Origin of the sequence: Pseudomonas sp., from assembly GCF_048265905.1 — a bacterium.
GTDB lineage: Bacteria > Pseudomonadota > Gammaproteobacteria > Pseudomonadales > Pseudomonadaceae > Aquipseudomonas.
Genome location: NZ_JBLXAP010000007.1, coordinates 57,672 through 233,770 on the forward strand (window position 1 = coordinate 57,672; position 176,099 = coordinate 233,770).

142 protein-coding genes, 4 tRNA genes, 1 other RNA gene and 7 pseudogenes (1 of these 154 only partly in view) are annotated in these 176,099 nt (G+C 52.9%); 70 read left to right on the forward strand and 84 right to left on the reverse strand.

Annotated elements, in window-relative coordinates:
- The 8 genes in view from nuoG to nuoN are tightly spaced (at most 15 nt apart) and all read left to right on the forward strand, a layout consistent with a single transcriptional unit that may run on beyond the window.
- Positions 1–594, forward strand: the end of a protein-coding gene (gene nuoG, locus ACN0UH_RS11500; protein ID WP_417662169.1) for an NADH-quinone oxidoreductase subunit NuoG. Its footprint begins 2,136 nt before the window's first position; the window shows 594 of its 2,730 coding nt (coding positions 2,137–2,730); the start codon falls outside the window, past its left edge; its stop codon occupies positions 592–594.
- Positions 591–1,583 (forward strand): NADH-quinone oxidoreductase subunit NuoH, encoded by a 993-nt coding sequence (nuoH, locus tag ACN0UH_RS11505; protein ID WP_417662170.1) that lies wholly within the window; start codon positions 591–593, stop codon positions 1,581–1,583. Before nuoG ends, nuoH begins: the two co-directional genes overlap by 4 nt.
- A 10-nt stretch (positions 1,584–1,593) precedes the next feature.
- The gene (gene nuoI / locus ACN0UH_RS11510) at positions 1,594–2,142 is read left to right on the forward strand and encodes an NADH-quinone oxidoreductase subunit NuoI (RefSeq protein WP_087516784.1); all 549 of its coding nucleotides are present in this window, start codon (positions 1,594–1,596) and stop codon (positions 2,140–2,142) included.
- An 8-nt stretch (positions 2,143–2,150) separates the two neighbouring features.
- On the forward strand, positions 2,151–2,660 hold the full coding sequence (nuoJ, locus tag ACN0UH_RS11515; protein WP_417662171.1) for an NADH-quinone oxidoreductase subunit J: 510 nt from the start codon (positions 2,151–2,153) through the stop codon (positions 2,658–2,660).
- Positions 2,657–2,965, forward strand: coding sequence for an NADH-quinone oxidoreductase subunit NuoK (gene nuoK, locus ACN0UH_RS11520; RefSeq protein ID WP_087516782.1), 309 nt, complete (start codon positions 2,657–2,659; stop codon positions 2,963–2,965). The genes nuoJ and nuoK overlap by 4 nt, the downstream gene beginning before the upstream one ends.
- Positions 2,962–4,809, forward strand: a complete 1,848-nt coding sequence (gene nuoL, locus ACN0UH_RS11525) for an NADH-quinone oxidoreductase subunit L (RefSeq protein WP_417662172.1) — start codon at positions 2,962–2,964, stop codon at positions 4,807–4,809. The genes nuoK and nuoL overlap by 4 nt, the downstream gene beginning before the upstream one ends.
- Before the next feature lie 15 nt (positions 4,810–4,824).
- On the forward strand, positions 4,825–6,354 hold the full coding sequence (gene nuoM / locus ACN0UH_RS11530) for an NADH-quinone oxidoreductase subunit M (protein WP_417662173.1): 1,530 nt from the start codon (positions 4,825–4,827) through the stop codon (positions 6,352–6,354).
- Positions 6,355–6,362: 8 nt separating this feature from the next.
- Positions 6,363–7,826 (forward strand): NADH-quinone oxidoreductase subunit NuoN, encoded by a 1,464-nt coding sequence (gene nuoN, locus ACN0UH_RS11535; protein ID WP_417662174.1) that lies wholly within the window; start codon positions 6,363–6,365, stop codon positions 7,824–7,826.
- Between the two features lie 355 nt (positions 7,827–8,181).
- On the opposite strand, the gene ACN0UH_RS11540 is transcribed toward nuoN, so the two are convergent.
- On the reverse strand, positions 8,182–9,507 hold the full coding sequence (locus ACN0UH_RS11540) for a Na+/H+ antiporter family protein (RefSeq protein ID WP_417662175.1): 1,326 nt from the start codon (positions 9,505–9,507) through the stop codon (positions 8,182–8,184).
- A gap of 258 nt (positions 9,508–9,765) precedes the next feature.
- Between ACN0UH_RS11540 and ACN0UH_RS11545 the strand changes: the two genes are divergently transcribed.
- From ACN0UH_RS11545 to ACN0UH_RS11555, 3 genes and pseudogenes are all read left to right on the forward strand, one after another.
- Entirely contained in the window at positions 9,766–10,356 is a 591-nt protein-coding gene (locus ACN0UH_RS11545) for an NADPH-dependent FMN reductase (protein ID WP_417662176.1), read from the forward strand.
- A 433-nt stretch (positions 10,357–10,789) separates the two neighbouring features.
- A pseudogene (locus tag ACN0UH_RS11550) lies at positions 10,790–11,809 on the forward strand (chemotaxis protein); the annotation flags it as partial.
- Positions 11,810–12,199: 390 nt separating this feature from the next.
- Positions 12,200–12,715 (forward strand): annotated as a pseudogene (locus tag ACN0UH_RS11555) (methyl-accepting chemotaxis protein); the annotation flags it as partial.
- 154 nt (positions 12,716–12,869) lie between these two features.
- Here ACN0UH_RS11555 and ACN0UH_RS11560 read toward each other — a convergent pair.
- From ACN0UH_RS11560 to ACN0UH_RS11575, 4 genes are read right to left on the reverse strand one after another with little or no spacing between them, the layout of a single operon-like run.
- Positions 12,870–14,231 (reverse strand): sensor histidine kinase, encoded by a 1,362-nt coding sequence (locus tag ACN0UH_RS11560; RefSeq protein ID WP_417662177.1) that lies wholly within the window; start codon positions 14,229–14,231, stop codon positions 12,870–12,872.
- Positions 14,228–14,896 (reverse strand): response regulator transcription factor, encoded by a 669-nt coding sequence (locus tag ACN0UH_RS11565; RefSeq protein ID WP_417662178.1) that lies wholly within the window; start codon positions 14,894–14,896, stop codon positions 14,228–14,230. The genes ACN0UH_RS11560 and ACN0UH_RS11565 overlap by 4 nt, the downstream gene beginning before the upstream one ends.
- Positions 14,897–15,211, reverse strand: coding sequence for a PepSY domain-containing protein (locus ACN0UH_RS11570; RefSeq protein WP_417662179.1), 315 nt, complete (start codon positions 15,209–15,211; stop codon positions 14,897–14,899).
- The gene (locus ACN0UH_RS11575; protein WP_417662180.1) at positions 15,211–15,519 is read right to left on the reverse strand and encodes a PepSY domain-containing protein; all 309 of its coding nucleotides are present in this window, start codon (positions 15,517–15,519) and stop codon (positions 15,211–15,213) included. Before ACN0UH_RS11575 ends, ACN0UH_RS11570 begins: the two co-directional genes overlap by 1 nt.
- 210 nt (positions 15,520–15,729) lie before the next feature.
- Between ACN0UH_RS11575 and ACN0UH_RS11580 the strand changes: the two genes are divergently transcribed.
- The 5 genes and pseudogenes from ACN0UH_RS11580 (at position 15,730) to ACN0UH_RS11600 (ending at position 20,066) form a co-directional block, all read left to right on the forward strand.
- A complete protein-coding gene (locus ACN0UH_RS11580) occupies positions 15,730–16,809 on the forward strand; it encodes a patatin-like phospholipase family protein (protein ID WP_417662181.1) in 1,080 nt (359 codons plus the stop codon).
- Between the two features lie 264 nt (positions 16,810–17,073).
- The gene (locus tag ACN0UH_RS11585; RefSeq protein WP_417662182.1) at positions 17,074–17,343 is read left to right on the forward strand and encodes a hypothetical protein; all 270 of its coding nucleotides are present in this window, start codon (positions 17,074–17,076) and stop codon (positions 17,341–17,343) included.
- Between the two features lie 208 nt (positions 17,344–17,551).
- Positions 17,552–18,547 carry a GlxA family transcriptional regulator gene (locus ACN0UH_RS11590; RefSeq protein ID WP_417662183.1) on the forward strand — a complete coding sequence of 332 codons (996 nt, stop codon included), beginning with the start codon at positions 17,552–17,554 and terminating at the stop codon, positions 18,545–18,547.
- Between the two features lie 85 nt (positions 18,548–18,632).
- Positions 18,633–18,887: a DUF1272 domain-containing protein gene (locus tag ACN0UH_RS11595; protein ID WP_417662184.1), complete on the forward strand. Its 255-nt coding sequence runs from the start codon at positions 18,633–18,635 to the stop codon at positions 18,885–18,887.
- Position 18,888: 1 nt separating this feature from the next.
- Positions 18,889–20,066, forward strand: a pseudogene (locus ACN0UH_RS11600) (MFS transporter).
- 60 nt (positions 20,067–20,126) lie between these two features.
- Here the strand turns inward: ACN0UH_RS11600 and nfuA are convergent.
- Positions 20,127–20,711, reverse strand: coding sequence for a Fe-S biogenesis protein NfuA (nfuA, locus tag ACN0UH_RS11605; RefSeq protein WP_087516767.1), 585 nt, complete (start codon positions 20,709–20,711; stop codon positions 20,127–20,129).
- Between the two features lie 153 nt (positions 20,712–20,864).
- Here nfuA and ACN0UH_RS11610 point away from each other — a divergent pair, with 153 nt between their 5' ends.
- Positions 20,865–21,602: a DUF1223 domain-containing protein gene (locus tag ACN0UH_RS11610; protein WP_417662185.1), complete on the forward strand. Its 738-nt coding sequence runs from the start codon at positions 20,865–20,867 to the stop codon at positions 21,600–21,602.
- A 53-nt stretch (positions 21,603–21,655) separates the two neighbouring features.
- Here the strand turns inward: ACN0UH_RS11610 and ACN0UH_RS11615 are convergent, their stop codons facing one another.
- Entirely contained in the window at positions 21,656–23,941 is a 2,286-nt protein-coding gene (locus tag ACN0UH_RS11615; RefSeq protein ID WP_417662186.1) for a fatty acid cis/trans isomerase, read from the reverse strand.
- Between the two features lie 162 nt (positions 23,942–24,103).
- On the opposite strand from ACN0UH_RS11615, the gene metH reads away from it, so the two are divergent.
- Positions 24,104–27,808 carry a methionine synthase gene (metH, locus tag ACN0UH_RS11620; protein WP_417662295.1) on the forward strand — a complete coding sequence of 1,235 codons (3,705 nt, stop codon included), beginning with the start codon at positions 24,104–24,106 and terminating at the stop codon, positions 27,806–27,808.
- Between the two features lie 57 nt (positions 27,809–27,865).
- Here the strand turns inward: metH and ACN0UH_RS11625 are convergent, their stop codons facing one another.
- Positions 27,866–28,168 carry a DUF1883 domain-containing protein gene (locus tag ACN0UH_RS11625; protein WP_087516764.1) on the reverse strand — a complete coding sequence of 101 codons (303 nt, stop codon included), beginning with the start codon at positions 28,166–28,168 and terminating at the stop codon, positions 27,866–27,868.
- A gap of 181 nt (positions 28,169–28,349) precedes the next feature.
- On the opposite strand from ACN0UH_RS11625, the gene ACN0UH_RS11630 reads away from it, so the two are divergent.
- Positions 28,350–28,586: a hypothetical protein gene (locus ACN0UH_RS11630; RefSeq protein ID WP_417662187.1), complete on the forward strand. Its 237-nt coding sequence runs from the start codon at positions 28,350–28,352 to the stop codon at positions 28,584–28,586.
- A gap of 108 nt (positions 28,587–28,694) precedes the next feature.
- Positions 28,695–29,207: a GNAT family N-acetyltransferase gene (locus tag ACN0UH_RS11635; RefSeq protein ID WP_417662188.1), complete on the forward strand. Its 513-nt coding sequence runs from the start codon at positions 28,695–28,697 to the stop codon at positions 29,205–29,207.
- Between the two features lie 19 nt (positions 29,208–29,226).
- On the opposite strand, the gene ACN0UH_RS11640 is transcribed toward ACN0UH_RS11635, so the two are convergent.
- Together ACN0UH_RS11640 and ACN0UH_RS11645 are read right to left on the reverse strand one after the other, a co-directional pair.
- Positions 29,227–30,156, reverse strand: coding sequence for a ZIP family metal transporter (locus ACN0UH_RS11640; RefSeq protein WP_417662189.1), 930 nt, complete (start codon positions 30,154–30,156; stop codon positions 29,227–29,229).
- A 129-nt stretch (positions 30,157–30,285) separates the two neighbouring features.
- Positions 30,286–33,444: a DUF1631 family protein gene (locus tag ACN0UH_RS11645; RefSeq protein ID WP_417662190.1), complete on the reverse strand. Its 3,159-nt coding sequence runs from the start codon at positions 33,442–33,444 to the stop codon at positions 30,286–30,288.
- Between the two features lie 160 nt (positions 33,445–33,604).
- On the opposite strand from ACN0UH_RS11645, the gene ACN0UH_RS11650 reads away from it, so the two are divergent.
- The 4 genes from ACN0UH_RS11650 to ACN0UH_RS11665 all read left to right on the forward strand — a co-directional run bounded on the left by ACN0UH_RS11650 (position 33,605) and on the right by ACN0UH_RS11665 (position 37,110).
- Positions 33,605–34,078 (forward strand): OsmC family protein, encoded by a 474-nt coding sequence (locus ACN0UH_RS11650; protein WP_417662191.1) that lies wholly within the window; start codon positions 33,605–33,607, stop codon positions 34,076–34,078.
- 109 nt (positions 34,079–34,187) lie between these two features.
- A complete protein-coding gene (locus ACN0UH_RS11655; RefSeq protein WP_417662192.1) occupies positions 34,188–34,406 on the forward strand; it encodes a DUF2970 domain-containing protein in 219 nt (72 codons plus the stop codon).
- A gap of 564 nt (positions 34,407–34,970) precedes the next feature.
- Entirely contained in the window at positions 34,971–36,629 is a 1,659-nt protein-coding gene (locus ACN0UH_RS11660) for a nitrite/sulfite reductase (protein WP_417662193.1), read from the forward strand.
- Entirely contained in the window at positions 36,613–37,110 is a 498-nt protein-coding gene (locus tag ACN0UH_RS11665) for a DUF934 domain-containing protein (protein WP_087516756.1), read from the forward strand. Before ACN0UH_RS11660 ends, ACN0UH_RS11665 begins: the two co-directional genes overlap by 17 nt.
- Before the next feature lie 81 nt (positions 37,111–37,191).
- Here the strand turns inward: ACN0UH_RS11665 and ACN0UH_RS11670 are convergent, their stop codons facing one another.
- On the reverse strand, positions 37,192–37,674 hold the full coding sequence (locus ACN0UH_RS11670) for a DUF1289 domain-containing protein (protein ID WP_417662194.1): 483 nt from the start codon (positions 37,672–37,674) through the stop codon (positions 37,192–37,194).
- Positions 37,675–38,224: 550 nt separating this feature from the next.
- Here ACN0UH_RS11670 and acnB point away from each other — a divergent pair.
- The 5 genes from acnB to alaC all read left to right on the forward strand — a co-directional run bounded on the left by acnB (position 38,225) and on the right by alaC (position 45,765).
- A complete protein-coding gene (gene acnB, locus ACN0UH_RS11675) occupies positions 38,225–40,825 on the forward strand; it encodes a bifunctional aconitate hydratase 2/2-methylisocitrate dehydratase (RefSeq protein ID WP_417662296.1) in 2,601 nt (866 codons plus the stop codon).
- 226 nt (positions 40,826–41,051) lie between these two features.
- On the forward strand, positions 41,052–42,260 hold the full coding sequence (locus tag ACN0UH_RS11680; protein ID WP_417662195.1) for a CmpA/NrtA family ABC transporter substrate-binding protein: 1,209 nt from the start codon (positions 41,052–41,054) through the stop codon (positions 42,258–42,260).
- Positions 42,261–42,278: 18 nt separating this feature from the next.
- The gene (locus ACN0UH_RS11685; RefSeq protein ID WP_417662196.1) at positions 42,279–42,857 is read left to right on the forward strand and encodes an ANTAR domain-containing response regulator; all 579 of its coding nucleotides are present in this window, start codon (positions 42,279–42,281) and stop codon (positions 42,855–42,857) included.
- A 188-nt stretch (positions 42,858–43,045) separates the two neighbouring features.
- Complete coding sequence (locus tag ACN0UH_RS11690) at positions 43,046–44,410, forward strand: pyridoxal phosphate-dependent decarboxylase family protein (protein WP_417662197.1); 1,365 nt, start codon at positions 43,046–43,048, stop codon at positions 44,408–44,410.
- Between the two features lie 122 nt (positions 44,411–44,532).
- Positions 44,533–45,765, forward strand: a complete 1,233-nt coding sequence (gene alaC, locus ACN0UH_RS11695; protein ID WP_417662198.1) for an alanine transaminase — start codon at positions 44,533–44,535, stop codon at positions 45,763–45,765.
- Between the two features lie 61 nt (positions 45,766–45,826).
- Here the strand turns inward: alaC and ACN0UH_RS11700 are convergent, their stop codons facing one another.
- Complete coding sequence (locus tag ACN0UH_RS11700; RefSeq protein WP_417662199.1) at positions 45,827–46,219, reverse strand: hypothetical protein; 393 nt, start codon at positions 46,217–46,219, stop codon at positions 45,827–45,829.
- Between the two features lie 198 nt (positions 46,220–46,417).
- On the opposite strand from ACN0UH_RS11700, the gene ACN0UH_RS11705 reads away from it, so the two are divergent.
- The 9 genes and pseudogenes from ACN0UH_RS11705 to cobA all read left to right on the forward strand — a co-directional run bounded on the left by ACN0UH_RS11705 (position 46,418) and on the right by cobA (position 57,471).
- Positions 46,418–46,732: a transcriptional regulator gene (locus ACN0UH_RS11705; RefSeq protein WP_417662200.1), complete on the forward strand. Its 315-nt coding sequence runs from the start codon at positions 46,418–46,420 to the stop codon at positions 46,730–46,732.
- A 425-nt stretch (positions 46,733–47,157) separates the two neighbouring features.
- Positions 47,158–48,546: a CmpA/NrtA family ABC transporter substrate-binding protein gene (locus ACN0UH_RS11710; protein ID WP_417662201.1), complete on the forward strand. Its 1,389-nt coding sequence runs from the start codon at positions 47,158–47,160 to the stop codon at positions 48,544–48,546.
- Between the two features lie 99 nt (positions 48,547–48,645).
- The gene (locus ACN0UH_RS11715) at positions 48,646–49,635 is read left to right on the forward strand and encodes an ABC transporter permease (RefSeq protein WP_417662202.1); all 990 of its coding nucleotides are present in this window, start codon (positions 48,646–48,648) and stop codon (positions 49,633–49,635) included.
- 16 nt (positions 49,636–49,651) lie between these two features.
- Positions 49,652–50,446: an ABC transporter ATP-binding protein gene (locus tag ACN0UH_RS11720; protein WP_417662203.1), complete on the forward strand. Its 795-nt coding sequence runs from the start codon at positions 49,652–49,654 to the stop codon at positions 50,444–50,446.
- A gap of 164 nt (positions 50,447–50,610) precedes the next feature.
- Complete coding sequence (locus ACN0UH_RS11725; protein ID WP_417662204.1) at positions 50,611–51,300, forward strand: polysaccharide lyase family 7 protein; 690 nt, start codon at positions 50,611–50,613, stop codon at positions 51,298–51,300.
- Between the two features lie 106 nt (positions 51,301–51,406).
- A complete protein-coding gene (locus ACN0UH_RS11730; RefSeq protein ID WP_417662205.1) occupies positions 51,407–51,847 on the forward strand; it encodes a thioesterase family protein in 441 nt (146 codons plus the stop codon).
- 686 nt (positions 51,848–52,533) lie between these two features.
- Positions 52,534–53,790 (forward strand): annotated as a pseudogene (locus ACN0UH_RS11735) (NAD(P)/FAD-dependent oxidoreductase); the annotation flags it as partial.
- 195 nt (positions 53,791–53,985) lie between these two features.
- A complete protein-coding gene (locus ACN0UH_RS11740) occupies positions 53,986–56,706 on the forward strand; it encodes a molybdopterin-dependent oxidoreductase (protein WP_417662206.1) in 2,721 nt (906 codons plus the stop codon).
- Positions 56,707–56,733: 27 nt separating this feature from the next.
- Positions 56,734–57,471 (forward strand): uroporphyrinogen-III C-methyltransferase, encoded by a 738-nt coding sequence (cobA, locus tag ACN0UH_RS11745; RefSeq protein ID WP_417662207.1) that lies wholly within the window; start codon positions 56,734–56,736, stop codon positions 57,469–57,471.
- 92 nt (positions 57,472–57,563) lie between these two features.
- Here the strand turns inward: cobA and ACN0UH_RS11750 are convergent, their stop codons facing one another.
- The 8 genes from ACN0UH_RS11750 to ppsA all read right to left on the reverse strand — a co-directional run bounded on the left by ACN0UH_RS11750 (position 57,564) and on the right by ppsA (position 65,646).
- Positions 57,564–58,529 (reverse strand): OmpA family protein, encoded by a 966-nt coding sequence (locus ACN0UH_RS11750; protein WP_417662208.1) that lies wholly within the window; start codon positions 58,527–58,529, stop codon positions 57,564–57,566.
- 109 nt (positions 58,530–58,638) lie between these two features.
- Positions 58,639–59,229: an RNA polymerase sigma factor SigX gene (gene sigX, locus ACN0UH_RS11755; protein ID WP_417662209.1), complete on the reverse strand. Its 591-nt coding sequence runs from the start codon at positions 59,227–59,229 to the stop codon at positions 58,639–58,641.
- An 81-nt stretch (positions 59,230–59,310) separates the two neighbouring features.
- Complete coding sequence (locus ACN0UH_RS11760; protein WP_417662210.1) at positions 59,311–60,141, reverse strand: mechanosensitive ion channel family protein; 831 nt, start codon at positions 60,139–60,141, stop codon at positions 59,311–59,313.
- Positions 60,142–60,390 carry a CrfX protein gene (locus ACN0UH_RS11765; RefSeq protein WP_417662211.1) on the reverse strand — a complete coding sequence of 83 codons (249 nt, stop codon included), beginning with the start codon at positions 60,388–60,390 and terminating at the stop codon, positions 60,142–60,144.
- Between the two features lie 56 nt (positions 60,391–60,446).
- Complete coding sequence (locus ACN0UH_RS11770) at positions 60,447–61,442, reverse strand: zinc transporter ZntB (protein WP_417662212.1); 996 nt, start codon at positions 61,440–61,442, stop codon at positions 60,447–60,449.
- A 65-nt stretch (positions 61,443–61,507) separates the two neighbouring features.
- Positions 61,508–61,993 carry a ribonuclease E activity regulator RraA gene (rraA, locus tag ACN0UH_RS11775; RefSeq protein ID WP_417662213.1) on the reverse strand — a complete coding sequence of 162 codons (486 nt, stop codon included), beginning with the start codon at positions 61,991–61,993 and terminating at the stop codon, positions 61,508–61,510.
- A gap of 203 nt (positions 61,994–62,196) precedes the next feature.
- The gene (locus ACN0UH_RS11780; RefSeq protein ID WP_417662214.1) at positions 62,197–63,207 is read right to left on the reverse strand and encodes an alpha/beta fold hydrolase; all 1,011 of its coding nucleotides are present in this window, start codon (positions 63,205–63,207) and stop codon (positions 62,197–62,199) included.
- A 66-nt stretch (positions 63,208–63,273) separates the two neighbouring features.
- The gene (gene ppsA, locus ACN0UH_RS11785) at positions 63,274–65,646 is read right to left on the reverse strand and encodes a phosphoenolpyruvate synthase (RefSeq protein ID WP_417662215.1); all 2,373 of its coding nucleotides are present in this window, start codon (positions 65,644–65,646) and stop codon (positions 63,274–63,276) included.
- A 177-nt stretch (positions 65,647–65,823) separates the two neighbouring features.
- Here ppsA and ACN0UH_RS11790 point away from each other — a divergent pair, with 177 nt between their 5' ends.
- Positions 65,824–66,642, forward strand: a complete 819-nt coding sequence (locus ACN0UH_RS11790; RefSeq protein ID WP_087516732.1) for a pyruvate, water dikinase regulatory protein — start codon at positions 65,824–65,826, stop codon at positions 66,640–66,642.
- A gap of 66 nt (positions 66,643–66,708) precedes the next feature.
- Here ACN0UH_RS11790 and prpF read toward each other — a convergent pair whose 3' ends face one another.
- From prpF to ACN0UH_RS11815, 5 genes are all read right to left on the reverse strand, one after another.
- Positions 66,709–67,890: a 2-methylaconitate cis-trans isomerase PrpF gene (prpF, locus tag ACN0UH_RS11795; RefSeq protein ID WP_417662216.1), complete on the reverse strand. Its 1,182-nt coding sequence runs from the start codon at positions 67,888–67,890 to the stop codon at positions 66,709–66,711.
- Positions 67,891–67,967: 77 nt separating this feature from the next.
- Complete coding sequence (gene acnD, locus ACN0UH_RS11800) at positions 67,968–70,562, reverse strand: Fe/S-dependent 2-methylisocitrate dehydratase AcnD (protein WP_417662217.1); 2,595 nt, start codon at positions 70,560–70,562, stop codon at positions 67,968–67,970.
- Positions 70,563–70,633: 71 nt separating this feature from the next.
- Positions 70,634–71,761, reverse strand: a complete 1,128-nt coding sequence (gene prpC, locus ACN0UH_RS11805; RefSeq protein ID WP_417662218.1) for a bifunctional 2-methylcitrate synthase/citrate synthase — start codon at positions 71,759–71,761, stop codon at positions 70,634–70,636.
- 80 nt (positions 71,762–71,841) lie between these two features.
- Positions 71,842–72,729 (reverse strand): methylisocitrate lyase, encoded by an 888-nt coding sequence (prpB, locus tag ACN0UH_RS11810; RefSeq protein WP_417662219.1) that lies wholly within the window; start codon positions 72,727–72,729, stop codon positions 71,842–71,844.
- On the reverse strand, positions 72,726–73,463 hold the full coding sequence (locus ACN0UH_RS11815; protein ID WP_417662220.1) for a GntR family transcriptional regulator: 738 nt from the start codon (positions 73,461–73,463) through the stop codon (positions 72,726–72,728). The genes prpB and ACN0UH_RS11815 overlap by 4 nt, the downstream gene beginning before the upstream one ends.
- Positions 73,464–73,754: 291 nt before the next feature.
- Here ACN0UH_RS11815 and ACN0UH_RS11820 point away from each other — a divergent pair, with 291 nt between their 5' ends.
- From ACN0UH_RS11820 to ACN0UH_RS11835, 4 genes and pseudogenes are all read left to right on the forward strand, one after another.
- Entirely contained in the window at positions 73,755–74,291 is a 537-nt protein-coding gene (locus tag ACN0UH_RS11820; protein WP_417662221.1) for an ATP-dependent zinc protease, read from the forward strand.
- A 5-nt stretch (positions 74,292–74,296) separates the two neighbouring features.
- On the forward strand, positions 74,297–75,823 hold the full coding sequence (locus ACN0UH_RS11825; RefSeq protein WP_417662222.1) for an inactive transglutaminase family protein: 1,527 nt from the start codon (positions 74,297–74,299) through the stop codon (positions 75,821–75,823).
- Positions 75,824–75,826: 3 nt separating this feature from the next.
- Entirely contained in the window at positions 75,827–76,813 is a 987-nt protein-coding gene (locus ACN0UH_RS11830) for an alpha-L-glutamate ligase-like protein (RefSeq protein ID WP_417662223.1), read from the forward strand.
- A gap of 105 nt (positions 76,814–76,918) precedes the next feature.
- Positions 76,919–78,131: pseudogene (locus ACN0UH_RS11835) on the forward strand (IS3 family transposase).
- A gap of 43 nt (positions 78,132–78,174) precedes the next feature.
- Here ACN0UH_RS11835 and ACN0UH_RS11840 read toward each other — a convergent pair.
- The 7 genes from ACN0UH_RS11840 to ACN0UH_RS11870 all read right to left on the reverse strand — a co-directional run bounded on the left by ACN0UH_RS11840 (position 78,175) and on the right by ACN0UH_RS11870 (position 88,973).
- The gene (locus tag ACN0UH_RS11840) at positions 78,175–79,326 is read right to left on the reverse strand and encodes a MalM family protein (protein WP_417662224.1); all 1,152 of its coding nucleotides are present in this window, start codon (positions 79,324–79,326) and stop codon (positions 78,175–78,177) included.
- 13 nt (positions 79,327–79,339) lie between these two features.
- Positions 79,340–80,932, reverse strand: coding sequence for an outer membrane protein transport protein (locus tag ACN0UH_RS11845; protein ID WP_417662225.1), 1,593 nt, complete (start codon positions 80,930–80,932; stop codon positions 79,340–79,342).
- A 17-nt stretch (positions 80,933–80,949) separates the two neighbouring features.
- A complete protein-coding gene (locus tag ACN0UH_RS11850; protein WP_417662226.1) occupies positions 80,950–81,954 on the reverse strand; it encodes a transporter in 1,005 nt (334 codons plus the stop codon).
- Between the two features lie 48 nt (positions 81,955–82,002).
- Entirely contained in the window at positions 82,003–82,764 is a 762-nt protein-coding gene (locus tag ACN0UH_RS11855; protein WP_417662227.1) for a C39 family peptidase, read from the reverse strand.
- 79 nt (positions 82,765–82,843) lie between these two features.
- Entirely contained in the window at positions 82,844–83,287 is a 444-nt protein-coding gene (locus ACN0UH_RS11860; protein WP_417662228.1) for a DUF6160 family protein, read from the reverse strand.
- 242 nt (positions 83,288–83,529) lie between these two features.
- Positions 83,530–86,253: a LuxR C-terminal-related transcriptional regulator gene (locus ACN0UH_RS11865; protein ID WP_417662229.1), complete on the reverse strand. Its 2,724-nt coding sequence runs from the start codon at positions 86,251–86,253 to the stop codon at positions 83,530–83,532.
- The gene (locus ACN0UH_RS11870) at positions 86,250–88,973 is read right to left on the reverse strand and encodes a LuxR C-terminal-related transcriptional regulator (protein ID WP_417662297.1); all 2,724 of its coding nucleotides are present in this window, start codon (positions 88,971–88,973) and stop codon (positions 86,250–86,252) included. The genes ACN0UH_RS11865 and ACN0UH_RS11870 overlap by 4 nt, the downstream gene beginning before the upstream one ends.
- A gap of 170 nt (positions 88,974–89,143) precedes the next feature.
- Between ACN0UH_RS11870 and pabB the strand changes: the two genes are divergently transcribed.
- Positions 89,144–90,490 carry an aminodeoxychorismate synthase component I gene (gene pabB / locus ACN0UH_RS11875; protein ID WP_417662230.1) on the forward strand — a complete coding sequence of 449 codons (1,347 nt, stop codon included), beginning with the start codon at positions 89,144–89,146 and terminating at the stop codon, positions 90,488–90,490.
- A gap of 54 nt (positions 90,491–90,544) precedes the next feature.
- On the opposite strand, the gene thrH is transcribed toward pabB, so the two are convergent.
- Positions 90,545–91,162 carry a bifunctional phosphoserine phosphatase/homoserine phosphotransferase ThrH gene (gene thrH, locus ACN0UH_RS11880; protein WP_417662231.1) on the reverse strand — a complete coding sequence of 206 codons (618 nt, stop codon included), beginning with the start codon at positions 91,160–91,162 and terminating at the stop codon, positions 90,545–90,547.
- Between the two features lie 189 nt (positions 91,163–91,351).
- Between thrH and ACN0UH_RS11885 the strand changes: the two genes are divergently transcribed.
- Positions 91,352–92,086, forward strand: coding sequence for a phosphoadenylyl-sulfate reductase (locus ACN0UH_RS11885; RefSeq protein WP_417662232.1), 735 nt, complete (start codon positions 91,352–91,354; stop codon positions 92,084–92,086).
- 68 nt (positions 92,087–92,154) lie between these two features.
- Here ACN0UH_RS11885 and cysB read toward each other — a convergent pair whose 3' ends face one another.
- From cysB to ACN0UH_RS11905, 4 genes are all read right to left on the reverse strand, one after another.
- Positions 92,155–93,129: an HTH-type transcriptional regulator CysB gene (cysB, locus tag ACN0UH_RS11890; RefSeq protein WP_417662233.1), complete on the reverse strand. Its 975-nt coding sequence runs from the start codon at positions 93,127–93,129 to the stop codon at positions 92,155–92,157.
- Positions 93,130–93,294: 165 nt separating this feature from the next.
- Positions 93,295–93,807: a universal stress protein gene (locus ACN0UH_RS11895; protein WP_417662234.1), complete on the reverse strand. Its 513-nt coding sequence runs from the start codon at positions 93,805–93,807 to the stop codon at positions 93,295–93,297.
- Between the two features lie 168 nt (positions 93,808–93,975).
- Complete coding sequence (locus ACN0UH_RS11900; protein ID WP_417662235.1) at positions 93,976–94,881, reverse strand: 5'-nucleotidase; 906 nt, start codon at positions 94,879–94,881, stop codon at positions 93,976–93,978.
- 7 nt (positions 94,882–94,888) lie between these two features.
- Entirely contained in the window at positions 94,889–95,845 is a 957-nt protein-coding gene (locus ACN0UH_RS11905; RefSeq protein WP_417662236.1) for a putative 2-dehydropantoate 2-reductase, read from the reverse strand.
- A gap of 439 nt (positions 95,846–96,284) precedes the next feature.
- Between ACN0UH_RS11905 and ACN0UH_RS11910 the strand changes: the two genes are divergently transcribed.
- The gene (locus ACN0UH_RS11910) at positions 96,285–97,361 is read left to right on the forward strand and encodes a 3-deoxy-7-phosphoheptulonate synthase (RefSeq protein ID WP_417662298.1); all 1,077 of its coding nucleotides are present in this window, start codon (positions 96,285–96,287) and stop codon (positions 97,359–97,361) included.
- Between the two features lie 106 nt (positions 97,362–97,467).
- Here the strand turns inward: ACN0UH_RS11910 and ACN0UH_RS11915 are convergent, their stop codons facing one another.
- Together ACN0UH_RS11915 and ACN0UH_RS11920 are read right to left on the reverse strand one after the other, a co-directional pair.
- A complete protein-coding gene (locus tag ACN0UH_RS11915) occupies positions 97,468–97,950 on the reverse strand; it encodes a GAF domain-containing protein (protein WP_417662237.1) in 483 nt (160 codons plus the stop codon).
- On the reverse strand, positions 97,943–98,836 hold the full coding sequence (locus ACN0UH_RS11920; RefSeq protein WP_417662238.1) for an ATP-binding protein: 894 nt from the start codon (positions 98,834–98,836) through the stop codon (positions 97,943–97,945). The genes ACN0UH_RS11915 and ACN0UH_RS11920 overlap by 8 nt, the downstream gene beginning before the upstream one ends.
- A gap of 318 nt (positions 98,837–99,154) precedes the next feature.
- Here ACN0UH_RS11920 and ACN0UH_RS11925 point away from each other — a divergent pair, with 318 nt between their 5' ends.
- On the forward strand, positions 99,155–101,470 hold the full coding sequence (locus ACN0UH_RS11925; RefSeq protein ID WP_417662239.1) for a response regulator: 2,316 nt from the start codon (positions 99,155–99,157) through the stop codon (positions 101,468–101,470).
- Here ACN0UH_RS11925 and ACN0UH_RS11930 read toward each other — a convergent pair.
- Both ACN0UH_RS11930 and ACN0UH_RS11935 read right to left on the reverse strand, forming a co-directional pair.
- Positions 101,454–101,915: a MarR family winged helix-turn-helix transcriptional regulator gene (locus tag ACN0UH_RS11930; protein ID WP_417662240.1), complete on the reverse strand. Its 462-nt coding sequence runs from the start codon at positions 101,913–101,915 to the stop codon at positions 101,454–101,456. The two genes, ACN0UH_RS11925 and ACN0UH_RS11930, sit on opposite strands and share 17 nt — an antisense overlap.
- The gene (locus ACN0UH_RS11935; protein WP_417662241.1) at positions 101,912–102,397 is read right to left on the reverse strand and encodes a glutathione peroxidase; all 486 of its coding nucleotides are present in this window, start codon (positions 102,395–102,397) and stop codon (positions 101,912–101,914) included. Before ACN0UH_RS11935 ends, ACN0UH_RS11930 begins: the two co-directional genes overlap by 4 nt.
- A 305-nt stretch (positions 102,398–102,702) precedes the next feature.
- Here ACN0UH_RS11935 and ACN0UH_RS11940 point away from each other — a divergent pair, with 305 nt between their 5' ends.
- The 4 genes from ACN0UH_RS11940 (at position 102,703) to ACN0UH_RS11955 (ending at position 105,964) form a co-directional block, all read left to right on the forward strand.
- Positions 102,703–103,914, forward strand: coding sequence for a pyridoxal phosphate-dependent aminotransferase (locus tag ACN0UH_RS11940; protein WP_417662242.1), 1,212 nt, complete (start codon positions 102,703–102,705; stop codon positions 103,912–103,914).
- Between the two features lie 72 nt (positions 103,915–103,986).
- Positions 103,987–104,439: a hypothetical protein gene (locus ACN0UH_RS11945; RefSeq protein ID WP_417662243.1), complete on the forward strand. Its 453-nt coding sequence runs from the start codon at positions 103,987–103,989 to the stop codon at positions 104,437–104,439.
- An 88-nt stretch (positions 104,440–104,527) separates the two neighbouring features.
- Positions 104,528–105,400, forward strand: a complete 873-nt coding sequence (htpX, locus tag ACN0UH_RS11950) for a protease HtpX (protein WP_417662244.1) — start codon at positions 104,528–104,530, stop codon at positions 105,398–105,400.
- 177 nt (positions 105,401–105,577) lie between these two features.
- Positions 105,578–105,964, forward strand: coding sequence for a transcriptional regulator (locus tag ACN0UH_RS11955; RefSeq protein WP_417662245.1), 387 nt, complete (start codon positions 105,578–105,580; stop codon positions 105,962–105,964).
- 24 nt (positions 105,965–105,988) lie between these two features.
- Here the strand turns inward: ACN0UH_RS11955 and ACN0UH_RS11960 are convergent, their stop codons facing one another.
- Positions 105,989–106,639, reverse strand: a complete 651-nt coding sequence (locus tag ACN0UH_RS11960) for a thiopurine S-methyltransferase (RefSeq protein WP_417662246.1) — start codon at positions 106,637–106,639, stop codon at positions 105,989–105,991.
- Positions 106,640–106,858: 219 nt separating this feature from the next.
- Between ACN0UH_RS11960 and ACN0UH_RS11965 the strand changes: the two genes are divergently transcribed.
- Positions 106,859–107,626 carry a DODA-type extradiol aromatic ring-opening family dioxygenase gene (locus ACN0UH_RS11965; protein WP_417662247.1) on the forward strand — a complete coding sequence of 256 codons (768 nt, stop codon included), beginning with the start codon at positions 106,859–106,861 and terminating at the stop codon, positions 107,624–107,626.
- A gap of 99 nt (positions 107,627–107,725) precedes the next feature.
- Here the strand turns inward: ACN0UH_RS11965 and ACN0UH_RS11970 are convergent, their stop codons facing one another.
- From ACN0UH_RS11970 to ACN0UH_RS12015, 10 genes and pseudogenes are all read right to left on the reverse strand, one after another.
- Positions 107,726–109,588: a SurA N-terminal domain-containing protein gene (locus tag ACN0UH_RS11970; protein WP_417662248.1), complete on the reverse strand. Its 1,863-nt coding sequence runs from the start codon at positions 109,586–109,588 to the stop codon at positions 107,726–107,728.
- A gap of 97 nt (positions 109,589–109,685) precedes the next feature.
- A tRNA-Asp gene (locus ACN0UH_RS11975) sits at positions 109,686–109,762 on the reverse strand.
- A gap of 51 nt (positions 109,763–109,813) precedes the next feature.
- A pseudogene (locus ACN0UH_RS11980) lies at positions 109,814–110,110 on the reverse strand (HU family DNA-binding protein); the annotation flags it as partial.
- A 114-nt stretch (positions 110,111–110,224) separates the two neighbouring features.
- Positions 110,225–112,621 (reverse strand): endopeptidase La, encoded by a 2,397-nt coding sequence (lon, locus tag ACN0UH_RS11985; protein ID WP_417662249.1) that lies wholly within the window; start codon positions 112,619–112,621, stop codon positions 110,225–110,227.
- Between the two features lie 150 nt (positions 112,622–112,771).
- Entirely contained in the window at positions 112,772–114,055 is a 1,284-nt protein-coding gene (clpX, locus tag ACN0UH_RS11990) for an ATP-dependent Clp protease ATP-binding subunit ClpX (RefSeq protein ID WP_417662250.1), read from the reverse strand.
- Between the two features lie 105 nt (positions 114,056–114,160).
- On the reverse strand, positions 114,161–114,802 hold the full coding sequence (gene clpP / locus ACN0UH_RS11995; protein ID WP_417662251.1) for an ATP-dependent Clp endopeptidase proteolytic subunit ClpP: 642 nt from the start codon (positions 114,800–114,802) through the stop codon (positions 114,161–114,163).
- Between the two features lie 95 nt (positions 114,803–114,897).
- Positions 114,898–116,208, reverse strand: coding sequence for a trigger factor (tig, locus tag ACN0UH_RS12000; protein WP_417662252.1), 1,311 nt, complete (start codon positions 116,206–116,208; stop codon positions 114,898–114,900).
- Between the two features lie 550 nt (positions 116,209–116,758).
- Positions 116,759–116,843: transfer RNA gene (locus tag ACN0UH_RS12005), tRNA-Leu, on the reverse strand.
- Between the two features lie 58 nt (positions 116,844–116,901).
- A tRNA-His gene (locus ACN0UH_RS12010) sits at positions 116,902–116,977 on the reverse strand.
- Positions 116,978–117,008: 31 nt separating this feature from the next.
- Positions 117,009–117,085 (reverse strand) — tRNA-Arg (locus ACN0UH_RS12015).
- A gap of 278 nt (positions 117,086–117,363) precedes the next feature.
- Between ACN0UH_RS12015 and folD the strand changes: the two genes are divergently transcribed.
- On the forward strand, positions 117,364–118,218 hold the full coding sequence (gene folD, locus ACN0UH_RS12020; RefSeq protein ID WP_417662253.1) for a bifunctional methylenetetrahydrofolate dehydrogenase/methenyltetrahydrofolate cyclohydrolase FolD: 855 nt from the start codon (positions 117,364–117,366) through the stop codon (positions 118,216–118,218).
- A gap of 102 nt (positions 118,219–118,320) precedes the next feature.
- Here the strand turns inward: folD and ACN0UH_RS12025 are convergent, their stop codons facing one another.
- From ACN0UH_RS12025 to ACN0UH_RS12050, 6 genes are all read right to left on the reverse strand, one after another.
- Positions 118,321–120,063, reverse strand: coding sequence for an ABC transporter substrate-binding protein (locus ACN0UH_RS12025; protein WP_087516650.1), 1,743 nt, complete (start codon positions 120,061–120,063; stop codon positions 118,321–118,323).
- A 61-nt stretch (positions 120,064–120,124) separates the two neighbouring features.
- Positions 120,125–120,397, reverse strand: a complete 273-nt coding sequence (locus ACN0UH_RS12030; protein ID WP_339516728.1) for a DUF2160 domain-containing protein — start codon at positions 120,395–120,397, stop codon at positions 120,125–120,127.
- A gap of 10 nt (positions 120,398–120,407) precedes the next feature.
- On the reverse strand, positions 120,408–121,205 hold the full coding sequence (locus tag ACN0UH_RS12035; protein WP_417662254.1) for a carbohydrate ABC transporter permease: 798 nt from the start codon (positions 121,203–121,205) through the stop codon (positions 120,408–120,410).
- Between the two features lie 11 nt (positions 121,206–121,216).
- Entirely contained in the window at positions 121,217–122,080 is an 864-nt protein-coding gene (locus ACN0UH_RS12040) for a carbohydrate ABC transporter permease (RefSeq protein ID WP_417662255.1), read from the reverse strand.
- The gene (locus tag ACN0UH_RS12045) at positions 122,067–123,230 is read right to left on the reverse strand and encodes an ABC transporter ATP-binding protein (RefSeq protein WP_417662256.1); all 1,164 of its coding nucleotides are present in this window, start codon (positions 123,228–123,230) and stop codon (positions 122,067–122,069) included. Before ACN0UH_RS12045 ends, ACN0UH_RS12040 begins: the two co-directional genes overlap by 14 nt.
- Positions 123,230–124,324, reverse strand: coding sequence for an ABC transporter ATP-binding protein (locus ACN0UH_RS12050; protein WP_417662257.1), 1,095 nt, complete (start codon positions 124,322–124,324; stop codon positions 123,230–123,232). The genes ACN0UH_RS12045 and ACN0UH_RS12050 overlap by 1 nt, the downstream gene beginning before the upstream one ends.
- A gap of 269 nt (positions 124,325–124,593) precedes the next feature.
- On the opposite strand from ACN0UH_RS12050, the gene ACN0UH_RS12055 reads away from it, so the two are divergent.
- Positions 124,594–126,501 (forward strand): sigma-54-dependent Fis family transcriptional regulator, encoded by a 1,908-nt coding sequence (locus ACN0UH_RS12055; RefSeq protein ID WP_417662258.1) that lies wholly within the window; start codon positions 124,594–124,596, stop codon positions 126,499–126,501.
- Between the two features lie 84 nt (positions 126,502–126,585).
- Here ACN0UH_RS12055 and ACN0UH_RS12060 read toward each other — a convergent pair whose 3' ends face one another.
- From ACN0UH_RS12060 to ACN0UH_RS12070, 3 genes are all read right to left on the reverse strand, one after another.
- On the reverse strand, positions 126,586–128,139 hold the full coding sequence (locus tag ACN0UH_RS12060; RefSeq protein ID WP_417662259.1) for an arylsulfatase: 1,554 nt from the start codon (positions 128,137–128,139) through the stop codon (positions 126,586–126,588).
- A 374-nt stretch (positions 128,140–128,513) separates the two neighbouring features.
- Positions 128,514–129,896, reverse strand: coding sequence for a cysteine--tRNA ligase (gene cysS / locus ACN0UH_RS12065; RefSeq protein ID WP_417662260.1), 1,383 nt, complete (start codon positions 129,894–129,896; stop codon positions 128,514–128,516).
- Positions 129,897–130,012: 116 nt separating this feature from the next.
- Complete coding sequence (locus ACN0UH_RS12070) at positions 130,013–131,677, reverse strand: glutamine--tRNA ligase/YqeY domain fusion protein (RefSeq protein ID WP_417662261.1); 1,665 nt, start codon at positions 131,675–131,677, stop codon at positions 130,013–130,015.
- 460 nt (positions 131,678–132,137) lie between these two features.
- Between ACN0UH_RS12070 and ACN0UH_RS12075 the strand changes: the two genes are divergently transcribed.
- Positions 132,138–132,632, forward strand: a complete 495-nt coding sequence (locus ACN0UH_RS12075) for a peptidylprolyl isomerase (protein WP_417662262.1) — start codon at positions 132,138–132,140, stop codon at positions 132,630–132,632.
- Positions 132,629–133,354: a UDP-2,3-diacylglucosamine diphosphatase gene (gene lpxH, locus ACN0UH_RS12080; RefSeq protein ID WP_417662263.1), complete on the forward strand. Its 726-nt coding sequence runs from the start codon at positions 132,629–132,631 to the stop codon at positions 133,352–133,354. The genes ACN0UH_RS12075 and lpxH overlap by 4 nt, the downstream gene beginning before the upstream one ends.
- Before the next feature lie 49 nt (positions 133,355–133,403).
- Here the strand turns inward: lpxH and ACN0UH_RS12085 are convergent, their stop codons facing one another.
- From ACN0UH_RS12085 to ACN0UH_RS12105, 5 genes are all read right to left on the reverse strand, one after another.
- Positions 133,404–134,933: a DHA2 family efflux MFS transporter permease subunit gene (locus ACN0UH_RS12085; RefSeq protein WP_417662264.1), complete on the reverse strand. Its 1,530-nt coding sequence runs from the start codon at positions 134,931–134,933 to the stop codon at positions 133,404–133,406.
- 75 nt (positions 134,934–135,008) lie between these two features.
- On the reverse strand, positions 135,009–136,217 hold the full coding sequence (locus ACN0UH_RS12090) for an efflux RND transporter periplasmic adaptor subunit (protein WP_417662265.1): 1,209 nt from the start codon (positions 136,215–136,217) through the stop codon (positions 135,009–135,011).
- A 16-nt stretch (positions 136,218–136,233) separates the two neighbouring features.
- On the reverse strand, positions 136,234–137,715 hold the full coding sequence (locus ACN0UH_RS12095) for an efflux transporter outer membrane subunit (RefSeq protein ID WP_417662266.1): 1,482 nt from the start codon (positions 137,713–137,715) through the stop codon (positions 136,234–136,236).
- Positions 137,712–138,188 (reverse strand): MarR family winged helix-turn-helix transcriptional regulator, encoded by a 477-nt coding sequence (locus ACN0UH_RS12100; RefSeq protein WP_417662267.1) that lies wholly within the window; start codon positions 138,186–138,188, stop codon positions 137,712–137,714. The genes ACN0UH_RS12095 and ACN0UH_RS12100 overlap by 4 nt, the downstream gene beginning before the upstream one ends.
- Before the next feature lie 158 nt (positions 138,189–138,346).
- Positions 138,347–138,952: a tRNA-(ms[2]io[6]A)-hydroxylase gene (locus ACN0UH_RS12105; RefSeq protein WP_417662268.1), complete on the reverse strand. Its 606-nt coding sequence runs from the start codon at positions 138,950–138,952 to the stop codon at positions 138,347–138,349.
- Positions 138,953–139,220: 268 nt separating this feature from the next.
- Between ACN0UH_RS12105 and ACN0UH_RS12110 the strand changes: the two genes are divergently transcribed.
- Entirely contained in the window at positions 139,221–140,084 is an 864-nt protein-coding gene (locus ACN0UH_RS12110) for a universal stress protein (RefSeq protein WP_417662299.1), read from the forward strand.
- A gap of 12 nt (positions 140,085–140,096) precedes the next feature.
- Here the strand turns inward: ACN0UH_RS12110 and ACN0UH_RS12115 are convergent, their stop codons facing one another.
- On the reverse strand, positions 140,097–140,396 hold the full coding sequence (locus ACN0UH_RS12115) for a hypothetical protein (protein WP_417662269.1): 300 nt from the start codon (positions 140,394–140,396) through the stop codon (positions 140,097–140,099).
- Positions 140,397–140,897: 501 nt separating this feature from the next.
- Between ACN0UH_RS12115 and ACN0UH_RS12120 the strand changes: the two genes are divergently transcribed.
- Complete coding sequence (locus ACN0UH_RS12120) at positions 140,898–141,815, forward strand: AraC family transcriptional regulator N-terminal domain-containing protein (protein ID WP_417662270.1); 918 nt, start codon at positions 140,898–140,900, stop codon at positions 141,813–141,815.
- A 213-nt stretch (positions 141,816–142,028) separates the two neighbouring features.
- Here the strand turns inward: ACN0UH_RS12120 and ACN0UH_RS12125 are convergent, their stop codons facing one another.
- The 7 genes from ACN0UH_RS12125 to dnaX all read right to left on the reverse strand — a co-directional run bounded on the left by ACN0UH_RS12125 (position 142,029) and on the right by dnaX (position 150,854).
- The gene (locus tag ACN0UH_RS12125; RefSeq protein ID WP_417662271.1) at positions 142,029–143,177 is read right to left on the reverse strand and encodes an acyl-CoA dehydrogenase family protein; all 1,149 of its coding nucleotides are present in this window, start codon (positions 143,175–143,177) and stop codon (positions 142,029–142,031) included.
- A 198-nt stretch (positions 143,178–143,375) separates the two neighbouring features.
- Positions 143,376–145,820, reverse strand: coding sequence for a TonB-dependent siderophore receptor (locus ACN0UH_RS12130; protein ID WP_417662272.1), 2,445 nt, complete (start codon positions 145,818–145,820; stop codon positions 143,376–143,378).
- A gap of 112 nt (positions 145,821–145,932) precedes the next feature.
- Positions 145,933–146,892, reverse strand: a complete 960-nt coding sequence (locus tag ACN0UH_RS12135; RefSeq protein ID WP_417662273.1) for a FecR domain-containing protein — start codon at positions 146,890–146,892, stop codon at positions 145,933–145,935.
- Between the two features lies 1 nt (position 146,893).
- The gene (locus tag ACN0UH_RS12140; protein WP_417662274.1) at positions 146,894–147,406 is read right to left on the reverse strand and encodes a sigma-70 family RNA polymerase sigma factor; all 513 of its coding nucleotides are present in this window, start codon (positions 147,404–147,406) and stop codon (positions 146,894–146,896) included.
- A 167-nt stretch (positions 147,407–147,573) separates the two neighbouring features.
- A complete protein-coding gene (recR, locus tag ACN0UH_RS12145; protein ID WP_417662275.1) occupies positions 147,574–148,176 on the reverse strand; it encodes a recombination mediator RecR in 603 nt (200 codons plus the stop codon).
- Positions 148,177–148,335: 159 nt separating this feature from the next.
- Positions 148,336–148,662: a YbaB/EbfC family nucleoid-associated protein gene (locus ACN0UH_RS12150; protein ID WP_010490263.1), complete on the reverse strand. Its 327-nt coding sequence runs from the start codon at positions 148,660–148,662 to the stop codon at positions 148,336–148,338.
- 20 nt (positions 148,663–148,682) lie between these two features.
- Positions 148,683–150,854 (reverse strand): DNA polymerase III subunit gamma/tau, encoded by a 2,172-nt coding sequence (dnaX, locus tag ACN0UH_RS12155; RefSeq protein ID WP_417662276.1) that lies wholly within the window; start codon positions 150,852–150,854, stop codon positions 148,683–148,685.
- Positions 150,855–151,354: 500 nt separating this feature from the next.
- Here dnaX and ACN0UH_RS12160 point away from each other — a divergent pair, with 500 nt between their 5' ends.
- Together ACN0UH_RS12160 and ACN0UH_RS12165 are read left to right on the forward strand one after the other, a co-directional pair.
- Positions 151,355–151,576 (forward strand): hypothetical protein, encoded by a 222-nt coding sequence (locus tag ACN0UH_RS12160; RefSeq protein ID WP_087516626.1) that lies wholly within the window; start codon positions 151,355–151,357, stop codon positions 151,574–151,576.
- A gap of 233 nt (positions 151,577–151,809) precedes the next feature.
- Positions 151,810–152,097, forward strand: coding sequence for a DUF3509 domain-containing protein (locus tag ACN0UH_RS12165; RefSeq protein ID WP_087516625.1), 288 nt, complete (start codon positions 151,810–151,812; stop codon positions 152,095–152,097).
- Between the two features lie 204 nt (positions 152,098–152,301).
- On the opposite strand, the gene ffs is transcribed toward ACN0UH_RS12165, so the two are convergent.
- Positions 152,302–152,398, reverse strand: an RNA gene (gene ffs, locus ACN0UH_RS12170) — signal recognition particle sRNA small type.
- Between the two features lie 536 nt (positions 152,399–152,934).
- Between ffs and ACN0UH_RS12175 the strand changes: the two genes are divergently transcribed.
- A complete protein-coding gene (locus ACN0UH_RS12175; RefSeq protein ID WP_010490267.1) occupies positions 152,935–153,213 on the forward strand; it encodes an HU family DNA-binding protein in 279 nt (92 codons plus the stop codon).
- Between the two features lie 95 nt (positions 153,214–153,308).
- Here the strand turns inward: ACN0UH_RS12175 and ligA are convergent, their stop codons facing one another.
- From ligA to ACN0UH_RS12195, 4 genes are all read right to left on the reverse strand, one after another.
- Complete coding sequence (gene ligA, locus ACN0UH_RS12180; RefSeq protein WP_417662277.1) at positions 153,309–155,705, reverse strand: NAD-dependent DNA ligase LigA; 2,397 nt, start codon at positions 155,703–155,705, stop codon at positions 153,309–153,311.
- A 69-nt stretch (positions 155,706–155,774) separates the two neighbouring features.
- A complete protein-coding gene (gene zipA, locus ACN0UH_RS12185) occupies positions 155,775–156,599 on the reverse strand; it encodes a cell division protein ZipA (protein WP_417662278.1) in 825 nt (274 codons plus the stop codon).
- A gap of 310 nt (positions 156,600–156,909) precedes the next feature.
- Positions 156,910–160,407: a chromosome segregation protein SMC gene (gene smc / locus ACN0UH_RS12190; RefSeq protein ID WP_417662279.1), complete on the reverse strand. Its 3,498-nt coding sequence runs from the start codon at positions 160,405–160,407 to the stop codon at positions 156,910–156,912.
- Positions 160,408–160,419: 12 nt separating this feature from the next.
- Positions 160,420–161,079 carry a GntR family transcriptional regulator gene (locus ACN0UH_RS12195; RefSeq protein ID WP_417662280.1) on the reverse strand — a complete coding sequence of 220 codons (660 nt, stop codon included), beginning with the start codon at positions 161,077–161,079 and terminating at the stop codon, positions 160,420–160,422.
- A 575-nt stretch (positions 161,080–161,654) separates the two neighbouring features.
- Here ACN0UH_RS12195 and xdhA point away from each other — a divergent pair.
- The 4 genes from xdhA to guaD all read left to right on the forward strand — a co-directional run bounded on the left by xdhA (position 161,655) and on the right by guaD (position 167,952).
- Positions 161,655–163,106: a xanthine dehydrogenase small subunit gene (gene xdhA / locus ACN0UH_RS12200; RefSeq protein ID WP_417662281.1), complete on the forward strand. Its 1,452-nt coding sequence runs from the start codon at positions 161,655–161,657 to the stop codon at positions 163,104–163,106.
- Positions 163,099–165,495: a xanthine dehydrogenase molybdopterin binding subunit gene (gene xdhB, locus ACN0UH_RS12205; protein WP_417662282.1), complete on the forward strand. Its 2,397-nt coding sequence runs from the start codon at positions 163,099–163,101 to the stop codon at positions 165,493–165,495. Before xdhA ends, xdhB begins: the two co-directional genes overlap by 8 nt.
- 237 nt (positions 165,496–165,732) lie before the next feature.
- A complete protein-coding gene (gene xdhC / locus ACN0UH_RS12210; protein ID WP_417662283.1) occupies positions 165,733–166,572 on the forward strand; it encodes a xanthine dehydrogenase accessory protein XdhC in 840 nt (279 codons plus the stop codon).
- A gap of 75 nt (positions 166,573–166,647) precedes the next feature.
- The gene (gene guaD, locus ACN0UH_RS12215; RefSeq protein WP_417662284.1) at positions 166,648–167,952 is read left to right on the forward strand and encodes a guanine deaminase; all 1,305 of its coding nucleotides are present in this window, start codon (positions 166,648–166,650) and stop codon (positions 167,950–167,952) included.
- Positions 167,953–167,990: 38 nt separating this feature from the next.
- On the opposite strand, the gene ACN0UH_RS12220 is transcribed toward guaD, so the two are convergent.
- Positions 167,991–168,320: a luciferase family protein gene (locus ACN0UH_RS12220; protein ID WP_417662285.1), complete on the reverse strand. Its 330-nt coding sequence runs from the start codon at positions 168,318–168,320 to the stop codon at positions 167,991–167,993.
- Positions 168,321–168,383: 63 nt separating this feature from the next.
- Entirely contained in the window at positions 168,384–168,890 is a 507-nt protein-coding gene (locus tag ACN0UH_RS12225) for a DUF1993 domain-containing protein (RefSeq protein WP_417662286.1), read from the reverse strand.
- Positions 168,891–169,104: 214 nt separating this feature from the next.
- Between ACN0UH_RS12225 and ACN0UH_RS12230 the strand changes: the two genes are divergently transcribed.
- Together ACN0UH_RS12230 and ACN0UH_RS12235 are read left to right on the forward strand one after the other, a co-directional pair.
- Positions 169,105–170,292: an MFS transporter gene (locus tag ACN0UH_RS12230; RefSeq protein ID WP_417662287.1), complete on the forward strand. Its 1,188-nt coding sequence runs from the start codon at positions 169,105–169,107 to the stop codon at positions 170,290–170,292.
- Positions 170,293–170,463: 171 nt separating this feature from the next.
- Positions 170,464–170,841, forward strand: a complete 378-nt coding sequence (locus ACN0UH_RS12235) for an MmcQ/YjbR family DNA-binding protein (RefSeq protein WP_417662288.1) — start codon at positions 170,464–170,466, stop codon at positions 170,839–170,841.
- Here the strand turns inward: ACN0UH_RS12235 and ACN0UH_RS12240 are convergent.
- The 3 genes from ACN0UH_RS12240 to ACN0UH_RS12250 form a co-directional block, all read right to left on the reverse strand.
- A complete protein-coding gene (locus ACN0UH_RS12240) occupies positions 170,807–171,544 on the reverse strand; it encodes a DUF1294 domain-containing protein (RefSeq protein WP_417662289.1) in 738 nt (245 codons plus the stop codon). The two genes, ACN0UH_RS12235 and ACN0UH_RS12240, sit on opposite strands and share 35 nt — an antisense overlap.
- An 83-nt stretch (positions 171,545–171,627) precedes the next feature.
- Positions 171,628–172,461, reverse strand: a complete 834-nt coding sequence (locus ACN0UH_RS12245; RefSeq protein ID WP_417662290.1) for a helix-turn-helix domain-containing protein — start codon at positions 172,459–172,461, stop codon at positions 171,628–171,630.
- 64 nt (positions 172,462–172,525) lie between these two features.
- A complete protein-coding gene (locus tag ACN0UH_RS12250; protein WP_417662291.1) occupies positions 172,526–173,356 on the reverse strand; it encodes an undecaprenyl-diphosphate phosphatase in 831 nt (276 codons plus the stop codon).
- Positions 173,357–173,711: 355 nt separating this feature from the next.
- Between ACN0UH_RS12250 and ACN0UH_RS12255 the strand changes: the two are divergent.
- From ACN0UH_RS12255 to queD, 3 genes and pseudogenes are all read left to right on the forward strand, one after another.
- A pseudogene (locus ACN0UH_RS12255) lies at positions 173,712–174,425 on the forward strand (cache domain-containing protein); the annotation flags it as partial.
- 120 nt (positions 174,426–174,545) lie between these two features.
- Positions 174,546–175,280 (forward strand): methyl-accepting chemotaxis protein, encoded by a 735-nt coding sequence (locus tag ACN0UH_RS12260; RefSeq protein ID WP_417662300.1) that lies wholly within the window; start codon positions 174,546–174,548, stop codon positions 175,278–175,280.
- A 249-nt stretch (positions 175,281–175,529) separates the two neighbouring features.
- Positions 175,530–175,886, forward strand: a complete 357-nt coding sequence (queD, locus tag ACN0UH_RS12265; protein WP_087516607.1) for a 6-carboxytetrahydropterin synthase QueD — start codon at positions 175,530–175,532, stop codon at positions 175,884–175,886.
- The last annotated feature ends 213 nt before the right edge of the window (positions 175,887–176,099 follow it).

A 176,099-nucleotide genomic window follows, 5' to 3' on the forward strand; every position in this document is an offset into this window, starting at 1 on the left:
GGCCGCACAGCCATGCGCGCCAATATCAGCGTGCACGAGCCGCGTCAGCCGCAGGATAAAGACAGCGCCTTCGCTTACTCGATGGAAGGTTATTCGGGCAGCAAGGAAGACCGTCAGCAAGTTCCCTTTGCCTGGTCGCCGGGCTGGAACTCGCCACAAGCATGGAACAAGTTTCAGGATGAAGTCGGCGGGCATATTCGCGCAGGCGACCCGGGCGTTCGTTTGATCGAGTCCAAGGGCCAGACGTTGCCATGGTTTGCCCCAACCGCAGCATTCAACCCAGCGCAAGGCACCTTGCAGGCTGTGCCGCTGCATCATTTGTTCGGCAGTGACGAAACCTCTGCATTGGCCGAGCCTATCCAGCAGCGCATCCCGGCGGCCTACATCGCGTTGGCCAAGGAACATGCCGATCAGCTTGCAATCAATGAGGGAGCCTTGGTCAGCTTCAGCATCAATGGCCAAACCCTGTGTTTGCCGGTGCGGATAACTGAAGAGCTGGCAATTGGCCTTGCGGGCCTGCCAGTTGGCCTGAGCGGTATTCCAGCCATCGTTGCCGGCGCCAGCATCAGTAACCTGCAGGAGGGCGCGCAATGAATTGGCTTACGCCTGAACTGATCGATGTGCTGATTGCAGTACTCAAAGCCGTGGTCATTTTGCTGGCCGTGGTGATCACCGGTGCCTTGCTGAGTTTTATCGAACGGCGTCTGCTCGGCTGGTGGCAAGACCGTTATGGTCCGAACCGTGTCGGTCCCTTCGGCATGTTCCAGATTGTCGCGGACATGCTGAAGATGTTCTTCAAAGAGGACTGGACGCCACCCTTCGCCGACAAATTCATTTTCACCCTGGCGCCGATGATTGCCTTTGCCGCGATGCTACTGGCCTTTGCGATTATCCCGATCAGCCCTAATTGGGGAGTTGCTGACCTCAATATCGGCATCTTGTTTTTCTTTGCAATGGCCGGTTTGTCGGTCTACGCCGTGCTTTTTGCTGGCTGGTCGAGCAACAACAAGTTCGCCCTGCTTGGCGCATTGCGCGCATCCGCTCAGACCGTTTCGTACGAGGTGTTCCTGGCCTTGGCGCTGATGGGCGTTGTGGCGCAGGTCGGCTCGTTCAACATGCGCGATATCGTTGAATATCAGGCCCAGCATCTATGGTTCATCATCCCGCAGTTCTTCGGCTTTTGTACCTTCTTTATCGCTGCGATTGCGGTGACGCACCGTCACCCGTTCGACCAGCCAGAAGCAGAACAAGAGCTTGCCGACGGCTACCATATTGAATACGCCGGTATGAAATGGGGCATGTTCTTCGTTGGCGAATACATTGCGATCGTCACCGTCTCGGCGCTGCTGGTCACCCTGTTCTTTGGTGGCTGGCATGGGCCGTTTGGGCTGCTGCCGCAGATTCCGTTTATCTGGTTCGCGCTCAAGACCTGCTTCTTCATCATGATTTTTATTTTGTTGCGCGCCTCTATTCCGCGCCCACGATATGACCAAGTCATGGCTTTCAGCTGGAAGTTCTGCTTGCCGCTGACCCTGATCAACCTGCTGGTGACCGGCGCATTAGTGCTGGCCGCGGCCCAGTAAGGAGTTTCCCATGTTCACTTATATCAAGGACGTCGTTTACGGCACCTACACCCAGCTTCGCAGCATGGTGATGGTGTTCAGCCACGGCTTCCGTAAACGCGACACCCTGCAATACCCGGAAGAAGCTGTTTATCTGCCACCACGCTACCGTGGCCGGATCGTACTGACCCGCGACCCTGATGGCGAAGAGCGCTGCGTGGCCTGCAACCTGTGTGCGGTCGCTTGTCCAGTTGGCTGTATCTCGCTGCAAAAGGCTGAAACCGAAGATGGGCGCTGGTATCCGGACTTTTTCCGGATCAACTTCTCGCGCTGCATTTTCTGCGGTTTATGTGAAGAAGCCTGCCCAACCACGGCCATCCAACTGACACCTGACTTCGAGATGGGTGAGTTCAAACGTCAGGACCTGGTCTACGAAAAAGAAGACCTGCTGATTTCCGGCCCTGGCAAGAACCCTGACTACAACTTCTATCGCGTTGCCGGTATGGCCATCGCCGGTAAGCCGAAAGGCGCCGCGCAGAATGAAGCCGAGCCGATCAACGTAAAAAGCCTGCTCCCGTAAGGACGCATATGGAATTCGCCTTCTATTTCGCTGCTGGCATTGCCGTAGCAGCCACGTTCAGGGTTATAACCGGTACTAATCCGGTGCACGCCCTGTTGTACCTGATCGTCTCTTTACTGGCGGTCTCCATGACCTTCTTCGCCCTCGGTGCTCCATTTGCCGGTGCGCTGGAGATCATCGTCTACGCAGGCGCGATCATGGTGTTGTTCGTGTTCGTGGTGATGATGCTCAACCTCGGCCCCGCCGCAGTTGAGCAAGAGCGCAAATGGCTGACGCCAGGTATTTGGGTCGGGCCATCCATTTTGTCTGCGCTGTTACTTGCACAGTTGCTCTACGCCCTGTTCAGCAGCCCAAGTGGCGCCGTTATCGGCACCCAGACGGTCGATGCCAAAGCGGTCGGCATCAGCCTGTTTGGCCCATATTTATTGGTGGTTGAGCTGGCTTCGATGCTGCTGCTGGCGGCGCTGGTTGCGGCTTATCACCTGGGCCGCCATGAAGCTAAGGATGTGAAGCCATGAGTGCGATTCCAATGGAGCATGGCCTGGCGCTTGCGGGCCTGTTATTCAGTCTCGGCCTGATTGGCCTGATGGTTCGGCGCAATATTTTGTTCGTGCTGATGAGCCTTGAAGTGATGATGAACGCCACCGCCCTAGCCTTCGTAGTCGCGGGCAGCCGTTGGGTTCAAGCCGACGGCCAAGTGATGTTTATTCTGGTGATTACCCTTGCAGCGGCTGAGGCCAGCATTGGCTTGGCCATTCTGTTGCAGCTGTATCGCCGCTTCAACACGCTTGATATCGACGCAGCCAGTGAGATGCGCGGATGAATCTATTATTTTTGACCTGCCTGTTTCCTTTGCTTGGCTGGCTTGCCCTGTCATTTTCAAGGGGGCGTATCTCAGAGAACCTCGCCGCATTGATTGGCGTAGGCTCAGTTGGCCTCAGCGCCCTTACGGCTGCCTGGGTCATCCTGCAATTCAACATCAACCCACCGGCTGACGGCGTCTACACCCAAGTGCTGTGGCAGTGGATGAGCGTTGAAAGCTTTACTCCAAGCTTCACCCTGTATCTGGATGGCTTGTCGGTCACAATGCTCGGCGTGGTGACTGGCGTAGGTTTTCTGATCCACCTGTTTGCCAGTTGGTACATGCGCGGCGAGGAAGGCTACTCACGCTTCTTTTCCTATACCAACCTGTTTATCGCCAGCATGCTGTTTCTGGTGCTGGGCGATAACCTGTTGTTCCTGTACTTCGGTTGGGAAGGTGTTGGCCTGTGCTCGTACCTGCTGATTGGTTTTTACTTCAAGCACCGCGCCAACGGCAATGCAGCACTGAAAGCCTTTATCGTCACCCGTATCGGTGATGTGTTCATGGCGATTGGCCTGTTTATTCTGTTCCAGCATCTGGGCACGCTGAACATTCAGGAGCTGATGGTTCTGGCACCACAGAAGTATGCAGCCGGTGACAGCTGGCTGTGGATTGCAACCCTGATGTTGCTCGGCGGCGCCGTCGGTAAATCGGCGCAGTTGCCGCTGCAAACCTGGCTGGCTGATGCGATGGCTGGCCCGACGCCAGTCTCGGCGCTGATTCACGCGGCCACCATGGTGACCGCCGGTGTTTACCTGATCGCGCGGACCCACGGCCTGTTCCTGTTGACCCCGGAAATTCTGGAGTTGGTGGGCATTGTCGGTGGCGTGACCTTGGTCCTCGCCGGCTTTGCGGCGCTGGTGCAGACTGATATCAAGCGTATTCTCGCCTACTCGACCATGAGTCAGATTGGCTACATGTTCCTCGCGCTGGGTGTTGGCGCTTGGGATGCGGCGATCTTCCACCTGATGACTCACGCCTTCTTCAAAGCCCTGTTGTTCCTGGCCTCGGGCGCGGTGATCAATGCCTGCCACCACGAACAGAACATCTTCAAGATGGGCGGTTTGTGGAAGAAACTGCCACTGGCCTATGCCAGCTTTATCGTCGGTGGTTCGGCGCTGGCTGCTTTACCGCTGATTACCGCAGGTTTCTACTCGAAAGATGAAATCCTTTGGGAAGCATTCGCCAGCGGCCACAGCTACCTGCTTTATGCAGGGTTGCTTGGCGCATTCCTGACTTCGATCTACACCTTCCGCCTGATCTTCATCACTTTCCATGGCGAACCCAAGATCGAAGCGCATGCTGGCAAAGGTGTTGCTCATTGGCTGCCATTGACGGTACTGATCATTCTTTCAACCTTCATTGGGGCGCTGATCACGCCGCCTCTGGCCGGAGTCCTGCCTGAAAGCGTTGGTCACGCCGGAGGCGATGCTCAGCATCGGCTGGAGCTGGCTTCAGGCCTGATCGCTATCGCTGGAATATTACTTGCTGCGCTGTTGTTCCTTGGCCAGCGCCGGGTTGCCAGCGCAATTGCCAACAGTGCGCCGGGGCGCTTGCTGTCTGCCTGGTGGTTTGCTGCATGGGGCTTCGATTGGCTCTATGACTGGCTGTTCGTCAAACCCTACCTGCTTATCACGCGCCTGCTGGTACGCGATCCATTTGATCGCACGATCAGCATTATTCCGCGCAGCACACGTATCGCTCACTTGGCGCTTAGTCGCTCAGTCACCGGTAGCCTGCGCTGGTATGCCATGTCCATTGCCGGGGGCGCCGTTCTCGTGCTTGCCCTGCTGCTTCTGAATTAAGGAAAACCGACAGTCATGATTCTGCCCTGGCTAATCCTTATCCCCTTTATTGGCGGCCTTTTGTGCTGGCAATTCGAGCGCCACAGCAACACGCTGCCACGCTGGATCGCCCTGTTTACCATGCTCTCACTCTTTGTGTTGGCGCTCTGGCTGTGGATCACCGGTGACTTCACTCTCGCCCCGGCACCGGGCGGTGACCCCGTTTGGGCGCACGAGTTTAAGATGCAGTGGATCCCGCGTCTGGGCATCACCATCCATTTGGCGATGGATGGTTTATCAGTGCTCATGGTGGCGCTCACCGGCCTGCTCGGCGTGCTGTCGGTGCTCTGCTCATGGAATGAAATCCAGAACCGGGTCGGCTTCTTCCACCTCAACCTGATGTGGATTCTCGGCGGCGTGGTCGGCGTATTCCTCGCGGTTGACCTGTTCCTGTTCTTCTTCTTCTGGGAGATGATGCTGGTACCGATGTACTTCCTGATTGCCCTCTGGGGCCACAGCGGCAGCGAAGGCAAGACACGGATCAACGCAGCGACTAAGTTCTTCATCTACACCCAGGCCAGCGGTCTGGTGATGTTGATCGCAATTCTCAGCCTGGTATTCATTCACTTCCAGCAAACAGGCGACTGGACCTTCAACTACGCTGATCTGCTGCGTACCCAGTTCGAGCCGCATACCGAATACCTGCTGATGCTGGGCTTCTTTATCGCTTTCGCGGTCAAGTTCCCGGTGGTGCCATTCCACTCCTGGTTGCCCGATGCCCACGCACAAGCGCCAACTGCGGGCTCGGTTGATCTTGCCGGTATTCTGCTGAAAACCGCAGCCTATGGCTTGATCCGCTTCGCCTTGCCGCTGTTTCCCAATGCATCGGCGGAGTTCGCACCGATCGCCATGTATCTGGGGGTGTTTGCGATTATCTACGGCGCGCTGCTGTCCTTTGCTCAGACTGACATCAAGCGCTTGATCGCCTACTCCAGCGTTTCGCACATGGGTTTCGTGCTGATTGCAATCTATTCAGGCAGCGAGATCGCCATGCAAGGCGCCGTAGTGCAGATGATGGCTCACGGTCTTTCAGCTGCTGCACTGTTCATTCTCTGTGGTCAGCTGTACGAACGTCTGGGCACTCGCGACATGCGCCAAATGGGCGGTATCTGGGGGCGTATGCCTTGGCTCCCGGCAATCAGCCTGTTCTTTGCCGCTGCCGCGCTGGGCATGCCGGGCACGGGGAACTTCGTTGGTGAGTTCCTGATTCTGATCGGTAGCTTCCCGGGCGCACCTTGGATCACCTCTATTGCGGCGACTGGCTTGGTGTTTGGCTCGGTCTACTCGCTGATCATGATTCATCGTGCCTACTTTGGTCCGAGCAAATCAGATGAACCGTTACTCGGCTTGAAAGCACGCGAGCTAAGCATGGTTCTGGGCCTTGCTGGCCTGCTGGTTTTGCTCGGCGTTTACCCGCAGCCGGTGCTCGACACCTCCGCCGCCAGCACCCACGGTGTGGTGCAGTGGATGAGCAGCGCGTTTAATCAACTTGATCAGGCTCGGTAAGCAGTTTTATGGACTTTACGACTCAACATTTACTCGCCCTGCTACCGCTGCTGATCACCAGCTTGACTATTGTCGCGGTCATGCTGGCGATCGCCTGGAAGCGCAATCACGCCATGACCTTCGGCATCTCGGTCATCGGTCTTAATCTGGCGCTACTTTCAGTTTTTGCCGCCATCAGCGTTGCTCCGTTACAGGTAACGCCGCTGTTGATGGTGGACAAATTCGCCTGCTTCTACATGGTGCTGGTGCTTGCTTCAACACTCGCCTGCGTCACCTTGATTCATGCCTATCTGGGCGGCGAGTCGGGCAAGGGCTACCCCGGCAACCGTGAAGAACTGTACCTGCTGATTCTGCTCAGCGCGGCAGGTGGCTTGGTTCTGGTCAGCGCCCAGCATCTGGCTGGCCTGTTTATCGGCCTTGAACTGTTGTCCGTCCCCACTTACGGGATGATCGCATACGCGTTCTTCAACAAGCGCTCGCTCGAAGCTGGCATCAAATACATGGTGCTCTCGGCGGCGGGTTCAGGCTTCCTGCTGTTTGGTATGGCCCTGCTTTATGCGGAGTCTGGCAGCATGAGCTTTGCAGGTATCGGCCAAGCGGTGACTGCTGGTGGCGCACCGAGCCTGCTGGTTGAAATTGGTTTTGGCATGATGCTGGTCGGTCTTGGCTTCAAGCTGTCACTGGTGCCTTTCCACTTATGGACAGCTGACGTCTACGAGGGCGCACCAGCACCAGTGTCTGCCTTCTTGGCGACGGCGAGCAAGGTGGCGGTGTTCGCCGTGCTGTTGCGCCTCTATGAAGTCTCACCGGCGGCAAGTGGTGGCTGGCTGACAGAGTTGCTGACCGTTCTTGCCATCGCCTCGATTCTGTTCGGTAACCTGCTGGCGCTGCTGCAAAACAACATCAAGCGATTGCTGGGTTATTCATCCATCGCCCACTTCGGTTATCTGCTGATCGCATTGATCGCCAGCAATGGCCTGGCGATTGAAGCAGTGGCGGTTTACCTGGCCATGTATGTCCTGACTACGCTCGGCGCGTTCGGGGTTATCACCTTGATGTCGACGCCGTACAAAGGCCGCGATGCCGACGCGCTGTACGAGTACCGTGGCTTGTTCTGGCGCCGTCCGTACCTGACTGCAGTGCTCACCGTTATGATGCTGTCGCTGGCGGGTATTCCGCTGACCGCAGGCTTTATCGGTAAGTTCTACATTATCGGCGTCGGTGTTGAGTCGCAGCAATGGTGGCTGCTCGGCGCGCTGGTGCTCGGCAGCGCGATTGGTGTGTTCTATTACCTTCGGGTCATGGTCACCTTGTTCCTGGTAGAACCTAACCTGCATCGCCATGACGCCCCATTTGACTGGGGCCAACGTGCAGGCGGCGTGATGCTGATGGTGGTTGCCTTCCTGGCATTCTTCCTCGGCGTTTACCCACAGCCGCTGCTTGTGTTGCTGGCGAAGTTCAGCATCGGTTAAGCGCGTAAGCGCTGCGCTTTAACAGCCAGCGCTCAGATCAAATGCCAGTCAGTTCTGCTGACTGGCATTTTTGTTTCCGATTAAATAATTCGCACACGCCCAATGCCCAACGCCGATTTAGGTCTCAACCTTTGAGGGCAAGCTTTGCGTTGTCATATCTTACTCCGCAGGGTGGATGACGCTGTTTTCATCCACCCTACGGAGCTCAATACATCACCGAACTACACACCTCAATTTACGCCTCTACCACGGTGGACAAGCTTCGCGTTGTCGCACCCTACGCTGTAACCGCTCATAAAAAACGCGGTGCCAGAGGCACCGCGTTTATATGTGGCTAATTTGCTATCTATAGCGATTACAACACCATCGCCGCAACCCAGCCGAACACCAGCAGCGGTAAGTTGTAGTGCAGAAATGTCGGCACCACACTGTCCCAGATATGGTTGTGCTGGCCATCAACATTCAAACCTGAGGTCGGCCCCAGCGTTGAGTCGGATGCAGGGGAACCTGCGTCGCCGAGCGCACCGGCAGTACCCACGATGCAGACAATCGCCAGCGGGCTAAAACCCAACTGGATGCCCAGCGGTACGAAGATCGCAGCAATAATTGGCACGGTCGAAAAGGATGAGCCGATACCCAGCGTCACCAGCAAGCCGACCAGCAGCATCAACAGCGCGCCTATACCTTTGTTATTGCCAATCATCCCGGCGGCATCATCAACCAGGTGTTTGACATCGCCGGTGGCCTTCATTACTTCGGCAAAACCGGCGGCGGCAATCATGATGAAACCGATCATGGCCATCATTTTCATGCCTTCAGTAAACAGGCCGTCGGCTTCTTTCCAGCGCACCACGCCAGACACCGAAAACACCACAAACCCGGCCAGCGCGCCAATGATCATCGAGTCCAGCCACAGCTGTACAACGAAGGCGATAGCAACCGCCACAGCGGCTACCAGCAAGCTACGCGGGTTGTACTTAACGTCGACCCGCTCGACCTGCTCGACTTGTTCAAGGTCGTAAACACGCTTTTTGCTGTAGCTGAAAAATACAGCGACCAGCAGGCCGCAGAACATGCCCAACGCAGGCAACGCCATGGCATGGGTCACGCTTATGCCGCTGATATCAACGCCCGCTTTGGCTACATTGGCCAAGAGGATTTCATTGAGAAATATACCGCCAAAACCAACAGGCAAGAACATATAAGGCGTGACCAAGCCGAAGGTCAGCACGCAGGCGATCAGCCGGCGGTCGAGCTGCATTTTGCTCAATACATAGAGCAGTGGCGGCACCAACAACGGGATAAAGGCGATATGAATTGGCAAGATGTTCTGCGACGCAATGGCGACACAGAGCAGCAAAGCGATCAGCAGCCATTTCAACGCAGCAGTACCGGTGCCACTCTCGGCCTTTGCTCCCACCAGAGCCACAGCCTTATCGGCCAGCGCATGGGCCATGCCTGATTTGGCGATTGCCACAGCAAATGCACCGAGCAGCGCGTAAGACAACGCGACTGTAGCGCCGCCGCCCAGCCCATTGTTGAAAGCTTCGAGTGAGCCGCTAAGACCCAAACCACCGATCATGCCGCCGGCCAATGCGCCGACAATCAACGCCACCACCACGTGCACCCTGCACAAACTGAGGACCAGCATGATGCCGACCGCTGCTACGACTGCGTTCATCAATTGCTCCCTAGAGCTCGACTAAAATCTATGGAAAAACATCTATATGCGGCGATCTGCCAAAAAATTCGGCCACTTTGCCCCATGCGCTTTAGGCTGTCAAAAGTTCTCGCCAACTGGCGCCCCAGTTGCATCCGCAGGCAGTGACAGCCAGCCAAAGCAGCAGTCTGACCTGATTAGCCAGTGCAATTGGCGTTTGCATACTTGCCGTCAGCCCCATTTACTCGCTAGCCTGCGTTTTTTTACAGGGAGTACTGCATGCTTAACATCGCAATCGTCGCGGGTTCCAGCCGCAATAACAGTCAATCGGGCAAAGTTGCCCGTTTTCTTCGCAACCGGCTGATACAGCTGGATCTGACCAGCGAGACGCAAAGTCATGTCATCGACCTCGGTCTTGCCCCTCTTCCACTCTGGCCGGCAGAAGATACTGGGCCGTGGGGACTTTTCAGTCAGCAATTGGAAAGTGCTGACGCCGTAATCATCGTCGCACCTGAGTGGAATGGCATGGCTTGCCCGGCGATAAAGAACTTCTTTATCTACGCCAGCAAAACCGAGCTCGCGCACAAGCCAGGGCTGCTGGTTGGCGTCTCATCCGGGATTGGCGGCAGCTCTCCAATTAGCGAACTACGCGCGTCGAGCTACAAAAACTGCCGATTGTGCTACCTGCCAGAGCATTTGATTGTGCGGCATGCCGAACAGATGTTGAACATGCCCGAGCCACAGTCCGAAGATGATCAGCGCATACGTACGCGGATTGATTACGCGCTGGATATCCTCGGCAAGTACGCCCACGCACTGAAACCTGTGCGCGAGTCAATCGACATGACGGCCTTCACCAACGGGATGTAAGCCTCATTATCGAGTGTTATTAAGCCCGGTTAACGCCGGGCTTTTTATTGCCTGTACTTCACAAACTATCCCTCGAAACCAAGCATTTCTGCAGTTTTATTTCTGAGCGTGAGCGCTGAGCAATAAAAACTACATTTCGGGTGTTTTTCTTAATAAAGAAAAACACGACCTAGCCGATAGTTCGGTATCGAAGGTTTTTACAAAGGAACATCGCATGATGCTCAACCGGCTATCAATCCAACTCAAAATCACTCTGCTGGCAGGCTTGTGCCTGGTGGCGATTGTGACATTGTTGGTAGGTGCATCGCTCTATCAAGCCAAGCAAAGCGCCAACCTGGTCAGCGCATCAAGCAGCGAGATGCTCAAAGAAAGTGCCGAGTTGCGGCTGAAGTCACGGGGCGAACTGCAAGCGATCCGCATCCAGCGCTATTTCATGGACTCGTATCAGTACGGTAAAGGCTTCTCGCGGCAGATTCTGTTCCTGCGTGAACAAGCCGAGAAACGCTTCCTCGATGCCTTTGACCTACGTGAAGACCTCACACGCCAGGTACGTACCAGCCTTGAAGCCAACCCGGCGATTCTTGGCCTGTACTTGATATTTGAACCCAATGCCCTAGATGGCAAAGATGAGTTATTCGCCGATCAAGCAGAGTTAGGCAGCAATGAACAAGGCCGGTTTTCGCTGTACTGGTCACAGTCAACGCCGGGCCAGCTGGAGTCGGAAACACTGCCTGAGGAAGACCTCACTAAAACCGAAACCGGCCCAAGTGGTGATCCCTACAACGCTTGGTATACCTGCCCGCGCGACACGGCTCAGCCTTGCGTGCTAGAGCCATACTTCGATGATGTGGCTGGTAAACAAGTACTGATGACCAGCATTGCCTTCCCGCTGCAAGTCGACGGCAAAGTATTAGGTGTGGTCGGCCTTGATATCAGCCTCGACAGCCTTCAACAGCTGAGTGCGCAGGCCAATAGCGAGCTCTACGACGGCCAAGCACACGTCAGTATATTCAGCCCGGCAGGCTTGATTGCCGGCCACAGTCTGGACGCCAGCATGCTCAGCAAGTCGCTGGACAAGGCCTTTCCAGAGCAAAGCAACGAAATCCAGACATTGATCACCGCCGGCAAATCAGCCGCGTTGCATCAAGCCGAGATGCTGCGTGTAGTCGAGCCATTCAGGCCAATTCCTGAGGCCAAATCCTGGAGCGTGATGATTCAGGTACCGGAGCAGGTGTTACTGGCCCCTGCCCTGAAACTCCAGGCTCAACTTGATGACCGCAGCACGCAAGACAGCACTGTTTCACTGCTGATCGGTTTGGTTGCGGTGATATTTGGCTTGCTACTGATGTGGCTCACCGCTCGTGGTGTTACGCGGCCGATTATCGGCGTCTCGACCATGCTTAAAGACATCGCCAGTGGCGAAGGAGACCTGACCAAGCGCCTGAATTACACCAAACAGGATGAACTCGGCGAACTTGCCAGCTGGTTCAACCGTTTTCTCGACAAGTTGCAGCCGATCATCGCCGAGGTTAAGCGCAGCGTGGTAGATGCGCGGGCCACCGCCGACCAGTCGGCGTCGATTGCCAGCCAGACCAGTGCAGGGATGCAACAGCAATTCCGTGAGGTTGATCAGGTCGCCACCGCATTCCAGGAAATGAGTGCAACTGCACACGATGTCGCGCAAAACGCAGCACAAGCCGCTGAGGCTGCGCGCAGTGCTGACCATGCGACCCGTGATGGGCTCGGCGTGATCGACAAAACCACCTCATCCATTGAGTTGCTCGCCAATGAGATGAGCGTGGCCATGCAAGAAGTTGAAGGGCTTGCCGCCAGCAGTGATCAGATCGGTTCGGTACTTGAAGTGATTCGCTCCATCGCCGAGCAAACCAATCTTCTGGCACTGAACGCCGCCATTGAAGCGGCGCGTGCCGGTGAAGCAGGTCGAGGCTTTGCCGTGGTTGCCGATGAAGTTCGCAGCCTGGCTAAGCGCACGCAAGACTCCGTGGAGGAAATTCGTCAGGTCATCGAAGGTCTGCAAAGCGGCACGCGTGAAGTGGTCAGCACCATGAACAGCAGCCACCGCCAGGCTCAAGGCAGCGTTGAACAAGTTGAGCATGCGGTTGCCGCACTGCAGCGCATCAGCGAGGCCGTCAGCATCATTACCGATATGAACCTGCAGATTGCCAGTGCCGCTGAAGAGCAAAGCTCGGTGGCGGAGGAAATCAATCGCAATGTGGCCTCGATACGCGATGTCACCGAGTCAATCACCAGCCAGGCTGATGAGTCCGCGCAAGTCAGCCAGGATCTCAACCGCCTGGCCAACCAGCAACAAAGCCTGATGGATCAATTCCGGGTTTAAGCGCCCGCCCCACCCAGCTCTCGGTTATCTGTGACCAGTAATCACTGATAACCGAGCTGCTTGGCAACTCTTCAATCCCTACCTCTGGGCTGCGAGTAGCAACCTGAAGATGTTTCGAAGGGGATGATTTGGCGCGGATCGCTCTGCGCTAACGCTACGCAGTCGGCCCATGATCCGTATTCAGCTTGTGCTGGAGACTTATGTGCCGTGGCGGCAGCACGATACATACATTCAAGCCGCCTAGCGGGCTTTCTCCCAAGGTGATCTCACCGCCCCAAGCATCGACGATGTCGCGGACAATGCCCAGGCCCAAGCCATGACCACTGACTTGCTCATCAAGGCGAATCCCACGGCTCAAAACGTCTTCACGGCGCTCAGCTGTAATCCCCGGCCCATCATCACCGATCTCAAGTTGATAGCCCTTGGCGTTGGCCGTGATCGACAACAGCACCTGAGAATTAGCCCACTTACAGGCGTTATCCAGCAAGTTGCCCAGTAGTTCGAGCAAGTCTTCGCGGTCCCATGGCAGACGCAGGCCAAGCGGTGCTTGCCAGTCGAGTTTTAAGCCGCGGTTGTGAATCATCTGCAACGTACTGAACAAACCGGGCAACTCTGCAGCGCAATCAAAATGCGCACCGGGCAACGCCTCACCGGCAAGACGCGCTTTATTGAGCTCACGCCCTAAGCGCTGCCCGATTTGTTCAAGAGATTCTTCAAGTTTTTTGCGTAACTCTGGATGAGCCTGTAACTCGCTGCGCGACGACAGGTTAACCAACACCGCCAGCGGTGTTTTCAATGCATGGCCCAGGTTACCCAAAGCATTACGCGAACGGCGCAAGGTTTCCTCGGTATGAGCCAGAAGATGGTTGATCTGTTCCACCAGCGGCTCAAGCTCGATCGGTACTTGGTTATCTAAAGCGCTGAGTTGGCCTTGTTGCAACTGGGCAATCTGCTCGCGGGTGTTTTCCAGCGGACGCAAAGCACGGCGAACGATGCTGCGCTGCAGGATCAGAATCAGAATCAAGGCTCCGAGTCCGAGCCCAAGACCGATAATTTGCACATTGCGTACGCTTTTGAGGATGGGTGTGTAATCCTCGGCCACGTAGATAATCAGTTTCTCCCCGAAGCGCTGATAATCCCCCCGGTAAGTCAGCAAGCGTTGATCTTGCGGGCCTTCGCTCAAGCCGTCTTGCAATCCAGGCATTTTTCCCGGCGGTAATTCACTGTCCCACAAGGAGCGAGAACGCCATGTTGTGTCAGCGAAATCAATGCGAAAATACAATCCTGAGTACGGACGTTTGTATGCCGCGCTAAGCCGCTCCTCATTCAGTTGGAAGCCCTGTGGGCCACGTACCAATGCGACAATCAGCGACTCGGCTTCATCTTTGAGCCTGAGTTCGATCTGCTCACGCAAACTGTGCTCAATCACCCATAACGAGGCTTGTGCCAGCAGTAACCCAACGACCAGCAGAACCGCCACAAGGCCTAAACTCAAACGCCGTTGCATTGATCTCAATTGCTGGCACTGCTAAAGCGATAGCCTTGGCCACGGCGGGTTTCTATCACTTCCCGACCAAGCTTGCGGCGCAGATGATTGACGTGAACTTCAATCACATTGGAATCGCGCTCTGTTTCACCATCATATAAATGATCGGCCAGATGACTCTTCGATAGAATCTTGCCAGGATGCATCATGAAATAGCGCAACAGGCGAAACTCCGCAGCTGTGAGGTCTATTTCAGTGCCTTGCTGCATAACGCTTTGACGCCCTTCGTCAAGCTGCAGGCCAGCGGCTTCAAGCTGTGGCTGGTTGGCCAGGCCGCGGGCACGGCGCAATAGGGCCTGAATTCGTAGCTGCAACTCTTCGGGGTGAAAGGGTTTGCTCAGATAGTCATCGGCACCGGCTTTCAAACCCGCGATGCGGTCAGACCAGGAATCGCGGGCGGTCAGAATCAACACCGGAGTTGCAAGCGCGCCACTGCGCCACTGCTGCAATACATCGAGACCGGGAAGACCGGGCAAACCCAGATCCAAAATAATCAGGTCGTAAGGCTCACTCGCTCCCTGATAAACCGCATCACGGCCATCAGCCAACCAGTCAACGGCATAGCCTTGTGCGGTTAAACTGGCGAGTAATTCATCGGCCAAGGGTACATGGTCTTCCACCAGCAACAGGCGCATTCAGTCGTCTTCCTCATCCTTCAGGATTCGCCCATCCCGGGCATCCAGTTCCAATTCACGCACCTGGCCTTGCTGCGTCAGGAGCTCAATTTCATAGACTAGTACATCATCTTCTTTCTCAAGCTCCGCCTCCAGCAACGTAGCATTCGGATAACGTTGCATGGCAGGACGCATAAGCTGCTCAAGTGGCTGTATTACGCCTTCACGGCGTAAGCGCAAGGCTTCATCCTGATCAAGGTCGCGTGAGTACGCAGTCTGAGACAGTGTAAGGGCAAGCAACCCTGCCAGCAGAAATGTTTTAAGCAGGACCTTCATTAGTCGTCCTGATGGTTTTTGAGCATTTTGCCAGTGCTGGCGTCGAGTTCAACATCCCATTTGATGCCGTCTTTATCCTGAACATCGAGCTTGTAAATGTATTTACCGTACTCTTGCTCCAGTTCAGTTTCGTCAATCCGGCCGCCGGGATGCAGATTTAACACCTGTTCATTAAGTACCTGGAAGTCTTTGACGGTTCCGGCGTCACGCAGTTTTACGGCTTCATCCGGGCCAAGATCACGGGCGCTGGCCATGCCAGCACAAAGCCCGAGCACGGCGATCATGCCCAGAGTTGCAAAGCGTTTCATAATCGGTCTCCCATAGGGTTGTTGTCGATGCTGAACACCTTACTCAACTTGACTTAAACCAAGCTGAATAAACCCACACTCGACTGACAATCAATGTAGGAAACCTCTGGCTTTTCAGGCGCCCTTTAGCGTCAGCTATTCACACAGTGAAGTCACTTGGCCTGCGCGCTAGACGCTCTATAATCGCTGCCTTGCGTGACGGAGATGAACATGAGCGCGATTATTATCAAAACCCCTGCCCTAACCCTTAAAGCGGGGTCACGAGCCATTGCGCGTATTCGCGAACGCGGCCTGCAACCAGCAGATATAGGAACTTTGCCGGGCGCAGCTGGCGGCCCGAAGGCGCTGGGGATTCAGGGGCTTGATCTTGCCTTGTTCGGTGAATGGCTACCCAAAGCACCACGGGAACGCTCGCTGATTGGCGCTTCGATTGGTTCCTGGCGCTTTGTCAGCGCTTGCCTGCCCGATGCCGCGCAAGGCATACGCCGCCTTGGAGAGCTGTATACCGCGCAGCGTTTTGCCAAGGGCGTGACCATGGCTGAAATCTCCCAGAGTTGCAGAGTCATGCTTGATGAGTTGCTCGAAGGCCAGGACGCAGCAGTGCTGAATAATCCTAATTACCGACTGAACATCGTCGTAGTGAAAAGTCACGGCTTGCTTGCGCATGATCATCGAGGCGTACTCGGCCTGGGTTTATCTTCGGTTATCGGTAATAACCTGTTGGCGCGGTCGCGACTGGCCCGCCATTTCGAGCGAGTCATTCTGCATGACGCCAGACTGGCTCCACCGCTGCATCCGCTGACCGACTTCCCTTCGCGCTATTTACCACTCGACACCCAAAATCTACGTCACGCGCTCTTAGCTTCCGGCTCAATTCCCATGGTGATGGAAGGCGTGCGTAATATTCCCGGAGCTGGCGACGGTACTTACCGCGATGGCGGTCTGCTTGACTACCACCTCGACCTGCCTTACAGCGGCGACGACATCGTCCTGTACCCACACTTCACCGATAAGATTATTCCCGGCTGGTTTGACAAGACCATGCCTTGGCGCCGCGGCGACAGCGGTCGATTACAGAATGTATTGCTGCTCGCGCCATCAAGCGAATATTTGGCCAAACTTCCGTACGGCAAGCTACCAGATCGAAAAGACTTCACCCGTTTTCTTGGCGACGATGCCGGGCGTGAACGTTACTGGCGCACAGCAATGCAGGAAAGCCAGCGTTTGGGCGATGAGTTTTTGCAGCTAACCGAAACCAGTCAATTGAACGATAGGTTGATCCCACTCTGATTCTCAAGACTATCTGATAAATCATTGATTCGACCTGATTCATACCTATATAAGCCGTGCGTTATTCGGCAATAAAAAGCGAAAAATCTCGCGTTTTATTGCCGTAGGTCAGTGCAAACACACTTTTAATGAAAAAATCCACCTTTTTTAGAACTGATATGTGACTTATAGGTCAACAACAGTCATCAACACTGTGAAGAGTCAATAAAGCCAAGCGCTTGCTGACTTTCACATTTTTGGGACTAACCAGGAGTCACTGACCCAATGGACGCACAATTGCGTTGCAATGAAGCACTATTAATTGTCGACCGCGCTTTCCAACCGTTTCAATGTGTCGCATGGTCGCCACAAAATGGCACTGACGAGCTGACGCTAACGGTCCTCGACCGTACCAGTACTCGCCTGCTAGGCCGCACCCAGCTGTCGAGCAGCATCTACACCAACCCTGAGCTACTGGCCAAGGTGATCACAGAATCTCGTGAAGAGTTGAGCCGCAAAGGTTTCGACCTCGCACCTTGGAGCATGCCAGCTTAATTTAGCGGCTGCTTCTCAGGTTACCGCTGCGCCGCTCAGTTTGTCGTTGAGCGCAGCGGGGCCTGAATATTTGGCAGACTCAGCACAAAGAGCTCTGCTAAATCGAATTTTTGGCAATATCTGTGGGATTCATGTCCTTGTTGCCACATCACCCTTGAGCGCACACTGCATCCATCGCTCACTGAGCCAATTTCGATTGGAAAGCCCCATGGATGCGCTTAAGACCATTGCCTGCCTTATTTACCCTGATTTTATGAGCCTCGATGCAATCGGCCCATTGCAGGTGTTCGCCTCAGCTAACGTCGAGCGCCAGCGTCAGGGTTTGCCGGACTACTACCAAACTTTATTGCTCGCTGAGCAAGCTGGCCCGGTTGCCTCCTCCGCCGGGATTCAGGTGATTGCGCAACGGACGCTCAGTGAAATTCAAGCGGATCAAATCGACACCCTGCTCATTCCCGGCGGCATTGGTGAGCGCGTGCAAATCAATAATCAACCATTGCTGGCTTGGTTGCGGGCTAGTGAGCCACACATCCGCAGACTGGGCTCCGTGTGCTCTGGAGCGCTGATTCTGGCTGCCACTGGCTTACTCGATGGTCGCCGTGCGACCACGCATTGGGCAGATATCGACACGCTACGCCGCACCCACCCAAACGTCGAAGTTCTGGGCGATCAACTGCACACCTACGACGCACGCGACACGCAAGGTAACGCCCATGTATTTACCTGCGCAGGCGTCACCGCAGGAATTGACCTGGCGCTGGCCTTGATCGAAGCCGATTTGGGCCGGGTTATGGCGCTTTCAGTTGCACGCCGACTGGTCATGTTTTTGCGCCGTCCAGGTGGTCAAGCACAGTTCAGCGCCCTACTCAGTCCCGAGCCAAGCCGCACACCTCGATTAGCCGCGTTGCTCGACTGGATTCCGACCCAAATCGGTGAAGACTTGACCCTTGAGGTCTTGGCCGCGCAAGCCTGCATGACGCCACGAACCCTGTCGCGGGTGTTTATCCAAGAGCTGGGCGTTGGCCCCGGCAAATACGTCGAGAAAGTCCGCCTAGAGGCCGCGCGCAACCTGTTGCAAGACGCACAGGCTTCGATCAGTACCGTGTCCAGGCTCACAGGATTTGGCCATCCGGAAAACCTGCGACGTACATTCCAGAAGCATTTGTCGGTAAGCCCGCAGGAATACACGCAGCGCTTTACCTGACTTGCTTATCTTAGCCGCGTTCAGCGTCGGCTAATTGCCCCTAGATCCACAATCATGCTTCACAGCCGTGAGGTAAGGACTTTCTATGCTCGAATTACGCCCAAACTGCGAACGTTGTGACCGTGAGTTGCCTGGCGACAGCGACGCTGCATTTATTTGCTCGTATGAATGTACGTTTTGCCGAGACTGCGCCACTGAGCATTTACAGCTTAAATGCCCCAACTGCTCGGGTGAACTAGTGCCACGCCCGCGCCGGGCAATTGCAAAGCTGCTTGAGTCACCACAAACCTCTGCACAGCAGGCTTGTCCGAGCCCAGAACAAGCACGTGGAGTTCACTGACATGGCATTGATCACGCAGCCAACCATTGCTCGTTTATTCATTTGTCAGGCCTTGTATTGGTGCTGCTCAATGATTGGCATCACCTTGACCGCTTTAACTGGCCTGCAACTGGCCTGCAACTGGCGCCATTGAACATTCTCGCGACCTTGCCCTTGGCATTGCTGGTGCTGGGTAATTTGTTGGCTGTGCAACCACTGTCGCTATACATGCAAAGCAACGGCAGGCGTGCGGGACTGCTTCTTGGCGCCGCTTGCGGTGTATTAGGCGGCTTGATCAGTGCTCTGGGTGTCTGGCTCGGTGACTTCAACATCTTGTGCATAGGCGCGCTGCCCATCGGCGCCTATCAAGCATCGGCCATGTATTACCGCTTTGCCGCGCTGGAGGCGGTGCCTGAGTCGGCAAAAGGTCGCGCCAGCGCCTATGTAGTCGGCGGCGGCGTGGTTGCCGCGCTAATTGCGCCGACGCTAGCACTTTGGTCAAAAAACGCCTTGGACACACCTTTCACCGGTGCTTATTTGATGATGGCAGCGTTGGCCCTTATCGCAGCTGGCGTACTCAGCAAGCTACCTCAAGGGGCGGTGCCGATAGCGAGTACCGGCGGTTGGTCGGCCATGCGTGAACTATTACGCAGACCCGTGGTGCGCGCCGCCATTGCCACGACTGCAATTGGTCACGGTTTGATGATTCTGGTGATGAATGCCACTCCACTGGCTATGCGTGACTGCGGCATATCCATCGAAACCAGCGCGCTGGTCATGCAGTGGCACATGCTTGGCATGTTCCTGCCTGCGTTTGTCGCTGGGCGTCTGGTCGATACGCTGAGTAGTCGGCGAGTTGCGGTCATTGGCAGCGGCGTACTCTTGGTCAGCGCAGCCATTGCCATGAGCGGTATCACTCGCGACCAGTTTTTAATCAGTTCGTTCTTGCTCGGCCTAGGCTGGAACTTGATGCTAATTGCTGGAACCACCCTGCTCGCCCAAGGACATACACCGGCTGAACGGGGTCATGCGCAAGGCTTGATGGAACTGGGCAATGGCTCGGTGGCAGCCAGTGCTTCATTTGCCTCAGGTGCATTGATCAGCACAATTGGCTGGAATGCCGTCAATATCAGCATTCTGCCGCTGATCGTCATCGTACTGCTGATGCTAATCCCAAGTCGGCGCACACAACTGGCGTAAGCGGTTAAACACAAATAAAAAAGGCGCCATTGAGGCGCCTTTGATCACTACAGCTGCAGCTTAGTAGTAAGCATTTTCCTTGTTGCTGTGATCGGTCACATCGCGAACACCTTTAAGCTCTGGAATACGCTCAAGCAGGGTTTTCTCGATGCCTTCCTTAAGCGTCAGGTCAGCCTGACCACAGCCTTGGCAGCCGCCGCCAAATTGCAGAACGGCAATGCCTTCATCAACCACATCGATCAAGCTGACTTGCCCGCCATGGCTGGCCAAACCCGGATTGATCTCGGTTTGCAGATAGTAATTGATACGCTCGTTGATCGGGCTGTCTTCATTAACCATCGGCACCTTGGCGTTAGGTGCTTTGATCGTCAGCTGGCCGCCCATGCGGTCAGTCGCGTAATCAACCACTGCATCGTCAAGAAACGGTTCACTGACTGCGTCAATCCATGCAGTAAAGCTGGCCAAGCCGAGCGCTGTGTCTTCAGGCTTCTGCTCACCCGGCTTGCAATAAGCAATGCAGGTTTCAGCATACTGGGTACCCGGTTGGGTAATAAATACGCGAATGCCGATGCCCGCTGTGTTCTGCTTGCTCAGCAAATCAGCTAGATAATCGTGGGCAGCGTCGGTAATAGTGATAGTGCTCATGGCAACTCCTCGCAAACATAAGTGCAGTGTACGACAACAGCGCCCATTTGATAAAGCCCGAGTATTTTTGTCGGATTAAATCTTCCTGTAACAACACAGTGTCTCATCCGTCCAGTATCTATCACCATGCAGGCTTAGCGGAGACACCGATCGATGAAAAAATCATGGAAAGTTCTGCCCGCCGCAATGCTTTTAGCTAGCGCTGTCGCTCACGGCTCGGCACTTACCTTTACCAGCAAAGAACAACCCACCAGCGTGCTGGAACTCTATACATCTCAAGGTTGCAGCTCTTGCCCGCCGGCTGAAAAATGGCTGTCATCGCTCACTCAGTCACCTGACTTATGGAAGCAAGTCATTCCTCTTGCATTTCATGTCGACTATTGGGATTACCTGGGCTGGCAAGACCCTTTTGCCAATCAAAGCTATAGCGCACGGCAACGTGCCTATGCCCGGACTGGTGGCACCAGTTCGGTATATACACCTGGCTTTGTCGTAGCCGGTCATGAATGGCGTGGCTGGTTTCAAAATCAACCATTGCGCTTGCCTGAAAAGCAAAAGGCCGTTGGCACGCTACAGTTGAGCCTCAACAATAATGACGTCGAGATAGAGTTTGAGCCTCAACAAGCACCGCCAAAGGGGCTTACCCTGTATCTCGCCCGCCTCGGCTTTGGCATAGATACTCAGATAACCAAGGGCGAGAACGCAGGCAAAACCATCAAGCACGACTTTGTGGTCCTGAGCCTGCAACAGGTTAGTGCAACCAGCGACAACCACTGGCGTACCAAGCTGCATAAAGATCCGCGCGGTGAACGCCAGGCCGTGGTTGCCTGGCTTGGTGCACCGGGCGATCCTGCGCCTTATCAAGCGGTTGGCGGCTGGATTAGCCAATAACCCTCGCAATCAGCGCACAGAAACACTGTGCGCTGATTCTTGTTCAGCAGCGGCTAAAGGTTTTTGTAGCGATTCATATCCAATACGCCCGCTTGCACCGGATCTGTCTCCTCGATGTAGCGCGTCAGATCATGAAAGTAGCGCCAGAAGTCCGGATGAGTCCGGCGAATCCCCCAACGATCAACCACCTTCTCGAATGCCTCTGCGTTCTTGGTTTGCTCAAGTGCGCTGACAAACGCTGGCATCTCTTGCGCCGGGACATTGAAGATAAAATTCGGGTAGCTGCTCATTACCCCAGGATAAACAGTCAAGGTGTCGAGTCCGGGTTCATAGCGCAGCCCTTCACCCGCAATAAAGGCAACGTTACTGTGCATTCGGTTTCGTAGCAGGCTGTATATGTTGCGCTTGCCGTTGGCGGCCTCAACCCGAAGCATTGTCGCTTCAGGCAATTGATGAATTACCTTGAGACCGGCTGCCGGCTTATTCACCAGACGGCTTAATGCTTGTTCAGCACTTTGCATCTGTGGCTCGGAATCCGCTTGGTAGCAATGACCGTCTGTGCAGCGATTTATGGGGTCAGGTGCGACATTCAAATCCCCTGAACGCATCAGCAACTGCTCGGCAAAATCATGCTTTGGCTGCTTGGGATCAAGTGAAAGCGCGGTTTTGGTGTCAGTGTCGATACCTTCGTAATAGTTGAGCCACAACTTCAGACGACCGCTGTTGCGGTACCAGTCCTTCAATATATCTTCGCGTGAATCCGCTGGCATCAAACGCAGGAAGTTCTGCTCAGCGCCATTGCGAATCAAATCAAAGTACAAGCGTGTTTGCGCCTGATGGGCGACGTTGCCAAACACATCAAAATTCACCACCAACTGGTAATAGGTTCGTTCCAGCAGCGGGTAATCCATCCACCAAATGGTTTGCGGAATGCCACCGATCAAGCCACGTCGTACGGTCGCGCTGTCAAATTGGCGGAAAATCGACAGCAAGGCTTGATCATTTCCAGACCAGATATTGGACCAACTGGGTAACGGCGCGTCCTCATAACGATCTCTGCGCAACTCTTCGTATTCATTACGCTTGTCGTGGTAATCGTCCCACATACCGACCAAGGTACCAATGTCATCAAACTGACCCGGCATCGCCAGCAAGGGGGTCGCCTCTGCGCGGTACTCTGGATCGGTGATGTACAGGTCGTGCTTGGGGTCCTGGAAAAACGTCCAGAAGTTATCGCGAATCACGTCTGTGGCAATTTGGCCACGGCAAACCGGGCCGCGAATAAAGGTCCGGACAAAGTACTCCGCGTCATCCAGCATAAATTGATAACGCGCTTCAGCCGGGATTGCCTTATAGGTTTCAAACGGATTAGCCCGGCGCTGCGCACCGTAGCCGGGTATGGCGTCAGCCGTCCATTGAGGGTCGAAGAACATTGACTTGATGTGCGCCATCTTCTTGCGACTCAACTCATAGGTGATATGTGTCTTGTGCACAATGACATCAGGCACCATTGCCAAGCGGTAATAAAATTCGATGCCTGGGTCTTCGTTAGGGCGACGCGTGGCGATCGGGTCAATCGGTTTTCCACTTGGAGTGCGTGAGCGCACTAATTGGAAGAAATGCCGGGTTTTACCGTCGTCAAAATATAAGTGCGCAAGGAATAAATGCTCATATAACCAACGCGAAACTAACTCCTCACGCGCACCATGTTGGTTAAAGAAACGTTCCCACTCTTGTACCTGCGTTATTTCAGCAGGCGTTGCGACCGGTACTGATTTATCGACCGGGGCACCATTGGCTAACCAACTCTGCAAGGTTTGGTAGTCTTCAGCAGTCAATCCGGTTACAGCGAAAGGCATGCCTGCAGACGGATTCTTGGCGGCGTACTTGTCGAACTCACCAGGCAAGCTGCACTGATTGGCTCGGTCGATACCGAGATCGAGTTTATCGGGCAGCTTGCTATTGGGGATGTAAGTGTTGTTCTCGTGCCCAAGTTTGAGCATGCGCGCCATTAATGCAGCCTGGCCACCTTGCTGATCGAGTACCGAGTTGAAGCCCTTGTTCCGCCACTCAGTCACGGTGTGAGCGTCAAGGAACAAGCGCGTAGGATTCTGGGCTTTTTTGCGCGCACCGTCATATACCGGAGATTGACTGGCACCACGCTCCGCCCCTTCACCACTTTCGAGCTTAAGCTGGCAAGGTGCGTCATAACAGGCGTGACAAGCTACGCAATTCTTAGTGAAGATCGGCTGAATATCTTTGCTGTAGGAAACTTGTTCTGCCGCAAGCAATGGGCTGACCAAGGCAAAACATGCCGAGATAATTGAACGATACTGCATTTCCACATCCTTATAGAGCTGTGCGCTGATTCTAGCTTCCGGGCTTTTGCGTGGCTATCGCCTTTCATCATGAATAAAATTCATGTTCATCCGCATGCGCTGCAAAAGCGTGCAGGTTTGCTATCATCGCGCCCTTCTGTATTCCGTAATTCTTAGGTATTTCTGTCCATGTCTTTGTCAGATCGTAGCGTCCGCACTCTCGCTCTTCAGCAAGCCCTCAAGGATCGCATTCTGATTCTCGACGGCGGTATGGGTACGATGATCCAAAGCTATAAACTGGAAGAAGAAGATTACCGCGGTGAACGCTTTGCCGACTGGCCGAGCGATGTCAAAGGCAACAACGATCTGTTGATCCTTAGCAGGCCTGACGTGATTGGCGCCATCGAGAAAGCCTATCTAGACGCCGGCGCCGATATTCTCGAAACCAACACCTTTAACGCCACTCGCGTGTCGCAAGCTGATTACGGCATGGAATCGCTAGCTTATGAGCTCAACGTTGAAGGCGCTCGCCTGGCGCGTCAGGTAGCCGATGCGAAGACCGCTGAGACCCCGGACCGACCTAGGTTTGTCGCGGGCGTACTCGGCCCAACCAGCCGCACGTGCTCGATATCGCCAGACGTCAACAACCCCGGCTATCGCAACGTCACTTTCGATGTATTGGTTGAAAACTATACAGAAGCGACACGCGGCCTGATTGAAGGCGGCAGCGACCTTATTTTGATCGAAACCATATTCGATACGCTCAACGCCAAAGCAGCAATTTTCGCTGTACAGCAAGTATTTGAAGACCTTGGCGTCGAATTGCCAATCATGATCTCTGGCACCATTACTGACGCCTCAGGCCGTACCTTGTCGGGCCAAACCACCGAAGCGTTCTGGAACTCGGTGCGACACGCCAAGCCAATTTCTGTAGGGCTAAACTGCGCGCTCGGTGCTAAAGATTTGCGCCCGTACCTGGAAGAGCTGTCGAACAAAGCAGAAACCCACGTTTCTGCGCACCCCAACGCTGGCCTGCCAAATGCCTTCGGGGAATACGACGAAACCCCAGCTGAAATGGCGGCAGTGGTTGAAGAGTTTGCCGCATCAGGCTTTTTAAATATCGTTGGCGGTTGCTGCGGCACCACCCCAGGCCACATTCAGGCGATTGCCGAAGCCGTGGCCAAGTATGCGCCCCGGGCACTGCCTGATATCCCTAAAGCCTGTCGCCTGTCGGGGCTTGAGCCATTTACCATCGATCGCAACTCGCTGTTCGTCAACGTTGGTGAGCGTACCAATATCACCGGATCAGCCAAATTCGCCCGGCTGATCCGTGAAGACAATTACACCGAAGCGCTCGAAGTCGCCCTGCAACAGGTCGAAGCAGGCGCTCAGGTGATCGATATCAACATGGACGAAGGCATGCTCGATTCGAAGCATGCCATGGTCACCTTCCTCAACCTGATTGCTGGCGAGCCGGATATCTCGCGCGTGCCGATCATGATCGACTCCTCCAAGTGGGAGGTAATCGAAGCCGGACTCAAGTGCATTCAGGGCAAGGGCATCGTTAACTCGATCTCGATGAAAGAAGGTGTTGAGCAGTTCAAGCACCACGCCAAGCTGTGCAAACGCTACGGCGCCGCCGTGGTGGTAATGGCCTTTGACGAAGACGGTCAGGCTGACACTCAAGCCCGCAAAGAAGAAATCTGCAAGCGCTCCTACGACATATTGGTCAATGAAGTTGGCTTTCCAGCGGAAGACATCATCTTCGACCCGAATATTTTCGCCATTGCCACCGGCATTGAAGAGCACAACAACTATGCAGTCGACTTTATCAATGCCTGCGCCTACATCCGCGACAATCTACCCTACGCGCTGACCTCTGGCGGGGTATCCAACGTTTCCTTCTCATTCCGTGGCAACAACCCGGTACGCGAGGCGATTCACTCGGTATTCCTCTATTACGCGATCAAAAATGGTTTGACCATGGGTATCGTTAACGCTGGTCAATTGGAGATTTACGACCAAATCCCAACTGAACTGCGCGACGCCGTGGAAGATGTAGTGCTCAATCGCACGGCCAATGGCACCGACGCCCTGCTTGCCCTGGCTGATAAATACAAAGGCGACGGCAGCGTTAAAGAAGCTGAAACCGAAGAGTGGCGCGGCTTCGCCGTGCAACAACGGCTTGAGCATGCACTGGTTAAAGGCATCACCGCGTTTATCGTTGAAGACACCGAAGAATTCCGCCAGCAGTGCGCGCGTCCGATCGAGGTGATCGAAGGCCCATTGATGAGCGGGATGAACATCGTTGGCGACCTGTTCGGCTCCGGCAAAATGTTTCTGCCTCAGGTGGTTAAGTCTGCGCGGGTGATGAAGCAAGCCGTGGCTCACTTGATTCCGTTCATCGAGGCTGAAAAAGGCGACAAACCAGAAGCCAAAGGTAAGATATTGATGGCCACGGTCAAGGGCGATGTTCATGACATCGGCAAGAACATTGTTGGCGTAGTGCTCGGCTGTAACGGCTATGACATCGTCGATCTTGGCGTGATGGTGCCAGCTGAGAAAATCCTGCAAACCGCTATCGCTGAAAAGTGCGACATTATCGGCTTGTCTGGCTTGATCACTCCATCGCTCGACGAAATGGTTCACGTCGCCCGTGAAATGCAGCGCCAAGGCTTTACCCTGCCGCTGATGATCGGCGGCGCAACCACATCCAAAGCGCACACCGCGGTGAAGATCGAACCCAAGTATCAAAACGACGCAGTGATCTACGTGACTGACGCCTCGCGCGCAGTAGGCGTCGCCACGCAACTGTTGTCGAAGGAACTCAAAGCAGACTTCGTTAAGCGCACCCGTGAAGATTACGCGGTAGTCCGTGAACGCACGGCCAACCGCAGCGCGCGCACCGAACGCTTGAGTTACAGCGATGCGATCAGCAAGAAGCCGCAATTTGACTGGGCCAGCTATCAACCAACCGTGCCGACCTTCACCGGCGTCAAGGTATTGGAAGATATCGACCTTGCGGTACTGGCCGAGTTTATCGACTGGACGCCGTTCTTCATCTCTTGGGATCTGGCGGGCAAATACCCACGCATTCTCACCGATGAAGTCGTCGGTGAAGCTGCAACCGCGCTGTTTGCCGATGCCCAGGAAATGCTCAAGAAACTGATTGATGAAAAGCTGATCAGTGCTCGCGCCGTATTGGGCTTCTGGCCAACCAATCAGGTCGATCACGATGACCTCGAGGTATACGGCGATGACGGCCAGCCACTGGCCAAACTGCATCACCTGCGCCAGCAGACCATCAAGCCCGATGGCAAACCAAACTTCTCGCTTGCCGACTTTGTCGCACCGAAAGACTCCGGCGTACAGGACTATATCGGCGGTTTTATCACCACCGCAGGCATAGGCGCAGAAGAAGTCGCCAAGGCCTATCAGGACAAAGGCGACGACTACAACTCGATCATGGTCAAAGCACTGGCTGATCGCCTTGCTGAAGCGTGCGCAGAGTGGCTGCACCAGCAAGTGCGTAAAAACTACTGGGGTTACGACCCAGAAGAGCAACTGAGCAATGATGAGTTGATCAAGGAAGCCTACAAAGGCATCCGCCCTGCTCCGGGTTATCCTGCATGCCCCGACCACACCGAGAAAGGCACCTTGTTCGACCTGCTTAACGATAATCAGCAGAGCGGCGTTTTTCTCACCGAGCACTACGCAATGTTCCCGGCTGCCTCAGTCAGCGGCTGGTATTTCGCTCATCCACAGGCGCAGTACTTTGCGGTCGGCAAGATTGATAAAGACCAAGTCGAGAGCTATACCGCCCGCAAACAGCAAGAACTGCGCACAACCGAGCGCTGGCTTGCGCCGAACTTGGGTTATGACGACTAAAATCATCAGGCCCAAAAAAGCCCGCATATGCGGGCTTTTTTCTTCCAACCGTCAGCCTTAGCTGAACTTGGACTCAGAACGGCGAACCAGCTTGATCGAATGCTTGAGCGTAGGTTTACGCGTCACGCTGATCGCCTTGCGCGAAACCGTGTCGATGGTGATATTCCAGAAGCCACTGCTCGGCACAGTGATGCGCACCGGAAATTTATCAAATGCACCGCCGTGATAGGTATGACGACCACCGTTTTTAAAACTGCGGAAATTCGCGTCGTTCATCAGACGGATATTGCAGGTTTGTGAGCACTCGATAACGACAAGATCGTCTTCATTGAGATGTTCACGCTGATGTATGAATTTCATCGACCGCTCCACGCAGCTATAAGCAAACCAATGGCTATTATATGTCGGGAATAGCCGTTTGCGTGCTTGATTAAAAATAAACTGTTGAGCCCAAGATCAGCCTGTTTGCGCTACAAGTCGCGTTAAAGCCTGCTGGCAACCGCTAAACTACAGGTTCACTTCGCACTCAAAGGCGCACGATTTGTCGCTAAATACTGTTTATCTTCTGTTGTTGATACTCTGCGTAGCCGCATTAATTGTGTTCTATTGCGTACTACGGCGCATCACTCAACGCGCTGAAGCGCTGCGCAACAAGGAACAGCAGCAAGCTGAAATCCTGCGCCAACTCCAAGCGGTTGCCGACAACAGTCAATTAACCGATAAACAGCTAGAGGCCAAGAAGCAAGACCTTGCTCATCGCCTGAAACAGCTCAAATAGTCGGTTAAGCACTCTGCAGACGCTGAAAATAAACAGTCATTGTCACTGGCTTGAATAGCCCAGCTACAAATGGGTTAATTGTCACCCATCCGGTTCACAGACTGCCAAATGCTGATTCGCCCACTAAAACCAGTTGATGCTCAGACCTATCGATCGCTGATGCTTGCCGCCTACAGCGCGCACCCTGATGTATTCACCTCGACAACACACGAGCGTGAACAAAAACCATTGGTTTGGTGGCAAGCTCGGCTTAGCGATGCACCACAACCCCATTCAGTGGTTCTGGGCGCGCACGACGACCAAGGCAAGCTTTGTGCGGTAGTTGGTGTCTCTTTCAAAAGCCAGGAAAAAACCCGACATAAAGCCACGCTGTTTGGCTTATACGTGGTTGAAGCTCATCGTGGTCAAGGCCTCGCTCGCAAATTAGTGGAGCAAGCCTTGCTGCTGGCCAGCAATCGCAGCGGTATCAAGCTGATGCAACTGACCGTCAGTGAAACTAATCCTGCGGCAATTGCCCTGTATCAAAGCTGTGGATTTAAGCAGTTTGGTATTGAGCCAATGGCCATAGCCTTCAACAGCCATTATCTCAGCAAAATACACATGAGCTGTGTGATTGGTTGAGTCTCGATCAGTCGCGCAATCAGCCTAGCGCCGTATCGAGAAACATCATCAGCGCAAAACCACCCATCAGGCCCATAGTGGCGCTGGTTTGATGGCCATTGCGGTGCGTTTCAGGGATGATTTCATGAGATACCACAAACAACATGGCGCCTGCTGCCAGGCTCAGACTTAGCGGATAAGCCAAGGCATAGCCGCTTGAAATACCCACGCCAATCAATGCGCCAATGGGTTCCATCAAGCCGGTTGCGATTGCGATCAGTGCCGCTGGGAGCGTCGACAGTCCAGTGGTGCGCAGCGCCAGGGCGACAGCCAGGCCCTCGGGTATGTCTTGAATCGAAATAGCGCTGGCCAAGGGTATGCCAACGCTGAAATCGCCACCCGCAAAACCAACCCCCATGGCCATGCCTTCCGGCAAATTGTGCAATGTGATGGCAAAGATAAATAACCAGACCCGATTGATTCGCTCGGAGTTAGGCCCGCAAGGCCCGGTGCTTTCATGCTCATGTGGGGTCAAACGGTCTAACCCAAGCATCAACACCGTGCCTAAACCTAGCCCCAGAACAACGGTCGCAGCTGAGAACATGCTACTACCGGTTATCTCTTTTGCAGCATCCAGCCCCGGTAAAATCAGCGAGAAGGAGCTCGCGGCAAGCATCATTCCAGCCGCAAAACCAAGCATGCAATCCTGTGTACGGCTACTGATCTGCTTAAGTGCTACCGCTAATACCGCGCCCAATGCAGTCGCCAGAAAACCTGCGCTACCTGCATAAAAAGCATAGCGTAGACGCTCAGCGTGCTCGCCATCTGAGGTGTTGACCACGGTTGAGATCAACAGATAGATAATCGCCAACAATGCGCCAAAAAAACCAGCCGTAATCCAAGGGTTGGCCTGAGCCTGGGCGACCCAGGCAGCGCGGAAGTTTGCGTAGTCGGCTTGCGTCGTGTGCATAGCGATCAGTACCGAAAAATTGGATGACTACTATCCATGGGCAAATCTGTCGATACAAGCCCAAAGCGCTTATTGCGTTGATAGTGCGAATGCATTGCTGGATGCTTCATTACAGTGCTGTGCTTGTAGTCATATATTGGACAGCAAACCAAGAAAACTACGCGGCATTTGCACGCCATAGCCTTGGACAAAATCCACGCCTATTTCGATCAACAGCTGTCGAGTAGCTTGGTCCTCAACGTACTCAGCAACCGTAACTCGACCCAATTCGTGGGCGACCTCATTGATCGACCGAACCATTGCCAGGTCGCTCTGCGAATGAGTGATCTCACGTACAAAGCTGCCATCAATCTTGACGATATCGACAGGCAAGCGTTTGAGGTAATCGAACGACGAAAAACCAACCCCAAAATCATCAAGCGCGAACGAACATCCAAGCTGTTGTAGCTGACGGATTAGATCAGCAACCCGTGCCAGGTTGGCCACAGCTGCAGTTTCGGTAATTTCAAAACAAATGCGTCGCGGTTCAATCGCGTAGCGTGTGAAAAGTCCCTCAATAAAACCCAGCAGCCTCTCATCATTTAAACTACTGCCCGATAAATTGATCGAGATTGATGAGCAGTGATCCCACAGGTCGGGAGCTTTTTCGAGCTGACTAAATGCGCGGATGAGCACCCAGCGATCGACCTTGCCCATGCGGTTATAACGCTCGGCAGCGGCAATGAAATCATGTAGCGGTAATTCGTTCTCCATCACCAGCAACAGCTCGTAATGTGGAACTTCAAGTGAGTTAAGCTCAGCCCTGGCAATTTGCTGAACACGCAATGAGATATCTTCACGCTTGATGATGTCGTCGACCCGAGCGGCGATCGCCGATAGCCTTACGCGCTCATCATATTCAGAAACGCTAAAGCGATGAACTTGGTTGCGGCCCGACTCCTTCGCCAGGTTGCACGCCGTGTACAAATGGCTAAATACGCTAGCCAGATCATCACTTTCAACGCGTTGCGCGACACCAATACTCAGGGTTATAGCATGGCTTTGATCCTGCCAATTAAACGTTTGCCCCGCTATCGAAACACCTAGCGTTTCAGCTAATGCACAGGCGTCAGCCTCATCACACTCGGGAATCATCGCGGCAAACTCGCCACCACCTAAACGGGCGCACGATCCTTCATTGGGCAATATTTGTTGAAGCGCCAGTGCAACATGTTTAAGGCAGGCATCACCCGCCATTACACCTGCATGGCTATTGAGCACACTGAACTGATCAATCTGTGCAATAAAATATGCAGTGTTACCTGTGCACGACAGACTTTTCACGACCAGCCCTTCAAAGCTTTGACGGTTGAGAAGCCCGGTTAGCTCGTCATGGCTTCGTGCATGAGCAATTTCTCGATACAAGCGGCCCACAAGATCTTGCAGCGTGCGCTGGATGACGCCTTTATTACGGCTACCACTTTGTTCGATCTGAAGCTGTCCTTTAGCGACACGCTCACTCAGCTCAACGCTGGTCAGGTCGCTCACCTGAGCGCCTTTGTTATCGACCAGTAAATAGCGGTCTTTATTTACACTGCGCCAAATTAACTGCAGTGCGTGGCCATCTGCATCTTGCAGCCAGTCCCCTTCCTCAAGGCTCTCAAGGCAATCTTGCAACTCAGAGGAAACCGGAGAACTCGGTACATGCGGCGCACATAACTCCCCCAACTCAACAACCTGCCCCGACACTATCTGCTCGCGCAGCTTCTCCAGAATCAGCTTGCTGCCCGCATTAGCGATGCCAAACTCATCCAGTTGCCAGCAAATGGTCGACACCAGATGATCGACATCCCGCTCGCGTGCGAGCCTTTCATCCGGGCTGCATCTTGACGTTGCTGAGAGCAGATAATCTGCCAGCCTGCGAATAAGATCCAAGTCCGTCAGCCACGAATTATTGTCGCTGCCTGCGCGTATCCGTTTATGTACTAGCAAGTCACGCCAGCCCATTTCTAACCACTCAAGCAACAACTTTGGTGGATGCGAACCAAGTGCTTCACTCAACCGTTGATCAACATCACGCCTGGCCTCAAACAAGGTTTCTTGGCCACGGTAGATTTGTACAACCCGTTCGACACGCCGCCGGTAAGTGCGCTGCTGAAGCTCAATTAGCTCTTCAAGCGCTGTATTTAACCTCGAGAATGAATGGCTATTTCCTTGGTAATTAGCCACCAAACGGTCAATTAAAGTATCTACACGCGCTTCTAATGACTTGTTGGGCGGCGCACACGCACCTGCAAGCTGCAACAAGCGATCAAGGGTGCCGCGTACTGGATGGTTTTCATCTGAGAGCGCCCCGGACTCTCTAAGCGTGGCGTCCAGCACGGGCAGCATAAGCTTCTGCAATGCGGGTTTTAGCGTCTCGATCATTACCGGCTCTTGTTGCAATGACTGAAACACGCCACTGACCAAATGCGTGTCTTCACGCTGACGTTCGTTTAAGTAAAAACCGCTACTTTCAAGATGCTGCAACAGGCTGCTTGCCGTCCAACCATGAGCTGGAGGCTGGCAGTGCAAGATGCTTTTAAGAACCTCGCACTGAATAGTGCTCAGTGTTACCTCTGGGTTGGGCTGCCCACTGACCTCATAAACAACGTCACGTTCTTGATTTATCGCAAAAGTCGATGAAGGCGAAAGAGGCGAGATCTGCTGCTGAGCAAACTCAGCTGAGAGCGCCTTGAAATAAGCAGCCAATGACTGCGGCAGAACCGCACACATCTGAGCTAGAAACACATTCCGAACCGGTTCCGGCCGAGCTCCCAGATTGAAACCCTTCAGCCAGCTATGCAGCAAATAGTCGAGCGAAAATGGATTCTCCGCATTCGCAATGTGCTGCCCAATCATCTGACTAAAACAGCCACACAGATTCAGCTCATGCTCGGCCAACGCTTCACGAACAGTACGCACAACCGTGTCCACCAACAGTTGGGCTTCAAACTTTGAATATTCAACCAGTGCCAGCTCTTCATGGCCTGTCTGTACCTGCTGCCCAAAACTGGGCGTTAACGACAGGCCACGTTGAATAGTCTTCACGCACTCACGGACCAACTTTGGACCGTGAAGATCACAAAAATTGATGGCCTCGTCGAAGGCCTGCGCGTCTTGATTGGAGAATGCTTTCAGCGCACTGTTTTTTAACTCCAGCACTAGAACGCTAAGTGATTGAGCGAGTGCTTTGGGCAATTGGATTTGGACGATCGAACTCAATGCGTCAATCAACGCGGGTGGTGAGGTGCGTGATATCAAGCGCATGCCTCCTGCATGACGTTGCTTCCCTGCCGAGACGACCGAGCGCCCTATACCGGGCTATCGGTCTTGCTCACTGCTTGTTAAACACTCTAACTCAAACTCTGACGCATGCCGATGGTGTAAGGTTTACCTCTCACTCCATAGCCAAGATTAAGGAACTCAAATGAGTGAATACACAGCTAAAGTTATGTGGCAGCGCGGCACTCAAAGTTTCTTGAATAATCGCTACAGCCGAGCCCACAGTTGGCTGTTTGACGGCGGCGTACAGGTGCCTGCATCCTCTTCACCGCACGTTGTACCACTGCCCTATTCTGACCCCGCTGCAGTCGATCCAGAGGAAGCGTTTGTCGCCTCACTATCAAGCTGCCACATGCTTTGGTTTTTAGGTCTTGCGGCCAAACAGGGTTTTGAGGTCGATGAGTATGTGGACAACCCAGTTGGGCTGATGGCTAAGAATGCTCAAGGCCGAATAGCCATGACACGGGTGACGCTGTTCCCACAAGTAACCTTTGCAGCTGACAAAAGCCCAACCCACGAACAACTCACCGAATTGCACCACAAGGCCCATGATCAATGCTTTATTGCCAACTCGGTATTGACCACAGTTGACTGCCAGCCCGTGTTCGCTGCCAGCTAAGCAATACAGCTGTCGGCTTAAGGGCAATAGCGCAAGCCAGCTGCGCTTGGCTTTACCAATAAACAGCTAAACTCAGTGAAGAACCACACTCATGAGCAAGGAACCATTTATGGGTGACAATCAAGATGATAAGCCGCTAACCACCTGGGAAATGCTGCACAGCGTTTTAGCCGCTGCATTTGGCGTGCAAAGCGGCAAGAACCGAAGCCGCGATTTCAGTCGTGGCAAGCCCCGCCAATTTATAATATTGGGTGTGCTATTCACCGTGTGTTTCGTTTTGCTGATCGCAGGTGTCGTACAACTGGTGCTGTACTTCTCAGGCATTTGACTAAGAACTCGCCGCCGCCCCAGATACTGACAGTGCAACATCAGTGCTGGATAATCCGCATGAACGGCGCATAAAAATAAGCCGCACAAAAGCGCGGCTTATTGATCTGAACTAGCGTTGACTTGCTTTACTGATGGCTCACCCAGTACACAGCGGTCGCCACAGCAATAATGATCAAGACAAAAATTGCCTTGGCGTCGATAGCACTGTCGGCCGAATCCGGCTCGATTTGATCATTCATGAGCACCCCCGCAGTTATTATGATTATGCCTGATTCGCCCTTGAGTAAAGACCAGGTATGCGATTTGCTCAAGCACTGCGGTTATGCATCTTCAGCGGCTTAGAGCTTTAAGTTCTTTCCATATATTGAAACATCACTTTTGCGTATAACCCTGAACTGGTATCTTCCAACGCCTCCGTCGGAGTGCGCGGCCGTGCGCGCAGTTTTGCTGTAAATAGCTATTTATGCTTTTCGCTAAATGCGTTTGACCGATTGACTGTCACCTTAAATTACCGACAGCAAATCATGAATAGAAGCTATGCAGCCTGATAACAGGACCCGTCATGTACGTTTACGACCAGTACGATCAAACCATCATTGAGGACCGCGTTAAGCAGTTCCGTGATCAAACAACCCGTTATTTGGCTGGCGAACTGAGCGAGGCTGAATTCCGCCCGCTGCGCCTGCAAAACGGTCTGTATATCCAGCGCTATGCGCCAATGCTACGTATCGCAGTACCTTATGGCCTGCTCTCTTCAAAGCAAGTCCGTAAGCTGGCAACCATTGCCCGTGATTACGACAAAGGCTATGCGCACATCAGCACTCGTCAGAACGTACAGTTCAACTGGTGCGAGCTGGAAGATATCCCAGAGATACTTGCTGAGCTGTCAACCGTGCAAATGCACGCGATCCAAACCAGCGGCAACTGTATCCGCAATACCACCACCGACCAATTTGCTGGTGTTGCCAAAGACGAATTGATCGACCCCCGCCCATGGTGCGAAATCATTCGTCAGTGGTCGACATTCCACCCGGAATTCGCCCATCTGCCGCGTAAATTCAAAATTGCTGTGAACGGTGCCGTTAGCGACCGAGCAGCGATTGAAGTGCACGACATTGGCCTTGAAGCGGTCAACAATGAGGCTGGCGAACTGGGCTTTCGCGTATCGGTTGGTGGCGGCTTGGGCCGCACGCCTATTGTCGGCAGCTTCATCAACGAATTTCTGCCGTGGCAGCACTTGATCAGTTATCTGGACGCCATCTTGCGCGTTTATAACCGCTACGGCCGTCGTGACAATAAGTATAAAGCTCGGATCAAGATTCTGGTTAAAGCACTGACGCCTGAAGTCTTTGCTGAACGGGTCAACGCCGAGTGGGCTCACCTCAAGGATGGTCCAACCACCCTGACCGACGCTGAAGTCCAGCGTGTCGCCGCACACTTTATCGACCCTGCCTACAAAGTCCTGCAAGACCAAGAGGCTGAGCTGGCCGCACTTGATGCTGAGCACCCAGGCTTTGCCCGCTGGCGTCAGCGCAATACCTTTGCCCACAAGAAGCCAGGTTATGTAGCGGTTACGCTGTCACTCAAGCCAACCGCCGTTGCCCCTGGCGACTTGACTGACAAGCAGCTCGATGCTGTCGCTGACCTCGCCGATCGCTACAGCTTTGGCGAAGTGCGTAACAGCCATAACCAGAACATTATCCTGGCTGATATCGAACAAGCTCAACTCTTCACCCTTTGGGGCGAGCTGCGTGAGTACGGTTTTGCCACGCCGAACGTTGGTCTGCTGACAGACATCATCTGCTGCCCGGGCGGCGACTTCTGCTCGTTGGCCAACGCCAAGTCGATTCCGATCGCCGAAGCGATTCAGCGCAGCTTCGATAACCTCGATTACCTGTTCGACATTGGTGAAATCGACCTCAACATCTCAGGCTGCATGAACGCCTGCGGACACCACCACGTTGGCCATATCGGTATCCTCGGAGTCGATAAGAAAGGTGAAGAGTTCTATCAGATTTCACTCGGCGGCAGCTCTGGCCGCGACGCTAGCCTGGCGAAAATTCTTGGCCCAGCATTTGCCCAGGACGACGTCGCCAGCGTGATCGAGAAAATCATCAATGTTTACGTTGAGAAACGTGATGATGAAGAAAGCTTCCTCGACACCTTCCGCCGCGTCGGTATCGACCCGTTTAAGGAGCGCGTATATGCAGCGAATAATTAAGAACGGCCAAATTATCGACGAAACCTGGCACCTGCTGCCAAAAGACGCGACGCTCGAAGGCCTGTCCAATTGTGATGACTTGATCGTGCCGCTGGAGTTATGGGCTGATCACGCTCACGCGCTTAAAGCCCGCGACGGCGGTTTGGGTGTTTGGCTGGAAGCCGGTGAAGAGATCGAAGAGATTGCCGACCAACTGGACAATTTTCAGGTCATTGCCCTGAATTTCCCAGCCTTCACCGACGGCCGTCACTCATCGACGGCTTATATGCTGCGCACTCGTTATGGCTACAAAGGCGAAATTCGCGCAATCGGTGACGTACTGCGTGATCAGCTGTTTGCCTTGCAACGTTGCGGTTTTGATGCCTTCGCTCTGCGTGAAGACAAAGACCCGCAAGACGCATTGAAGGCCTTTGCTGAGTATTCAGAAGTTTACCAAGCGTCGAGTGACCAGCCATTGCCGCTGTTCCGCCGCCGCGCTTAAGCAGCCTCTGAACACGACTGCGCTAGACATTAAAATGCCCGACGCATCACTGCACCGGGCATTTTTTATTAGCGCAGGTTGCTATGGCTTCGGATCGACCTTTAACGCCTCATTGAGAAAGCGCGGAGCGATATAGCGCTCATAGTGCGCCTCGGAAAGTATAAAAAACTCGCGATCGATGGCATCGCGCAGCTCCGGCAACGACCAGTTGCGAAACTCTGGCAACAGCGCCATACCGTAAGCTTCAAGCTGGATAATCACCCGCGCGCCTCTGGCGATCAACTGATAAGCCCAGCAATAGGGTGATTGATTCGGCACAAAGCGAATTTGCCGCTGCGTCAACTGCTCACGCAAGCGCTGCGCATCGAACACTTCAACCTTGCCTTCCATTACCTGCACCAGCAATACCTCAAGGCGTTGCCATACAGCTTGCTTAGCCTCCTCGTCATAACCGTTCCAAGCGATCACCTCATGGTGAAAGCGCTTGCAACCACGACATACAAGGTCGCCATAAACCGTGGAACACAGGCCAACACAGGGCGTTTTAATCGGCTGACTGGACATAGCAAAAACAACATTCACATAACTAACAGGCGGGCATATTAGCCCTTTGTCTAGGTCAGTTCACCCAAGAAAAATTGTGTGTATCGATGTTCACCTGAAAGAGTCGTTTCAGACAAAACATGACAAAACTGCCATTTACCCTACTCTCAAGCCACTTAAAGCAGCATATGCAGAGTTTTTAAGCCGCTTTTGACTATTTTTTGTGCAAACACGCGCAATCAAGGCTTTGACTTAACTTTACCCGCGCTTTCCAGTAGAATCGTCGGGCCTTTTATAGGCGCCAAAGTCCGTTGGAAGCTGTTTTCAAAGCGTCACGAGCACAGTTAATCCCGCAGGTACGATGTTGGCACCCCTACTTGGGTCAATCCAAGTATTGGTGCCAGCCCTCATCTATCTCGTCCTGCTGGCGTAAAACTTTGAAAGCAGCTTCTGGAAGAAATCCCTGAAACCTTGGCTGATTGGCCCATAAAGCCTTTACAGCGCTTGGTTCGGTGCTTTCTGGATATGCGTCCCGGACAGAAATTTGGGACCACTGATGAGGGTAATAACTGTGCTTGAAGCCTATCGCAAACACGTAGCAGAGCGTGCCGCTCAGGGTATCGTGCCCCAGCCGCTGAACGCCGAACAAACCGCAGGTCTGGTTGAACTGCTGAAAAACCCGCCTGCTGGCGAAGAAGAATTCCTCGTTGACCTGATCACCAATCGCGTACCACCAGGTGTGGACGAAGCAGCCTATGTTAAGGCTGGTTTCCTATCTGCTGTCGCCAAAGGTGAAGCCGCTTCTCCTTTGATCGACAAGAAGCGCGCTGTTGAACTGCTTGGCACCATGCAAGGCGGTTACAACATTGCCACCATGGTTGAACTGCTCGAAGACGCCACACTGGGTACCGTTGCTGCAGAGCAACTGAAGCACACCCTGCTGATGTTCGATGCTTTCCACGACGTGGCTGAAAAAGCTAAAGCTGGCAACGCCAATGCTAAAGCTGTGCTGCAATCCTGGGCTGACGGCGAATGGTTTACCAAGCGCGCGCCAATCGCTGAGAAATACAGCCTGAGCGTGTTCAAGGTCACTGGCGAAACCAACACTGACGACCTGTCACCAGCTCCAGATGCATGGTCGCGCCCAGATATCCCGCTGCACGCCTTGGCCATGTTGAAAATGGCTCGCGACGGCATCGTACCTGAGCAACAGGGCGTCACTGGCCCACTGAAGCAAATCGAAGAAATCCGCGCTGCGGGCTTCCCAGTTGCCTATGTAGGCGACGTTGTGGGTACGGGCTCATCGCGTAAATCCGCGACCAACTCGGTGCTCTGGTTCTTTGGCGATGACATTCCTTACGTGCCGAACAAGCGCGCTGGCGGTTTCTGCTTCGGTAACAAAATTGCGCCAATCTTCTACAACACCATGGAAGATGCCGGTGCCCTGCCTATCGAATTTGATGTTACCAACATCGCCATGGGCGACGTCATCGACGTTTACCCATACGCCGGTAAAGTGTGCAAGCACGGTACTGACGACGTCATCACCACCTTTGAACTGAAAACCCCAGTACTGCTCGACGAAGTTCGTGCAGGCGGTCGTATTCCGTTGATCGTTGGCCGTGGCCTGACTGACAAGGCGCGCGCTGAATTGGGTCTTGGCCCAGCTGATCTGTTCAAAAAACCTGAGCAGCCAGCAGACAGCGACAAAGGCTTCACCCTGGCGCAGAAAATGGTGGGTAAGGCTTGCGGCGTAGAAGGTGTGCGTCCTGGCACCTATTGCGAACCGAAGATGACCACCGTAGGCTCTCAAGACACCACGGGGCCAATGACCCGTGATGAGCTGAAAGACCTTGCGTGCCTGGGTTTCTCCGCTGACTTGGTTCTGCAGTCGTTCTGCCACACTGCGGCTTACCCTAAGCCGATCGATGTGACCACTCACCACACCCTGCCTGACTTCATCCGCACCCGCGGTGGCGTCTCGCTGCGTCCAGGTGACGGCATCATCCACAGCTGGCTGAACCGCATGCTGCTGCCAGACACCGTTGGTACTGGTGGCGACTCACACACCCGCTTCCCAATGGGTATCTCGTTCCCAGCCGGTTCGGGCCTGGTTGCCTTCGCAGCCGCCACTGGTGTTATGCCACTGGACATGCCTGAATCCATTCTGGTTCGCTTCAAGGGCAAAATGCAGCCTGGCATCACCCTGCGTGACCTGGTACATGCGATCCCTTACTACGCGATCCAGAAAGGTCTGCTGACTGTTGAGAAGAAAGGCAAGATCAACGCCTTCTCCGGCCGTATCCTTGAGATCGAAGGTCTCGATGAGCTGACCGTTGAACAAGCGTTCGAACTGTCTGACGCCTCGGCAGAGCGTTCCGCTGCTGGTTGCACCATCAAGATGCCGGAAAAGGCAATTGCCGAATACCTGCAGTCGAACATCACCCTGCTGCGCTGGATGATCAGCGAAGGCTACGGTGATGCACGCACCATGGAACGTCGCGCGCAAGCGATGGAAGCATGGCTGGCCAACCCAGAACTGATGAGCGCTGATGCTGACGCGGAATATGCTGAAGTCATCGAAATCGATTTGTCAGAGCTGAAAGAGCCAGTTCTCTGCGCACCAAACGACCCAGACGATGCTCGCCTGCTGTCGAGCGTTCAGGGTGAGAAGATCGACGAAGTGTTTATCGGCTCGTGCATGACCAACATTGGTCACTTCCGCGCTGCTGGTAAGCTGCTGGATAAAGTCAAAGGTGGCATCCCTACTCGTCTGTGGCTGTCGCCGCCGACCAAGATGGACGCCCACCAACTGACTGAAGAAGGCTACTACGGCATCTTCGGCAAGGCTGGCGCACGCATGGAAATGCCGGGCTGCTCGCTGTGCATGGGTAACCAGGCGCGTGTAGAAGCCAATTCCACCGTGGTATCGACCTCGACGCGTAACTTCCCGAACCGTTTGGGCGATGGCGCTAACGTGTACCTGGCCTCTGCCGAACTGGCTGCGGTCGCTGCAATCACCGGCAAACTGCCGACGGTTGAAGAGTACATGGGCTACGCGAAAGATATCGACAGCATGGCTGCTGATGTTTACCGCTACCTCAGCTTCGACCAGATCGCTGAGTTCCGCGAAGCCGCTGCGAACGCCAATATCCCGGTCGTTCAAGCTTAAGCGTTAGCTGCATTGAAAGAGCCCCGCCTAGTGCGGGGCTTTTTTTGCCCAGAATTTAGCGACAAGCGCGAGACCACTGGCACATGGATTGCTAGGAACATATCAAGTACAGACATAGCAAGCAGCTCCAATTAGGGAGCTCGCTTATCGACAATGGCGTCGTCTCGGTACTGCCAAGCGCAGAGACTGGAACGACGCTTTTTTTGTGTTGCACAGGGAATGCTAAATGGGTGATCGAACAATTGGCCGCGCAGATGCATTGGATTGGGTTAATGGCTCAGACGCCCCTGAAAAGAGCACGTTGAACCTAGGCTTTATGGCGCTGACTGATTCGGCGTCATTGATCGTGGCAGCCACTCAAGGCTTTGCCCAGCCTTATGGCTTGACCCTCAATCTACAGCGCCAGTCCTCTTGGGCTACTGTGCGCGATAAGCTACTTAGCCGTGAACTCGATGCCGCACAATCACTGTATGGCCAGATTTACGGCACACACCTTGGTATTGGTGGTCCGGCAACCCAGATGGCGATTCTGATGGGCCTTAATCACAACGGCCAAGCGATCAATCTATCAGAACAACTTAAGCGCAATGGCGTGATCAATGGCGAGGCGCTAAATGCCTACGTGCATCAAAGCAGTGCAAAACTCACCTTCGCGCAAACCTTCCCCACCGGCACTCACGCCATGTGGTTGTCTTACTGGCTGGCCAGCCAAGGCATTCACCCGCTCACCGACGTCAATACTGTAGTTGTGCCGCCCGCACAAATGGTTGCGCACCTTAACGCAGAGCGGATCGATGGTTTCTGTGCTGGCGGCCCTTGGGGGGCAATGGCGGTTGAACAAGGCCAGGGGTTCACCGTAGCGACGAGCCAAATGATTTGGCCAGATCACCCAGAAAAGGTACTGGGTGTAACCCGCGAGTTCGTCGAGCTTTACCCTAATACTGCACGCGCCTTAACCATGGCAGTGTTGGAAGCCAGTCGCTTTATTGATGAGAACCCGGAAAACAAGCGCAGCACCGCCAAGCTGATTAGCAGCGCTGATTATGTTGACGCCCCCTTGTCCACCATAGAACCGCGCTTCCTTGGCCACTACCAGGACGGCCTTGGCAATGCCTGGGCCGATCCACATCCACTGCGCTTCCATGCTGATGGTGCAGTCAACATGCCGTACTTGTCTGACGGCATGTGGTTTATGACTCAATTCCGCCGCTGGGGCTTGCTTCGTGATGACCCGGATTATCTGAGCATCGCGCAAGATATCCAGCAACTCGACATTTATTGCCAAGCTGCAAATGCACTGAATATCCCCGTACCTGCAGCCATGCGCAGCAGCATCTTGCTTGACGGCAAATGCTGGGACGGGAGCAACCCGGCAGACTATGCACGAAGCTTTGCACTTCACGCGTTGAGCGATAGCCCTGTGATCGCCCAATAACAGGCAGGAGGCCAAAACATGTTGCGCATACTGCTAATCAACGACACCGCGAAAAAAGTCGGCCGACTCAAGGCTGCGCTGAGCGAGGCCGGATTTGAGGTTATCGATGAGTCCGGCTTAACCATTGATCTGCCCGCCCGCGTTGAGGCGGTACGCCCAGATGTGATTCTGATCGACAGTGAGTCGCCCAGCCGTGACGTCATGGAGCAAGTGGTGCTGGTGACTCGTGACCAGCCACGCCCCATTGTCATGTTCACCGACGAGCACAATCCGAGCGTCATGCGTCAGGCTATTCAATCAGGCGTCAGTGCTTACATCGTCGAAGGGATTCACGCCCAGCGCCTGCAACCGATTTTAGATGTAGCGATGGCCCGCTTTGAGAGTGATCAAGCAATGCGCGCGCAATTGCATGCACGCGACGCACAGTTGGCTGAACGTAAGCGGATAGAACTGGCTAAAGGTTTGCTAATGAAAATGAAAAGTTGCGATGAAGAAGCCGCCTACACCCTAATGCGGCGCCAAGCCATGAGCCGTCAACAAAAATTGGCGCAAGTTGCCGAGCAGATCATTGTTATGCACGACCTGCTGGGTAATTAAGCAACCGCTGCCGCGATGAGCTTCCACTCAAAGCCGCTAACTGTATGGCTTGAAACATCACTGTTCTGCTCGCAGCCTCGGCTGGCGGTCAACTGTACAGCTGTCTCAACGCCCGGTTGTATCTGCGTTAGTTAAACCTAGCTGGCTAAGATAAAGCCTCATACACAGTCGCCGCCAGTGAGCCCAATATGTCTGCCCGCTTTGTAGAACGCCAACTGCTTGCCGAAGCCGACCAGCGCGCACTGAACTATTTCGATAGCCTGGCCGCTCGCCCAGTGTTCCCGACTCACGAAGCCATCGCTGCGCTTAGCATCCTCGATCAACCATTTGCCGAGCATGGCGAATCCGCCAGCGACGTCCTGCGCCGTCTGGATGAGATAGCCTCGCCCGCCACCGTCAGTTCCAATGGCTCGCGCTATTTCGGCTTTGTCATCGGCGCCACCCTCCCCGCCGCCGCAGCGGCCGAACGCATGGTGCTGGCTTGGGATCAATGCGCCTCGTCATTCGACAACTCTCCGGCCGCCGATGCAATCGAGCGTATCGCCGGACGCTGGGTACTCGAAGCACTGGAACTGCCAAAAAATAGCGCGGTCGGCTTTGGCACCAGCGCCACTGCTTGCACACTGGCGTGCCTATCCGCTGCGCGCCGCTCGCTACTGGAACGCAAGGGTTGGGATTTTGACGGTGATGGCTTGATCGGCTCCCCGGAGATACGTGTCGTGGTATCCGCCAGCGTACACATCACGGTGAAGAAGGCCTTGCGTGTGCTGGGCTTCGGCATGAATCGACTGCTCATCGCACCTGTCGACGAACATGGTCGAATAGACCCACTACAACTGCCGCCACTAGATGACATGTGCATCCTCTGCCTGCAAGCGGGCGAAGTGAATACCGGCGAGTTCGACCCTTTCCGCGCGCTTATTCCTAAAGCCAAAGTAGCCGGCGCCTGGGTTCATATAGACGGAGCATTTGGTCTTTGGGCCCGTGCCTCATCCTCGGCACAACTTGCAGAAGGCGTCGAGCTTGCAGACAGCTGGACCACCGACGGACATAAATGGCTGAACACGCCATACGACGGAGCCATGGCTATCTGCCGCGATGCCAATGCGCTTGCTGCGGCCATGAACAGTGATGCAGCCTATGCCCACGCTTCAAAAGACGCGCAGAAGAACCTGACGCTAGAATTCTCGCGTCGTGCCCGGGGCATCCCTATCTGGGCAGCCCTCGCATCACTGGGTCGCGCAGGCTTATGTCAGATGATTGACCAGCACATTCGTCAAGCCAGCGATGTGGCGGAGCGGCTGCGCGCAGCCGGCTATCAGGTACTCAACCGCGTGGTACTCAATCAGGTTCTGGTGCGGGCAGATAACGATCAACAAACCCTAGCCATCCGCCTTGCTGCGCAAGCATCCGGTCAAGTCTGGTTTGGACCGACAATCTGGCAAGGGCGCCCTGCCTTTCGCCTAAGTATCTCATCCTGGCGCACCACCGATGCAGATATAGATCGGCTCACTGATCTGTTGATTGCACTCAAACAGGAAATAACCAACTGAGTCTGTAATTGCAGCGCAGCCACTCGACAACGCGGGCTTGCTCGGTTTATCTTCGCAACGGGCCACCGCAGTGGCCAGCGTCGCTCGGACGGTTCCGGGCGCTTACGTACTTCGAGGTTTACATGGCTGAGCAAGCTAAGCGCCGCTTTGCGCGCATCGATCGTCTCCCCCCTTACGTTTTCAACATCACCGCTGAACTGAAAATGGCTGCACGTCGCCGTGGCGAAGACATCATTGACTTCAGCATGGGCAATCCAGACGGCCCCACCCCGCCGCATATCGTTGAAAAACTCTGTACCGTTGCGCAACGCGAAGACACTCACGGCTATTCGACCTCACGTGGAATTCCACGCCTGCGACGAGCGATTTCACGTTGGTATGCCGACCGCTACCAAGTGGATATCGATCCTGAAGATGAAGCCATCGTCACCATTGGCTCCAAGGAAGGTTTAGCCCACCTGATGCTGGCGACGCTGGATCACGGTGATACGGTATTGGTGCCAAACCCCAGCTACCCGATCCATATTTATGGCGCCGTACTTGCCGGTGCACAGGTGCGCTCAGTACCGCTGGTGCCTGGTGTCGACTTTTTCGCAGAATTGGAGCGCGCCATACGCGAATCCATTCCCAAGCCAAAGATGATGATTTTGGGCTTTCCATCCAATCCGACCGCGCAGTGTGTTGAGTTGGACTTCTTCGAGCGCGTAGTGACGCTGGCCAAACAATACGACGTGTTGGTGGTGCACGACCTCGCCTACGCCGACATCGTCTATGACGGCTGGAAGGCACCATCTATCATGCAAGTTCCGGGCGCCAAGGATGTTGCGGTGGAGTTCTTCACCCTGTCCAAGAGTTACAACATGGCCGGTTGGCGAATTGGCTTCATGGTTGGCAATAAAGAACTGGTAAACGCTCTGGCGCGAATCAAGAGCTATCACGATTACGGCACCTTCACCCCGCTGCAGGTCGCTGCAATCGCCGCCCTCGAAGGGGATCAGCAGTGTGTGCGCGATATTGCAGAGCAGTACCGTCAACGCCGCAACCTAATGGTCAAAGGCCTGCACGAACTAGGTTGGATGGTTGAGAACCCCAAAGCCTCAATGTACGTCTGGGCCAAGATTCCAGAGCCCTACGCCCAGCTTGGTTCTTTGGAGTTTGCCAAAAAGCTGTTGGCGGAAGCCAAAGTCTGCGTTTCACCCGGCATCGGCTTTGGCGATTATGGTGATGACCATGTGCGCTTTGCCCTGATTGAGAACCAAGACCGTATTCGTCAGGCCCTGCGCGGCATCAAGCATATGTTCAGAAGCAATGGTCTGCTGCCTGGCACTGCAGCGATTGCTAAACCCGTTAAGTAGGATCCCCTGCTCGGTAACTTATGTTACCGAGCAGTTTCAGCACGCCTCGGGTCAATCTGGATCAGCTCGAATAGTCGAGAACGGTCCAGACACTGCTCAAACCCTCGCCAATCACGCAGCCCGACTGCGTTAGTTGTTTGTTGTAACTGAGCGCCATGAGGCTGGTTACACCATCGGCAACATCATCATGTTGCGCCATCCACTGCACACGTCCGCAATTGGGTGTATCAATCACGTAACTATTGGCAACGGCAACGCCCTGCTTCGGCATGCCGATCACATCAACAACCATGCCGTGTTCCGCAACCCGCTTGCCATCTGAAATAACCACGGCCCATGCATCGTTATTGTCGATAACCAAATAGGTGCCATTCGCTTTTGGCTGCTCAAGGGAGGGTTGCGCACAGCCGCTGAGCATGACCAATACCAAAACTGTCATCATCATCTGTTGCATTGCTAGTTGCCCCTTTGCGTATCCACTGGACTGGGGCGTTGTCGCCGTCAGGCCATCGCGGATGAATGAAATTTGTAGCGCGATGGAAAGACTATCGCCGAATACTGTTTATTTGTACAGTGCTTTTATATTAACCTTACTCACGCAACCTGACGAAGTTGCGTCAGATACCGCACAGGCTTGATTAGGAGCGCAACGATGCTGGACGTAATGCAATTAAAACAAACAGTTAACCGAATGCCTCTGGAAAAGGTGCGCGCCACGGTTGATGAACTCCACCTCGAGGGGATCGTCACCGAAGGCAAAACACCTTTCAATAGAATCCACTTCAACACCTGCTTCGCAGAAATCGAGGCGCTTTTCCAGCGCGCGGGTTATCACCGCCCGCTCGATGTTGTCGGGTATCAGGGCTTGGTCTATGCGATGTTCGACCCCACTCGCTGGGAGGCCGTTGAGGTCCTGCGCTGGCTGAAAGACTTTGTCGAAGAACCGCGCAAACGTCCCGCCAGCTAAAGCGCTTGGTTGCAACTGAATAGCGCTTCCTGCAGGCGGGTAACCTAACCAGAAAGCGTCTGAGGAATACTCAAGCACCTGCGCTGTTATTGAGCACGCAGGATGTCCTGCCACATAACGGCGCACCAGCGTGGCCCAGCGCCGGGTTACATTAGCCTGCATTACAGCCAGAGCCGATACCTATACATGACATTAAAAATGTAAAATAAGTAATTGTTTTTTATGTATTTAGTTTAATCAAAAAAATCAATTAGCTGTCTAAGCCACTGCCTGGCAAGCACCTTGCAATAACCTCATGACATCCGTCTTCGGGTCGCCAACGGCGGTGATCGAGACGAAATAGACAAAGACGTCAAAGCTGCACGCATTTTCATTGCGGGTAGGTTTCGACGTCTTTTTTCGTTTCTGATAGCTGAGGAGTTTCAATGCGCCATTCCACACCATCGCGCTCATTACTCAACAAGGCCTTGGCCAGTAGCTACTGCGCAGCATTATTGCTGTTCGGAGCAATGACCAGTCCTTTAGCCAGTGCCACCGAACCCGAGAAAGCAGAGCTAAAACTGGGTTTTATCAAGCTCACCGATATGGCGCCGTTGGCCATCGCGTATGAGAAAGGCTACTTCGAGGACGAAGGCCTTTACGTCACCCTTGAAGCGCAAGCCAACTGGAAGGTCTTGCTCGACCGGGTAATCACTGGCGAGCTAGACGGTGCACACATGCTCGCCGGTCAGCCGCTTGGCGCAACAATCGGCTTTGGCACCAAGGCGCAGATTGTCACCGCGTTTTCCATGGACCTCAACGGCAACGGCATTACCGTTTCCAATGCGGTATGGGCAGAGATGAAGAAAAACATACCAATGGAGGATGGTAAACCGGTTCACCCCATCAGCGCCGCTGCGCTCAAGCCGGTGATCGAGCGATATAAGGCCGAAGGCAAACCCTTCAATATGGGCATGGTCTTTCCGGTGTCCACTCACAATTACGAACTGCGCTATTGGCTTGCTGCTGGCGGGATAAACCCCGGTTACTACGCGCCCGCCAAAGGCGATATCTCAGGCACATTGAGTGCCAATGCCCTGCTTTCGGTAACCCCGCCGCCGCAGATGCCTTCAACCATGGAGGCTGGCACCATCAGCGGCTACAGCGTGGGTGAACCCTGGAATCAGCAGGCGGTGTTCAAAGGTATCGGTGTACCGGTCATCACCGATAACGAAATCTGGAAAAACAACCCGGAGAAAGTGCTCGGAGTATCAAAGACATGGGCCGATGCCAATCCTGAAACCCACAAACACCTGGTCAAAGCACTAATCCGCGCCGCCATGTGGCTGGATGAAAACAACAATGCCAACCGCCAAGAGGCCGTGGAAATTCTGTCGCGTCCTGAATATGTCGGGGCTGATGCCAAAGTCATCGCAAATTCGATGACTGGAACCTTTGAGTACGAGAAAGGCGACAAGCGCAGCGTGCCAGATTTCAATGTGTTCTTTCGCTACCACGCCACCTACCCGTTCTATTCCGACGCAATCTGGTACCTCACGCAAATGCGCCGCTGGGGCCAGATCGCCGATGCCAAGCCCGACAGTTGGTATTTCGATATCGCCAAGCAAGTCTATCAACCCTCGGTATATCGCCAGGCTGCCGACGAGCTGATCGCCGAGGGCAAGGCTAAAGCCAGCGACTTTCCAACTCCTGATGAAAGCGGCTTTCGCGCCCCAACGAACGAATTCATTGATGGCTTGACCTATGACGGGCGCAAGCCAAACGCCTATATCGAACAGATGAAAATTGGCTTGAAGCATGACTCTGTGCTCTAGAGAACTGCGCTGTGCATATGACAACTCTTGCGCCACAACCAAGCGCAATGTGCTTTATCCATCAGTTACAGCTGATGCATATCCACCGAGGATTAGTTGATGAGTAACCCCGCCATCTCCGAGCAAATTACACAGACCATGAAGAGCGCACGAAGCGCAGCTTTTAAACGCTGGTTGCCCAATCTGCTGATGCCAATTATTGGCCTGGCTGCTTTTCTACTGTTCTGGCAGATGGTTGCCGGCAGTATCAATACCAGCCTTGGAACCTTCCCGGGCCCGGCTCAAGTTGCCAGCCAGTTCAGCAACCTGATCGACGAGCACCAGCGCGAAGTCACACGTGAAGCTGCGTTCTATCAACGCCAAGAAGTGCGCAATGAAGCTCTGCTCAGCAAAAACCCAGGCGCCGAGGTCAAGATCCGTCAATACACCGGCAAACCAACCTTCTTCAAACAAATCATTACCAGCCTCTATACGGTCATGACCGGCTTCATCATCGCGTCGCTGATCGCGATTCCATTGGGAATTGTCTGCGGCCTGAGCAAACAGCTCTACAACGCGATCAATCCACTGATCCAGATATTCAAACCCATATCACCGCTGGCCTGGTTGCCGCTGGTAACCATGGTTGTCAGCGCGGTTTACACCAGCGCAAACCCGTTATTTGCCAAGTCATTCGTGACTTCAGCTGTGACCGTTGCCTTGTGCTGTTTGTGGCCAACGGTGATCAACACCATTGTCGGCGTGGCGAATCTGGATAAAGACCTGCAAAACGTCAGTCGCGTGCTCAGCTTGTCGCCGCTCAGCCATATACGTCGAATCGTTCTACCGGCCGCCATCCCAATGATTTTTACGGGCCTGCGTTTGTCGCTGGCTACAGGCTGGATGGTGTTGATCGCCGCCGAAATGCTCGCGCAAAACCCTGGCCTGGGTAAATTCATTTGGGACGAGTTCCAAAACGGCAGCTCAAACTCACTTGGCAGAATCATGGTTGCCGTGATCGTGATTGGCCTGATCGGCTTTGCCTTGGATCGCCTGATGCTGGCCCTGCAGAAATATGTGAGCTGGGACAAAAACGCCGACCTGCGCTAAACACTGAGGATATTCTATGAAAACTGCACACCTTGAGTTGACTGGCGTAGGCATTAGCTTTCCGACTGATAAAGGCCTGTTTTGCGCACTCAAAGACGTTGATTTGAAAATCGCCAAGGGCGAGTTTGTTTCTCTGATTGGCCACTCGGGTTGCGGCAAATCAACCGTACTGAATATTGTTGCCGGGCTGTATCAGGCTACTACTGGCGGGGTAATTCTCGACAACCGTGAAGTCAACTCGCCCGGCCCGGAACGAGCCGTGGTGTTTCAGAACCACAGCCTCTTGCCTTGGCTTAGCTGTTACCAAAACATCGAACTGGCTGTACGCCAAGTGTTTAAGAACAGTAAAAGCAAAGCTGAGATGCGTGAATGGATTGAGCACAATTTAGCGCTGGTACACATGACTCACGCCCGCGACAAACGCCCCAGCGAGATATCCGGCGGTATGAAACAGCGCATCGGTATTGCGCGCGCATTGGCTATGCAGCCGAAAATCCTGTTGATGGATGAACCCTTTGGCGCGCTCGACGCCCTCACCCGCGCACACCTGCAGGACTCACTGATGGAGATCCATGCCGATCTCGGTAACACCGTTATCATGATCACCCATGATGTTGATGAAGCAGTGTTGCTGTCCGATCGTATTGTCATGATGAGCAATGGACCTTCAGCAACAGTTGGGGAGATTCTTCACGTCGAGCTGGCCAGACCCCGAGAGCGAATGGCTTTGGCCCACGATCCACGCTATCACGAGTATCGTGCTGCCGTGCTTGAGTTCCTGTATCAGAAACAGCATCGCCCAGCGGCTTAAACCAGATGGCCAATCATCGGCTAACATCAATTGAACAGCCGCGAGCGCTCTAGAACAGATGTTCTGGACTCCGTTGGTCAGATGCGTTGAACCTAGTACAGCGAAGGTCGCCGAACAGTTGCAGTTAAATTGTTCACTGAACGGCGACCCTCTAAGGATCTAATGTGTTTGATCTGTCCACTTGGAATCTATCAATACCTACACCTCCGACGCCCACCGAAATCAGCGCGTCCCGCATTCAAAGCGGTTACTCAAGCCAATACTTTCGTAATGACGGCAATGAAACCGTCGTATTTTGGGTGCCAGTTACAGGCTCCCGCACCGAAGATGCCAGCTATCCACGCAGCGAATTACGGGAAACCTATGCAGATGGCACGCTACATAACTGGTACTACAAAGATGCTGATAACTATTTAAGTGCGGTACTCGCGGTCAACGTAGTGCCGAGCAAAAACAAAGTTATTGTGGGTCAAATCCATAGCAAGGATCAGCCAGGGAGTGAAAATGACCCGCTGATTAAACTGCAATACCACTATAAAAATGGTACGGGACGGCTTGAACTGCTTTATCGCGCACAACCTGGCAGCTCGACAGTCACCAACATTCTGCTGGCCGAGAACGTTGATCTGAATGAACGTTTCAGCTACCAACTTCGCATTACTTCGACAGGCCGTCTTGGCGTCACTGTAAAAAGCAGCGGCGACAATGGTTCGTTCTATAAACAATTGAGCAGCAGTTGGAGTCGGCAGCTGCTGTACTACAAAGCCGGCGCCTATATACAGGACAACCAAGGTTATTCAATTGAAGGCGGTCGGGTCACTTTCTACTCGCTCAATACTCTGCACCGCAATTAGTTGGGTTGATTACGGGCAGCTGAGATGACGCTGCCCATCACCCAGCTGTAGCCGTACAATAGGGTTCTTTTAATCTATACAGCTGTGGCTGTTGATGAGTACTTGAATGGCCCGTCTGACTCTTACCTTTCCTGAAGATCAATTCTGTTTTAGCACTCACCTTACCGTGCGTGTAACCGACATCAACGCCGCCAACCACCTCGGTAACGACTCGATGATCTCAATGATTTCTGAAGCCCGCGCCCGCTTCTTATTTGATTTTGGTATCGAGGAAGCCAGCGAGGAAGGTGTCGGCATCATCGTCACAGACTTAGCCACCACCTACCGCGCAGAGGCCCATGCACGAGATCAGTTGCTTTTTGAAGTCGGGGTGATGGACTTCAACAAATACGGTGGAGATATTACTTTTCGCATCACGCGTCAAGCAGATCAAAGCTTAATCGCAATGGCCAAGTCAGGTTTTGTATTCTTTAACTATAAAACAAGTCAGGTGGCGCAAATGCCTGGCGCATTCAGTGATAAGTTTCCACGGGTTAACTGGATATAACGGCACATTCAATGCATAAACTTAATGCAACGTAAAAAGGCGTTGCAGAAAGTGACACTTAACACTAACCCTCTGCTTCGCTTTTATGCATTCGATGCTTTAAGCGCACCATTATAAAAGCAGGGGGAACTGTAATGCCGATCACATCGAGCCACACCCGTTTCGCTGGGCTAACCACCAATTTTCTCGCCATCGCCTTACTCGCACTGCCCATTCCAACCCACGCCGCGCTTGAACAATCCCTACAAAACACGACTTCGCAGACAGCGCCCCAACACTCAAACAGCGTCATGTGTCTACAAAAAAACGATATAAATAAAGTTTAAGCGGCGCCACACAACAACCAAAAACTGCTCAGCTACCCGGCCTGCAGTGTGGCTTCCTGACCCATATCGAAACATGAAGCAGGCTACTTTGTACGCACTCCAACTGAGCAAGGCGCTTTATAGCAGTGCACAAAATTTGCTTGTTAAGGCCCTTTCTCGGGCCAAACAAGGTAAACCACTTGCTAACAGTACTTGGCACACAGTCTGCATAGGCATTACCACAATTTAAATAAAGCGCATTCTTCAACGAAGAAGACTGCACTTCCCGACAGAACGGGACTTGGACAAAGGCGTCCTCGCTAGGTAACTAGCGGGACGCCTTTTTTGTTTTCCGTGATTTTTATCCAGGAGAAAACCGGGATGAAAAAACTCAAGTTAGTAATGATCGGCAACGGCATGGCGGGCGTTCGCACCTTGGAAGAGTTGATCAAACTCAGCCCCGAGCTTTACGACATTACGGTATTCGGTGCAGAGCCCCACCCCAACTACAACCGCATCCTGCTTTCACCCGTGCTTGCTGGCGAACAGACTTTTGATGAAATAGTGCTTAACGACTTCAGTTGGTACGCAGACAACAACATCAAGCTATTACTGGGATGCAAGGTCACCCAAATCAATCGCAAACAACGCTTGGTAACCGCCGATGACGGCAGCACTGCCAAATACGATCGACTGCTTATCGCCACCGGTTCCACTCCATTCATTTTGCCGATTCCCGGCAACAAACTTGAAGGTGTCATTGGCTACCGAGATATTGCTGATACACAAGTGATGATGGATACCGCAAAAACCCACAGACACGCCGTAGTCATTGGCGGTGGCCTACTGGGTCTTGAGGCGGCCAATGGCTTAAAACTGCGCGGTATGGATGTCACCGTTGTGCACATAGGCGAGACGCTACTTGAACGCCAACTCGACAGTACTGCTGGCAAGCTGCTGCAAAAATCACTTGAAGATCGTGGTCTGAAATTCTTGCTATCAAAGCAGACGTCGGAACTGCTTGATAATGGTCAAGGCCGGGTTTGCGCGGTGAAATTCTCCGACGACGATGTGATTACCGCAGACCTGGTAGTAATGGCTGCAGGCATCCGCCCCAACAGCCAGTTAGCAGAAGCCTCTGGAATAACCTGTAACCGAGGAATTGTGGTCAATGACACGCTGCAGAGCTTCGACCCAAGAATTTACGCAATTGGTGAGTGCGCCAACCATCGCGGCACGGCTTATGGCTTGGTTGCACCGTTGTTCGAACAGGCAAAAGTCTGCGCCAATCACCTCGCCCAACTTGGATACTCACGTTATCAAGGCTCAGTGACTTCAACCAAATTGAAAGTCACCGGTATAGACCTGTTTTCAGCCGGCGAATTTATCGGTGCTGACGGCACGGAGAGCATCACTTTATCGGACCCCATTGGCGGTGTTTACAAAAAGTTGGTGATTCGCAATGACGTGCTGGTGGGCGCCTGCCTTTATGGCGACACCGCAGACGGCGGCTGGTATTTCCAGCAAATACACGAGCAGCGAAACGTCAGCCAGACTCGTGACCACTTGATGTTTGGTGAAAATGCGATTGCCGGTGTCGGTCATCAAACCGCAAACATGCCTGACAGCGCGGTGGTCGGCGACAAGCAGGTGGCCAGCCCGCTACCTAACTGGCAGATCGAGCTGGACTCTGGAAACACAATTCCATCCGATCAGGGTTATACGCATAGTCCCTCAGCGATGATTGAAGCAGATCGTGTATTGCAGGCTTTGAACCATGCAACGCCTAATGAGACGCTTGTTCAATGATCTGCCGGAAGCGGGAGCACAGCTATGAGCTGCACAGATAAAACCCGTATCACGGCTTCAACCTGCTGCTATTGCGGGGTCGGTTGTGGGGTCTTGATCGAACACAACGATGAGCAGATCATCGCAGTCTCGGGAGACCCAACTCACCCGGCCAACTATGGCAAGTTATGCAGCAAAGGGGCAGCGCTGCACCTGACTGGCGACCTTGACGCACGAGGCCTGTACCCAGAACTGCGGTTTGATAAGTCTCAACCACGTAGCCGTACAAACTGGGACAACGCGTTGGATCATGCTGCCAAGATTTTTGCCGAAACCATACGCGAGCATGGGCCGCAAAGCGTTGCATTCTATATTTCGGGCCAGTTGCTCACAGAAGACTATTACGCTTTCAATAAGCTCGCACGCGCTCTGATCGGCACCAACAATATCGACAGTAACTCACGACTGTGCATGTCATCCGCCGTGGTCGGTTATAAGCGCAGCCTCGGAGCGGACGCACCACCTTGCAGCTACGAAGATATAGAGCTTAGCGACTGCATATTAATTGCTGGCAGCAACATGGCCTATGCACACCCGGTTCTGTTTCGCCGTCTTGAAGAAGCCAAAGCAAAGCGCCCGGCAATGAAGGTAATAGTAGTCGATCCGCGGAGAACGGATACCTGTGACGCTGCAGATCTACATTTGGCAATCGTGCCCGGCACTGACGTCGCGTTGTTTCACGGTATCTTGCACATTCTTGTGCGGGAAGACTGGATAAACCACGACTTTATTGCGCAACACACGGATGGTTTTGATGCGCTTAATGCGCTAGCACACGACTTCAATCCAACCGCAGTTGCGGATATTTGCGGAATATCAGAAGAGCAGTTACATGCCTGCGCACAGTTGATTAGCCAAGCCCCGGCCTTTCTCTCGTTGTGGTGCATGGGGCTCAATCAATCAACGGCTGGAACCGCGAAAAATAGCGCATTGATTAACCTTCACTTAGCCACCGGACAGATTGGTAAAGTTGGTTCCGGCCCCTTCTCCCTGACCGGCCAGCCCAATGCAATGGGCGGACGCGAAACCGGTAGCCTGGCCAACTTACTACCGGGTCACCGTGAAGCAGATAATCCGCAACATAGAAGCCAAGTAGCGCAGTACTGGGGGGTGGATCGATTACCAGAAACGCCCGGTTTAAGTGCCATTGAGCTGTTTGACCAGGTGCATAGCGGTAAAATCAAAGCGCTGTGGGTCGCCTGCAGCAATCCTGCGCAATCACTGCCCAATCAAACTCGGGTTCATCAAGCGCTGGTCACATGCCCGTTTGTAGTGGTGCAAGAGGCCTTCTTCACCACTGAAACCTGCACTTATGCCGACCTGCTTTTACCTGCAAGTAGTTGGGGTGAGAAAGACGGTTGCGTGACCAACTCTGAGCGCAGAATCAGCCATGTACGCAGCGCAATAGCCGCCCCCGCTGAAGCGAAAGCTGACTGGCAAATAACCTGTGACTTCGCGCGCAAACTTGAAGCACTGATTCGTCCCAACGTGCCAAGCTTGTTCAACTTTACCCAGCCTGAGCAACTGTTCGACGAATACAAAATGCTCACTCAAGACCGTGATCTTGACCTCAGCGGTTTGAGCTACGCCATTCTCGATAAGTACGGGCCTCAGCAGTGGCCATATCCACAAGGCGCTCAACGCGGTACAGCTCGATTATACGAGGATGGCGTTTTTGCCACCGCTAATGGTCGGGCAAGGTTTCATGCAGAGGCTTATTGCGCGCCGCTAGAAAAGCGTGATGCTCGCTATTCACTGGTCCTCAATACCGGTCGCTTACGTGATCACTGGCATGGCATGAGCCGAACAGGCACAGCCGCGCGCCTGTTTGGTCATGTCGAAGAAGCAGTACTGAGTATCAACTCAGACGAAATGTATCGTAGAAAACTCAGCAATGGCGAACTGATAAAGCTGCGTAGTCGCCGTGGCTCATTGATCGTACCGGTGCAAGCCGATGACGACCTTGGTCCTGGGCAAGCTTATCTGCCGATGCACTGGGGCAATCGCTTTCTTAAAGGTTTAGGCACCAATGTATTGACCCAGCCTGAGTACGATCCGTTGTCGAAACAACCTGAGCTTAAACATGCGACGGTTGAGATCGATAAAATCGAGTTGCCATGGAGGTTCTACGCCTTGGTCGAGGGCGACATCCAGCAGCGATTCAAGCAACTGCGACCTTTGTTTGAGGAGTTCGCATACGCCAGCTTCTCACTCATCGGCACCGACCACCCTGCCCTGCAAATTCGTGCAGCCGACGCTCTTGCACCCGGTAACGAACTACTCAGCACAATAGATCGGCTGCTCAGCATTGATTCAGGGCAGGTAATGGCATATGACGATCCTAAGCGGGCCATAAGCAAACGTATACGCCTGGATGCCGGGCGAATAGTTGCTTTGCGCCTAGCCGGTGAAACCACGGCCCAAGACTGGCTGAAAAGCATGTGGCGTGAAGCCAAGGCCGAGGTTCAGCTTAGGCGTTGGTTGCTTGCGCCGCTATCCGCTGCACCTCGTTCAACCAATACCGCAGGTGACAAAACCTTGTGCAACTGCATGAACGTTAGTCAACAAGCCATCTGCACTGCAATTGAGCAAGGGCTGGACCTATGCCAGCTAAAACAAAAGTTAGGATGCGGCACTAGTTGCGGTTCCTGCGTACCTGAAATCAAGCGACTGCTGCAAACAAAAACCGTCGCAGCTGTGAGCTAAATGATGAAAACCTGTGTTGAGGTTCATATGAGCAATAAAGTTTGGCTAGTTGGCGCAGGCCCCGGAGACCCAGAGTTGCTGACACTTAAAGCCGTTCGAGCTTTGGGTGAAGCTGATGTGGTGATGATTGACGACCTGGTAAACCCAATAATCCTTGAGCACTGCCCGCAAGCTCGAGTGATTGCGGTTGGCAAACGTGGCGGTTGCCGCTCCACTCCGCAAGACTTCATCCAACGGCTAATGCTGCGCTATGCGCGGCAAGGAAAATGCGTAGTTCGCCTTAAAGGCGGCGACCCTTGCATCTTTGGCCGTGGCACTGAGGAATATAACTGGCTGCGCGCCCATGGTGTAACGGCCGAAATAGTCAACGGCATTACTGCAGGTTTGGCTGGCGCGACTAACTGCACAATCCCTTTAACGCTGCGAGGCGTCGCCCGCGGGGTTAGCCTAGTCACCGCTCACACTCAAGATGGCAGCAGCTTGAACTGGCAAGGGTTGGCCGATTCGGGCATGACATTGGTGGTGTATATGGGTGTGGCCAAGCTCGCGGATATTCGCCAGCAACTAATTGATGCGGGCATGCGCGCCGAGATGCCAGTCGCGATGATTGAAAACGCATCCCTGCCTGAGCAGCGGGAACAACGCAGCACACTAACAAACCTGCTGGATGATGCGCGAGAATTTAAACTTAAAAGCCCGGCAATACTGATAATTGGCGAGGTGGTATGCGACAGCGCGGTGCAACTCGATCGGTTGACTGCTTAGTTGCGCGCAATAATGAGCGATTAGCCACTACACAATTTGCAGGCAAAGAAAAACCCGGCCTAGGCCGGGTTTTCATTTCAGCTTTAAGCCAATTACTGGGCTTCAGCTTCTACAGCAGCTTCAACGCGACGGTTGATAGCACGGCCTTCAGCAGATGCGTTATCCGCAACTGGCTGCGACTCGCCGTAACCAACAGAGTTTACACGCTCGCCGCCAACACCGTACTGGTTAACCAGTACGTCACGAACTGCGTCAGCACGCTTCTCAGACAGAGTCTGGTTGTAAGCGTCAGTACCAACGGAGTCAGTGTGACCTTCTACAGTAGTAGAAGTTTGTGGGTATTGGTTCATGAAGTCAGCCAGGTTTTTGATATCGCCGTAGCTTTCTTCTTTAACCTGAGTCTTGTCGAAATCGAACTTGACGTCCAATTCAACGCGAACGATTTCAGCTGGCTCTTCAACAACTGGAGCCGGCTCTGGCTCAACTACAGCTGCAGCAACAACTGGCTTCGAACCACCGAAGTTCAGACCCACACCAACACCAGCTTGCCACTCAGTGTCGCCTTGGTCGATGTTGTACAGAGCGTCTACGCCAGCACGGGCATAGAGCATTTCAGTGAAGTAGTACTTAGCACCAGCGCCAGCAGTGGCGAAAGTGGAGTGGTCACGACCACCAGAATCTACGTTGCTGATGCTCTGGTGGGCAAAGCCGCCAGAAACATATGGACGCAGGCCTGGGCCAGGCTCACCAAAGTGGTACAAAGCTTTAAGGTCAGTCATGTTGCCCTTAATGTCTTTGTTACCGGAGGCTTTGTCACCGTTCAGGCTATGGTATTCGCCATAAGCAAGAGCCAGTTCGACATCCTTGGTCAGGAAGTAACCAATGGAGCCGCCATACTGACTGCCTTCATCGTGTGCAAAATTACGAGTCGAGTCAGTGAAGTATTCGTTAACAAAGCCTTCCACCTCGACTGCGCCTTGACCTTGAGCCATCACGCCCATGGAAGAAGCAGCGACAAAGGAGCCAATGACTGCGCCTAAGGTGTTTTTCAGTTTCATCCGTAAATCCCCATCTTGGTGATTGATTGTGCTACGCACAGGTAGACGCGTAGAACTACGGCAAGTTTATCAGAACTTGCCTTTATGCCAAAGAACATTTGCATCCGAACTAACTTTCGGCGACGCCCGCAAATTTCTCACGCAATTTATCTAGAGCCCTTTTGTAACGCATTTTCGTTGCACTAAGGCCCATATGCATAATATCCGCTATCTCTTGAAACTCTAGCTCTGCGACAAAGCGTAGCACTAAAATTTCACGGTCAATCGGATTTACATGTACCAACCATCGGTCCAACCCGCCTCGCTCTTCTACTTTCGGCGTCTTTTCTTCTGACGCCTCTTCCAAAGGATCGAGACTTAATGCATCCATCAAGCGACGCTTACGTCGTTCTTTGCGGTACTGGGTAATACATTCATTATAAGTAATGCTGTAGAGCCAAGTCTTAAACTTAGACTTGCCCTCAAAGTTCTTTAAACCGTAAAGAACTTTGAGCATCACTTCTTGACAGACATCATCCGCATCACGTTCGTTCCCTAAATAACGCGCACAAACGTTAAATAATGTGCGCTGGTAACGACGCATGAGCTCTTCATAAGCCCGCGTGATGTGGAACAACTCACTATGCGCGCGCACCACAAGCTCCTCATCAGAGAGCTCCAGGGGGTTATAACGCATAGGTAACGATTGGGCTTTATTCAAATCGAGTCGGGCCGACAGTCAGGTCAAAAGCCACCATCAGCTGCGAACAGCCTGCTGGAGGGCGACGTAGATTAGCAGAGTTTAGGTTTCGCGGCTGCTCACCCGCTGCTCAAGCAGGATACGATTCGCCACTGAGACAAGGTTCCCGGCATCGGTTAGGACGATAGTCTTCACCGTGCCAATTTCCTCAATCTGACCTTCGACATCACCAACCTGGACATGTTGCCCAACCTGATATAACTCACGCACATAAATACCAGCAAGGATCTGCCCGGCAATCTCACGACTGCCCAAACCGAGCGCCAAGGCGACGGCCAGACCAATGGTGATCAGAACGATTGCAATGACGTAATTGAGCAGCTCGGTTTTCACCTCAAGCTGGCCAATCGCCACAGAAATACTAATGATAATGACCAAGCCTTGGGCAATACGCGCAACGCCATGAGCGTACTCAAGCCCAACGCTGTCGGCCGCACCACGGACGATACCGCTAACCAGGTGCGCCAGCAGTACACCTACAACCAGCACCAACGCAGCGCCAAATACTTTTGGCAGATACAGCGCCAGTACATCAAGGGTTGCGGAAACCCGCTCTAAACCTAAGGATTCCGCTGCTGAAACCATAAAGATAAGCAGAATAAACCAGTAGACAATACGCCCGATAAGGGTCGAAACCGGCACCTGAAAGCCTGCACGGCTCAGCAGTTTGGTCAAGCCAGTGCCCGCCATCAGGCGATCAAGGCCAACCTTGCCAAGCAATTTAGAGATCAACGTATCAAGCAGCTTGGCCAACACAAAGCCAAGCAGCACCAGAATTAACGCGACAAACAGATTTGGAATAAAACCAGCGACTTTAGTCCACAGCGCGGTCATCGCCGCTACCAGGCTTTGAGTCCAAGGATCGAGTTCCATTTAGTCAGCCTTATCAGTAGTTCGAGCAGTTGTTTTGTGGCGCGAAACTGGGGATACGTGTGCCGAGCCCTTGTTCAGGGCAATCATCAACGCCTCAACCCAATGCCCCATGAGTGCGAACATATCCCCCGCACCCACTTGGCGATTAGCCGTTTTCAGTACGCGACTGAGCGCTGCATCATCATCGTGATCAGATGACGGCTGCGAATTCAGCAAGTCGCGTAGTGATTGTTCAAATGGATCGTGCATTCACGCACCTCTGTAGATGTGCTGATTTGGACGCAGGCACAACAAAGCAGGTCACATCACACCCAGCGCAGTCGACGAAACAGCAACCATTGAACCACCGCCAGCACCAGCATGATCGAGCAAGCGACGACGAAACCGTAAGGGTTCTCGGAGCCAGGAATGCCGCCAACATTAATCCCCAACAAGCCTGTGAGGAAGCTCATCGGCAAGAACACCCCAGTGATAATGCCGAAGCGGTACATGATGCGGTTCATTTTAACATCAAGGCGGCGATCTTCAGCCTCTAACACCAAGCCAACCCGCTCGCGGGTTAAATCCAACTCTTCGATGTAACGCGTCAGACGGTTGTTGAGTTCGTTCCAGTAGTCGGCGTCATCACTGACGAACCATGGCTGCTGATTGCGAGTGAGCTGCGCATAAACCTCGCGCTGGGGCGCCAGGAAACGGCGTAATCCAGCAGCACGGCGGCGCATTTGCAGCAAGGTGTCGTGATCAGGCTCAAAACTTGGATCGTTATCAATCTGCTCTTCTTGCGCATCGATGCCTTCGGCAAAATCGCTCACAAGCGACTCGATCTTGTCGGTCATATGATCAGCAAGCGCCAAAATAAGCTCTGATGAAGTCTTAGGCCCTGAACCTGAGCGAAGATCGGCAAGCAATTCCTCAACTGCCCGCAAAGGGCGCAGGCGCAGGCTGATGGCACGCTTAGCAGAAGCATAAATACGCAACGAAACCATATCTTCCGGTTCTGCACCCGGATTCAAGTTGACCCCACGCAGAAACAGTAGAATTTTGCTTTCGGGCAGTTGCAAGAAACGTGGCCGGGTATTTTCTTCCAGGAGCAAGTCACATACGAACTCATTGAGTCCGCTTTCTTTGCGCAACCAGTTCTGCGTTTCCGGGTGACTCCGATCCCAGTGCAACCACAGACTTTCAGACTCGGCCAAAACCAAGTCGGCCAGTTCGACATGAGCCACTGGCCGCCCACCACCTGCGCCGTCCAGCACATAGGCATGGACTAAGCCCCACTGCTGATTGTCTTGCTCAAGCATGCACCACTCCCTTAGAAAACCGATATAGCGGCGCCATCCATTGACGCCGGACCCAGCCCTTGAGCTTACTCAGGTATTTGCAACGCAGTTGGCGAAACAATGATCCCGTTATTGTCGGCATATACGAATTCACCCGGGCGGAAAGTCACTCCAGCAAAGGTTACCGGCACATTGAGATCGCCAATGCCGCGCTTGTCAGTCTTCATTGGATGACTGGCCAGCGCCTGGATACCCAAGGCCGTTTGGGCGAGTACGTCAACATCACGTACGCAGCCATAAATGATGATGCCTTCCCAGCCGTTTTTGGCCGCTTTTTCAGCGAGCATGTCGCCAAGTAAGGCGCGGCGCATTGAGGCGCCACCATCGACGACCATGACTTTGCCTTTACCGGGCTGATCGACCTGCTCCTTGACCACCGAGTTGTCTTCAAAGCATTTAACCGTCACGATCTCGCCGCCGAACGAGTCATGGCCGCCGAAATTACTGAACATCGGTTCGACAACCTCGACCTCGGGGTACGCGTCACACAAGTCTGGAGTGATGTAATGCATGAGAAAGCTCCTATACCCTTAAGAAATCGCTATCAGCCGGCAACCGTAGGCACAGCAGGCTGTTAATTCAACTGCTGCGGCTGCCATTCAAGCCTGAATAGCGGACTGGACGCAGCTGATTCATCACCCAGCCTACCCCAGTCAAGGACATCAAGCCACGCCCAAAACCGTCTAGTCAGATGGTTACAGCCCAAGTCAGTGGCTTAACCAGTCAGCACTGACGATGGATCACCCTGCCCAGACTCCAACTTCACACTGCTCTCTGCACTGTAACCGCAATCCAACCATTGCTTAATAATTGGCCATACCTCTGTTTGCGCAGGCTTACTGACCAGCATTTCAATGTGGCCATAATCACTGCTAAAACCTTGCGCCTTGCCCAGGCAGAGAAACTCTTTACGGCTAGAAGCAAACTGATCATAGAGCTTCTGACATGCCCATACCGGGTCTTGCTTATCGCCTTGTGCGCTGACCGCAAAAACCGGTAACTGCACCTTTGCCAAGCCAGCCCACCAATCGTCCTGCCCCTCGCCAAAACGGCCAAACAAACCATGCCAACGCAATGCTTCCAGGACTAAACCTATTGGTTCGTCTTCCGGGCCACGCTTTAATCGAGAGCCAGAAAGCACGCGAAACCGTTTAAGCAGCGTCTTTGCCCCCCATACTAATGGCGGAATTTTCAGCGGCCAGTAATTACGACTGATCTGACTTCCAAACAAAGCCACTGAAGCAATCTTCGACACATCAAGGTAATGACCACCCAGCGCCGCAGCGAGCGTGGTACCGCCTAGCGAGTGCCCCAGCCAGTGAACCGGCTGTGGGTTTTGCTCATATACAAACTGGGTAATTGCAGGCAAATCGTAACGGGCGTAATCGCTAACCCGGTTGAATGTGTAATTCTGATTGCGCGGCGAAAGCCCATGACCGCGCATCTCAACAATCCACACATCAAAACCTGCACGAGCCAGGTACGGCCCAAGCCCGATGCACTTAGGCGAATACCAAAACCGTCTATTTGAAAAGCTGCCATGCAATAAAATCACCGGCACGCCACGACGCAGCTCGTGATCTGAACGGCCAAGCCGCGTCACAACCAACTCTACACTCGAATCGGGACTATTGCCGGGCTTCAGGCGATACAGATCTTCACTCAAATCACCGCGCAACTCGGCACTGATCAAGGCGACTGGAAATAACTCACTGCTGCTTTGCATTTTATCTCTGACACAAAAAAGGGTGGGACCATGTCCCACCCTGATTTTTGAAGGGTTAGCGACGGATCAGACTTGCTGACCTTCAGCAAGGAAGAACCAGGTTTCAAGCACCGAATCAGGGTTCAATGAAACGCTTTCAATGCCCTGCTCCATCAACCAGCGCGCCAAGTCCGGGTGATCCGATGGGCCTTGGCCACAGATACCGATGTACTTGCCGGCCTTGTTGCACGCTTGAATCGCGTTCGATAGCAGCTTTTTAACCGCCGGATTACGCTCGTCAAACAGGTGCGCAACAATACCAGAGTCGCGATCGAGGCCCAGCGTCAGCTGGGTCAAGTCGTTCGAACCGATGGAGAAACCGTCGAAGAACTCAAGGAACTCTTCAGCCAGAATCGCATTGGAAGGCAGTTCGCACATCATGATGACCTTCAAGCCATCTTCGCCACGTTTCAAGCCATTCTGCGCCAGCAAGTCAACCACTTGGCTCGCCTCACCCAGGGTGCGCACGAAAGGCACCATGATTTCGACGTTGGTCAGCCCCATCTCATTGCGGACCTTCTTCAGCGCACGGCATTCAAGCTCGAAGCAATCACGAAAGTTTTCGCTGATATAACGCGAAGCACCACGGAAACCCAGCATCGGGTTTTCTTCTTCTGGCTCGTACAGCTTGCCGCCGATCAGATTCGCGTATTCGTTCGACTTGAAGTCGGACAAACGCACGATGACTTTCTTTGGCCAGAAAGCAGCAGCCAAGGTGCTGATGCCCTCAACCAGCTTCTCTACATAGAAACCAACTGGGTCGTCGTAACCGGCAATACGCTTTTCAACGCTGTCTTTGATATCAGCTGGCAAGCCGTCAAAGTTGAGCAGTGCTTTAGGGTGCACACCGATCATGCGATTGATGATGAACTCAAGACGCGCCAAGCCAATACCGGCGTTCGGCAGTTGGGCAAAATCAAATGCACGATCCGGGTTACCGACGTTCATCATGATTTTGAACGGCAGATCTGGCATCGCATCGACCGAATTCTGACGCACGTCGAAGCCTAGCTCGCCTTCAAAGATGAAGCCGGTATCACCTTCCGCACAGGAAACCGTCACGCCTTGGCCGTCTTGCAGCAACTCAGTTGCATTGCCACAACCGACAACAGCCGGGATACCCAGTTCACGCGCGATAATCGCGGCGTGGCAAGTACGGCCACCACGGTTGGTGACGATAGCGCTTGCACGCTTCATAACCGGCTCCCAATCCGGGTCGGTCATATCAGACACCAGCACGTCACCGGGCTGGACTTTGTCCATTTCGCTCACATCTTTAATGACCCGCACACGACCCGCACCGATCTTTTGACCGATAGCACGACCTTCAACCAGTACGGTACCGGTTTCTTTCAGCAGGTAACGCTCCATGACGTTACCGCTGGCGCGGCTTTTTACCGTTTCCGGACGCGCCTGAACAATATACAACTGGCCGTCATCACCGTCTTTAGCCCACTCAATGTCCATCGGACGCTGGTAGTGTTTCTCGATGATCATCGCCTGCTTGGCCAACTCGGTTACTTCAGCATCGCTCAGGCAGAAACGCGCACGATCAGCGCGATCAACATCAATAACCTTGACCGACTTACCCGCTTTGGCTTCGTCACCGTAGATCATCTTGATGGCTTTGCTACCCAGATTGCGGCGCAGAATTGCCGGACGACCTGCTTCGAGGGTGTTTTTGTGAACATAGAACTCGTCAGGATTGACCGCGCCCTGAACCACGGTCTCACCGAGGCCATAAGCCCCCGTGATAAACACCACATCGCGGAAACCCGACTCGGTATCAAGGGTAAACATAACCCCGGCGGTACCGGTTTCAGAGCGAACCATGCGCTGCACACCGGCAGACAAGGCGACCAGTTTGTGGTCAAAGCCTTGGTGTACGCGGTAAGCGATGGCGCGGTCGTTGAACAACGAGGCAAAAACTTCTTTAGCCGCACGGATGACGTTTTCGACACCACGAATGTTCAGGAAGGTTTCTTGCTGACCGGCAAACGAGGCGTCTGGCAGGTCTTCAGCGGTAGCTGAGGAACGTACCGCGACAGCCATGTTCTCATTACCATTAGCCATTGCCGCGAACGCAGTGCGAATCTCGCTATTAAGCTGCTCGGGGAACTCGGCTTCCATGATCCACTGACGAATTTGCGCGCCAGTCTTCGACAACGCTGCGATGTCATCGACATCCAAGGCGTCAAGCGCAGCGTGTATCTGAGCATTCAGACCGCTGAGCTCGAGGAAGTCACGATAGGCTTGGGCGGTCGTGGCAAAACCACCGGGAACCGAAACGCCAGCGCCGGCAAGGTTGCTGATCATCTCGCCAAGGGAGGCGTTCTTGCCCCCTACGTGCTCAACATCGTGTGCGCCGAGCTTATCGAGGGAAACTACGTACTCTACCAAGGTGATCTCTCCAGTTCTGGTGTTGGAAAAGCTCAAGGGGCTGGGGAAGTTCACGGGGTAACCCGCGTGACTGTGGCCTGGCCCTGGAAAATAAGTAACAATGCAAACGACTAATGGCCTGCAAGTCGGGGCCTATGATAGCCAAAAAACGTTCTCAGCTTAAGGCCCACAGCGCAAATGAAACGGACAGCATTTTTTATCTCTGACGGCACCGGCATTACTGCCGAGACCCTGGGTCAAAGCTTGTTGGCGCAGTTTGAAACTATCACCTTCACCAAGCTAACGCGACCGTACATTGATAGCGCAGAAAAAGCGCGCGCAATGGTACTACAAATCAACCAAGCCGCGATAAAAGACGGCGTACGCCCGATTATCTTCGACACCATTGTCAACGGTGATATCCGCGACATTCTCGCTGAGTCCGAAGGTTTCATGATCGACATCTTCTCGTCGTTCCTAGCGCCGCTGGAGCAAGAGCTCAGTTCGCACTCGTCCTATTCTGTCGGCAAATCGCACTCTATCGGCCACAACTCCAACTACATGGAGCGTATCGAGGCGGTCAACTTTGCCCTGGATAATGATGACGGCGCACGTACACATTATTATGACAAAGCAGATTTAATACTGGTGGGCGTCTCCCGCTGCGGTAAAACCCCAACCTGTCTGTACATGGCCATGCAATACGGTATTCGGGCAGCCAACTACCCGTTGACCGAAGACGACATGGAAAGCCTGCAACTGCCCAATGCGCTGAAAAAATACAAAGAAAAGCTGTTTGGCCTGACCATTGACCCTGATCGCCTCACTGCCATTCGCAACGAGCGTAAGCCAAACAGCCGTTATGCAAGCTTCGCTCAGTGTGAATTTGAGGTGCGCGAGGTTGAAAACCTGTTCCGCCGCGAGAACATCAATTACATCAATTCAACACATTTCTCGGTTGAGGAAATTTCAGCAAAGATCCTCGTTGAAAAAGGTGTTGAGCGGCGTCTCAAGTAAATAGTCCGCCGCGCCACCTCGGGTTGCTCCCGGCATTAGCCGGGATGCCCTGGCCAATACGCATCTCTAGCCCGGCACTCGAACCCAACCTTCCATCAATACCCGCGCACTGCGACTCATAATCGCCTTGGCGACCGACCATTGCCCGTCAACCTGTTTCGCTTCGGCGCCGACGACCAAGGTCCCTGATGGATGCCCGAAACGGACGCTAACCCGCTCACCACCACCGGCCGCAAGGTTGACCAAGGTGCCGGGAATTGCCGCTGCAGTGCCAATTGCGACCGCAGCGGTCCCCATCATCGCGTGATGCAACTTACCCATGGACATCGCCCTGACCAGCAAGTCGACATCTTCAGCAGCGACCGCTTTGCCGCTGGAGCTTATGTAATCGACCGGCGCAGACACAAAGGCTACCTTAGGTGTGTGCTGACGTTTAGCCGCTTCATCGGCGTGTTTTATCAACCCCATATGCACGGCGCCATGCGCTCGTATGCGTTCAAACATGGCCAGTATTTTAGCGTCGCTATTGATCGCATCCTGCAACTCGCTGCCAGTAAAACCGATGTCTTGGGCATTAATGAAAATCGTCGGAATACCTGCATTGATCATGGTTGCCTGCAATACACCCACGCCGGGAACATCCAAATCATCGACCAGGTTTCCCGTCGGGAACATCGAGCCACTAGCACCCTCTTCCTCCGCCGCGGGATCGACAAACTCAAGTTTTACCTCCGCGGCAGGAAAGGTCACACCATCAAGTTCGAAGTCACCGGTTTCCTGCACTTCGCCATTGGTAATGGGCACATGGGCAATAATGCTTTTACTTATATTGGCCTGCCAGATACGCACAATAGCGATACCATTTTCAGGTACGCGATCGGGGTCAAGCATGCCGCTGCGAATCGCAAACGGACCGACAGCCGACGATAAATTGCCGCAGTTGCCACTCCAGTCAACGAAAGGCTTATCGATTGAAACCTGGCCGAACAAATAATCAACATCATGTTCAGGCTGCTTACTCTTAGACACGATAACGGTCTTGCTGGTACTTGAGGTCGCTCCGCCCATGCCGTCAATCTGCTTGCCATAAGGATCTGGACTACCAACTACCCTGAGCAGCAATGCATCGCGTGCGGCGCCCGGGGCTTGTGCCTCAATGGGTAAATCATTAAGCGCAAAAAACACACCTTTACTGGTACCACCGCGATAATAGGTCGCGGCTACTTTTATCTGGGGAGCGTGAGCCATGTGGATACGTCCTGATTAACCTCGGCGACGCTGCTCTAAGCTGCCTATCAGCGCTGCCGAGGGAAATTTAAAGTGGGTTACACCGCACCGCTGGACTCAAGAAAATCCTGAGCAAAACGCTGCAATACGCCGCCAGCCTCATAAATCGAGACCTCTTCTGCGGTATCCAGACGGCAAATCACCGGCACCTCCAAGCGCTCACCGTTTTTACGGTTGATCACCAAGGTCAAGGTTGCGCGCGGCGTGCGCTGACCAATCACATCATAGGTTTCAGTGCCATCAATCCCCAGCGTATGGCGCGTTACGCCAGGCTGGAACTCCAGCGGCAGTACGCCCATGCCAACAAGATTGGTCCGGTGAATGCGCTCGAATCCTTCAGCTGCAATAGCCTCAACGCCTGCCAGGCGTACGCCTTTTGCTGCCCAGTCACGAGAAGAGCCTTGGCCGTAGTCAGCGCCAGCAATAATGATCAGTGGCTGCTTGCGCTGCATGTAGGTCTCAATCGCTTCCCACATACGCGTGACAGTGCCTTCAGGCTCTATTCGCGCCAGAGACCCTTGTTTAACCACACCGTTTTCCGTGACCATTTCATTGATCAACTTAGGGTTGGCGAAGGTTGCACGCTGCGCAGTCAGGTGATCTCCACGGTGGGTTGCGTAGGAGTTGAAGTCCTCCTCAGGCAAGCCCATTTTCGCCAAGTACTCGCCAGCAGCGCTGTTGAGCATAATGGCGTTGGATGGCGACAGGTGATCAGTGGTGATGTTATCTGGCAGCACTGCCAAAGGGCGCATTGCGGTAAGCGAACGCTCACCCGCCAGTGCGCCTTCCCAATACGGAGGGCGACGAATATAGGTGCTTTGTGGCCGCCACTCATACAGTGGACTGACCTTAGGCCCGGTGTCTTCTTCGATGGCAAACATCGGGATATAGACCTGATTAAACTGCTCAGGCTTAACGCTGGCCTTGACCACTGCGTCAATTTCTTCATCCGACGGCCAAATATCTTTCAAGGTTACTGGCTGGCCGTCTTTGTCGATGCCCAGCACATCTTTTTCGATATCAAAACGAATAGTACCGGCAATCGCATAAGCAACCACCAGCGGCGGTGATGCCAAGAAGGCTTGTTTGGCGTACGGATGAATCCGCCCATCGAAGTTACGGTTGCCTGATAGCACCGCCGTTGCGTACAAGTCGCGATCAATCACTTCTTTTTGAATAGCAGGGTCCAGCGCACCGCTCATACCGTTGCAGGTGGTGCAGGCAAAGCCAACAATGCCAAAGCCCAGCTTTTCAAGTTCGGGTAATAATTTGCCTTCTTCTAGATACAGCTGAACGGCCTTGGAACCTGGCGCCAGTGAGGTTTTCACCCAAGGCTTGCGCGTAAGACCACGCGCGTTCGCGTTTCGCGCGATCAAACCGGCGGCAATCACGTTACGTGGGTTACTGGTATTGGTGCAGCTGGTGATCGCAGCGATAATCACCGCGCCATCCGGCATCAACCCTTCCTCGTTCTCGACAACGCCGCTAATACCTTGGGCAGCCAATTCGGAAGTGGGCACTCGACGGTGCGGATTAGATGGCCCAGCGATATTGCGCACCACAGTCGACAAGTCGAATGTCAGCACGCGCTCGTATTCGGCATTAGTCAGGGTATCAGCCCACAAACCTGTGGTTTTGGCGAAGTTCTCAACCAGCTTGACCTGCTCGCTATCGCGCCCGGTCAATGTCAGGTAATCAATGGTTTGCCCATCGATATAAAACATGGCCGCAGTCGCGCCAAACTCAGGCGTCATATTGGAGATAGTTGCACGGTCGCCAAGGGTCAGGGCATTGGCCCCTGCACCGAAAAACTCCAGATAGGAAGAAACGACCTTCTCTTTGCGCAGAAACTCGGTAATAGCTAATACGATATCTGTCGCCGTGATCCCAGGCTGGCGCTTGCCAGTCATTTCAACGCCGATAATGTCTGGCAAACGCATATAGGAAGCACGGCCAAGCATCACGCTTTCAGCCTCAAGACCGCCCACACCAATGGCGATTACGCCCAGCGCATCAACATGCGGCGTGTGGCTATCAGTCCCAACCAAGGTATCCGGGAATGCAACACCGTCACGAGCGTGAACCACCGGCGACATCCGCTCCAAGTTGATCTGATGCATGATGCCGTTGCCGGGCGGTATCACATCAACGTTTTTAAAGGCCTTCTTGGTCCAGTTGATAAAGTGAAAGCGGTCTTCGTTGCGACGATCTTCTATTGCACGGTTCTTTTCAAAAGCATCCGCCTCAAAACCGCCATGCTCCACAGCCAACGAGTGATCAACAATCAGTTGCGTCGGCACGACCGGGTTAACTTTCGATGGATCACCGCCCTTTTCAGCGATTGCGTCGCGCAAGCCTGCAAGATCGACCAGCGCGGTCTGCCCCAGAATGTCGTGACAGACAACACGCGCCGGAAACCATGGAAAGTCCAGGTCGCGCTTGCGCTCAATGATTTGCGTCAGCGCAGCAGTCCGCATTGATGGCTCACAACGGCGAACCAGGTTCTCAGCCAATACACGGGAGGTGTACGGCAGCTTGTCGTAGGCTCCGGGCTTAATGTCCTCAACCGCGGCGCGGGTGTCGAAATAGTCCAGCTGCGTGCCGGGCAAGGGCTTGCGATAGTCGGTATTCATCAGTCAGAACTCATCAGATCTGTTTTCGCAACGCCCCACACGGTTGAGTTTTGCGGCATTGCGCGCGCTACTTAGCGCTGTTCGAGTGGCGGTACTTGGCGCTGTTCAACGCCGGTGTACTCAGCACTCGGGCGAATAATGCGATTATTGGCACGTTGTTCGAAGACATGCGCAGCCCAGCCGGTTACTCGCGAACACACGAAAATCGGGGTGAACAGCTTGGTTGGAATGCCCATGAAGTGATAAGCAGATGCATGATAAAAATCCGCATTCGGGAATAGTTTCTTTTGCTCCCACATGGTTTTATCAATCGCTTCGGAGACTGGATACAACACGGTATCCCCAACTTCTTCAGCAAGCTTTTTCGACCACTGCTTGATCACTTCATTGCGCGGATCGCAGTCTTTGTAGATGGCGTGACCAAAGCCCATGATCTTGTCTTTCCGCTCAAGCATTGCGAGCGTACCCGCCGTTGCGTCGTCAGCAGAGGTGAACTTCTCGATCATCTCCATCGCCGCCTCGTTAGCCCCGCCATGCAGAGGGCCGCGCAAGGTGCCAATCGCGGCTGTGACACAGGAGAACAAATCACTCAATGTCGAAGCACACACCCGAGCAGTGAAGGTCGAGGCATTGAATTCGTGCTCGGCATAGAGAATTAATGAAACATTCATCACCTGCACATGCAGTTCGCTAGGTTTTTTACCATGCAGCAAACGCAAAAAGTGACCGCCAAGGCAGTCTTGATCAGTCATGCAATCAATACGCACACCGTCATGACTAAAGCGATACCAGTAGCACATGATGGCCGGAAAAATTGCCAGCAAGCGATCAGCTTTGTCTTGCTGCTGCTCAAAACTCAGTTCTTGCTCAAGCGTGCCGAGAACTGACGCGCCAGTACGCATCACATCCATCGGATGAGCATTGGCCGGAATGCGCTCCAACACTTCTTTCAGGGCTTGCGGCAGGTCGCGCAGAGCTTTGAGTTTGCTTTTGTAAGTCGTCAGTTGCTCGGCATTTGGCAACTCGCCGTAAAGCAACAGATAGGCGACTTCTTCAAAACCTACATGCGCTGCAAGATCACGCACATCATAACCGCGGTAAGTCAGCCCCGCGCCTTCCTGACCAACTGTCGACAGGGCTGTTTGACCGGCAACTTGGCCCCGCAGGCCCGCACCACTCAATACTTTAGCTTCAGCCATTGCTCTCTCCTCTTGAATTTATTTTGGATACTGCAACTTCGTTCGCGGTAGCTATTTGACCACCTGCGAAGCGCTCAATCTCAGGCTTTTTTGCCAGCAAACAATGCATCGAGACTCTGCTCAAATGCGTGATAATTAATACGGTCGTAAAGCTCCATACGGGTCTGCATTGTGTCGATCACATTCTTCTGCGTACCGTCACGCCGCACTGCGTTGTATACATTTTCTGCAGCCTTGTTCATCGCTCTGAATGCTGAGAGCGGGTACAAAACCAGAGAAACATCCGCAGATTTCAATTCGTCGGTGGTAAACAAAGGCGTCGAGCCAAACTCAGTGATATTGGCCAAAATCGGTGCCTTAACCTTATCAGCGAACAGCTTGTACATCTCAAGCTCGGTAATGGCCTCAGGGAATACCATGTCGGCCCCCGCCTCGACACATGCAGCAGCGCGATCAAGTGCCGACTCAAGCCCCTCAACCGCCAGTGCATCTGTACGCGCCATAATCACAAAACTATCGTCAGTACGCGCATCAACTGCGGCTTTAATGCGGTCAACCATTTCTTGCTGCGAAACAATTTCTTTATTCGGGCGATGTCCGCAACGCTTGGCCCCGACTTGATCTTCAATATGAATCGCCGCCGCGCCGAATTTGATCATCGATTTAACCGTACGCGCGACGTTGAAAGCTGAAGCGCCAAAGCCAGTATCCACATCGACCAATAGCGGTAAATCGCAGACATCGGTAATGCGCCGTACATCTGTCAATACATCATCCAGCCCCGTTATACCCAAGTCAGGCAAGCCCAGCGAACCTGCAGCAACGCCGCCACCGGAAAGATAGATGGCTTTGAAACCTGCTCGCTTGGCGAGTAATGCGTGATTGGCATTGATCGCACCTATAACCTGCAACGGATGTTCTTCAGCAACTGCGTCGCGAAACCGCTGACCTGGCGTTCTCGAACTCATGACTCACCTCGGGAAGTAGATGATGGTGATTGATTAGGGGTTGTTTGTTCGCCCAGATAATGGCGCTCAATATTGCGTTTCGAAGCAGCGATGTGCCGACGCATCAATAACTCTGCGAGCTCACCATCGCGGTCTGAGATTGCGTCAAGTATCCGATGATGCTCGGCAAAGGCTTGGCGCGGCCGGTTTGGCGTAGATGAAAACTGTATCCGGTACATGCGCACCAGTTGATACAACTCACCGCAAAGCAGCTGACTCAGGGTGCGGTTACCACTGCCCTGAATAATTCGATAGTGAAAATCAAAATCACCCTCTTGCTGATAGTAACCGCGGCCCGCTTGGAACGCTTCGTCACGCTCATGGGTTTCGAGCACCTGACGTAATTCATCGATTTCTAGCTGTGTCATTCGCTGCGCGGCCAATTTGCAAGCCATGCCTTCAAGTGACTCACGAATCTCGTAAAGCTCAATCAACTCCTCGTGATTCAACGACACCACACGCGCACCGACATGAGGTATGCGCACCAATAAGCGCTGGCCCTCCAACCGATGAATAGCTTCACGTAGTGGTCCACGACTGATGCCGTAGGTACGAGCGAGTTCAGGCTCGGATATCTTGCTGCCAGGCGCAATTTCACCTTTAACGATTGCCGCTTGGATTCGCCGAAACACGTGCTCTGAGCGCGTTTCATTTTCATCTTCTGCAGCAATAGGAATCTCTGTCACACCGAGCATATTGTTGACACCAAGCTAGCTTTTAGCTGAAAAAATACGCCCAAAGCACTGCACCGTCAATGACGGCCAACAATATTGTCGACAATCCTTCAGCCATAATATCTATTACTACGAATGCGTTACTGTAGAAGAAAGCACTGTAAGAGCCTGTTACTGCACAAAATGGCCATGTTAGAATGCCTTGCACGCAGGAGCTAAGATGAGCCAACTGCTACTCTCAATCGTAGGCGCATGGACAGCAAAGCCTAGTCGCCCTTGTTACCCATATGCCCGAGCCATCGAATAGGACTTATGAGACTGAAGCCCTCCGCACTGATTTTTTGCCTGCTTCTCTCTCCCAGCGTGAGTATTGCTGCGGATAAAACTGTTTACGGCTTGAATGAATACGTCAAACTGTCAGAGATCAACACAGAAGTAGCGGCTAAACTTGATACTGGTGCTAAAACAGCATCACTCAGCGCACGTGACATTAAGCGCTTCAAGCGTGATGGCGAGACATGGGTGCGTTTCTATCTAGCGATAGATGACGCCCATGACAACCCAATTGAACGCCCACTGGCACGTATCAGTAAGATAAAAAGACGTTCGGGCGACTTCGATCCTGAGGAGCAAAAAACCTACACCGCACGGCCTGTAATCGAGCTTGAGGTGTGCATGGGACAAGCACAACGCACAATTGAAGTGAACTTGACCGACCGAAGTGCATTCCAATACCCGCTGCTAGTCGGATCTGAAGCCCTAAAACGCTTCAATGCACTGATAGATCCAAGCCTTAAATACGCATCAGGGAAACCTGCATGTACCACTGACGTAACCCTTGGCGAGTAATGCCCATGCGCTCTCTTACCCTGCATCTGAAAATCCTGATCACTATCTTGGTGAGCTTGGGTATTCTGATAACGGCATACCAAATCTTTATCCTTGGCATCCCACTGACATCAGATGAAACTGATGACCTTTGGAATATTGATGCCAAGATCGAATTCCAAGCCAGTTCAAAAGAGCCGGTCAAACTGCAAATGTTTGTCCCGCCATTGAACCAAGACTACGTCAGTCTCAATGAAAGTTTTATCTCAAATAATTATGGGGTAAGTGTTAACCGTGTTGACGGCAACCGTAAGGTCACTTGGTCAGCCCGTCGCGCCAGCGGTAAACAAACCATTTACTACCGCCTGGTCCTGACCAAGCGCTATAGCGGTGAGCAAGCTAAAGCCAAAGGTCCGATCTTCCGCGACAGCTTGCCAGTCGAAGGCCCAGAGAAAATTGCTGCTGACGCCCTACTTGCACCGATTCGGCAGCACTCTGCTGATGTTGAAACCTTCATCAGTGAAACCATCAAGCGCGTTAACAACGTCAATGATGACAATGCCAAGCTATTGCTCAGCGGTGATGCTTCGACTTCTAACAAAGCGAAAGCCATTGAGTTGTTATTGTCTATCGCTCACGTACCCATGGAGCGTGTCCATACAGTGCGCCTGCTGGCTGAATCTCAGCAGTCGCCAGAGCTGTGGCTGCGCAGCTTCAATGGTGATAAATGGCTCTACTTCAACCCTGAAACGGGCGAACAAGGCTTACCTGCCGATCGCCTGATCTGGTGGATTGGCGATGAGGACCTGATCAAGATTGAAGGTGGCAAACAGGCTCAAGTATCGTTCGCACTGAACAACAGTGAAATGAATGCGATTCGCCTGGCCCAGCTGACAGATGAAAGCACCGATGCCGACTTCTTGTCTTACTCGTTGTATGGCTTGCCGCTGCAGACACAGAACAACTTCCAGATCATGATCATGATCCCAATCGGCGTATTGCTGATTCTGATCCTGCGTAACCTCGGCGGCTTACAGACCCTCGGCACATTCACCCCAGTGCTGATTGCATTGGCATTCCGTGAAACCCAACTTGGCTTCGGCATCATCCTATTTACCGTGATAACCACGCTGGGCTTGTCATTACGTTCGTATCTTGAACACCTCAAATTACAGATGCTGCCAAGACTTTCAGTGGTATTGACCTTCGTGGTGGTTTTGATTGCAGTGATCAGCCTGTTCAGTCACAAACTTGGCCTTGAACGCGGCTTGTCGGTTGCCCTGTTCCCAATGGTGATTTTGACCATGACCATTGAGCGCCTGTCGATTACATGGGAAGAACGTGGCGCATCGCATGCCTTTAAAGTTGGCGTCGGTACCCTCTTCGCAGCCTCGTTAGCGCACCTGTTGATGAGTGTCCCTGAGTTGGTTTACTTCATGTTTACCTTCCCGGCCGTACTGCTTATTTTTGTAGGTTTCATGCTGGCCATGGGTCGTTATCGCGGCTACCGCCTGACTGAACTTTTCCGCTTCAAAGCCTTCCTTAAGGATTGAGCCATGCTAGGTCTATGGAAAACCTGGAAGGCCCTTGAAGCCAAAGGCATCATGGGCATCAATCGCCGCAACGCGGACTACGTGCTGAAGTACAATAAACGGCACCTGTATCCGCTTGTGGACGATAAGATTCTGACCAAAGAGCGCGCCATTGACGCTGGTATCAATGTGCCTGAGATGTATGGCGTGATCTCTACGGAAAAGGAAATTGATAAGCTCAGTGAAATCATCGGCAACCGTACTGACTTCGTAGTCAAGCCCGCGCAAGGCGCAGGTGGCGACGGTATTTTGGTAGTCGCCGATCGCTTTGAAGATCGTTACCGCACAGTCTCAGGCAAGATCATTTCTCATGAAGATATTGAACATCAGATATCAAGCATCCTGACTGGTCTCTACTCACTGGGTGGTCACCGTGATCGTGCGCTAATTGAGTATCGTGTCATTCCGGATCAGATATTTAAAAGCATTAGCTACGAAGGTGTGCCGGACATTCGCATTATTGTGCTTAAGGGCTATCCAGTGATGGCAATGTTGAGGCTACCAACCCGACAATCTGGCGGTAAGGCTAACCTGCACCAGGGCGCGATTGGTGTTGGTGTCGACTTAGCTACAGGCCTTACCTTGAACGGTACCTGGCTTAACAACAAAATCACAAAACACCCTGACACGACCAATGCGGTAGATGGTGTTCAACTGCCGGACTGGGACGGCTTTATGAGTCTCGCAGCAAACTGCTATGAGTTATGTGGGCTTGGCTACATTGGTGTCGACATGGTGCTCGACCAAGAAAAGGGCCCCTTAATCCTAGAGTTGAATGCACGCCCTGGCTTGAATATTCAAATCGCCAATGACACAGGGCTAACGCTGCGCGCTCACGCAGTTGAAGCACGCATTGCGGAGCTTGCAAAAGATGATATTCAGGAAACGCCACTGGAACGTGTGCGTTTTGCCCAAAGCTTATTTGGCCATAAGTTTTCCACTGAAATCTAAGCAGCCCTAGAACGAGAAAAGGCCGCTTGCAGCGGCCTTTTTTCTGATGCCTGACCCGCCCTGAATAAGGTTTACACCTTCTAGCTTCTTTTTCAGGAGGGCCTTATGGCTGAAGGTGTGCGACGAAGTCAGCGAGATTATTCGCTCGCTTTTAAATTAGCAGTTGTCTATCAGGTAGAAAAAGGCGAGCTTAATTACAAACAAGCCCAAGATCGCTATGGCATCCAAGGGCAATCGACTGTATTGGTTTGGTTGCGCAAGCATGGCTGCCAAGATTGGAGCCAAGGCGCTTGCGGTCGAACCCAGAGGAGTCGCATCATGACTGCCCCTAAGCCGCTGACACCTGAGCAGCGCATCAAAGATACTGGAGCAACAGCTTGAAGTGGCCACACAGAGGCCTCAGTTCTTCGAGGCCGTAATGGATGTTCTAAAGACAGACTACGGAGCATCGGTCGTAAAAAAGCGACCCGGCAAGTCCTCACGCAAAAGCAAATCGAAGAGCTGAGTATCAGCAGGGCTTGCCAGTTCATGGGGATCAGTCGTCAGGCTTACTACAAGCGCAATCATGTCGATACGGCTCGTCTGGTTTTGGATCAGAACGTTGTCGATTTCGTTCAGCGCAAACGTCAGCGTCAGCCGAGCTTAGGCACCCGTAAGCTGCATCATTTGCTGCATCATTTGCTGCATTGTCAGCCTCAACTTGAGCTGCATCTGGGTCGAGATCGGCTGTTTTCAATTCTGCGTGAAAGGCGTTTGTTGGTAGCCCGCAAGCGGGCTTATCACAAGACGACCGACAGCAACCATCGCTTTCAGCGCCATCCGAACCTGCTCAAGCCAGGGCCTAACCAGGTTGTTCCAAATGGCCCTGAACAAGTCTGGGTGGCTGATATTACCTATTTCCGGTACAGCCTATCTGAGCCTTGTAACGGATGTTTTTTCGCGAAAGATCGTTGGCTATCATGTTCACGAAAGCCTGCACACTGAGTCGGTGGCGTATGCGTTGCGCCGGGCGGTCAAACGCCGTCAAACACAGCAATCACTGATCCATCACTCGGATAGAGGCAGTCAGTATTGCTCTGGCACTTCATGCAAAAACGGCATCAGGTGCTCGATAACAGATGGCTATGACTGCTACCAAAATGCCTTAGCAGAGCGAGTTAATGGAATATTGAAAACAGGGCTTTTGATCCTGCGACCACAAGATTTAACTCGGGCAAATAAGATGGTGAGCGAGTAGGTGTCGATCTATAACAACGAGCGCCCACACCTGTCGGTGAAATACAAAACGCCCGATTCTGTTCATCGGGCGTTAGGGTGAATAGGTGTAAACCTATTTCAGGACTAGATAGCCGCATCACCAGCTAACGAATCACTGCAATCTCAAAGGAGCCAACACCAGCGTGGCCGCGGGCCTGTATTCCAGCATCGTCAACCACAACCTCCTGAAATGGTCGTTTGAAAGGCTTGTTATCAAGCGTTTTTAACGCCTTGTCCTCTTCTGTGGTCAGCAGCAGAACATAGCTTTCATTAGTAACCGCTTGGATTTTTACTACGCCCTCAATGAATGCGAAGCGAGACCATGTCTCAGCATGCAGCTGGTACACCGCATCACTGACCAAGCGAGTAGGCCGTTTCTGTGCATCAAGAAACAGCAGCGAAGGATATACCACTTGTTTATTAGCGAAGCTTCGAACGCGCAAGCCATAACTCGTTTTAACTGTGGGCAACTTTATCGCCGCGTAATAACTGCGCCCCATTGGAAAATCAAAACTGGGCGAAAAACGATTGAGTTCCTCAAAGCGCGGTTCATCACTGGATAGTTCAGTGAAATCGTCATCTGTCATTTGTGTGCAACAGCGATCCGTCAACTCGCGATAAAGCCCTTGCTGAGACTGCCTGCTGCCTGATAACAGCTCTCTCATCGCGGTAGTTCGTTGCCCATTCAAGCTAGGTAGCAAAATAGGCTTCTTGGAAAACTCAATTTGACGCCCTTCTGTATATTCAATTGTAGCCAGACCTGAGACTGCACCTGAACTTATACGCGGAGCAACCCGAGAGTTTTGCATGCGTCCCTGCTCGTCGACCCACGTGTAATATTGCCCATCATCGCCATCACGCTGATAACCACGGCCTTCAAGCACATCAGCATCGATATACTCTGAAGATAATTCACCTGTCGACAACATGACTTCCGTTCCGCCAGCCAGCAGTGGACGATCGGCGTAGAAACTGTTTTGTAACGTGCCGTCTCCGTCTACCCATGTGAAGTAGCGCCGTTTACTTTCGTTTGGTACAGGAGGAGCCACCGAGCGGCCTGCCTCATTAAACCGAGCATGATCACTTATCAGAACTTGTTTTGATGCGCGGCTTTGCTGTTGAACGAAGACCTCGCTCATAACCGTATTGTGCACCCTACCCTGATCATCAATCCAAGTGAGGTAACGAGCACCTGCAAGCGAGTTCAATGCCCAGCATAGCGTGCAAAACAGGAGTAACGGTTTATGCAAATCCATAACAAAGCATCACTCAAAAAGTGGTTCGATAGGTTAAGGCAAACACATAAGCTTTTACGGTTGATTCAACATCAAGGTCTGCATAGGGGTTATAAACAAGGCCATCGATGCTCGAGCAGTTGATACTGCAACTCGACCCGGCAGGAATATTCTGTTTGCTGACCAAGTAATTAAAGCCGACGTCAATAACCGTATCTTTATCCCATTGATAACCTGCACCCAATCCGTACAGCGTTGCATCACCAATTGGCGCAAGAACGTCCGCCTTATTGCCAGGAATTGCTGAAGGTCTGGGCTCATATCCCATCCGTAGGGTAAGTCGGTCATTGTATTGGTATTGCAGACCTAGAGCCCAGCTCCACACAGATTTATAACCACGATCCAGAATCAGACTGGTAGGTGTCGCACTATCTGGGGACAGCAAGCTGGCAATGGTGAGAATGTCAAGTTCGCGGTCAAACTTAATCTCGAACTCATTCCACGCGGCATAATCGGTCCACTTAACATCGAAGTTAACTTGCCATTTAGGTATCGGATTTAGCTTAATTCCTGTGGAGAAATGTGCCGGGTAAGTTAAGTCTAGGGAAACGTTACCGCGCTCGTTATCAAACAGACCGTCAGGTGTGATGCTACTGAAAATCGCACCAAACAATGAGCTATCCAACCCCTGCCAGAACCCCTGCCAGTCATCGCTGTATGAGACATTATACTTACCTTTAAGCTTCATCTTGGCTTCACTTTGGTATACGGCTCCCCAAGCAAACCAATCAACAGGTTCCCAGAGAAAACCAATATTCCAAGTCGGTGAAAGTGACTGTTGTAAATCCAGATCAATATTTGCAATGTCTGTGAATGGGCCTAAATCACCACCACAGATATTTAACAACACATCAAATGGGTTTCCATCAATAGTGCACAATGCATCTTGAGCAGCACCGGTAAATCCCGTTAAAACACCTGGAGCACGGAAGTCTTCATTCAAAGACAAGGCTTGGTGTGAAAAGCCGACTGAAATACCAACAGAAAGTTCATCATTAACTTGATAAGCAACTGAAGGTGAAAAATAGGTAATTCGCTGAATAGCAACTTGCTTACCTTGATAGCGCGCAGGATCGTTATCACCGCGGGAATAACCAAGCGCCTGAGGGGCATAAATATTATTTGCGAAAGTAAATTTTGAGCCTGGCGGGGTAATAGAAATGCCTGCAAGAGGCGCAAAAAGAACAGGCACATCGGTAGCACCACCCAACCCAGGAAAATACATTGTTGACGTGGTGGTTCTACTAGAGGTATTAGCAACAGGGTCATCAGATAAGCCAAAAAAGCTATCACCATAATTTTCAGGTGCTTTAAATTCCGATCTAATATCTAAAACACCTGTCACGAACTTTATCGCTATCTGGCGTCCTTTCAATTTGGTTAAGGCTGCTGGATTGTAGTGAACAGCATCAATACCTGACGAGTCTGCAGTAATCGCGTTTCCTAACGCCATTGCCTTAGGATTGCCAATGGTTAGATTTTGTGAAAGCTGGGCCGTTGCAGTATCCATCCATAAATTCACAACGATAGGTAACAAATAAGATGCACGGAAAATAATAAATTTCATGATAGACAACTCTTCCTCTATTCCGGCTTAAGCCCCGTAATATCTAGAGGCATGGAAAGCCCCAGCAGCACATCTGGAGAGTCTTCTGTCAAACCAAAACCAGCATTAACATTTACTATGTGTTCAGGGGATGTTCTTAGCCCCAGAGAAAAGTTCATGACCGCACTGGTCTGTTCTCGTCCCTTTAACGTCATATCCTCAAATTCAAATTTAGGAGCAAGGTTGTAGGCCATCTGATACGAAGCGGCTAAAGAAACGTCATAAGACAATGAATAAGCAAACCCCATATTGAATGATACCGAGGACCCTGTATTAACTTTTCTCAGCAACCGGCCACTGCGCACTTGATCAATATCTTTAATTGGAAAATTGTACGTATACCCAAGCGACCCAAACAGTACAACTGGATCAATTACATAAGATAAGTTTGCACCGGCACTAATGCTGTAGTTACCATTCCCTGTTGATAGGTCGTCTTGCACTTTTATGTCATAAGGGCTATCACCAGTCGGTAGTCCCACTGATGCGTATAAGGTTGTTACTGGAGCACCACGTTGCGCATTCCATGGTTGCCAGCGTAGGCTTGCAGAAATATCACCTAGACTATAGGCGCTCAAGTCTCGCTCGGTATCATACTTGGCCACGAATGGCAGACGGATACTAAACGTCAAGTTGTCCCATACGCCATAATCAAATGTAAATGAAGTCGTAAAAGTATGCTGAGCCTCAGATTGCCCGATAACACTAAATGAATCATTACCCGTTCTAACGGTTTCAATGACAGTATCTCTGACTAGACTGTAGTCGACTCCATACGTAAGTGTCCGCTCTCCTTTCTTAAGTAATGTATAGCTTTTTTCAGCAGCTTGAAAAACTTCAGAAAGTGCTTTTTCACTGTCAGCATCTCCCTCTTGCGCTTTTAATGCATCCCTAGCGCTATCAAGAGACTTGTCATCTGCAAACACACTAACACTCGTAAACAGGCATAGCGCACATGCAGTTCCCGCGTATGCAAGTTTCATTTAGACTGCTCCATTATTATGCTTAAGCTGTACTATATTGACGAGTTGTTATTTTCGGCGGATGTATTGTATCGCCCCGCCAGAACCTAACTCTGTCGCTTGATTGTCAGTAAATTTGGTGATTGATGGATACTCTTTGAACGCTAATAGCGAAACAGTACGATCATCAATAATGCGCAGATCTTGATCTTCAAGCGCGAGGGAGTTTTGTATACCGCTATCTCCAGGATAAATCACGAATAAAACATTCTTATCCCAGACGGCCTCAAACCGTTTACGTGTAAAGCTTATATTTCCTATAGCAGGATCAGCTACAAATACATGACCATCATAAACATCACGCACGACAACGAAATGTTTAAACCCTGCATATTCAATGGGCACCAAAACCGGGTGATCCAAGTTATCCAAGTCAGTAAATGTTGCACGAAACCCTCCGCTGTTGTACCCAAGTGCAGACACAAAGCGCTTCATATCAAGTAAGGAGAAGCCACGCCGCTCAGCGATCTTGTCAGCCTCGCCAAATCTTAGAAGGCCTTCCATAACTTGACGCTCTTCTAGATTCTGCCCTAAAAAATAATCAAGTAGCGTTGTTAATGCAGCTGAACCACAACTGTAATCATAGGCTTGACGAATAACGCGTTTAAACTGCAACTGACTAAGCGGCTCAAGTTCAACTGATTGCCTAAACGGGCTGCTGCTCAATGCCACCTGAGTGAGGTTAACCCGTTCCTTTGGTTGCGGTTTAATATCGACAGTTTCGGTAATACCGAAAACGGTTATTAGACTACCAAGTAGGATTTCAATCATTAGGGCTCACCCTCTCTTAGATCAAGGACCCTGCCAGCCGAAACTGGCAGGGTATTCATAGCTAAGAAGGACTAGTGGCTTAGTGTCCCCAAACTTTAACGGTTGTACCGGCCATATTGATGTCACTGACTGCAAGCGAACCAATACTAGCGGCCGCGGTGCTACCAACCTTGATAGCACCTACTGATAACTGGCCAGTTACTGCAGGCAAACCAATTTGCAGTTGCTCAGTATCTGCACCGCCAATGCTAGTAGTTACAACATCAACTAAAATTGGCGCGTCATCAGAAATATTGAAACCGTCAAAAGCGATTGTTTCAAGACGCAGCGAGCCGCCGGACGGGTCATTGTCGGTATATACAACGCTACCAATGCTGCCGTTGAACTGACCCGAAATACTAATACCATCCTGACCGGTCACTGTTGCCAGCGCAGAATCATCCATGGCTTTCAATTCAGCCTGCGCCATGAGCGGAGTGACGAGGACAGCTGCTGCTAATGCGAGTTTATTGATGTATTTCATTGTTGTTATCTCCACAGTTCTCGGTTTTGGTATCCCGAAGGAAGCTGCTATTGACTCCTGTCGCTAGCAGCGGGAACGACAACCTGCGTCGCTATTCGGGATGGCATTGCTTCCGTAGTCATGCCACCCCGAACTCTCGATGCTGTTGCATCAAGTCCTGCCTTAAACCTACTGTCGCAATCCGCTGCTGCCTCCCTAACCAAGGGATGGAGGATCAAATCAACACATCATTAAAAGGCTTCTTATGCCTCGCTCAACAACCCTAAACTCTTGCCTTTGAGTACTGCTTGGGTTCGACTACGCACACCCATTTTTGAAAACAGGTTATGTAAGTGCCATTTGATAGTCGCTTCTGATAGATGCACTGCTTGAGCAATATCACGGTTAGATAAGCCAGCACCCACGAAACGAAGAATCTCTCGTTCCCTGTGACTAACATCTTGATTATCATCAAGTTGCTGGTATTCAATCGAGAATTTTTGACATTGATCACGAAGCATTTCTGCTAATGGTTGCCACGCCTCGGCCGCAGCTTTGTCCGCAGAAATCCATGCATCCATTACAGGCATTAACCAGATAGCGTCGTCAATAAACAAACGCTGGTAACCGCGACTTACCCCACTTTCAACGACCTCATTAAGCAAGTCGAACGAACGCTGGGTGTTACCTTTTCGCCAATAAGCAACTGAAAGTAACAAGGACAACCTAAGGTTTCGATCATTCATTGGCAGGCTGTTATCACCAGCCAGGCAAGCTTCGAGCGCCGCTAGGGCCTTATCCGCCCGTCGTTCAGAGAGTGACAGACGAGCCTCAGCTAAAGTCAAACTGATGCTAGCGTTTGCGTGACGCTTAGTGGGCAAGATTGCGAGATGCTGTTTAAGCTGCAAACAAATACGCTCGGCTTCATTGGGCCTACGCAACCACAGCAAGAACTGGACTTTGCAGCTCATAGCCTGTGCATATACGCGTTCATAACCTGGAGCATGCAGGCTAAGAAGCCACTCATCAAGCTCATGCAATGCTTGATCACAGTACCCCTCATAAAAGCGCTTACGCACGATTGCTAGCTGGCCGCGGCTTAATAGCTCAACCGGTGTAACAACATCACGCCAAGCGGTCGCCTGGGCAATCTCATTCAAAGCGTCTTTATCTATGCCCTGCTCATAAAGAATATCGGCAGAGGCCAACCACAATGGTCCCCCTACACGGCTCTGCTCCCCCAGGAAACAACCTGTCAACTCACGTGCACGCTCAGCAATCTCTGACCCTTTGCGTAGCTCACCAAGCTCAGTGCACAAGCAGACCTCGATCAAGCTCGTGACAACGTTCAGATAATCACTATGGCATTCGCTAAGTTTTGAGCGTGCGGCAAAAATTGATTTTGAAGCGTCTGCATAAGCACCCTGAAGCGTATAGCAAGCTGCTTGTAAGCATGACAAACAGGCAGAAAACAAGGGCTGTGAGCCAGGTGCCAATTTCAACCAGTGCGCCGTCACTTTAAGACAACTTTCGAGCTTGTCTTGATAGAGTAAGACAAGAGCTTTGATGATTTGCGTGGCCGCCAGCAGCTCAACAAAACAGGGGCGCATATCCTCTATATTGCCATCCTTCAAGTGAGAGCTAATTTCTTCAATCAACGACTCTGACTCAGCGTACTTTTGCTCGAATGCTAGCTGCCATGCGAAGAATATTTGAAAAACACAATACTCCTGAATAACCTCAATCGGAATCGCCTGCAAACAGCTGAGAACTTGATAGACTTTTTCCTCGGCAATAACTTTCCAACCATGCGTTTCAAGCAACTGTGCAGCAAATGCATAATCACGCGAATAGACTGCATATTTAATCGCCTTTTCTGGCAATCCCCTTGACTCACACCAATGCGCAGCAGCATGCAATAAGTGAGTAGGACTTTCAGTCGTTTCCAGTCGGCGTTGAAGGTATTCTGCAAATAAGGGGTGATAGCGATACCACCCATCCTTGCGTTGTGCTTCGACAATAAATAATTGCTCATCACATAAGTACTTCAAGGTTTTTTGCGCATCGTCCCGGCCTGTCAATGCGTTACATAATTCAGCATTAAACTCATCCAGTACCGATGTATAATTTAGAAACCGTTGTAACTCAAGCGGCAAATCAACCAATACATCTTCACTGAAGTAGTCCGCAAGATTGCGCTCAGTACCCGGCATATTTGGTGTCGGCGTGAAGCGTCGACTCAGTGCAGGAACCATAAGAGATGCTAAATGCAGAGCCGTCACCCAGCCCTCTGTTTGCGCATACACTTGGGCAATGTCTGCATCACTGGCTTGAATCGATTTTATATCACGATAATATTGATGCACTTCATCCTGACTAAAGCGCAAATCATAAACATCAAACCAGCAAGAGTTGCTGTTACTGACTGATTTAGCACAAAACATTCCGACCTTAAAACGTGTGCTAACCACGAAGTGGATATGACTGGGAATATCGTTAAGCGCCGCTTCAATTAGCCCGGCAAAACCGCAACCATCGAGATGATGCAAGTCGTCTATTATCACATAAAGCTCGTCGCCAACTTGCTGTAGGTTGCTGACAAACAACTCCAGCAGTTGACGCTCCGGCAGTTCATCGTTGCCTGTCAAGGTGGACATGATGGCTTCTGCAAACCTAGGGATTTGGTCTGCAATTGCGTTGCATAGATAGTTTAATAAACGCTTTAGGTCAGTATCTAGCGCATCACAAGATAGCCACGCAACCTTCGCCCCTTCAGTCAACAATCGCTGACGATACTCAGTTAAAACTGCACTTTTTCCGTAGCCGGCTGGAGCGCTCAACACCATTAAATGTTTTTCACGCGCGCTATACATTTTATCGATCAGAGCGGTGCGTGGCATTAATCTGGCTGTGCCGAAACTTTCCGGCTTAAGCTTGCTTGGCAAAACACTGAAGTCTGGAGAAGCTAATACATTTTGAATACTCATGATCCCAACATCCCTAGCTCGCGAGCACGTCTAATCGCTTGGGTGCGATTGCGTACTTTGAGCTTCTCGTAAATGTTATGCAGGTGCCACTTGACGGTACCCAACGCGAGCGTCAGTTGCCGACCGATCTCATCATTGGACATACCTTGTGCCGCGAGCTTGATCACCTCTTGTTCACGCTCCGTTAGTTCTTCCTCAACAGTTTCCAGTAGACGCTCAGCGGATTGCCTAGGCCAGAGGGCTAAGAGACCGCGAATAAACACCTGCAGCGCAGGTTGACGCTCAGCTGTTTCGAGTTGATGGAGCATGCTTCGAACTGCCTCGCCCTCCTCCAGAAATAGGCTTCGAATATCTTCTCGTTCGGCCGCGATCAAGCACTGTACTAGCAAGCTCTGCGAGCGCTCTTGGTATCCCAGTTGCTGGTAACTAAGAGCAGCCAAAAGATCCAGGCGAATGCGTTCAAGCCCCTCCCAGTCATCCAAAAGCATTCCACGTAGTTGCGTTATTTCGTGCAGTGCTTCACTGAAGTGACCACGTGTTTGCTGCAAACGAGTCCGTGATAGGCCCTGAACCCAAAGCACCGGATTCAAGCGCATGTGTGTGTAGTTGGTCGCTAGCTCATCCCAGTTAATGCTTTTTAAACGCTGCTCGGCGCGCTTGACTCGGTCATCACCTACATCTTGCAAAATACGCAGAATTTCATCTCCCACTGCTTGCGCGTAGAAACGCCAAGCTTTGTTCCGCGCAGCTAGATTTTGCATATATACCGATGTCGAATTGGCTTCTTTGGTATTGCCTTGCATGTGCTGGAGATGCGCCAAACAGAGTGTGCCCTGAGCACAGATATCAACTGGGCTGATAACGTCAACAACTGACAACATGCGCTTCAATGTTTCAGCCACGCCCTCAAACCTGCCCTGCTGGTAGGCGATCAGGCACTGAGTGATTTTTGGCAGAATCAAGGCTTTAGACTTTTCGTTGAACCAAGAAATAGTGCGCTCTCGAAGGCGCTCAAAAAGTAGTTCTGCTTGCTTGATCTTGCCCTGCTCAATTAGCAGCATCACCTCAACATTAATCAGGTGCATCTGCAGGTAATTACCAGCGAGAAAGTGGTTTCTTTGATTCGCTAATGTCAGTAGCTTTCGTGCAGCCTCGTGCCATCCCATCATCACGTTGGCGAAAGCACCTATGACTAACATCGCAACTTCAAGAAACGCAGTCCGCGTGCCCATCTGAAACTCAACCCGGCGCGCTAGCTTGACGCAACTGCGCAGATCATCCTTTTGCAAAGCAATCAAAGACTTAATTGCCAGAGCAGCTAACATACTGTCTGTCAGCTGTGCTTTCGCATCACCGTCGCCCCAGCGTAGAAGAAGCTCATCAAGCGCACGATTTGCTTCGTCCAAACCAAGATCGACAACGCGTGCCCACAGATCACCAAGTACTAACACCGGGTATTTGACTGCAATTTCATCAGGTACATGCTGGCGCCATTTGTGCACCAGGCTAATCTGACCACGATTGATCAAACTCAGACCACAACCATCAATTAGCGCTGCCAATAACTCCAAATCTTGTGCGTGATAAGCATGCTCAATCGCAAAAGTTTGCATGTGGTTATTGGTGAACCACAAGCTGGCATTAAAATGGATTTGTTTAAAGCGCTCGGCATCTTGTTGCCTTAAGCGTGCACGAAGAAACTCGGCGAAGAAGCGGTGAAATCGAAACCATTGGCGGTCACGGTCAAGCGGAATCAAGAAAAGCTGTAAATTTTCAAAGTTTTCCAGCAATTGCTGTCCGTCATCACAGCTGGTTAATGTAGTTACCAAACTGCCATTGAATCGTTGTACCACGCTCAAATTTAACAGTGCGTCTTGTTGTTCCGCTGGCAAAGCATCGAACACGGCGTTAGACAAGTAAGTACCAATCGAAGCCTTGTCACTCTGAAAGTCAAACAGTGCCTCAACTCTTTGCGAGTTTAGTTTTAACCACTCGCTAACCTGCAGTACACCTGTGATCCAACCTTCGGTGTAGCTGTATATTTTTCTGAAGGCGATAGCATCGAGATTATGCCCACTGCGCTGCAAGTAAAGTCGTGTTTCATCTTCACTTAGTCGCAACTCACGCTCACCAATCTCGGCCAGATACCCCTTTGCGCGCCAAGTTGCCATACTCAGTTTCGGCCTCACTCGGGTACCGATGGCCAGCGAAAATCCATCGGGTGCATAGTTGATGAGCCTGTTGATAGCACTCAGCAAATCAGGGCTGGTAATGAACTGGAAATCATCCAGCACCAGCAACAAAGGCCTCTGTAGCTTTAGGATATTTCCCAGCACAGACTCCATAAGCGACACAGCGTCCACATTGGCTTCACTGACTTCACTGGAGCTCAGTGCAGGGTATGCATCGCCCAGCCCGACATAAGCTGCGCTCAAGGCATCAGACAGTTGCTGAAAAAAGCCTATCGATGTATTTGACTCTGCAGTCAATTTTAGCCATGCAACACTGCTGTCACGATCAGCACTTATTGTTGCGAGTGATACCAACTCACGCGTCTTGCCGAAGCCCGCAGGGGCTGAGAGCAAAATCAAACGTGCAAGGGGTTGCGCCGTAAGCGCTGATTGAATGGTGGGTCTTGCGATATAACGTTCTGAAACAGCTGCCGAAACAATTTCTGATGGCAGATTATAATCCGCAGGCTGATCCAGCACTTCATTCATGTCATCCATGACCTGATCCCTGTGATTCATACATTGGTGTACGCGTTCACTTTCCTTGAACTCAGTTCATACTAATCAGCTCTGTGTTGGCACGCAAACCGAGCAACACCTATAGGCCCCGCGGCTTTGGCGCTTTACAATGCATATTCATGCTTGTTTGAAAGCCACCTATGCCAACTTTTCAGGTTCATGTTTTACCCTACAAAGCCGACCCTGGTTCATATTTCAGTCTTCTGAGAAATGCCCCTGGTGCAGTCCTGCTTGATGCTGGAAGACCGGTGGCACAGCATGGACGCTATGATCTTATTAGCGCTTGGCCATTGGCTGAAATGACCCCGCTAAAGGCAGAATCGGCCAAAGACTTCCTGCACAGACTACGTGTTGCAAGCAACACCTTAAGCACCGCTGAAATGCCTGAAGACCTCTGTTTACCTTTCGCCGGAGGATTAATTGGTTACTTCGGATATGATTTCGGCAGGCGCCTGGAAACGATTACCGACCTTGCCGTAGATGACTTGAAATTGCCTGACGCACGTGTCGGTTTGTATGCTTGGGCACTTATAACGGATCACCAATCGCTTACCTCACAATTGGTCTTTCATCCGCAGGTAAGCCTTGATGAGCGGAGCCGATTGATTGCTCTGTTCGAATCACCTGTCACTGAGAGCTCCAAGAGTTTCCAACTCACCAATAGCTTCAAAGCCGATACCAACCAGGACCAATACCACCAAGCAATCAGAAAAATCCATGCCTATATTCAGGCTGGCGACTGCTACCAAGTAAATTTTGCTCAGCGTTTCCAAGCTCAATACAAAGGTGACCCATGGCTTGCGTATCGAGCACTACGTGCAGCTTGCCCAACCCCGTTTGCCGGTTTTCTAGCCCTGCCTGACGGGGCGTCAATAATTAGCTTGTCGCCTGAGCGCTTTATGCGCGTTAAACAAGGCAGAGTTGAGACCCGCCCTATCAAAGGCACGCGCCCACGCGAAATCGACCCAGACAAAGATGCAGCGCAGGCTGCGGAATTATTAGCCAGCACTAAAGATCGAGCCGAAAACCTAATGATCGTCGATCTGTTACGCAACGACCTTGGTCGCTGCTGCAAAGCGGGTTCGGTAAAAGTGCCTGAGCTTTTTGTTATTGAAAGCTACCCCAATGTACATCACCTAGTCAGCGCTGTTACTGGTCAACTGGCGGACGGTAAAGATCCACTCGATTTACTTGCCTGCAGCTTTCCTGGCGGCTCGATTACCGGGGCCCCCAAGATTCGAGCAATGCAAATAATTGATGAACTAGAATTGACTCGCCGCGGGCTTTATTGCGGTTCGTTATTTTATTTGGATATACGCGGAGAGATGGACAGCTCCATTACGATTCGCAGCCTGCTTGCCAAAGACGGCACCATCAGTTGCTGGGGCGGTGGCGGGATTGTTGCAGACTCGCAGTGGCAAGCTGAATATCAGGAATCGCTGACCAAGGTTGATGTGCTGTTGCGCACCCTCGAACAACTCAAGTAAACATCTATAAAGACAAAAACTCGCCTTAAGCGAGTTTTTGTTATCAATCAAAGCCTACAAGCTCAGCTCTCGATTTGATGCTTTAAGAAACTCGCGCTTTAAGTCTTCAAAGGTATGCACAGCTGGAAATTGCGGAAACTCGCGGATCACATTGTCAGGCGCATGGAACAAAATACCGGCATGCGCTTCGCCGAGCATGGTGGTGTCATTGTACGAATCGCCCGCTGCGATAATCCGGTAGTAAAGGCTCTTCAGGGCGATAACCGACTGGCGCTTTGGATCTTTTTGGCGCAACTGGTAGCTGACAACACGATCATTTTCATCAGTGACCAGCTTGTGGCAAAGCAAAGTAGGAAAGCCCAATTGACGCATCAACGGTTGCGAGAACTCATAGAAAGTGTCTGACAGGATGACGACCTGAAAACGCTCACGTAACCAGTCAACAAATTCAACTGCGCCATCAAGCGGCTTTAACGTAGCAATCACTTCCTGAATGTCGGCCAGTTTCAAACCATGCTCGTCCAGAATGCGCAAACGTTGCTGCATCAGCACGTCGTAGTCAGGAATATCGCGGGTTGTCGCCTTAAGCGACTCGATACCGGTTTTCTCCGCAAAAGCGATCCATATCTCAGGTACCAGTACGCCTTCAAGGTCGAGACAAGCGATTTCCACAGGACACTCCTAGCTGTATTTTTATATGAAGACGGCACTCTAACGGCTCCCCAAACACTGCGCAACGTACCTCTATATATACAAAACCATCAGTCATCATGGCTGTTGGTTATTTAGACGCATATCCACCATTTGTTAATATCGACGGCACAAAGCGCCCAGCGCCATGAGAATTAGGAACAACCCCTGATGAGTCACCCATTTGATATAGCTGAAACGGCGGCAACTTACGCCACAAAATCACCGCAAGAAATCCTCAAGCTCGCCTTCGAGAACTTTGGCGACGAGCTGTGGATTTCTTTCAGTGGTGCTGAAGATGTAGTACTGCTGGATATGGCTTGGAAGATCAACAAAGGTGTCAAAGTCTTTAGCCTCGATACAGGCCGCCTACATCCCGAGACCTACCGTTTCATAGACCAGGTTCGTGAGCACTACGGCATCAGCATCGACATTCTATCGCCCGACCCTGCCGCGCTAGAGCCTATGGTCAAAGAAAAAGGCCTGTTCAGCTTCTACAAAGACGGTCATTCCGAGTGCTGTGGTATCCGTAAAACAGCGCCTCTACGACGCAAGCTGTCGACCGTAAAAGCCTGGGCGACCGGGCAGCGCCGTGATCAAAGCCCGAGCACACGCAGTGAAGTTGCAGTGCTTGAAGTGGATGGGGCTTTCTCCTTGCCAGATCGCCCGCTGTACAAGTTCAATCCATTGGCGCAAATGTCCAGTGAGGAGGTGTGGAACTACATTCGTGCACTCGAGCTGCCATACAACTCGCTGCACGAACGTGGTTTCATCAGCATCGGTTGTGAGCCATGCACCCGCCCTGTCCTCCCCAACCAGCACGAGCGAGAAGGTCGCTGGTGGTGGGAAGAGGCAACGCAAAAAGAATGTGGCTTGCACGCTGGCAACATCATCAGCAAAATTTGATCAGTTCGCCCAAGTAAGCCATGAAACGAAAAAAACCGGCAATTGCCGGTTTTTTTGTAGCTGACGAATCAATAGGTCGGCAGTTCAACGCCTTCAAACAATTCTTCAAGCTCAGACTTGTTATGGCACTGCACCGCCTTGGCCAATACTTCGCGAGTCAGGTGAGGGGCAAACTTCTCGATAAAGTCACACATAAACCCGCGCAGGAATGTGCCACGACGGAAGCCAATTTTGGTCACACTCGGCTCAAACAGCTCGCTGGCATCAAGCACAACCAAATCAGGATCAAGCACCGCATCAACCGCCATTTCTGCGACGATCCCAACCCCCAAGCCTAAGCGCACGTAGGTTTTGATTACGTCAGCATCTGCTGCGGTAAACACCACTTTAGGCGTCAGGCCACGATGACTAAAGGCCTCATCGAGCTTGGACCGCCCGGTAAACCCAAACACATAGGTGACAATCGAATACTCAGCCAAGGCTTCCAGCGTTAGTTTGGGCAGCTTAGTCAGCGGATGACCTTGCGGGACTACCACGCAACGGTTCCAGCGATAGCACGGCATCATTACCAGATCGTTAAACAGCTCTAGTCCTTCTGTTGCAATGGCGAAATCAACCGTTCCATCGGCCGCCATTTCGGCGATCTGCAACGGCGTTCCCTGGTGCATGTGCAGAGATACATCAGGGTATTGCTTGATAAAACCACTGATCACCTTGGGCAATGCGTAGCGTGCCTGAGTATGGGTGGTGGCAATTGATAGCGTGCCCTTCTTTTCATTGGAGAATTCCTGAGCGATCTGCTTGATGCTTTCGACCTTGCGCAGAATTTCGCCTGCAGTGGTAATAATTCGCTCACCTGCTGGCGTTACCCGAGTCAGGTGCTTACCGCTGCGTGCGAAGACTTCAACTCCCAGCTCATCCTCCAATAGACGAATCTGCTTACTGATGCCCGGTTGTGAGGTGTACAGACTCTGTGCAGTAGCAGACACGTTGAGATCGTGGTGCGCAACTTCCCAGATGTAGCGCAATTGCTGGAGCTTCATAACAATCCCTCAAAGCAGATAAGCGCCGTGCTAATTTCGGCTGCTTTATATAACCATAAGAACGGTTCAATCGTTCAATTTAGACGATTTTAAAAAAATTGCAGTTTTAATCGTTATCTAGCAACCGCAGCATCCGTGGCAACCTTCACTCACTACCCCATTAGTTCAGAAAATAATCCCCGCATCACCGCGGCTGCGATGCTGCAACATCGGCACCATGTACACCGGAACCTCGGCTAACTGTAATAGTCGTGCAGCGGTTCGGCCCATTGGAATCTCCTGATCAGTTCCGTGGCTATGACTGCCTATGACTAACAAATCCACCTCTAGTTTCTGCGCTTCAGCCAATATCATCTGCGGCGGATCGCCCTGCACTACGCGTACAGCTCGAATCAGCGCAAGGTCGTCCGGAGAATCGGCTATTTCATCCTTGAATCCTTCCAAGACTCGCGCCTCAATTCCTGCCATCACTGTTTCCAGGCCGTTATGGCGGAGCGTTTTCAAATGCTCCTCATCGAGATAGGTTTTAAGTACTGATTCTGCAAATAATCCCATGGGCTCCACAGCATGGATCACATACAAGCTGGCATTGAATGCTCGGGTCATTGCTAACGCATGCTGCAAAACATACGGCGCGTAGAGCCCAAGGTCGGTGGCATAGAGAATAGTTCGGATCATGCTGGCTCCTTGTACCCGCATGACGGGTCATACTTGAGCTTAGCAGTGACGCCAGCATGTCAATTTAAAAGCGTGCTTAAATAAGATCAGTGGAAGCCTGTAAGCTCATGTACCAAGGGCTTCACAGTTCAGGGAAGGTCATAAGAGCACGACCTCAAAGCTCACGGATTACTCCTGTAATTCGTTACTCACGCCGTGCGGCACGTGACCGGTGGCGACAACTTCACGGGCTTTTTCGCAGTGGCTGGCTTGGTCGTCAAAAAACACATCGGCACCAAATGTGTTGAGAATCGATGACTTATCCAGGCCACCGAGAAAAAACGACTCATCCAAGCGGATATTCCACTCGCGTAAGGTGCGGATAACGCGCTCGTGAGCAGGCGCAGAACGTGCAGTGACCAGCGCCGTGCGTATCGGGCAAGACTCTTCAGCAAACTCTTGCTGCAACTTATGCAGGGCCGCAAGAAACGGTTTGAACGGCCCACCACCGAGTAACTCCCGGGCGGACAGCTTCTCGTGACTTTGAAACGCCTCCAACCCGCCTGACTGATAAACTCGCTCAGACTCATCAGAGAACAAAACCGCATCACCATCAAAGGCGATCCTGAGTTCATTGCTCGCTTCTCGTCGGCTGCCACCGGAAAGGATTGTCGCCGCGCCAAAACCTGCACGTAGCGCGCTGCGGACATCATCAGCATGGGTCGATAAAAACAAATGGCAACCAAACGCAGCCAAATAGGGATCAGGGCTACGACCGCCGACAAATGCAGCCCGAGAAATGCCCAACCCGTAATGCTGGATTGAGTTGAACGCGCGCAATCCGGTATCGGCACTGTTGCGCGACACCAGAATGACCTCTACCCGCTGTTGCCCCAAGGTTTGATTGAGCGCGAGCAGCTTTTCGACCAACGCAAAAGCATCGCCCGGCATAAGAATCTCGTCCTCATGATCAATCTGATACTGGCGATAAGCCGCAACGCCCTCGCCGACATAGACTTTGTGGCTTTCACGTAGATCGAACAAGGCGCTAGAGGAAATCGCCAGGACCAATTTGTCGCCCAGAACCTTGCTCATAGTGACCTCAATTTTGAGTATTGCGTTGATCTATAAATTGCAGCGCTTGGTACAACGCTTCAATACGTGGCATTGAGCATCCAGCGGCAGTTGCCGCAGCTAGCGGCGCGGCATAAATAGCGTGTAGTTCGAGCGGCCGGCGGTGTTTGTAGTCATGGTACATGCTAGGCAAGTAATCAGGCATACGCTCTGTTGCCTTAAGCATTTTCGCGGCGAAATCGGCCTGGATTTGATAGCCGCACGCAGCAGCGCCAGCAACGACCTCATCCATGATCGAAGCGATCAATGCGCGACTGTTCAGGTCGCCCATCAACGCAGTAGTGCCTGCATTGAGCAACACCGACAAACCGTTATACGGCACATTCCACACCAGTTTTTTCCAACGCGCCTCTGCCAACTCAGTTGCGGCCATGGCATCAACGCCCGCCGCGTTGAACATCGCGGCCCCAGCAGCCGTAATCTGCTGGCGCTCCTCTGCTGTTGCCGGGCCTGAGTGATAACCAATGTTAACCGTGCCCAGTGCTTGATGCTCAATGACCCCGGCAGTTGCACGATGCACACAAATCAGACACAAACCACCGAGCAAATGCAGGTTGGCTGGCAGCAAAGGTCGTAACTCATCTTCAACCGCCAAACCATTTTGCAGCAGCAATACCTTGGCGCCATCGGCAGCCGCTTGGGTAATCGCAGGGACTAATGACGCATTGCTACTGGTTTTAGCGCCCACCAGCAACCAATCGCAACGTGGCATATCTTCAGCATTGTTATAGGCTTGAACCGGATGCAAGGCCAATGGCCCATGCACAGCACTATTGAGCTGAAGACCATGTGTAGCGACTGCTGAGTACTCGCTGCGCAGTAAAAAGTGCACGTCGAAACCTGCTCTTGCGAGCATCAAGCCATAAAAACCACCGATAGCGCCGGTGCCAATAATGCCGATGCGCGGGCGTTGTGTTGTGGACATCAAGGAAACTCCTCTGGTGGATACGAAAAAGCTGCATCCAAAGCGATACGCAGATCATCTGCTCGTAACGGACAATTCGATCGATCATAAAAACTGCCACCTTTAACTGCAAACAATGCTGACAAGTTAAATGCTTCATAACGCTGAGCCATACTGGGATTATTCGCAGCGCCGATTCAAACGAATAGCGCAATGGGCAACCCCGTCTCAGTTCACACCCGGTGGACGCTGGTTTCGCCCTGCAAAGCCCCTAATCGCTCATTAATTTGCCAAACCGTGATTAATCTGCCGCACAATTGCTTTCAACCATTGTCGAGCTCGCCTGTTACGCGATAAGGTTCCGTTTCCCCGCTGTGCTCATTATTGCTGTGCTCCGCCACACGGGGAACGCTGGCGGCCGGCACCCGTGACCTGACGAATCTGACTGATGAATAGCACGATGGCTGATTTACCGATTGATGACCTGAACGTTGCTTCCAACGAAACGCTCATTACCCCCGAGCAACTCAAGCGTGAAATTCCGCTGACCGACTCGGCTCTGCGCACTGTCGCCTCTGGCCGCGAAGTCGTACGTAACATTCTTGATGGTAAAGACCATCGTTTGTTTGTCGTCGTCGGCCCTTGCTCGATCCATGACATTAAAGCGGCACATGAATATGCCGAGCGCCTCAAAGTACTGGCGGCAGAAGTGTCTGACACGCTGTATCTGGTCATGCGCGTCTATTTCGAAAAACCACGTACCACCGTGGGCTGGAAAGGCTTGATTAACGACCCGCACTTGGATGACTCATTCAAAATCCAGGATGGCCTGCACATTGGCCGGACCCTGCTGCGCGATTTGGCCGAAATGGGCCTGCCGACAGCAACCGAAGCGCTCGACCCAATTTCGCCTCAGTACCTGCAAGACCTTATTAGCTGGTCAGCGATTGGCGCGCGCACCACTGAATCGCAAACCCACCGCGAAATGGCCTCGGGCTTGTCTTCAGCGGTCGGTTTCAAGAATGGTACAGATGGCGGCCTTACCGTTGCGATCAACGCTCTGCAGTCGGTTTCAAGCCCGCACCGTTTTCTCGGTATCAACCAGGAAGGCGGCGTATCGATCGTCACCACCAAAGGAAATGCATACGGCCACGTAGTCTTGCGCGGTGGTAATGGCAAGCCGAACTATGATTCGGTAAGCGTTGCGATATGCGAGCAAGAGCTAAGCAAGGCTGGAATCACGCCTAACATCATGGTCGATTGCAGCCACGCCAACTCCAACAAAGACCCAGCCCTTCAGCCACTGGTGATGGACAACGTTGCCAACCAGATTGTCGAAGGCAATCAATCAATTGTTGGCTTGATGGTCGAAAGCCACTTGGGCTGGGGCAGCCAGTCGATCCCTAAAGACTTGTCACAGCTTAAATACGGCGTATCCGTTACCGATGCCTGTATTGACTGGGAAAGTACAGAAAACACCCTGCGTAGCATGCACGCCAAGCTTAAAGATGTCCTGCCTAAGCGTAAGCGCGGCTAAAACACCACGCTCATGGCCCTGCCAGGGGCCCGAGCGTTTAGGTTCGCAATCACCAATAAGCCCGCGTAAATGCGGGCTTATTGGTGATTGGCTGGTACCAGATGAATCAGCAATCTGTCAGCCGTAAAAACACCTCAACCATTTGCTCGACACCGACCTGATCTTCAGCGGTGAAGCGACCCTCTTTCGGGCTGTCTAGATCAAGCACGCCGATCAGCCGCCCGGCCTTCAGTAGCGGTACGACCAGCTCGCTATTCGATGCACTGTCGCAAGCGATATGCCCAGCAAACGCATGAACATCCTCGATTCGCTGAGTTTGCTGGGTTTGCGCTGCTGCACCGCAGACACCGCGTCCGAACGGGATACGTACACAGGCAACCTTGCCCTGAAACGGCCCAAGCACCAGCTCATTGTCACGCGCCAGATAAAAGCCCGCCCAGTTCAAGTCTGGTATTTGCTGGAATAGAAATGCAGAAAACTGTGCGGCATTAGCAATAAAGTCTCGCTCATCCGCCAGCAAAGATTCTAGTTGCGCGACCAGCATCGGGTAATCTTCAACGCCTGCAGCGGCGCGCTCTAACTCAAACATCGGCACTCTCTAAAAGTTGTAGTCCAACCCAATAGCGGGCGAATTGATAAGCGCAGCGACCATTACGATTACCGCGCCCTGTTGCCCAACGAATTGCTGCTTTTTCTAACGACTCATCCCAAACCCACTGCAAACCTGCCGCAGCAGCCTGTACCGTCACCCAATGGCGCACGACACTTAAGAAGTGGTCCTGAGTGAATGGGTAGAAGGATATCCATAGGCCAAAACGGTCAGACAAGGCAATCTTGTCTTCGACTGCCTCGCTGGGATGCAGCTCTGCGTCCACCATTTTATAATTCTGGTTATCGCTTTCTTTTTCCGGCACCAAGTGGCGACGGTTCGATGTCGCGTAGAGCAAGACATTATCCGGCGCGCGCTCCAATGAACCATCAAGCACGCTTTTGAGAATGCGATAATCGCCCTCGCCCGCTTCAAACGACAAATCGTCGCAAAACAAAATGAAACGCTGCTTTAGCCCCGACAACGACTCGACCACACGCGGCAGATCCGCCAGATGGTCACGTTCAATTTCAATCAACCGCAAACCACTTTCTGCATGGGCAGCCAGCAAGGCACGAATCAAAGAAGACTTGCCTGTCCCCCTGGAGCCCCACAGCAACGCGTGATTGGCCGGTAACCCGCGAACAAACTGCGAAGTGTTGCGCGACAACTGCTCACGCTGTGTATCGACGCCAATCAGATCCGTTAACTTAAGATCGAGGCTCACCTTGAGCGGCTGTAAAAAACCACCGCGCCCTTCCCGATGCCAACGTGCAGCCAAGCTGTGCTGCCAGTCAATCACTACCGGTTCTGCCGGCAACAGCGGCTCCAAGCGCGCCAACACATCTTCAGCACGCTGTATAAAATCTATTATCCGCGAATCCACAACTCACACTCCTGGACTTGGCAATCAATATCACTGCCTTCCTGCAGACGGGTATTTGTGTCGTAATCAACCCAGCGATACTTTGAAAGTGACAGCATCTTAGCGCTATGCGCCGCCTCAACCCACGACCTATTCCAAAAGCCCCCAGCGATACGACAGGGCTAGCAAGTTTACGCGCCTGGCGCGGCATTTCAAAAATTAAAAGCTGCGATATAAGCCACTGCGGCACCTAGCTAATAACAGATAAACTCAAGCTGTCAGCCCTGCTCCAACATCAGCTATGCTTGCCCGCTGTAACCAATAGGCCGCCCTGCAATTATGGAAATATCGTTAACCCACCGCCTTTCTTATAAACAGGCCAGCCTTACTGTGTTGGTTGCGTTTATTCTTGGCACAGTCCTGAGCATTATTCAGGTGGGTATCGATTACGTCAGTGAAGACGCTTCCATCGATCGTGAGATTCAGGCATTACTCGACACCAGTTATAACCCGGCATCGCGCATTGCCTACAATATAGATGCCGAGCTGGCTCAAGAGCTCGTTGCTGGCTTATTACGCTCACCAGCGGTGATCGATGCGAGCATCATCTCTGCCGACAGCAGCCTCATGGCCCATGCTTCACGCCCAGCCAGCGTCAGCCAATACCGGTTTATCAGCGATTACTTATTCGGCGCACGTCGTCAGTTTGAGCGCATGCTACTGATTGATCGCGCCCCAGAAGAAAAACTCGGTTCATTGCGTATCGAAGTCGACACCTATGCGTTTGGCAGCAACTTCCTGCGCCGCTCGATGCTGACCATCATGACCGGCTTTGCCCGCACCTTGCTGCTCTCGCTGATCCTGCTGGTATTGTTTTATTTCATGCTGACCAAGCCGCTGATCGAGGTCGTCAAAGCGCTTAGCTCACGTAACGTCAACAGGCCCAATACAGCCTCGCTGCCCTGCCCGCCCGGCCATGAACACGATGAAATTGGCACATTAGTCGCTGTGGCTAACCGACAGCTAATCAGCATTGATGATGAAATCAAACAACGTAAAAATGCCGAACAACGCCTCAACCAATCCCTGCTTGAACTGGAAAGTGCCGTAGCACAACGCACCACAGAACTGAAAGCAACCAACGCACGCCTGCTCAAATCCAATCACGAGCTGGAACATGCCCAGCAACAAGCGTTGCAGACGGCACATAGCCGCGCCTCATTTCTGGCCAACATGAGCCATGAAATACGCACACCTTTAAATGGTTTGCTTGGCATGCTCTCGCTGGCACTCGACACCCCATCCAACAGCGAGCAACAGCAACAACTGAGCATTGCCCATCACTCCGGCAAAGTGCTGGTCGATCTACTCAATGACATTCTCGATCTGTCAAAGTTTGAGTCTGGCCAGCTACAACTCGAACACATTTCATTCGACCTCAGGGCTCTGGTCGAAGACAACGCCAGCCTACTCTCGCAAAACGCCAGCCCCGGTGTTGAGCTGACGTGTTTAATTGATCCCGAACTGCCGGCCGAAGTGTTTGGCGACCCGACACGGGTGGGACAAGTGGTTAGCAACTTGATATCCAACGCGCTGAAGTTCACTCGCTTCGGGCGCGTTGACGTTCGCGTCAGGCCTGCGGGAGCAGACATCGAATTTATCGTTCGTGATACCGGTATCGGCATCACTGAAGAAGCTTATGAATTGATCTTCGAGCCGTTTGCCCAGGCTGATGCAGGCATTACCCGTCAATACGGCGGCACCGGCCTAGGTTTGGCCTTAAGCCGCCATCTGTGTGAAATAATGCAGGGGCAACTTAACCTGCAGTCAAAACTCGGTTTTGGCTCAGAGTTTACAGTTCGCTTACCTCTTAAAGCCTCCGCCCCACCGACTGTTTATCAACCCTTGACTGGCAAAGTCATCAGCCTGACTTCAGTCAGCTCTGGCCTCAACGAAATGCTCAAGGTTCTGCTGCCGCATTGGGGGCTTGAATATCAACGACTGGACACCGATGCCAGCCTGCTTGGACCGACTGCAGACATTGTCATCAGCGACTGCCCGGAGTGTCTATACAGCACCCGGCTTAACTGTCAGGCACCGATCTTACTGGTCACAGCCTATGGCAGCTTTCTAGCGCCGGAGCAGGCAAAATCACTAGCACCGCTTGAGCAGCTGGCACGTCCACTGCCGCAAAAAGTTTTGCGTCATGCCCTGGAACGTCATTTCAACACACAGCCCCGGGCGTTGATAAACCACCCAGAACTGTCTGCCGAAGCTGACTACAAAGCGTGCGTGCTGTTGGTTGAAGACAATCCGGTTAATCAATTAGTCGCGAAGGGCATGCTTATCAAGCTGGGGTACAAGGTGATCATCGCGAACGATGGCGAACATGCGCTCAAACAACTCAACGAGCATGTCATCGATATCGTGCTGATGGACTGCAATATGCCGGTCATGGACGGTTACGAGGCCAGCCGGCGCATTCGCCAGAGCGGTCTATATGTAAACCTGCCAATTATCGCGCTCACCGCCAACGCCCTTAGCGATGAGCGGCAGAATTGCAAAGCCGCCGGTATGAACGATTATCTGGCCAAGCCATTTACCCGTGAAGAACTGATCACCGTTCTTGAAAACGGACTCAATAACCGAGCATAGGCGTAATGCGCTCAAGCAGCCCGCCAACTTGAGCGCGTAACTCCTCAAGCTCGTTTAAGTCGGCCCCTGATTCACAGATCAGTTGCGCTTTGAGCGGCACGACTCGTTCACGCAACTGCACGCCTTGCGCGGTTAGCTTCAGATTCACCGCCCGCTCATCAGTGGCTGAACGCTGGCGAATCAACAAGCTTTGCTGCTCAAGACGCTTAAGCAGTGGCGTCAAGGTGCCGGAATCAAGCAACAATCTTGCCCCCAGCGCTTTAACCGTCGGCTGCTCGGGCGCGGCTTGCTGCCACTCCCACAGCACCAACATCACCAGATACTGCGGATACGTCAGCCCCAGTTGGTCAAGCATCGGCTTGTATGCACGCACGACAGCGCGCGATGCGGCATACAGCTTAAAACAGAGCTGGTCATCAAGTTGCAGCGACAATTCAGGCTTCATTTCAGCAGTGCTTCAATCTCGTTAGCCAGGTCTGCAGGCTTGGTCGTTGGAGCAAAGCGTTTCACCTGAGTGCCGTCCGCACTGAGCAAGAACTTGGTGAAATTCCATTTGATGCCTTTGCTGCCAAGCAGGCCGGGGGCACGTTGCTTTAACGAGACAAACAAAGGATGGGCATTACTGCCGTTGACATCAACTTTCTTAAACAGCGGGAAGCTCACACCAAAATTAAGCTCGCAAAACTGAGAAATCTCCCCCTCATCGCCCGGCTCTTGCTTACCGAACTGGTTACATGGGAACCCCAAGATAACCAGACCTTGGTCTTTATAACTTTGCCAAAGTGCTTCAAGACCTTTGTATTGCGGAGTGAACCCACACTTACTGGCGGTATTGACCACCAAAACAGCTTTGCCGGCAAAATCAGCAAGGGTCTTTTGCTCACCGGTGATAGTGGTGCACGGGATATCAAGTAATGCGTCAGTCACGGTATTTACTCATATTGCAGTGATTTGAAATAAAGATAGCTCGCAATTAAATTGCACACAATCTAAATACATGACAGTTATGCCTGATATTCAGCTCACTAAACATGCCAAATATCCATGCATGCAAAGCCTGCTAATTTCTGGACATCCCGTAACCCGCGCTTTAAACAAAAAAAGCCGGTTACGTCACTTTGCCTAAACCAGCCTGCAACGTATCATTCCAGCCCTGTCGCCCAGTGCCTTGTCACGGCCACCTACGCCACCCTTGCCCGTGGGATTAGTTTTTTAATTCAGGATCACTTCACATGCAGGTCAGCAAATCGAACAAGCTCGCCAACGTCTGCTACGACATTCGTGGCCCTGTACTCAAGCATGCCAAGCGTCTTGAAGAGGAAGGCCACCGCATTCTCAAGCTGAACATCGGCAACCCTGCTCCGTTCGGTTTTGAAGCGCCGGAAGAGATTCTCCAAGACGTCATTCGTAACTTGCCTACAGCGCAAGGCTACAGCGACTCAAAAGGCTTGTTCAGCGCCCGCAAAGCGGTAATGCAGTATTACCAGCAGATGAATGTCGAAGGCATTGGCATCGAGGACATATACCTCGGCAACGGCGTGTCCGAGCTGATCGTTATGGCCATGCAAGCATTGCTGAACAACGGCGACGAGGTGTTGATTCCTGCGCCTGACTACCCGCTCTGGACGGCCTCGGTAGCGCTCTCAGGCGGCAAGCCAGTGCATTACCTGTGCGACGAGCAAGCGGGTTGGTTTCCTGATGTTGCCGATATCCGTGCCAAAATCACGCCTAACACCAAGGCGCTGGTGTTGATCAATCCAAACAATCCAACCGGTGCGGTCTACTCCAAAGAAGTCCTGATGGACATCGTAGAACTTGCTCGCCAGCACAACCTGGTACTGTTTTCCGACGAAATCTACGACAAGATTCTCTACGATGATGCGAAGCACATTTGCACAGCCTCACTGGCGCCAGACGTGCTGTGCCTGACCTTCAATGGCTTGTCGAAATCCTATCGCATTGCGGGTTTTCGCTCAGGTTGGGTGGCTATTTCCGGCCCCAAGCACCGCGCCCAAAGCTACATCGAAGGTATCGATATTCTGGCCAATATGCGCCTGTGCGCAAACGTACCCAGCCAACATGCCATTCAGACAGCCCTTGGCGGTTACCAGAGCATTAACGACTTGGTTCTCCCCAATGGCCGCCTGCTCGAACAACGTAACCGCACCTGGGAACTGCTCAACGACATTCCTGGGGTTAGCTGCGTAAAGCCGATGGGCGCGTTGTACGCGTTTCCCAAGATCGACCCGAAAATCTGCCCGATCCATAACGATGAAAAGTTCGTTCTCGATCTACTCCTCTCGGAAAAATTGCTGATCGTCCAAGGCACCGCATTTAACTGGCCGTGGCCCGATCACTTCCGGGTCGTAACCCTGCCGCGGGTCGACGAACTGGAGCAAGCCATCGGCCGTATTGGTGGATTCCTCAAAGGTTACAACCAATAACAGGCTCTGCAGCGGTGGATTAACCAACGCTGCACCCATTCCAGCTTTCGACAACCATCGGCGCCGACATTCATGGACCTGCAAATCGACGATTTCTATAAAGACGCAGCCGCCGGATTGCTCATGCTTTACCAAGCCTTTCCGCGCAAAATCGGTCTGTATATTGAGGACCTGATCGGACGTGAAGAGCCCGACGAGTTTGGCCTACCCAGTAAACGCCACCAAAGTTGCCTCGGTACACAACTGTGGTTGGCTGATGAGGGCTATATTCGTTTTGAGTCCAGCATTGCTTACGATGCACTGGATCAGGCGGTACTCACCGAGAAAGGTTTTTTACGTCTTTCACGCAGCGTCCCGCACGTCGCCAGCGATGATCCAGACCTGCCGCCAAGCGTGCGCCGTGTCCATGCCACACTGGCATTCCAGTTGCGCCAAGCTATCAGCCAGCAGAACAGCGAACAGCTTGCCCGCCTCGCCCGCCAATTGTTTGTCGGCAGCCTAGGCATTGATAACGAAACAGCTTGAAATAGTCGCCCAGTTGAAGCCTGACGTCAGCGGCCTTATATAGCCTGCATACCGTGAATACCTATCCCTTGAGGAGTAGTTTCAAACCATGAAACGCATTTTCTTATTTCTAGCCACCAACATGGCTGTGTTGCTGATCGCCAGCATCACGTTGAAACTGCTAGGAGTTGATCGCTTCACCGGTCAAAACTACGGCAGCTTGTTGGCCTTCTGTGCGGTATTTGGTTTCGCAGGTTCGATCATCTCGCTGTTCCTGTCCAAGTGGATGGCGAAGATGAGTACCGGCACGCAAATCATCAGCCAGCCGCGCACCCGCCACGAGCAATGGCTGATGCAAACGGTTGAAGAACTGTCACGCGAAGCGGGTATCAAGATGCCTGAAGTTGGCATTTTCCCGGCGTATGAATCCAATGCATTCGCTACCGGCTGGAATAAGAACGACGCATTAGTCGCCGTCAGCCAAGGCTTGCTTGAACGCTTCTCACCTGATGAAGTTAAAGCCGTACTGGCCCACGAGATAGGCCACGTTGCCAATGGCGACATGGTGACCCTGGCCCTGATTCAAGGCGTGGTGAACACCTTTGTGATGTTCTTTGCGCGGATCTTCGGCAACTTCGTCGATAAGGCAATCCTGAAGAATGAAAACGGCCCAGGTATCGGCTATTTCGTGGCGACCATTTTTGCTGAAATGGTGCTCGGCATTCTCGCCAGCATCATCGTTATGTGGTTCTCGCGTAAGCGTGAATTCAGAGCAGACGAGGCTGGTGCCCAACTGGCGGGTACCAATGCCATGATTGCAGCCTTGCAACGCCTGCGCTCCGAACAAGGCGTACCGGTTGAGATGCCAAGCACCCTCGCCGCCTTCGGTATCAATGGCGGCCTGAAGAACGGCCTCGCAGGCTTGCTCATGAGCCATCCGCCTCTTGAAGTACGTATCGAGGCACTACGTCAGCGCGGCTAAACAGCCAAGAACAGATCAAGGCGACCTTCGGGTCGCCTTTTTTATGCGCTCAATTTTCATAACAACCACTACTCAACAACAACCATTGATCCCAGCAACTGAACATCAGCAGCGCGCTACGGTCGACAATAATAACGGGCGCAGTTTGTGACCCTCACGCCAGACAGGAGTACGACCATGAAGTACAACTGGGATCTTATCGAGCGCTTGCTGCAGCACGCACAGGACTCAGCCAACGAACGCTTCAATCCACGCAAGTACGCGGTGCAGCTTGCCGAAGAAGAGCAACGCGCAGGCGCTGGAAATATTGATGAGGACGAACTCAAGGCACAGGCGTGTGACTATGAAGCCTTGCTGCTTAAAGCCGAATTTATCGCCCCGCGGCCAGAAGCCGAAGGCGGCAACGGCGAGAACTTTGTCCTCACCGATCGCGGCTTGCAGCTATTGAACATGATCGACAGCAGCTTCCCCGGCGAGCAGCACCCTCGCGAAATACTCGACAGAGAAGGTCTCAGCGCGTTGGTACCCGAAATCTTTGACAAGCTCGCAGTCAAGGCAACCTAAGTTGTCTGGTGTCTCTGTTGCGCTCTAGCAACGGCTTAACTGATACACCGACTCTTCAAGCGTCTCGAGCCCTCGATCGGCAAACCGCCAGTTGAATGCGTCTTCGGTGCGCAAAAGCTGGTATTGCCAACCGCTACTGAATAACCGAGCGACCTCGCTCTCAGTCACTGAGAATGGCGGGCCGTCCATCTTCGCCTGATCGTAAATCAGCGTAACCAGCACACCTTGGCAGCCAACTGGCAAGATTAATTGCAGATGCTCTACATATTGAGCGCGCATATCTTGCGGCAAGGCAATTAACGCGGCTCGATCATAAAAGCCCTTACAACCGTCAAGCGACGAGGCATCGAACTGAAAAAAATCGCCGCAGTAAATTTCAATCGACTTTGCGCGATATACCTTGAATGCCCCTTCCTGACTGACCTGAGGCTCAAGTTGCTGCTCCTTAAAAAAAGCCTCAACCGCAATCTGCGACAGCTCGACGCCCGTCACACGTAAACCTTGCGCAGCCAACCAGGTTAAATCCAGAGATTTACCGCACAAAGGTACAAATACTTGATCGCCCGGCTGCAAACCGAGTGCAGACCAACTTGCCTGCAAGTAACCATTGACCTCTTTCGCGTGAAAACCAATTTCATTGTTTTCCCAGCGACTTTGCCAAAAATCCGCCTGCATTGCCTGCCTCATCTAATTGCTGCGTGGAGAATCATCTTCGCCCAAAGCCAATCCAAATACTATCTCAGGCCGACCACATCTGGCCGATGCAGCATCGCATTTAATTTATCGATTAATTAATCCGATTTTTAATATTTGATGCCCAGCGTGCTTGATCAAATAATGACGCATGCAAGCAGTGCCATACTCGTCAACGCCTCGTACCTATCAGGAACCCTCATGTTGCCCAGCCTCTATATTTCCCATGGCTCGCCTATGCTCGCACTTGAGCCGGGCGCTAGCGGCCTGGCGCTACGCGGGTTGGCCGCCAGCATTGAGACGCCGAAAGGCATCATCGTTATGTCCGCGCACTGGGAGTCAAAATCGTTGCAGATTAGCAGCGCAGCACAACCCAATACCTGGCATGACTTTAACGGCTTTCCTGCGGCCCTTTACCAACTGAATTACCCCGCTCCCGGTGATCCTGAGTTGGCGCAGCAGATAGCCAAGTTATTAAGTAAGCATGGCCTGCCTGCCACGCTCGATACGAATCGCCCTTTTGACCACGGGACTTGGGTACCGCTTAGATTGATGTATCCGCAGGCTGACATTGCCGTGGTGCAGCTATCCCTGCCTAGTCATTTAGGTCCTGCAATGCCCTACAAAATCGGTAAGGCCCTGAGCCAGTTGCGTGCCCAAGGTTATTTACTCATTGGTTCAGGCAGCATCACCCACAATCTGCAAGAGCTTGACTGGCAGGCAACTCAGGGTCATGCAGAGCCATGGGCTCAAGCGTTTCGCGACTGGATGGTCGAGGCCCTTAGCAATAATGATGAAAGCGCCTTGCTCAACTATCGGCAATTAGCCCCCTTCTCAATACGCAGCCATCCGACCGATGAGCACCTGTTACCGCTGTTCTTTGCCTACGGCGCTGGCGGAGGCTTTAGCCTTGTTCACAACGCTTTTACTCTGGGCGCCTTGGGCATGGATATTTATCGCTTTGATTAAGCACTCAGTTGCTCGACGCAGTGAGTGAGGCCCAGTAGCCGCACAATAAAAAAGGCCGCTAAGCGGCCTTTTTTATCTTTCAGACATTTAGCTTAAACGTTAGAAACGTTCAATGTCTGCTTTAGCTTCTAGCTGCTTACGGTACGACGCAAAGTCTTGCTGACCAATACGCGACGCGAGGAAGCGACGGTAAGTGGTTTTTTCTTCATCCGTCAGCGCTTGCTCTTGCTTACTCACACCGTCCAGACGAATGACCACAAAGTCACCGCTGGCCAAGCTCACGCCAGTGTAGGTCGACTTACCATCATCATTTGGTTTCGGCATGCGGAACAGCGCCTGCAATACAACAGGATCAACACCTTCCTGAGCACGGGTTGCAGCCTCAGTCACAGCCCACTGAGCCTGGTCAGCCGCTGTGCCGCCAGCAGCGAGCTCAGCAATTTGCTTTTCGCCAGCCGCTTTTGCTGCTTCACTGGCACGTACAGTCGTCAGGTGCTCGCGAATGCTGTCGGCCACTTCTTCAAGCTTCAGTTGCTCAGGCTTGAGGTGTTCTTTGACGTGAACCACAACCGCAGTGCTTGGATCAAGTTCGATCACCGAGCTATTGCTGCCACCCTCAAGCACATCGTCGCTGTAAGCCGCTTCGACGACCTTGCGGTTAGCCAGGATGCCTTCGCCGCCTTCACGACCAAATGGCTGACTGGTTTCAACTTTCAGGCCCAGCTCTTGCGCTGGCTGTGCCAGATCAGAAGCTTCGAATGCAGAGTCTTCAAGCTGCTTGGATGCCTCAACAAAACGTCTTTCGACCTTTTGTGCTTTGAGGTCGTTAACCAGTTTTTCTTTCAGGCTGTCGAAGCTAGGAACTTCTGGCGCTTGCACACCCAGCAGCTTGATTAAGTGCCAACCGAAGCTACTGCGTACGGGTTCAGACACTTGGTCCTTGTCCAGCGCGTACAGGGCCTTCTCAAAATCAGGGTCATAAACACCAGGGCCTGCGTAACCGAGGTCACCACCGTTGTTGGCAGAACCCGGATCTTGCGACAGTTCTTTAGCCAAGGCAGCGAAATCTTCACCGTTTTGCAAGCGTTTCTGGATTTCCTCAATCTTGGCTTTGGCTTGGTCATCACTGACCTCATCATTCACTTCGATCAGGATATGCGCAGCATCACGTTGCTCTGCAAGATTGGCAATTTCGGTCTTGTAAGCCTCTTGCAAGTCTTTGTCAGCGACTTCGACCTGATCAAAGAACGCGTCTTTTTTCAGCTCAACGTACTGCACTATGACTTGCTCAGGGCTCATGAACTGGCTGCTCTGTGCGTCATAGTAAGCTTTGACGTCATCATCACTGACCGTCACCGCTGCCGGGTCAACTTTTATCGTCTGGGTTGCGAAGTCGCGAGTCTGCTTTTCCAGCGCGGCAAATGCCTGGACTTCTTCGTCGGTCACAAAGCTGCTGGCAGCTAAGCCTGCACGTAATTGGCCGATGACCATTTCCTGCTTGAGCATCTGACGGAACTGCATACGCGTATAGCCCAACTGACGAATCACCTGGTCAAAACGGTCCGCATTAAATTTGCCGTCAACACTGAACTCAGGCGTCATCAAAATAACTTGGTCGAGCGCTGCTTCGGAGAAACCGAAATTAGCCTCAGTCGCCCCCTGCAACAGCAGGTTGCGCTCAATCAGACCTTTGAGCGCAGCATCACGTAACAATTTCTCATTAAGCAGCGCGGGATCAAAGTTCTTGCCCAACTGCTGAACAAGCTGGCGACGCTGCATTTCTACGGCTTGGCCAAGCTCATTTTGAGTAATTTTTTCGCCATTTACTTCGGCGGCATTCTGAGCATTACTAGTGCCGGTAAAAATCGCATCGACACCCGTCAAAGCGAGCAGCGCAACGATAAGACCGATAATAGTCTTGGCAATCCAACCTTGTGAATTGTCCCTAATATTCTGAAGCATGCATCCCCCAGAACGACTGTATAGATAAATCAGCCGCGCAGTGTGGGTAAGTTCCGGATAGAAGAAAGGCGCATCCGAGGATGCGCCTTCTCGTAACTGGCGGAGCGGACGGGACTCGAACCCGCGACCCCCGGCGTGACAGGCCGGTATTCTAACCGACTGAACTACCGCTCCGCTGTCAGATCAGCGATGAAGCTGATCTGATGGGCAATGCCCCAAAGGCGCTTAGTTAACAGCGTCTTTCAGTGCTTTACCAGCTTTGAAACCTGGGATCTTGGCAGCCGCGATGCTGATTGGGTTGCCAGTCTGTGGGTTGCGGCCAGTGCGAGCTGCACGCTCTTTAACTGCGAAAGTACCAAAGCCTACCAATACAACAGAATCACCAGCCTTCAGAGCGCCAGTTACAGATTCAATTACTGCGTCTAGCGCGCGGCCAGCAACAGCTTTTGGGATATCAGCAGATGCTGCGATAGCATCGATCAGTTCCGACTTGTTCACTCTAAGTCCCCTTAATTTCTGTTGAGAATATTTCTTCGTTTTTTAGTGTACGTGAAGCGAGTGCTGGAGGGCTCATTAACCCCAATTAGAGCCGCTTTATAACAAGGGCTCTAAAATGGTGTCAAGGAACCCTTCCGGCTAATGCGTGCTGATTCGCTCCTTGGAATCAGACTCGCGAGTTTCATCCTTTGCAACTAACTCAGGAGCCGCATCAGCTAAGGGCTCCGGGGCGTATTGCAGCGCAATTTGCAGGACCTCGTCAATCCATTTAACCGGTTTAATCTGAAGGTCTTGTTTAATGTTCTCCGGAATCTCCTTCAAATCACGCACATTTTCTTCCGGAATAATCACAGTTTTGATGCCGCCACGGTGAGCAGCAAGCAGCTTTTCCTTGAGCCCGCCAATGGCCAAAACCTGACCGCGCAAGGTAATTTCACCGGTCATTGCGACGTCTGCGCGCACTGGAATCTCGGTCAGCGCTGAAACCAGCGCCGTACACATCCCCACGCCCGCGCTAGGGCCGTCTTTCGGCGTTGCCCCTTCCGGCATATGGATATGGATGTCGCGCTTCTCATAGAAGTCGAGAGGCACGCCCAAACTTTTCGCCCGACTGCGTACAACTGTCTGTGCGGCGGTGATAGATTCAAGCATTACATCGCCAAGCGAACCGGTTTTAATCAGTTGGCCTTTACCTGGAACAACCGCAGCCTCAATGGTCAGTAATTCGCCACCAACTTGAGTCCACGCAAGACCGGTAACTTGACCAATTTGATCCTGTTGTTCGGCCAAACCATAGCGATGCTTACGCACACCGAGGAAATCTTCCAGGTTTTCAGCGGTAACCAAGACCTTAAAACGCTTTTCTTTGGCGTGATCTTTAACCGCTTTACGGCAAACTTTGGCGATCTGCCGCTCAAGGCTACGCACACCCGCTTCACGGGTGTAATAGCGAACGATATCGCGAATGGCATCGACCTCAAACTCCAGCTCACCCTTCTTCACGCCGTTGGCCTGAGTTTGCTTGGGCGCCAAGTATTTGATAGCAATGTTAATTTTTTCATCTTCGGTATAGCCAGGCAGACGAATGACTTCCATACGATCCAGCAACGGACCTGGAATATTCATCGAGTTGGCAGTACATAGGAACATCACATCAGAAAGATCGTAATCGACCTCAAGGTAATGATCGTTGAAGTTGTGGTTTTGCTCAGGATCAAGTACTTCCAGCAATGCCGAAGCCGGATCGCCACGCATGTCCTGCCCCATTTTGTCGATTTCATCGAGCAAAAAGAGTGGATTGCGCACACCGACCTTGGTCATCTTTTGAATCAATCTACCGGGCATAGAGCCGATATAAGTACGGCGATGACCGCGAATTTCCGCTTCATCACGCACACCACCCAAGGCCATCCGCACAAATTTGCGGTTGGTTGCAGTGGCAATCGACTCAGCCAGCGAGGTTTTACCCACGCCTGGCGGTCCAACCAGACACAGCACTGGACCTTTGAGCTTCTTCACGCGCTTTTGCACGGCGAGGTATTCAAGGATGCGATCTTTGACTTCTTCCAGGCCGTAGTGATCAGCGTCGAGAATCGATTCTGCACGCGTCAAGTCAAGGCGAACCTTGCTCTGCGCTTTCCACGGCACATTGGTCAGCCATTCGATGTAAGAGCGCACCACGGTGGCCTCAGCGGACATCGGTGACATCTGCTTGAGTTTGTTCAACTCGCTTGTAGCCTTGGCATGCGCATCTTTACTCATGCCAGAAGTGTCAATGCGCTTTTTCAGCTCATCGATTTCGTTGTGGCCTTCGTCAATATCACCCAGCTCTTTCTGAATGGCCTTCATCTGCTCATTCAAGTAGTACTCACGCTGGCTGCGTTCCATCTGCTTTTTAACCCGGCCACGGATACGCTTCTCAACCTGTAACAGGTCGACTTCGGCATCGAGCAAGGCCAAGACGTGTTCAACACGCGCAGGTAATTCGGTAATTTCGAGGATTTCTTGCTTCTGTTCAATTTTCAGCGCCATGTGCGCGGCCATGGTATCGACCAGGCGGCTAGGCTCATCGATGCTATTGAGCGACGACAGCACCTCAGCCGGGACCTTCTTGCCCAACTGCACATACTGCTCGAACTGACTCAACAAGCTACGGGTGAAGACCTCTGACTCACGCTCAGCAACTTCAGCCTCGTCAAGCAGCTGGACTTCCGAGCGGAAGTAGCCATCGGCTTCGATAAACTGCTCGATTTCACCGCGCTGCTCGCCCTCAACCAGCACCTTAACGGTACCGTCAGGCAACTTGAGCAGCTGCAGCACCGTGGCAACGGTGCCAACTCGGTACAGGCCTTCTTCATTTGGATCATCGTCAGCCGGATTCTTTTGTGCGACCAGCAGGATCTGCTTTTCGCCAGACATCGCGGCTTCGAGTGCTTCTATGGATTTTTCACGCCCTACAAACAGCGGGATGACCATGTGCGGATAGACCACGACATCGCGCAGCGGCAGGAGAGGCAATTCGATGGTTGTCTTCATGATTTCGGCTCTACAGCGACCATACGGCCGTAAACGATGGGAATGACCCTTAACCCTAAGATGGGGCTACCCCCAAGAAAAAACAAGCGCTACAACTGAAAAACAAAAAGGGCCCGCAGGCCCTTTTGCACTCAGGATGTAACAGACGGGTTAAGCGTCCGGTGCAGCCTTAGCTGGCGGCTCACTGTTTTCATAGATCAACAGTGGCTGTGAAGTGCCATCAATCACGCTTTCGTCGATGACGACCTTGCTGACATCAGTCTGAGACGGGATCTCATACATGGTGTCAAGCAGAATGCCTTCAAGGATAGAACGTAAACCACGAGCACCGGTTTTACGCTCCAACGCTTTGTGCGCGACTGACTTCAGAGCATCTGGACGGAACTCCAGATCAACCCCTTCCAACTCAAACAGCTTGGCGTATTGCTTGGTCAGCGCATTTTTCGGCTCGGTCAGAATCTGCATCAACGCAGCTTCATCCAGCTCGTCCAGTGTTGCGATAACCGGCAAGCGGCCAACGAACTCAGGAATCAGGCCGAATTTAACCAAATCGTCAGGCTCGACATTACGCAGCGACTCACCGATTTTCTTGCCAAGGTCTTTACTGCGGACCTGAGCGTTGAAACCGATGCCACCCTTCTCAGAACGGCCTTGAATCACTTTTTCCAAACCAGAGAACGCGCCACCACAGATAAACAGAATGCTGCGGGTATCAACCTGCAGGAACTCTTGCTGCGGATGCTTGCGACCACCTTGCGGCGGAACCGAAGCAACGGTGCCTTCAATCAGCTTCAGCAATGCCTGCTGAACGCCCTCACCCGATACATCACGGGTGATTGACGGGTTGTCAGACTTGCGCGAAATCTTGTCGATTTCATCGATATAGACAATGCCCATCTGAGCCTTCTCTACATCGTAGTCGCACTTCTGCAACAGCTTCTGAATGATGTTCTCGACGTCTTCACCGACATAACCAGCTTCGGTCAGGGTGGTGGCGTCAGCAATGGTGAACGGGACATTAAGCAAGCGCGCCAAGGTTTCAGCCAGCAGGGTTTTACCCGAGCCAGTTGGACCGATCAGCAAAATATTGCTTTTACCCAGTTCAACATCGTCACTTTTCTTGTCGCGCTGGTTAAGACGCTTGTAGTGGTTGTACACCGCTACAGCCAAAACCTTTTTCGCACGCTCCTGACCGATCACATACTGATCGAGGATCGCGCTAATTTCTTTAGGCGCAGGTAATTTGTGCGCACTGCTCTCGGCCTGGGCTTCTTGCACCTCCTCGCGGATGATGTCGTTGCACAGGTCGACGCACTCGTCGCAGATAAAGACGGAAGGACCAGCAATCAATTTACGTACTTCATGCTGGCTTTTGCCGCAGAAGGAGCAATAAAGCAGCTTGCCGTTGTCCTCGCCGTTGCGGGTGTCAGTCATTCGATCAATCCAATACGGTAGGCTTGAAACACAAGATGAAGGCAAACGTGGGCTTTTTCAAGTCCACAGGTGGTTAGTTAGACCAACCACCCTCATCAGAACTGCTTAGGCTGGCATGTCACGCTTCATCATGACGGAGTCGATCAGGCCATATTCAGCCGCACGCTCAGCACTCATGAAGTTATCGCGCTCGGTGTCACGCTCGATGGTTTCAAGCGATTGACCGGTGTGATGAGCCAGCAAGGTATTCAGACGGTGACGAATGTGAAGGATTTCCTTCGCATGAATGTCAATGTCCGACGCCTGCCCCTGGAAACCGCCCAGAGGCTGGTGAATCATCATCCGTGAGTTCGGCAAGCAATGACGCTTACCTGCCGCACCACCAGCCAACAAGAACGCGCCCATGCTGCAAGCTTGACCTATGCAGGTGGTCGATACGTCAGGCTTGATGAATTGCATGGTGTCGTAGATCGACATACCCGCAGTCACCGAGCCACCCGGCGAGTTGATGTACAGATGAATATCTTTATCTGGGTTTTCCGCTTCAAGGAACAACAACTGAGCGGCAACCAGGTTGGCCATATAGTCTTCGACCGGACCAATCAGGAAGATCACTCGCTCCTTGAGCAAACGTGAATAAATGTCGTAGGCGCGTTCGCCACGGGCCGATTGCTCGACAACCATAGGAACCAGGCCGCCAGCGGCTTGAATGTCAGGCATTTGTTGCATAAAAGGATTGCGGGACATTTCTTGCACTCGCTCCCTAAAAAATAGTCATATTTCAAATACGCATAAGCCAGCGCGAGGGCTGGCTTATGGTGTGTTCGAACGAGGTAAAGAAATCAGTCGGCTTTTGGAGCTTCCACCGGCTTGACAGCTTCTTCGTAAGAGACCTTTTTATCGGTCACATTAGCCTTCTGCAAAACAGTATCTACAACTTGCTCTTCGAGCACAACAGAACGAACTTCGTTCATCTGCTGATCGTTCTTGTAGTACCAGGAAATAACCTGCTCAGGCTCTTGGTAAGCGGAAGCCATTTCAGTGATCAGCTCTTTGACGCGAGCGTCGTCTGGCTTCAAATCGAACTGCTTAACCACCTCAGCAACGATCAGGCCCAACACTACGCGGCGCTTGGCTTGCTCTTCGAACAGCTCTGCTGGCAGTTGATCTGGCTTGATGTTGCCACCGAACTGCTGAACAGCCTGCACGCGCAGACGGTCAACTTCGCTCGACAGCAGCGCCTTTGGCACTTCAATTGGGTTGGCAGCCAACAAGCCGTCCATCACCTGGCTCTTAACCTTGGATTTGATGGCCTGGCGCAGCTCGCGCTCCATGTTTTTGCGAACTTCGGCGCGGAAACCGTCGATGCCGCCTTCTTTAATACCGAACAGAGCGAAGAAATCATCATTCAGCTCAGGCAGCTTTGGCGCAGCAACAGCAGTCACGTTAACGGTGAACTCTGCGGTTTTACCGGCCAGATCAAGGTTTTGGTAATCTTCTGGGAAAGTCGGGTTGATGACTTTCTCTTCGCCAGCTTTAGCGCCAACCAGAGCGTCTTCAAAGCCAGGAATCATACGGCCAGAACCGAGAACAAGCTGAGTCCCTTTAGCCGAACCACCGGCGAATTCAACGCCGTCGATTTTGCCGACGAAATCGATAGTCAGCTGGTCGCCAGTTTCAGCGGCACGCTCAACAGCTTCAAAGCTGGTGTTCTGCTTACGCAGGATGTCCAGCATGTTGTCGACGTCAGTATCAACAACGTCAGCTTCCAGACGCTCAACAGCGACAGTGTCGAGGCCAGTCACTTCAAACTCAGGGAAAACTTCGAAAGTAGCAACGTACTCGAGGTCCTTGCCTTTTTCGAACGACTTAGGCTCTACAGCAGGCTGGCCAGCCGGGTTCAGCTTCTGCTCAACAACAGCCTCATAAAAGGTCGCTTGAATCAGGTCGCCCAGGGCTTCCTGACGCGCAGAATCTTCGTAGCGCTGACGAATAACGCTCATCGGTACTTTGCCTGGGCGGAAGCCAGGAACCTTGGCGCGACGAGCAGTCTGCTGCAGACGCTTGTTGACTTCGGTCTCGATACGCTCGACGGGTACGCCGACGGTCATGCGACGCTCGAGTACGGAAGTGTTTTCAACAGAAACTTGCATTGATAATCCTCGTTGCACAGACATATAAGCCGACTGTTTCCAGCCCCAAATCAAGGGCATGCATTCTAGAGGGTCAATTTACAGAAGTCACCCTAGATGCAGGCGGCAAACGGGAGATAACTAATAGATGGCATGCATGCAGAGTCTTGAGCTCATGCACTGGCCACCACTGCAGCAACGCCTTTGAATACGGGCATTGCGCTTTGTTAATCAGCGTATTTGTGTTCCCCCAAACGCCACCATGGTTTCACCAAGTACAGCCTTTAGGGCACAGCCGGGGCGCATAATACACCTTTTGTATTGACCAATGGAAAAAAGCTATTTCTGCCTTTGTCGTCACATCAGGTGAACCGAGAACCACCCGACACACCATGAGCGCACCTCGCGACCACAAGGCGAAGCGCGCAAGCCTTGAACAGGGATTCACCCACGCATACTAGCGTTCAACCCCGAATTAATACCCAGAAACGAAAAAAGGCAGCCTTTTGGGCTGCCTTTCTTAACACTGCTTTTAAATTAAATGCTTTCGCTTTAAAAACAGCACCTTAATTGGTGCGGACGGAGAGACTCGAACTCTCACACCTTGCGGCGCTGGAACCTAAATCCAGTGTGTCTACCAATTCCACCACGTCCGCGTAACAAGGGTTGAAACATAAGAGCCAGACATAATGTCTGGCTCTTACTTCAGCAATATGGGGTGGACGATGGGGATCGAACCCACGACAACAGGAGTCACAATCCTGTGCTCTACCAACTGAGCTACGCCCACCATATAACTAACTTGAGCCAAAGATACCAAATGGTACACCCGGCAGGACTCGAACCTGCGACCATCCGCTTAGAAGGCGGATGCTCTATCCAGCTGAGCTACGGGCGCTTATCCATCTGCAAGCAGACTTCAAGCTTTCGGCATCCTCACAAACGCTTATTACTAAGCAGCCTGCTTGTTTGCCGTCTTACCCAGCGACTGGCTGTGCTCGACAAGCGGGGCGAATGTTAATGGCGGTTTCGATATCCGTCAACACTAAAATCAAAAAAAATCAGTGAGATAAAGGAGTTACACGAATTTCGTGGCTTAGCGCCTTTGCCTCACGCCCGCTCCGTGAGAGAATGCGCATCCTTTTTCCACCCTCTCTTATTGGTTAACTACGCGCAATGACCGCACAACTGATTGACGGCAAAGCGATCGCTACCCGCATTCGCCAGCAGCTCGCCACACGTGTCGCCGAACGGCGCCAGCAAGGTCTGCGAGCGCCAGGCCTTGCAGTGATCTTGGTTGGTAGCGACCCAGCCTCTCAGGTTTATGTCTCGCACAAACGTAAAGACTGTGAAGAAGTAGGTTTTATCTCGCAAGCCTACGACCTGCCTGCCGACACCAGCCAAGACGCGCTGGCAGAACTGATTGATCAATTAAACGAAGACCCGGCGATTGACGGTATTTTGGTTCAGTTACCGCTGCCGGAACACCTTGAGTCATCGTTGATCCTTGAGCGCATCCGCCCAGATAAAGACGTCGATGGCTTCCACCCGTACAACATTGGTCGTCTGGCCCAACGTATGCCGCTGCTGCGCCCATGCACGCCAAAAGGCATCATGACCCTGCTCGAAAGCACCGGTGTTGATCTGTATGGTTTACATGCAGTTGTGGTTGGCGCCTCGAATATCGTCGGTCGACCAATGGCGATGGAGTTGTTACTCGCCGGCTGCACCGTCACCGTTACTCATCGCTTCACCAAAGACCTGGCTCGCCACGTGGGTGACGCAGACTTGTTGGTTGTTGCCGCTGGCAAACCGGGGCTGGTTAAAGGTGAATGGGTTAAACCCGGCGCTATCGTGATTGATGTCGGGATCAACCGCCAGCAAGACGGCAAGCTGATTGGCGATGTGGTCTATGAGACGGCCCTGCCCCGCGCAGGCTGGATTACGCCAGTGCCGGGCGGCGTAGGCCCAATGACCCGCGCTGGCTTGCTGGAAAACACCCTGCACGCGGCAGAATACCTGCACAAATAAGCACGGCAGTTAAGCACGGCAGGTATACAAAAACGGCAGACGCTTAACGTCTGCCGTTTTTGTTTGTGTGAGGCTCAATCAACCTCACGACCTTGCATTGGCTTACTTGCGTGCCTGCTCCCATGATTTCAGCAGGTCGGCATAGTTAACCGTCTCGCCTTTAGGTTTCTCATTGGCCAGCTTCGGCTTTGGTGCGCCCGGCTGATCCAGCCAGTATTGCGGATCACGCGCCTCGTTGAGCTTAGGCCCGCATTCACCAAGCACATTGGCTCGCTCCAAACGTCCGAGCATGGTGTCCTGAGCTGCGGCCAAACCATCCAGTGCTTCTTGCGGGGTTTTATCGCCACTGGCTGCCTCAGCGATAAACTGCCACCAGAGCTGCGCCAGACGCGGGTAGTCGGGCACATTGGTACCGGTTGGCGTCCATTGCACACGAGCCGGGCTGCGGTAGAACTCAACCAGACCACCAAGTTTCGGCGCAATGTCAGTCATTGCCTGCGAGTTAATATCCGACTCACGAATCGGCGTCAGGCCAACCAGGGTCTTTTTCAACGACACAGTTTTCGAGGTGACGAACTGCGCATACAGCCAAGCGGCCAGACGCTGCTTTTCAGGCGTCGACTTGAGGAACGTCCATGAGCCGGTATCTTGATAACCGAGCTTCATGCCCTCTTCCCAGTACGGCCCCTTTGGAGAAGGCGCCATCCGCCATTTTGGCGTGCCATCGGCATTGACCACCGGTAAGCCAGGCTTGGTCATGTCAGCGGTAAAGGCGGTGTACCAGAATATTTGCTGGGCAATATTGCCCTGCGCTGGCACTGGCCCGGCTTCAGAGAAGGTCATGCCCTGCGCCTCTGGTGGCGCGTACTGACGCAGCCAGTCGACGTATTTCTGTGTGGCAAAAACTGCTGCTGGGGCGTTGGTTGCACCGCCACGCGCAACGCTGGAGCCGACTGGGCGGCAACCGTCAACCCGAATGCCCCACTCATCAACCGGCAGGCCATTGGGCAAGCCTTTATCACCGCCGCCAGCCATGGAGAACCAGGCATCGGTGAAGCGCCAGCCGAGTGATGGGTCTTTCTTGCCGTAATCCATGTGGCCATAGACTTTCTGGCCGTCGATCTCTTTGACATCTTCAGAGAAGAATTTGGCAATGTCTTCATAGGCGGACCAATTGACCGGCACACCCAACTCATAGCCATACTTTTCTTTGAATTTGGCTTTCAGGTCAGCCCGCTCGAACCAGTCAGCGCGAAACCAATAGAGGTTGGCGAACTGTTGATCGGGCAATTGATACAGCTTGCCGTCTGGCCCAGTGGTGAACGATATGCCAATAAAATCGGGCAGATCCAAGGTTGGCGAGGTGAAATCCTTGCCTTCGTTGGCAATCATGTCGCTGATTGCCACAGCCTTTCCGTAGCGAAAGTGAGTGCCGATCAAGTCGGAGTCATTGATGTAACCGTCGTAGATGTTTTTGTCTGATTGCATCTGAGTCTGCAGCTTTTCAACCACATCGCCTTCTTGCATCAGGTCGTGCGTGAGCTTGATCCCGGTGATTTCACTGAAGGCCTTGGCCAGCACTTTGGATTCATACTCATGGGTGGCGATGGTTTCAGACGCTACGTTGATGGTCATGCCGCGAAACGGCTCGGCTGCCTTGATAAACCACTTGAGCTCGGCGAGTTGCTGTTCAGGCGTGAGTGTCGAGGGACTGAACTCACTTGCCATCCATTTTTTTGCCGCATCTTCGTAGGCGTCGGCCCAAGCCGCACCACTTAGTCCGGACAACGCCAGCAAGGCTGCCAGCGCCATGCTATGTCGGGTTTTGTTGTTATTTTCGAACATAGAGACCTCCATCTCAGGGTATTTACTAAAGCTATAGAAAAGCCGGTTTACTCGCGCTTTGTTAGCCCCAACGCATTACTGCAACCAACCACACCACGGACAGCGCTGAGGCTATCCAGACACTCCAGTCAGTCACACCTATCACCATTAAGTGCAGGTATGCGCTGCCTAAAAGCCCAATAAACAAGCGATCGCCACGGCTGGTGGTAATAGGTAAAAAACCGCGGCGCTCAACACAGGGTGAGCGCAGCTCCCAAACAGTCATACCGACCAACAGCAGGCCGATACCGCCGAAAAACAAGGCTGTCGGTAGTGTCCAAGCCATCCATTCCATAGGTTTCTCCTTATACCCGGCCCAAGGCAAAGCCCTTGGCGACATGGTTGCGTACAAACCAGATCACCAACATGCCCGGCAATATGGTCAAAACTCCCGCAGCGGCCAGCACGCCCCAGTCGATACCCGAAGCCGAAACCGTGCGCGTCATCACCGCAACGATCGGTTTGGCATCAACCGATGTCAGCGTTCGCGCCAGCAGCAATTCAACCCAGGAAAACATGAAGCAGAAGAACGCCGTCACACCAATCCCCGAACCGATGAGCGGGATAAAAATCTTCACAAAGAATTTAGGAAAGCTGTAGCCGTCGATATAAGCCGTTTCATCAATCTCCTTGGGCACTCCCGACATAAAGCCCTCAAGGATCCACACCGCCAATGGCACGTTAAACAGGCAGTGCGCCAAGGCAACGGCGATATGCGTGTCAAACAAACCAATCGATGAATAAAGCTGGAAAAACGGCAAGAGAAACACTGCAGGCGGCGCCATGCGATTGGTTAGCAGCCAGAAGAACAGGTGTTTATCACCCAGAAAACGATAGCGGGAAAATGCATAGGCTGCTGGCAGCGCTACCGCCAGTGAGATCAGGGTATTCAAACTCACGTAATACAGTGAATTGAGGTATGCCTGATACCAGCTCGGATCGGTGAAGATCACCTTGTAGTTGTCCAGCGTAAAGCTGTTGGGCCAGAGCGTCAGACTGCCAAGAATTTCGGTATTGCTCTTAAAGGACATGTTCACCAGCCAGTAGATCGGCACCAGCAAGAACAAGATGTAGAGCCCTAAAACCACGCGTTTACGTATCATCGCCAGCCTCCTCAGCGGTTCTTATCGGTGTGGGTCATGGCGGTATAAAACAACCACGACACCAACAAGATGATCAGGAAGTAGACCAACGAGAATGCTGCGGCGGGGCCAAGGTCGAACTGGCCGACCGCCATCTTGGTCAAGGTCTGACTGAGGAAAGTGGTTGCATTGCCAGGACCGCCGCCGGTGAGCACAAATGGCTCGGTGTAAATCATGAAGCTGTCCATAAAGCGCAGCATCACCGCGATCAGAAGCACGCTCTTCAACTTTGGCAGTTGGATATGGCGGAACACCGCCCAGGATGATGCGCGGTCAATACGCGCAGCCTGGTAATACACATCGGGAATCGCCCGCAGCCCGGAATAGCACAGCAGCGCGACTAACGAGGTCCAGTGCCAGACATCCATTACCAGCACAGTGACCCACGCATCCGAGGTGTTGGAGGCGTAGTTGTAACTGACACCCAACGCATTCAAGCTCCAACCGAGCAAGCCGATGTCAGCGCGGCCAAAAATCTGCCAGATGGTGCCAACAACGTTCCATGGAATCAGCAGCGGAATCGCCATCACGATCAAGCACAATGACGCCCAGCGCCCCTTGGTCGGCATGGTCAGGGCGATTGCAATGCCCAGCGGAATTTCGATCAGCAGCACGCAGCCGGAATAAATAAACTGGCGCAGCAGAGAATCATGCAGACGCGAGTCACGCAGCACCTGCTTGAACCAGTCGACGCCGACAAAAAACCGGCTGGATGAATCAAAAATATCCTGCACCGAGTAATTGACCACGGTCATCATCGGCACCACAGCGCTGAACGCCACCAGCAGAAACACCGGCAGCACCAGCCACCAGGCTTTGTTGTTATGCACTTTCATGGCGAGCCCCCTGTACGTCTGCCGACACAAGAAAGTCGTCGGCGTAAACCATCAACCACTGCGCGGGAAAACTGACTGAAGCGCGCTGCTTAGGCACGATTTGATCCTCCTGCAAGCGCACTTTGAGTGGCTGACCATCCAGATCCAGGGTCAGAATCTTGTAAGTACCCAAGTCTTCGACGTGAACCACGTCGGCATTGAAGGCATCACTGCCTGCGGTATCTGCCGCCGATGCAGCGTCTGGTATATCGCTGCTCGCAACATCCCAAAGGTGAACAAACTCGGGGCGGATACCGATTTTCAACTGCTGATAGTCAAGTGAATCAAGGCGCTGATTGAGCGCCGCGCTGAGATTGAGGTGAGTATTAGCAAATTTGACTCCGTCGCCACAGCGTTCAACCTCGATCAGGTTCATGCCCGGACTGCCGATGAAGTAACCGACAAAGGTATGACTTGGCCGCTCAAACAATTCGCGGGGCGTACCAAACTGGACGATTTGACCGCCATACATCACCGCAATCTTGTCGGCGAAGGTCGAAGCCTCCAACTGATCATGAGTGACGTAGACCATGGTGATATTGAATTGCTCATGGATCTGCTTGAGCTTGCGCCGCAGCTTCCACTTCAAATGCGGGTCAATCACCGTCAGTGGTTCATCAAACAGAATCGCCGATACGTCATCACGCACCAGGCCCCGGCCCATCGAAACCTTTTGTTTTTCGTCTGCGGTCAGGTTGCTGGCCTTTTTCGTCAGCAACGGATGTAAATCCAGTACTTCAGCAATCTCGTGCACTTTGCTCAGCACTTGCGGCTCAGCCATGCCTTGATTGCGCAGCGGAAAAGCCAGGTTATCGAACACCGTCATGGTGTCGTACACCACCGGAAACTGGAAAACCTGGGCGATATTGCGCTTTTCCGGGGTTAGTGCATTGACCACTTTCGAATCAAACAGCACCTCGCCATGGGAAGGGTTGAGCAGCCCGGAAATAATATTGAGCAATGTCGATTTACCGCAGCCTGACGGCCCGAGCAACGCGTAAGCACCGCCCTGTTCCCAGACATGATTCATCTCACGAATCGCATAATCGCCAGCGGTTTTTGGCTGACTGCTGTAACTATGGGCAAGGTTGTGCAAGCGAATCTCAGCCATCAGGCAGCCCTCCCGGTACGCCGCGCCGGTGCCTGCTTAAGCTGGCCCTGAACATCAAAGACAAACAGTTTGTGGGTTGGAATGTAGATCAGAATCGGCGTATCAACGTCGTACTCGTGGACTCCAGGAAGGTGCAGCACCAAGGAAAACTGTTCTGCGCGCACATGCAAGAAGGTCTCTGAGCCGCTTATCTCGGCAAGATCAACCGTGACAGCAAGCTCCAGGTCATCATCATTGGAAGGCATCAACCCAATATGACTTGGGCGCACGCCAAAACGGTAGTCACCCTGTTCAAGCTGTTGTAAGTCGGGGGTCAGAGGGAAATGCACAGTGTCAGCAAAACTGACCTCGGTGCCGCTAATCTGACCTGGCAACATATTGATCGGCGGCTCCGAAAACAGCTCGGCCGCCAGCACTTGCTGGGGGCGATGGTAAACCTCAGGCGTATTACCGCTCTGGATCACCCGCCCCTCGTGCAGAATAGTTGTGGTACCACTAAGCGCCAGCGCTTCGTTCGGCTCGGTTGTCGCGTAAATGGCGATGGTATGGCGCGCAGCAAACAGCTCACGCATCTCCTGGCGTAGCTCTTCGCGTAACTTGTAATCGAGGTTAACCAGCGGTTCATCGAAGAGAATCAACGATGCATCTTTAACCAGCGCCCTGGCCATCGCAGTGCGCTGTTGCTGGCCTCCAGAAAGCTCTAATGGAAAGCGCTTAAGCAAGCCCTCGATCCGCAGCATCTTGGCCGTGGCATGGACCTTCTCAGCGATTTCGGCCTCCGAGCAACGCGCCTGACGCAATGGCGAGGCGATATTCTCAAACACGCTAAGCGTCGGATAATTGATGAACTGTTGGTAAACCATCGACACATTGCGCTGGCGCACTGGAATAGCGGTGACATCCGCCCCATTCATCAGGATTCGCCCCTTACTCGGGCGATCAAGGCCCGCCATGAGCCGCATCAGACTGGTCTTGCCAGACAGCGTACGCCCCAGCAACACATTGAATGAACCGGGTTCAAAACTCAGACAGGCATCGTCGATGTAAACCTGGCTATCAACCGTACGACTGACATGTTCCAGCGTAAGTGACATGGCTATTCCTTTTTTGTTATGCCATTTCACATCTCTAAGCGATGTCCGTGCCAGCTCGTAGGATTCCGTTCTATCTTGTTGTTTAGTAATGGGTATTCATATGCGCAGAATGTGCTCAGTGGTTCGCACTGAACAGTTTTGAACAGCTGTTAACTGAACAACTGAACACTCAGAAGTTGACATTGAACAGTCATCAACGACACTCAGATATCTCGGCAAAGACCGAGACCCACAACAATAAGAAATGCTGCAACGGAGAACTGCCTGACATGGCTGAATCTGCTCGCACACTGTCTCATCAAGCAATTGTTGAAGATTCCTGGTCACGCTGCCGTGAATTTGGCCTGACTCATCAAACAGCACCCAGCTTTGGCTCGCCGGAACAGGGCGAAATCAGCGCCTTGCTCGATCGCCACCAACGTTTGGTGGTCACAACCCACCAGGAAGTCTTGCCCTATTACGACAACATCCTGACGAACTCCAGCTGCTTGATAATGCTGGCGGATAACCAAGGTCAGGTGCTGCAATCATGGGGCGATCAACGCTTTCTTGACGCGGAGCACAGTCGCGGCTTTGTCACCGGAGCCAGCTGGCAGGAGCGCCAAACAGGGACGAATGCGATTGGCACCGCCCTAAGCTGCGCACAAGCAGTACATATTCAGCAGGATGAGCACTACCTCAAGGCCAATCGGTTTATGACCGGTTCAGCCTCGCCTATTTTCGATGAGCAGCGTCAGGTGGTTGCGGTGCTTGATGTGTCCAGTGACAGTTACCTGCCGCCATCGCACACCCTTGGTATGGTCAAGATGATGAGCCAGTCAGTCGAAAACCGGCTGATTCTCAATCTATTCAAACAGCACTACTTCCAGCTTACGTTCAACACCAGCCTCAATAATCTTGAAAGCCCTTGGGCTGGACTTGTGGTGTTTGATGAAAATGGTCAGGTGATATCGGCTAACCGCCGGGCAGACAACCTCCTTGGCACCAGCTTGGCACTGGTTAATATCGAAACCTTATTCGATGTGCCACTGCGGCAACTGCTCAACCAACCCTCCGGACAGCCGTTTAGCTTGAAAGCTGGCGGACGCTTTCGTTTCCATGCTCAGGTCACGCGGCCAGAACAACCAATAGCACCTAAGGCGCGTGATTTTCGCCCACAGACTAAAACCGCTCCTTCAGCGCCTGCTGAACACAGCTTGAGGCTGGATAACTTGAGTTTGGGCGATGTCAAAGTCGACAAAGCCATCCTGCAAGCCCAGCGCTTGATTGAGAAAGACATTGCCTTGTTGGTTCATGGCGAAACCGGTGTCGGCAAAGAAGTCTTCGTCAAAGCCCTGCATCAAGCCAGCAGCCGTGCCACACAAGCGTTTATTGCAGTGAACTGCGCAGCAATTCCCAGCGAGTTGGTTGAGTCAGAACTATTTGGCTACGAGAAAGGTGCCTTCACCGGGGCCAACCAAAAAGGTAGCAGCGGGCTGATTCGCAAGGCAGACAAAGGCACGCTGTTTCTCGATGAAATTGGCGACATGCCTGCGCGGGTCCAGGCCCGTCTATTACGCGTACTGCAAGAGCGTTGCGTACAACCGCTGGGCAGTAGCGAAAGTTATCCAGTTGATATTCGCCTGATTTCAGCGACGAACCGTCCTTTACGCAATGATGTTGAACAAGGGCTATTCCGCCAAGACCTTTATTACCGCATCAACGGGCTTAGCCTCGAATTACCACCACTACGCGAGCGTAGCGATAAAGCTGCCTTGTTCAAACGCCTGTGGCAGCAGCACCGGGAACCTCAGCAATGGGCCGGTCTAAGTAACGAGGTGCTGGAAGTATTCAACGCTCATCCCTGGCCCGGTAATTTGCGCCAGCTCAGCAGCGTGATTCAGGTCGCGTTGGCAATGGCAGATGATCTGCCGATTAAGATTGAGCATCTGCCAGACGATTTTCTTGAAGAGTTTCACCCCCATCAATCGGCAGTGAGCTACCCGACGGAATTGGCCGCGAACATGCCGACCGCGAACAGCTTCAACTCAAGCAATACGCTAAACCTGAATGATTCAGCTGATCTCAACGACAAACTGCAGGCCTGTGCTGGCAATGTTTCTCAGCTTGCTCGGCACCTTGGCGTAAGCCGTAACACGCTATACAAGCGCCTACGCGAGCAGGGCCTGAAAGTATAAAGGCCAGACCCAAGGCACAAAAAAACCGCTCGGAAGCGGTTTTTTTGTGCCTTTAAACAAGCTAGCGCAAGAATTCTTGGCCGCTTATTTGTCTTCGAAGTTCATCAGCTTTTCAACCATTTGGTCGATGGTGAACGAGGCTGGACGCTGACGTGGCGGGAAGTCCTTGAACGTCATCAAGAACTGTTGCGTACGGAAAATCCCTGGAAAGATCGCCGACTGAGCTTTCTTGTCCCACCACACGTTATAACTGTTGGAGTCGGTGTCAGCCCGCTCAAATGGGTCGCGACGCAGGTTAAACAGCTTTGGTGCGCGCAGGTCTACGAACGGGTCGCGCCATACATCAAAGCGGTGCGCACGCTGTTCCGCATAAACAACCTTCCAGTCGCCATCGCGCATGCCCAACAACTTACCGTCGTCACTGAAGTAGTAGAAGTCAGTCCGCGGCCCTTTAGCTTCTTTACCCTGCAGATATGGCAGTTGATTGTAGCCATCCAGATGAACCTTGAAGGTCTTATCGCCAGCGGTGTAGCCCTTCAGCAGTTTTTCTTTAACATCAGGCACGCCAGCTGCAGCCATAAGCGTTGGCATCCAATCCTGGGCCGAGACTATCTCGTTGGAGACAGTGTTCGCCTTGATGTTTTCTGGCCAGCGAATGATTGCAGGAACCCGGAAGCCGCCTTCCCAGTTGGTGTTTTTCTCACCACGAAACGGGGTAATTCCGGCATCAGGCCACTGATTGAAATGCACACCGTTATCGGTGGTGTAGATCACGATGGTATTTTTAGCGACACCCAGATCATCCAACTTCTTTAGAAGCTCGCCGACCTGGCCGTCATGCTCAACCATGCCATCGTTATAGAAGCCCTGGCCCGAAATGCCTTTGGTTTCTTCTTTGATGTGGGTGTAGTAATGCATGCGCGTTGAGTTAAACCAGACGAAGAACGGCTTGTCCTGTTTAACCGCTTTATCCATGAAGTTAAGCGAAGCATCAAGGAACTCTTGGTCAATAGTTTCCATGCGCTTACGGTTCAGCGGACCAAGATCTTCAATCTTGCCATCAGCGGTACTGTGAATAATACCGCGCGGGCGAATGGCTTTATCGATAACCGGGTTCTTGGTCCAATCCTCGTCCTCTGGAGCTTCTTCAGCATTGAGGTGGTAAAGATTGCCGAGAAATTCATCAAACCCGTGATTAGTCGGCAAGAATTCGTCGCGATCGCCCAGGTGGTTTTTACCGAACTGGCCACTTGTGTAACCCAGCGGCTTTAGCAGCTCTGCCAAGGTTGGGTCTTCTTTTTGCAGACCAATTGTCGAGCCAGGCATGCCCACTTTGGTCAGACCAGTTCGTACAGGATGCTGGCCGGTAATGAAGGCCGAGCGCCCAGCAGTACAGCTTTGCTCACCGTAGTAATCGGTAAACATCATGCCTTCGTTAGCGATACGGTCGATATTGGGCGTCGGATAACCCATCATTCCGTGGCTGTATTTGCTGATGTTGGTAACGCCGATGTCATCACCCATGATCACTAAAATGTTGGGTTTATCCGCGGCAGATACCAGAGAGGCGGCGCAAACAGAAGACGCTAACAGCGCTGCCGAGCCGATGGTTTTTAGACGTATTCGTAACCAAGTCATCGCTAAACCCTTTCGATCATTATTATTAGTACGCACTGCAGACGCGGTTGAGTGCATGGCTACCTAGTTGATACCTAGTTAGCCCGCGCTTAAGTCTCGACAGAAAACGCTTTGACTCTTACCTTTGAGCAGCCTTGACGCAGCTTGTTAGCATCAACAATTAGTGCGCATACGCTTGGCGCTACAGTGCCATCCAAATGACAGCCTAATGCTTTATTGAATATCCAAGATTGACATAAGACGACAACAGCTTGTCTTTAAGTGACACTGATATAAAAGCAAAGCTGAAATCACACGGACTCCGCTTTTGTCCGAGTCAATTGGGCACAAAAAAAGCCGCATAAGCGGCTTTTTTTGCAGCAGTAAAGAGTGCTTTACTCAGCCAGGCGCCAAGTAGTACCGCCCTTCCCGTCTTCCAGCACAACACCCAAGGCCGTTAGCTGATCACGGATACGGTCAGATTCAGCCCAGTCTTTATCGGCACGTGCTTGCAGACGCGCCGCTATCAGTGCATCAACCTCAGCGGCGTCAACCTTGCCCTCTGCGCCCGCTTGCAAGAATGCTTCAGGCTCAAGTTGTAGCACACCCAATACAGACGCCAGTTCTTTCAAGCGAGCGGCTAAACCTGCGGCAGCATTAAGGTCGGTATCGCGCAGACGATTTATCTCGCGGACCATTTCAAACAATACGGCGCAGGCTTCGGGTGAGTTGAAGTCGTCATCCATCGCGTCAGCGAAACGCTCGGCATAAGTATCACCGCCAACAGCCGCAACCTCAGGCAATCCCTTGAGTGCGTGATAGAAACGTTCCAGCGCGCCCTTGGCTTCTTTCAAGCTGTCTTCTGAGTAGTTGATCGGGCTACGGTACTGGCTCGACACCAAGAAGTAGCGCACCACTTCAGGATGATACTTTTCCAGCACTTCGCGAATAGTGAAGAAGTTGCCCAATGACTTGGACATTTTCTCGCCATCAACGCGCACGGCTCCAGCGTGCATCCAGGCATTGGCATAGAGCTTGCCGGTAGCGGCCTCACTCTGGGCTATCTCATTTTCATGGTGCGGGAAGACCAGATCAGGGCCACCACCGTGAATGTCGAATGTCTCGCCCAGGCAGCAGGTGGACATCACCGAGCACTCGATATGCCAACCCGGCCGACCCGCGCCCCATGGCGACATCCAGCTAGGTTCACCCGGCTTGGCGCCTTTCCAGAGAACAAAATCAAGTGGATCTTGTTTCGATTCATCGACCTCGATACGTGCACCAATGCGCAGGTCTTCGATCTTCTTGCGCGACAGCTTGCCGTAACCGACGAACTTGCCGACCCGGTAGTAAACATCACCATTACCTGGCGCGTAGGCAAAGCCTTTGTCGATCAAGGTTTGAATCATTTCATGCATGCCGGGAATATGGCCCGTGGCACGCGGCTCGATGTCTGGGCGCAGCACCGAAAGCCGCGCCTCATCTTCATGCATCGCAGCGATCATGCGTTCAACCAGCACTTCAAAATCTTCGCCATTTTCTTGCGCGCGACGAATAATCTTGTCGTCGATATCCGTGATATTGCGCACATAGGTCAGCTCATAACCGCGATGACGCAACCAACGTGCGATCACGTCAAACGCAACCATCACCCGCGCATGACCAATGTGGCAGAAGTCATAAACCGTCATGCCGCAGACATACATGCGCACATGATTGCCTTCTAGCGGTTTGAGCACTTCTTTGGTTTTGCTCAGGGTGTTGTAGATGGTCAGCATAAAAAATCCTTAAACGCGGCCCTTTCAGCCACAAAATCAGGAGTGACAACCCAAGGCCACAGGCGCAATAAACGCCTGTGGCAGACTGGGTTATCGCTCGGCACTACCCGCTGGGTTTAAGCCCAGGAATCACGCAGCGTTACGGTGCGGTTAAACACCAATGCATCCGGCTTGGAGTCTTTCGAGTCAAGACAGAAGTATCCTTCACGCTCAAACTGGAAACGATCCTCAACCGTTGCATTAGCCAGCGATGGCTCGGCACGACAACCTTTGAGCACGACCAGCGACCCAGGGTTGATATTGTCGAGGAAGCTGCTGCCCTCTTCTGCTTTCTCAGGGCTGGCAGAGCGGAACAAGCGGTCATACAGACGCACTTCACACTCAACGCTGGCATCGGCTGGAACCCAGTGCACAACCCCTTTGACCTTACGGCCTTCCGGGTTCTTGCCCAGTGTGTCTGGATCATAGGAACAACGCAGCTCGACAACATTGCCGTCGGCATCTTTGATCGCTTCATCGGCACGAATCACGTAGCTGCCACGCAGGCGTACTTCGCCGCCTGGCTCAAGACGCTTGTAGCCTTTTGGCGGGTTCTCATCGTAATCGCCAGCGTCGATGTATATCTCGCGCGCGAACGGCAGCTCACGGGTGCCGATATCCTGCTTCGGATGACGTGCCAGACTGAGGATTTGCACCTCGTTTTCTGGGTAATTGGTGATAACCACTTTCAGCGGCTTGAGCACGCACATCGCGCGTGCAGCATTGGCGTCGAGATCTTCACGAATAGCGAACTCGAGCATGCCAATATCCACCACGCCACCGGCGCGGTTGACACCGATCATGTCGCAGAAGTTGCGCATTGATGCAGGCGTGTAACCACGACGACGATAGCCAACCAGAGTCGACATACGCGGGTCATCCCAACCGTTTACATGGCCTTCATCAACCAATTGCTTGAGCTTGCGCTTGCTGGTGATGGTGTAGTTGAGGTTGAGACGAGCAAACTCATACTGACGCGGCTGCGCTGGCACAGGCAAACGCGCCAGGAACCACTCATACAACGGACGATGATCTTCAAACTCAAGGGTACAGATCGAATGGGTAATGCCTTCGATGGCATCCGACTGACCGTGAGTGAAGTCATAGCTCGGGTAGATGCACCACTTGTCGCCGGTCTGGTGGTGATGCGCATGGCGAATACGGTAGAGAATCGGGTCGCGCAGATTGATGTTCGGCGCCGCCATATCAATTTTCGCCCGCAGCGAGCGCGCGCCATCAGCGAATTCACCCGCTTTCATGCGCGCAAACAGATCCAGGTTTTCTTCAACCGAGCGATCACGGAACGGGCTGTTCCTGCCCGGCTCAGTCAGATTGCCACGGTAGGCTCGCGACTCTTCTGGCGACAGATCGCAGACAAAAGCGTCGCCCGACTTTATCAGCGCTACAGCCCAGTCATGCAGTTGGTCGAAGTAATTGGAGGCGTAACGCTCCTCGCCAGCCCACTGAAAGCCTAGCCATTGCACGTCCTGCTTGATCGCATCGATGTATTCCTGATCTTCCTTGGCTGGATTGGTGTCATCAAAACGCAAATGACACTCACCGCCAAACTCTTTGGCCAAACCGAAGTTCAGACAAATAGATTTAGCGTGACCAATATGCAGGTAACCGTTAGGTTCCGGCGGAAAACGGGTAATAACCTTCGCGTACTTACCTGACTCCAGGTCAGACTGGACGATTGGGCGAAGGAAGTTCGTTGCGGCGGGAGTCTCTAACTTGCTCATGGTGTCCTTGATCATGCAGGTGCGCGGCGTAGCATCGGCCGACTAAAACAATGAATGCGTTGAAACCACCAGACCAGTATCCAAACCGAACGTTACAACCCTGTATCGGTGCTATCGAGCATCAAAACAGCAAAAAACGATAACCCAACGCTGCGCGGTAATGACTGAGGTGATGGTTTTCCAGCAATTGCAAAGCGCCTATCATAGCCGAAGCTGTCAACCCCCTGACAGGCCTTGAAACCAGTTCATTTGCGCTGCGTAGCACTTAAGTTACGTTTACAATGCATATGGCACCGATGGGCTTATGCAAAAACACACGAAAAACATGGCCAACAAGGCTGCAACAGCGTTGATTTATTGCGCCCCTGCAACAATCTGACACAGTAGTTTCAAGGGCCTGCATGGCTGGCAAGCCAGCGTGATATGGCCTCCTGCTTAACTCGATAGAGCGATTACTCTCATGATCAAGCTGCACACCAACCACGGCGTTATCACCCTCACCCTGTTTGCTGATAAAGCACCAGAAACCGTGGCCAACTTTGAAGAATACGTAAAGAGCGGTCACTACGACGGTACCGTTTTTCACCGCGTGATCAGCAACTTTATGGTCCAGGGCGGCGGTTTTGAGCCGGGCATGAAGCAGAAGCCGACCCGCGCAACCATCAAGAACGAAGCCAACAACGGCGTATCCAACAAGGTAGGCACCGTTGCAATGGCTCGTACCATGGAGCCACATTCGGCTTCTGCCCAGTTCTTCATCAACGTCTCTGACAACACCTTCCTCGACCATACCGCTCCAACCGTGCAAGGCTGGGGCTACACCGTGTTCGGCGAAGTCACCGACGGCATGGACGTGGTCGAGAAGATCAAAGGCGTGCCAACCACTATGAAGTCTGGCCACCAGGATGTTCCGGTTGAAGACGTCATCATCGAGCGTGCAGAGATCGTTGAGTGATCTTACTGATCTCAGATCTACACCTTGAACAGGAGCGCCCGGATATTACCCGGGCGTTTCTGCATTTCCTCAGCACTCGCGCACGCCAGGCTGAGGCGCTGTACATCCTTGGAGATTTCTTTGAAGTCTGGGTTGGCGATGATGCAATCAGCCCATTTCAACGTTCGATTGCCGATGCGCTTAAACAACTGAGCGACAGCGGTACAGCGATCTTTTTAATGCATGGTAACCGTGACTTCATGATCGGCAAGCGCTTTTGTCGTGAAGCTGGCTGCACCTTGCTCAGCGACCCTTGCGTGGTCGAGATGGCCGGCGAACCCGTCTTGCTGATGCACGGCGACAGCCTGTGCACCCGCGATGAAAACTACATGCGCATGCGCCGGTATCTGCGCAACCCGTTGAGTTTATGGATTCTGCGAAACTTACCGCTTAATACCCGCCATAAGCTCGCCCGCAAGCTGCGCAATGAAAGCCGAGCACAAACCCGGATGAAGGCCAGTGACATTGTTGACGTCACCCCCGATGAAGTCAGCCGGGTCATGGCCCAACACGGGGTCAAAACCATGGTTCATGGGCACACTCATCGTCCAGCTGTGCACAAACTGCTGGTTAACGGTGAATCAGCAAAACGCATCGTCCTCGGAGACTGGGACCGCCAAGGCTGGGCCTTGCAAGTCGATGAAAGCGGTTTTAATCAAGCTGCTTTCAATTTCGACACCTGACAAAAACGCTGCAACCGCAGCGTTTCCTGTAACACCAAAACCAGCTTGATTAATGCCCCGCCGCCGCTGGCCCTGCCTTGGCTGCAAAGGGTGGCTTGGCCAACCACACCAGTAATATCAGGCCCATAAACATCCATCCCATCAGGGTGAAATAGTCCACGGTCGAGACCATATAGGCTTGGCTGGTCAAGGTCTGCTCCAACTGAGCATACGACTGCAAATTGGCCCCGCCGAGTTGATCCAGCGCCTGACGCGTTACCGGGTCGTACGCACTGATATGCTCACTCAAGTAAGCGTGATGCACCTCGGAGCGGCGAATCCAGATCCAAGTCGTCAGCGATGCGGCAAAGCTACCGCCCAAGTTGCGCAGGAATGTCGCAAGCCCAGAACCATCGGCAATCTGGTCAGGTGGCAAGTCCGACAGCAAGATACTCAACGTCGGCATAAAGAACAGCGCGACACCAATACCCATAAACAGCTGAACCATCGCGATGTGCTGAAAATCAACTTGCGAGTTGAAACCTGCGCGCATAAAGCAGCTCATGCCAATCGCCAAGAATGCGATACCGGCAAGAATCCGCAAATCGAACTTATGCGCATAGGTGCCCACGAACGGTGACATCAATACCGGCAAAATACCCAGTGGCGCCACAGCCAAGCCAGCCCAGGTAGCGGTATATCCCATCTGCGTTTGCAGCCACTGCGGCAGGATCAAGTTGATGCCGAAAAAACCTGCATAGCCGCCAACCAGAACAATTGTGCCGATACGAAAGTTACGGTGAGCGAACAACCGCAAATTAACGATCGGATGACGGTCGGTCATCTCCCAAATAATAAATATCGCCAGCGAAATCACCGAAACCAGCGTGCCTATCACGATAAAGTTCGACTCGAACCAATCGAGGTCATTACCCTTGTCGAGTACGATTTGCAGGGCACCGACACCAATAATCAGGGTCAGCAAGCCGATGTAATCGATCGGTTGATGGCTGATTACGACCGGGCGCTTACGCATTTGCTGGGTGACGACAAAGGCTGCAAATAAACCGATTGGCACATTGATAAAGAAGATCCATGGCCAGCTGTAGCTGTCGGTTATCCAGCCGCCGAGAATCGGCCCGGCAATCGGTGCCACCACCGTCACCATTGCCAGCAGTGCCAATGCCATCCCCCGTTTCGCGGGTGGATACACAGCAATCAACAGGGTTTGCGTCATCGGGTAAAGCGGCCCGGCCATTAAACCCTGGAGCACGCGAAAACCCACCAGCTCAGGCATCGAGCGGGAAATACCGCAGAGAAATGAAGCCAGCACGAACAACAATGTGGCCCAGACAAATAACTTCACTTCACCATAACGGCGGCTCAGCCAGCCGGTAAGCGGCAAGGCAATCGCGTTGCTTACAGCGAACGAGGTAATAACCCAGGTACCCTGCTCCGAACTCACCCCAAGGTTACCGGCAATAGTCGGCAGCGCCACGTTGGCAATAGTGGTGTCGAGGACCTGCATAAAGGTCGCCAATGACAAACCAATAGTGCAAAGCAACAAGCTGGGCGGCGTGAAAGAAGCTTGAGAGCTCATCACCACTCCTTAAAGCGCAGATGTTTTGACAAAGAGTGGCCCGGCCTGATTAACCCAGACCGGGCCCAGAGAGAGTTAGCGCACTGCAGTCTTTGCAACGGGTTCGCTATTGTCCTTAATCAACTTACTGATCAAGGCATCAGCCTCAGCCAATTGCAGCTTGTACACATTGGTGCTGTACGACGCTTTGACTGGTGGCTGCTGGGCCAGTACCGGGCCGCTTTGATCATGTAAATTGACATCAACTACAGTCGACAAACCAATTCGCAGCGGATGCTTGGCCAACTCATCGCTATTGATATGGATACGTACTGGTACTCGCTGCACAATCTTGATCCAGTTACCCGTGGCGTTCTGCGCAGGCAGCAAGGCAAAAGCACTCCCGGTACCGGCGCCCAGACTGTCGACGGTACCGTGAAAGGTCACGTCATCCCCGTACAGGTCACTGTTGATCTCGACTGACTGGCCAATACGCATGTTGTTTAGCTGTGTTTCTTTGAAGTTGGCGTCGATCCACAATTGATTAAGTGGTACGACAGCCATCATCGGTGTGCCCGGCTGCACCCGCTGGCCCAGTTGCACCGTACGCTTGGCAACATAGCCGGTAACTGGTGCGATCAAGGCGCTACGCGCATTGTTGAGGTAGGCTTGACGCAAATCTGCTGCCGCTGAAAGCACATCCGGATGCGAGGAGATCACCGTGTCATCAACCAATGCCCGGGTGCTGTTGAGCTGCTGCTGCGCGTTATTCAGCGCGCTTTGCGCCGATGTCAACGCGTCGCTTGCATGGGACAACTCTTCACGCGAGATCGCCCCGCCAGAAGCCAGATTTTGCCTGCGCTGGTAGTCTTTTTTTGCTTTTTGCACGGCGGTCTTTTGCGCCTGAACCTGCGCCTGCATCGCATCTACATTGCTGTACAAGCCGCGAACCTGCCGCACAGTGCGCGCCAAATTTGCTTCGGCACTTTGCAGCCCGACCAGCGAATCGCTTGGGTCAAAGTTAATCAGCACTTGGCCTTCATGCACCAAGTCGCCATCGTCGGCACCTATGCTGACAACAGTACCGGTGACCAATGGGGTGATCTCAACAACGTTACCGTTTACGTAGGCATCGTCGGTATTCTCATACCAACGCCCGTAAAACTCGTACCATCCCCAAAAACACAGGCCGCCGACAACGACTGCGATCAACAGTACAAACAACCATTTTTTGCGCTTACGCTGATTGCCCGCATCAGTCGCTTGTTGGTTTTCAGCGGATTCAGAATGAGTGACTGTAGCCATGGCAAGTTACCCTTAATTATTCAGTGAGCGGCGCGGTGGCGTGCGCGTTTATCGAAGTGCTACCGAGGGTTACGTTGTCGGGTTGAAAACCACCACCGAGCGCCTCCATCAGCAGGATCGACAAGTTGATTTGTTCGGCATTGAGATTGGCCAGTTGGCGCTGGGCAGCCAGCAACTGCTGCTCAATGCTCAGCACATCGAGATAATTGCCAACGCCCGAGCCATAACGATCAGCTACGGTGTCGTAAGAGTTCTGCGCAATCTTGGCGGCAACGGTCTGTGAGCTGATCTGTTGATCGATCGAGCGCAGTTGGTTGATCGTGTCACTCACCTGACCCAGCGCCTGCACCAGATTCTTGTTGTATTGAGCGACAGCCAGATCGTAGTCAGCATCACGGGCATCCAGATCCGCACGCAGACGGCCTCCATCAAACAGCGGCAGTGACAAAGTCGGCCCTATCGAGAAGAAACGGCTGGCATTGCCAAACATGGCATCGCCCAACAGTGACTCAACACCGCCGGAAGCACTCAGATTGAGGTTGGGATAAAAGCGTGTTTTGCTCGCATCAATGCTTTTACTCGCCGCCTCGACTCGCCAGCGTGATGCGACGATATCTGGACGTCGGCCCAACAACTCCGCTGGCAACTGACTGGGCAAAGCCACTGCACTGGCCTGCAAAATGGTTGGACGGGCAATTTGCTGACCACGATCAGGCCCCTTGCCGAGCAGAACAGCCAAAGCGATCTTGGCGCTTTGCAGATTCTTTTCTGACGCTAACAGCTGCTCTTTGGAGCTGGCGGCAAGACTCTCGGATTGCTGGTACTGATAAATACTGTCGATCCCAGCGTCCATACGTCGCTTGCCCAGGCTGACCATTTGCTCGGTGCGCTTGAGGTCTTCAACAGCCAAATCATGCAGCACATGCGCTTGGCCGAGGTTGTTGTAAGCGCGGGCCACATCAGCGGCAAGCGTCAGTTGCGCAGCTTTTTGATCGACTTCGGCTGCGCGGGCTTGACCCAATGCGGCCTCCCACGCGGCACGCTGACCGCCCCATAAATCGAAGGTGTAATTGAAGTCGATCGCTGCGGTGCGCAACGTGCTGTAGCGGCCGCCCTCACCCATAGGATCCTGGTCACGGGCCAAACGTGAACGATTGACACCAGCCTGTGCATCAATTTCAGGCATGCGCGAGGCATCAACAGCATAGGCCGCAGCACTGGCCTGATGCGCACGCGCCTCAGCAAGTTGTAAATCAGGACTGTCTTTCAGAGCTTCTTCAATCAGCCTATTGAGCTGCGCATCGCCGAGGTTTTTCCACCAATCAGTTTTAGGCCAGGCGACGGGCGAAACCTTGACATCATTTAGCGATTCCTGCGCCTGCAACTCATTGGCATCGATGCCCGTCGCCGAGGTATTGAGCCCCTTATAATTGGCACAGCCGGCCATACTCAGCACCAGCAGTGCAACGGTAAATTGCTGTTTGAATGCGCGACTCATTGCGAGTCACCTAAACGTTGCATGGTGATAACGTCTCCTGCGCTGAACAGTATTTTCTTGAGGATTCTCTCGAGCGTGGCGTGCTCCTCAGGCGTCAAAGCACCGAGTAACTCATCCATCGCATCAGCACCAAATTTCGGCAGCAAATCCGCCAATGCCTGACCTTCTTGCGGCAACGCCAAACGCACTTGGCGTCGATCAGCCGCACAACGGCGTCGAATAATCAGTCCTTTCTGCTCAAGTCGATCAAGCATGCGGGTCATCGCTCCGCTGTCTAACGACAGTTGGCGACACAGCTCCGCAGGTGTATCAACCCCAAAATGGGCAATCATGATCAGCACCTTGAACTGCGCTGCCGTGACCGAATAAGGCTCCAAGTTACGGTCCAGAATCTGGTCCTTCAGCAAAGCAGTACGACCGATCAACAGGCCCATCACAGAAAAAGGAAATAATGGCGGGGTTGGATTACTCATTGCGCACCCAAAAAGCTGCCTAGGCAGAGAATGCCTGAGATATTACTGCCTAGGCAGCTATATTGCCAAACACTTTGTAGCACTTTTTTTAGGCGCAACAAAGCTGCAAGCCAGGGCTTGCAGCTGAAAGCATCGTTTTAGAGGGGGGCTAACGCTATTTATAAGCCAGTGGGAACGCCACTGTGAAAGCGGAATTCGGTGTCAGGGCTGGCGATCAGCTGCTGCTCAATCTCCCTGACCCGCACGATAGTCTTGTCAACGTCTGCCGCTTCACCGAACTGATAGGCAAACTTAAGATAGTGCTGGTAGTGCCGCGCTTCCGACTTGAGCAAGCCGTAGTAAAACTTGCCAAGCTCTTCATCCAAATGCGGATAGATCTTGGCGAAACGCTCACAACTACGCGCCTCGATAAAAGCACCGACAACTAGGGTATCGACCATCTTCACCGGTTCATGATTGCGCACTGCAGCACGCAAACCCGATGCATAGCGACCAGCCGATAGCGGTCGCAGCGCAATTTTACGCTTTTTGATAATGCGCAGAACCTGCTCGTGATGCACCAACTCTTCACGCGCCAAACGCGACATATAGACGATCAAGTCTGCATGATTGTTGTATTTGGCAATCAAGCTCAAGGCTGTTGATGCGGCTTTGAACTCACAGTTTTTGTGGTCCAGCAGCATCACCTCTTGCTGATTGAGTGCAGCATCAATCCAGCCCTGCGGCGTTTCGCTACCCAGAAATTCATTGATCTCAGCCAGCACAGACACGCTCCTGAGCGTTAAACACGAACGGCAAAAATAGCCCGGCAACGGGCACTGAAGGCCTGCTCGAACGCGATAAACAATCAATTTTGACTAGCAGATGCATAGGTTCACAACAATCAAAGGCGATACCGGCGTAAATACCGGCGGCACATTATACGAATGCCACAGCAAACAACCAGCCCAGCAGATTGATTTGCATCAACTACACAGCGCGCAAGATGCATCTATAGTTGATGAAGATGTGCCGATTCTCTGGGAGATAGTCATGCAAGCAATCCGTAGCATCCTCGTTGTGATCGACCCCCAATTGCCGGAAGGTCTAGCGCTGAAGCGCGCCAAGTTGATTGCAGGCGTCACCGGTTCTCACTTACACCTGCTGGTGTGCAGCAATAAAGGAGACCACTCGGCGTTACTCGCAGATGTGAGCAACGTGATGATTGACGAAGGTTTTAGTATAAGCAGCAACCAAGTCTGGCGTGGCAGCCTGCACAACACCATCATCACTGAGCAGCAGGCCGAAGGCTGTGGCTTGGTCATTAAACAACACCTGCCAGACAACCCGCTCAAGCGCGCCCTCCTCACACCTGACGACTGGAAACTGCTTCGCTATTGCCCTAGCCCGGTGCTAATGGTTAAGACCGACCGCCCCTGGACCAACGGCATAGTGCTGGCCGCCGTCGATGTGGGCAACTCGGATCACGAGCATCAGGCGCTGCACTCTGGGATTATCAGCCATGGCTTCGATATTGCGGGTCTTGCCCATGCCAAGCTGCATGTAATCAGCGCGCACCCAACGCCTATGCTTTCAGCCGCAGACCCAACATTTCAACTCAAAGAAACCATCGAAGCGCGCTATCGTGCCGCCTGCAGAGAGTTCCAGGCTGAATACGACATCAGTGAAGATCGCTTGCACATCACCGAAGGTCCTGCCGACTCGTTGATCCCGCTGACAGCGCACAACCTCGGCGCAGCGGTGACGGTCATTGGTACTGTTGCACGCACCGGGATTTCAGGTGCTTTGGTCGGCAACACTGCCGAGGTCATTCTTGATGCACTTGAGAGTGATGTCTTGGTGTTGAAACCAGACGATATTATCGACCACCTTGAGGCCTTGGTTGTGCAAGCCTGAGGCGCGGTTTTACTAAGCTGCTGCGCGGCTGTACGGCACGTTGCAGTTAATTTCGCGTATCCAGCCTTGTTGCAAGGCATGGCTCAGAACCTGAGCAAGTTGCTCACCACCAATAAATGCTTGCATGGCTTCTGTCGACTCCCAGCTAGCACTGAGCTGCCAACTGGCGCTGAACTGCGGATCGACTTCTATAGCGAAAGCTGTGCAACCGGCAATAGACGATGCCTGATCAAAAGCTTGGCACAAGTATGCCCCGAGCATCTCATCGCAACCATTGTTTGCCCGAATCAGGGCGCGCTGATAAGTCGTCATTTCGCTCTCCATTTATGTAATAACCGCTGCTACTCAGACTGATAAATCAAGTTGCGCTGAGCGGCATATGCCAAATACATGGTTATGGGTAAAAGCCTCGGCACTCATTCACGCTAATCACTTTGCATACTCTGTAGTGAATGCTGATTAGCCTGGGTAATGCCGCTTCGGCAAAAGCTTGTTCGGTGCAGATGTCACATCTGCTGGAATTTTGCGCCAGCTTTGCACTGCGCTTAGATAGCTGGGCATTACCCTGTAGCTAAGATTACTCAGCCAGGTGCTGTTGCCGGTAGCCAATTACTGGATAGTTATTGCCTAAAACTGCACGATTAAAACTTTTTGGATGAGCGCCGATCAGCTAACGAAGCATAAAGCTCTGGCATATAAGCCTCAATTGCCTGTTAAGAGCCAATTTTTGCCTATTCCTGCATTCGTTTATCTCATGTCTCCAATTGCCTGATCTGCCGAGCTAAGCTCTGTGCACTGACCGAGAGACATGCCATGACCAGCCTCGAACAAACACCCCAGTTACTTGCCCAACGCCAAGACCAACTGGCATCACTCATAAGCCGCTTAGTGCCAGCGGAAGACCTTATTGAAACGGCAATAAAAGGCGTATTTCTGGCCCGTGCCGATCAGCCGTCCAAGCCGATGCCGGTGCTGTACAAGCCAAGCTTGTGCATCATCGCCCAAGGCCGTAAAGAAGTGCGCTTGGCTGATGAAATCTATCAGTACGATCCGCTCAACTACTTGGTTGCATCAGTCCCCCTGCCGGTCACAGGACATGTCACTCAAGCTACGCCGGAGAAACCTTATCTGTGCCTGCGCCTTGATATCGACCCAGCACTGGTCAGCAACCTGATTGCCGACACGGGTCCAATCGGGGTGCCTAATAGCGGCCCACGCCGGGGTTTGTACCTGGACCGGGTAGACTTGCCGCTACTGGATGCAGTCATTCGCTTGGTGCAATTGCTGGAGACGCCTCGCGATATCAATATTCTCGCCCCCTTGGTGCTGCGTGAAATTTTCTATCGGTTATTGCACAGTGACCAAGGCCATCAGTTGCATGCGATTGTGATTAACGACAGTCAAAGCCACCGAATTTCCCGCGCCATTGATTGGCTGAACTGCAATTACACCGCCCCGTTGCGGATTGAGGAGTTGGCGCGCGAAGTTAACCTCAGCCAATCAACCCTGCATCACCGCTTCAAAGCAGTCACGGCCCTGAGCCCACTGCAATATCAGAAGCAACTGCGCTTGCAAGAAGCCCGGCGGCTAATGCTCTGCGAAGGGATTGAAGCCTCGGCGGCAAGTTACAAGGTGGGGTACGAGAGCCCATCACAGTTCAGCCGCGAGTACAGCCGGCTGTTTGGTGCTCCGCCACTGCGTGACCTCGCCCGCCTGCGCAGCGCCAGCTAATTAGTAACCTGATGACTGAATGACGCTCTCGTAGGGTGATGCTTCTTCACCCACCACTCTCCCGCAGATATTCAGGTTTTTGCACACAATTTGGTGGACAAGCTTCGCGTTGTCACACCCTACGCGGGAGATGTTTTGCCCACGGTTCTGTCCGCCATGTGCGGCGCGGATATGTGGTTATTGGAAAGCAGCGCGTTGTCGCACCCACAGCCGTTACAGCCCCATCTGCTTGCTGATGATTTCGTTCATGATTTCACGCGAGCCGCCGCCAATCGAAAGAATCCGATTGTCGCGGTACAAACGCTCGACCAGACTTTCTCGCATATACCCCATACCGCCGAGTATCTGCACGGCGTCATAGGTGATCTTGTCGGCAATATCGGTGGCGAAGTTCTTGGCCATGGAGATTTCTTTGATCACGCTTTTGCCCGCAGCCATTTGCGCAGCTTGTCGATAGGTAAACTCACGCGACACTTCCAGCTGCGTCGCCATCTCAGCAAGGCGATGCTTGAGTACCTGGAATTTGCCTATCGGCTTACCGAACGCTTGTCGCTCGCGCGCCCACTGTAAAGACTCTTCAAGCGCCAACTGGGCGGTCATGTTGGCCATGATCGCCAATGCTAAACGCTCACTTTGAAAGTTAGCCATGATGCAGGCAAAACCCATGTTTTCTGAGCCAATCAGGTTCTCGACCGGCACCCTGCAGTCGTCAAAAAACAGCTCTGCTGTATCCGAGGCCCACCACCCCATCTTCTTCAATTTACGGCCGACGCTGAATCCGGGCGTGCCCTTCTCGATCAGCAATAAACTGACCCCACCGAAACCATCGCCACCGGTGCGCACCGCAACCGTGTAATAGTCAGCGCGAACGCCGCTGGTGATAAAGGTCTTGCTGCCAGTCACGCAGTAATAGTCGCCGTCACGGATGGCACGGGTCTTCAGGTTGGCAACATCAGAACCGCCAGATGGCTCGGTAACCGCGAGCGCCATGATCTTCTCACCGGCAAGCACCTGTGGCACCACACGATCACGCAGGGCTGGCTTGGCCCACTTGACCACCGGCGGCAAGCCGATATCCAGCGAGCCTAGCCCGGCAACCAAGCCGCCTGAGCCAGAACGCATCAACTCTTCGCTGGCGGCGACTTTCGCGAATACATCGCCCTCGTGACTGCCACCAAAGTGTTCCGGATAGCCAATTCCCAGAATGCCGGCGGCACCTGCCTTTTGGTAAAGCTCGCGCGGGAACTCACCGGCCTCTTCCCACTCGTCGATATGCGGAAGGATTTCGCGTTCAACAAAACGTCGGACGGTATCGCGAACCAAACGATGGGAGTCGTCGAAATAGTCGTGCATGCTGGTCATGAGTGGTGCTCGCCATTTCTTTCGACCATACCAAGCGCTTGCTAGGCAAACAAGGTGAGATACCGGCCATAACACCGACTAAATCGTCAGCGCGGCAGCAAAACCGCTGGAGCAAGGAAAATAAATCAGCACTCGCCCAGCGCATGATTCAAACTAACCAACGCCGGAACGGAAAGCCCCGGCGCTGGGTCAGCAGCATCAGAAGCTGTAACTAACCGTCGCGGTGACGTTGCGCTCTTCACCGAAGTAGCAGTAGTCAAGACTGCCGCAAGAGGCTACATACTTTTCGTTGCTCAGGTTGTTGGCGTTCAACCGTACATCCACACCTTGCAAGCCCAGCTGACCAAGGTCATAACCCACGGATGCGTCAACCAAAGTGTAGGACGGCACCTCAAGCGTGTTCTCGGCATCTGCCCAGCTGTCGCCGACATAACGCACACCAGCCCCGACTTTCAAGCCATTGAGGCTACCGCCAAGGAAGCTATAGTCGAGCCACATCGAGGCCATGTGCTCGGCCGCCTGGGTGGGTGAGTTGCCCTTATTATCCAGCGTTGGGTCGACGGTACTGATTATCGATTTAGAGTATTCGATATCGGTGTAGGTGTAGCTGCTCAGCAGGCGCAAGGCATCGGTCAGTTGCAGGCGGGCTTCCAGCTCAAGACCTTGCGAACGAACAGCGCCGACTGGGCGGTAGAAGTCTTCATCGGCTGCTTTGGTTGCGAGGTTTTCCTGATCGATATGGAACAGCGCTGCGGTGTACAGGTCGTCCGTACCATTGGGCTGGAACTTCAAACCAAACTCCCACTGCTTGCCTTCGGTAGGTGCCAGCGGGTTGCCGTCCTGGTCGGCATAGGCATTCGGATTGAACGACTCCGAATAACTCACGTACGGCGCCACACCGTTATCAAACAGATACAGCACGCCAGCACGACCGGTGAACTGGCTGGGCTCATCCTTGCTGGTGCCACCGTAGATTTCGTCTTCCGACTCAACCTTAACCCAGTCCTGACGCATGCCCAGCGAGAAGCGCCAGTTGTCCAGGGCAATCAAATCCTGCAAATACGCGCCAGTTTGCTCAAGACGACGCGTGGCACTGCTCGACCATGCCGGATTGATTGTCACAGTGCCACCATAGATCGGGTCGAACGCATCAATGTTGCTGGCAGTGCCAGCGGTGTAATCAACCCGAGTTTTGCGCCGTTGATAGTCAAAACCAGTGACCACAGTATGCTGCGCAGCGCCGGTATTAAATTCGGCCTGAAGCATCGTGTCGATAATCCAGGCATGCAGCTTTTCGTCGGCGCCAGTATAAGCGCGATACAGTTCAGTATCGCTGGCCCAGCCTGCTGCATACACCTGCTCAGCACTGACATCCGAGGTTTGATAGCGGAAATTCTGCCGCGCCGACCAAGTGTCGTTGAAGCGATGCTCGAACTGATAGCCAAACATCTGCTGCTCACGCTCAAAGCTGTCTTGATCCGGCTCACCTTCAAAAAAGTGCTCTGAGATATAACGCCCAGCGTGACGGTTGATCGTGCCTTCTGCTGGCAGACCGCCGTGGTAGCCACTATTCGGATCTTTCTGCAGATACGCCTGCAAGGTCAGATTGGTATCTTCGCTGAAGTCGATAGAAACACTGGGCATCAAGGCGTAGCGCTCTTCATCGGCATAATCGAATTGAGTGTCGGCGCTGTCGACCAACCCAATCAGGCGATAGGCAATGCGCTGCTGATCATCCAATGGCCCGGTAAAGTCGAAACCAACGCCTTTCTTGTTATTGCTGCCGACGGTCGCCTGGATCTGCCCCGAGGACTGAAACTCTGGCTTCTTGGTCGTCATCGCCGCCAAACCGCCCGGCAGGCTACGACCATAAAGCACTGATGATGGGCCCTTTAGAATATCGATACGCTCAAGGAAATATGGATCAACCTGCAAGCTGCTATAGGTGCCGCTGTCACCCATCATTTTCAGCCCGTCGAGGAACAGGTTGTCCACCGAGCCGTCATTAAAGCCGCGCATTGCCACATAGTCGTAGCGGTGAGTCGCACCATACGGATTAGTCATCACGCCAGGGGTGTAACGCATCGCTTCGGCGACAGTTTGTGCGCCTTGGTCATCCATCTGCTCACGGGTGACAACCGACACCGACTGCGAGGTTTCCAGCAACGGCAAGCTGGTTTTGGTGGCGACACTGCTATGGGTCGCGTTGTAGCCATCCATGTTGCCCAGCGCATTACCCAGGGCGAAGCCTTTGACTGTTGTTGCAGGCAACTGGGTGACATCCTCATTGTCCTTACCATGCAGCGTGTAGCCGCCTTGAGCGTCCTGATTGAGGCGCAGGCCAGTGCCTTCGAGCAAACGCCTGAACCCCTCGTTAACGCCGTATTCACCGTTCAAACCCTGAGTTTGCTTACCTTCTGTAAGCCGCGCATCGACCGACAGCATCACCCCCGCCTCACCAGCAAACCGGCTCAAGGCGGAAGACAATTTACCGGGCGCAATACTGTACTGACGCACTTGTTGATCCACAGCCTCATCTTGCGCGGCGGTGGACAACTGCGGCAGAAATGCAAGTGGCAGCATCAGTGCTGCGCAACGCACGGCCTGACGCAGGCTGGTTGGGTGAGACTCGGTAGAACGCATCGGATGACCCTTTGACAGATGGTTATATGACTAAGCCAAACGAGTCGTGAAAAAGGGAACCCAAAAATAAAATTAATTCTCATTCGCCAACGCGCTGGCCGTACTTAGCGCGTCAACTAGCTCGCGGCTCCAGAGTCACCCACCACGGCCAGCGCCGATTGACCCGTATCGGCAAGCTCGCCTCAAGCGCCGCGTAGATACGGTCAAGGTCATGTAACGCAAAGGCGCCGACGATGCGCAGATCAGCAATCCGTGGATCAACTGCCAAATAGCCGGGTACATGCTCGGCAAGCTCGTTGATAAAGTCGCCGAGCGAACGGTCATCCGCCAGCAACATGCCACGCTGCCAGGCATTGCGCGCAGGTGATGCCGGGCTAATGCGGCCAATCTGCAACTGGTCGAAAGACGCCTGCTCTCCGGCTTGTACCACCTCGGTTGCACCGCTTTCACAGGTAATCCGTACCGCGCCAGCAAAGACACTAAGCAAGGTGCCGTTCTGACGTTTGCGCACGCTGAAACGAGTGCCCAGTGCCTGCAGGTGACCATCGCTGGTTTCGACACACAAGGGCCGTGCGGGTTGCTGAGTATCAGTTGCACTTTCGAGTAGCAACTCGCCTTGCCACAGGTGTATGAGGCGTTGCTGGTTGTCGTAAGTGATATCGACCGAGCTGTTGCTGTTCAGCCACAACTGGCCGTCATCAGCCAAGCGTATTTGCTTGATCTGCCCCGTTGTACTGGTCTGATCAGCCAACCAGCCCGGCAATGGTTTACGCGACACCGCCAAGCTCAGCACTGCGCCGCCGCTGAGTAGCAATAGACCGGCAAGTACCTGGCGCCGGGTCCGAGCGCCCGATTGCAAAGCGCTGCGAACAACTCCGCGCTGAGCCACAGGCAACGCCTGGAACTGACCGCTGATTTGCTGCACCTGTTGCCAGGCGTCTTGATGCGCAGGACTGCTCGCGAGCCACAGTTGCCAAGCCTCGCGCTGCTTGTCGCTGACCTGCTCGCTGGCTAACAGCGCGAACCATTGCGCAGCTTGTTCAAGGACTTTGAAATCGCTTGATGAAGACACGCTATTCTTGCGCCAGCATCAAGCAATGCAGCATGGCTTGCGCCATATACTTTTTAATCATGCGCTCGGAAACACTCAGACGCTGAGCGATGACTGCGTACGTCAAACCATCAAGCTGCGACAGCAAAAACGCCTGGCGCACTTTACTCGGTAGACGCAAAAGCATGGCGTCGATTGCCAATAGGGTTTCAACTATCAGTTCGCGCTCTTCGGGCGAAGGCACCAAGGCTTCTGGCTGTGCAGCCAAGGCCTCAAGGTAGGCACGCTCAACTGACTGGCGGCGCCAGAAATTAACCACTAATCCATGGGCGATAGTTGAAAGATAAGCTCGTGGCTGGCGCAGCGAAGCTAGATTTTCAGGGGAGCTGAGCAAGCGCACAAAGGTATCTTGCGCCAGATCCGCGGCGTTATGCGCACAACCCAGACGCCGGCGCAGCCAGCCATTCAGCCAACCATTGTGATCGCTGTAGAGACGTTGTACATACTGCTCGGAAGACAACTGAACCACCGACATTGCGCGCACTCACAGGCATCTTTTACCAGAAGATGCTAATGGTAATGCTTCTCAACAGCAAATATCCAGTGACTTGCAGCACTCAGTGCTTAGGCTTGGCAGACAGCCTGCACAGCTCGCCCACTTGCAGGGAGGCAATGCACAGAGTTAGCGTGCGTTCAGCTCGCTTAAACAGTGATAGGTCGACGCCCTGCTAAAGCGTGCGCCAAGGTCCCACCATCAACTAACTCCAACTCTCCGCCCAACGGCATGCCGTGGGCAATCCGCGAAGCAATCATGCCTTTATTGGCCAGCAGCTGGGCGATGTAGTGTGCTGTGGCCTCGCCCTCAACCGTTGGGTTGGTTGCCAGAATCACTTCGCTAAAAGTGCCTTGCTGCTCAATGCGAGCAAGCAACTGCGGGATGCCAATCGCCTCAGGCCCTAGTCCGTCGAGCGGTGACAAATGGCCCTTGAGCACAAAATAACGACCGCGAAAGCCCGTTTGTTCAACAGCGTAAACATCCATCGGGCCTTCGACCACGCACAACAGCGTGTCGTCGCGCCGCGGGTCTTGGCAGATGTGGCAAATATCTTCTTCACTGAGCGTGCGGCACTGCTGACAATGACCAACACCTTCCATCGCCTGCGTCAGGGTCTGCGCTAAACGCAAAGCACCACTGCGATCACGCTCAAGCAGCTGCAAAGCCATGCGTTGAGCAGTCTTCTGCCCCACTCCCGGCAATACTCGCAGGGAATCGATTAACTGACGAATCAATGGGCTAAAGCTCATGGCAATACTCGTGTGGGCAATACAGCGAACAATTTGAGGGTCATCCAAACCTGTCAGCCGAAGAGCGCGGCAGGATGAAATACATCTGGACTGGTCATTACTCAGCAAAGCACCAGCCCAAATGCATAAGCAGTCATACGATTTGACTGCAGGCAGTCCTTAGAAAGGCATTTTAAAGCCTGGTGGCAGCTGCATGCCGTCAGTCATACCCGCCATTTTGCTCTGGCTGTTCTGCTCAACTTTACGCACCGCATCGTTAACCGCAGCGGCAATCAGGTCTTCAAGGATTTCCTTGTCTTCCTGCATCAGGCTGTCATCCAGGCTGATACGCTTGACGTCGTGACGTCCCGTCATGACAACACTGACCAAGCCTGCACCGGATTGACCGGTTACTTCTGCATTGGCCAATTCTTCCTGCATTTTCTGCATTTTTTCTTGCATCTGCTGCGCCTGCTTCATCAAGCCGGCCATGCCGCCACCTTTCATCATGGTGTTGTCCTCGGTATTCAGGGGTTAACTGGGGTATCAATCGGTTCAATACTTTCCGCACGTATTACTGCGGTGAACTGCTGGATCATTTGCTGCACATAAGAATCGCTGTTGATCGACTCCTCTGCATCACGCTGGCGATTCGCGCGCTTGCGTGCAGCGGCCTGTGCAGGGGTTTCCTGCTCAGGGGTAATCAATTCAATTTTAAGCTCGATGGTGCGGCCTTGCTGAGCATTGAGCGCATCATTCAAACGGCGTTGTTGGGTCGCATTGAACAGCGCGCTATGACCTGGATCAAGGTGCAACAACCAGCTGTCGCCTTCAACCGAGATGAGCGTGCAATTCGCGGCAATGCTACCGGTCATGCCCGACAGACCCAGCTCGGGAAACAACTGCAACCAATCGGCCGCGAGGCCAGTTGCGGGCTGCATGGCGGGTTGCGGCTCTGCCTCTTCCGGCAGCGAAGGCTCAACGGAGTCGAAGTCGTAATCAATCGAGTCGGCATCTGCTTCTACGTAATCATAATCCAGTGGCGGCTCGTCATCATCCGCTTCGTCGGCTTCTGGTTCTGCCACGGCAATCACCTGAGCGCCCTGCTCAATTGCCTCGATGATTTCAGCAGGCGGGTTAACCAACTCAGCAGCAGCCTCTACGCCGGTAAGCGGCTCAGGCGCTTGTTCTTCCCAAGGCAAGTTGGTTACCGCAGGCACGGCACTTTGCTCAGGCTCGGCAGCAACAGCCGGAGCCGGTGCAGGCACAACTTCAGCAACTGGCGCCGGGGCGGCTTCAGCAACTGGCGTATGACTTGGAGTCGCTACAACAGACTCCACTGCAGGCGGAGCAACAGTCTCTGGCTTATCGGCTACGGCTTCTAATGCAGGCTCAGGCGCAGGCTCGGCAACGGGCTCGCTAGCGATTGTTGCCGCCGGGGCCACTGCTGGTCGAGTCGTATCAGGCACAGGCGTCTCTGTTACCGGAGCAACAGGCGCTGAAATAGCTGCCGGGGCTGCTTGTGCAGCGCCAGCCACTGATTCTGTTTGGGGATTAGCAGTGGCTTGGCTAATCCCTACCGGCTTTAGCGCCACCCTCGGCGCATCGTCGGTATCGGCCGGCCTGAACGCAAGCATTCGCAGCAGCACCATCTCAAAGCCACTACGTGGATCCGGTGCCAGTGGTAAATCGCGACGACCGATCAAACCCATTTGATAATAAAACTGGATATCTTCCGCCGGTAACGCCTGCGCCAACGCCATCACTCGTTCGCGATCGCCTTGGCCATTATCGACCGCATCGGGCAGCGCTTGGGCAATTGCCACGCGATGCAATACATTGAGTATCTCAGCCAGTACACCAGCCCAGTCAGGACCTTGCTCAGCGAGGTGACGCACAGCATCAATCACGCCGCGCGCATCGCCTTCAAGCAGTGCATGCAGCACCCCGTAAACCTGGCCATGATCAAGTGTGCCGAGCATTGCCCGCACGTCAGCGGCGAGCACTTTGCCTTCGCCGAACGAGATCGCCTGATCGGTTAAGCTCATGGCATCACGCATTGAGCCATCAGCTGCACGGCCGAGCAGCCACAGCGCATCATCCTCAAAAGGAATCTGCTCGACACCCAATACATGAGTTAAGTGTTCAACTACCCGCTCAGGCGGCATGTTCTTCAGCGAAAATTGCAGGCATCGCGAGAGAATCGTCACCGGCAGCTTTTGCGGATCAGTGGTGGCCAGCAGGAACTTAACGTGCGGCGGCGGCTCTTCCAGGGTTTTCAGCAAGGCATTGAACGAGTGCGAAGAAAGCATGTGCACTTCGTCGATCAGGTAAACCTTAAAGCGGCCACGACTTGGCGAGTACTGCACGTTGTCGAGCAGCTCACGGGTGTCTTCAACCTTGGTACGGCTCGCGGCATCGACTTCAATCAGGTCAACGAAGCGCCCTTCATCGATTTCTTTACAGATCGAGCAGGTGCCGCAAGGCGTCGAACTGATGCCCGTTTCGCAGTTCAGGCACTTGGCAATAATCCGTGCGATCGTGGTTTTACCAACACCGCGGGTGCCGGTGAACAGATACGCATGGTGTAAGCGTTGGCTGTCCAGAGCATTGATCAGCGCTTTGAGTACGTGGGTCTGCCCCACCATTTCGCTGAATGTGCGCGGACGCCATTTGCGTGCAAGAACCTGATAACTCATCGAAACCCGTCGCGTGAGGAAGCAAAAGTGAGCTAATCCTAACGGAGCACCGGGCAAATTGCATCCGCTCTCCAATGCTATAAATGCGGGCCAGCTCACTGACGAATAAAAGCGCTGGCTATTTTTTGATCAAACGGATATCATCCGCGCTGTTCGTACCACGCTGTAAGTCAAATAAGCCAATGTCATGAGACGCTAAGTCGAAGGACTTAAAGGCCCCCTCGTTGGATTCAGGTTCAGAGTGCACTCGTATAACGGTGCTACACAGCTCTCAACCAAGACCCACCCTGCTGACTGATCAGGCTGCCACGCTTAAGCGATGACGCCCGCCTGCCTCCGAAGTACAGACCCGATTAACCAGCCGTCAACGATTTCGTTGCCGGAACTTAGTCGCGCAACTTCGCTCCGATTACATTAAGACCGCCAGCCCAAACCGGGCCGGATGTTGGAGCTCTATCCGCGCAATGATGCGCATGTAGCATTAGGAAACACCCAAAAAAATGAATACACATATACAAATTCAGGATGCCATTCGCACCCTATCCAGCGCATTTGCGCCATTTGATTGCCGCATTCTCGCTGCACGCAAAGGCAGCTTCAGTTTCACCATTGTCAACCAGGCTGGCATAGCCAAGCACAGCCAGCGCCTGTATCCGGGCCAATACAATGGCGAACGCCTGCAGCAAGTAATTGAGCGCGCTCGCGAGTCACTCGCGGCATAAACGCGCAACGCTCTCTCCTGACGCTAAACGGAACCCGTTTCATATAATCAATGAAACGGGTTTTAGTGCTGTGACGCAAAATAATGCTAGTAGCAAAAACACGCCTAACCCGCGGCTCTAGCAGTGTTTTCAAGTACTTTTACCGCTAAATTGCTGCAAAACAACCGACAAACCGCGAACTTTGCAGCTAAACTTGCGTCTAACTGAATCACCACACAGGATGGAATAAGGTAATGGATAACACTATTCAGTCGAATGTAGAGAACCTGTTTGCCCCGCTACGCACCACCTTCAGCTCACCACGCCCAGACGGTAGCATTGTGCTTTCGCTGCTTGATGAGACTGAAACAACGGTCTATAGCCGCGTTCTCAGCGCAGCGCAGCTCAATGATACCGAGAGTTTCGCGCAAAGCCTTGAAGAAATCCGCCTGGAACTGGCCGTACGCTCCGGCTCGATTCCTGCAGAAATGCGCAAAGCCCTGAAAGAGCAGGACAGCGTTCTCAGCTATCGCATCGCATGATGCCAGCTAAAACAAAAAGCCCCGCTATTGCGGGGCTTTTTATGGCGTACAGTTTTTAGCCCGCAGCAGCGATCAATCGCAATAAACCAATGACAAGGATTAGTCGCGTTCTTATGCAGCTAAAGGTATTGAAGAGATAGAGCACGCCACGGGGGCATTTGACTGATAAATCCCCGCGCTGAAGGATTTATAGATTGGAGGCGATCCCACCAGCCACACCCCGGCACACAATGTTCCCGCTGTGGCTGCTTCCTTCCGGATCTGACCAGGTTCACGGGTAATCGTTGCGGGGGGACCGGCAGGACCACCATCACGCTGCCCGCTAGAAGCGAGCCGCGCCATTGTACCGGCTTGGTTTAAAGTTACAACCCGTTCAAGCACTTAGCGATAAAATAGCGTGTCTCCAGCAGTAAACTAAACAGCCTATTACGCTCAACACAACGCGTTATATGAGGCGACTCTCAGCGCCGCGCCCCCATTACTGAAAAATTGATTTGAATCACCATCTGCGCCGGGTAAAAGACCGATGCTACTGTCGGATAATAAAACGCCTTGTATTTACTTCAGCAGAAGCAACGTCATGGCAGCTTCATTGTTCAACTGCCGGAAAATATCAAGTGTTGTCTATGCCGCGCATGTCTAGCGCAGGCATGCTGGGCACGTGGCGCCAATATTATTAATCGTAGAAATGCATTCCCAACGGAATTTCTTGTCGAACTGCGAGTCAGAAACAGGTCGCTTTCTTTAGGCAATAGCCTATAAACAATACCTGCGACTCAAAACGCAGTAACCTGCGTGGGCACGACAAGAGCCCTCAATCAATCAAGGAGCTACAACATGGCTATGACCAAAGACCAATTGATCAGTGATATCGCCGAAGCCATCGACACCCCTAAAACCACAGTACGTGCAGCGCTTGATCAACTGAGCGAAATCGTAAGCGATGCACTGGAAAATGGTGACGAAATCACTCTTCCTGGCATTGGCAAGCTGAAAGTAACTGCACGCCCAGCACGCACCGGCCGCAACCCACAAACGGGCAAAGCCATCGAAATCGCAGCTAAGAAAGTCGTTAAATACGTGCCAGCCAAAGCACTGACTGACGCCATCAACTAGGCGCCGCAGAGAGTCGGCGAGGCCTTATCAAGCAGTAGGCCCGCACGATGCACCGCTCAAGTCGATTCATCTGAATACTTGAGCGGTTACTCTGCCTAGACCGTCACACCGTAACCGGCCAGCACGGCCAGAAACTGATTTTCATCCAGCACTCTCAAGCCCAAGTCATTAGCCTTCGCCAACTTTGAGCCCGCACCGGGACCGGCAACCACGCAGCTGGTTTTAGCCGAGACCGAACCAGCGACCTTCGCCCCCAAAGCCTCAAGCTTTTCTTTGGCGACATCCCTACTCATGATTTCGAGACTGCCGGTCAGCACCCAAGTCTGCCCCGCCAACGGTAAGCCTTCGAGCTGCTTTTTTTCGCTCTGCCAGTGCATACCGAACTCAAGCAACTGTTTCTCTATAGCTAGCGCATGCTGCGCGTTAACTGGGTTATCAAAGAACTCGCGTAATGATTTAGCCGCCTTTTCGCTGAGTCGCTCAACTTGGCGTACATCCAGCCAATCGGCATCAATAATGCCCTGTACTGAACCAAACTTACTGGCCAGTCGTTCGGCACCTGTCGCCGCAATAAAAGCGATGTTCAACTTGGCGATAAAACCGGCGAGCGTGGTGCTGGCTGCAAACTCCGGATGCAAATCACCTTCTTCTTGTAACTCGATACCTCGGGCAATTAGCTGGCTGATTACCGACTGATTATGTTCATCTGCAAAAAAACTATGAATCTCATGCGCCACTTCCAGGCCGACATCAGGCAAATAGGTCAACACCTCGGGCAAAGCCTGACGAATACGCGTCAGCGAGCCCAAGGCGCGAGCTAGCAGTTTGGCTGTCTCTTCGCCTACATCAGGTATGCCAAGGGCATAGATAAACCGTGCCAGCGTCGGCTTACGGCTTTGCTTGATGGCCTCAAGCAGGTTGTTACTCGACAACTCAGCAAAGCCTTCCAGCCCAACGATCTGCTCGAAGGTCAGGGTGTATAAATCCGCTGGCGAATTAACCAGACCCTCATCAACCAGCTGCTCAACGCTCTTCTCGCCCAAGCCTTCGATATCCATGGCCCGGCGCGAAACAAAGTGGATGATTGCCTGCTTGAGCTGAGCGCCACAGGCCAGACGGCCCACGCAGCGGTAGATTGAGCCTTCAGTAAATGACTCCTTACCCTTGCTACGCTTAACCAGTTGCGTACGCTCAACAGCAGAGCCGCACACCGGACACTGTTCTGGAACCTTGACGCTGCGCTGCTGAACTTCTTGCGGACTCCAGTCTGGTCGCCGCTCGGTAACCACCTGCACCACTTGCGGAATGACATCGCCCGCTCGACGAATGATCACCGTGTCGCCAATCATCAGACCAAGGCGGGCAACCTCATCCATATTGTGCAACGTAGCGTTCGACACCGTAACGCCAGCGACCTTGACCGGCTTTAACCGCGCAACAGGGGTTACCGCCCCCGTACGACCGACCTGAAATTCAACCGCAAGCAGTTCAGTCAGCTCTTCTAGCGCCGGGAATTTATGAGCGATGGCCCAACGTGGCTCACGCGCCCTGAAGCCAAGCTCGCGCTGCTGGGCCAGGCTGTTGACCTTGAACACCACCCCGTCAATCTCGTAGGCCAGTGCCGCTCTACGCTGACCGATGTCGCGGTAGTAATCGAGACACGCTTGTGCCCCTTTCGCCAACTTCAACTCACGGCTAATTGGCATGCCCCAATCTTTGAGCGCGTGCAGAATACCGATATGGGTTTCAGGCAAATCACCCTGCACCCGGCCGATGCCGTAGCAACAGAATTCCAGCGGGCGACTGGCGGTAATTTTCGAGTCCAGTTGGCGCAGGCTGCCAGCGGCGGCATTACGCGGGTTGGCAAATACCTTGCCGCCCTGCTCCATTTGCCTGGCGTTAAGCGCTTCAAATCCGGCTTTGGACATAAACACTTCGCCACGGACCTCAAGCACCTGCGGCCAGCCTTCACCTTGCAGCTTCAGCGGCACGTTGCGGATGGTACGCACGTTGACGCTGATATCCTCGCCAGTGCTGCCGTCACCGCGTGTAGCGCCACGCACCAGCATACCGTTTTCATACAGAAGGCTGACTGCAAGGCCGTCCAGCTTAGGCTCACAGCTGTATTCAACCTCTTGGGCCGAACCAAACAGATCACCGTTCACCCCATCGTCAGCAGGCAGGTCCAACCCCTCACGGACGCGACGATCAAAACTCTCCAAGTCTGCCTCTTCGAAGGCATTACCCAGACTGAGCATGGGCACTTCATGCTTGACCTCGCCGAACGCCGACAGCGCCAAGCTACCGACCCGCTGAGTTGGCGAGTCAGGAGTGACCAGGTTGGGATGCTGAGCCTCTAGCGCTTTGAGCTCGTGAAACAGGCGGTCGTATTCAGCGTCAGGAATGCTTGGCTCATCGAGCACGTGATAACGATAATTGTGCTGATCCAGCTCGGCGCGGAGCTGCAAGATACGTTGGGCGGCGTCAGTCATGTTGGTCTCTCAGAAACACAGAAAGCAGCCAAAGCTGCTTTCTGGAAATCACGCGAATGTAAGTTGCGCTTAACGCTTGTTGGTCAGCTGACGACGCTCAAACTCGACGATACGCTGACGATAATGCTCGATGGTTTGCGCGGTCATCACACTGCGCTGATCATCTTTGAGTTCACCGTTAAGCTCATGGGCAAGTTTACGTGCAGCAGCCACCATTACATCAAAAGCTTGCTTAGGATGACGCGGCCCCGGCAGACCCAGGAAGAAGCTCACAGCGCGAGTACTGAAGCCTTCGATGTCATCCAGATCAAAAGTGCCGGGCTTGAGTGCATTGGCCATTGAGAACAACACTTCGCCATTGCCGGCCATGCTTTCGTGACGGTGGAAGATATCCATCTCACCGAAACGCAAACCGCTTTCCAGAATATTTTGCAGCAATGCCGGGCCTTTAAAACCATTGGCATCACGGGCAATCACGTTGATGACCAACACTTCATCAACAGGCGCTTGATCTTTACTGGCGGCCTTTGTCGACTCACCAGAGTTGAGGTCCTCGTCAACGGGATTGAGCAGTGTAGGTACAGGCTCGTCTACATCCAGGTTCAAGTCACCTTGCTGCGGCTCATTGCTGCGACGACGGCTCGACTCACGCGCACTCATAGACGGCAAGTCATGCTCATCCAACGAAGGTTCTTGATGCTGTTTATCAACTACACGCGGGGGGCTCAGCAACTCAGGATCACTATCTTCATCCGGTAAGTTGGACAAGTTCCGATCAAGCTTGAACTTCAGCTTACCTTTACCGCCACGCATCCGGCGCCAGCCATCAAACAAGATGCCAGTAATTACAATAATGCCGATAACGATCAGCCACTCGCGTAGACCGAATTCCATGAAATACCTTAACCCCTAATGACAATTAATATACACAACGGAAGCATTCAATCTCTGCTCCGATAACTCAAAAAACGTGGCACCAACTCTATGTTCTTATTGGCATATTCCACGTGTAACAAAAGTGGGCATTAAGCTAGCACGACGAAAGGTAACTTTACACTGCCGGTGAGTTTGAAAACACACTACAACAGTAGGCTAAAACGATGAAAAGGTGAAAAAAACACCTTATATCAAGTTACCTGTAACATTTTGCTCAAAACTTGATCAATCCACCCTCAAGCATCAACGTCCAAGCTGAGCAACATGGCTAGGCATCCACCATCGCCAACGCCTCTTCGACATCCACCGTAACCAAACGCGAACAGCCCGGCTCATGCATCGTCACCCCCATCAATTGATCAGCCATTTCCATGGCGATCTTGTTGTGAGTGATGTAAATGAACTGCACTTTCTCGGACATCTCTTTGACCAAGCGCGCATAACGTCCAACGTTGGCATCATCCAACGGTGCATCCACCTCATCAAGCATGCAAAACGGTGCAGGATTAAGCTGAAAGATTGCAAAAACCAGCGCCAGTGCAGTCAATGCCTTCTCACCACCGGAGAGCAAATGAATCGTACTGTTCTTCTTGCCGGGCGGCCTCGCCATGATTGTTACACCAGTATCGAGTAGATCTTCGCCCGTGAGTTCCAAATAAGCTGTGCCGCCACCAAAAACCTTTGGAAATAGTGCCTGTAAACCGCCATTTATCTGATCGAATGTCTCCTTGAAGCGATTGCGCGTTTCGCGGTCAATCTTGCGAATGACGTTTTCCAAGGTTTCCAGCGCTTCGACCAAATCTGCATCCTGTGCATCCAAATAGCGCTTGCGCTCGGATTGCTGCTGATACTCATCAATCGCGGCGAGGTTAATCGGTCCGAGTCGCTGAATCCGTGCAGCCATGCGCTCCAGTTCTTCTTCCCATGATTTCTCACTGGACTCGCTCGGCAGCGTCGCCAAGACACCATGCAGATCATAATTATCTTCAGCTAGTTGATCCTGCAGGGCTTTGCGTCGCACTGTCAGCGATTGCCACTCCATACGCTGCTGCTCAAGCTGACCTCGCAAAAGCTGAGATTGTTGCTCGGCCTGGGTCCGACGCTTTTCAGCATCGCGCAACTGCCGATCAGCATCCTCAAGCGTCAAGCGCGCCAGCTTCAACTCATCTTCGACTCCCATTCGACGGTCGAGCAACTCTTCAAGTTTGATCCGTAACTCTTCGAGTGGCGCTGCGCCTTCCTCGAGGTTTAGGTTGAGTTGTTCACGCCGCTCATGCAGGCGCTGAGACTGCAACTGCAAGCGCTCCAGCGCTTGTCGCGTCGAGTCATATTGCGCACGCAGTGAGCCCAAGCGCACCGCTAATTGGTGAGCGTGGTCTTTGTGCTGACGCGCATCTTGGCGAACTCGATCAAGCTGCTCACGCAACTGATCGCGACTGGCGAGCAACGCTTCACGCTGCTCGTTGTCCTGCGCCATCGTATCCAGCGCCTCTTGTAATTGCAGGCGAGATTCACCGAGTTGTTCCTGCTCAAGTTGGCGCTGGCCAGACAGCTCGGTTAACTCGCTGTCGAGCCGCTGACGCCGCAACAACAGTTGCTCGGCCTTGGCCTGAGTCGCCGACAACTGCGCCTTGAGCTCACCCAAGTGCCGTGACTGATCTTGCAACTGGCGCCGCTGCTGCTCACGCAGTTCTTCATGAGCAGTCTGTTTTTCAGCAAGATTGAACAATTGCTCTTCGAGCAGGCCCAGTGCAGCTTCACGCTCAGCACATTCAAGGCTAAGCCGTTCAAGCTCCTGCCCCCGCGCCAGCACGCCACTTTCAGCTTCGCTGGCACGCCGCACACGCAAGAAGTGTTTACCGACCCAATAACCATCACGACTGATCAGGCTCTCGCCACTGCCCAGACTACTGCGCAAAGCCAGTGCTTGATCAAGGTCCGCAACCGGGCGAACACTGCCCAACCAAGGGCCTAAGTCGAACGCCGACTCAACCTTGTCGAGCAGACTACCAGCAACCCTCTGACCATTTACTGCAGGGCTGAGCAGGCGCAGATCACCTTGCTCAAAACCTGAAAAATCCAGCTCTTCCAGGTTAACGCCATCATCCAGCAGCACGGCTTGCAGGTCTGCGCCAAGCACCGTTTCGACAGCCAGTTCCCAGCCACTCTCAACCCGTAACCCTTCAGCCAGGCGTGGACGGCTGAGCAACTGCTGCGCCCCCAACCATTGAGCGGCGCCCTGCCCCGGCTCTAATGCTGCCTGCTGTAAAGCCTCCAGCGACGCCAGTCGACCTTGCAATCGTTGCAGCTCGCCCTGAGCCTGTTGTTGCGCTTGGCCAGCTTGCGCCAGCTCGCCACGCAGCACCTGCAAGCGCTCACCTTGTTCAGCCTCCGCGACCTGCAACTCCTCGATGCTTAGTTCGCTTACTGCAACTTGTTCACCCAGCTCAAGTATTGCCGCGTCTTCAGGGTCGGCAGCAAGCTGTTCTAGCTCATCGCTGAGGCGACGCTGACGCTCGGCTAAACGCTCAAGGCTCTGCTCCAGCTGCTGAATGCGTGACTGTTGCACCTCCGCTTCGCGGCGAGGTTCAGCCGAGCGCTGATTGAACACTTCCCACTGTTCTTGCCAGCCGTGCATGGCGGTTTCAGCCAGTTCAAGCGCTGCTGCTGACTCCTCAGCCGCAGCAGCGGTCAGTTCCTGCTCAGGCTCAAGTTGCGCCAACTCCTCGCCGAGTGTCGCAGCCAAGGTGCTGTCATGGCCCAGATGCGACTCGGTTTCCTGACGTGAGCGCTCCGCTTCGTTGAGATCATCCTGCAACTGGCGCACGCGCTGCTGGCCATGCTGGATACTTTGCTCAACGCGGGCAATATCACCGCCCACCGAGTAAAACCGGCCTTGCACCAGATTGAACTGTTCAGACAGTTCATGGTGGCCATCACGAAAACGCTCGATACTGGCATCCGCATTGCGCTGCTCGGCAACCAATGCCTCAAAGCCAACTTCCTGATCACGGATAATCGACTCGCGCTGCCCCACCTGCTCATTCAGGGCCTGCCAGCGCAGAGCCGTGAGCTGTGCTTTGAGTTGGCGCTCTTGCGCCTTGTATTCCTGATATTTCTCAGCAGCCTGGGCCTGACGGTGAAGACGCTCCAACTGGCGCTCCAGCTCTTCGCGCAAATCAGTCAGGCGCGCAAGGTTTTCATGGGTGCGACGAATCCGGTTCTCCGTCTCACGACGGCGCTCTTTGTATTTTGAAATACCTGCCGCTTCTTCGATAAAGTTGCGCAAGTCCTCGGGCTTGGCCTCGATCAGCTTGGAGATCATGCCCTGCTCGATAATCGAATAGCTGCGCGGCCCCAGACCCGTGCCCAGAAAGATATCGGTAATGTCGCGCCGCCGGCACTTTGTACCGTTGAGAAAGTAGGTATTTTGGCTGTCGCGAGTTACCCGGCGGCGAATTGAAATTTCGGCATAACCGGCGTACTCACCGACGAGAGTGGAGTCGGAGTTATCGAAAATCAGCTCGATCGAGGCCTGAGTCACGGGCTTGCGTGTGTTCGAGCCGTTGAAGATGACATCGGTCATCGACTCGCCACGCAGGTTCTTCGCCGAACTTTCGCCCATAACCCAACGAACGGCGTCGATAATATTCGACTTGCCACAGCCGTTCGGCCCGACAACCGCCGCCATATTGCTCGGAAAAGTCACCGTGGTCGGGTCGACGAATGATTTGAAACCTGCGAGTTTGATCGACTTCAGCCGCATGCAAAGCGTTCCTTAGCGTTCAGCTAATGCTGCCAGCACCAGTTTAGAATTATGTGCGCAGTAACTTTTTAGCACTTCGCGTGCCTGATGTTCATCGCGTTCAATGATCGCTTGCAACAGCCTAGTAAAGGTATCGATAAACTGCCCCATTTCACTGCGCCGTAACTCAAAGGCCAAATGATAGGTGCGGCTGATCGCTGGCAGTAGGTTTTCCACGATGTCTTGCAGGTAAGAATTGTTTGAAAACCGATAGGCCGCGCGCATGATGTCGAAGCTGTTATCCACGAAGGCGTTAATGTCATCTTGTTGGTAATTAACCGATAGGCGCTTTTGGATGGCAAGGAACGGCGCCAGATCTGCTTGCTCGCGCCAACCGCGTGCAACGGTGCAAGCCAACAAACCGTAGAGTTCAACCACCAGCGCATACAGGCTTTTAACATTGTGCGCAGTGAGTTCAGAAACCTGAGCCCCGCGTCGTGGCTGGATGATAATCAGGTGGCGGCGCTCCAGTATCAGTAGCGCTTCACGCACTGCCCCTCGGCTGACATTGAGCAGTTGGGTCACTTTCTGCTCTTGAATTCGTTCACCCGCCTGCAATTCGCCGCGAATAATACGTTCTGACAAATGCTGCGCAATCTGCTCAGCGAGGCTATCCGGGGCCTTGAAGGTCATGGTTTTCCTTAAAACCTAAAGGGTGCTTGCAAATATTCGACTGGCGCCTGTTACGCATGACCGTTACAGCGCAACCACCAAGAGGTTGCACCAAGCACTTACAGGCCACTGGCTTGTAGTGCTGAAACTCATTCGCAGGCGCCAAAGTGTAACACAGGGCTTTACCGCTCCAGACGCTGCCTCACAGCTTGCGCAGAGGCAAGTTGAACAGCATCGCTTTGTACGCACCAATCCAATGCACAAACTTACCCGCGATGGCGATTCGTGCAGCAATTACAGGGTTGAGGCGAGTGTACACAACTGCAATCCAGCAACCCACGCCCCCCGCGAGGCAATGCCCGGTTTGGCACAAATCCAGCAGTATTACTCGAAGATTTATAGACAACTGACTCACTCATAACCTTGCGGCATGAAATGGGCTGACTAAAGAGTCAAATATTAGTTGACCCAAAAGTCAGAAATCACTAGATTTAGTTAAAAGCGAGTCGCCTGGAGCATTGCTGACTTCTCCTCAGCCAGCCTTAAACCAGAAATCAGCCGCTCAAAGACAACAATAAAATGCCTGGAGGTCTTCCTTGATCCAGTTTTTACTTAACCGGGAGCTGCGCACTGAGCAGCAACTCGACCCCAACGTCACTGTGCTCAATTACTTGCGTGAGCACCTTGGCAAACCCGGTACCAAAGAAGGTTGTGCTTCTGGAGACTGCGGCGCCTGCACCGTAGTGGTTGGCGAACTTGAGATTAAAGAGGGTCGCGAGCGCATTCGCTATCGCACACTTAACTCGTGCCTGACCTTTGTTTCTTCGCTGCACGGCAAGCAACTCATCAGCGTTGAAGACCTGAAACATCAGGGCCAATTGCACAGCGTGCAGCAGGCTATGGTTGATTGCCACGGCTCGCAATGCGGCTTTTGCACCCCTGGTTTCGTCATGTCGTTATTTGCCCTGCAAAAGAACAGCAACGGCTACAACAAGGCTGAAACCCTCGAAGCACTTGCTGGCAATCTGTGTCGCTGCACCGGCTACCGGCCGATTATCGACGCTGCGGAACAAGCCTGCTGCCAGAAACAACCCGACCAGTTCGACACTGCCGAAGCGCAAACCATTGACTTGCTCAAAGGCATCGCTCCGCTTGAAACCGCCGAACTCAACAGTGGTGACAAACGCTGCCTGTTGCCGCTGACCGTGGCCGATCTGGCCGATATCTACGCCGCCAACCCTGAAGCGCGCTTGCTTGCAGGCGGCACTGACTTAGCGCTTGAGGTCACCCAGTTCCACCGAGAACTGCCAGTGATGATCTACGTCGGCCACATCGAGTCGATGAAGCGCATTGAGATCAACGCTGAGACAATTGAGATTGGCGCTGCGACAGCGCTGAGCGATTGTTACTCGGCACTGGCCAAAGATTACCCGGACTTCGGTGAGTTACTGCACCGTTTTGCCTCGTTGCAAATCCGTAATCAGGGCACGCTTGGCGGCAACATCGGTAATGCATCGCCGATTGGCGACGCCCCGCCGCTGCTCATTGCCCTTGGCGCGCAGATTGTGCTGCGCAAAGGCAATGAGTCGCGCACGCTCCCGCTCGAAGACTACTTTATTGATTACAAGGTTACGGCTCGTCAGGAAGCCGAGTTTATCGAGAAGATCATCGTGCCTCGTGCACAAGCAAATCGTGCATTCCGTGCCTATAAAGTGTCTAAGCGTTTGGACGATGATATTTCTGCGGTCTGCGCAGCCTTCAATATCGAAGTGGCAGACGGTGTGGTGCAAAACGCGCGCATCGCCTTCGGCGGCATGGCCGCGATTCCCAAGCGCGCCGCGGCCTGTGAAGCTGCCTTGAACGGCGCAGCCTGGTATCCAGGAGTTATCGAACAAGCATGTGCGGCTCTGGCTGAAGACTTCACACCACTGAGCGATTTCCGCGCCAGTAAAGAATACCGCCTGCTTATCGCACAAAACCTGCTGCGTAAGTTCTTCCTTGAAATGCAAGCTCCAGAAGTTGAGACGCGGGTGACTGCATATGTCTAATCACATCATTCAAAAAACTCAGGCCGAACTGGCTGAGCTGTTCCGCGCCGACCTCACCACCGGTGTTGGCCGCAGTGTCAAACACGAAAGCGCAGCCAAGCACGTTTCAGGCGAAGCCACCTACGTCGACGACCGGTTGGAGTTTCCCAACCAGTTGCATATCTACGCACGCATGAGCGACCGTGCGCACGCGCGCATTATTAAAATCGATACGGCGCCGTGCTATGAGATTCCAGGCGTTGCCATTGCCATCACCAGCAAAGACGTGCCCGGCCAACTGGATATCGGTGCAGTGGCTCCAGGTGACCCGTTACTTGCCGACGGTAAAGTTGAATTCGTTGGACAAGTAGTGCTCGCAGTTGCCGCCGATAGCCTGGAAACCGCACGCAAGGCAGCAATGGCGGCGATTATTGAGTACGAAGACCTTGAACCCGTGCTTGATGTGGTCGATGCGCTGCGTAAGAAGCATTTTGTGCTCGACAGCCACCAGCACAAGATTGGCGACTCTGCTGGCGCCTTGGCAACCGCGCCGCACCGTTTGCAAGGTAGCCTGCACATCGGTGGGCAAGAGCACTTTTATCTGGAAACCCAGATCTCCTCGGTGATGCCTACCGAAGACGGCGGGATGATTGTCTATACCTCAACGCAGAACGCCACCGAAGTGCAAAAGCTGGTCGCTGAAGTGCTGGGCGTGGCGATGCACAAAATCGTCATCGACATGCGCCGCATGGGCGGTGGTTTTGGTGGCAAGGAAACCCAAGCTGCCGGCCCCGCGTGTTTATGCGCCGTGGTTGCGCATCTCACTGGTCGGCCAACAAAAATGCGCCTGCCGCGTGTTGAAGACATGCAGATGACCGGCAAGCGCCACCCCTTCTATGTCGAATACGACGTTGGTTACGACGACGATGGCTTGCTGCACGGTATTCAGCTTGAGCTGGCGGGTAACTGTGGCTATTCGCCCGACTTGTCAGGCTCTATCGTCGACCGGGCGATGTTCCACTCTGACAATGCTTACTTCCTTGGCAACGCGACCATTAATGGCCACCGTTGCAAGACCAACACGGCTTCAAACACAGCGTACCGTGGTTTCGGCGGCCCGCAAGGCATGGTCGCTATCGAGCAGGTGATGGATCATATTGCCCGCGCACTGGGCAAAGACCCGCTCGAAGTACGCAAGCTCAACTATTACGGCAAAAACGACCGCAATGTGACTCACTACTACCAAACGGTAGAACACAACATGCTGGCCGAAATGACCAGCGAACTCGAAGCCAGCAGTGACTACAGCAAGCGTCGCGAAGAAATTCGCGCCTTCAACGCGCAAAGCCCGGTACTGAAAAAAGGCTTGGCGCTGACACCGGTGAAATTCGGTATCAGCTTTACCGCCAGCTTCCTCAACCAAGCGGGCGCGCTGGTGCATATTTATACCGATGGCAGCATCCATCTCAATCACGGCGGCACCGAGATGGGCCAAGGCCTCAATACCAAGGTCGCGCAGGTCGTGGCTGAAGTGTTCCAGGTCGATATTTCACGCATCCAGATTACCGCGACCAATACCGACAAAGTGCCCAACACTTCGCCGACAGCAGCTTCCAGCGGCGCCGACCTAAACGGCAAAGCCGCACAGAACGCCGCTGAAACCATCAAGCAACGCTTGGTCGAATTTCTGGTGCGTGAGCATAAAGTCAGCGCAGAAGACATCGAGTTCCGCAACGGCCAAGTTCGCGTGCGTGATCAGTTCATTGCCTTTGATCAAGTGATCCAGCAGGCCTACTTTGCTCAGGTTTCATTGTCTAGCACAGGCTTCTACCGCACGCCGAAGATCTTCTACGATCGTGACAAAGCTGCAGGCCGTCCTTTCTACTATTTCGCTTACGGCGCTGCGTGCTCCGAAGTAATAGTCGACACCCTGACCGGTGAATACAAAATGCTCCGTAGCGACATTCTTCACGATGTCGGCGCGTCGCTAAACCCGGCAATCGACATTGGCCAGGTTGAGGGTGCCTTCGTTCAGGGCATGGGCTGGTTGACCATGGAAGAGTTGGTTTGGAATGGTAAAGGCAAGCTGATGACCAATGGTCCGGCCAGCTACAAGATTCCAGCCATCGCCGACATGCCGCTGGATCTGCGGGTAAAACTGGTCGAGAACCGGAAAAATCCAGAGGACACGGTATTCCACTCAAAGGCCGTAGGTGAACCGCCCTTCATGTTGGGTATTGCTGTTTGGTGCGCGATTAAAGATGCCGTCGCCAGCTTGGCTGACTATCGCCGGCAGCCAGATATCGATGCACCAGCAACCCCTGAACGCGTGCTTTGGGGTGTTGAACAGATGAAGCAAAGTTTGCAACCAGCCAAATCCGTTGCTCGAGAAGCTGTGGAACCCGTCTAAGCGTGCTTGCTGAACGGCGCGCTACCGTGCCGTTCAGCTTGATTAGATGTTTTCTCAATGGTGAACAACAATGACAATGACCAGCGAAAACTTAACCGAAACAAGCAAAGCGCCAACCCAGACGTTGCCGCCGTTGTTTCTGCTGGAGCCAACAACCGCCGCAGAGCCGCAACCACGCGTTGCTAGCTGGTGTTTGTCACGCCCTGCCAAACCTTTGCACAGCTGGAGGCTGAGAAAATGAGTTGGATCAGCACCCTCGCCGAACTACAAGAGCAAGGCCTGCCTTGCGTACTGGTCACCATCATTGATGAGCGCGGCTCTACTCCGCGCAACTCTGGCTCGAAAATGGTGGTCACCGCTGAACGCATTTACCAAACCATCGGCGGTGGGCATCTTGAATACAAAGCGATGGAAATGGCCCGCGAGATGCTCGAAAGCGGCACTCAGAGCACTCGCCTCGAACGTTTCAGTCTAGGCGCAAGCTTGGGCCAATGCTGCGGAGGCGCGACGGTATTGCTGTTTGAACCGATGGGCCAGCCGCAGGCGCAAATCGCCGTGTTTGGCGCCGGTCATGTGGGTCGTGCACTGGTCCCATTGCTGGCCAGCTTGCCGTGCAAAGTACGCTGGATCGACTCGCGTGAAGCGGAGTTTCCAGAGCAGATCCCAGCCGGTGCCGAGAAAATCGTCAACGATGAAGTCGTCGATGAAGTCGATAACATGCCCGCTGGTAGTTATTACATCGTCATGACCCACAACCATCAACTCGATCTTGAGCTGAGCGCCGCGATTCTTAAACGCGATGACTTTGCCTATTACGGCCTGATCGGCTCAAAAACCAAGCGCGTCAAGTTTGAACACCGCTTGCGTGATCGTGGCTTTAGCCCTGAAGTCGTTCAGCGTATGCGCTGTCCAATGGGTTTAGGCGAAGTCAAAGGCAAGTTACCTGTCGAAATTGCGGTTTCGATTGCTGGCGAAATCATCGCCACCTACAACGCACATTTTGGCGAGCAAAAGCACAGTAAAGCCGCCGGACCAATTGCTCAACTATTACCGGCCTCACGCCGTAATCACGCTTGAAACACACTTAATTCCAACGCTATCTGCCTGTGATTCCGGCGGGTAGCGGCTGACTAACAGACTGCCGAGAATATTATGTCCAGCCCTGCAAAAGCTTACCGCGCCGCCATATTACACTGCCTTGCCGACCCCGCTGTGGTAGGTATCGAGCAATCTTATGAGTACTTTGAGGACGGTATTCTGATCGTTGCAGACGGCCGCGTTGTCAAGGTAGGCCATGCTGCTGATTTGCTCAGCTCGCTTAACGGCATCGAGATCACCGAATATCCCGATGCATTGATCACGCCCGGCTTTATCGATACCCACATTCACTATCCGCAAACCGGCATGATCGCTTCATACGGAGAGCAGTTGCTGGATTGGCTCAACACTTACACCTTCCCGACTGAACAGCAGTTTGCCGACAAAGCCCATGCGGCCGATGTCGCCGGTATTTTTCTCAAGGAGTTGCTGCGCAACGGCACCACAACCGCACTGGTCTTCGGCAGCGTGCACAAGCAGTCGGTTGACGCATTCTTCGAGGCCAGCGAGGCGCTCAATCTGCGCATGATCGCAGGCAAGGTACTGATGGATCGCAATGCCCCCGATTACCTGACCGACACAGCTGAGTCCGGTTATGCCGACAGCAAGGAACTGATTAAACGCTGGCACGGCAAGGGTCGCCTGCACTACGCAGTCACCCCACGCTTCGCGCCGACCAGCACCCCAGAGCAGCTGGAACTTGCAGGTAAGCTGTACCACGAGTTCCCTGATCTATACATGCACACGCACCTGTCTGAGAATCTCAAGGAAATCGAATGGGTTAAAGCGCTGTTCCCTGAACGCAGTGGTTACCTGGACGTCTACGATCACTACAAGCTGATCGGTGCGCGCTCAGTTTTCGCCCACGGTGTGCACCTGTGTGACGACGAATGCAAACGCTTGAGCGAAACCGGCTCGGCAATTGCCTTCTGCCCGACCTCAAACCTGTTCCTTGGCAGCGGCTTGTTTGACCTGAAGAAACTTGAGCAGCATGGCGTTCGTGTCGGCTTGGGCACCGACGTCGGTGGTGGCACCAGCTTCTCGCAATTGCAGTCGCTGAACGAAGCCTACAAAATCATGCAGCTACAAGGCCTCAAGCTTGATCCATTCAAGTCGTTGTATCTGGCAACGCTTGGCAGCGCCAATGCACTGTATCTGGATGACAAGATCGGTAACTTTGAAAGCGGCAAGGACGCCGACTTTATTGTCTTGGACTATAAGTCCACACCGTTGATTGATTACCGCATGCAGCAAGCCAAGACACTGGAAGAAAAGCTATTTGCCTTGACCATTCTCGGTGATGATCGCTCCGTGAAAGAAACCTTCGCTGCGGGGCAATCAGTCCATCGCCGCGATTAACAGGCGCCCGCTGCCGGCCTTGGCTCAGGCAGCGGTTACTATTTATTGCGTTGAATGATTGCCAGCTTAAGCAGCCGAACCACCTCATCCACTTGGCTAGAGCTGTTATAACGCAGCTCGATATAGGCAGATGAAGCAGAGCGTTTTGGGTGCTTGATCGAGTCTTGCGGGTGGTTCAAGCCTTGCTGTTTGATCAACTCTTTTCCCAGGGCAAGGTCAAGCTCATTGTCGTGATGAAAATGAGCAATCTCCTTGCCTCGATAGTTAAGCGTTGTAAAACCGTCAGACCGCTCGCGCCAGACTACAACCTCTATGCCCGGCAACTTCTCAATCGCCTCCAGCAATTGCGTCTTTAATGGATCCATCATGCTCTCGCCGTATCGGCTGCAAGCCAGTAAAAACAGACTATCTCACGAGCTTGCTGATTAACTTCAGACCGCGCCGAGGAAATCCATCTTGCCAATTTTCACACCATTGTGGCGCAAGATTCCGTAGGCAGTGCTGATATGAAAGTAGAAATTTGGCAGAGCAAAATGCAGCAAGAACACCTGCCCAGTGAAACTTAGCTCGCGCGAAGGCAGCTTGATGTTGATAGTTTTGTCTTCGCTGCCATCAATCTGTTCGGCGCTGAATGACTCAACAAAAGCTGCAGTTTTGGCAATGCGCTGTTTCAGTTCAGCAATCGTTGCCTCGCTGTCGACATAGCTCGGCACATCAACCCCAGCCAGACGCGCCACGCAGCCTTTGGCCGCATCTGTTGCAATTTGAATCTGACGCGCCATTTCGAACATATCTGGCGCAAGCCGCGCATCAACCAATACACACGGATCAAAACCTTCAGCTTCAGCGTGCGCCAACGCCTTATCGAGAATTGCGTCGAGATTGCTCAACATACGGACAAAAACCGGAACGCTTGCTTGGTACATGGACAACGACATGGGTATTGCTCCATAGCTAAAGGCAGGTTGGTTTACATATAACCTCGGGCACATTACACCTGCGCCCGAAGTTGTGCGATACCGATCGCTTCAACGACTAGCCCACCTGCAATACGCGCTAAACCTTGAAATATTCGTTAGCACGCTTTGTTTTCAGTTGTATGATGAGCAATCATCGAGACCTTCCGCCGCCATTGCCAACATGGGCCGCTAAATGACGACCGCGCAAACGCCAGCAGATAACTCAACCCTGCAGATTCTGACCATCGTATCTTTTACCTTTATCAGTTTTTTGTGCATAGGCCTGCCGCTTGCGGTGCTTCCCGGTTACGTTTTGTACGACCTTGGCTATAGCTCAGTACTGGCTGGCGTGGTGATCGGCACACAGTATTTTTCAACCCTGCTTACCCGCCCTATGTCCGGCTCTATCGCCGATCGTTTAGGCGCCAAACAAGGCGTACTTTATGGCCTTGTTGGCTGCTCAGTAAGCGGGGCAGTAACTCTGCTCGCCACCTATTTAATTGCATTCCCTTTGGCCAGCTTGATATTGCTGCTAGTCGGCAGGGTCATTCTCGGCGTATCCCAGGGTTTGGTCGGTACTGGCTCAATCAGCTGGGGCATTGGCAGGGTTGGCCCGGAAAACACGGCGCGCGTGATCTCATGGAACGGCATTGCCTCTTATGGCGCAGTCGCATTAGGAGCACCGTTGGGCGTGATGATGGTGTCCAGTATCGGCCTTTGGAGCATCGGCAGCCTGACCATGATATTGGCTGCCGGAGCCTTTTTGTTGGCACGAATCAAAACCCCTGCCCCAATTATTCAGGGCACGCGCTTGGCATTTAGCCGGGTTTTTATGAAAGTTGCGCCAAACGGTGTAGCTTTGGCTCTCGGCTCAATTGGCTTCGGCACTATCGCAACGTTCATCACGCTGTATTACGACAGCCGTGGCTGGAGCAACGCAGCTTATTGTCTGAGTGCCTTTGGTTGCGCATTTATTGTTGCCCGCTTGTTGTTTTCCAGCACGATCAAAAAACGCGGCGGTTATCGTGTTGCAACGGTATGTTTACTAATCGAATGCATTGGCTTGCTGCTGATCTGGCTCGCGGCAACCCCATGGATCACCTTATGTGGCGCCGCCCTCACCGGCTTTGGTTTATCGCTGGTGTATCCGGCGCTTGGAGTTGAAGTCATCTCGCGTATTCCAGCAGCGAGTCGCAGCTCAGCGCTTGGCGCTTACGCAGTATTCTTTGACTTATCGCTGGGTATCGCTGGCCCGCTAATGGGCGCCATTGCTGGCTACTTCGGCTTTGGCTCAATCTTTATGGTCGCCGCCTGCTTGGCGCTGACTGGAATGCTAATGACCATTGCATTGTTGCGTTTAGAGAAGCGCTCAAGCGCTTAGGGAACCTCTGAAAAACTACTGCGCTCGATATTACTGCGTTAAAACACTGCTCAAAATGCTCATTTACAACACGTAAACTCCGCTTTTTCGCAGTTTTTTGCCTTGTCCTATCGTCGCTCGCTACCTTTTTCAGAGGTTCCTTAGAGCCGACTCTGACACGGGAACAAACAGATGACACGCGAACAAATCGCTGCATTTTGTCTGCAATTGCCGGGCGCCCGTACTGACTACAAATGGGGCGAAAACCAGGTGTTCTCGATCGCGGAAAACAAGATGTTCGCGATCATCAACTTCCTCGGTGACAACCTGGCGTTCAAGGTTGATAACGACTTGTTTCTCGGCTTTGTTGATCGTCCCGGAATCCGCCCAGCACCATATCTAGCCCGTGCAAGCTGGATCAGCATGGCTTGCGACCCATTACCGGTTAGCGATAACGAGTTGCGCGAGCTGATCACCCGCTCGCACCAGTTGGTGGTCGGAAAACTTTCAAAGCGCAAACAGATCGGCTTGCGGATTAGCCCCATGAGCGTGGTGCATAGGCGCGGATAAAATCACCTAAATACTCGCCATCCAGCACGCACCAATCCAACCAAAACAACTGGTGGGCAATAATGATTAACCAGAAAACTGACTGGTAAGAGCCCTTCCGGGTTTTATGCCGAAAGCATTGCTGCGCGACCAACGCACCAGGCCAGCCACCTAGTAATTCGACCAAGTGCAGCGTAGTTTCTGGTGTTCGCCACGCGCCACGCATGGCTTTGGCTTTATCACTCCAGTACTGAACAAAGCTGACTAAGCTCATCACCAGATAAGCCAGCAACACCCAGGTAATTCCTGCGTTAAAGAGCAGCTGTAAACTGCCAAGTAACGGCAATACAGATAACCCTGCAAAGATCAGCGTTTTGCCCCCCAGGTTTTGAATAGGTGCAGAGAGTTTACGCCGTGGTTGCTTGCTGGAACCCTTGCGCTGCTTGACCACATTTTTTTGCCGCTGATCAGCTGGGGCAGGCGGCTTACGACGGATATTGGGTTGATCAATTGAAAGCTCACCGGCAAGCCGCAGATGCTCTGCACGTAAACGGCCCTTGTCATCTTTACCGGCGATGAACATCACTTGGTCACCTGCAACCGGTCGGCGGTCACCTCGCATTGCCGAGATATGTGCGAATACTTCTTGGCCGCCCTGCTCTGGTCGGATAAAACCAAAACCCTTGTCATCGTTCCAGCTTTTGATTGAGCCGCGTACTTCCATGATTAGACCGTAACCCCATGCCAAACCCAAAGCCTACAAGAATACTGAAGTTGTGGGCAGTCTGTACTCTGCGTCAGCCTGAGTTAAGCGCTCTCTTGCACGCGGACTCGCAGCGCACTTTGCTCTTGGCTAGGCAGTTTCAGGTATGCCTTAGGCGTAATACCGAGGTGCAAACGAAAGCATGTATAAAAGGCTGAGAGCGAGTTGAAGCCAGCGGCAAACACTAGGTCGTCAATTTTGGCTGACTGCGGTAAATGATCGATTGATACTAATAGGTGCTTAAGCCGCTGGTGATTTACATAACGGTAAAAGCTTTGGCCTAGTACTTGATTCAACAGGTAAGAGATCTGATTACGGCTATACCCGGTTTGGACAGCAACCTGTTGCAGGTTTAAACCGGGATCCAGATAAGGTTGCGCACTGGCGAAGTACTCTTGCAGATCAAGTGCAAGAATCCCTAATTGTCGCGCCGACAAACCAAGTCGACTAGTCGCTGGACGACGGCTATCGGGCTTACTGTTATCGGCATGTTGCTCATGTATCAGCGACGCGTATTCATTGATCCTCCAGATCAACCCGTCGCGAATAGTAATTGCCTCGCTAGAGCGAAACGACACAAGCCCAGGGCCACCGCATAACGTAATCCGATATTGAATAAATGCAGTATCGTCATCAAAACGGATTCGGTCAGTATGCTCGAGCACTTCTTGCGGCTCGAGAGGCATTGAACTGCGTACATATTCACGCAACTGGCCGAAGTGAAATACCCGGTTCTGAAAGAAGTCGTTGTACTCGATTTGCGGGTGATACAGAGCCATCACCGCATCAAGATCGCTAGCTTTCCATGCAAGATGATAGCGCTGCACCACCTCTTGGGTGGTGCCGTTTGCTGAATGGGATAAGCGTTCAGAACTCATCGAAACGACTCACTAATCAAGCTACTGCATGCTTTGAGCAGTGTTTGCCTCAAGGCTACAACAGCTAGCCTTGAGCGGTGCTCCAATCAATCAAATGCAACTGCCAAGTTGCCAAAATCAGCAACCCGAAGCCAATCCGATACCACGCAAAGACCGCATAGCTGTGATTACCGATAAACTTCAGCAATGCACGTACCGCAATCATCGCGAAAATAAACGAAGTCACAAAGCCAATTGCAAATACTGGCAGATCAGCCGGTTGGAACAAGTCCCGGTACTTGTAGCCCGAGTAAACTGCGGCACCGACCATGGTCGGCATTGCCAGAAAGAACGAAAACTCAGTCGCCGCCTTGCGTGAGAGCCCAAACAACAGGCCACCAATGATTGTCGCGCCTGAACGTGACGTGCCGGGAATCATCGCCAGACACTGCGCGAAGCCAATCTTGAGTGCGTCTTTCCAGGTCATATCATCGACCGTTTCAGCATGAATAGTATGCTTGCGACGCTCTGCCCAGAGCATGACCACACCACCGACAACCAATGCTGAAGCGACCGTGATCGGGTTAAACAGGTATTCATGAATCAAGTCGGCAAAGCACACGCCAAGAATAACCGCTGGGAAAAAAGCGATTAATAAGTTGCGAGTAAAGAGTTGTGCCTGAGGTTCTTTGGGCAGGCCAACAACTACATCGAGAATTTTCTGCCGGTATTCCCAGACAACGGCAAGGATAGCGCCAAGCTGGATAATGATATTGAAAGCCATTGCCCGCTCACCACCGAAACCAATCAGGTCTGCAACAATGATTTGGTGTCCGGTACTGGACACGGGTAAGAACTCGGTAATGCCTTCAACAACGCCCAATATCAATGCCTGTATGGCCAACCACACGTCCATCCGATCTCCCAATGTGCGCGGGTTTACTGACCGCACAAAAATTAAATTATGAAGCATTACTGGCGCTATTGAATTGGACTTGCGCAACACGAGCCCATCTCCACAGACAAATTATCCGTGAGCCCTCAGGTTTCTGCGTTTCGGGCCGAAATGCTAACAGAGAATTAGCAATTTATAGCCGGTTACTTGATGTTTACTCAGCGTGTTTCGGCGTAAATCTGCATAGATGGCATAGGGAAATGCCCAAAAAGTCAGCCCAGCTCCAATAATAACAATCAGGTGTTTCCCTATGAACAGCTTACGTAGCCTACCAATCAGCCGTCGCCTATGGCTGATACTTGTTGTCGCAATCGTCATGCTCCTGACCTTGGGTGGCGTATTGCTCAAGCAAATTCATAGTGATCTGTATGCAGGCAAAGCTGAAAAAACCCAGCACCTGGTGCAAAGTGCGACAGGTGTCCTCAAGTACTTCTACACGCTCGAAACCGCAGGCACGCTTAAGCATGAAGATGCGCAAGAGCAGGCTTTGGAAATAATCCGTGGCCTGCGTTACGACTCAAGCGAATACTTTTGGATCAATGATCTGACTCCAACCATGATCATGCATCCCACCAACCCAAAGCTCGAAGGTCAGAACCTCTCGACCTTCAAAGACCCAGACGGCAAAGCATTGTTCAATGAAATGGTCAGTATTGCTAAGGCCAAAGGTGCAGGTCAGGTCGATTACCGCTGGCCCAAGCCCGGTGCAAGTGAGCCCGTGCCAAAGATTTCCTACGTCCAGTTGTTCGAGCCTTGGGGTTTGATTATTGGTTCAGGTGTGTATGTTGATGATCTGCAGAGTGAGTTTGCAGCGCAGGCTACTCGTGTTCTGATAATCGGCCTGACTTTGATGCTACTGATGACTTTCGTCGTCACCCTCATTGCCCGCAGCATTTCCAAACCGTTGAATCAGGCCGTCAGCGCCATGGCCAATATCGCCAGCGGTGAAGGTGATCTGACGCGTAGTCTGGACACCCACGGCAACGATGAGCTAACCGCCCTGGCGCAGCACTTCAATGCATTTACCAACAAGCTACGCCAAGTTATCAAGCAATCCCTTGATTCAGCATCAGAGCTGACTCAGGCCGCGCAATCGCTAGACCACGTGGCAACAGACGCCCACAACCATAGCCAGCAACAATCTCAGCAAATGGAATTAGTGGCTACCGCGATTAACCAGGTCACTTACGCGGTTCAGGACGTGGCTAAAAACGCCGAACATGCATCGTCCGAAGTTCTCTCAGCCGAACAACAAGCCTCACAAGGCCAGAGCAATATCCAGTCGAGCCTGCAGCAAATCGAACAGCTGTCCGCAATGATCGACAATGCAGTTACGGTAATGAACACTCTTGCAGAAGAAAGCACACAGATTGGCAGCGTACTTGAAGTGATTCGCTCAATCGCCGAGCAAACCAATCTACTCGCGCTCAACGCTGCGATTGAGGCTGCCCGAGCGGGCGAACAAGGTCGAGGATTTGCCGTTGTTGCTGATGAGGTACGCTTACTGGCCCAGCGCACACAGAAGTCAACCGCTGAAATTCAAACCATGACCGAGCGCTTGCAGACCAACTCACAAGCTGCAGTGAAGGTCATTAATGAAAGCAGCCAAGCCTCTCAACTGACGATTGAACAAGCTAATTTGGCGGGAGTGAGCCTGGATCAGATCGCCCACTCATTAAAAAACATAACTGGGCTGAACGCCTCGATCGCCAGTGCGACTTTAGAGCAGTCGCATGTCGTTGACGATATCAATCAGAATGTCACTCAAGCTGCTGGCCTCGCCCATGAGAATGCAACCGCAGCGCAGCAATCGAATAAAGCCAGTGAGCATGTAGGTCAACTCGCCACACAACTTAGCGCCTTACTGGGGCAGTTTCGCGTGTAAACGCCAATGGCGCGGCATCAAGCTCGCCCGATCATTGGTGTATGTTGCGGCCTATGTTGGTTGCACAACAAACCAACACACAGCGGTTAATCAAACACCATGATTAACCGCTCACGCCCCAGCTATGCGCAGATTGCCAGCGGCACACCCCGTGAGATCACCCAAACTGTTAATATGAGCGCAGTTACGCGGCACGCTACACTGCGCCGCTCAATACGTTTGTAGAGATGTCTTGCAGAGAGTAAACCAGTGGAATTGTTCAAAGAGTTCATGTTTGAAGCGGCGCACCGCCTTCCTCACGTTCCTGACGGCCATAAGTGTGGTCGCCTACACGGGCACTCCTTTAAGGTTGCGGTTTATATCGAGGGTGAGGTTGATCCGTATACCGGCTGGATTCGTGATTTTTCTGAGATTAAAGCCATATTCAAGCCGCTATACGAGCAGCTAGACCACAACTATCTAAATGATATTCCTGGTCTTGAGAACCCGACCAGTGAAGTCCTTGCGAAGTGGATTTGGCAGGAGCTAAAGCCCTTGCTACCCGAGCTATCACGCATTCGCATCCATGAAACCTGTACCAGTGGCTGCGAGTATCGCGGCGACTAGTCGCAGTAATTAAAAAGCCACCGTCAGGTGGCTTTTTAATGCGTGAGATTCGGTCCTGCGCGGGGTTTAGTGCGGATCGCGGCCACGGCTGCCACGTAGGGTGGACGCTGCTTTATCCATCCACTGTTTACCGTTACTAACCCTGGCCCAGTTGTTGAGCATTGGCGGGCAAGCTGTGCGTTGGGCACCTTACACGACTTTTCTTTTGCACAA

Bases quoted from the DNA above. Each gene is read 5' to 3' on its own strand.
- ACN0UH_RS11855 (WP_417662227.1), bottom strand. From the start codon at position 82,764: ATGATTGAAATCCTACTTGGTAGTCTAATAACCGTTTTCGGTATTACC.
- ACN0UH_RS12110 (WP_417662299.1), top strand. From the start codon at position 139,221: ATGCAAGCAATCCGTAGCATCCTCGTTGTGATCGACCCCCAATTGCCG.
- guaD (WP_417662284.1), top strand. From the start codon at position 166,648: ATGTCCAGCCCTGCAAAAGCTTACCGCGCCGCCATATTACACTGCCTT.
- ACN0UH_RS11700 (WP_417662199.1), bottom strand. From the start codon at position 46,219: ATGCAACAGATGATGATGACAGTTTTGGTATTGGTCATGCTCAGCGGC.
- ACN0UH_RS11820 (WP_417662221.1), top strand. From the start codon at position 73,755: ATGAGACTGAAGCCCTCCGCACTGATTTTTTGCCTGCTTCTCTCTCCC.
- nuoL (WP_417662172.1), top strand. From the start codon at position 2,962: ATGAATCTATTATTTTTGACCTGCCTGTTTCCTTTGCTTGGCTGGCTT.
- ACN0UH_RS11965 (WP_417662247.1), top strand. From the start codon at position 106,859: ATGTTGCCCAGCCTCTATATTTCCCATGGCTCGCCTATGCTCGCACTT.
- nuoJ (WP_417662171.1), top strand. From the start codon at position 2,151: ATGGAATTCGCCTTCTATTTCGCTGCTGGCATTGCCGTAGCAGCCACG.
- folD (WP_417662253.1), top strand. From the start codon at position 117,364: ATGACCGCACAACTGATTGACGGCAAAGCGATCGCTACCCGCATTCGC.
- ACN0UH_RS12245 (WP_417662290.1), bottom strand. From the start codon at position 172,461: ATGAGTTCTGAACGCTTATCCCATTCAGCAAACGGCACCACCCAAGAG.
- clpP (WP_417662251.1), bottom strand. From the start codon at position 114,802: ATGTCCCGCAATCCTTTTATGCAACAAATGCCTGACATTCAAGCCGCT.
- ACN0UH_RS12220 (WP_417662285.1), bottom strand. From the start codon at position 168,320: ATGATGGATCCATTAAAGACGCAATTGCTGGAGGCGATTGAGAAGTTG.
- ACN0UH_RS12150 (WP_010490263.1), bottom strand. From the start codon at position 148,662: ATGAAAGGTGGCGGCATGGCCGGCTTGATGAAGCAGGCGCAGCAGATG.
- ACN0UH_RS11690 (WP_417662197.1), top strand. From the start codon at position 43,046: ATGTCTGCCCGCTTTGTAGAACGCCAACTGCTTGCCGAAGCCGACCAG.
- ACN0UH_RS11680 (WP_417662195.1), top strand. From the start codon at position 41,052: ATGGGTGATCGAACAATTGGCCGCGCAGATGCATTGGATTGGGTTAAT.
- ACN0UH_RS11720 (WP_417662203.1), top strand. From the start codon at position 49,652: ATGAAAACTGCACACCTTGAGTTGACTGGCGTAGGCATTAGCTTTCCG.
- ACN0UH_RS11960 (WP_417662246.1), bottom strand. From the start codon at position 106,639: ATGCAGGCGGATTTTTGGCAAAGTCGCTGGGAAAACAATGAAATTGGT.
- ACN0UH_RS11625 (WP_087516764.1), bottom strand. From the start codon at position 28,168: ATGAAATTCATACATCAGCGTGAACATCTCAATGAAGACGATCTTGTC.
- clpX (WP_417662250.1), bottom strand. From the start codon at position 114,055: ATGACTGACACCCGCAACGGCGAGGACAACGGCAAGCTGCTTTATTGC.
- ACN0UH_RS11650 (WP_417662191.1), top strand. From the start codon at position 33,605: ATGAGTGAATACACAGCTAAAGTTATGTGGCAGCGCGGCACTCAAAGT.
- ACN0UH_RS12120 (WP_417662270.1), top strand. From the start codon at position 140,898: ATGACCAGCCTCGAACAAACACCCCAGTTACTTGCCCAACGCCAAGAC.
- ACN0UH_RS11575 (WP_417662180.1), bottom strand. From the start codon at position 15,519: ATGAAACGCTTTGCAACTCTGGGCATGATCGCCGTGCTCGGGCTTTGT.
- ACN0UH_RS11565 (WP_417662178.1), bottom strand. From the start codon at position 14,896: ATGCGCCTGTTGCTGGTGGAAGACCATGTACCCTTGGCCGATGAATTA.
- ACN0UH_RS12130 (WP_417662272.1), bottom strand. From the start codon at position 145,820: ATGCGTTCTACCGAGTCTCACCCAACCAGCCTGCGTCAGGCCGTGCGT.
- ACN0UH_RS11585 (WP_417662182.1), top strand. From the start codon at position 17,074: ATGGACGCACAATTGCGTTGCAATGAAGCACTATTAATTGTCGACCGC.
- ligA (WP_417662277.1), bottom strand. From the start codon at position 155,705: ATGACTGACGCCGCCCAACGTATCTTGCAGCTCCGCGCCGAGCTGGAT.
- ACN0UH_RS11825 (WP_417662222.1), top strand. From the start codon at position 74,297: ATGCGCTCTCTTACCCTGCATCTGAAAATCCTGATCACTATCTTGGTG.
- ACN0UH_RS12025 (WP_087516650.1), bottom strand. From the start codon at position 120,063: ATGTTCGAAAATAACAACAAAACCCGACATAGCATGGCGCTGGCAGCC.
- ACN0UH_RS11730 (WP_417662205.1), top strand. From the start codon at position 51,407: ATGGCCCGTCTGACTCTTACCTTTCCTGAAGATCAATTCTGTTTTAGC.
- ACN0UH_RS11910 (WP_417662298.1), top strand. From the start codon at position 96,285: ATGGCTGATTTACCGATTGATGACCTGAACGTTGCTTCCAACGAAACG.
- ACN0UH_RS12075 (WP_417662262.1), top strand. From the start codon at position 132,138: ATGATCAAGCTGCACACCAACCACGGCGTTATCACCCTCACCCTGTTT.
- nuoM (WP_417662173.1), top strand. From the start codon at position 4,825: ATGATTCTGCCCTGGCTAATCCTTATCCCCTTTATTGGCGGCCTTTTG.
- ACN0UH_RS11970 (WP_417662248.1), bottom strand. From the start codon at position 109,588: ATGCTTCAGAATATTAGGGACAATTCACAAGGTTGGATTGCCAAGACT.
- ACN0UH_RS12090 (WP_417662265.1), bottom strand. From the start codon at position 136,217: ATGGCTACAGTCACTCATTCTGAATCCGCTGAAAACCAACAAGCGACT.
- ACN0UH_RS11930 (WP_417662240.1), bottom strand. From the start codon at position 101,915: ATGAAGCCTGAATTGTCGCTGCAACTTGATGACCAGCTCTGTTTTAAG.
- ACN0UH_RS11955 (WP_417662245.1), top strand. From the start codon at position 105,578: ATGAAGTACAACTGGGATCTTATCGAGCGCTTGCTGCAGCACGCACAG.
- ACN0UH_RS11685 (WP_417662196.1), top strand. From the start codon at position 42,279: ATGTTGCGCATACTGCTAATCAACGACACCGCGAAAAAAGTCGGCCGA.
- lon (WP_417662249.1), bottom strand. From the start codon at position 112,621: ATGAAGACAACCATCGAATTGCCTCTCCTGCCGCTGCGCGATGTCGTG.
- ACN0UH_RS11610 (WP_417662185.1), top strand. From the start codon at position 20,865: ATGAAAAAATCATGGAAAGTTCTGCCCGCCGCAATGCTTTTAGCTAGC.
- prpB (WP_417662219.1), bottom strand. From the start codon at position 72,729: ATGAGTTCGAGAACGCCAGGTCAGCGGTTTCGCGACGCAGTTGCTGAA.
- ACN0UH_RS12095 (WP_417662266.1), bottom strand. From the start codon at position 137,715: ATGAGTCGCGCATTCAAACAGCAATTTACCGTTGCACTGCTGGTGCTG.
- ACN0UH_RS11655 (WP_417662192.1), top strand. From the start codon at position 34,188: ATGGGTGACAATCAAGATGATAAGCCGCTAACCACCTGGGAAATGCTG.
- ACN0UH_RS11760 (WP_417662210.1), bottom strand. From the start codon at position 60,141: ATGGAACTCGATCCTTGGACTCAAAGCCTGGTAGCGGCGATGACCGCG.
- ACN0UH_RS11845 (WP_417662225.1), bottom strand. From the start codon at position 80,932: ATGAAATTTATTATTTTCCGTGCATCTTATTTGTTACCTATCGTTGTG.
- ACN0UH_RS11590 (WP_417662183.1), top strand. From the start codon at position 17,552: ATGGATGCGCTTAAGACCATTGCCTGCCTTATTTACCCTGATTTTATG.
- ACN0UH_RS12070 (WP_417662261.1), bottom strand. From the start codon at position 131,677: ATGAGCAAGTTAGAGACTCCCGCCGCAACGAACTTCCTTCGCCCAATC.
- ACN0UH_RS12240 (WP_417662289.1), bottom strand. From the start codon at position 171,544: ATGGAAGTACGCGGCTCAATCAAAAGCTGGAACGATGACAAGGGTTTT.
- ACN0UH_RS11640 (WP_417662189.1), bottom strand. From the start codon at position 30,156: ATGCACACGACGCAAGCCGACTACGCAAACTTCCGCGCTGCCTGGGTC.
- ACN0UH_RS12160 (WP_087516626.1), top strand. From the start codon at position 151,355: ATGAATACACATATACAAATTCAGGATGCCATTCGCACCCTATCCAGC.
- ACN0UH_RS11645 (WP_417662190.1), bottom strand. From the start codon at position 33,444: ATGCGCTTGATATCACGCACCTCACCACCCGCGTTGATTGACGCATTG.
- nuoK (WP_087516782.1), top strand. From the start codon at position 2,657: ATGAGTGCGATTCCAATGGAGCATGGCCTGGCGCTTGCGGGCCTGTTA.
- ACN0UH_RS11915 (WP_417662237.1), bottom strand. From the start codon at position 97,950: ATGTTTGAGTTAGAGCGCGCCGCTGCAGGCGTTGAAGATTACCCGATG.
- cysS (WP_417662260.1), bottom strand. From the start codon at position 129,896: ATGCTGACCATCTACAACACCCTGAGCAAAACCAAAGAAGTGCTCAAA.
- prpC (WP_417662218.1), bottom strand. From the start codon at position 71,761: ATGGCTGAAGCTAAAGTATTGAGTGGTGCGGGCCTGCGGGGCCAAGTT.
- ACN0UH_RS11740 (WP_417662206.1), top strand. From the start codon at position 53,986: ATGAGCTGCACAGATAAAACCCGTATCACGGCTTCAACCTGCTGCTAT.
- ACN0UH_RS12225 (WP_417662286.1), bottom strand. From the start codon at position 168,890: ATGTCGTTGTCCATGTACCAAGCAAGCGTTCCGGTTTTTGTCCGTATG.
- ACN0UH_RS12175 (WP_010490267.1), top strand. From the start codon at position 152,935: ATGGCTATGACCAAAGACCAATTGATCAGTGATATCGCCGAAGCCATC.
- ACN0UH_RS11945 (WP_417662243.1), top strand. From the start codon at position 103,987: ATGGACCTGCAAATCGACGATTTCTATAAAGACGCAGCCGCCGGATTG.
- alaC (WP_417662198.1), top strand. From the start codon at position 44,533: ATGGCTGAGCAAGCTAAGCGCCGCTTTGCGCGCATCGATCGTCTCCCC.
- ACN0UH_RS11665 (WP_087516756.1), top strand. From the start codon at position 36,613: ATGCAGCGAATAATTAAGAACGGCCAAATTATCGACGAAACCTGGCAC.
- ACN0UH_RS11545 (WP_417662176.1), top strand. From the start codon at position 9,766: ATGCTTAACATCGCAATCGTCGCGGGTTCCAGCCGCAATAACAGTCAA.
- ACN0UH_RS11850 (WP_417662226.1), bottom strand. From the start codon at position 81,954: ATGAAACTTGCATACGCGGGAACTGCATGTGCGCTATGCCTGTTTACG.
- zipA (WP_417662278.1), bottom strand. From the start codon at position 156,599: ATGGAATTCGGTCTACGCGAGTGGCTGATCGTTATCGGCATTATTGTA.
- ACN0UH_RS12060 (WP_417662259.1), bottom strand. From the start codon at position 128,139: ATGACTTGGTTACGAATACGTCTAAAAACCATCGGCTCGGCAGCGCTG.
- ACN0UH_RS12235 (WP_417662288.1), top strand. From the start codon at position 170,464: ATGACACGCGAACAAATCGCTGCATTTTGTCTGCAATTGCCGGGCGCC.
- ACN0UH_RS11895 (WP_417662234.1), bottom strand. From the start codon at position 93,807: ATGATCCGAACTATTCTCTATGCCACCGACCTTGGGCTCTACGCGCCG.
- ACN0UH_RS12100 (WP_417662267.1), bottom strand. From the start codon at position 138,188: ATGAGTAATCCAACCCCGCCATTATTTCCTTTTTCTGTGATGGGCCTG.
- ACN0UH_RS11615 (WP_417662186.1), bottom strand. From the start codon at position 23,941: ATGCAGTATCGTTCAATTATCTCGGCATGTTTTGCCTTGGTCAGCCCA.
- ACN0UH_RS11710 (WP_417662201.1), top strand. From the start codon at position 47,158: ATGCGCCATTCCACACCATCGCGCTCATTACTCAACAAGGCCTTGGCC.
- ACN0UH_RS11790 (WP_087516732.1), top strand. From the start codon at position 65,824: ATGAAACGGACAGCATTTTTTATCTCTGACGGCACCGGCATTACTGCC.
- ACN0UH_RS11580 (WP_417662181.1), top strand. From the start codon at position 15,730: ATGAGCGCGATTATTATCAAAACCCCTGCCCTAACCCTTAAAGCGGGG.
- nuoH (WP_417662170.1), top strand. From the start codon at position 591: ATGAATTGGCTTACGCCTGAACTGATCGATGTGCTGATTGCAGTACTC.
- cysB (WP_417662233.1), bottom strand. From the start codon at position 93,129: ATGAAGCTCCAGCAATTGCGCTACATCTGGGAAGTTGCGCACCACGAT.
- nuoI (WP_087516784.1), top strand. From the start codon at position 1,594: ATGTTCACTTATATCAAGGACGTCGTTTACGGCACCTACACCCAGCTT.
- ACN0UH_RS11925 (WP_417662239.1), top strand. From the start codon at position 99,155: ATGGAAATATCGTTAACCCACCGCCTTTCTTATAAACAGGCCAGCCTT.
- ACN0UH_RS11870 (WP_417662297.1), bottom strand. From the start codon at position 88,973: ATGAATGAAGTGCTGGATCAGCCTGCGGATTATAATCTGCCATCAGAA.
- ACN0UH_RS11705 (WP_417662200.1), top strand. From the start codon at position 46,418: ATGCTGGACGTAATGCAATTAAAACAAACAGTTAACCGAATGCCTCTG.
- htpX (WP_417662244.1), top strand. From the start codon at position 104,528: ATGAAACGCATTTTCTTATTTCTAGCCACCAACATGGCTGTGTTGCTG.
- ACN0UH_RS12055 (WP_417662258.1), top strand. From the start codon at position 124,594: ATGGCTGAATCTGCTCGCACACTGTCTCATCAAGCAATTGTTGAAGAT.
- recR (WP_417662275.1), bottom strand. From the start codon at position 148,176: ATGAGCTTTAGCCCATTGATTCGTCAGTTAATCGATTCCCTGCGAGTA.
- ACN0UH_RS11840 (WP_417662224.1), bottom strand. From the start codon at position 79,326: ATGGATTTGCATAAACCGTTACTCCTGTTTTGCACGCTATGCTGGGCA.
- ACN0UH_RS11860 (WP_417662228.1), bottom strand. From the start codon at position 83,287: ATGAAATACATCAATAAACTCGCATTAGCAGCAGCTGTCCTCGTCACT.
- ACN0UH_RS11595 (WP_417662184.1), top strand. From the start codon at position 18,633: ATGCTCGAATTACGCCCAAACTGCGAACGTTGTGACCGTGAGTTGCCT.
- ACN0UH_RS11660 (WP_417662193.1), top strand. From the start codon at position 34,971: ATGTACGTTTACGACCAGTACGATCAAACCATCATTGAGGACCGCGTT.
- ACN0UH_RS11900 (WP_417662235.1), bottom strand. From the start codon at position 94,881: ATGAGCAAGGTTCTGGGCGACAAATTGGTCCTGGCGATTTCCTCTAGC.
- ACN0UH_RS11635 (WP_417662188.1), top strand. From the start codon at position 28,695: ATGCTGATTCGCCCACTAAAACCAGTTGATGCTCAGACCTATCGATCG.
- ACN0UH_RS12035 (WP_417662254.1), bottom strand. From the start codon at position 121,205: ATGATACGTAAACGCGTGGTTTTAGGGCTCTACATCTTGTTCTTGCTG.
- ACN0UH_RS12165 (WP_087516625.1), top strand. From the start codon at position 151,810: ATGGATAACACTATTCAGTCGAATGTAGAGAACCTGTTTGCCCCGCTA.
- ACN0UH_RS11885 (WP_417662232.1), top strand. From the start codon at position 91,352: ATGAGTCACCCATTTGATATAGCTGAAACGGCGGCAACTTACGCCACA.
- ACN0UH_RS12030 (WP_339516728.1), bottom strand. From the start codon at position 120,397: ATGGAATGGATGGCTTGGACACTACCGACAGCCTTGTTTTTCGGCGGT.
- ACN0UH_RS12260 (WP_417662300.1), top strand. From the start codon at position 174,546: ATGGAATTAGTGGCTACCGCGATTAACCAGGTCACTTACGCGGTTCAG.
- ACN0UH_RS11770 (WP_417662212.1), bottom strand. From the start codon at position 61,442: ATGCTTGAGCAAGACAATCAGCAGTGGGGCTTAGTCCATGCCTATGTG.
- ACN0UH_RS11670 (WP_417662194.1), bottom strand. From the start codon at position 37,674: ATGTCCAGTCAGCCGATTAAAACGCCCTGTGTTGGCCTGTGTTCCACG.
- xdhC (WP_417662283.1), top strand. From the start codon at position 165,733: ATGAGTTGGATCAGCACCCTCGCCGAACTACAAGAGCAAGGCCTGCCT.
- smc (WP_417662279.1), bottom strand. From the start codon at position 160,407: ATGCGGCTGAAGTCGATCAAACTCGCAGGTTTCAAATCATTCGTCGAC.
- ACN0UH_RS12085 (WP_417662264.1), bottom strand. From the start codon at position 134,933: ATGAGCTCTCAAGCTTCTTTCACGCCGCCCAGCTTGTTGCTTTGCACT.
- ACN0UH_RS11905 (WP_417662236.1), bottom strand. From the start codon at position 95,845: ATGTCCACAACACAACGCCCGCGCATCGGCATTATTGGCACCGGCGCT.
- ACN0UH_RS12045 (WP_417662256.1), bottom strand. From the start codon at position 123,230: ATGGCTGAGATTCGCTTGCACAACCTTGCCCATAGTTACAGCAGTCAG.
- ACN0UH_RS11570 (WP_417662179.1), bottom strand. From the start codon at position 15,211: ATGAAGGTCCTGCTTAAAACATTTCTGCTGGCAGGGTTGCTTGCCCTT.
- xdhB (WP_417662282.1), top strand. From the start codon at position 163,099: ATGTCTAATCACATCATTCAAAAAACTCAGGCCGAACTGGCTGAGCTG.
- ACN0UH_RS12040 (WP_417662255.1), bottom strand. From the start codon at position 122,080: ATGAAAGTGCATAACAACAAAGCCTGGTGGCTGGTGCTGCCGGTGTTT.
- ACN0UH_RS11765 (WP_417662211.1), bottom strand. From the start codon at position 60,390: ATGCACGATCCATTTGAACAATCACTACGCGACTTGCTGAATTCGCAG.
- ACN0UH_RS11540 (WP_417662175.1), bottom strand. From the start codon at position 9,507: ATGAACGCAGTCGTAGCAGCGGTCGGCATCATGCTGGTCCTCAGTTTG.
- cobA (WP_417662207.1), top strand. From the start codon at position 56,734: ATGAGCAATAAAGTTTGGCTAGTTGGCGCAGGCCCCGGAGACCCAGAG.
- tig (WP_417662252.1), bottom strand. From the start codon at position 116,208: ATGCAAGTTTCTGTTGAAAACACTTCCGTACTCGAGCGTCGCATGACC.
- nuoN (WP_417662174.1), top strand. From the start codon at position 6,363: ATGGACTTTACGACTCAACATTTACTCGCCCTGCTACCGCTGCTGATC.
- ACN0UH_RS11865 (WP_417662229.1), bottom strand. From the start codon at position 86,253: ATGAGTATTCAAAATGTATTAGCTTCTCCAGACTTCAGTGTTTTGCCA.
- ACN0UH_RS12050 (WP_417662257.1), bottom strand. From the start codon at position 124,324: ATGTCACTTACGCTGGAACATGTCAGTCGTACGGTTGATAGCCAGGTT.
- pabB (WP_417662230.1), top strand. From the start codon at position 89,144: ATGCCAACTTTTCAGGTTCATGTTTTACCCTACAAAGCCGACCCTGGT.
- ACN0UH_RS11750 (WP_417662208.1), bottom strand. From the start codon at position 58,529: ATGAAACTGAAAAACACCTTAGGCGCAGTCATTGGCTCCTTTGTCGCT.
- ACN0UH_RS12140 (WP_417662274.1), bottom strand. From the start codon at position 147,406: ATGTCGGTGGTTCAGTTGTCTTCCGAGCAGTATGTACAACGTCTCTAC.
- ACN0UH_RS12125 (WP_417662271.1), bottom strand. From the start codon at position 143,177: ATGACCAGCATGCACGACTATTTCGACGACTCCCATCGTTTGGTTCGC.
- ACN0UH_RS11715 (WP_417662202.1), top strand. From the start codon at position 48,646: ATGAGTAACCCCGCCATCTCCGAGCAAATTACACAGACCATGAAGAGC.
- ACN0UH_RS11780 (WP_417662214.1), bottom strand. From the start codon at position 63,207: ATGCAAAGCAGCAGTGAGTTATTTCCAGTCGCCTTGATCAGTGCCGAG.
- rraA (WP_417662213.1), bottom strand. From the start codon at position 61,993: ATGCATTACATCACTCCAGACTTGTGTGACGCGTACCCCGAGGTCGAG.
- nfuA (WP_087516767.1), bottom strand. From the start codon at position 20,711: ATGAGCACTATCACTATTACCGACGCTGCCCACGATTATCTAGCTGAT.
- prpF (WP_417662216.1), bottom strand. From the start codon at position 67,890: ATGGCTCACGCTCCCCAGATAAAAGTAGCCGCGACCTATTATCGCGGT.
- ACN0UH_RS11940 (WP_417662242.1), top strand. From the start codon at position 102,703: ATGCAGGTCAGCAAATCGAACAAGCTCGCCAACGTCTGCTACGACATT.
- acnD (WP_417662217.1), bottom strand. From the start codon at position 70,562: ATGAATACCGACTATCGCAAGCCCTTGCCCGGCACGCAGCTGGACTAT.
- ACN0UH_RS12195 (WP_417662280.1), bottom strand. From the start codon at position 161,079: ATGACCTTCAAGGCCCCGGATAGCCTCGCTGAGCAGATTGCGCAGCAT.
- ACN0UH_RS11830 (WP_417662223.1), top strand. From the start codon at position 75,827: ATGCTAGGTCTATGGAAAACCTGGAAGGCCCTTGAAGCCAAAGGCATC.
- ACN0UH_RS12250 (WP_417662291.1), bottom strand. From the start codon at position 173,356: ATGGACGTGTGGTTGGCCATACAGGCATTGATATTGGGCGTTGTTGAA.
- ACN0UH_RS11815 (WP_417662220.1), bottom strand. From the start codon at position 73,463: ATGCTCGGTGTGACAGAGATTCCTATTGCTGCAGAAGATGAAAATGAA.
- dnaX (WP_417662276.1), bottom strand. From the start codon at position 150,854: ATGAGTTATCAGGTTCTTGCACGCAAATGGCGTCCGCGCACATTCAGC.
- ACN0UH_RS12115 (WP_417662269.1), bottom strand. From the start codon at position 140,396: ATGACGACTTATCAGCGCGCCCTGATTCGGGCAAACAATGGTTGCGAT.
- ACN0UH_RS12230 (WP_417662287.1), top strand. From the start codon at position 169,105: ATGACGACCGCGCAAACGCCAGCAGATAACTCAACCCTGCAGATTCTG.